A 230,686-nucleotide genomic window follows, 5' to 3' on the forward strand; every position below is an offset into this window, starting at 1 on the left:
GTTTTCAACGCGCGCTCAAGTTCGTCACCGTCGTGCACTTCCACCAAGACGTCGAGACCGACGCCTTTGGCCACGGCAGCCAGCTCGGCCATTTTCACGTCGTCCAGCGCGGATACAATCAACAGCACGCAATCGGCGCCCAGCGCGCGGGCTTCAACGATCTGGTACGGATCGATCATGAAGTCCTTGCGGATCACCGGCAATTTGCAGGCGGCGCGCGCCTGTTGCAGATAGGCATCGGCGCCCTGGAAGTAATCGATGTCGGTCAGCACCGACAGACAGGTCGCCCCGCCCTTCTCGTAGCTCTTGGCGATGTCGGCCGGCACGAAGTCTTCGCGGATCACGCCTTTGCTTGGCGAAGCCTTCTTGATTTCGGCAATCACGGCCGGTTGTTTCTTCTTCGCTTGCGCCAGCAAAGCCTGGGCAAAACCACGGGGTGCATCGGCCGCCTTGGCCAGACTTTCCAGCTCGCTCAGGCTGACCCGGGCGCTGCGCTCGGCGACTTCCTCAACCTTGCGCGCCAGAATGTTTTCCAGAACCGTCGGTACACTCATCCTTCATTCTCCACTTTGAATACCGCGGTAAAGGCACCCAGCTCCTCGAGCTTTTCCCGAGCGAGGCCGGTGTGCAGCGCGTCGTGCGCCAGCTCCACACCCTGTTTCAGACTGCTTGCCAGGTCGGCGGCGTAAAGCGCCGCACCGGCATTGAGCACAATCATCTCGGCAGCTTTCTGACCGTTTTCGGTCTTGCGCTTGCCGAGGGCATCGCGGATCAGCGCCAGCGACGCCTCCGGGCCTTCGACCGACAGGCCATGCAGGCTCTGGCTCTTCATGCCGAGGTCTTCCGGTTCGACCCAATACTCAGTGATTTCGTTGTTCTTCAGCTCGGCAACAAAGGTCGGCGCGGCGAGGCTGAATTCGTCCAGGCCGTCCTTCGAATGCACGACCAGCACGTGTTTGCTGCCCAGTCGCTGCAAGACTTCGGCCAGTGGCCGGCAGAGCGTCTGGGTGAATACGCCGACGACCTGATGCTTCACACCGGCCGGATTCGTAAGCGGGCCAAGCATGTTGAACAGCGTGCGCAGGCCGAGTTCGCGGCGCGGGCCGGCGGCGTACTTCATCGCTTTGTGATGGGTCTGGGCGAACATGAAACCGATGCCGACGTTGTCGATGCAGCGCGCGACTTGGACCGGAGTCAGGTTCAGGTAGATGCCGGCAGCTTCCAGCAGATCGGCGCTGCCACTTTTGCCGGACACCGCGCGGTTGCCGTGCTTGGCCACGGTGCAACCGGCCGCTGCGACAACGAAGGAAGAAGCAGTCGATACGTTGAAAATGTTCGCACCGTCACCGCCGGTGCCTACCACATCGACCACGCCGTCGAGGGTTTTCAGCTCGACCTGATCGGCCAGCTCGCGCATTACCGACACGGCGCCGACGATTTCGTCGATGCTCTCGCTCTTCATGCGCATGGCCATCATGAACGCGCCGATCTGCGCTTCGGTGCACTGGCCGGTCATGATCTCGCGCATCACATCGCGCATTTCATCGGTGCTGAGGTCGAGGTGTTCGACGATACGGCTGAGGGCTGTCTTGATATTCATGGGAAGTCCTTAGCGCGTGCCGCCGGTTTGTTTGAGGAAATTGGCAAACAGTTCATGACCCTGCTCGGTGAGGATCGACTCGGGGTGGAACTGTACGCCCTCGATGTTCAGGGTCTTGTGGCGCAGGCCCATGATCTCGTCGACCGAGCCGTCATCGTGCTGGGTCCACGCGGTCAGCTCGAGGCAATCAGGCAGGCTGTCGTGCTTGACGATCAGCGAGTGGTAACGGGTAACGGTGAGCGGATGATTGAGGCCGGCAAACACGCCCTTGTCCTCGTGGAATACCGGGCTAGTCTTACCGTGCATGACCTGGCGGGCACGCACCACATCCCCGCCGAAGGCCTGGCCGATGGACTGGTGGCCGAGGCAAACGCCGAGGATCGGCAGCTTGCCGGCGAAGTGCTTGATCGCATCAATGGAAACGCCCGCCTCGGTGGGCGTGCACGGCCCGGGGGAAACCACGATGCGCTCGGGATTCAGCGCTTCGATTTCGGCGATGGTCAGTTCGTCGTTGCGCACCACTTTGACCTCGGCACCCAGCTCGCCGAGGTATTGCACAACGTTGTAGGTAAAGGAGTCGTAGTTGTCGATCATCAGCAACATGGCGTTTCGAACCTCTTGAATTCTGACTTGATGACAGCCTTCAGATGACTTGCCCGCAGGGCGCTGTGCGATGTCGGACGCGCACAGGGCGCCAGCACAGCGGCATTTCAAACAGACAAGGAAGGCAAAGCGATACAGATCCGGCGGAGCCGGCAGAGAAGATTCAGGCGCGCCAACGCCAGCGGGCGTGTGCCTTGATGACTTGATCCAGGAGTTTGCTGGTGATCAACACGGGGAAGGTCTCGTTCATACGTTCCGGCACAGTAACTTAGCTGGGCGGAGCGTGCAATATGGCGGGGCCTGCGGGTTATAAAACGGCAGAGGGATTCGCGACCGATGGCAAAATGCCGAACGTTTTTGGTACTGTCGTTTCGTTCACCTACAACAATAAATAAACGGACTTGCTCATGATCAGACAGACGTTGTTTGTACCGCTGGCCAGCTGCTTGCTCGCACTCGCTTGCGCCCAGGCCAATGCAGCGCCCAATCCTTATTCGAGTTTCATCGTCTTCGGTGACAGCCTCAACGATGCCGGTACCTTCGCCGACACGGGCGGCCCGGCGGGCTCCACCGAGCGTTACACCAACCGTACCGGGCCGGTGTATCAGGATGGCAGCGGCGAAGTTTTTTCATTGAATTCCACCCAGTTGCTTGGCGGCCGCCTGGGCTTTTCGCCCGACCAGACAGCCTCTTCCAGCTCCGCGGTGCGCGCGGAAAACGGCCAGCCTGACGGCAACAACTGGGCGGTCGGTGGTTATCGCACCGACCAGATTCTCGACTCGATCACCACCCAATCGGCCACCGGCGAACGCACCCGCGCCGGATACCTGCCGTCGAACGGCTTCCGCGCCGACCCGAATGCGCTGTATTACATTTCCGGTGGCGGCAACGATTTCCTCCAGGGCCGCATTCTCAGCCTGCCCCAGGCCAACGCCGCAGCCGATCGACTGGCCGATAGCGTGCAAACCCTGCAGACCGCCGGCGCCAAATACGTGATGGTCTGGCTGCTGCCCGACGTGGGCCTGACACCTGCTCTGAACGGCACGCCGCTGCAAGCGTTCAGCAGCACCCTCGCCAACCAGTTCAACAGTCAGTTGGTGACGCGCCTGCAAGGCATCAACGCCGAAGTCATTCCGTTGAACATTCCGGCGCTGCTCTCGGAAGTCTTCGCCGACCCGGGGCGCTTCGGTCTGGCTACCGACCAGAACCTCACCGCGACCTGCTTCAGTGGCAATAGCTGCACGGAAAACGCCCGCTACGGGATCAACAGCGCCACGCCGGATCCGACCAAGCTGATCTACAACGACGGCGTACACCCGACCGAATCCGGGCAAAAACTGATCGCCGATTACGCCTATTCGCTGTTGGCTGCGCCGTGGGAATTGAGCCTGCTACCTGAAATGGCCCACGGCACCGTGCGTGCGCATCAGGATGAATTGCGCAACCAATGGCAGGCAGACTGGGAGAACTGGCAAGCGGCCGGCCAATGGCGCGCAATTGTCTCGGCCGGCGGACAGCATCTGGATGTCGACAGCCAAAGCAGCGGCGCCAGCGCCGATGGCAGCGGTTACAACCTCAACGTCGGCGGCAGCTATCGCTTGAACGAGGCCTGGCGCGTGGGCGTGGCGGCCGGTTTGTATCGACAGAATCTCGAGGCCGGGCACAACGATTCCGATTACAAACTCAACAGCTACATGGCCACCGCGTTTGCCCAGTTCCAGCAGAACCGCTGGTGGGCCGACGCGGCGCTGACCGGCGGCAAACTCGACTACGACAACCTCAAACGCAAGTTCGACCTCGGCGCCAGCGAGGGTGCGGAGAAAGGCAATACCGACGGCAGCCTGTGGGCGTTCAGCACGCGCCTGGGCTATGACATTGCGCAACCGGGCAGCCAATGGCATCTGTCGCCGTTTGTCAGCGCCGATTACGCCAGTGTCGACGTCGACGGTTACTCGGAAAAGAGCAACCGCGCCACGGCGCTGACCTTCGATGACCAGAGCCGCGATTCGAAACGCCTGGGCCTGGGCATTCAGGGCAAGTACAACTTCACCGCGCAAACCCAGGTGTATGGCGAATACGCCCACGAGCGTGAGTACGAAGATGACGTGCAGAAGGTCAACATCGCCCTCAACACCCTGCCGGCGAATGACTTCACCCTTGAAGGCTACACACCGGCAAGTCACCTGAACCGCTTGAGCCTGGGTGTCAGTCACAAGCTGACGGCGGATCTGGCGCTGCGTGGCGGTTATACCTTCCGCAAGGATGATGACTTCAAGCAGCAGGGCCTGAATGTCGGGGTTGTGCTGGATTTCTGAGTCGTAGATGCAAAAGCGGCGCCTGTCAGGGCGCCGCTTTTTTTATGCCTCAACACAAAACTCAATGTGGGAGCGAGCCTGCTCGCGAAAGCGCCGGGTCAGTCAATATCAACGGTGACTGACACATCCTCTTCGCGAGCAGGCTCGCTCCCACATGGGAAATTGCGTGGCTCAGGCGTCCGGGGTTTGCTCGGCCAGGGCCACGGCGCGGAACATCGCGCGGCGCTTGTTCAGGGTTTCTTCCCATTCCAGCGCCGGCACCGAGTCGGCAACGATGCCGCCGCCGGCCTGCACGTGCAATTCGCCGTTCTTGATCACTGCCGTGCGAATGGCAATGGCGGTGTCCATGTTGCCGTTCCAGGCGAAGTAACCGACCGCGCCGCCGTACACACCGCGCTTGACCGGCTCCAGCTCGTCGATGATTTCCATCGCGCGAATCTTCGGTGCGCCCGACAACGTACCCGCCGGCAGAATCGCCCGCAGTGCGTCCATCGCGGTCAGGCCCGACTTCAACTGGCCGGTGACGTTGGAGACGATGTGCATCACGTTGGAATAGCGTTCGATGACCATTTTCTCGGTGAGCTTCACCGAGCCGATTTCCGAGACTCGCCCGGTATCGTTGCGACCCAGATCGATCAGCATCAAGTGCTCGGCGATCTCCTTGTCATCCGAGAGCAGATCCTGCTCCAGCGCCACATCGGCTTCTTCGGTGGCACCGCGTGGGCGCGTGCCGGCGATCGGGCGCACGGTGATCAGATTGTCTTCGACGCGCACCAGCACTTCCGGCGAACTGCCGACGACATGGAAATCGCCGAAGTTGAAGAAGTACATGTACGGCGTCGGGTTGAAGCACCGCAGGGCACGGTACAGATCGATCGGCGCAGCTTTGAAGTCGATCGACATACGCTGCGACGGCACGACCTGCATGCAGTCGCCGGCGAGGATGTATTCCTTGATGGTGTCGACGGCTTTTTCGTAATCGTCCTGAGTGAAACTGGAACGGAACACCGGATCGGCCGATTGCTGTTTGCTGAAATCCAGGCCACGACGCGGGGTGATCGGCTGACGCAGTTGCTCGAGCAGTTCCTGCAAACGCGCCTGACCTTGCTCGAACGCATCGGCCTGCGCAGGGTCGGCGAGAACGATCGCGTGCATCTTGCCGGCCAGGTTGTCGAACACTACAACGGCGTCGGAAACCATCAGCAGAATGTCCGGCACGCCCAGCGGATCCGGGTTCGGGCATTTGCCCAGACGCTTCTCGACATAGCGCACACAGTCGTAACCGAAGTAACCCACCAGTCCACCGTTGAAGCGCGGCAGGCCGGCGATGGTCGGCACGTTGTAGCGCGCTTTGAAGGTTTCAACGAAGGCCAGCGGGTCTTCGACGTCATGGCTTTCGGTCTCGACGCCATCCACGGTGATGCTGACGTGATGATCATGAACCCGCAGCACGGTGCGGCACGGCAAGCCGATGATCGAATAACGGCCCCATTTCTCGCCGCCCTGCACCGACTCGAGCAGGTAGGAGTTGGGCTGGTCGGCCAGTTTCAGGTAGATCGACAGCGGCGTGTCGAAGTCGGCCAGGGTTTCGCAGGCCAGCGGGATGCGGTTATAGCCGTCAGCGGCCAGACGCAGGAATTCTTCGCGATTCATAAGGTGCCTCGTGGTGTGAGGTGCAATCAGTCAGGTATGCAAACGCGCCGGCACGGCCGGCCAGAATCAGTCAGGCGCGCCAACGCCAGCGGGCCAGGGCCTTGATGACTTTCATCCAGAGTTTGCGGGTGACCACCACGATGGCGTTTCCAGAAGGGGGTTGAACTGCGTCGGGCAACGTTATCCCACCGGCCAGATCCAGGCAACCGGGAATTAGTTTGCGCAAATCGTCGATCACCAGTGCCGGGGATTCCTCGGCAATCGGCCGGCCATGGTTGTAGCCATAACTCAGCGCGACACATTTGACCCCCGCCGCTTTCGCCGCCTGCACATCGCTGCGCGAGTCGCCGACGAACAACGATTGCGAGGCCGGGATATTGGCCATTTTCATCACGAAAAACAGCGCCGCCGGGTCAGGCTTCTTCTGCGGCAGGGTATCGCCGCCGATGATCCACTTGAAGTAGCGGCCGATCTTCATCTGATCGAGCAGGGGCGCGACGAAGCGCTCCGGCTTGTTGGTGATCAACGCCATGGCCACGCCTTGCTTGTGCAGCCACTTGAGCGTGTCGCGCACACCGGGATAGACCACGGTCAGCTCATGGCTGGCGCCGTACGCCTCCATGAAAATCTCCAGTGCGCGCTCGGCTTCGGCGTCATCCACTGCCGAGTGATCGATGCCACCGGCCAGGGCCCGACGCACCAGCACCGGCGCGCCATTGCCGACCCATTCGCGCACCGCTTCGATGCCCGCCGGCGGACGGCCGAGGGAGAGCAGCATGGTGTCCACCGCCGCTGCCAGGTCGGGAACCGAATCGATCAGCGTGCCATCCAGATCGAACATCACCAAGCGTGGCAGTTGCCCCGGGAACAACTGCTCAAAACCGCTCATGGGCGCGCCAGTGCCAGTTCGGAACGCATCTTGTCGATGACTTCCTGATAGTTCGGCGCGTTGAAAATGGCCGAGCCGGCGACGAAGGTATCAGCGCCAGCAGCGGCAATTTCGCGGATATTGTTGACGTTGACGCCGCCGTCGATTTCCAGGCGGATGTCGCGACCGGAAGCGTCGATGATCGCCCGCGCTTCACGCAATTTGTCGAGGGTGCCGGGAATGAACTTTTGCCCGCCGAAGCCCGGGTTGACGCTCATCAGCAGAACCATGTCGACCTTGTCGATCACGTACTTGAGCACGTCCAGCGGAGTCGCCGGATTGAACACCAGACCGGACTTGCAGCCGCCTTCGCGGATCAGTTGCAGCGAGCGATCGACGTGCAGCGTGGCTTCCGGGTGGAAGGTGATGTAAGTCGCGCCGGCTTCGATGAAGTCGCCGACGATGCGGTCCACCGGGCTGACCATCAGGTGCGCGTCGATCGGCGCGGTGACGCCGTACTTGCGCAGTGCCGCGCAGACCATCGGGCCGATCGTCAGGTTCGGTACGTAGTGGTTGTCCATGACATCGAAGTGGACGAAGTCGGCGCCGGCGGCGAGAACGTTGTCCACTTCCTCGCCGAGGCGGGCGAAGTCGGCGGAGAGGATCGACGGAGCAATTACGAAGGGCTGCATGACGCACCTGTGCTGAGCTAAATCACGATGGCGCGCATTGTATACCTCAAGTTTCCACGCGCGCACCGGGACCGCGATGATTGGGTTGTGCCATGAGCCCTCAGCGACCGCGCCTCAGTAAGCCGCGCGGTAGATCTTCTCGATGTCGCCGGCGCTGAGTTTGCGCGGGTTGTTGCGCATCAAGCGCTCGATGCCGGCGGCCTCCACCGCCATCGCCGGAATTGCTTCCTCAGGCACGCCGAAACTGCGCAGCCCGGCAGGGATTTCCACCGCGGCGCACAGGTCGGTCATGGCCTGCACGGCTTTGTCCGCAGCTTCGCTGGCACTCAGATGAGCGGTCTTCACGCCCATGGCTTCGGCAATATCCTGCATGCGTTCGACGCAGGCCATTTTGTTCCAGGTCATCACATAGGGCAGCAGCAAGGCGTTGCTGACGCCGTGGGCAATGTTGAAGCGCCCGCCCAGCGGGTAGGCCAGCGCATGCACCGCACCCACCCCGGCGTTACCGAACGCCATGCCGGCCATCAGGCTGGCGGTGGCCATGTCTTCGCGCGCTTGCAGATTGGCGCCGTTGGCGTAGGCCTTGGGCAGAGCGCTGGCGATCAGCTTGATTGCGCCGATGGCGAGGGAGTCGGTGATCGGCGAGGCGTTCACCGACAGATAGGATTCGATAGCGTGCACCAGTGCATCGACACCACTGGCGGCGGTGACGCTGCGTGGGCAGGTCAGGGTCATTTGCGGACTGACCAGCGCCACGTCCGGCAACAGATAGTCGCTGACGATGCCTTTCTTCAACTGCGCGACCTTGTCCGAGAGGATCGCCACGTTGGTAACTTCAGAGCCGGTGCCAGCGGTGGTCGGAATGGCGATCAGCGGCGGGCCCTTGCGCGGCACCTGATCGACACCGAACAGATCTTCCAGCGCACCGTGGTAACCGGCGTAGGCGGCGACACTCTTGGCAATATCGATGGCGCTGCCGCCCCCGAGGCCGATCAAGCCGTCATGCCCGCCTTCGCGATAGGCGCGCATGCAGTCTTCGACGATGGCGATTTCCGGATCGGGCAGTACACGGTCGAAAATCTCGTATTCGCGCCCGCCGAGTTGCACCAGCGCCAGCTCGACAGTACCGGACTTGACCAGCGCGGCGTCGGTGACGATCAACGGGTTGTCGATGTCGAGGCGGGTGAGTTCGGCGGCCAGTTGTTCGATGGCTGCGGCGCCGGTGATCAGTTTGTGAGCGATTTTGAACTGGGACAGACTCATGGTGCGCAGCCTCTTATAGATGTGGGAGCTGGGCACAAGATTAGCTGGGGATTTGGGGTTGTCTGCTATTCAGGTCATGAATGACCAAAAGCAAAAGCCCCTCACCCTAGCCCTCTCCCAAAGGGAGAGGGACTGACCGAGTTGTTTGGGAGAAGTACATCGACTTGCGATACCAAGTCGAACTCAGGCTTTGAAAAGCACAACGTTCTGCTCCCTTTCCCCCTCGCCCCCCTGGGGGAGAGGGCTGGGGTGAGGGGGTAAGCTTTTGATCTGGCCCTTAAACCTGAGCAGACCGCAGTTTTTCGCTGCGGCCACGTAGCCATTCCAGTGTCAGCAGCAGAATCACCGAGAAGGCAATCAGCAACGTCGCCGCAGCGGCAATCGTCGGGCTGAGGTTCTCGCGAATCCCGCTGAACATCTGCCGAGGCAATGTCGCCTGCTCAGGCCCGGCAAGAAACAGCGTCACCACCACTTCATCGAAAGAAGTGGCAAAGGCAAACAGCGCCCCGGAAATCACTCCCGGCGCAATCAGCGGCAAGGTCACCCGGCGGAATGCAGTCAGCGGCGATGCGCCGAGACTCGCAGCAGCACGCACCAGATTGTGATTAAAACCCTGCAACGTCGCCGACACGGTGATGATCACAAACGGCACACCCAATACCGCATGCACGACGATCAGCGAGAAGAAGCTGTTGCCCAGCCCCAGCGGCGCGAAGAACAGATAACTCGCCACGCCGATGATCACCACCGGCACCACCATCGGCGAAATCACCAGCGCCATCACCAGTGACTTGCCTGGGAAGTCGCCACGGGTCAGGCCGATCGCCGCCAGCGTGCCGAAAATCATCGCCAGCACCGTCGCCGCCGGGGCGACGATGATGCTGTTCTTCAGCGCGCGCATCCATTCCGCCGAGGCGAAGAAGTCGTGGTACCACTGCAGCGAGAAACCTTGCAGCGGATAGACCAGGAAACTCCCCGAGTTGAACGACAGCGGAATGATCACCAGCACCGGCAGGATCAGGAACAACAGAATCAGGCCGCAGAGGATCCGCAGGCTGTAGAACCACACCCGTTCGATGGGCGACATGTAAGGACTCAGCATCGCAAATTCCCCTTAGCTCAGGCGCAGGCGACTGGCGCCGACCAGCCAGCTGTAGATCAGATAAAGCACCACGGTCGCCAGCAACAGCAGGCCGCCGAGCGCGGTGGCCATGCCCCAGTTGATGCTGGTGTTGGTGTAGAAAGCGACGAAGTAGCTGACCATTTGGTCGTTCGGGCTGCCGAGCAGCGCCGGGGTGATGTAGTAGCCAATCGCGAGGATGAACACCAGCAGGCAGCCGGCGCCAACGCCGGCATAGGTCTGCGGGAAGTACACCCGCCAGAAACTGGCGAACGGATGACAGCCGAGGGAAATCGCCGCGCGCATGTAGGTCGGCGAGATGCCTTTCATCACGCTGTAGATCGGCAGAATCATGAACGGCAGCAGAATGTGCACCATCGAGATGTACACGCCGGTGCGGTTGAACACCAGTTCCAGCGGTTTATCAATGATGCCCATGGCCAGCAGCGCACTGTTGATCAGGCCGCCCGATTGCAGCAGCACGATCCACGCTGCGACCCGCACCAGAATCGAAGTCCAGAACGGCAGCAGCACCAGGATCATCAGCAGGTTGCTCTGCCGCGAAGGCAGATTCGCCAGCAGATAAGCCAGTGGATAGGCGAGCAGCAGGCAGATCACGGTGATGACCAGGCCCATCCAGAACGTGCGGGCGAAGATGTCGAGGTAGATCGCCTGATCCGGGGTGGCCGGGGCCAGTTCGCCGAGATCATCGATACGGTGATCGACCGCCGCCAGCAGGTAATACGGAGTGATGCTGCTGGTGTTGCGTTTCACCGCTTGCCAGTAGGCCGGGTCGCCCCAGCGTTCGTCGAGCGCTTCCAGCGCTTCTTTATAAGAAGCCGGTTCGCTGGCGAACGGCAGCGCCCGGGCGGTTTTGGTCAGCAGGCTGCGGTAGCCGGCCAACTCCATGTTCAAGCGCTTGGACAGATCGCCCAGCGTCTGGTTTTTGCGGGCTTCGGCGAGGTCTTCGCTGGCAGCTTTGTACACCGGCTCGGCGGGCAGACCACGACCGTCCCAACTGGCGATGGCGGTGACAGTGCGCGGCATGCCGCCAACCACTTCCGGGTTGCCGACGCTTTTATAGAGCAGCGCCACGATGGGCACCAGAAACACCAGCAGCAGAAACAGCACCAGCGGCGCAATCAGCGCCTGGGCTTTCCAGCGGTTGACCCGCTCGGCGTGCTTGAGCTTCTGCTTCAAGGTGGGGCTGGCGCCCTCGTTCAGGGGAACGGCGATGGCCATGACGTACTCCGCAAATCTTTGATCGTGACAGAGGTGGCGAACCACCTCTGTTGCGTTGAACTGCTACCTGTGGGAGCGAGCCCTCCTGTGGCAGCGAACCTTTGTGGCGAGGGGATTTATCCCCGTTCGGCTGCGCAGCAGTCGTAAAACCTGAGAATGCGGTTTATCTGACCCACCGAGCGGGTATGGCTTCGGGGCTGCTTCGCAACCGGACGGGGATAAATCCCCTCGCCACAAAAGCGCCCTTGCCATCCTCCATACAGGTAAAACAGTGGTTATTTCGCCGCCCAGGAATTGAAGCGCTGTTCCAGTTGTTCGCCGTTATCAGCCCAGAAGCTGACGTCGATCTGCACCTGGTTGGCGATGTTTTCCGGGGTGGTCGGCATGTCTTTCAGGACATCCTTGGCCAGCAGCGGCACGGCTTGGGTGTTGGCCGGGCCGTAGGCGATGTTTTCCGAGTAGGTCTTCTGCTGCTGCGGCTGCACCGAGAAGGCAATGAACTTCTTCGCCGCTTCGGCGCGCTTGGCGTCCAGACCTTTCGGGATGGCCCAGGCGTCGAAGTCGTAGATGCCGCCGTTCCACACCACTTTCAGGTTGGATTCTTTCTGCACCGCCGCGATGCGACCGTTGTAGGCCGAACTCATCACCACGTCGCCGGAAGCGAGGTATTGCGGCGGTTGTGCGCCGGCTTCCCACCACTGAATGCTTGGCTTGAGCTCATCGAGTTTCTTGAAGGCGCGATCCTGGCCGCCCTTGCTCGCCAGCTCTTTGTAGACGTCTTTCGGCGCCACACCATCGGCCATCAGCGCGAATTCGAGGGTGTACTTGGCGCCTTTGCGCAGGCCGCGCTTGCCCGGGAATTTCTTCGTGTCCCAGAAATCCGCCCAACTGGTCGGTGCGGTCTTCAGCTTGTCGGCGTTGTAGGCCAGCACGGTAGACCACACAAAGAAACCTACGCCGCACGGCTGAATGGCGCCTTTGACGTAGTCTTCGGTCTTGCCGAACAGCGCCGGGTCGAGTTGCTCGAACATGTCTTCGTCGCAACCACGGGACAGCTCTGGCGATTCAACTTCGACCAGATCCCACGACACGCTCTTGGTGTCGACCATGGCTTTGACCTTGGCCATCTCGCCGTTGTATTCGCCGGCAACGATCTTGCCGTTACCCGCCGCTTCCCACGGTGCATAGAAGGCTTTGACTTGCGCCGCCTTGTTCGCCCCGCCAAACGACACCACGGTCAAGTCCGGGCCGGCAGCCATTGCGCCGGTGGCACCCATCAGGCCCAGAGTCAGGGCGGTGAACTTCAGGGATCTCAACATTTATTGTTCTCTCCACGTGCAGGGTTGGTGTTGGTATTGCCGGGGCGCTTAGTGCGCCTCTAAAAGCGGATCGAGCGCACGAACGTGCTCGACCTGCCAGCCAAGCGGAACCACGTCGCCGACGCTGAGCGCAGGATCGAGCTCGGCAATCGGTTGTTTCACGAAGAAGTCGGTCTTGCCGCAGACTTCCAGGCGCACCCGGACGTGGTCGCCCAGATAGATGAATTCCGCCACCCTCCCTGAGAAGCGGTTGACGCATTGATCGCTCGAACCGTTGAGGCTGACGCGCTCCGGTCGGATCGACAGAGTCACCGGTTCGCCGGTCTGACCGACGTTGACGGCCAGCGCCTCGACTTTTTCGCCACGCCCCAACTCGACCACGCAGCGCTCGCCACTCTGGCTGAGCAGGCGGCCGTTGAGGCGGTTGTTCTCGCCAATGAAGTTGGCGACAAAGGTGTTTTTCGGCTCTTCGTAGAGCGTGCGCGGCGGGGCGATCTGCTGGATCTCGCCCTGATGGAATACCGCCACGCGGTCAGACATGGTCAGCGCTTCACCCTGATCGTGGGTCACGTAGACCACGGTCACGCCGAGGCGCTGGTGCAGGTGTTTGATCTCCATCTGCATGTGTTCACGCAGTTGCTTGTCGAGGGCGCCCAGCGGCTCGTCCATCAACACCAGTTGCGGCTCGAACACCAGCGCGCGGGCCAGTGCCACACGTTGCTGCTGACCACCGGACAACTGCGCCGGATAGCGCGAAGCGAAGGCATCGAGCTGAACCATGCTGAGGACTTTCTTCACCCGCTCGCTGACATCGCTTTTGTTCAAGCCGCGCACGGTCAACGGGAAAGCAAGGTTCTCCGCGACAGTCATGTGCGGGAACAGCGCGTAGTTCTGGAACACCATGCCGATATCGCGCTTGTGCGGCGGCACGTTGTTGATCGAACGCCCGGACAGGAGGATTTCACCGGCGGTCGGCGTTTCGAAACCGGCGAGCATCATCAGGCTGGTGGTCTTGCCGGAACCGGACGGCCCGAGCAGGGTGAGGAATTCGCCCTTGCGAATGTCCAGGTTGAGGTCTTTGACGATCAGGTTCTCGCCGTCGTAGCTCTTCTGCACACCACGAAAGCTGACCAGCACATCACTGGTCCCTGCGCTTGTATCGACCTGGCTCATACCCACACCTTTGTTATTGATGACTGCTTGTTCATCAAGCCTAGTGGCTGGCGGCGGCCACGCAAATCGGGGTGCAGGAGAGAATCGCTTAAGCGGAGTGGAAGGTTGGGTGTAGGGATTGCCCTACAAGGATGGCGCGTTTGGGCAAGCGCAGCGGCAAGGGGCAAGCTGCAAGCCGCTAGTATAGGCAAAAGCGTCTGTCGCTAATGGATATGCCTACTCCGAACCTGTGGGAGCGAGCCTGCTCGCGAATGCGGTGGGTCATCAAACTGAATGGCTGACTGTTACGCCGCTTTCGCGAGCAGGCTCGCTCCCACATGAGGGTGGTGATGGTCAGAGCAGTTTGTGCTCCATCGCGTATTTCACCAGTTCAGCCAACGAGGTGATGTTGAGCTTCTGCATAAGCCGCGCCTTGTGGGTGCTGATGGTCTTGCTGCTCAAGGCCAGTTGCTGGGCGATGTCGTTGACGTTGGCGCCCTGAGCGAGGCGTTCGAACACCGAGAATTCGCGTTCTGACAACAGCGAATGCAGCGGCCGGGTATCGGTCAGGCCGACTTCGAAGACCATGCGGTCGGCCAGTTCCGGGTCAATGTAGCGCCCGCCCGCCGCGACCTTGCGGATCGCCGTGAGCAGCAGCGCCGGATCGCTGTCCTTGGTCGCATACCCGGCCGCGCCGACCTTCAATGCGCGAGCGGCCATTTGCGCTTCGTCGTGCATCGACAGCACCAGAATCGCCGGCGGATTGTTCAGCGCCCGAATGCGCGGGATCGCTTCCAGGCCATTGACGCCGGGCATGGAGATGTCCAGCAACACCACCTCGCACGGCACGCTGCGCAGGGTTTCGAGCAGTTGCTCGCCATTGCTCGCCTCCCCCACTACTTGCAGATCTTTGGCCAGGCCAATCAATTGCTTGATGCCTTCACGGACGATGGTGTGGTCTTCGGCTACCAGTACACGGATCACGTTCTTCTCCAGATTTCAGGTACACACCAATCCCTGTGGGAGCGAGCCTGCTCGCGAAGGCGTCAGCACTCACGACACAAATCCTCAGACTTCACTCACCGGCACTCGCACCACCAGACTGGTGCCCTCCCCCGGCTCACTCACCAGCTCCAGCCGCCCGCCCATGATCAGCACCCGCTCACGCATGCCGACCAGGCCAAACGACGGCGGCCTACCCTCGGCCGCGACAAATCCTACGCCATCATCGCTGACGGTCAGACACAATTCATCGCCCGCAAGCTCCAGCGTCAGCTCCACCGTGTGCGCCTGAGCATGGCGCATCACATTGGTCAGCGCCTCCTGCAAGATCCGGAACAGCCCCACCGCCTTGGCATCGCTGAGTGCCGGCAGGTTGTCCGGCACCTGCACCAGACACGGTATCTGTGTGCGCGCCTCGAAACGCCGTGCCTGCCACTCGATGGCCGAGGCAATCCCGGCATCAAGAATCGGAGGACGCAACGCCGTCGCCACATCGCGTACCAGCTGAAACAACTGCGCGATCAGGCGTTTCATGCTGTTGAGCCGCTCGTTCAGACCCGGGTCGAGTTGCGCGTAGGCCAATTCGCACATCGATGTCTCCAGTTTCAGCACGGTGAGCATCTGTCCCAACTCATCATGGACTTCCCGGGCGATGCGCGCCTTCTCTTCTTCACGCACGCTTTCCAGGTGCGCCGACAGTTCGCGCAGTTGCTCGCGCGAGGCCGCCAGTTCCAGCTCGATGCGTTTGCTTTCGCTGATGTCCCAGACGATGCCGTCCCACACATAGGCGCCGTCCTCCAGCTGGCGGGTGATCGCCTTGATCTCGGCCCAGCGCTGCTCGCCCTGGCGCGTGACGATGCGGCCTTGCCACGACCAGTCGCTGTCAGTGTCCAGCGCCTGATCCTGGGTGCGGTGATAACTGGCCTTGTCGTCGGGGTGCACCAGACTGCGCAGGCCCATGTCGCGATGGGCGATGGCTGCCGGCGCATAACCGACCAGACTTTCGCTGCCTTCGCTGATGTAGGCAAAGTCGATCTGCCCGGTGACCGGTGCCCGCTCCAGCCTGAACACCAGACCCGGGACGTTGGCGGCGATGCCTTGCAGGCGCGCCTCGCTTTCCTGCAAAGCGGCGAGCGCGCGGCGGCGGTCGGTGACGTCGGTGAGGTAGACCACCAGATATTCACTGTCGCGAAAACGCAGGAAGCTCAGGGAAACGTCCGCCGGCAGGACAGTGCCATCGGCGCGCAGGCAACTGGTTTCGAAGCTCGGCGGCCCTTCTTCACTGGCCCGTGCACGCTTCCACAGATTGAGCCAGCGATCCATATGCAGGCCGGGCTCGAAATCGATCAGCGGCCGTTCGATCAGCCCGCCCGAGGGATAACCAAGCATGTTTTCAGCCGCGCGGTTGGCGTAACGCACATGGCTGTCCCAATTGACCCAGAGAATGCCGACGGTGCTTTGGTCGATGGAAAATTGTGTCAGCCGCAGCGCCTCTTCACTGGCCGCGCGCAATGCAATGTCTTCGCGGGCGCTGAGCAGGCGCTGTTCGAGGCTGTGCTGTTGGCGCCGCTGCCACGCCACGATCGCCGCGCAACTGAGCAGCATCACCGCGAACAACAGACTGAGGTTCTGCCAGAACCCCGGCGATTCGGTCAGCCGTGGGTATTTCGGCTGCAGCCATTGGTTGTGCAGTTGTTCCAGATCCTTGGCCGGGATCGCGCGCAAGGCGCTCTGGACGATGCCGGCCAGCTCCGGCCAATCGCGCCGCGAGGCCACGCGCAGCAGTTGCGGCAGGCCGATATCGCCGACCACCACCAGTTCGGCAAATTCCGGCTCCACCGACAGACGCCCCAACTGTGCTTCGTCGACCACCGCGTAGGAGGCTTGCTGACTCAACAGCAGTTGCAACGCTTGCCGTTCCAGCGGCACGCCTTGCAGATTCAGATGCGGATAGTTGCTGCGCAGATAATCGGCGGTGCTGCTCGGCATGCGCACGGCGACGCGGGTCTGGCTGTCGAGTTTTTCCAGATCGACCGCGCCGCTGCTCTTCTGGTCGCTGACCACCAGTTGCGGCACGCGCATGTAGGGGTCGGAAAACTGCCAGAGGCGCAGCGCGCTCGGGGTCTGGCTGAGGCCCGGGGCGATGTCGATCTCGCCCTCGCGCAAAGCGTTTTCCAACGCCCCGAGATCCTGAAAGTTGCGCCAGCTCAGTTCCACGCCGAGGGTTTTGGCCAGCAGTTTCATCAACTCGACATTGGCCCCGGACAATCGCTGCAGGCGCCGATCGTAGGTCGCGTAGGGTGCCTGCAAGACCAGGCCAACACGCAATTCAGTGTGCTGCGCCAGCCATTGCTGCTGCTTTGGCGACAATTGCGCGGCATGATCCGGTGGCGCAGGCGCCGTCCAGCCCATCAAGGGAAACCACAAACAGCCGATAACCCACAGGCAGCAAAATCGCTTCATTGAAGTCTCATACACTGACAAATACTGACCAACCCATTAGGCTGCCGGGATAATTTCTGGCCTGGAATAACCGATGCCCTCTGTCTACCGCCTGGCACTGCCAGCATTGTGCCTGTCGCTGATCCTGCCTTGTGCGTTTTCCGTCGAAGCCGCCGACCCGGCGCCTGCCGCCACGGATAAACCCGCCGAAGAAAAACCGGCCGAGCGCCAGCCACTGCTTGAGCGTAGTCAGGAAGAGGCCGCCGCACTGCAACGTAAACTGCCGGCGCAAGAGCAGCAACAACTGCAGGCTGGCAGCGACACTTTCCTCGCCCTGTGGAAACCGGCCAACAGCGCCGAACCCAAAGGCGCGGTGATCATCGTTCCCGGTGCCGGCGAAACCGCTGACTGGCCTCAGGCAATCGGCCCATTGCGACGCAAATTCCCGGATGCCGAGTGGAGCAGCCTGAGTATCACCCTGCCGGATCTGCAAGGCGACGCCATTGCTCCGCGCGTGATCGAACCAACCGCCGCGCCGAAAGCCCCGGAAACCACAAGCAAGGATGCCGCCACCGCACAACCGATCGAACAGGCCGCTGGCGGTGAAGCGGAAGTTGCCGAACAGGTGGTCGCCGAGACCAGCGAAGAACAGGCCAAAGCCGATGCCGATCGCATTTTCGGGCGAATCGACGCAGCGATTGCCTACGCCGAACAGCAGAGCGCGCGCAGCATTGTCGTGCTCGGCCACGGCACCGGCGCTTATTGGGCGGCGCGTTTTCTCAGCGAGCGGCAGACGCCGCAGGTGGAAAAACTGGTGATGGTCGATGCGCAAGTCCCGACCAAAGCCCTGCCGCCACTCGCCGAACTGACGCCGACGCTGAAGCTGCCGACGGTGGATATTTTTTACATGGACAAAGCGCTGGATCGCAACGCGGCGCTGGAGCGCATGCAAGCAAGCAAGCGCCTGAAGACCTCGGCGTTCAGCCAAGTGGCGCTGAAGGTGTTGCCAGACAAGAAGGCAGAGCAGGAACAATTGTTTCGGCGGGTGCGGGGCTGGTTGAATCCTCAGGCTGTTGACTGACATTCAGACCGAGTCGCCCCTCTTCGCGAGCAGGCTCGCCCCCACATTGACTTATGCACAATTCAATGTGGGGGCGAGCCTGCTCGCGAAGGGGCAAGCACAAGCAACACCCATCTAACTTCTAGCGAAAATCCCGTCGCTCCCGAATCAACGTGTAGGCATTGTGCAATTCCCGCGTCCGCTCGGTCGCCTCACGTACCTGCGCCGGGGTCGCGCCGCTGCCGGCGATCTTGTCCGGGTGATGGCGACTGAGCAATCGCCGGTAAGCGCGCTTGATCTGTGCCGGCTCGCTGCTCGCTGACACACCAAGCAGCTTCATCGCCTCCTGATAGCTCACTGCCGCACTGACGATCGGCCGCTTGCCCGGCTCGTAATCGCTGGCTAATGCCTGCACCTGCTGCGCCGTCCAGCCGAGCCATTTGCCCCACTGCGCCAGCAACTCGCGTTCGCTGACCCCGGCGCGACCATCAGCCCAGACCATTCGCCAACAGGCACGCAACACGCCCTCAGCCGCATGCGGTTGCGAACTCAAACGACGCAGATAGCCGCGCAGATTGTCGCTGCCGGACTTGCCGCGATTGAATGCAGCAATGGCCCGCCGCGTCGCCGGCTCGCTCATTTCCAGCGCGCGCATTTCGTTGCGCGCCTGCTGGATATGCCCGTCAGTGACGCGCCCGTCGCTCTTGGCCAGACGCCCGAGCAAAACGAACAGCAATTCATCGTTGCGCAGCATCGGCCGGCCGCCGAGCTTTTCGCGTAAATGTCCCCAGCTCTGCAAGTGCAAGCGCCGATCCAGCGCCTGCCCCAACAACGCCCCAAGCATGGCCCCCGGAATGCTGGCAATCGCGTACCCCACTCCGGCTCCAATCAGAGTCCCTGGCCACAGCATCTCAGCGACTCGCTTCTATCAAAGCTTCGGCTTCGGCCAGACGCTCGTAGGTACCAACATCTACCCAATGCCCCTTCAGGCGCTCGCCCGTCACTTCACCTTTGGCCATGGCGTTGCGTAGCAGCGGTGCAAGCTTGAAAGCGCCATCGCTGCAACCGTCGAACAACTGCGGATGCAGCACGGCGATACCGCTGTAAGTCAGCGTCTGCGCATCAGGCTCGCCGTCCCGCACTTTGCCGTCGATGAGAGTGAAGTCGCCTTTCGGGTGATGCGGCGGATTGTCCGCCAGCACCAGATGCGCCAGGCCATTGATCGGCTGGTGCAGCACGCTGAAGTCGTAATCGGTCCAGATGTCGCCGTTGACCACCAGAAACGCATCGTCACCAAGTAACGACAGCGCACGGAAAATCCCGCCACCGGTTTCCAGCGGCTCGCCTTCCGGCGAGTACTGGATGCTCAGGCCGAAACGCGAACCGTCGCCCAGATGATCCTCGATCTGCTGACCAAGCCAGGCGTGGTTGATGACGATTTCGTTGAAGCCTGCGGCCGCGAGGGCGCGCAGGTGATACTCGATCAGCGGCACGCCAGCGGCACGCACCAGCGGTTTCGGCGTGGTCAGGGTCAGCGGGCGCATGCGCTCGCCTTTGCCCGCCGCCAGAATCATTGCCTTCATGCCGTCGCTCCAGCACGCAAGCTGCTGAACAGCGCTTGCAGTTCCGCCAGTTCAGGACGGCGGGCGATCACTGCTTCTATATAAGAGAAGAAGCGCGGCACATCGGCCAGATAACGCGGCTTGCCATCGCGATGGCAGATACGCGCGAAGATGCCGATGACTTTCAGGTGACGCTGCACGCCCATCAGGTCGCTGGCGCGCAGGAAGTCTTCGAAATCCGCCTGCACCGGAATATCCAGCGCCGAGGCCTGCTGCCAATAACTTTCCAGCCAGCCGCGCACGCGTTCTTCCGGCCAGCTGAGGAAAGCATCCTTGAACAGGCAGGTGACGTCGTAGGTCACCGGGCCGTACACCGCGTCCTGGAAATCCAGCACGCCAGGGTTGGGCTCGCTGAGCATCAGGTTGCGCGGCATGTAGTCGCGGTGCACCAGCACTTTCGGCTGCGCCAGCGCGCTGTCGATCAGCAACTCGCTGATGTGCTGCCATTGTTGCTGCTGGGCCGCATCGAACTCGACGCCCAGCTCACGTTTGACGTACCACTCGGGGAACAACTCCAGCTCACGACGCAATAGGGCGACGTCGTAACAGGGCAACGGCGCAACCATCGGCAACTGTTGAAAAGCCAACAGCGCTTGCAGGGCATCGTGGAATAACGCGTCGGCATTTTCGCCATCGATGACGTCGAGATAGGTCTTGTTGCCCAGGTCATTGAGCAAAAGAAAACCGCGCTCGAGGTCTTCGGCGTAAATTTTCGGCACATTAATTCCGGATTTCGCCAGCAAAAAGGCGATATCCACGAACGGTTTGCAGTTTTCCTGCGGGGGCGGCGCGTCCATCACGACGAAGCTGCGACCATCGCCCTCCCAGCGGAAGTAGCGGCGGAAACTCGCGTCGCTGCTGGCCGCGGTCAACGTGGCCGGGGGCACGGTGCCCCAGCCCTGCTCGGCAAACAGCTTTGCCAACTGCTCATCGAGCCAAACTTTCAGGTGTTGCAAGCGTACATCTTGGTCAGGCATTGCAAGGGTCTCCGACGGCGCTAGCCGTCAAGCGGGTCATGCTTTATTATCCAGCATCTTTTTCAGACCATCGAGAGGCGTGCGGCCCACACCGCGGGCAGATGGCACGCAGGAAGCCCGGACTAATAAGATGGCATTGAAATCCCCCGCGTTTCGTAAAAAATTTCCGTTGTTGGTAACCGGCAGTCTGCTGGCTATGCAACCTCTGGCCAGTCAATTCGTTGTTGCCGCCGAGCAGTATGACTGCTCCGTCTCGGCTACGGGTGGCTGGGATTGTGCGCCCAAGTCGCCCGCTGCGGCCTTGCCGCCGCGTCCGGTGCATGACGGCAGTGCCGTCAGCGCTGCCGGCGAGACCCCGGCCGACAACGGTTCCGGCGCAGAGACCGGTGCGAAAACCGCACTGGTCACCGAAGCCAAGGGCCGTGGCCTGAAATCCCGTAGCGAAGACTACAGTCACCTCGACTGGGTTCCGCGCGAGAAGCTCACTGCCGCGCAACTGGCCGAGACCGGTCCTTACTGCTCTGGTTCCTATATCGAACCGATTCGTCCTGGCATGAATGACAAGACGAATAAAAGTGACGCGCCGACCTTCATCGGTGCAAAAGCGTCGCGTTACGAGCAGGACACCCAGGTCGCCAGCCTTGCCGGTGACGTGATCATGCGTCAGGGCAGCATGCAGGTCGAAGCCGACGAGGCCAACCTGTATCAGGCCGAAAGCCGTGGCGAACTGGCCGGTAACGTGCGCATCCGCGACAACGGCGCGCTGATCGTCGGCGACCACGCCGATGTGCAGCTCGACACCGGCGAAGCCAAGGTCGACAACGCCGAATACGTGATGCACAAATCGCGCATTCGCGGTAACGCGCTGTACGCCAAGCGCGCCGAAAACGCGATCATTCGTCTGAAGGACGGCACGTACACCACGTGCGAACCGAACAGCAACGCCTGGCAGCTCAAGGGCAACAACATCACCTTGAACCCGGCCACCGGTTTCGGTACCGCGACCAACGTGACGTTGCGCGTCAAAGACATTCCGATTCTGTACACCCCGTACATCTACTTCCCGATCGACGACCGTCGCCAGTCAGGCTTCCTGCCGCCGACCATCGGCTCGGGCAGCGACACCGGCTTCATGCTGGTCACCCCGTACTACTTCAACCTGGCGCCTAACTATGACGCCACGTTGTACCCGCGTTACATGAGCAAGCGCGGCATGCTGGTGGAGGGTGAGTTCCGCTACCTGACCAAGTCGAGCGAAGGTCAGTTCGGTGCGGCGTATCTCAACGATGAAAACGACGATCGCAAGCTTCAGTCCGACTACAAGGACACTCGCTATATGTACAACTGGCAGCACAAGGGCGGTCTCGACTCCCGCGTGCTGACCCAGGTTGACTACACCAAGATAAGCGATCCGTATTACTTCCAGGACCTGCAAACCGACCAGATCGGCGTCAAGAGCGACGACTTCGTCAACCAGCAGGGCTCGGTCACTTATCGTGGCGACAGCTACACCGCACGCCTGAATGCCCAGCAGTATCAGCTGGCTACCGTGTCGAATATCACGCCTTATGGTCGCCTGCCGCAGATCACTTTCAATGGTCAGCTGCCGTATCATCCGGAAGGTCTGAATTTCGACTACGAGACCGAGCTGGTTCGTTTCGATCGCGATCTACGTGATGGTGACTTCATCAATGAAGATGGCATTGCCGAACGACGTCTCGACACAAACATCACCGGCTTGGCTCGCGCCAACGGCGATCGCCTGAATCTGAAGCCGGGCGTCAGCCTGCCGATGAACTGGACGTATGGTTTCCTCAAACCATCGTTGAAGTATCAGTACACGCAGTATCAGCTTGATCTCGACCAGCAAGGCAAAAGCACGCTACTGGCTGGTGAAGACTACAGTCGCAACCAGAACCGTGGCGTCCCTATAGCCAGCGTAGATAGTGGACTGTACTTCGACCGCAATACCTCCTATTTCGGCAAGAACTATCGCCAGACCCTAGAACCACGTCTCTTCTATCTCTACGTACCTGAGAAAGATCAGGAAGACATTCCGGTTTTCGACACCAGCGAGTACACCTTCAACTACGCCTCGCTGTTCCGCGACAACCGCTTCTCCGGCGCCGACCGTGTCGGTGACGAGAACAAGCTGTCGCTGGGCGTGACCAGTCGCTGGATCGAAGACAACGGTTTCGAGCGTCAGCGCATCAGCGTCGGCCAGGCTCTGTACTTCAAGGATCGCAAGGTCCAACTGCCGGGTATCGCTTTCAACGATCGTGACGACGCGAAGTCCGACGTATCGCCATACGCGCTGGAATACGAATACCGCTGGAACCGCGATTGGCGCACCACCGCCGACTACAACTGGGATCCGGACAGCCGCAGCCCACGCTCCGGCAGTGCGATGTTCCATTACCAGCCGGAAGACAACCCGAACAAGGTGGTCAACGTTGGTTATCGCTATCGTAACGACCAGGTTCGTTATGACCAGAACACCGGTAAATGGCAGGTGGGCGGCGGTGACTATGGCACCCCGGGTCAACCTGGCTACGTGAAGGACTACTACAAGATCCAGCAGCATGATTTCTCGGTCATCTGGCCGATCGTTCCGCAGTGGAACGCCATCAGCCGCTGGCAGTACGACTACAACCGCAATCGCACGCTGGAAGCCTTCGGTGGTTTCGAATACGACAACTGCTGCTGGAAACTGCGCCTGATCAATCGTTACTGGGTCGCTTATGACGAAAACAGTCAGAACGCCCCGGAAAACGAAAAAGGCGACCATGGCATCTTCCTCCAAATTGTTCTGAAGGGACTCGGCGGCCTGACTGGCGCCAAGGTAGAGAGCTTCCTCGACAAAGGCATTCAAGGTTATCGTGAACGTGAAGACCAAGCTTTCTGATTGTCTGCGCCCGGTGCTGCTGGGCGCGTTGTTCCTGGGTACGGCGGCCAACGCCGCCGTACAGTCCATCGATAAAGTGGTGGCGATCGTCGATAACGACGTGGTCATGCAGAGCCAACTGGACCAGCGCGTTCACGAAGTTCAGCAGACCATCGCCAAGCGCGGTGGCGGTCTGCCGCCTCCGGGCGTGCTCGATCAGCAAGTGCTCGAGCGCCTGATCGTCGAAAACCTGCAACTGCAGATCGGCGAACGCTCCGGCATCCGCATCACTGACGAAGAGTTGAACCAGGCTGTCGGCACCATCGCCCAGCGCAACAACATGACTGTTGATCAGTTCCGTGCTGCGCTGGCTCGCGATGGCCTGAACTATGACGACGCCCGTGATCAGATCAAGCGCGAAATGATCATCAGCCGTGTGCGTCAGCGTCGCGTGGCAGAACGCATTCAGGTTTCCGAGCAGGAAGTGAAGAACTTCCTCGCCTCTGACCTCGGCAAGATGCAACTGTCCGAAGAACTGCACCTGGCCAACATCCTGATTCCGACCCCTGAAAGCGCCAACTCTGAAGCGATTCAGAGCGCTTATCGTCAGGCCATGGATGTTTACCAGCAGCTCAAGCAAGGCGCTGACTTCGGTCAGATGGCCGTGGCCAAATCCGGCAGCGACAACGCGCTGGAAGGCGGCGACATGGGCTGGCGTAAAGCCGCACAACTGCCACCTCCGTTCGATCGTGAGCTGAGCAGCATGGCGGTTGGCGACGTCACTCAGCCTGCGCGTACGCCGGGCGGCTTCATCATTCTGAAGTTGCTGGGCAAACGTGGCGGCGAAGCGCAGATGCGCGACGAAGTTCATGTGCGTCACATCCTGGTCAAGCCGAGCCCGATCCGCGACGAAGCCAAGACCAAGGCACTGGTGCAATCGTTGTATGACCGCATCACCGCCGGCGAAGACTTTGCCGAACTGGCGAAAAACTATTCGGAAGATCCGGGTTCCGCCCTTAACGGTGGCGACCTGAACTGGATCGACCCGAACGTGCTGGTACCGGAATTCCGCGAAGTGATGGCTTCGACCCCACAAGGTCAGCTGTCCAAGCCATTCCAGACCCAATACGGCTGGCACGTGCTGGAAGTCCTTGGCCGTCGCGCCACTGACGGCACCGAACAGGCCCGTGAGCAGCAAGCCATGACCGTACTGCGGAACCGCAAATACGACGAAGAGCTGCAGACCTGGCTGCGTCAGATCCGTGACGAAGCGTACGTAGAGATCAAACTCCCTGGTGCAGACCAGGCAGCGCAGTGAAACCCAAGCGTTTCGTGCTGACACCCGGCGAACCAGCCGGCATCGGTCCCGACCTGTGCCTGCTGCTCGCTTCGCAAGCCCAGCCACATCCCCTGATTGCCATCACCAGCCGCGACCTGCTCCTTGAGCGGGCCGCGCAGCTGGGGCTGGCCATCAACCTGCTGGATGTCGCGCCGGGGCAGTGGCCAGATGTTCCGGCGCCGGCCGGTAGCCTGTATGTCTGGGATACGCCGCTCAGCGCACCGGTGGTTGCCGGGCAACTGGACAAGGCCAACGCGGCGTTCGTCCTCGAAACCCTGACCCGCGCCGGCAACGGTTGCTTGAACGGCGACTTCGCCGGGATGATCACCGCGCCGGTGCACAAAGGTGTGATCAACGAGTCGGGTATCGCGTTCTCTGGACACACTGAATTTCTCGCCGACCTGACGTACACCGCGCAGGTAGTGATGATGCTGGCCACTCGCGGTTTGCGCGTAGCTCTGGTCACCACGCATCTGCCTCTGCGCGAGATTGCCGACGCCATCACCCCGGAGCGACTGGAGCGAGTGACTCGGATCCTGCACGCCGACCTGCAAGACAAATTCGGCATCGCCCGGCCCCGCATCCTGGTCTGCGGTCTCAACCCGCACGCCGGTGAAGGCGGCCACTTGGGCCATGAAGAAATCGACATCATCGAACCGACATTAGAGCGCCTGCGCGGCGAGGGCATGGACCTTCGTGGCCCGCTGCCTGCCGACACTCTGTTTACCCCCAAATATCTGGAGCACTGCGACGCAGTGCTGGCGATGTACCACGACCAGGGCTTGCCCGTGCTCAAGTACAAAGGCTTCGGCGCTGCGGTCAACGTGACGCTGGGCCTGCCGATCATCCGCACCTCGGTCGACCATGGCACCGCCCTGGATCTGGCCGGCAGCGGCAGGATCGACACCGGCAGCCTGCAAGTCGCCCTGGAAACCGCCTACCAGATGGCCGAGACCCGTTTATGAACGAGCAATACCAACACAAGGCGCGCAAACGCTTTGGTCAGAACTTCCTCCACGATGCCGGCGTTATCGACCGCATCCTGCGCTCCATCCACGCCAAGCCTGACGATCGCCTGCTGGAAATCGGCCCCGGTCAGGGTGCGCTGACCCAAGGTTTGCTGGGCTCCGGCGCGCAACTCGACGTAGTGGAGCTGGACAAGGATCTGATCCCGATCCTCAACCAGCAGTTTGCCAGCATGAGCAATTTCAACCTGCATCAGGGCGATGCGCTGAAGTTCGACTTCAATACGCTGAATGCCGCGCCGAACAGCCTGCGGGTGGTTGGCAACCTGCCGTACAACATCTCCACGCCGCTGATTTTTCATCTGCTGGACAACGCCGGCATCATTCGCGACATGCACTTCATGTTGCAGAAAGAAGTGGTCGAGCGTCTGGCCGCAGGTCCGGGTGGCGGTGACTGGGGTCGCCTGTCGATCATGGTTCAGTACCATTGCCGCGTGGAACATCTGTTCAACGTCGGCCCAGGCGCATTCAATCCACCGCCGAAAGTCGATTCGGCGATCGTTCGTCTCGTGCCCCACGCGGTACTGCCGCACCCGGCCAAGGATCACAAGTTGCTGGAGCGCGTCGTCCGCGAGGCGTTCAACCAGCGCCGCAAAACCCTGCGCAATACGCTCAAGCAATTGCTCAGCAACGCGGAAATCGAGGCCGCCGGCGTCGATGGCAGCCTGCGTCCCGAGCAACTGGATCTGGCCGCATTCGTGCGCCTGGCTGACCAGCTCGCGATACAGGTTCCGGTCGCTCCTGCCGCCGACTGACCTGCGATGAACGCTATCGGGCAGCACACCACTCTGGTTTACTGCCCGATACTTGCCTAGACTGATTCCCCATCAGCTACGCCCCGCGTTCCGCTTCGTTAAGGCCCTCTTGCATGTCCGATTCCCGTTATCAGGTCGATGTCAGCGTCGTCACCCACTATCTGGCAGACCAATCGCAACCCGAACACGACCGTTTCGCCTTCGCCTACACCATCACCGTGCAGAACAACGGCGAGATTGCGGCCAAGCTTTTGTCCCGGCACTGGGTGATCACCGATGGTGACGGCCATGTCGAACAAGTGCGCGGTGAAGGCGTCGTCGGCCAGCAACCGTTGATCGATGCAGGCAAGAGCCACACGTATACCAGCGGCACGGTGATGACCACCAAGGTCGGCACCATGCAGGGCACTTATCAAATGCTCGCCGATGACGGCAAACATTTCGATGCCGTCATCAAACCGTTTCGCCTCGCCGTACCCGGAGCCCTGCACTGATGACGACTTACGCCGTCGGTGACCTGCAAGGCTGCCTCGAACCGCTCAAGTGCCTGCTCAAGCAAGTCGCGTTCGACCCGGCGCTTGACCGGTTGTGGCTGGTCGGCGATCTGGTCAACCGCGGCCCGCAGTCGCTGGAAACCCTGCGCTTTCTCTACGAGATGCGCGAGTCGCTGGTCTGCGTGCTCGGCAATCACGACCTGCACCTGCTGGCAGCCGCGAAGAAAATCGAGCGCTTGAAGAAAAGCGACACTCTGCGCGAAATCATCGAGGCCCCCGACGGCCCGCAATTGATGGAATGGCTGCGCCAGCAGAAGCTGATGCATTACGACGAAACACGCGATGTTGCGATGGTCCATGCCGGCATCCCGCCGCAATGGTCGCTGCGCCGTGCGTTGAAGTGCGCCGCCGAAGTCGAGACCGCCCTGCGTGACGACAACGTGTTCCCCGCCTACCTTGATGGCATGTACGGCAACGAACCGGCGAAATGGGACAACGACCTCAAAGGCATTGATCGCCTGCGGGTGATCACTAATTATTTCACACGCATGCGCTTTTGCACCGCCGAGGGCAAGCTCGACCTCAAGAGCAAGGAGGGCCTGGACAGCGCCCCGCCCGGCTACAAGCCGTGGTTTCAGCACAAGGAGCGCAAGACCAAAGGCCTGCGCATCATCTTCGGTCACTGGGCTGCGCTCGAGGGCAATATCCACGAACCGGGCATTTCCGCGCTGGACACCGGATGCGTATGGGGCGGCAGCCTTACGCTGATGAACGTCGACAGCGGCGAACGTCTGTCATGCAAATGCGACGAGCACGGCGGGCTTGCACACACGGTTGCGCCACTTATCCCCGAATCTTCGCCAGTCGACGCGCCGCGTTAGACTGCACTTTCAGTTGAGCTACAGGAACCCGCCATGAGCGAATTCAAACGAATCCCCCCGGAACAGGCGCAGGCCCTGCGTGAACAAGGCGCCGTCGTGGTTGACGTACGCGATCCAGCGACTTTCGCCGCGCTGCACATCAGCGGTTCGAAGCATCTCGATAACCACTCACTGCACGCTTTCATTCAAGGCGCCGACCTTGATGCACCGACCGTCGTGGTCTGCTATCACGGCAATTCCAGTCAGGGTGCAGCCGCCTATCTGGTCAGCCAAGGCTTCTCTGACGTCTACAGCATGGATGGCGGTTTCGAGCTGTGGCGTACGACTTATCCGTCGGAAACCGCGCAAGGCACCGCCGAATAATTTTTTTGCGCAGCGCAGGCCCCGGCTGCCGTGGGCCTGCGCGCGGCAGACGAACGGTCTGCCACAACTAATTACGTATCTCGCCTTTACCTCTCGAATTCCCAACTATCCTTAAGCGCAGGCCATCCAAATCAGGGGAGAGCCGGTACACCGGCGCGCGGGTCATCGGGAGTAGCTTTCGCGGTTTGTCGACCGTGGGAGGATTCTGGGGGGTAAACAGCAGCTGCCACAGCGACTGCTGCCAGCATCGACTGAGTGATCCGGCGTCGGCTCCACGTATCGAGCGAGGTGACGTCATGAGTATCTTTAGCCACTTCCAACAACGCTTCGAATCCACACGCCAGGAAGAACTCTCTCTGCAGGAGTACCTGGAGCTGTGCAAAAACGATCGCAGCGCCTACGTTTCCGCCGCCGAGCGTCTATTGATGGCGATCGGCGAACCGGAACTGCTCGACACTTCGACCAATTCGAGGCTGTCGCGCATATTCTCCAACAAGGTGATCCGCCGCTATCCGGCCTTTGAAGACTTCCACGGGATGGAAGAATGCATCGACCAGATCGTCTCGTATTTCCGCCACGCCGCCCAAGGCCTGGAAGAGAAGAAACAGATTCTTTATCTGCTCGGCCCCGTTGGCGGCGGTAAATCGTCCCTGGCCGAGAAGCTGAAACAGCTGATGGAGAAGGTGCCCTTCTACGCCATCAAGGGCTCGCCGGTTTTCGAGTCGCCTCTGGGTCTGTTCAACGCCACTGAAGATGGCGCGATCCTCGAGGAAGACTTCGGTATCCCACGACGCTACCTGAACACCATCATGTCGCCCTGGGCGACCAAGCGCCTGGCCGAATTCGGCGGCGACATCAGCCAGTTCCGCGTGGTCAAGCTGTACCCGTCGATCCTCAATCAGATTGCGGTGGCCAAGACCGAACCCGGTGACGAGAACAACCAGGACATCTCGGCGCTGGTCGGCAAAGTCGATATCCGCAAACTCGAAGAATTCCCGCAGAACGACGCCGACGCCTACAGCTACTCCGGTGCGCTGTGCCGGGCCAACCAGGGCCTGATGGAATTCGTCGAAATGTTCAAGGCGCCGATCAAGGTGCTGCACCCTTTGCTGACCGCTACTCAGGAGGGCAACTACAACAGTACCGAAGGCCTCGGCGCGATTCCGTTCACCGGGATTTTGCTGGCTCACTCCAACGAGTCGGAGTGGCACACCTTCCGAAACAACAAGAACAACGAGGCGTTCATCGACCGGATCTACATCGTCAAAGTGCCGTACTGCCTGCGCGTCAGCGATGAAGTGAAGATCTACGACAAGTTGCTCTTCAACAGCTCCCTGTCCAAGGCGCACTGCGCACCGGACACCCTGAAAATGCTCGCGCAATTCACCGTGCTGTCGCGCCTCAAGGAGCCGGAAAACTCCAACATCTATTCGAAGATGCGCGTCTACGACGGTGAAAACCTCAAGGACACTGATCCGAAGGCCAAGTCGATTCAGGAGTACCGCGATTCGGCCGGTGTCGACGAAGGCATGAACGGCCTGTCGACCCGCTTCGCCTTCAAGATCCTCTCCAAGGTGTTCAACTTCGACCCGCACGAAATCGCCGCCAACCCGGTGCACCTGCTCTATGTGCTGGAGCAGCAGATCGAACAGGAACAGTTCCAGGCCGAAACCCGCGAACGCTACCTGCGCTATCTGAAGGAGTACCTGGCGCCGCGCTACATCGAGTTCATCGGCAAGGAAATCCAGACCGCTTATCTGGAGTCCTACAGCGAATACGGTCAGAACATCTTCGACCGCTACGTGCTGTACGCGGATTTCTGGATTCAGGATCAGGAGTATCGCGACCCGGAAACCGGCGAGATCCTCAACCGCGTGGCCCTGAACGAAGAACTGGAAAAAATCGAAAAACCTGCCGGCATCAGCAATCCGAAGGATTTCCGCAACGAGATCGTCAACTTCGTCCTGCGCGCCCGGGCCAACAACAACGGCAAGAACCCGACCTGGCTCAGCTACGAAAAACTGCGGGTGGTCATCGAGAAGAAAATGTTCTCCAACACCGAAGACCTGCTGCCCGTCATCAGCTTCAACGCCAAGGCCAGCAAGGAGGATCAGCAGAAACACAACGACTTCGTTACGCGAATGGTTGAACGTGGCTACACCGATAAACAGGTACGCCTGCTGTCCGAATGGTACCTGCGGGTCCGCAAGTCGCAGTGAGGCAGCTGCAAGCTATAAGCCACAAGCTGCAAGAACAAAGCGCGTGAACCCGAAAACACGGGCATTCGCTTCTACTTGCAGCTTGCAGCTCAAAACTTGAAGCTCCCCGGAGGGGCCTTATGAGCTATGTGATCGACCGACGCCTCAATGGCAAGAACAAGAGCACGGTAAACCGCCAGCGTTTTCTGCGGCGTTACCGTGACCACATCAAGAAGGCTGTCGAAGAGGCAGTCAGTCGCCGCTCCATTACCGATATGGAGCACGGTGAACAGATCAGCATTCCCGGTCGCGATATCGACGAGCCGGTGCTTCATCATGGACGCGGCGGCAAGCAGACCGTGGTGCATCCCGGCAACAAGGAGTTTACTGCCGGCGAACACATCGCCCGCCCACCGGGAGGCGGTGGTGGACGCGGTCCGGGCAAGGCGGGAAACTCCGGCGAAGGCATGGATGAGTTTGTCTTCCAGATCACTCAGGAAGAATTCCTTGAGTTCATGTTCGAAGACCTCGAATTGCCGAATCTGGTCAAACGCAACCTGACCGGCACCGACACGTTCAAAACCGTACGCGCCGGGATCAGCAACGAAGGTAACCCTTCACGCATCAATATCATCCGCACCCTGCGCTCAGCACATGCACGTCGTATTGCCCTGTCCGGCAGCAGCCGGGCAAAGCTTCGTGAAGCCAAGGAAGAGCTGGCACGGCTCAAGCGCGAAGAACCGGACAACTTCGGCGATATCCAGGAACTCGAGGCTGAAATCGAGAAACTCAGCGCGCGCATTCACCGCGTGCCGTTCCTCGACACCTTCGATTTGAAATACAACTTGCTGGTCAAGCAACCCAACCCCAGTTCCAAAGCAGTGATGTTCTGCCTGATGGACGTTTCCGGCTCGATGACGCAGGCGACCAAGGACATCGCCAAGCGCTTTTTCATCCTGCTGTACCTGTTTCTCAAGCGTAACTACGACAAGATCGACGTGGTGTTCATCCGTCACCACACCAGCGCCAGGGAAGTGGACGAAGAGGAGTTTTTCTATTCTCGTGAGACCGGCGGCACCATTGTTTCCAGCGCCCTGAAGCTGATGCAGGAGATCATGGCCGAGCGCTATCCGAGCAATGAGTGGAATATCTACGCCGCTCAAGCCTCCGACGGCGACAACTGGAACGACGATTCGCCGATCTGCCGCGACATCCTGATCAATCAGATCATGCCATTTGTGCAGTACTACACTTATGTGGAGATCACCCCGCGCGAACACCAGGCCCTGTGGTACGAATACGAACGCATCGCCGAAGCCTTCTCTGACACGTTTGCGCAGCAGCAACTGGTCTCGGCCGGAGATATCTATCCGGTCTTCCGTGAACTCTTCCAGCGCAGGTTAGTGACATGACCGCCAAAGAGCAGAAACGCCAACCGATTTCCACCGGCTCCGAATGGACATTCGAGCTGATCCAGACCTACGACCGCGAAATCGCCCGGATCGCGGCCCGTTATGCTCTGGACACCTACCCCAACCAGATCGAAGTGATCACCGCCGAACAGATGATGGACGCCTATGCCTCAGTGGGCATGCCGCTGGGCTATCACCATTGGTCGTACGGCAAACACTTCCTCAGCACAGAGAAATCCTACAGCCGCGGGCAAATGGGCCTGGCCTACGAGATCGTGATCAACTCCGATCCGTGCATCGCCTATCTGATGGAAGAAAACACCATCTGCATGCAGGCCCTGGTGGTGGCTCACGCCTGCTATGGCCACAACAGCTTCTTCAAGGGCAACTACCTGTTCCGCACCTGGACCGATGCCAGTTCGATCATCGATTATCTGGTGTTCGCCAAGCAGTACATCATGCAGTGCGAGGAACGCCACGGCATCGACGCCGTAGAAGATCTGCTCGACTCCTGCCATGCCTTGATGAATTACGGCGTCGACCGCTACAAGCGGCCGTATCCGATTTCCGCCGAAGAGGAACGCCGGCGGCAAAAGGACCGTGAAGAGCACCTGCAAAAGCAGATCAATGATCTGTGGCGCACTATTCCCAAAGGCGCGGACAAATACAGCGATAAGGACAACGCCCGCTTCCCGGCCGAACCACAGGAAAACATCCTCTATTTCATTGAGAAACACGCACCGCTGCTGGAGCCGTGGCAGCGCGAAATCGTGCGCATCGTGCGCAAGATCGCCCAGTATTTCTATCCGCAGCGCCAGACCCAAGTCATGAACGAAGGCTGGGCAACGTTCTGGCATTACACGCTGATGAATGATTTGTACGACGAAGGCCTGGTCACCGACGGCTTCATGATGGAGTTCCTCACCTCGCACACCAGCGTGGTGTTTCAGCCTGGCTTTGACAGCCCGTACTACAGCGGCATCAATCCCTATGCGTTGGGTTTCGCCATGTATCGCGACATTCGGAGGATGTGCGAAGAACCCACCGAAGAAGATCGCCGCTGGTTCCCGGACATCGCCGGCTCCGACTGGCTGTCGACTATCAAGTTCGCCATGAGCAGTTTCAAGGACGAGAGTTTCATCCTGCAGTACCTGTCCCCCAAGGTGATCCGCGATCTGAAGCTGTTCAGCATTCTCGATGACGACCAGAAAGACGACCTGCTGGTGCCGGCCATTCATGATGAGGGCGGCTACCGGATCATCCGGGAAACCCTGGCAGCGCAATACAACCTCGGCAATCGTGAGCCGAACGTGCAGATCTACAGCATCGATCGGCGCGGTGATCGCTCGCTGACCCTGCGCCATCAGCAACACGATCGCAAACCATTGGGCGACTCCACCGAAGAAGTGCTCAAGCACCTGCACCGGCTCTGGGGCTTCGACATTCATCTGGAAACCCTGCAAGGCGACCAGATCATGAAAACCCATCACGTGCCGCCACGCAGTGAACACAGCGAAGGCGATTACGGCCGGCTCGATCTGGCCGTGATTCATCTTTGATCCGGTTCCGGCCTCCGAAAGTCTGACGCAAGGGTTATCCTGTCGGACTGACGGAGGTTTTTTATGCAGGTTTACAAGGTTGGCGGCGCGGTACGTGATCGCCTGTTGGGGTTGCCGGTCACTGATGTCGACCGGGTCGTGATCGGTGCGACCACTGAAGAAATGCTCGCCCAGGGATTCCGCCCGGTCGGCGCGGATTTCCCGGTGTTTCTGCACCCGAAAACCGGTGAGGAATACGCCCTCGCCCGCACCGAGCGCAAAAGCGGTCGCGGTTACGGCGGTTTCACTTTCTACGCAAGTCCCGAAGTCACGCTTGAAGAAGATCTGATTCGCCGCGACCTGACGATCAATGCCATGGCCGAGGACGATCAGCTCAACCTGACCGATCCGTACCATGGTCAGCGCGATCTCGAAGCACGAATCCTTCGCCATGTTTCCCCGGCGTTTGCCGAAGATCCGTTGCGAGTGCTGCGCGTTGCCCGTTTTGCTGCGCGTTACGCGGGACTGGGCTTCACGGTCGCCGACGAGACCATGGGGTTGATGCGCCAGCTCAGTGAGTCCGGCGAACTGCAGGCGCTGACTGCCGAACGCAGTTGGAAGGAGATTTCCCGGGCACTGCTGGAAGACCACCCACAGGTGTTCATTCAGGTCTTGCGCGACTGTGGCGCGCTGAAAGTACTGATGCCGGAAGTTGACGCCTTGTTCGGCGTGCCGCAGCCGGAAACTCATCACCCGGAAATCGACACGGGCCTGCACACTTTGAGCGTGCTGGAGCAATCGGCCCTGCACAAGCAGCCGCTGACGGTGCGCTGGGCCTGCCTGCTGCACGACTTGGGCAAAGGTCTGACGCCGGAAGAAGAATGGCCCCGGCATATCGCCCATGAGCACACGGGGCTGAAGCTGATCAAAGCGGTCAACGAGCGCTTCAAGGTCCCCAAGGACTGTCAGGAACTGGCGCTGCTGGTCGGGCAGTATCACACCCATGGGCACCGGGCGCTGGAGCTGAAAGCCTCGACGCTGCTGGAGTTATTGCAGAGCTTCGATATCTATCGCCGGCCGCAGCGCTTCGAAGAGTTTATCGTCGCGTGCGAGATGGACGCCCGTGGCCGCAAGGGCCTGGAGCAGCGAAGTTATCCACAGGCGGATTACTTGCGCGGAGCGGCGAAAGCTGCACGAGCGGTGGCGGTGCAGCCGTTGCTGGAGCAGGGATTCAAGGGGCCGGAACTGGGTGAAGCGCTGAAGCGGGAACGGTTGAAAGCATTGAAAGCCTACAAAGACGCGGCGACAGCCTAAAAAACTTCGCGAGCAGGCTCGCTCCCACCGGAGACCTCGATCCCACGTGGGAGCGAGCCTGCTCGCGAAAGCGCATTTGATATCACCGCAAATCCGAAGGCGTGAGCTGCTCCCCCCGCCATTCGAACGCAACCGGCGCCAACACCTGATCAATTTGCGCCTCAGCCCACAACGTCGCAAAGCTTTGGCCCACCCCCGGATGCACCCGATCCGGAGCAATCAGTGACAGCGGCCACAGCACAAATGCGTTTTTCAGGATTTCCGCACGCGGCAGGATCAATCCATCGAAATTACCCACCAGATCGCCATACAACAGCACGTCGATATCCAGCGGCAAGCCCTTGCGATCCGGTGCATAGCGACCGTTATCCGCCTCAATGAATTTCAAGCGGCGATCAAGCTCCATCAACGGCAGATCGGTGTAGGCCGAGACCACGAAATTGAAGAACGGCCCGCTCTTGATGCCCACCGGCTGGCTCTCGAACACCGCCGAACACCGGATATCCACCAGGAACGTGGCCAGCGCATCGAGACCTGCGCGCAAATGGGTTTCGCGCTCGATATTGCTACCGAGCCCGAGGTAGACTTGAATCAGCGACATCCGCGCTCGATCTCCACACCCACACCACCCTTGGCGGCCGGAACGGCGCCCGGCTTGGTCAGTTTCAGTCGCACCCAGGTGATCTTGAATTCGGCCATGAGCACTTCAACCAGACGCTCGGCAAAGGTTTCGACCAACTGGAACTGCGCCTGCTCGGCGAAGGCCTGAATGCGCGTGGAAACACTGGCGTAATCGAGCGCCAGGGTCAGGTCGTCACCGGCGGCAGCCGGGCGATTGTCCCAGGCGAAGCTCAGATCAAGACGCAGGCACTGACGGATGCCACGCTCCCAGTCGTAGGCACCGATCACGGTGTCGACTTCCAGGCCCTCGATAAACACTCTGTCCAAGCACTTCTCTCCGCTGCACGACAAGGGCGCGATGCGCCGTTAGAATCAGGGCGTCCTCGCCCGGAATAGTTAGCATGTTTTGGTTACTGGCGATTCTCGCCTACCTGCTCGGCTCGCTGTCCTTCGCCATTTTGCTCAGCCGCCTGACCGGAAATCCGGATCCGCGAATGAGTGGCTCGGGTAATGCCGGCGCCACCAACATGCTGCGCCTGGCCGGTCGCAAACTGGCGATCCTGACCCTGCTCGGTGATCTGTGCAAAGGCCTGCTGCCGGTGCTGATCGCCTCGGGCGCGGGCCTCTCACTGCAGGATCAGGCCTGGATTGGCGTGTGCGCCGTGATCGGTCACCTGTTCCCTTTGTACTTTCGCTTTCGCGGCGGCAAAGGCGTTGCCACTGCCGCCGGCATGCTGCTCGGCCTGTATCCACCCGCCGCGCTGCTGGCGGTGTGCGCCTGGCTGCTGACGTTCTACCTGACCCGCACCAGCTCGCTGGCGGCGCTGATTGCCACGCCACTGACCCTGCCGTTGCTGGCCTGGCAGGAGCCGGAAGCCTTGCTGCCAATGAGCGCGCTGACCTTGCTGATTGTCTGGCGCCATCGCGGCAATCTACGCGACCTGTTTGCCGGGCGCGAACGGCATTTCTGACTGCCGTCCATGAGCGTCGCTCATTACAGCGCCGACAACTGCTCCATTGGCCAGCGTGCCTGCACGGTGATTGCCAGACTTTCCTGCTGACCGGCCTTCAGGCGCTGGCAACCGGCAAACGCGATCATCGCGCCATTGTCGGTGCAGAACTCAGGGCGCGCATAGAACACATCGCCCTTCATATCGCCGAGCATCTTTTCCAGCGAAACCCGCAACGCCTTGTTGGCGCTGACGCCGCCGGCAATCACCAGCCGCTTCATGCCTGCCTGTTTCAGGGCGCGCTTGCACTTGATGGTCAAAGTCTCCACCACGGCCTGCTGGAATGCCAGCGCGATGTCGCAACGGGCTTGCTCGCCGTCGTCCCCGGCGCTGACGCATTGCTGCCACGTGTTGAGGGCGAAAGTTTTCAAGCCGCTGAAGCTGAAGTCCAGACCCGGGCGATCACACATCGGACGCGGAAAAGTGAAACGTCCTGCGACGCCCTTCTCGGCCAGCTTGGCGATTTCCGGCCCGCCGGGGTAATTGAGGCCCATCATCTTTGCGGTTTTGTCGAAGGCTTCACCGGCCGCATCGTCGAGCGTCTCGCCGAGCAGGCTGTATTGGCCAATACCGTCGACCTGAACCAACTGCGTATGGCCACCGGAAACCAACAAAGCGACGAACGGGAATTGCGGCGGTTTCGGCTCCAGCATCGGAGCCAGCAAGTGGCCCTCCATATGGTGCACGCCAAGCGCCGGAATGCCCCAGGCAAACGCCAGCGCCTGCGCGCAGGAGGCACCGACCAGCAGCGCGCCGACCAGCCCAGGACCTGCGGTGTAGGCGATTGCGTCGATCTCGGTCGGCACACAGTCGGCCTCGGCCAACACCTGACGGATCAAGGGCAGCATGCGTTTGACGTGGTCACGCGAGGCCAGCTCCGGCACCACACCACCATAGACGCGGTGCAGGTCGATCTGACTGAACAGCGCGTCGGCCAGCAGACCGCGTTCACTGTCATACAATGCGACGCCGGTTTCGTCGCAGGAGGTTTCTAATCCCAGTACTAGCATGGGTTTGCGCCTTGTTTAGGCTGAATTCGAAGGCGCGCATAATAGTCGCCACGTGATGCCCCGACCAGCGGTTTTCGATCAGAGGCTTTGCATTCCGAGCGATGAGGGGTTAACATCCGCAACCCTTAAAAACCGACGTCTTCAAGTGCTCTTTTGCCGCGAGGATGTTGACCCCGGTAATGAATGAAGGTAGCTCTGGATGCCAGCCGTCAAAGTAAAAGAGAACGAACCCTTCGACGTAGCTCTGCGTCGTTTCAAGCGCTCCTGCGAAAAAGCCGGTGTACTGGCTGAAGTTCGTAGCCGCGAATTTTACGAGAAGCCAACTTCTGAGCGTAAGCGCAAAGCAGCAGCCGCTGTTAAGCGTCACGCCAAGAAAGTTCAGCGCGAACAGCGCCGCGCCGTTCGTCTGTACTAATCCACAGACGTTCGTAGCAAGCTTCTTGCCTAAGCCCGGCCCTCAGCCGGGCTAATGGCATTTGCGTAAAACGCTTGATGCTTCACCGTCGACGCCGCCGATGCGACCGAGACAAATCTGCTTCACCGCGTCAGGCCTGGCTCTTTTGCCAGCGGTGCACGTCTTTTCTGACGAGCCTTTCAAGGCTACTGACGAGCACACCCACTGATTCCTCTTACGACGATCAGCCCAAGGCACCTGCATGCGTGCCCGCTTTATTGAGCTATCCGAGGTCGACAATCGGCCGTCAGCGGATTCAGCGCAACACTTTCAAATAGTCGAAGACTGATAGGTACTAACGTCAGTGGATTTTCGGCAGATACACTTCCCGACAGCGATCACGCAGACGACACCGGTCGAGCCGCACTTTTTGTGCGTTTCCAGCAATGGCCCGCGTCCGACAGCCCGTCGCAACGGACTCATTGCAGCGCAGACGACGAGAACGCCATGGCCGGGCTGATTCCCCAGAGCTTCATTGACGACCTGCTGAACCGCACCGACATTGTCGACGTGGTCAGCTCGCGCGTGCAATTGAAGAAGGCCGGCAAGAACTACACCGCCTGCTGCCCGTTCCATAAAGAGAAAACCCCGTCGTTCAGCGTCAGCCCCGACAAGCAGTTCTATTACTGTTTCGGCTGCGGCGCTGGCGGCAACGCCCTCGGCTTTCTCATGGATCACGACAACCTGGACTTCCCCCAGGCCGTCGAAGATCTGGCCAAAGCCGCCGGCATGGAAATCCCCCGCGAAGAAAGCGGCCGCGAGCGCAAGCCGCGTCAGCCGACCGATTCGCCGCTGTATCCACTGCTCACCGCCGCCGCTGATTTTTACCGGCAGGCACTCAAGAGTCATCCGTCGCGCAAGGCTGCGGTGGATTACCTCAAGGGCCGCGGCCTGACCGGCGAGATCGCTCGGGATTTCGGCCTCGGCTTTGCGCCGCCAGGCTGGGACAACCTGCTCAAGCATCTGAGCAGCGACACCCTGCAACAGAAGGCCATGATCGAAGCCGGCCTGCTGATCGAGAACGCCGAAACCGGTAAGCGTTACGATCGCTTCCGTGATCGCGTGATGTTCCCGATCCGCGACACCCGTGGACGGATCATCGCCTTCGGCGGTCGCGTACTGGGCGACGACAAGCCCAAGTACCTGAACTCACCGGAAACCCCGGTGTTCCATAAAGGCCAGGAACTCTACGGCCTCTATGAAGCGCGCAAGAACAATCGCAACCTCGACGAAATCATCGTTGTCGAGGGTTACATGGACGTCATCGCCCTCGCCCAGCAAGGCTTGCGCAATGCCGTCGCCACGCTGGGTACCGCGACCAGCGAAGAACACCTCAAGCGCCTGTTCCGCGTCGTGCCGAACGTATTGTTCTGCTTCGACGGCGACCAGGCGGGCCGCAACGCCGCGTGGCGCGCATTGGAAGCGACCCTGCCGTGCCTGCAGGACGGTCGTCGCGCGCGGTTCCTGTTTTTGCCCGAAGGCGAAGACCCGGACACCCTGGTTCGCGCCGAAGGCACCGACGCTTTCAAGGCGCGCATCAATCAGCACGCGCAGCCGCTGGCCGATTATTTTTTCCAGCAACTGACCGAAGAATCCGACCCGCGCTCGCTTGAGGGCAAGGCGCACATGGCCACCCTCGCTGCACCATTGATCGACAGGGTGCCGGGAGCGAACCTGCGCATCCTCATGCGTCAGCGCCTGACCGAGATTACCGGCCTGAGCAGCGAGACCGTCAGCCAGTTGGTTCAGAGTGCGCCGCAGGAAGCACCGCCCGCCTACGATCCGGGCTTCGATTACGACGCCATGCCGGACTACAGCGACTACCATCAGCCGCAGGCACAGGACATGTACGCGCCGCAGCAGGAATGGACGCCGAAGAAACCCGGCGCCGGCGGCAAGAAGTGGGACAAGAAACCGTGGGACAAGAACGGCAAGCGTGGTGGCGATCGTGAACAGCAGCGCCCGCGCACGCCGATTGGCGTTGAATCGCCAACCCTGACGGCATTGAGAACATTGCTCCATCATCCGCAACTGGCCAAGCGCGTCGAAGACGCCGGGCACATTGCCGATGAAAATCAGACCAACGCCCAGTTGCTTGTGGCGCTGCTCGAAGCCGTACAGAAGAATCCCAAGCTAAACTCATTTCAGTTGATCGCGCGATGGCACGGTACTGAACAGGGTCGCTTGCTCAAGGCGCTGGCAGAAAAGGAATGGCTGATTGACGGAGATAACCTTGAACAACAGTTTTTCGACACCATTACTAGCTTGTCCGCCCGCCAACGCGAGCGAAATCTCGAACAGTTACTCAGGAAAGCGCGGCAAAGCGAACTGAGCGTCGAAGAGAAAAATCAACTGCGCGACCTTTTAAGTCGCAATGTTTCCGCATCAAACCCGACCTCAACTGGCGCGTGAGGTCATAGCTCAGGTATAATCCTCGGCTTGTTTTTTGCCCGCCAAGACCTTCAGTGGATAGGGTGTTATGTCCGGAAAAGCGCAACAGCAGTCTCGTATTATTGAGTTGATCAAACTGGGTCGTGAGCAGAAGTATCTGACTTACGCCGAGGTCAACGACCACCTGCCCGAGGATATTTCAGATCCGGAGCAGGTGGAAGACATCATCCGCATGATTAACGACATGGGGATCCCCGTACACGAGAGTGCTCCGGATGCGGACGCCCTTATGTTGGCCGACGCCGATACCGACGAGGCCGCTGCGGAAGAAGCAGCCGCTGCGTTGGCGGCGGTGGAGACCGATATCGGTCGCACCACTGACCCGGTGCGCATGTACATGCGTGAAATGGGTACGGTCGAGCTTCTGACCCGTGAAGGCGAAATCGAAATCGCCAAGCGGATCGAAGAGGGCATTCGTGAAGTGATGAGCGCAATTGCGCACTTCCCTGGCACGGTTGACCACATTCTCTCCGAGTACACCCGCGTCACCACCGAAGGTGGTCGCCTGTCCGACGTCCTGAGCGGTTATATCGACCCGGACGATGGCATAGCGCCGCCTGCGGCAGAAGTGCCGCCGCCGGTTGACCCGAAAGCCGTCAAGGCCGACGACGACACTGACGACGATGATGCCGAATCTTCCGATGACGAAGAAGAAGCCGAAAGCGGTCCGGACCCGGTCATCGCTGCACAGCGCTTTGGCGCCGTCGCCGACCAGATGGAAGTCACCCGCAAGGCCCTGAAAAAGCACGGTCGCAACAACAAGGCAGCGATTGCCGAGTTGCTCGCACTGGCCGAGCTGTTCATGCCGATCAAACTGGTGCCGAAGCAATTCGAAGCCCTGGTCGAGCGTGTACGCAGTGCTTTGGATCGTCTGCGTCAGCAAGAGCGCGCGATCATGCAGCTGTGCGTACGTGATGCACGTATGCCGCGCGCCGATTTCCTGCGTCAGTTCCCGGGCAACGAAGTCGACGAAAGCTGGTCCGACGCCCTGGCCAAAGGCAAGAGCAAGTACGCCGAAGCCATCGGTCGCGTGCAGCCGGACATCATCCGTTGCCAGCAGAAGCTGATTGCGCTGGAAACCGAGACCGGGCTGACCATCGCAGAAATCAAGGACATCAACCGTCGCATGTCGATCGGTGAGGCCAAGGCCCGCCGCGCGAAGAAAGAGATGGTTGAAGCCAACCTGCGTCTGGTGATCTCGATCGCCAAGAAGTACACCAACCGCGGCCTGCAATTCCTCGATCTGATCCAGGAAGGCAATATCGGTCTGATGAAGGCGGTGGACAAGTTCGAATACCGTCGTGGTTACAAGTTCTCGACTTATGCCACCTGGTGGATCCGTCAGGCGATCACTCGCTCGATCGCCGACCAGGCCCGCACCATCCGTATTCCGGTGCACATGATCGAGACGATCAACAAGCTCAACCGTATTTCCCGGCAGATGTTGCAGGAAATGGGTCGCGAACCGACCCCGGAAGAGCTGGGCGAACGCATGGAAATGCCTGAGGACAAGATCCGCAAGGTACTGAAGATCGCCAAAGAGCCGATCTCCATGGAAACCCCGATCGGTGATGACGAAGACTCCCATCTGGGCGACTTCATCGAAGACTCGACCATGCAGTCGCCAATCGATGTCGCCACGGTGGAAAGCCTGAAGGAAGCGACTCGCGAAGTGCTGTCCGGCCTCACTGCCCGTGAAGCCAAGGTACTGCGCATGCGTTTCGGTATCGACATGAACACCGACCATACGCTCGAAGAAGTAGGCAAACAGTTTGACGTAACGCGTGAGCGGATCCGTCAGATCGAAGCCAAGGCGCTGCGCAAGCTGCGCCACCCGACGCGAAGCGAGCATCTGCGCTCCTTCCTCGACGAGTGATACCAGAACCCCCGGCCCAGGCCGGGGGTTTTGTTTTATGGCAGATTAAATTCCCCGCTCCGCCCTCCCCGCCGCGTACCCCGTCTACACTCGAAACAATCATCCCCAAGCCGTGACGAGAGCGTTATGCCCAGACTGGCGCCCGTGCTTTTTCTGCTGTCATTGATGATCTGCACCGCCACGGCTGACGCGCTGACTCTCACCGATGAAGAACGCAGCTGGCTGGCGGCTCACCCTGACTTGCGACTGGGTGTTGACGCGTCGTGGCCGCCTTTCGAATTTCGTGACGATCAGAACCGCTATCAGGGTCTGGCCGCTGACTATATCGACGTGATTCGCCAACGTTTGGCGATCAAGCTGACGCCGATCGAACCGGCAAGCTGGACGGTGGTGCTGGAGCAGGTGAAAAAAGGCAAGATCGATTTGCTGCCGGGAATCATGTCCACGCCGGAGCGCCAGAATTACCTGTCATTTACCCGGCCGTACCTCGACTTCCCGATCGTCATCCTTGCCCATGTCGGCGGCGCCCAGCCGCGCAAACTCGACGACCTCTACGGTCTGAAAATCGCCGTGGTGGAAAACTACGCCCCCCACGAACTGCTGCGTACTCACCACCCCGATCTGAATCTGGTCGCCATGCCCAATGTCAGCTCGGCGCTGCAAGCTTTGGCGACCGATGAAGTGGACGCCGTGGTCGGCGATCTCGCTTCCAGCGTGTGGAGCCTGCGCCAGCTCAAGCTCGACGGCCTCTACGTCAGCGGCGAAACCCCATATCGCTATCAATTGGCGATGGCCGTGCCCCGCGACAACAAGGTGCTGGTCGGGATACTTGATAAAGTCCTCGCCGACATGACCCCGGCGGAAATCAGTAGCATTCAGGAACATTGGGTCGGCAATGTGCTCGACCACCGCACGTTCTGGTCGGACCTGCTGATGTACGGTCTGCCCGGTCTGTTGCTGCTGATGACGATCCTCGCCGTGGTGATTCGCATCAACCGCCGACTGAGTTCGGAAATCAGCCGGCGCATCGACCTCGAACAGGAATTGCGCAGTAGCGAATATCACTACCGTGGCCTGGTAGAGAGCTTGTCGGCGATCGCCTGGGAAGCGCGGATGAGCGACTTCACCTACAGCTATGTTTCGCCGCATGCTGAAGACTTGCTCGGCTATCCACAGTCCCATTGGCTGATTCCGGGCTTCTGGCACAACATCATTCACCCCGCCGACCTGACCCGCACGCAGAACTATTGCAAGGAAGCGCTACGCCAGGGCCGCGATCACATCGTCGATTACCGCGTGATAACCGCTGACGGCCGCTGCCTGTGGGTGCGCGATATCGTCAGCCTGATCGAGCATGGCCACGAACCGGTGATGCGCGGGCTGATGATCGATATCAGTGAAATCAAGCGCACCGAAGAGGCGCTGCGCCTGTCCGAGCAAAAGTTCGCGTCGGTGTTCGAGCAGTGCCCGGACATTCTGGTGATTGCGCGTCTGTCCGACGGCTGCCTGCTAGAGGTCAACGAAGCCTTCGAGGAGCAGATCGGCCTCAGGGCCGAGGACGTCATCGGCCAAACCGCCACCAACCTCAGTATCTGGGGCATTCCCGGGGTCGGGCCGGGCCTCTTGCAGCGCTTGCAGGCCGGCAGCATCCGTAATCTGGAAATGCCCTTTCGTCGCAACAACGGCCAACTGTTCACCGGGCTGATTTCCGCCGAGCCCTTCGACCTCGACACCACCCCGGCGCTGGTGGTTGTGGTGCGCGACATCAGCCAGCTCAAGGAAACCCAACAGCAACTGCAAACTTCTGAAGAGAAATTCGCCAAGGCTTTCCATGCGTCGCCGGACGGCCTGCTGCTGTCACGCCAGAGCGACGGCCTGCTATTGGAGGTCAATGAAGGCTTCAGCCGCATCACCGGTTTCAACAGCGCGATGTCGGTGGATCGTTCGACGCTGGATCTGGGCATCTGGGTCAACCTCAACGAACGCAAACAGATGCTTGACCTGCTGCAACGCGACGGTTTCGTCCGCGACTTCACATGCCACATCCGTCGCAGTGACGGGCAGATTCGCCTGTGCGAAGTGTCCAGTCGCCCGCTGCCGATCGGCGACGAGGATTGCATGCTGACCATCGCTCGCGACATCACCGAACGCCATCTCATGCAGGAAAAACTGCAGCAGGCCGCGACCGTTTTCGAGAGCACCGCCGAGGGCGTGTTGATCACCGATACTCAACAACACATCAGCGCCGTCAATCGCGCTTTCACCGAAATCACCGGTTACAGCGAAAGTGAAGCGCTGGGCCACACGCCACGCTTGCTGGCGTCAGGGCTGCATGACAGCGCTTTCTACGCCGCGATGTGGCATCAATTGACCGACGAGGGACACTGGCAAGGCGAGATTTCCAACCGGCGCAAGAACGGCGAGCTGTACCCGAGCTGGCTGACCATCAGCGCGGTGCGCAATCGCGACAAGTTCATCACTCACTTCGTCGCGGTGTTCGCCGACATCTCCAGCCTCAAGCATGCCCAGGCCAAACTCGATTATCAGGCCCACCACGACCCGCTCACCGGTTTGCCCAACCGCACCTTGTTTGAGAGCCGCCTGCAAATGGCCCTGGCCAGCCAGCAGGAAAATGGCGGCCAAGGCGCGGTGCTGTTTCTCGATCTCGACCGTTTCAAACACATCAACGACAGCCTCGGCCACCCGGTCGGCGACCTGTTGCTCAAGGGCATCGCCGTGCGCTTGAAAGAACAACTGCGCGATATCGACACGGTCGCGCGATTGGGCGGTGACGAATTCATCATCCTGTTGCCAGGCTTGCAGCAAGCCAGCGACGCCGACAACATCGCGACGAAACTGCTCAACTGCTTCGGTGCGCCGTTCCAGGCCGGCGAACACGAGTTCTTTATCAGCGCCAGCATCGGCACCAGCCTCTATCCCCGCGACGGTTGCGATGTGGCCACGCTGGTGAAAAACGCCGACGCGGCGATGTACCGCTCCAAAGCCAAAGGACGCAACCGCGTCGAAAGCTACACCCGCGACCTCACTGCCCAAGCCAGCGAGCGCATAGCGCTGGAACACGAACTGCGCCGCGCCATCGAGCGCGATGAGCTGTTTCTCTATTACCAACCGAAAATCAGCCTGGTCGATCACAGTCTGGTCGGTGCAGAGGCGCTGATTCGCTGGCGCCACCCGACCTTCGGCGACGTGCCGCCCGAGCATTTCATTCCGTTGGCGGAAGAAAACGGCATGATCCTGCAGATCGGTGACTGGGTGCTGGAGACCGCTTGCCGGCAGATGTTCGAGTGGAACGAGATCTACCAACCGTTGGGGCCGCTTTCGGTAAACCTCGCCGGTGCGCAATTGCGTCAGCCCAACCTCTTGGTGCGCATCGAACAACTGCTCAAGGACAACCACCTCAGGCCGGATTTACTGCAACTGGAAATTACCGAGAATTTCATCATGAGTCAGGCAGAAGAGGCGCTGGCGGTGCTGCACCAACTCAAACACCTCGGTGTGCAACTGGCGATCGACGACTTCGGCACCGGCTACTCCTCGCTCAGCTACCTCAAACGCCTGCCGCTGGACATCCTCAAGATTGATCAATCCTTCGTCCGCGGACTGCCTGACGACCCCCACGACGCAGCCATTGTGCGCGCCATCATCGCTCTGGGGCGCAGCATGCAATTCACCGTGATTGCCGAAGGCGTGGAAACCCAGGCGCAACAACAATTCCTCGCTGCTGAAGGGTGCGAACAGATACAGGGCTACATCGTCAGCCTGCCGCTGCCACCGGACGAATTCGCCGCGACGTTTCTGCATGTAACCGTATCGGATTTTTCGGATAGCACAGCCGCGAAACCGTCGCTATAATCCGCGGCCTACTGAGGGCCTATAGCTCAGTTGGTTAGAGCAGAGGACTCATAATCCTTTGGTCCACGGTTCGAGTCCGTGTGGGCCCACCAAATTGAAAAGCCGCGCTGAATGCGCGGCTTTTTTGTGGGTGTAGTTATCCAGTCTTGCTAATACCAACCCAGGAAGAAAGCTGCGCTATCTGTAGGAACATTCTGAAGCGATGTTTCCGGGACGTTTCCAGCCTTGTTAGGCTTTCCTGCCAGCAATTAATCTCCTGACGCCATCGCCGCTCAGGATTGTTTCCATGCTCATGAATGCTGCTCCAACAATCAGGGAAGCAGCCGACCAAGCAACCTGGATCGATCTTGCCCTACCCGACTTGAGAACACTCACGAAAGAACTTCGATCAGCCGCAATTGCAGAAATAAAAAGGGCTGACGATGTAGCGGGTGCCTTGGGAATACTCTTGGAAAACTTCGGATTCATCGATGAGTCCGTTATGGCCGTGACTATCCTGACGCCCATTGGAAACGTTGCGGTTGCGAGAGACAAGCTGGCCCATATCGTTGAGAAACGCCCGGACTCCCGCGAGCGCTATGTGCGACACGCTATCGATACCTTAAAGGGACCCTTTGAAATATGGAAAGTCCGATACGATAACGGCGCACACCGCATGGCTTTCATCAATGCCTATGAGGCAAAAAACGACATGCTTGTGGTTGTGGACATTCGGGATGGACACGTTCTCTGGAATTTTATGCACGCTCCGGCGAGAGCCATGAACAGGCATCGAAAAGGCGAGCTTTTGTATAGGCGGTACATTCTTACGGACAAAAAAAGGGCAGCCATCGGGCTGCCCGTAACATCTAAATCCTGATATTTACATCCCCAGAAAATGGGATGAAGAGGTCTCACCTGACACCGATGTTGCAGCATCGCTGAGGTACCTACATCTGCTAACGCCCTGCAAGGCAGCAGATTTCGCGCTCTTGTTGGCATTCTTGGGAAACAGGGCAGACAAGTCAAATCAATTGTCAGAACATTTGTTTCATCAAATTCATCAGTGACCACTTTGCTATGGCGCAAAAGCCTTTCCTTATTTGCCTGTAAAGTGCGCCTCCCTCCGACTCAACGCCAGTGGAGCTTCCCTTGCCAGACACCCGCCACCCCATCCTCGACGAAATCGACCGCCAGCTGATCGCCGCGTTGCAAATCAACGCCCGCGAAAGCGTAGCCATGCTCGCTCGACAACTGGGGATTGCTCGCACCACCGTCACTTCGCGTCTGGCACGCCTGGAAAAAGCCAAAGTGATCACCGGTTATGGCGTACGCCTCGGCCAGCGCGTGGTCGATGGCGGGCTGCAAGCCTACGTCGGGATCAAGGTGCAGCCGCGTTCCGGCAAGGACGTGCTGCGACGTTTGAGTGCGATGGCGCAGGTGCAGCAGCTGTGTGCGGTGAGTGGCGAGTTTGATTATGTGGCGTGGTTGCGCACCGATTCGCCGGAGCAGTTGGATCAGTTGCTGGATCAGATTGGCAGCGTCGATGGGGTGGAGAAAACCACGACTTCGATCATTCTGAGTAGCAAGATTGATCGCGGGCAGCCGGTCTGAGCATTGGCCGGGCATTCTGGCTGAGCCGCTTCACGAGCAGGCTCGCTCCCACTTTTTTGGTCGGTATGCAGCCTGCAATCGTCAGTCTGCACAATAATCAGGCAAAACGACGACACATTGCGTCTTATTAACGCGCTCCCCGCTCCCTAGAATGGCTGGCATCTTTTCCTATACTCAGACGCGAATCCTGCGTCGGGTCGCCAACAAGGTCAGCCATGAACAAAAACAATCGCCATCCTGCAGACGGAAAAAAACCAGTCACCATTTTCGGTCCGGACTTTCCGTTCGCGTTTGACGACTGGATCGAGCATCCCGCCGGTCTGGGGAGCATTCCTGAGCAGCACCATGGTGCTGAGGTGGCGATTGTCGGGGCGGGCATTGCCGGTCTGGTGGCCGCGTATGAACTGATGAAACTCGGTCTGAAACCGGTGGTGTACGAGGCGTCGAAACTCGGCGGTCGTCTGCGCTCGCAAGCCTTCAACGGCACCGACGCCATCGTCGCCGAGCTTGGCGGCATGCGCTTTCCAGTGTCCTCCACCGCGTTCTATCACTACGTCGACAAGCTCGGCCTGGAAACCAAGCCCTTCCCCAACCCGCTGACCGGCGCGTCTGGCAGTACCGTGATCGATCTGGAAGGCGAAACCTACTACGCCGAAAGCCTGAAGGATCTTCCTGCATTGTTTCAGGAAGTGGCTGACGCCTGGGCGGATGCGCTGGAAGCCGGTTCGCAGTTCTCCGACATCCAGCAAGCCATCCGTGATCGCGATGTGCCGCGCCTGAAAGAGTTGTGGAACAAGCTGGTGCCGCTGTGGGACGACCGGACTTTTTACGACTTCGTCGCCACCTCGAAAGCCTTCGCCAAATTGTCGTTCCAGCACCGCGAAGTGTTCGGCCAGGTCGGTTTCGGCACCGGCGGCTGGGATTCGGACTTCCCCAATTCCATGCTGGAAATCTTCCGCGTGGTGATGACCAATTGTGACGATCACCAGCACCTGGTGGTCGGTGGCGTCGAGCAGGTGCCGCAGGGCATCTGGCGCCATGTGCCGGAGCGCTGCGTGCACTGGCCGGCGGGCACCAGCCTGAAATCCCTGCACCGTGGCGCACCGCGTTCCGGTGTGAAGAAAATCGCTCACGCACCGCAAGGCCGTTTCGCCGTTACCGACAACAACGGTGACGCCCGCGAATATGCCGCTGTGCTGACCACCTGCCAGAGCTGGCTGCTGACCACTCAGATCGAATGCGACGAAACCCTGTTCTCGCAAAAGATGTGGATGGCCCTCGACCGCACGCGCTACATGCAGTCGTCGAAAACCTTCGTGATGGTCGACCGGCCGTTCTGGAAGGACAAGGATCCAGAAACCGGCCGTGATGTGATGAGCATGACCCTCACCGATCGCCTGACCCGTGGCACCTATCTGTTCGACAACGGCGACGACAAGCCGGGTGTGATCTGCCTGTCGTACTCGTGGATGAGCGACGCGTTGAAAATGCTCCCGCATCCGGTGGAAAAACGCGTTGAGCTGGCGTTGAACGCGCTGAAAAAGATCTACCCGAAAGTCGACATCGCCGCACGGATCATCGGCGATCCGATCACCGTGTCGTGGGAAGCCGATCCATACTTCCTCGGTGCTTTCAAAGGCGCCCTGCCCGGCCATTACCGCTACAACCAGCGCATGTATGCGCACTTCATGCAGGACGACATGCCGGCCGAACAGCGCGGGATTTTCATCGCCGGCGACGACGTGTCGTGGACACCGGCGTGGGTCGAAGGCGCGGTGCAGACCTCGCTCAACGCGGTGTGGGGCATCATGAAACATTTCGGCGGCTCGACACATAAAGAGAACCCCGGCCCGGGTGATGTGTTCAAAGACATCGGCCCTATCGCCCTGCCCGAGTAAGAGGATTCCCCGATGCGCGTAGCCGTTTACCAATGTCCACCGCTGCCACTGGACCCCGCCGCCAACCTGCAGCGCCTGCATCAGGTAGCGATGGAGGCCAAGGGCGCCGACCTGCTGGTGCTGCCGGAGATGTTTATGACCGGCTACAACATCGGCGCCGAAGCGGTGAGCACGCTGGCCGAGGTCTACAACGGTGAATGGGCGCAGCAGATCGGCCGGATTGCCAAGGCTGCCGGTCTGGCGATCGTTTACGGTTATCCGGAGCGCACCGCCGACGGGCAGATCTACAACGCCGTGCAACTGATCGACGCCCACGGCGAGCGCCTGTGCAACTATCGAAAGTCGCATCTGTTTGGCGATCTCGACCGGTCGATGTTCAGCCCCGGTGACTCCGACTTGCCGGTGGTTGAATTGAACGGCTGGAAGCTCGGCTTCCTGATCTGCTACGACCTGGAGTTTCCGGAAAACGCGCGGCGCCTGGCCTTGACCGGCGCCGAGCTGATTGTGGTGCCGACGGCCAACATGATTCCGTTCGATTTCGTTGCCGATGTCACCGTGCGTGCCCGCGCCTTCGAAAATCAGTGCTACGTGGCTTACGCCAATTACTGCGGCCATGAAGGCGATATTCAGTACTGTGGGCAAAGCAGCATTGCCGCACCGGACGGTAGCCGTATCGCCCTGGCAGGTCTGGACGAAGCGTTGATCGTCGGTGAACTGGACCGCCAATTGATGAACGACTCACGTCAGGCCAATCGCTATCTCAGCGATCGCCGCCCGGAGCTTTACGGCGCGCTCAACCGCCGCTAATCCGCTAGCATGGGCACTTCACTGTTCTGGAAGTGCCCATGCCCGCGCCGACTCATCCCCGCCCCCACTCTGAAACCCTGGCCAACGGCCTGCACGTGACCCTGCGCCACGTGCCCGGTCTCAAGCGCAGCGCTGCGGCGTTGCGCGTGGCGGCCGGCAGTCATGACGTGCCGCTGGCATGGCCGGGGCTGGCGCATTTTCTCGAGCATTTGCTGTTTCTCGGCACCGAGCGTTTTCCCACAGACGAAGGGCTGATGGCCTACGTGCAACGTCACGGCGGGCAGGTGAATGCCAGCACCCGCGAGCGCACCACGGACTTTTTCTTCGAGTTGCCTGTGTCGTCCTTCAGCGCGGGGCTCGAGCGTTTGTCAGACATGCTCGCCCGGCCACGTATGAATCTGGACGATCAACTGCGTGAACGAGAAGTGCTGCAGGCCGAATTCGTCGCCTGGTCGCAGGATCCGACAGCGCAGCAGCAGTTTGCCTTGTATGAAGGTTTGCCAACGGAGCATCCGTTGCGTGGGTTTCATGCGGGCAATCGGGACAGCTTGCAGGTCGAATCGCCTGGGTTTCAGTCGGCGCTGCAAGACTTCCATCAGCGCTTTTATCGAACCGGGCAAATGAGCCTGAGTCTGGTCGGGCCACAAAGTATCGATGAGCTTCGGGAGCTGGCGCAGCAATTCGCAGCGGTGTTGCCGGTTGGGGATAAAGTTGCCCAGGCCGCACCGCCACCGTTGGCAGTGAAAAGTTATCAAAAGGTCGGCGCTCACACGAACCTGTTATTTGCTTTCGACGCGTTGCCCGAGTCATCCGCCGAGGCGATGGCTTTTCTCTGTCATTGGTTGAATAGCGCAAAACCTGGTGGATTGCTCGCATACCTGCATCAACAGAATCTGGCTGACAGCCTGAAAGCCACGCCGCTTTACCAGTTCGCCGGCCAAGCGCTGCTGCATCTTCAATTCCATGCCGACGGCGACCGCCTGGATACCATTCGCGAACGGCTGCTGGATTGGCTGAGCTTCTTCGACCGTCAGGACTGGACGCCGTTGCGCGAGGAATACGCCGCCCTGCTTCAGCGCCAGCAGCAAGTCAGCGGCGCGTTGCAAGTGGCACGGCTCGATCTCGAGCAGCAAGCATTCGGCCTGTCCGAATCCGGCGCTACCGCACTTGAGCACATCCTTCGCGAGATCGGCGTTGTGGATAACTTCAGCGATCATTGGCATCTGCCCGCCGCCAATCCTTTCTTGCGCGCCAGTGAACCGCTGGCCAACGCCGGGCTGATTCGCGGCCAGACCAGCGCCCACCGTGGCCTGCGCACGTTCGCCCAGGATCGCTCGCGCAGCCGTCGCGAACGGTCGCCGATGCAGTTTAGCCAGGCACTGCCAGACAACAGCGATGAAGGCGCGATTTACCTGCGCTGGCAGGTCGAGGCGGCGGCCAGCGCCGATCTGCGCGCAAGATTGCAGCGCAGTCTGCGCCAGACCCGACAGGATGCGTCCGAAGCCGGAGTGGACTTGTCTTTCAGCGCCGCAGGTAACCAATGCCTGCTGAAAATGAGCGGATTACAGGAACCGATGCCCAGTGTCCTCGAGCATGCGCTGAAATGTCTGACGATGATCGACGCCGATTCGCCGCGCGACGAGGTGCAGATACCGTCGATGCCGATCCGCCAACTACTCGAAACGTTGCCAGAGAAATCCCTGCCCACAATTGGAACCAGCGAGGACGCCAATCAGCTGTGGACAACTTCGCGCTGGGACGGCCTCGCTCTAGGCCTCAACCAACAAACCCAATCAGCCTTGGGCCTGGCGCTGAGCCGCATTCCCGGCACACCGGACAACCAGCTAGCGGTGACACCGATCGCCCAAGCCCAGTACCACTGGTGCCAGATCAACACGGCCTCCAGCGAACACGCCTTGCTGCTGATCTGCCCGACTGCCAGCCGCGACATCGCTGATGAAGCTGCATGGCGCCTTCTGGCTCAGCTGTGCCAGACGCCTTTTTACCAGCGCCTGCGCGTCGAATTGCAATTGGGGTACGCCGTGTTCAGCGCGCTGCGTCAATTGCACGGCAGGACCGCGATTGTCTTTGGCGCACAATCGCCGACGACTTCGGCCGCCGAGTTGCTCGAATACATTCAAGAGTTCCTCAAAAACATCCCCGCGTTGATCGAAATGCTCGATGACGCAAGCCTCAAGCAACAGCGCCAAAGCCTCGCCGATCAGTTCGACGACGCCACGCTGTCCACCAAGGATGCTGCCGAGCTGCTGTGGCAGGGCAAACTCGCTGGCCATTCGTCCGATTATCGTGAGCAGTTGGTCGCGGCGATTCAGCAGCTGAATCGCGAGGCTTTACTCGATGCTGCACAGCGTCTGATCAACGCCGAGGGCGGCTGGCACTGCCTGGCCAATGAATCGATGCCGGACGCGCCGTGGCAAGCGACAAACTGATCATTACCGAGGCTGCAAGGAGCTTTCTCAAAGATTCACGGGTCACGGCGTTGAAATTTTGAGTAACATAGCCGCCTAACTAATTGGAACATCACCGCGCTGCCGTGGACTATAACTATGGATAGCGCTATCCCAACCCTCAGAAGGAGACATCTCATGGCCTGGACCAAACCTGCTTACACCGACCTGCGTATCGGCTTCGAAGTCACCATGTACTTCGCCAGCCGCTGAGTTCTGCTTACGCAGAATCGCAGTGCAACGCCTCGGCTCGCCGAGGCGTTTTATTTTCCGCGTTGAAATGATGGAGCGTTCATGTTCGTCCAGATTCTGGGTTCGGCCGCCGGTGGCGGTTTTCCGCAGTGGAACTGCAACTGCGTCAACTGCGCAGGTTTTCGCGACGGCAGCCTGAACGCCAAGGCCCGCACCCAATCGTCCATCGCCATTTCCGATGACGGCGTGAACTGGGTGCTGTGCAATGCCTCGCCGGACATCCGCGCGCAACTGCAAAGCTTCGCCCCGATGCAACCGGGCCGCGCCCTGCGCGACACCGGCATCAGCGCGATCATCCTGATGGACAGCCAGATCGACCACACCACCGGCCTGCTCAGCCTGCGCGAAGGCTGCCCGCATCAGGTCTGGTGCACGGACATGGTTCACGAAGACCTGAGCACCGGTTTCCCCCTGTTCAAGATGCTCAACCACTGGAACGGCGGGCTGGACTGGAACCGTATCGAGCTCGACCAGAGCTTCACCGTAGCGGCCTGCCCGAACCTGCGTTTCACCCCGCTGCCGTTGCGCAGCGCCGCGCCGCCGTATTCGCCGCACCGTTTCGATCCGCATCCGGGCGACAACATCGGTTTGATCGTTGAAGACCTCAACACCGGCGGCAAGCTGTTTTACGCGCCAGGGCTGGGCAAGGTCGATGCGCCGCTGCTGGAAATCATGGCGGGCAGCGATTGCCTGCTGGTCGACGGCACGCTGTGGGATGACGATGAAATGCAGCGCCGTGGCGTCGGCACCCGCACCGGTCGCGAGATGGGCCACCTGGCACAGAACGGCCCCGGCGGCATGCTGGAAGTGCTGGAGCAGTTGCCCGAGCAGCGCAAGGTACTTATCCACATCAACAACACCAACCCGATCCTCGACGAGGATTCCCCGGAGCGTGCGGAGCTGGTGCGGCGTAATGTTGAAGTGGCGTTTGATGGCATGAGTATCGTGCTTTAAGCAATCGAGACCGCTGCGCGGTCTATCGCGAGCAGGCTCGCTCCCACATTGGAATGCGATCAACTGTGGGAGCGAGCCTGCTCGCGAAGAGGCCAGCACAGACACCAGAGATTTCCAGGGTTGTTCCCGGAGAACAGACATGACCGACACCCCGCTGTCCCCCGCCGAATTCGAAGCGGCCCTGCGCGCCAAGGGCGCCTACTACCACATCTACCACCCGTACCACGTGGCGATGTACGAAGGCCGCGCGACCCGCGAGCAGATTCAGGGCTGGGTCGCCAACCGCTTCTACTATCAGGTGAACATTCCCCTGAAAGACGCGGCGATCCTTGCCAATTGCCCGGATCGGGAAATCCGCCGCGAGTGGATTCAGCGCCTGCTCGATCACGACGGCGCACCCGGTGAAGATGGCGGCATCGAAGCCTGGCTGCGTTTGGGCCAGGCTGTTGGCCTCGACCCGGACCAATTGCGTTCTCAGGAGCTGGTGCTGCCCGGCGTGCGTTTCGCCGTCGATGCCTACGTCAACTTCGCCCGTCGCGCCAGTTGGCAGGAAGCCGCCAGCAGCTCGCTGACCGAGTTGTTCGCGCCGCAGATCCACCAGTCGCGCCTCGACAGCTGGCCGCAGCATTACCCGTGGATCGACCCGGCCGGTTACGAATACTTCCGCACCCGTCTCGGTCAGGCGCGGCGTGACGTCGAACATGGGCTGGCGATCACCCTTGAGCATTACAAGACCCGCGAAGGCCAGGAGCGCATGCTGGAAATTCTCCAGTTCAAACTGGACATTCTTTGGAGCATGCTCGATGCCATGAGCATGGCCTATGAACTGAACCGTCCGCCGTATCACAGCGTGACCGAACAACGGGTCTGGCATAAAGGAATCATCTTATGAGTTTCGACCGCAGCAAAGTGCCGAGCTGGCGCCCGGGCTATCGCTTCCAATACGAGCCGGCGCAAAAGGGCCATGTCTTGCTGTATCCGGAAGGCATGATCAAGCTCAACGAAACGGCCGCGCTGATTGGGGGCCTGATTGACGGTGAGCGCGATGTCGCGGCAATCATTGCCGAACTCGACAAGCAGTTCCCCGGCGTGCCCGAGCTCGGTGACGACGTCGAGCAATTCATGGAGGTTGCCCGTGAGCAACACTGGCTCACCCTTGGCTGATCTGCCGGCCAAACCGCAAGTCGGCTTGCCGCTGTGGCTGCTCGCCGAGCTGACCTACCGCTGCCCGCTGCAATGCCCGTACTGCTCCAATCCGCTGGATTTCGCCGAGCAGGGCAAAGAGCTGACCACCGAGCAATGGATCAAGGTGTTCCGCGAAGCGCGGGAGATGGGTGCGGCGCAATTGGGCTTTTCCGGCGGCGAACCGCTGGTGCGTCAGGACTTGGCCGAACTGATCCGTGAAGCGCGGCAGTTGGGCTTCTACACCAACCTGATCACCTCCGGCATTGGCCTGACCGAGCAGAAAATCAGCGACTTCAAAAAGGCCGGGCTTGATCACATCCAGATCAGTTTTCAGGCCAGCGACGAGCAAGTGAACAACCTGCTCGCGGGCTCGAAAAAGGCCTTTGCACAGAAGCTGGAAATGGCTCGTGCGGTGAAGGCCCACGGCTATCCGATGGTGCTGAACTTCGTCACCCATCGGCACAACATCGACAAGATCGACCGCATTATCGAACTGTGCATTGCGCTGGAGGCTGACTTCGTCGAACTCGCCACTTGCCAGTTCTACGGCTGGGCGCAGCTCAACCGTGTTGGCCTGCTGCCGACCAAGGAGCAACTGGTGCGCGCCGAACGCATCACCAACGAATACCGGGCCAGGCTGGAAGCCGAAGGGCATCCGTGCAAGCTGATATTCGTCACCCCGGACTACTACGAAGAACGCCCGAAAGCCTGCATGAACGGCTGGGGCAGCATCTTCCTGACCGTCACCCCGGACGGCACCGCCCTGCCCTGCCATGGTGCCCGCCAGATGCCTGTGCAGTTTCCCAACGTGCGCGATCACAGCATGCAGCACATCTGGTACGACTCGTTCGGCTTCAACCGTTTTCGCGGTTACGACTGGATGCCCGAGCCGTGTCGCTCTTGCGACGAGAAAGAACAAGACTTCGGCGGCTGCCGCTGCCAGGCGTTCATGCTCACCGGCGACGCCAGTAATGCCGACCCGGTGTGCAGCAAGTCCGAACATCACGGCGTGATCCTCAAGGCCCGCGAAGAAGCCGAGACCGCCACTCAAACCATCGAACAACTGGCCTTTCGCAATGAACGAAACTCACGCCTCATCGCCAAGGGCTGAGCCTTTCAGCGCCGCCCAGGCCGTCGCTGCCGGAACCGACTTCGCCGAACTGCAGCTCGGCGCCCATGGCGTGTTGTGGAATGAATATCGCCCCGAGGATGCCGCGTGCCGAATCTGGCATTGGCGCGATGGCGCAGCGAAACGTCTGACGCCGGACGGTTTCAGCGTGCGTAGCCGCGTGTACGAATATGGCGGTGGTGCGTTTTGTCTGACGCCTGACGGGGTGGTTTTCGTCAATGAAGCGGATCAGCAGATGTATCGGCAGGCGCTGGATGGCGAGCCGGTCGCGCTGACGTCGACTGACTGCCGCTACGGCGATCTGCAATTCGCCGCTGGCCGGGTGTTGGCGGTCGAAGAGCAGCAGGATCGACATCGCCTGGTGGCGATCGATCTGGCGAGCGGTACGCGACAGGTGCTGGCCGAAGGTGCGGATTTCTATGCGTCGCCAACGCTGAGCCCGGACGGCCGGCGGCTGGCGTGGATCGAGTGGAGCCGACCGCATCAGCCGTGGACCTCGACGCGGTTGATGGTCGCGGACGGTGATTTTTCTGCGCCTCGTTGTATTGCCGGCGAGCAGATCGAGGAGTCGATCCAGCAGCCGCGTTTCGACGCCGACGGCCGGCTCTACTGCCTGACAGATCGTGGCGGCTACTGGCAGCCGTGGGTCGAAACGTCCGATGGCTTGCACGCGCTACCGAGTGCCGAGGCCGATCACGCGCCGGCGCCGTGGCAGCTTGGCGGCTGCACTTGGCTGCCTGTCGGCGATCATTATTTAGCCAGTTGGACCGAGGCCGGTTTCGGTCGCCTGGCCCTTGGCGATGAAGATTTCAGCGGCGACTACAGCCGCTTCCGCCACCTGGCGATGGATCAACAGTTCATCTATTGCATTGCCGCAACGCCGGTGAGCCCGTCAGCAGTGATTGCCATTGATCGTGTCTCTCATGCAGCGAAAATCCTCGCTGGCGGCGTGGCTCCATTGCCTGCCGAACGCATCAGCCGTCCGCAGACCTTGCGTTATCCGAGCGGCTCCGGCGAGGCACACGGTTTCTTTTATCCGGCCATGAGCGGTGAAGCGAAACCGCCGCTGGTAGTGTTTATCCACGGCGGCCCGACGTCGGCGTGCTATCCGATCCTCGATCCGCGCATCCAGTACTGGACGCAGCGCGGCTTTGCCGTCGCCGACCTCAACTATCGCGGCAGCAGTGGCTATGGTCGCGAATATCGGCAAGCGCTGCATTTGCGCTGGGGCGAGGTGGATGTCGAGGATGCCTGCGCGGTGGTGAGTTATCTCGCTGACCAAGGTTTGATCGATGGCGACCGCGCGTTCATTCGCGGTGGCAGTGCAGGTGGTTACACCACATTGTGCGCACTGGCGTTCAGGCAGGTTTTCCGCGCAGGCGCCAGCCTTTATGGCGTCAGCGATCCGGTCGCGCTGGCACGGGCCACGCACAAGTTCGAGGGCGATTATCTGGACTGGCTGATCGGCGATCCCGAGCGAGATACCGAACGCTATGCCGCCCGCACGCCATTGCTGCACGCCGATAACATTCGCGTGCCGGTGATTTTCTTCCAGGGTGAACTGGACGCGGTGGTCGTGCCTCAACAGACCCGCGACATGGTCGCGGCGCTGGAGCACAACGGCATCCCGGTCGAAGCGCATTACTACCCTGACGAACGCCACGGCTTTCGTCGCGCGGCCAACCAGGCGCATGCACTGGAGCAGGAGTGGACGTTTTATCGGCGGGTGATGGGGCTGACTGACTGAGCCCTCACTTTGAGACTGCGTCGCTCCAATCGCGGGCAAGCCCGCTCCCACAGGTTATTTGGTGTACACAAAAATTGTCATCACTCATAACACTGTGGGAGCGGGCTTACCCGCGATAGCTATTGATCAGACGCCACTGAACTCAACGCTTGGCGATGATATACACCGCATGCACGATCCCCGGAATGTAGCCGCACAGCGTCAGCAGAATGTTCAGCCAGAACGCCCCGCCAAACCCGACCTGCAGAAACACGCCCAGTGGCGGCAACAGAATAGCGATGATGATACGAATGAAATCCATGGGGCAGCTCCTGAATGGGGGTTGGCTCACTTGAGCCATACAAGCTAATCGACCTGCGCCGTTCGTCAGGGTTCATTACGCTTGCTATTTGATCGCCAGCATCACAAAAAAATGCCCCACTCCAAAAGAATCAGGCGTGGGGCGTGCGTTATACCGCGAGACGGTTCGGGTAATCGGTTGGAGCTGCTCAGCTCAGACGGCAATGCCCTTGCGGCATTGCAACTGGGCGGTGCGCACTCGCGAGAAGGCGCGGCCCAGGCGCAGGAGCATTTCGTCGATGTTGGCTTTGCTGACAGTGAGTGCCGGGGTGAAGCGCAGGCAGTCAGGCTGCGCGGCGTTCAATATCAGGCCTTCGTGAAGTGCAGCGTGAACGACGGCGTCGGCGCATTCGTCGGACAGCGTCAGCCCATGGAACAGGCCTTGGCCGCGCAACTCGCCGTGGCCGTAGCGGTGCGCCAGTCGCGCCAGGCCTTCGCGCAGGTGCTGGCCGTTGTCGTTGACCTGCTGGAGGAAGCTGCGGTCATGGATGCTGTCGAGCACCACCAGACCGGCCGCCGTCATCAAGGCGTTGCCGTGATGAGTGCCGCTCAGCTCGCCGATGGCGAAACAGCAGGCCTTGCCTCGCGCCAGCAAGGCCGCCAGCGGCAAGCCGCCGCCGAGGCCTTTGCCGAGCACAACGATATCGGCGCGAATCCCGTAGGACTGTTCGGCGAGCAAGCTGCCGCAGCGGCCCAGACCAGTTTGCACTTCGTCGAGAATCAGCAGAATGCCCAGGTCACGACACAGTCGCTCGACCCCTTTGAGGTAGTGCTCGGTCGCCGGAATGACCCCGGCATCGCTCTGGATCGGCTCCAGCATGATCGCCACGGTCTGCGCATCAACCGCCGCATGCAGCGCCGGCAGGTCGTTGAATGGCACTCGATCGACCGTCGCCAGACTGCGGCCATGGCAACCCTGCTGCGCCACGATGATCCGCGAAGCGCCACCGCGATGCAGTTGGCCCCATTTGCGCGCCAGTTTGATCGCCGCCTCACAAGCCTCGCTGCCACTGTTGAGCAGGTATGCCTGATCGCTGGACGTGCTGGCGCACAGACGTTCGGCGAGGCTGAACATGCCGCGATTACGCAGATTGCAGCCTGGATTGATCAGCGCCTGAGCCTGATTGGCGATGGCTTTGACCAGCGCCGTGGGGCTGTGGCCAAGGCTGTTGGCGCCGCCGGCCTGGGAAAAGTCGAGGTAGGCGCGATCGTTGCTGTCCCACAGCCATGAACCCTGGCCGCGAGCGAACACTTGATGCGGCCGCTCGACACTGGGCATCAGGCGTTGGGCATTGAGATGGTCGGTCATAGCGGATGGCCCCGCCTCGAAGCAGAGGTCATCCAGACTCGGCGTCTGGCGCCGCAAACTGAACAGATTCATGAGCAAAAACCTCGCTGGAGGTTTTTTGAACTGCCTATGTAATCACGAACGAAGCAAATGGAATTCGTCACGCTTTCTGGCCCTGCAAGCCTTGCGAATGCGGTTAGACTAGGCGCGCAAACGGCTTCAGGCCATTTCGTTTTTTCAGCCATTTCGATAAGCGCTACTTATGGATTTCAAACAACTGCGTTATTTCGTCGCGGTCTACGAAGAAGGCCATGTCGGCCGTGCGGCTGAGCGCTTGTCGATCTCGCAACCGGCGCTGTCGCAACAGATCCGTCAGCTGGAGCAGAATCTCGACGTCACCCTGTTCGAACGCAGCAGTAAACGCCTGCTGCCGACCCTCGCTGCGCACACGCTGTACAACCACGCGCTGCCGTTGCTCGATGGCTTGCAGCGGGCGCGCGAGGCGTTGGGTAATTTCAAGGGGCAGGCGTTGCGCACCCTGGCGATCGGTGTGTTGCAAACGGTGCACACCAGCCTCGTGCCGCAAATGCTCGAGCGTGTGCGCAAGGCGCAGCCGCATCTGGTAGTGCAGATCTATGAACTTACGGGGCTGGAAATCGAACGGCGTCTGCTCAATGGTTCGCTGGACATCGGCATCAGCTATCTGCCGCCGCGCCAACCCGGTCTGCACGGGGTGTTGCTGTATGAAGATGAACTGACGCTGGTCATCCCGGCAGACCATCCCTTGCGCGAGTTCAAGAAGGTCTCGATGCGCCAGGCTGCTGAGCTGCCAATGCTGCTGCTCGGCGAAGAGTTCCAGATCCGGCAGATCTGGCAGGCACAACTGACCAGCCTCGGACGACGCCCGCAAGTGCAGGCCGAGCTGAACAATATGTTGGGAATTCTCGACAGCCTGCCGCACACCAGGCTGGCAACGGTGCTGCCGGGACGTTCGCAAAAGGAATACGACGATGAAGATCTGCTGTGGAAACCGCTGAGCGAGCCACGGGTGCCGTTGCAAGTTGGCCTGGTGTGCCGTGATGTACAACGCCAGCAGGCCTCGTTGGCATTGCTGCAGACATTGCTTGAAGAGGTGATCGATCGCGAAGTGAAGCCGCCCCTCGATCCGCTCGCCTGAAACTTTTCTTCAGGCAAAAGAAAACCCCGCCGAAGCGGGGCTTTGCAGACTGTTTCCCTGACATCCATTTCACTCCGCCACCCTGGCAGAATCCTACGTGTCCGTGTTGTTTACTTTGCGCTTCCTGCGCGACGTCCATGAAATGTAGATTAGCCGTGGATCCAATATACGGATATGGGAGAACAGCAGCACGTCACGTAAGCAAATGCTTACATGACGTCTACAGGATCAGAACTGCGCCGCATCCAGCAGGAACAGCGACTCGCTACCGGCCTTGACCGACGCGCTCAACGAGTGGATACGCGGCAGCAAACGGGCGAAATAGAAGCGTGCGGTGCCCAGCTTGCTCGCATAGAAATCATCTTGCGCTTCCTTGCCCAGCGAGGCTTTGGCCATCAACGCCCACATGTAGGCGTAAGCGGTGTATCCGAACGCTTGCAAATATTCGACCGAGGCCGCGCCGATTTCGTTCGGATTGTTTTTCGCCCGGTCCAGCAGCCACGCGGTCAGCTCGTCGAGGGTGTCGACGGCATCGTTCAGCGGCTTGGTGAACTCGCCCAGATCGGCGCTGGCGGTTGCGGTGAAATGACGGATCTCGTCAGCGAACAGCTGGTAGAACGCGCCGCCACTGCCAACGATCTTGCGCCCGACCAGATCCAGCGCCTGAATGCCGTTGGTGCCTTCGTAGATCTGGGTGATGCGCACATCGCGCACCAGTTGTTCCTGGCCCCACTCGCGGATGTAGCCGTGGCCACCAAAAATCTGCTGGCCGTGGACGGTGGTTTCCAGACCCAGGTCGGTCAGGAAAGCTTTCGCTACCGGCGTCAGCAGCGCCACCAGATCTTCCGCGCGCTTGCGGGTGGTCGCGTCTTCACTGAACTTGGCGGTGTCCAGTTGCATCGCCACATACGTGGAGAACGCACGGCCGCCTTCGTTCGAGGCTTTCATGGTCAGCAGCATGCGCCGCACGTCCGGGTGGACGATGATCGGGTCAGCGGCTTTGTCCTTGTTCTGCGCGCCAGTCGGCGAACGGCTCTGCAGACGATCGCGCGCATATTCGACGGCGTTCTGGTAAGAGCGCTCGCCGGTGGCCAGGCCTTGAATACCAACACCCAGACGCTCGTAGTTCATCATGGTGAACATCGCCGCCAGGCCTTTGTTCGGCTCGCCGACCAGATAGCCGACGGCTTCGTCGAAGTTCATCACGCAGGTCGCCGACGCCTGGATGCCCATCTTGTGTTCGATCGAACCGCAGTTGGCCGGGTTACGCGCACCGAGGCTGCCGTCGGCATTGACCATGAACTTCGGCACCAGGAACAGCGAAATGCCTTTTGGACCGGCCGGGGCGTCCGGCAGCTTGGCCAGTACCAGATGAATGATGTTCTCGGTGAGGTCGTGTTCACCGCCAGTGATGAAGATCTTGGTGCCGCTGACCTTGTAGGAACCGTCGGCCTGAGGTTCGGCTTTGGTGCGAATGATCCCCAGATCGGTGCCGGCGTGCGGCTCGGTCAGGCACATGGAGCCGGCCCAGATGCCGGCGTACATGTTCGGCAGGTACGCAGCTTTCAGTTCTTCGCTGGCGTGGGCATTGATCGACAGGCAGGCGCCGGCGGTCAGCATCGGATACAGACCGAACGCCAGGCTGGCGGAGTTGACCATTTCTTCGACCTGCGCCGACACGGCTTTGGGCATGCCCATGCCGCCATAGGCCGGATCGCCACCAACACCGACCCAGCCGCCTTCGGCATAAGTCTGATAGGCCTGTGGAAAACCGGCCGGGGTGGTGACGGCACCGTCCGCCCAATGGCAACCTTCCTCGTCAGCGGCACGACTCAGCGGCGCGATGCTTTTGCTGGTGACCTTGCCGGCCTCTTCGAGAATCGCTTCAACGGTTTCGGCGTCGACGGTCTCGGCCAGCGCCGGCAGCTCGGCCCAGAGTTTGGCGACTTCGAACACTTCATTGAGGACGAAGCGCATATCGCGCAGCGGCGCTTTGTAGTCAGCCATGGCAAACCTCGCAAGATCTAAACAGGTGGTTCGTGGAATGATGTTTTCTGAGCCTGAGTGTACCTCAACAACTTTTGCGACACATAGGGTCAGCCGGTGACTGATTTGTTATTTTTAGTCACCAGAAAAGATCGCCGCGATCTTTCGATCTGCCCTACAAAGCAAATGCCTGCGCCGGCAAATTCATCAAACAATCACTGCCCGCCTCGATCGCTGCCTGATGCGCAGCCGTACGCGGCAACAAGCGCTTGAAGTAGAACTCGCACGTCGCCAGTTTGCCCTTGAGAAAATCAGCCTCACCCTCGTCCGCCTCCAGCTGCGTCTGGGCAACCAACGCCATGCGCAGCCACAGGTAGCCAAGGATGATGTAGCCGCTGTACATCAGATAATCCACCGATGCAGCGCCGACTTCGTCCGGGTTATTCATCGCGGCCATGCCGACCTTCATGGTCAGGTCGCCCCACTGCTGATTGAGCCCGTTGAGTTGCGCGACGAAGCTGCCCAACTGCGCATGGTCGGCGTTCGCTGCGCAGAACTTGTGGACGATTTTGGTAAAGCCCCGCAGCAGCTTGCCCTGACTGCCGAGCACCTTGCGCCCGAGCAGGTCCAGCGCCTGAATGCCATTGGTGCCTTCGTAGATCGGCGCAATCCGGCAATCGCGCACCAGTTGCTCCATGCCCCACTCGCGAATGAAACCGTGGCCGCCGAACACTTGCATGCCGTGGTTGGTCACTTCCAGCCCGGTGTCGGTCATGAAGGCCTTGCAGATCGGCGTGAGGAACGCCAACAGGTCTTCGGCCTCCTGACGCGCCTCGGCATCGCTGCTCAGGTGCGCGACATCGAGCATCTGCGCGGTGAAATAGGTCAGCGCGCGGTTGCCTTCGTTGAAGGCTTTCATGGTCAGCAACATGCGCCGCACATCGGGGTGAACGATGATCGGATCGGCTGGTTTTTCCGGGGCCTTGGCGCCGGTCAGCGCGCGCATCTGCAGGCGGTCATTGGCGTACTTGATCGCACCCTGAAAACTCGCCTCGCCCAGACACAGCCCTTGCATGCCGGTGCCGAGCCGCGCGTGGTTCATCATGGTGAACATGCAGTTGAGGCCCTTGTTCGGCTCGCCGATCAGGTAACCGGTGGCGGCATCGAAGTTCAACACGCAGGTGGCTGAAGCCTTGATGCCCATCTTGTGCTCGATCGAGCCGCAGGAAACGCCATTGCGCTCTCCCGCTTCGCCTGCTGCATCGGGCAGGAACTTGGGCACGATAAACAGGGAAATGCCCTTGGTTCCGGCCGGTGCGTCCGGCAGCTTGGCCAGGACCAGATGGATGATGTTGTCGCTCAGGTCATGCTCGCCGGCGGAAATGAAAATCTTGCTGCCGGTGATCGCGTAGCTGCCGTCGGCCCGGGGCACCGCGCGGGTCTTGATGATGCCCAGATCGGTGCCGCAGTGGGCTTCGGTCAGGCACATGGTGCCGGTCCACTGGCCAGCGGTAAGTTTGCTCAGGTAGGTGTCTTTCTGCTCGGCGGTACCGTGGGCGTGGATCGCCGACATCGCGCCGTGAGTCAGGCCCGGGTACATGCCCCAGGACGTGTTACTGGAACCGACCATCTCGCTGATCACCAGTCCCAGCGAGCTCGGCAGCCCTTGACCACCGTAAGCCGGATCAGCCGCCAAACCGTGCCAGCCGCCCTCGACATATTGTGCGAAGGCCTGCTTGAAGCCTGTAGGCGTTGTTACCACGCCGTTGTCGAAATGGCAGCCCTCTTCATCGCCGCTGCGATTGAGCGGGGCCAGCACGTTCTCGCAGAACTTCGCGCCTTCTTCGAGGATCGCGCTGATCATGTCCGGGCTGGCGTCATGCGCGCCCAGACTGGCGTAGCTGGAGTGGAAGTCGAAGACGTGATCGATCAGAAAGCGCATGTCGCGCAGGGGAGCTTTGTACTCAGGCATGGTGGCTTCTCCGTCAGCAGATTTGTTCAACCTACTGCTGGCTACCACGCGCGACAATCACTGTGCAGGCGCTGAATGCGCCGTCATCACTCAACCCGCAGCAGCGTCCATGCGCACCGCGCCACGGCGGTTCTGCCCGAATGCCATGACGCAGTTACGCCCGGCGCCCTTGGCGCTGTACAACGCCTGGTCGGCGGACTTGAGCACTTCTTCAGGGGTGCGTTGCTCGACACGTTCGGCGACGCCGATACTCACCGTCACCGACACCGCTGAAGCCCCGGAACCGCTACGGCGCTGGCGACCTTGCTGATCATCCTGCGGGCGGTTTTCCTGGTTGCGTAACTGAATGCTGTAGGAGGCGATCGACTCACGGATCACTTCCAGGTGCGGCATGCACTCCTCAAGGGTTTTGCCTGCGAAGACCAAAGCAAATTCCTCACCGCCGTAGCGATACGCCCTACCGCCACCGCTGATTTTCGACAGCTTGCTGGCGACCAGGCGCAGCACCTGATCACCGACATCATGGCCATGGGTGTCGTTGAATTTCTTGAAGTGATCGACGTCGCTCATCGCCAGCACGTAGTTGCGCCCCAGACGCTGCATGCGTTCGTTGAGCGCGCGACGTCCCGGCAGACCGGTGAGCTCGTCGCGGAAGGCCATTTGATAGGCCTCATGTGCAACCGCCGCGGCGATCATCAGCATCACCTGGCTGCACATGATGTTCAGGGTGAACGGCAGAATGAAAGTCTTCGGCAACATCCAGAAGACCCCGAGCAAGCCGACCAGTTGCGCCGCGTGCAACGGACGCGGGTTGCGCCAGTATTGCCAGGCCAGAAGCAAGAAGGCCGAGATGAACACCGGATAGGACAACTGGATCAGGCTCATCCATGCGCCATGCAGCGCCGGCCAGCGGATCTCCGACAGCCACAGCAGTAGCGCCTGTGGGTAACTTTGTTCCAGCCCTAGCGCCACGCTGCCAAATGCCAGCAGCACGGCAAAGCGCGCGACCATGTCTTGGAACAGATGCGTACGTTCCTGCCATGCGGCGAACAGCCCGAACAACAACGGCAGCAGCAGGCAGACCAGATGAAACACCACTGCAGCATCTTCGCGAACCTTGCCGTTGTCGCGGTAGAAATCGGTCTGGGTGTCCAGCAAAAAGTAGGCGATGTACACCGTCAGCATCAGAAACAGTTCGCGCTGACGCCGATACACCGCGCAGTACGCCCCACCGAGGAGCAGAACCAATGTCGGCAGAACGTTGAATAGCGACGTGAAAAACACGCTGAGGTCTTTGACGTACGCAGCCGCCAACCCCGCAAGCAACAACAGCAGTGATGGCAGGAAATGGCTGAAACGTACAGCGGAAGAACGCGGCAAGGGTAAGCTCCGACCCGTCATAGCAAAGAGATGGCATTGTGCCTGCAAAGTGCGGCCAAGCCCATACAATGTGATCCAGATCACACACGGTCTCTATAACGGCCGGAAGCTCTACTATCTGAGCGATCCGCAAACAAAAAAACCGCTGCCCCCTAATGGGAGCAGCGGTTTTCCTCAGACTGCGCTAAGGCTTAGTAGCCCAGCGCGAAGTCTTCTTCTTTCATGTCCATCAGGTTGCCAGCACCCGACAGCATAGTGGCCACGTGCGTACGGGTACGCGGCAGGATGCGCTGGAAGTAGAAGCGCGCGGTTTGCAGCTTGGCGGTGTAGAACGCCTCGTCGCTGGTACCGGCGGCCAGTTTTTCCGCAGCCAGACGTGCCATGTCCGCCCAGAAGTAGGCCAGGCAGGCATAACCGGAGTACATCAGGTAGTCCACGGAGGCCGCGCCGACTTCTTCGCGGTCTTTCATGGCAGCCATACCGACCTTCATGGTCAGCTCGCCCCATTCCTTGTTCAGTGCAGCCAGCGGCGCGACGAATTCCTGGACGGCTTCGTTGCCCTCGTTGGTCTGGCAGAACTTGTGGACGATCTTGGTGAAGCCTTTCAGAGCTTCGCCTTGAGTCATCAGCACTTTACGGCCGAGCAGGTCCAGAGCCTGAATGCCGGTGGTGCCTTCGTACAGCATCGAAATGCGGCTGTCGCGAACGTTCTGCTCCATGCCCCACTCGGCGATGAAGCCGTGGCCGCCGTAGATCTGCACGCCGTGGTTGGCGGCTTCAAAACCGACTTCGGTCATGAACGCTTTGGCGATCGGGGTCATGAATGCCAGCAGTGCGTCGGCCTTCTTCTTCTCTTCTTCATCGACGCCGTACTTGACGATGTCGACCTGCTTCGCAGTGAAGTAGACCATCGCGCGGTTGCCTTCGGCGAACGCCTTCATGGTCAACAGCATGCGGCGCACGTCCGGGTGGACGATGATCGGGTCAGCGGCCTTGTCCGGCGCTTTCGGGCCAGTCAGCGAGCGCATTTGCAGGCGATCACGAGCGTATTTCAGACCGCCCTGGAAGCCGATTTCGGCGTGAGCCAGACCTTGCAGTGCGGTACCGAGGCGAGCGGTGTTCATAAAGGTGAACATGCAGTTCAGGCCTTTGTTCGCCGGGCCGATCAGGTAACCGGTGGCGCCGTCGAAGTTCATCACGCAAGTGGCGTTGCCGTGGATGCCCATCTTGTGTTCCAGCGAACCGCAGCTCACGGCATTGCGCGCGCCAATGGTGCCATCGGCGTTTGGCAGGAACTTTGGAACGATGAACAGCGAGATGCCTTTGGTGCCAGCCGGAGCATCCGGCAGACGCGCCAGTACGATGTGGACGATGTTGTCCGCCATGTCGTGTTCACCGGCCGAGATGAAGATCTTGGTGCCGGAAACTTTGTAGGAACCGTCGGCCTGAGGTTCGGCCTTGGTACGCAGCATGCCCAGATCGGTGCCGCAGTGCGGTTCGGTCAGGCACATGGTGCCGGTCCATTCGCCGGAGACCAGTTTGGTCAGATAGGCTTCCTGCTGCTCAGGGGTGCCGTGCTCGGAGATGGTGTTCATCGCACCGTGCGACAGGCCTGGGTACATGCCCCACGACCAGTTGGCTTCGCCGACCATTTCGCTCACCGCCAAGCCCAGCGACTCAGGCAGACCCTGACCGCCGTGCTCAACGTCGTGGGCCAGGCTTGGCCAGCCGCCTTCGACGAATTGCTTGTACGCCTCTTTGAAGCCAGTCGGGGTTTTCACGCCGGACTCGCTCCAGGTGCAACCTTCGATGTCGCCCACGCGGTTCAGCGGCGCCAGTACCTGCTCACAAAACTTGGCGCCTTCCTCGAGGATGGCGTCAACCATGTCCGGCGTGGCGTCTGCGCACGCTGGCAGGCTCTGATAGTGCGCTTCATAGCCGAGCAGCTCGTCACGAACGAAGCGAATATCACGCAAGGGGGCCTTGTAGTCAGGCATAGCGATAAACCTCTGCTGATGTAACCGGGAATGAACGACCGTGTTGAGTTGTTGTGACGGTCAAACAGTTGTTTGAAACATACGTTTACGCCGAAATCTTGTCAAGCATCGTTCTTTTGCCGTTCGTCATCACGTTCTCCAAATGCCGGAAACGAGAAATCTCCGCGACTTCACGCAAGCCACGGGCGTTGTAAAAAGATTAGTTGAGCAAGAAGGACTTAAACGAAAAACGCCGCGACAAGGCGCGGCGTTTCTGGGTCTACAACAAATTCGATCAGGCGAAGGTATCGATGATCGTCCCGAGCACTTCGTCGGACGCCTTGGCCACCTTCACACCCAGCTCTGCCTGGATCTTGCCCTGCGACTGCTCGACGATATTGCTCGCCAGATCCGATTCTTGTGCGCGATCCACACCGCGCAGGCGATTGACCTGCACTTCGGACGACTGGCTGGTCACCGAACGTTCGATAGTGTTATTGGCGATCTGACTGGCAGCCTGATCGACGCGGTTCTGCCCGGACTGAATCGAGCTCAGCCCCGCATAAAAAGCTGTGTTACCTGAGATTTCCATAGTCGCTCTCATCCTTGCAAAGGATCAATGGTCGCCATTGAAGCAGACGCGCCAGCAAAACACCCGTCAAAAACACTAATGGCACAGTGCCTGTTCATAGTGAAAAACTTAGTCGAGCAGATCCAGTTGCAGATGCTCGGCGACCGCTTCGGCGCTCAACGCTTTGAGTTTCGGCACCCGGCCCAGGCACGGCGCGGGTATGCGTTCGGCGAGCGTCGCTAAGTTTTCCTCCAGCCGAGAGGTTTTCGGATCGATGATATTCGCCACCCAACCCGCCAACTGCAGACCGTCGCGAGCAATCGCCTCGGCGGTCAGCAACGCATGACTGATGCACCCCAGCCTCACGCCCACCACCAGAATCACCGGCAGCTTCAGCGCAATCGCCAAGTCCGAGAGATTGTCCTGATCGGCCAACGGCACCCGCCAGCCGCCCGCGCCTTCGATCAGGGTGAAATCGGCGTTCATCGCCAGAATCCCGCGCATCGGCGCCAGCAGCGATTGCACCGTCAGCGCCACACCTGCTTCGCGCGCCGCCAGATGGGGAGCGATCGCTGGCTCGAACGCCACCGGGTTGACCTGTTGATAAGTCAGCGGCAACGAACATTCGGCCAGCAGCGCCAAGGCATCGGAATTACGCAAGCCTTTGGGCGTGACGTCGCAACCTGATGCCACCGGCTTACCCGCCGCCGTGCTCAAGCCTGCCGAGCGCGCTGCATGGAGCAATCCGGCAGCGACGGTGGTCTTGCCGACATCGGTGTCGGTACCGGTGATGAAATAGGCTGCGCTCATAGAGGTTTCTCCAACACGGCGTACACCACCTGATACGTTGCCGGCAGCCCCGACACCTGACGGAAGCGCTCATACGCGTCGATCAGCCCGAGAATCCGCGCCCGTCCGGTCAAACCGCCCGGCCGCCCGGGATTCAGATTGTGTGCACCCAGCGCCTTCAGCTCGTGAGTCAGGCTGCGCACATCCGGGTAATGCAACACGTGCGGCTGATTCTCCAGCGCCAAAATGCGCATGCCACTGCCGGCACATAACTGTTCATAGCGGGCGAACTCGCGGAAGCGATTGACGTGCACCAACCCGTCGACCTGCTGCCAACTCTCACGCAACTCGAACAACGTTCCTGTACACAGACTAGCAAAGGTAAAAATCCCGCCCGGTTTCAGCACGCGCAAGGCTTCGCTGAGCACCGCCTCGAAGTCGGCGCACCACTGCACCGCGAGGCTGGAGAAAATCAGATCGACGCTCGCATCCTGCAACGGCAGCCGTTCGGCATCGCCAGCAATGAAATGCTCAGCGCCACCCAGCGGCCGTGCGTGATCAAGCATGCCCTCGGCGATGTCCAGCGCGACACCGCTGCCCTGGGTGAAACGCGAGGCCAGCGCCCGGCTGAAATAGCCGGTGCCGCAACCGAGATCGAGCCACCGCGACGGCATGAAACTCCCAGGCAAACGCGCAAGCAGCTGCGTGCCGACGTCACGCTGAAACTCGGCGACGCTATCGTAACTGGCCGCAGCACGGGAAAAAGACGCCGCCACCTGGCGCTTGTCGGGCAAGCCCCCAGGCAGCACAAGGGACAGGTCAGTCATCAGCGCACTCATGAAGAAAAGCCTGGATCGCGCCCGCGACTCCGTGCGGGTCGTCCAGCAGAAAAGCATGGCTGGCCTGTTCGATCAGACCAATTTCGATATCCGGCAACAGCGCGAACAATGCACCGGCCGCTTCCGCCGGGACCAGCGCGTCCTGTCCGCCGAACAGATGAAACTGCGGGCCGCGAAACCCCTGCAACGCCTGGCGTGTGTCCAGTTGCGCAAGGAGCTCCAGACCCGCCATCAGCGCGGCCGGCGCGATGGCTGGCGCGCCACCGAGCAGCAAGCGCGACAAGCCGCGCGGGTCTGGTGAACCTTGCGCACATAGCAGAGCGAAGCGCTTGAGCGTGGTACGCGGATCGGCCTGGCAACCGGCAAGAAACGCATCGAACGTCTCGCCAGGCATCGCGCTCGGCCACTGTTCATGGGCGACAAACGCAGGGTTGCTCGCCAGCGTGAGCAGCCCGCAGCACGCCTCACCGCGTCGTGCCGCCAACTCAGAGGCGAGCATGCCGCCCAGCGACCAGCCACCAAGCCAGACTTCCTGTGGAATGCGCGCATCGAGTTCGTCGAGCCAGTCTTTAAGGTCAGCGGAATCCAGCTCCGGCAGCGGTTCGATCTCGACTTGCAGATGTTCGTCGAGGCCACGCAATGCTGCGGCCAGCGGTTCCAGCGGCGATACGCCGAGGCCCCAGCCGGGCAGCAGGATCAGACGATTACGCATGGCCTGGCTCCAATGACAATCGGGCAAAACAATCTGCCAACCCTTCCAGCAACAGTTGCACCTGCGCCTCGCTGTGGGCGGCGGTCAGCGTTACGCGCAACCGCGCGCTGCCGGCCGGCACGGTTGGCGGGCGAATCGCAGTGACCATCAGCCCGCGCTCGCGCAGCATCTGCGACAACCGCACGGCGCGCCCGGCATCGCCGATCATGATCGGCTGGATCGGCGTGAAGCTGTCCATCAGTTCCAGTCCGATCTGCTCGGCGCCGTGGCGGAACTGGCGAATCAGCGTCTGCAAGTGTTCACGGCGCCAGTGTTCGCTGCGCAACAGCTCGAGGCTTTTCAGCGTCGCGCAGGCCAGCGCCGGTGGTTGGCTGGTGGTGTAGATGTACGGGCGGGCGAACTGGATCAGGCTTTCGATCAACTCTTCGCTGCCGGCGACAAAGGCCCCGGCGGTGCCGAAGGCTTTGCCGAGCGTACCGACCAGCACCGGCACATCGTCCTGATTCAAACCGAAATGCTCGACGCTGCCGCCACCGTTGGCGCCCAGCGGACCGAAGCCATGCGCGTCGTCGACCATCAGCCACGCGCCTCTGGCCTTGGCCTCGCGGGCCAGCGCCGGCAGGTCGGCAATATCACCGTCCATGCTGAACACGCCATCGGTAACCACCAGTGTATTGCCAGTGGCTTTCTCCAGGCGCTTGGCCAGACTCTCGGCGTCGTTGTGCAGATAGCGGTTGAAACGCGCGCCGGACAACAGGCCCGCGTCCAGCAACGAGGCGTGATTGAGCCGGTCTTCCAGCACCGTATCGCCCTGCCCGACCAGCGCCGTGACCGTGCCGAGGTTGGCCATGTAGCCGGTGGTGAACAGCAGCGCACGTGGGCGTCCGGTCAGATCGGCGAGTGCTTCTTCCAGCGCGTGATGCGGGCTGCTGTGGCCGATCACCAGATGCGACGCGCCACCGCCGACACCCCAGCGCTCGGCACCGGCGCGCCAGGCTTCGATCACTTGCGGATGATTGGCCAGGCCCAGATAGTCGTTGTTGCAGAAAGCGAGCAGTGGTTGACCATCGACCACAACTTGCGGGCCTTGCGGCGATTCGAGCAGCGGGCGTTGGCGATAGAGGTTGTCGGCACGGCGGGCAGCAAGGCGTGCGGCGAGATCGAAAGACATGCAGGCCTCGATTTTCAAATGACACAGATCCCTTGTGGGAGCGAGCCTGCTCGCGAATGGGCGTCACATCCAACAGGGATGTTGGCGGCCAAACCGCTTTCGCGAGCAGGCTCGCTCCCACAGGGGTTTTGCATTTCTTCAGGGCAATCCGCGCGGTTTATTACACCGCAGCGTTGTAGAACTGCTCGCTACTCTTCTGCTCCACCAGTGCCTGCTCGATCGCAGCTTGATGAACCTCATCGGAATGCTCCTCGCGGGCCTCCGGCTGGATACCGAGGCGGGCGAACAACTGCATGTCCTTGTCCGCCTGCGGGTTGGCGGTGGTGAGCAATTTGTCGCCGTAGAAAATCGAGTTGGCGCCGGCGAAAAATGCCAGGGCCTGCATCTGCTCGTTCATCGCTTCGCGACCGGCGGACAGGCGCACGTGGGATTGCGGCATGAGGATGCGCGCCACGGCGAGCATGCGGATGAAGTCGAACGGGTCGATGTCTTCGGCGTTTTCCAGCGGCGTGCCGGCGACTTTTACCAGCATGTTGATTGGCACCGACTCCGGGTGCTCCGGCAGGTTGGCCAGCTGGATCAGCAGATTGGCGCGATCGTCCAGCGATTCGCCCATGCCGAGGATGCCGCCGGAGCAGATTTTCATCCCCGACTCACGCACGTAGGCCAGCGTCTGCAGACGCTCGCTGTAAGTGCGGGTGGTGATGATGCTGCCGTAGAACTCCGGCGAGGTGTCGAGGTTGTGGTTGTAGTAATCCAGACCGGCCTTGGCCAGCGCTTCGGTCTGCTCCTGATCGAGACGGCCGAGGGTCATGCAGGTTTCCAGGCCGAGGGCTTTCACCCCTTCAACCATCTTCAACACATACGGCATGTCTTTGGCGGATGGATGTTTCCACGCCGCGCCCATGCAGAATCGCGTCGAACCAATGGCCTTGGCGCGGGCCGCCTCTTCGAGGACCTTCTGCACTTCCATCAGCTTTTCTTTTTCCAGACCGGTGTTGTAGTGCCCGGACTGCGGGCAGTACTTGCAGTCTTCCGGGCAGGCGCCGGTCTTGATCGACAGCAGTGTCGAGACCTGCACGCGGTTGGCGTTGAAATGTGCGCGGTGCACCGTTTGCGCCTGGAACAGCAAGTCGTTGAATGGCTGTACGAAGAGTGCTTTGACTTCGGCCAGAGACCAATCGTGACGCAGGGTGGCAGTGGTGCTCGCGCTCATGGGCAATTCCTTGGTTATGCTTGGCTGGCGCCGGGGAAAATGGAATATCCACAGGCGCTACACGGATGTTCGGCATATTTAAGGAAGAGCGATGCGCTGTCAACCGCAATACCAAGGGCAGGTTTACATCTGTTTAAAAAACGTACAGACCTGTTTGCTGTGCGATGAGCCCGCAGAAGCACAAATGCCAATGTGCGAGGCCTGCGAAACCGAATTGCCCTGGCTCGGCAGCCATTGTCAGAGCTGCGCTTTGCCGCTGGCGGCGGATGGCCTGACTTGCGGCGAGTGCCTGCTAGAGCCTCCGGCCTTCGAGCAGGTCGCCGTGCCCTGGGTTTATGGCTTCCCCGTGGACAGTCTGATTACACGCTTTAAACACAACGCAAAATGGCCGTTTGGTCACCTGCTCGCCGATGTTCTCGGCCAATACCTGCAGCATCGCTTCGCCGAAGACTTGCCGCGACCCGATGTGTTGCTACCGGTGCCGTTGGCGAATAAACGCCTGCGTCGGCGCGGATTCAATCAAGCGGCGATGCTCGCGCGCTGGTTGAGTGTGTCGCTGGATTTGCCCTGTGAAGAACAGGTGCTGCGGCGAGTCATGGACACCGACGCCCAACAGGATCTCGACGCCAAGGCGCGCAAACGCAATTTGCGCAATGCATTTGCGCTGGCGCCTGATGCAGAGGCAAGCGGCCGCCATTTCGCGCTGGTGGATGATGTTCTGACCACGGGCGCGACCGCTCAGGCGCTGGCGCGGTTGTTGATGAATGCAGGTGCAGCGCGGGTTGATGTGTATTGCCTGGCCCGGACGCCGAAGCCCGGTACCTGAAGCGAATACAGATCTCATGTGGGAGCGAGCCTGCTCGCGAATGGGCGTCACATTCAACAAAGCTGTGGTTGGTCAAACCGCTTTCGCGAGCAGGCTCGCTCCCACAGGGGCTCGGCGTCAGGCTTGACTCGCGCGTTGCAAGTGGCCAACGTCCATCTCATCGCCCGAGCCCGAAGCGTTCTGCCATGTCCCTGCCCACCCTGCTGTCCCAGCACATCGTCCGCCGTCCGCAGCGCATTGCCCTGCTGCAACACATCGCCGAGCAGGGTTCGATCACCCGTGCGGCGAAGAGCGCGGGGCTCAGTTACAAGGCGGCATGGGATGCGATCGATGAGTTGAACAACCTGGCGCAGAAACCCTTGGTCGAGCGCGTGGTGGGCGGCAAGGGTGGCGGAGGCGCCAGACTGTCCAGCGAGGGCGAGCGGGTGCTGCGCCTGTATCAGAAATTGCAGGCGTTGCAGGCGCAGGTGCTGGAAGCGGCGGAAGACGCCAGCGATCTCGACCTGCTCGGGCGGCTGATGCTCAGGACCAGCGCGCGCAATCAGCTGCATGGCACGGTGGCAGCGATTCAGGCGCAGGGGCGCAACGATCTGATCCGCCTCGAACTGGCAGAAGGCATTGCTCTGGAGGCACAGATCACCCACGACAGCACCGTGCATCTGGAATTGCAGATCGGTACCGAAGTGATGGCGCTGATCAAGGCTGGCTGGCTTGAGTTGCTCGGCGCCGATCAGTCGGCAACGCCCGGACACAATGTCCTGCGCGGCACCATCGAAGCCATCCTCGATGCCGAGGATGGCCCCAGCGAAGTGCGCATTTCCCTGCCCAACGGCCACACTCTCTGCGCCTTGGCCGAACCGCTGCACTTGCGCAACCAGCAACTCGGCGTGGGGTCTGCGGTGCAGGTGCAATGCGCGCCGTCCAACGTGCTGATCGGCACGCCGCTCTGATTTGTCCCTGCCACAAAAGCGTCATCGACCCGCATTAAGGTGTTGCCCATAACCAAGCAGGGAGCCTGATGTGAGCCTATTAGAAGAAAACCAATCCACTGATCTGGAAAAAATGGTCGGCCTCAGCCGTCGCGGTTTCATCAGCGCCGGTGCCTTGTGCGGCGCGGCGATGTTCCTCGGCGGCAACCTGCTGAGCCGCAGCGTCATGGCCGCCAGCGTCAGCGCCGGCAACAGCCGCCTGCTCGGCTTCGAGAGCATCCCGGCGGCGACCACCGACGCCATCAGCCTGCCCAAGGGCTACAAGTCTTCGGTGCTGATCAGTTGGGGCCAGCCGTTGCACAAGAACGGCCCGGCCTTCGATCCAAGCGGTAACGGCACCGCTGCCGCGCAGGAAGTGCAGTTCGGCGACAACAACGATGGCATGAGCCTGTTCGCCTTCCCGGACGACAAGAACCGCGCGCTGATGGCGATCAACAACGAATACACCAACTATCGCTACCTGTATCCGCATGGCGGCATGCCGCAGTCGGCTGAGGATGTGCGCAAGGCATTGGCCTGCGAAGGCGTGTCGGTGATCGAAGTGCAGCGCAAGAACGGCCAGTGGCAATTCGTCCAAGGCTCGCGCTACAACCGTCGCATCCACGGCAACTCGCCGCTGCGCATCAGCGGTCCGGCCCGCGGCCACGACTTGATGAAAACCGCTGCCGACAAGCACGGCAAAAAAGTTCTCGGCACCTTCCAGAACTGCGCCAACGGCAAGACGCCGTGGGGCACCTACCTGACCTGCGAAGAAAACTTCACCGACTGCTTCGGCAGCAGCAACGCCCAGCAGCAGTTCGATGCCGCGCAAAAGCGCTACGGCGTTGTCGCCAGCAGCAAAGACATCAACTGGCACCCGCACGACCCGCGCTTCGACATGGCCAAGAACCCCAACGAGCTCAACCGTCACGGCTGGGTGGTCGAGATCGACCCATTCGATCCGCAATCGACTCCGGTCAAACGCACCGCGCTGGGCCGCTTCAAACATGAAAACGCCGCGCTGGCCGAGACCGACGATGGTCGCGCTGTGGTGTACATGGGCGACGACGAGCGTGGCGAGTTCATCTACAAATTCGTCAGCCGCGATCGCATCAACCATCGCAATCAGAAAGCCAACCGCGACATCCTCGATCACGGCACTTTGTATGTGGCCAAGTTCGACGCCGGCGACGGCAACCCTGATCACCCGAAAGGCCAGGGCCAGTGGATCGAACTGACCCACGGCAAGAACGGCATCGACGCCAGTAGCGGGTTTGCCGATCAGGCGCAAGTGCTGATCCACGCGCGCCTTGCCGCCAGCGTGGTTGGCGCAACACGCATGGACCGTCCGGAGTGGATCGTCGTCAGCCCCAAGGACGGCCAGGTTTATTGCACCCTGACCAACAACGCCAAGCGCGGTGAAGACGGGCAACCGGTGGGCGGTCCAAACCCGCGCGAGAAGAACGTCTACGGGCAGATTCTGCGCTGGCGTACCGACCGCAACGATCACGCCTCGAAGACGTTTGCCTGGGATCTGTTTGTGGTCGCCGGCAATCCGGGCGTGCATGCCGGGACGCCGAAGGGTGGCTCATCCAACATCACCCCGCAGAACATGTTCAACAGCCCCGACGGTCTGGGTTTCGACAAGGCCGGACGCCTGTGGATTCTCACCGATGGTGACTCGAGCAACGCTGGCGACTTCGCCGGGATGGGCAACAACCAGATGCTCTGCGCCGATCCTGCGACCGGTGAGATTCGCCGTTTCATGGTCGGGCCGGTGGGTTGCGAAGTGACCGGGATCAGCTTCTCGCCGGATCAGAAAACCCTGTTTGTCGGGATTCAGCATCCGGGCGAGAACGGCGGTTCGACCTTTCCCGAGCATCTGCCCAATGGCAAGCCAAGGTCTTCGGTGATGGCGATTACTCGCGAGGATGGTGGAATCGTCGGCGCCTCATAAACCGCTTTCGCGAGCAGGCTCGCTCCCACAGGGAATCGTATTCCAAGGTGGGAGCGAGCCTGCTCGCGAAGAGGCCCGGGCAGACACCAACACCCTTCGCGCCGCCATCTGCGCTACCATGCCGAGCCGGACGCAGCAGCCTGCTGCGCGCAGGAGTCAGCATGGCCCACCCGTTTGAAACCCTCACCCCCGATCTCGTCCTGGATGCCGTTGAAAGCATCGGTTTCCTCAGCGACGCGCGCATTCTGGCGCTCAACAGCTACGAAAACCGTGTGTATCAGGTCGGTATCGAAGACTCCGAGCCGCTGATTGCCAAGTTCTATCGTCCGCAGCGCTGGACCAACGAGGCCATTCTCGAAGAGCACCAGTTCACCTTCGAACTGGCCGACATCGACATCCCGGTGGTAGCGCCGCTGATCCACAACGGCGAAACCCTGCATGAGCACGCCGGTTTTCGCTTCACCCTGTTCCCGCGCCGGGGTGGTCGGGCGCCAGAGCCGGGCAATCTTGATCAACTCTATCGCCTCGGCCAGTTGCTCGGGCGCATGCATGCAGTGGGCGGCACCAAGCCGTTCGAGCACCGCGAAGCCCTCGCCGTGCAGAACTTCGGCCATGCCTCGCTGAACACCCTGCTCGAAGGCAATTTCATTCCCAAGAGCCTGCTGCCGGCTTACGAGTCGGTTGCCCGCGACCTGCTCAAACGCGTCGAAGATGTCTACGCTGCCACGCCGCACCAGAACATCCGCATGCACGGCGACTGCCACCCCGGCAACATGATGTGCCGCGACGAGATGTTCCACATCGTCGACCTCGACGACTGCCGCATGGGCCCGGCGGTGCAAGATATCTGGATGATGCTCGCCGGCGATCGCCAGGAGTGTCTGGGACAGCTATCGGAATTGATGGACGGCTACAACGAATTCCATGATTTCGACCCGCGCGAGCTGGCGCTGATCGAACCGTTGCGCGCCCTGCGCCTGATGCACTACAGCGCTTGGCTGGCGCGGCGCTGGGACGACCCGGCATTCCCGCACAGCTTTCCGTGGTTCGGCACGGAACGGTACTGGGGCGATCAGGTGCTGGCATTGCGTGAACAGTTGTCGGCACTGAATGAAGAACCGCTGAAGCTTTTCTGATACAAACCTGAAACCTGTGGGAGCGAGCCTGCTCGCGAAGGCGTCATTTCAGGCAACATCGATGTTGAATGTCAGACCGCCTTCGCGAGCAGGCTCGCTCCCACAAGATCGTTGTTCACAACTCTATGAACATTGGTCTACGACATTCGCGGACAAATCTCCTTACAATCCCTCCTTTGTCAGCTGCCTGAGCAAGGATTCTGCATGCAAGCCGCCAACCCGCGTCGCGGGTACATTCTGGGCCTGAGCGCCTACATCATCTGGGGCCTGTTCCCGATCTATTTCAAAGCCATTGCCGAAGTCCCGGCCGTCGAGATCATCATCCACCGGGTGCTGTGGTCGGCGCTGTTCGGTGCGTTGCTGCTGATGGTGTGGAAACACCCGGGCTGGCTGCGCGAGTTGCTCGACAATCCCAAGCGCCTGGCGATTCTGGCTCTGAGCGGCACGCTGATCGCGGCCAACTGGCTGACCTACGTGTGGTCAGTGAACAACGGTCGCATGCTCGAGGCGAGTCTGGGTTACTACATCAATCCGCTGGTCAACGTGCTGTTGGGCATGGTGATCCTTGGCGAACGACTGCGGCGCATGCAGTGGATGGCGGTCGGGCTGGCTGCCATCGGCGTGGCGCAGCAGGTGTGGCAGGTCGGCAGTCTGCCGTGGGTGTCGCTGGCGCTGGCGCTGACCTTCGGTTTCTATGGCCTGATCCGCAAGCAGGCGCCGGTCAAGGCGTTGCCGGGACTGGTAGTGGAAACCTGGATGCTGGTGCCGATCGCAATTGCGTGGTTGCTGTTCAATCAGACTGCGACGAGTGTGCAGCCAGCCTTCTGGACCACCTCCGAAGCCTGGTGGTTGGTGGCCGCCGGCCCGGTGACGCTGGTGCCGCTGGTGTGTTTCAACGCCGCCACCCGCCACTTGCCTTACACCACCATCGGCTTTTTGCAATACATCGCGCCGACGCTGGTGTTGCTGCAAGCCGTGCTGCTGTTTGGCGAGCATTTGTCGTCCAGCACGCTGGTCGCGTTCATGTTTATCTGGGCCGGTCTGGCGGTCTACAGCGTCGATGCGTGGATAAGTCTGCGCCGGCGCGCCTGATCAAAAAACGCACAAACCTCCGCAGGCCACGGTTCTCGTGGCCTGCATCGTTCCTTCCCAAGCTTATCCACAGCGTGATCCCCGCCGTTTGTGCGCAAGTCACTGAATGTTGGCGGTTTTTTGATCAACGGGCGCAAAGCCACGGCCGGCGTGGCGTGGCGGTCTGTCTCTACAGGTTATCCACAGGCAGGTGCACGTTAAACCTGAATAACCATGTCTGCGCTTAAACCTCTGTGCGTAACACCAGTTCGACCATCAGATCATCGGCCAGGGTTTCCAGGCGCGCCTGCAGAACGTCGAGCGACAAGGTCAGCGGCACCGCCAGAATCGCCTCGGCGTGAAACAGCGGCTCGCTGCTCATTGGCGCCGGGCGCACTTCCGTCACCAGCCGCTCCAGATTCACACCCTGCTCGCTCAACAGCCGAGTGATATCGCGGACGATACCCGGCCGGTCATTGCCGACCAGCTCCATGGCGATCGGTTTCCAGGTGCAGGACTGCTCCACTCCACTTTCAGCAATCAACACGCGAATGCCATGTGCCGACAACGCTTGCAGGGCATCGACCAGTTCGTCGTAAGCCTCCGCCGGCACGCCCACGCGCAGAATCCCGGCGAACTGCCCGGCCATGCGTGACATGCGGCTTTCCAGCCAGTTGCCGCCGTGCTCGGCAATGCATTGGGCGATGCGCTCGACCTGCCCGGGCTTGTCCGGGGCGAAAACGGTGAGTACGAGATGGTCCATGGCGCAGCCCTCTTGTCATGACTTTTGTTATCGAAGGGCAAGTATAGGCAAGCGGATTGATTCAGCCTGACCCAGTGTTGGCAGATGATGACCTGTGGCGAGGGGATTTATCCCCGTCCGGCTGCGCAGCAGTCGTGAGTCCTGCCAATTGGGTCTGCCAGCCGGACCGCAGGGGGCGGCTTCGCCACCCAACGGGGATAAATCCCCTCGCCACAAATGGTTACACCCGAATTGCTCCCTAGCAGGCCCACAGTAATTATGTGTACAACTTTCGATATTTAACTGGAACAATCCAATGCTTTTTTGAGAACATCCCGTTCCGCGACGTGACCGCAATGCGTCATGAGGTCGCAGAACGACGTAATTAGTCTGATTTTCACAAGCGCAACTCATCATGTAGTATGCCGCAGCGCGCACTACATAACGCTGGATCGATGTCTGCCTAAGGCCCTTCGCAACCCTGAAAGCCCCGTCAGCAAGGCCTCCAAGCCGTTGATTGGTCCTAGCCCAGCCGCCAGCAATGGCATGTACTGGTCCGCAGGTTTGTGGTTTAAATGGCCAGAAGCTTCATTGTTAAATTGACGAGCTGAAAAGCGAAATAGCTGAGCAGAGTGAGGCAAGCAATGACTGAACACGTTCAAGTCGGTGGCCTGCAGGTCGCCAAAGTCCTGTTCGACTTCGTGAACAACGAAGCCATTCCCGGTACCGGCCTCACCGCCGAACAATTCTGGGAAGGTGCCGACAAGGTCATTCACGACCTGGCGCCGAAGAACAAAGCCCTACTCGCCAAACGCGATGACTTCCAGGCGCGCATCGATGCCTGGCATCAGCAGCATGCCGGCCAGGCGCATGACGCCGTGGCCTATAAAGCTTTCCTGCAAGAGATCGGTTATCTGCTGCCAGAAGCGGCTGATTTCCAGGCGACGACGCAAAACGTCGACGATGAAATCGCCCGCACCGCCGGCCCGCAACTGGTCGTGCCGGTGATGAATGCGCGCTTTGCGCTCAACGCCTCGAACGCCCGCTGGGGTTCGCTGTACGACGCTCTCTACGGCACCGACGCGATCAGCGAAGACGGCGGCGCGGAAAAAGGCAAAGGCTACAACAAGGTGCGTGGCGACAAAGTCATCGCTTTCGCCCGTGCTTTCCTCGACGAAGCCGCACCACTGGCCGCCGGCTCCCACGTCGATTCGACCGGCTACAAGATCGCTGACGGCAAACTGGTCGTGACGCTCAAGGGCGGCAGCAACAGCGGCCTGCGCGATGACGCTCAGTTGATCGGTTTCCAGGGCGACGCCAACGCACCGATCGCGGTGCTGCTCAAGCACAACGGCCTGCACTTCGAAATCCAGATCGATGCCAGCACTCCAGTCGGCCAGACCGATGCCGCCGGGGTCAAAGACATTCTCATGGAAGCGGCGCTGACCACGATCATGGACTGCGAAGACTCCGTGGCCGCCGTCGATGCCGACGACAAAGTGGTGATCTACCGCAACTGGCTCGGCCTGATGAAGGGCGACCTCGCGGAATCCGTGTCCAAGGGCGGCCAGACCTTCACCCGCACCATGAACCCGGATCGCACCTACACCGCGCCCAACGGCGGTGAAGTGACCCTGCACGGTCGTTCGCTGTTGTTCGTGCGCAACGTCGGCCATCTGATGACCATCGATGCGATCCTCGACAGCCAAGGCAACGAAGTGCCGGAAGGCATCCTCGACGGTCTGGTGACTTGCCTGGCAGCAATGCACAACCTCAACGGCAACACCTCGCGGCGCAATACCCGCACCGGTTCGGTGTACATCGTCAAACCGAAAATGCACGGCCCGGAAGAAGCGGCGTTCACCAACGAGCTGTTCGGGCGCATCGAAGACGTCCTGCGCCTGCCGCGCAACACCCTGAAAGTCGGGATCATGGACGAGGAGCGCCGCACCACGGTCAACCTCAAGGCTTGCATCAAGGCGGCCAGCGAGCGCGTGGTGTTCATCAACACCGGTTTCCTCGACCGCACTGGCGACGAAATCCACACCTCCATGGAGGCCGGTCCAGTGGTGCGCAAGGCTGACATGAAGGCCGAGAAGTGGATCGGCGCCTACGAGAACTGGAACGTCGATATCGGCCTGAGCACCGGCCTGCAAGGTCGTGCGCAAATCGGTAAAGGCATGTGGGCCATGCCCGACCTGATGGCGGCGATGCTCGAACAGAAAATCGCCCACCCACTGGCCGGCGCCAACACTGCCTGGGTCCCTTCTCCAACCGCCGCTGCGCTGCACGCGCTGCACTACCACAAGGTTGACGTGTTTGCGCGTCAGGCTGAACTGGCCAAACGTGCGCGCGCCTCGGTGGACGACATCCTGACCATTCCACTGGCAGTGAACCCAAGCTGGACGCCAGAGCAGATCAAGAACGAGCTGGACAACAACGCCCAGGGCATTCTCGGTTACGTGGTGCGCTGGATCGACCAGGGTGTCGGCTGTTCGAAAGTGCCGGACATCAACGACGTCGGCTTGATGGAGGACCGTGCGACGCTGCGTATCTCCAGCCAGCACATCGCCAACTGGCTGCGCCACGGTATCGTCAGCCAAGAGCAAGTGATGGAAAGCCTCAAGCGCATGGCGCCGGTGGTTGACCGCCAGAACGCCAACGACCCGCTGTATCGCCCGCTGGCACCGGACTTCGACAGCAACATTGCCTTCCAGGCAGCGGTCGAACTGGTCATTGAAGGCACCAAGCAACCGAACGGCTACACCGAGCCGGTGCTGCACCGTCGTCGTCGTGAGTTCAAGGCCGCGAATGGTCTGTAATTTGCGCTGACGCTGGAAATGAAAAAGGCCCTGATCGAGAGATCAGGGCCTTTTTGTTTTTGAGGTGGATTGGATTGTTGTGGCGGGCTTGAGATCCATCCCCCTCACCCCAGCCCTCTCCCCCAAGGTGGCGAGGGGGAAAGGGAGCCGATCTTTGGGCTTTTCAGAACCGGAGTTCGACTGAGCAGTCTCAGGTCGGTGTACCACGAATATACACCGCGGTCAGTCCCCTCTCCCTCCGGGAGAGGGTTAGGGTGAGGGGCTTCTAGGGCTCGATGCCCAATTCGTGTTTCACCAACTCAAGCAGCTTCCCCGTATCAATCGGCTTGAGCAGAAAATCCACCACGCTCAAGTGCATCGCTTCGATCGCATCTTTCACGTCGGCATCGCCGGAGACGATGATGATCGGCATCGCTGCCCGTACCGATTCACGCACCTGGCGAATCAGCTCGAGGCCATCGACATTGCCCATGCGCAGGTCGGTAATGACCAGGCCGATCGAAGGCTTTTCATCGAGCATTTTCAGCGCGGTTTCACCGCTGGCTGCGGTCATGCAGCGAATGCCGTCCAGCGCGAGAATCTCCGACAACAACTCGCGGGCGTCCTTGTCGTCGTCGACGATCAGGACACGCTGCGGCGGCAGATCAGGTTCGAGCATCACTGCGCTGAGCGCTTCCCGCTCGGCGTCGCTCAAAATATCGTGGTCGGACATGGCGCTCTCTAAATGTTCAAACAATCCCTGGCAAGTCGTCAGACATCACCGGACAGCGCTTCAATGTGCACTTCGTCGGAATTTTTTCCAAGTGGCTAGCGCAAGCTTTTCCGAGCTTTTGCGTAGGTTATTTCCGAAAATTGGCCAATGGTGGCAAAACCTAGACTTACGTCCAATGGGCACCCTGCCCGCGGGGGTCGACCATGGCTGCAACGATCCGACAACAACAATTCGAAAAAGACTGCGGTAATGGTTATGAGCAAAGCGGACGCCTTCACCCAGGCAGGGAAAACCGCGGTGTTGCAGAACATTCAGGGCACCCTGCAATTCCTCCAGCGCTTCCCGCCCTTCAATCAGATGGAACATGCCCACCTCGCCTATCTGGTGGAGCAATGTCAGCTGCGTTTTTTTGCCCAGGGCGAAAGCATCATCAAACCGGCCGACGGCCCGGTGGAACACTTTCATATCGTCAAACAGGGGCGAGTGGTCGGCGAACGCCAGCACATCACCAAGCCCGGCACCGAGACCACCTTCGAAATCACCACCGGCGAATGCTTTCCGCTGGCCGCGCTGCTCGGTGAACGCGCCACACGCACCGAGCACCTGGCGGGCGAAGACACCTTCTGCCTGCAACTGAACAAACTGGCGTTCATCAAACTGTTCGCCCTTTCCAGCGCCTTCCGCGATTTCGCTTTGCGCGGGGTCAGCAGCCTGCTCGATCAGGTCAACCAGCAAGTCCAGCAAAAAGCCGTTGAGACCCTCGGCACCCAATACTCGCTGAACACCCGTCTCGGTGAACTTGCGATGCGTCATCCGGTGACTTGCAGCGCCGAGACGCCGCTACGTGAAGCGGTGAAGCTGATGCACGAGCAACAGGTCGGCAGCATCGTCGCGGTGGATGAGCACAAGGCGCCGCTGGGGATTTTCACCCTGCGCGATTTGCGCCATGTGGTCGCCGAAGGTGTCGGTGATTTCAGCGACGCCATCGAACAGCACATGACTCGATCACCGTTTTATCTGTCGCCGGATCACAGTGCCTTCGATGCGGCGATCGCCATGACCGAGCGGCACATTGCTCACGTCTGTCTGGTCAAGGATCAGCGCTTGTGCGGCGTGGTGTCCGAGCGTGATCTGTTCTCCCTGCAACGGGTCGATCTGGTGCACCTCGCCCGGACCATCCGCAGCGCGCAACGGGTCGAACAACTGGTGACCTTGCGCGGCGAGATCGGCCAACTGGTCGAACGCATGCTCGCCCACGGCGCGTCGTCGACGCAGATCACTCACATCATCACCCTGCTTAACGATCACACGGTGTGTCGGGTGATCGAACTGACCCTCGCCGAAAAGGGCGACCCGGGTGTGCCGTTCAGCTGGCTGTGTTTCGGCAGCGAAGGCCGACGCGAGCAGACGCTGCACACCGATCAAGACAACGGCATCCTGTTCGATGCCCGCGATGCCGCGCACGCGGCGGAGATACGCGGCAAGCTGCTGCCGATTGCCCAGCAGATCAACCAGAGCCTGGCGCAGTGCGGCTTTACCCTGTGCAAGGGCAACATCATGGCCGGCAATCCCGAGCTGTGTCTGTCGCGGGCCGAATGGGCACGGCGCTTTGCCGCATTCATCCGCGAAGCCACGCCGGAGAACCTGCTGGGTTCGAGCATCTATTTCGACCTGCGCGTGGTCTGGGGCGATGAGCAAGGCTGCGAGCAATTGCGCCGGGGCATCCTCGATCAGGTCGGTGACAATCGTCTGTTCCAGCGCATGCTGGCCGAAAATGCCCTGCGCAATCGCCCTCCCGTTGGGCGCTTCCGTGAATTCGTGCTGGCCCGCAAGAACGGCGAGAAGGCCACGCTGGATCTGAAGATCCAGGGCCTGACGCCGTTCGTGGACGGCGCCCGTCTATTGGCGCTGGCCAACGGCATCGACGCCAACAACACCCTCGAACGCTTTCGCCAATTGGTCGATAAAGAGGTCATCGAGCCGCTCGACGGCGCGGCGTATGAAGAGGCCTATCACTTCATTCAACAAACGCGGATGCAGCAGCATCAGTTGCAGACCCGGGAGAACCAGCCGTACTCCAACCGCGTCGATCCCGACAGCCTCAATCATCTCGACCGGCGCATCCTGCGCGAATCCCTGCGCCAGGCGCAGCGCCTGCAAAGCAGCCTGACCTTGCGGTATCAGCTATGAGCCTGTTCTCCTGGCTGCGCCCGGCCAGCCCCGTGGTGTCGGCGGATTTGCAGCAGCGGCTGGCGAAGCTGCCGGCGCTTGCCGAGCTGAGCGAATGCAGCCTGCGCGAGCAGCGCTGGGTGGTGCTGGACCTGGAAACCACCGGCCTGAATATGAGCAAGGATCGGGTTCTGTCGATCGGCGCGGTGGTGATCGAGGACGGCGCGATCGATTTCCGTCAGCAGTTCGAACGCACCTTGCAATGCCGCGAATTGAAGCTCAGCCCCAGCGTGCTGATTCATGGCTTGGGGCCGAATGCGATTGCCGCAGGCAGCGACCCGGCGGAAGCGTTGCTGGAGTTGCTGGAGTTCATCGGCGACAGCCCGGTGCTGGCGTTTCATGCGCCGTTCGATCAGCACATGCTCGGGCGCGCAGTGAAAGAACACTTGGGGCATAAGCTGCAGCATGTGTTTCTGGATGTGGCGGACATCGCGCCGTTTCTGTGTCCGCAGGCGCAGATCCGCGAGGCGGGGCTGGATGAGTGGATCGAGTGGTTCCGGCTCGAAGTGTTCGAGCGGCATAACGCGAGTGCCGATGCGCTGGCCACGGCGGAGTTGGCGTTGATTCTGTTCAGCCGCGCGCGGGCGCAGCAGATTTACAGTCCGTTGCAGCTGCAGCAGCGGTTGAGTCAGTGGAAGCGCAGGCAGCAGGCGCCGTCCTTTTAGCTTTTCGGCACCTCTCCAGCCGCCTTCGCGAGCAGGCTCGCTCCCACAAGGCAACGCGTTGCGTCAGATCACCTGACCAGTGGCCAATTGCTAACCATTCCCACCTCTGCCAGAATCGCGAACTATTCTCGTTAGTTAACATTTCCCAATCGGTGATGTCCGGTGTCGTCAGTGCCCAACCCCCACAATGAGCTCGTCGGTGCGATGTATCGCGACCATCGCGGTTGGCTGCTGGCGTGGTTGCGGCGCAATGTGGCGTGTCCGCAGCGTGCTGAGGACCTGAGCCAGGACACGTTCGTGCGCCTGCTCAACCGCGACGAATTGCTGACGCCGCGCGAACCTCGGGCGTTTCTGGTGGCGATCGCCAAAGGCCTGTTGTTCGACTACTTCCGCCGCGCCGCGCTGGAACAGGCCTACCTCACCGAACTGATGCTGATCCCCGAAGACGAGCAGCCGTCGGTGGAAGAACAGCAAATGATCCTCGACGACCTCAAAGCCATCGATCGCCTGCTCGGCAAGTTGTCGACCAAGGCCCGCGCAGCCTTTCTGTATAACCGCCTCGACGGCCTCAGCCACGCCGAAATCGCAGACAAACTCGGCGTCTCGGTGCCGCGCGTGCGGCAGTATCTGGCCCAAGGCCTGCGCCAGTGCTACATCGCCCTGTACGGTGAGCCGACATGACGGCGGCCAGTTCGCGCCCGGTGCCGGCGCATGTGCTGGACGCGGCGATTGCCTGGCAATTGACCCTCGATTCGAGCACCGCACTGGAGCGCGAGGAATTCGCCAAGTGGCACGCGGCCCATGAAGAACATGCCCGCGCCTGGCGTCAGTTGGGCATGCTCGATCAGCGTTTCAGCGTCGCCAAAGGCCCGGCCCGAAGTGCGTTGCTGCAATCGCGCGAAGGCATTCGCCGGCGCGTGCGCAAACTCGGCAGCGGGCTGGCCAGTGTCGTGGTGATCATCGGTCTGGGGCTGTTTGTCAGCGAGCGCTATCTGCCGCTGGATTACTGGCTCGCCGATCAGCGTACCGCCACCGGCGAACAACGCACCGTGCGCCTGTCCGACGGCACTCTGCTCAACCTCAATACCCACAGCGCGGTCGACGTACGCTTCGATGACGAGCGCCGCTTGATTGTGTTGCAGGAAGGCGAAATTCTCGTCGAGACCGGGCATGGCGACGTGCGGCCGTTTATCGTCGAAACCCGCGAAGGCAGCATGCGCGCGCTGGGCACGCGGTTTCTGGTCAAGCGCGAGGACGATGGCACACGCCTGAGCGTGTTGCAGTCAGCGGTGGCGGCACATTCCCAGGCCAACCCGCAAGAACAGATTCTGCGCGAAGGCCAGCAGGTGTTGCTGCGCAGTGACGGGCTGGACTCGATTGCCGCCCTCGCCCCCGGCGCCGATGCCTGGACGCGCGGCATGCTGGTGGTGGACAACGCGCGACTGGGCGATCTGGTGCATGAGCTCGGGCGCTATCGTCGTGGCCATCTGGGCGTGGCGCCGGAAGTGGCCGATCTGCGCATTACCGGCAGCTTTCCATTGCATGACACCGACAAGGCCCTGAGCGCTTTGCTGCCGACCTTGCCGGTGCAGATCGAGCGGCATACACCGTATTGGGTCACCGTGGCGAAGGCTGATACCAAGCCTGAGTAATGCGCCGGCAGGAAAACCGTCTTCGCGAGCAGGCTCGCTCCCACATTGGAATGCGATCACCTGTGGGAGCGAGCCTGCTCGCGAAGGCGCCATCAGCCGCACAACCATTTCCTGCCAAAAAGAATTTCCACCCAGCCCTATCACTTTTCCAATCTCGTCCGGCACACAGGCAATTGAGAAATATTTCCATTCAGGAGCCGCCGTATGTCCCGTTCGCCAGACACCTTGTTGCGCCCCAGTCTGCTGGCTTTTGCCATCGCTTTCGGCACGCCGCTGATCAGCAGTCCGTTGCTCGCCGCTGAGCAAGCGTCCAGCGTGCGCGCCTACAACCTGCCGGCGGCGCCGCTGTCGACCACCCTGAACCAGATCGCCAGCCAGGGCGGCCTCGCCCTGTCGCTCAATCCTGCGCTGGCCGCCGGCAAAACCTCGGCGCCGGTCAACGGCCAGTACGACGCCGCCGGTGCCCTGCGCGCGGCTTTGCGCGGCACCGGTCTGCAGCTGGAACAGAGCAGCGCCGGCACTTACACCCTGGTGGCCGTGCCGGAAGGCACGCTGGCCCTGCCGGAAACTTCGGTCATCGGCGTGGAAAACTTCGAAAGCGCCTGGGGCCCGGTCGAAGGCTACACCGCGACTCGCACCGCCGCCGGCACCAAGACCGACACCGCCCTGGTCGAAGCACCGCGATCGATTTCGGTGGCGACCCGCCAGCAGATGGACGACCGCAGCGTGCACAGCCTCGACGACGCGGTGCGCTACATGCCGGGCATCACCGCCAGCAGCTACGGCAGCGACACCCGCGCCGACTGGCTGCGCGTGCGCGGTTTCGAACCGACCCAGTTCCTCGATGGCCTGCCGCTGCCCAAAGGCGTGTACGCCAACCCGAAACAGGAAACCTGGAACCTCGACCGCCTCGCCCTGCTCCGCGGTCCGGCCTCGTCGGTGTACGGTCAGACCCCGCCGGGCGGTTTGCTCGACATGGTCAGCCGCCGCCCGAGCGCGGAGGCCAGCAGCGAAATCCAGCTGCAATACGGCAGCGACAACCACCGCCAGATCAACTTCGCCAGCACCGGCAAGATCGATGAGGCCGGGCAGTTTCTCTATGGCCTCAGCGGCGTGGTGCGCGACAGCGGCACCCAGGTCGACCACGTCGACAACAAGCGCTACAACATCGCGCCGAGCCTGACCTGGAACATCGATGACGACACCAAACTCACTCTGCTGAGCCAGTTCACCCGCGACGACACCGGCATCACCAGCCAGTTTCTGCCGATCCAGGGCACGAAGATCAAATCGCCGCTCGGTGATATTTCCCATCACAAGAATCTCGGCGATCCGGATTGGGAATACTACGACCGCACCTACTACGCGCTGGGTTATGCCTTCGAACATCGATTGAACGATGTCTGGCAGTTCAAACAGAACCTGCGCTACACCAAGTCGGACCTGTCGTTCCAGTCGCTGACCCCTGGTTCCTATCCGTTCACCACCGTGGATGCAGAAGGCAACGTCGGCCGCACCAGCACCAGCGTCGACGAAGACATCAGCCAGTTTGCCGTGGACAACAACTTCCAGGCCGACTTCGCCACGGGTGAGATTCGCCACACCTTGCTGCTGGGTCTGGATCACCAGCGCAGCAACACCAACTACACCTCGATCTTTGGCGATGGTCTGCAAACCAACGTCATCAACCCGATCTACGGCCAGCCGATCATACGTCCAGCACGCTCCACCGCGTTTTACGACTACAACCAGAAGACCTACCAGACCGGTCTCTACGTGCAGGACCAAATGGCTCTCGACCAGTGGCGCCTGACCCTCGGCGGCCGTGAAGACTGGGTCCACACCAGCACCCAATTCATCAACCAGAGCGACGCCACCAACACCCAGCGCGACAAGAAATTCAGCGGCAACGCGGCGCTCAGTTACGTCTTCGACAACGGCTTCGTGCCGTACCTGTCCTACGCCGAATCGTTCCAGCCGACCACGGGCGCCGATGCCACCTCGACCGGCTCGCTCAAGCCGACCGAAGGCAAGCAGTGGGAACTGGGCATCAAATACCAGCCTCCGGGCAGCAAGACCCTGCTGACCGCCGCCGTGTATGACCTGACCCAGAAGAACGTCGCGGTGAACACCTTCGTCAATAACGTTTCAGTGACCAGCCAGACCGGCGAAGTGAAGGTCAAAGGCCTTGAGCTCGAAGCGGTGTCGGATGTGACCGACAACCTCAAAGTCATCGCCGCCTACACCCTGGCCAAGTCCGAAGTGCAGAAAGGCGTCGACAAGGGCAACCGCCTGCAACTGATGCCCAACCAACAAGCCTCGCTGTGGACCGACTACACCTGGCACGCCGGCGTGCTCGACGGTTTCGGTATCGGTGCCGGCGTGCGCTACACCGGCAACACCTACGGCGACAAGGCCAACACCTGGCTGGGCAAGGCTGACGCCTACACCGTGTTCGACGCCAGCGTGCATTATGATCTCGGCCGTCTGGACAACAGTCTCAAAGGTGCATCGCTGGCGGTGAACGCGACCAACCTGTTCGACAAGGACTACATTTCCACCTGCGACAGCTTCTACTGCTACTACGGCGACCAGCGCAGTGTCGTCGCCAGCGCCACCTACAAGTGGTAAGCCAGTGAGCTGAACCAGGCCCTGTTCCCAGGCCGTCCGTACCGGACGGCTTTGGTGTTTTTGAAGGTCATGCAATGAAAAGTAAAACCATCCGCCGCTGGTCGTTCATCCACACCTGGACCAGCCTGATCTGCACCGTGTTCCTGCTGATGCTGGCGCTGACCGGTCTGCCGCTGATTTTCAGCCACGAGATTGATCACGCGCTGGGCAACGCCCCGGAACTGCGCGAGATGCCGGCCGACACGCCGCAACTCGATCTGCAGCAACTGGTCGATGCCGCGCAGAAACATCGCCCGGGCGAAGTCATGCAGTACTTCGGTTATGACGACGAAGAGCCGAACGCGGCGTTCGCGATCATGGCCAAGACTGCCGACACCGAGCCGAACTCTTCGCACACTTTCATGCTCGATGCGCGCACCGGTGAAGCGCTGGAAACCCCTTCGGCCAACGGTGGCTTGATGCTGTTCATCCTGCGCCTGCACGTCGACATGTTCGCCGGGCTGCCGGGCAAGCTGCTGCTGGCGTTCATGGGTCTGTTGTTTGTCGTGGCGATCATCTCCGGCACGGTGCTGTACCTGCCATTCATGCGCCGCTTGAAATTTGGCACCGTGCGTCAGGACAAATCCACGCGGCTGCGCTGGCTCGATCTGCACAACCTGATCGGCGTCGTCACTTTGACCTGGTGCCTGGTGGTGGGCGTGACCGGGGTGATCAGCGCCTGCGCCGACCTGCTCATCGCTGCGTGGCGCAACGACGCGTTGACCACGCTGATCGCGCCGTATCGCGATGCGCCGCCGCTGACCCAACTGGCCCCGGCTACGCGGCTGCTCGACATCGCCGAGGAAGTCGCACCGGGGATGAAGCCGGATTTCATCGCCTTCCCCGGCACCCGTTTTTCCAGCGAGCACCATTATTCGGTGTTCATGAAGGGCGGCACGCACCTGACTTCGCACCTGCTGACGCCGGTGCTGATCGACGCCACGACCTTGCAGGTCACCGCCGTGGCCGAACGGCCGTGGTACATGGACGCCATGGGCATGTCGCAGCCGCTGCACTTTGGTGACTACGGCGGCATGCCGATGAAGATTCTCTGGGCGACGCTGGATGTGCTGACGATCATCGTGCTGGCCAGTGGCGTTTATCTTTGGGTAGTGCGGCGCAAGGCGGCCAAGCCTGTATTGGAAGCGGCGGAGGCCTCGGCATGAAGCCGCGTCAGTCGAGTTTCTGGAAAGTTTTCAGCACACCGATCGTGATCGCGCTGCTCAGTGCGGCGGGGCTGTTTGCGGCGTTGCTGGGGGATGGAATCTGGGATGCCTTGAGCTGGGTCGGGCTTGGTGTGCCGGCATTTCTGGCGATAAGAGGTTTTCTGCCGCGAAGCTGAGAATCCCTTGTGGGAGCGAGCCTGCTCGCGAAAGCGCCCAGACATTCAACATCAAAGTCGACTGTCACGACGCCTTCGCGAGCAGGCTCGCTCCCACATGGGTTCTGCGCCGGACTCGAGCAGGCTATGCTGCCCGATCATTGTCCTGATCGAGACCTTGCCCATGTCCGCCCCCAGCATGACCCTGTACCACAACACCCTGTCGCCCTTTGTCCGCAAAGTCATGGTGCTGCTGCACGAAACCGGTCAGCAGGATCGTGTCGCGCTGCAGGATTGTGTGCTCAGCCCGGTCAGCCCGAACCCGGAGCTGATCGCCGACAACCCGTTGAGCAAGATCCCCGCCCTGCGCCTGGCCGATGGCAATGTCATTCATGACAGCCGCGTCATCCTCGAGTACCTCGACCAGCAACATGTCGGCAATCCGCTGATCCCCCGTGAAGGTGCGGCGCGCTGGCGGCGCCTGACCCTGGCGTCGATGGCCGACGGGATCATGGATGCCTCGGTGATGGTGCGTTATGAAACCGTGCTGCGCCCGGTGGAAAAACACTGGGACGAATGGCTCGACGCTCAGCGCGACAAGATCCGCCGCGCCCTCGCTGTGCTTGAGAAGGAAGCGATTGCCGAGCTGACCAGCCATTTCGATGTTGCGGCGATCAGCGTGGCCTGCGCGCTGGGCTATCTGGACCTGCGTTTCCCGGACATGGACTGGCGTGCAGCCAATCCGCAACTGGCCAACTGGTATTTCGAGGTGAGTCAGCGACCGTCCATGGTGGCGACGATGCCCAAGTCCTGATTCTGCGGCGCCTGATCTGCCCCCATCGCTGGCAAGCCAGCTCCCACATTGAATCGGGACAGTCCGCTGACCTGTGTGTCGGCATATATCCTGTGGGAGCTGGCTTGCCAGCGATGGCACCACCTCGGTTCTGGCGGCAGCGCTGCAACAATCAGCGTCAGCAGAACCGCCACTTCCCTGCGCTCAGCCCTCAACCCGCTCATTGCATCGCCTCCACATCAAACTCCAGCGGCCTGGCCGGCTTCAAACCAATCCCGTACCAGTCCAGTTTGCGGGTCAGCACCATGAACACCCCGAGCAGACCGAACAGCATCAGCGAGCCCATCAACAGCGCGTAATCCTCGGCGCTGAGCAATCCGTACAGCAGGCCATACAGCGCCGCCAGCCCGGCCGAAAAACTCAAGCCATGCCGCGCGCTGCGCAGGACGTGGCTGACATAGAAACCGATCAACAACACGCAGCCACTCGCCGACAACAGATACGCCAGCGCAAATCCGATGTGTTCCGACAGCGACAGCAGCAGCAGGTAAAAGAACGCCAGCGCAACACCGACCAGGGCATATTGCACCGGGTGCACCGCCAGGCTTTTCAGCACTTCGAAGAGGAAGAAACCGGCGAATGTCAGGACGATGAACAGCAGCGCATATTTGATCGCCCGATCGCTCTTGAGGTACTGATCCACCGGATCGATGAAGCTGACGCCGAAGCTGCGCCCGTTGAGTGCATCACAGTCGCCAGCGACGCAGCGCTCCATCGCCTCTTGCAGGTTGGTGGAGAAAAACGAGGTCTGCCAGTCGGCGCTGAAACCCTGATCGTTGATCTCGCGCTTGGCCGGCAGGAAGTTGCCGACGAAGCTGGGGTGCGGCCAGTTGGCGGCGAGGCTGACACTGCTGGTCTTGCCCACCGGCACCACGCGCAGCGAGCCGGTGCCCTGCAGACGCAGGTCGAAGCCGAAGGTCAACTGCGTGGCTTTGCTGGCGTCGAGCGCCGGCAGGGTCACGTGTACGCCCTCACCGATCCAGGCCACTTCGCTGCCGGGCACGAAGTCAAGTTGCTGGCCGGCGAGCTCGAGTTTCAGCGCGTTTTCGATGCCGCGAATGTCGCTGATACCAACAGCGAGGAACGGCGCGTCGAATTGATAATCGGCAAAATTTTCCTTGATACCCAGCTGCGCCGGCAGGGAAAAATGCCCGTCGATACGGTTGTCGGCGTGAAACAGCCGCGCCTCGTAAATGCCGCGTTTGCGCAGTTCGGTTTGTACTTGCCCGTCGAGCTCGAAACGCTCCGGCAGAAAGTACAGACGCCCGCGCGCTTCGCTGACTTCTTCGTAGCGCTTGTTGGTTTTCTCGTTGGTTTTCCAGGTGCGCACCACCTTGCGATACGGCACTACCATCACCGGCCCGGTCAGCTGCTGGCTGTAACTGGAACTGCGCGCGATGTCTTCGAGCACACCGTCGCGCAGTTGCTGACGCTCATCGATGATGCCGTCGATCATCAACAACGGGATCAGCAACAGCAGGATCAACAAAGCAATCGCGCCGAGTTTGATGGTCAGATTCTTGTTCATGGGACTCTCCCTGTTTTGGATGGGGGGAGTCTGCTGATGCGCTGTGGTGGCAGTGTGGTGGGAATATGGAGATTGTGTGGAGAATGCATTCCCCTGTGGGAGCGAGCCTGCTCGCGAAGGCCGCGACTGGGTCTCACGGCAAGCGCAATACCACCTCAACCCCGCCCTCGACATTGCCAATGCGCATCACCCCGTCATGCAACTTGACCACCTCTTCAACGAAGTTCAGCCCCAGCCCGGTGCTCTTGCGTCCGCTGTCCGGGCGCGGCAACGAGTAGAAGCGTTCGGTCAGGCGTGGCAAGGCGTAATCGGGAATCGGCGTGGTCTGGTTGAACAGGCGGAACTCGATCTGCTCGCCAACCCGTTCGGCGCTCAAGCGCAACAGCCCCGACGTCGGGGTGAAATCGAGTGCGTTTTCCAGCAGATTGCCCAACGCCTGGCGCAGCAGAAACGGCTCGCCAATCAACAGCAGATCCTCGCCGATCGCTTGCTCGACGCGCAGTTGTTTGCCCTCGATTCGCGCGGCCTGCGCCTGGAACAGTTCTGCGACCAACAGCGCCAGCGGCACTGCCACCCGTTCTTCCAGCCCTTGGCGTTGTTCGACTTGCGCCAGGTTGAGCAGGCGCTCGATCAACTGCTGCATCCGCGCGCTTTCGCTGTCGATGTTGCTGACAAAGCGCAAACGCTGGACGGCCGGCATATCACTTTGCAGCAACTCCGCCGCGCCCCGAATCGCCGCCAGCGGACTTTTCAATTCATGGGTCAGGGTGTGCACGTAGCGCTCGACGTAGGCCTTGCCTTCGAGCTGGGTGCGCATCTGCTCAACCGCTGTGGCCAGTTGCTCCAGTTCGCCGCCGCGATAGTGCGGCACTTCCACGCGCCGGCCTTCGCTCACCGCCTGGGCATAACCGGTCAAACGATGCAGCGCACGACTCAGCCACCATGAGAGCAAGGCGCCGAAGAGCAGACCGAGGCCGATCAGTCCGGCGCCGTAAAACAGCAAGCGCCGCTCGGTGCGATCGACGTAGGGTTGTAGCGAACTGTTGGGCTTGGCCACGGTGACCACGCCGATAATCTTGCCGTTGTCGCGGATCGGCGCGCCGACGTGCATCACTGAAGAGCTCGGATCGTCAGGATCACTGCGGCTGGAGCGCGCGCCGTACTCGCCGCGCAGGGTCAGATAGACGTCGTTCCAGCGCGAATAATCCTGGCCGATCGCGACGCCGCTGGAGTCGAGCACAACGATGCCCTTGGCGTCGGTGACGTAGATGCGGTGGTTGACCTGGTTTTTCGGCAAGCCCCAGATGGTCGCTTTCGGCTGCCGCTCGCCATAGGCGCGGAGCAATTGCGGCCAGCGGTTCTCGCTGAGGGTGCCGGCCTTGAAATCGTCGCGCAGGATTTCTGCCATCAGGTTGGCGGTGTCGACCAGCGTCTCTTCGGTGGACTGACGCACGCCGGGGCGAATTTCTTCCATCACCGTGTTGAGGACGAAATAACCGGTCAGGCCGACAAACAGCACATACACCAGAAAGATCCGCAGCCCCAGCGACATCAGCTGTGCCCCGGGCTATAGCTGTAACCGAGGCCGCGATGGGTCTGGATCGGCTCGGCCTCGGCGCGCACCAGGCGCAACTTGGCGCGCAGGCTTTTGATGTGGCTGTCGATGCTGCGCTCGTAACCGGCATCGGCCGCTACGCCCAGCGCATCGAGCAATTGCTCGCGGCTGAACACTCGCTCAGGTTGTTCGAGCAGGCATTGCAACAAGCGGAATTCATGGCGGGTCAGGCTCAGCGGCTGGCCGCGATAGCTGATCTGCACGCGTTCGGCATCGATGCGAAACAGCGTTGAGCCTGCTTCCAGGGTTGCGCGCGGCGCCATGCGTTTGAGGATGGCTTTGACCCGCGCCGCCACTTCACGCGGGCTGAACGGCTTGACCACGTAATCGTCGGCACCGATCTCCAGACCCACCACGCGGTCGATTTCGGCGTCGCGGGCGCTGAGAAACAGCACCGGCACTTCCGTGAAGCGCCGCAATTGCTTGCAGGTTTCGAAGCCACTGATGTCCGGCAAACCGATATCGAGAATGATCAGGTCGGCCGGGGATTGCCGCTGATGCTCCAACGCCGCCGCGCCGAGGTTCAGCCACGTGGTGCTGAACCCCTCGCCCTGCAAGGCAAAAATCAGTGTGTCGGCAATTGCCGCTTCGTCTTCGACAATCAGGATGTGCGGCATGGCGTCCGAGCCCGTGGCAGTTAGTGCGCGAACGGTGCCCCAAGCCCGGGGTTACGTCAATCAGACCACTTAGCAGTCAGGCTTGTCGGCGGTGTAACGCCGCGCCGGGTTGACCGCCGCGCCGAACTCACGCAAAGCCTTGGCGCCGATCAGCAGCGGATAGTTGAAGTGGCTGCGGTCGGTCAGGTTGACCTCGACGGTGCGCTTGACGTTGCCCAGGCACAGTTCTAGATCGACCACCGGGCGCTTGGCGACATCGCTGCTGTCGCGCTCATCATCGTCCTCGTCGGAACGGCTTTTGATCTTGCTGATGCGCGCGACCTTGTGCTCGAAAACCTTGTTGCTGGCGTCCTTGGTGGCGAGGCGGAAACGTACCCAGTCTTCGCCGTCGCGGGTGAAGGTCTCGATGTCCTTGGCCGACAGCGAGGCGGTCAGCGCACCGGTGTCCATCTTGGCCTTGAGCACTTCGCCACCGATTTCCGGCAGCGCGATGTATTCGTAGCGACCGTACAGCGTCGGCTCGGCGGCCATGACCGGCAGCGCGACGAGGGCAAACAGAGCAAGGAGGGATTTCACGTAAGGGGCTTCCTTGGGAGGTTGGGCAACGGCATTTTAGACCGTCGCGCGGTTGATCGTTCCCACGCTCTGCGTGGGAATGCATCCAGTGACGCTCTGCGTCACAGGGGACGCGGAGCGTCCCGGGCGGCGTTACCACGCAGAGCGTGGGAACGATCAGGTTAACGGGACTGAAGTGAAACATTCGTCAGCGCCGATTTGGCCTGCTGCGCGAAGCTGCTTATCATGGCTCGCCCCTGCCACTTCATAGAGTTGCTTATGCGCCGCCTGCTCACCGGCTGTTTCGTTACCCTGCTGCTGTTGCTCAACACCCTGATCCTGATCGGGCCGTTGATGGTGTTCGCCCTGCTCAAGCTGGTTGCACCCGGGCGCTGGCGTGATTACGCGTCGGGGGCGGTGATGTGGATTGCCGAGACCTGGGCCGAGATCGACAAGCTGATCTTCCAGCTGTGCATCCCGACGCAGTGGGACATTCGCGGCGGCGACGATCTGCGCCGCGACACGTCCTATCTGGTGGTCAGCAACCATCAATCGTGGGTCGACATTCCGGCACTGATCCAGACCCTCAACCGGCGCACGCCGTTCTTCAAGTTCTTTCTGAAGAAAGAGCTGATCTGGGTGCCGTTCCTGGGCTTGGCGTGGTGGGCGCTGGATTACCCGTTCATGAAGCGCTACACCAAAGCCTTTCTGGCGAAGAACCCCGAGCTGGCGGGCAAGGATCTGGAAATCACCAAAGCGGCGTGCGAGCTGTTCAAGCGCCAACCGGTGACGGTGGTGAATTATCTGGAAGGCACGCGCTATACCCTGGCGAAAAGCACCCAGCAGGAATCACCGTTCAACCACTTGCTCAAACCCAAGGCCGGCGGCGTGGCGTTCGTGCTGGCGGCGATGGGCGAACAGCTCGACGCGATGCTCGATGTGACGGTGGTGTATCCGCAGGAAAAAATCCCGGGCTTCTGGGGCCTGATCAGCGGCAACGTGCCGCGAGTGATCATCGACATCAGGACCCGCGAACTTGACCCGGCGCTGTGGCAGGGCGATTACGAGAAAGATCCGGCGTTTCGCCAGCGCGTCCAGAACTGGGTCAACCAGCTCTGGACCGAGAAGGATCAGCGCATCGTCGAGCTGCGCAACGAGCGCGGCTGACTCAAGTGCCGGTGCCGGTGCCGGTGCCCCAGATGCTGCCGAGGCTGCTCAGCAGCGAACCGCCGACACCCTGCTGACCGAGGTATTGCAGGAGCACCGGGGCAAACTGGCCGATCATGCCACTGTCCATGCCCAGCGCGCTGAACGCGTTGTTGAGGTCGTTAGTGTCTTTGACATTGCCCAGCGCATTTTCAAGGCCAGCGGATTTGCCGGACGAACCGAGCAACGCGCCCAGCGCCGCCAGATTGCCGCTGCCACCGGACAGTTTGTCGATACCCGGCACTTCCTTGGCCAGTTGCGAATAGTCGGTGCTGCTCAACTGATTCTTCGCCAGCCCGAGCATCGCACTGGTACCGCCAACGGCCTGCTCCGGCGTGACGTCCAGCGCACTCAGCGCACTCAACAAACCAGCAGTCTCCGAGGTCGGCGCCGCAGCGGCCGCCTTGTCACCACCCTGCATCCCCGCTACCGCACCGGCCACGTCGTTCAGACTGAAACCGGCAAACACCGGCCCGCCGGCCAGGGTCAGGAGCGATGCCAGGACAATACCGCGTGAAATCTTCATTCAGACATCCTCTTGGGGAAAAGCTGCCACCGGACAACGGCGACGAAACTGCCGGTTTGACCGGGGATCTGGCGGCATGTTCCGGTCATTCCAAATCGAGATTCAGGCTATTCCAAAACGATTCTAAAAACTGTCAAACCTGACAGTTACCTGCTGAATTCAAGTTGTTTAGATTTGAATTCGAGACAAGTTTGCCGCGGATCATTCTGAGGGAGGTGCTGCGATGGAGAAGCGATTGTCAGACCGCGACGACTCGATCATCGCGCCAGTGAAGGGACCGTCCAAAGGCGCTGCAAAGGAAGTGATTGCTCAACCCGCAGCAATCATCTTTTGCGTTGATCCGGACGACCCCATCATTGGAAAAATCAAGGCCGGACGAAGGGTCAGTTATGAAGTGATAAAAAGCGATACAGGGCAGCAATACGCAATCAACGTTCGATTGGTTCGCGACAAGAGAACCGTCAATCCCCGGTTCTGATGTGAACCATTATTCAAAGCGAAATAGGAAGCACGACCATGCGCATCACAGGCCAAAGAGAAAACGGTACGGTTAAATGGTTTAACGATGAAAAGGGCTTCGGCTTCATTACTCCTCAGGTTGGAGGCGACGATCTTTTTGTACATTTCAAAGCTATTGAAAGTGATGGCTTTAAATCACTGAAAGAAGGGCAAGCCGTTTCCTTCATAGCTGAGCAAGGGCAGAAAGGCCTCCAGGCAGCACAAGTCCGCCCTGCATGAGCCATAAACCAAACAAAACGGCGACCCTGAGGTCGCCGTTCTGCGTTGCGGTAAACCCTACGCCGCACTGAACAACTTGTGCGGATCAATCACAAACTTCTTCGGCACGCCGGCATCGAACTCGCCGTAACCTTCCGGCGCCTGATCGAGGCTGATCACTTGCACGCCGACCACTTCAGCGATGTTGATGCGGTCCCACATGATCGCCTGCATCAACTGGCGGTTGTACTTCATCACTGGCGTTTGCCCAGTGTGGAAGCTGTGGGATTTGGCCCAGCCCAGGCCGAAGCGGATGCTCAGGCTGCCCATTTTCGCGGCAGCGTCGACGGCGCCCGGATCTTCGGTGACGTAAAGGCCCGGGATACCGATCTTGCCGGCAACGCGCACCACGCCCATCAGTGAGTTGAGCACCGTGGCCGGGGCTTCGGCCTTGACGCCGTCGTGGCCGTGGCCGCGTGCTTCGAAACCGACGCAGTCCACCGCGCAATCGACTTCCGGCTCGCCCAGCAGCGCGGCGATCTGTTCGTGCAGCGGGGTGTCCTTGGACAGGTCGACGACCTCAAAACCCTGGGCCTTGGCGTGGGCCAGGCGGATGGTGTTGACGTCGCCGACAATCACCACCGCCGCACCGAGCAAACGTGCGGAAGCGGCAGCGGCCAGGCCGACCGGACCGGCCCCGGCGATGTACACGGAGCTGCCCGGGCCAACACCGGCAGTAACCGCGCCGTGGTAACCGGTCGGGAGGATGTCGGAGAGGCAGGTCAGGTCGCAGATTTTCTCCATGGCCTTGTCGCGATCCGGCAGTTTCAGCAGGTTGAAGTCGGCGTACGGCACCAGCACGTATTCAGCCTGACCACCGGTCCAGTCGCCCATGTCGACGTAACCGTATGCGCCGCCGGCACGGGCCGGGTTGACGGTCAGGCAGACGCCGGTGTGTTGCTCTTTGCAGGAACGGCAGCGCCCGCAAGCTACGTTGAACGGAACGGAGACCAGATCGCCGATCTTCAGGTTTTCGACGTCAGAGCCCTTTTCGATCACCTCGCCGGTGATTTCGTGACCCAGAACCAGACCGGTCTGCGCCGTGGTGCGGCCGCGCACCATGTGCTGGTCGGAGCCGCAGATGTTGGTGGAAACCACTTTGAGAATGACCCCGTGCTCGATCTTGCGACCGCGCGGGTCCTGCATTTTCGGATAGTCGATTTTCTGTACTTCGACCTTGCCAGCGCCGAGATACACCACACCACGATTGCCAGACATGCTTTCACCTCGCTGTTGTTTTTATGGAACTGCGTTGCCCCGGTTGGGCAGCGCGTTGAGTGCTCGGGTATTGCTTGTTGGTCTTGCGTTGTTTGTTATGGCCCCTTCGCGAGCAGGCTCGCTCCCACATTGGAATGCGTACCCCTGTGGGAGCGAGCCTGCTCGCGAAAGCGATCTAGAGAACGACGGTTCTGTTGGCGTTCAGGAACACCCGTCTTTCGATGTGATACCCAACCGCCCGCGCCAGCGTCAGGCCTTCGATATCGCGCCCCTTGGCAATCAGGTCTTCGGGATAATGACTGTGATCCACCGCCTCGACGCCCTGGGCGATGATCGGCCCCTCATCAAGGTCGTTGTTGATGTAATGCGCCGTCGCGCCCACCAGTTTCACGCCTTTGTTGTAAGCCTGGTGATAAGGTTTGGCGCCCTTGAAGCCCGGCAGCAGGGAGTGATGAATGTTGATTGCCTTGCCGTCGAGCTTGCGGCACAGCTCCGGCGACAGCACCTGCATGTAGCGGGCGAGGATCACCAGTTCGGCACCGGCCTCTTCGATCACCTGCCAGACCTGACGCTCCTGTGCTGGTTTGTCGTTAGGGTCGAGAGGGAAATGGTAGTAGGGAATCTGGTGCCAGTCGGCCAACGGCTTGAGATCCGGATGGTTGGACACCACCGCGGCCACGTCCATCGACAACTGGCCGATGCGCTGGCGATAGAGCAAGTCGTTGAGGCAGTGATCGGCCTTGGACACCATGATCACCACTTTCGGCCGGTAGTTCGGCGCGGTCAGCTCGAAGAGCATGCCGAACGCCTGTCCGCGCTCGGCCAGCCCGGCGCGGAAAGATTGTTCGTCGAAACCATCAGGCTGACGGAACTCCACGCGAATGAAGAAGCGCCCCGAGAGGCGGTCATCGAACGAGTGGTGCTCGGTGACATAACAGCCCTGCTCGAACAGAAAACGCGTGACCGCGTCCACCGTGCCGAGGACGCTGGGGCAGTCGGCGGTCAGAATCCATGTGTCTGGGGCGCGGCTCATGGTGCGGTGACTCCTGTTCGTTGTGCGGGGTGTCAGGTTTTTCCCTCACCCTAGCCCTCTCCCAGAGGGAGAGGGGACTGACCGAGGTGTTCTTTCGAGCTGCGCCGACCTGAAATAGCGCGTCGAACTCAGGCTCGAAAAACACGCAAATCTGCTCCCTTTCCCCCTCTCCCCCTCAGGGGGAGAGGGCTGGGGTGAGGGGGTGGCTTTTGATCTTCAGGCCTGAACGCTCAGCCCGTACTCGGCCGAAGCATCCTGCAACCACAACCACCAGTAATCCGAGAAGCTGCGCCGGATCAGCAGTTCCCAGGTGTCTTCGGCGGTATGACGAATCATCAGCTGCGACTTGGCGAACACCGTGCCCACCGCTTTGCCCACCGGGAAGTTGTTCGGGTGCACGTCATAGCTGGTGGATTTCATCAGCACCTGGCGCACGTTCGGCCCGCTCAGTTCGAGGATCTGCTGGCCGCCGCTGACGTTGACAATGGCAATGTGCAGATCACCCAGCGCTTCACGCAGTTTCTGCTCGGCGGCGAATTCTTCGCCGCTTGGCACGATCAGCAGCCACTCGTCCGGGCCCATCCATTGCAGGCTGGTTTCGCCTTTGACGATCACGCTGAGGGCGCCGGGCAATTCAATGCCCAACGCTTTGTGCACACCGGCCGCGAAGGCTGCATCGTGGCCATCGCCACGGATGGTCAGGTGGCCGAGGAGTTTTTTCTCACGCACGATCACGCCGGCGTTCTTGCGGCCCTTGCCGACCAGGCTGGCGAGGTCGGCATGGTGCAGCGACGACTCGGCACGGGCACCGGTGGTCGGGCGTTGCTGGTAAACATTGGCTGTGGTCATAAAGCACCTTCTGAATTCTGTTGGTTCCTGTGGTAGCTGTGCCGCCGCCTTCGCGAGCAGGCTCGCTCCCACAGGGGAACGCGATCGAATGTGGGAGCGAGCCTGCTCGCGAATAGCCGCCCGCCCACCGCTCCCGAGGTTGTCAGATGTTCTGCCGCTCACCCTTCGGATCGAAGAACACCGAAGACACGATTTCCGCTTCGATCACGCTGCCATCGGCCAGCGGTGCGAACACCCGCTCGCCCATGCGCTTGAGACCGCCCTTGACCACACCCATGGCAAACGAATAACCGAGGGAGTTGTGCGCGTAGCTCGAGGTGACGTGGCCGACCATGGTCATCGGGATCGCCTGCTTGGTGTTGAACACCAGCTGCGCACCTTCCGGCAGCCATTTGGTCGGATCGATCGGCTTGAGGCCCACCAGTTGTTTGCGCTGATCTTTCACGCAATCTTCACGGTTCATGCCGCGCTGGCCGATCCACGAGAACGGTTTGGTGCGACCGACACACCAGCCCATGTTCAGGTCATCCGGGGTCATTGAGCCGTCGGTGTCCTGGCCGACGATGATGAAGCCCTTCTCCGCCCGCAAAACGTGCATGGTTTCGGTGCCGTAAGGCGTCAGGTTGTACTGCTTGCCGGCCTCGACGATTTTCTCCAGCACGCCCATCGCATAATCGGCCTGCACGTTGACTTCGTACGACAGCTCACCGGTGAACGAGATACGGAACACCCGCGCCGGCACATCGCCGACCAGACCTTCTTTCCAGGTCATGAACGGGAACGCTTCGTTGCTCAGATCGATGTCAGTCACGGCGCTGAGCAGCTTGCGGCTGTTCGGCCCGGACAGGGTCATGGTCGCCCAGTGGTCGGTGACCGACGTGAAGTACACCTTCAGCTCCGGCCATTCGGTCTGGTGGTACAGCTCCAGCCACTGAAGTACGCGCGCGGCGCCGCCGGTGGTAGTGGTCATGACGAAATGGTTGTCGGCCAGACACGCGGTCACCCCGTCGTCGAAGACCATGCCGTCTTCCTTGCACATCAGACCATAGCGAGCCTTGCCCACGTCGAGTTTGGTCCAGGCGTTGGTGTACACGCGGTTGAGGAACTCGCGGGCATCCGGGCCTTGGATGTCGATCTTGCCGAGGGTCGAAGCATCGAGCAGGCCAACGCTGTCGCGCACGGCTTTGCATTCGCGTTTCACTGCCGCGTGCAGGTCTTCACCGTTTTTCGGGAAGTACCATGGACGTTTCCACTGACCGACGTCTTCAAACTCGGCGCCGTTCTTCACATGCCAGGCATGCAGCGCGGTGTAGCGCACCGGTTCGAAGATGTGCCCGCAATGCCGACCGGCCACAGCGCCGAAGGTCACCGGCGTGTAGTTCGGACGGAACATGGTGGTGCCCATCTGCGGGATGGTCACGTTCAGCGAACGGGCGGCAATGGCCAGACCGTTGACGTTGCCGAGCTTGCCCTGATCGGTGCCGAAGCCCAGCGCGGTATAGCGTTTGACGTGCTCGACCGACTCGAAACCTTCGCGGGTCGCCAGTTCGATGCCACCGGCGGTGACGTCGTTCTGGAAGTCGACGAATTGCTTCGGTGCACGCGCCGAGTTCTTCTCGTGCGGCACCTGGAACAGCGCCAGGGTCGGCTCTTCGAGACGGCTCAGGGCTTTCGGCAACACGCCTTCGACAGTCTGGAAACCGGCTTCGGCGGCAGCGCGCACGCCACCTTCAAAACCGTCGGCCAGCGAATCGCCGAGCGCGTAGACGCCATTGATGCCACCGACGCATACGCGCTTCTGCGGTGCTTCGCCCGGTACGAAACCGAGAATGTCTTCACGCCACACTGGTTTGCCACCGAGGTGCGAAGCCAGGTGAACCACCGGGCTGTAACCGCCGGAGCTGGCAACCAGATCGCAGTCGAGCCATTCGCCCGGACTGGTCACGGCGTGGGCCTTTACGTCAATCGCGGCGACGCGGGCAGCGGTCACACGCTTGCTGCCACGCACTTCGATGACCGCGCTGCCGGTGAGGATGCGAATGCCTTTGGCGCGCGCTTCTTCGACCAATGCACCGCGCGGATTGCTGCGGGCGTCAGCGATGGCGACGACTTGCAGACTGGCATCGAGCCAATCCAGAGCGACACGATAGGCGTGATCGTTGTTGGTCGACAGCACCAGTTTCTTGCCTGGCGCTACGCCATAACGACGCACGTAAGTCGACACCGCACCGGCGAGCATGTTGCCCGGCACGTCGTTGTTGCCGTAGACCAGCGGACGCTCGTGGGCGCCGGTCGCCAGCACCACGCGCTTGGCGCGGACACGGTGGATGCGCTGCCGCACCTGACCGATCGGCGCGCGGTCACCGAGGTGATCGGTGAGGCGTTCGTGAATGGTCAGGAAGTTGTGATCGTGGTAACCGTTGACCGTGGCACGCGGCAACAGCAGCACGTCCGGGGTGTTCTTCAATTCAGCGATGACACTGGCGACCCATTCCATCGCCGGTTTGCCGTCGAGGCTTTCGCGGGAATCAAGCAGGCTGCCGCCGAACTCTTCCTGCTCATCGGCCAGAATCACTCGGGCACCGCTGCGCGCAGCGGCCAGGGCAGCGGCGAGACCGGCCGGGCCGGCACCGACGATCAGCACGTCGCAGTGCTGGTTCATGTAGTCGTAGGTGTCCGGATCGTTCTCGGTCGGCGAACGGCCGAGGCCGGCAGCCTTGCGGATGTACTTCTCGTAAGTCATCCAGAACGATTGCGGGTACATGAAGGTTTTGTAGTAGAAACCCGGCGGCATCAGCTTGCCGCCGACCTTGCCGAGGATGCCCATCATGTCGTTGTTGACGCTCGGCCAGCCGTTGGTGCTGGTGGCGACCAGGCCCTGATACAACGCCTGTTGCGTGGCGCGCACGTTGGGAATCTGCGTGGCTTCGGTGGCACCGATCTGCAACACCGCGTTCGGCTCTTCGGAACCGGCAGCGAAGATGCCGCGAGGGCGCGAATACTTGAAGCTGCGGCCGATGATATCGACGCCGTTGGCAATCAGTGCGGCGGCCAGCGAGTCGCCTTCATAGCCTTTGTAGGTCTGGCCGTTGAAGGTGAAGCTCAGCACTTTGTTGCGGTCGATCCGTCCACCGTTGGACAGGCGATTGGTCTGGCTCATACCTTCTCTCCCAGCGCCGTCGTGGCTGTTTTCGCAGTGCCAGCCTTGTCGGTGAATTGCGGCTTCTCGCCGATCTTGTAGCTCTCGAGAATCTCGTAGGTCACGGTATCGCGAGTGACGTTGAAGTACTGGCGGCAACCGGCAACGTGGTCCCACAACTCGTGGTGCAGACCGCGCGGGTTATCGCGAAAGAACATGTAGTCGCCCCACTCTTCATCGGTGCAGGCGTTCGGATCCAGCGGGCGCGGAATGTGCGCCTGACCGGATGCGTGGAATTCCTCTTCAGAGCGCAGTTCGCCGCAGTGAGGACAGAAGATATGCAACATGGGGATTTCTCCTGTTAGTGGGCAACCGCAGCAGCGCCGTGTTCATCGATCAACGCACCGTTGTGGAAACGGTCGATGGAGAAAGGTGCAGCCAATGGGTGCATTTCACCCTTGGCCAGACTCGCGGCAAACACGTTGCCCGAGCCGGGTGTAGCCTTGAAGCCACCGGTGCCCCAACCGCAGTTGAAGAACATGTTTGGTACCGGAGTCTTGGAAATGATCGGGCAAGCGTCCGGGGTGGTGTCGACGATGCCGCCCCACTGGCGGTTCATGCGTACGCGGGACAACACCGGGAACATCTCGACGATGGCCTGAATGGTGTGTTCGATTACCGGGTACGAACCACGCTGGCCGTAGCCGTTGTAGCCGTCGATACCGGCGCCGATCACCAGGTCGCCCTTGTCGGACTGGCTGATGTAACCGTGCACGGCGTTGGACATGATCACGCTGTCGATAATCGGTTTGATCGGCTCGGACACCAGCGCTTGCAGCGGGTGGGATTCGATCGGCAGGCGGAAACCGGCAAGCTTGGCCATGTGTCCGGAGTTACCGGCCGTCACCACGCCGACGCGCTTGGCGCCGATGAAACCCTTGTTGGTTTCGACGCCGATGCACACGCCGTTTTCCTTGCGGAAACCGATCACTTCGGTCTGCTGGATCAGGTCCACACCCAAGGCATCGGCGGCACGGGCGAAGCCCCACGCCACGGCATCGTGACGGGCGACGCCGCCGCGACGCTGCACGGTGGCGCCCATGATCGGGTAGCGGGTGTTTTTCGAGCAGTCCAGGTACGGAATCTCGTCCGCAACCTGCTTGGCGTCGAGCAGTTCGCCGTCGACGCCGTTGAGGCGGTTGGCGCTGACGCGACGCTCCGAATCACGGATGTCCTGCAGGGTGTGGCACAGGTTGTAGACGCCACGCTGGGAGAACATCACGTTGTAGTTGAGATCCTGCGACAGGCCTTCCCACAATTTCATCGCGTGTTCGTAGAGGTGCGCCGACTCGTCCCACAGGTAGTTGGAACGCACGATGGTGGTGTTGCGCGCGGTGTTACCGCCGCCCAGCCAGCCTTTCTCGACCACGGCGACATTGGTAATGCCGTGCTCCTTGGCCAGATAGTAGGCCGTCGCCAGGCCGTGCCCGCCGCCGCCGACGATGACCACGTCGTAGACTTTTTTCGGGGTGGGCGTGCGCCACATGCGCTGCCAGTTTTCGTGGTGGCTGAGCGAGTGTTTGAACAGGCCGAAGCCGGAATAGCGTTGCATAGTCATTACTCCAAAACCGACTCAGCGATAAACCGGGAAGTCTGCGCACAGGGCCGAGACCTGCTGGGCGACATTGGCCTCGACATCGGCGTCGCCGAGGTTGTCGAGGATGTCGCAGATCCAGCCGGCGAGGGTTTCGCACTGGCTGACCTTGAAGCCGCGCGTGGTCACCGCCGGGGTGCCGATGCGCAGGCCCGAGGTCACGAACGGCGACTGCGGGTCGTTCGGCACGGCGTTCTTGTTCACCGTGATGTGCGCGCGGCCCAGCGCGGCGTCGGCGTCCTTGCCGGTCAGGCCCTGACGGATCAGGCTGACCAGGAACAGATGGTTGTCGGTGCCGCCGGAGACCACATCGTAGCCACGCTTGATGAACACGCTGGCCATCGCCTGGGCGTTGTCGATCACTTGTTGCTGATAGGCCTTGAAGCCAGGCTCCAGCGCTTCCTTGAAGCACACCGCCTTGCCGGCGATGACGTGCATCAGCGGACCGCCCTGGGCGCCGGGGAAAACGGCGGCGTTGAGCTTTTTCTCGATCTCTTCGTTGGACTTGGCCAGGATCAGCCCGCCACGCGGACCGCGCAGGGTTTTGTGCGTAGTGGTGGTGACCACATCGGCGTACGGCAGCGGGTTCGGATACAGGCCAGCAGCGACCAGACCGGCGACGTGGGCCATGTCGACGAACAGCAGCGCGCCGACCTTGTCGGCGATCTGACGGAAGCGCGGAAAGTCCAGAGTCTTCGAGTAAGCCGAGAAACCGGCAACGATCATTTTCGGTTTGCACTCGACGGCCAGACGCTCGACTTCGTCGTAGTCGATCAGCCCGGTGTCGGTGTTGATGCCGTACTGCACAGCGTTGTAGAGCTTGCCCGAGGACGACACTTTCGCGCCGTGGGTCAGGTGACCGCCGTGGGCCAGGCTCATGCCGAGAATGGTGTCGCCCGGCTGGATCAACGCCAGGTACACGGCGCTGTTGGCCGAGGAGCCGGAGTGCGGCTGGACGTTGGCATAGTCGGCACCGAACAGTTGCTTGGCGCGTTCGATGGCCAGCGCTTCGACCTTGTCCACATGCTCGCAGCCACCGTAGTAGCGCTTGCCCGGATAGCCTTCGGCGTATTTGTTGGTCAGGCCGCTGCCTTGCGCCTGCATGACGCGCTTGCTGGTGTAGTTCTCCGACGCGATCAGCTCGATGTGATCTTCCTGACGTTGCTCCTCGGCATTCATCGCCGCCAGCAGTGCATCGTCGTAACCCTGGATCTGGTCTTGCTTGCTGAACATCGCGTCTCTCCCAGCGGCATCTGTGCGCCATTCGTCTCGGTAAGGCACCGGCAATCGCAGCGGTGCCCTTTGATGCGATGGTATGACCGGCACAGACAGCTCAAATGCCTGCGGACGCCACGCAAAGGTGCGTTTACGACATGGCTGGAAATGACCTCTTCGAAACGCCGCAGATCCCCTGTGGGAGCGAGCCTGCTCGCGAATAGGCCGGCACATCCGACATAGAAGTTGGCTGGCAGACCGCTTTCGTCGGAACGCCGCCCGGAGCCGGCTCGCTCCCACAGGGGTCAGGCGATGATTTGGCGGATGGCGAGCAGCAGTAGGAAATGCGCGGGATACAGCGCATACGCCCAGCGCCGCATCGGTGGAGGCCGGACATGTCGCCCATGTCGCAACAAGAACATTCCGAGCATCGGCGCAAACACACATGTCGCCAGGCCGAGAATGGACACGCTGTTGCCGAAGCGCGCCGATTCGAGCAACACCTGCCATTGGTTCGCCGCCAGACACACCAGCCCCGGCAACAGGCTGAAATACCAGGGTCGGCGGAACACCAGCAGCATCGCCAACGGCAACAATACGCCGAAGAAACCGAACATCAGTCGTTCTGAAAAAACCGCGCCAACCACCAGCGCGGCCAGTGCGAACAACCGTGGCACCGACGCTGAGTCCTGCCAGCCGCGCGCCACCAGCAAGCCCAGCGCCAGCGTCGGCATCACGTTGAACGTGTCAGGGTCGGGGATATAAAAGCGATAAGGGATTTCGCTGATGGCGCTGAACAGCAACAGCCAGCCCAGATAGCGCCATTCCATTTTGCGCGTCCCGTCTCGTGCCAGATTCGCCGCCATCGCCAGGCAAAACCATGGAAACGCCAATCGCCCGGGCACATACAACCAATCGGCGGAGAAGCCGACATATCGCAGGTGATCGAGCAACATGCTCAGTAACGCCAGCCATTTGAGCAGATCCAGGGCGCCGTCGCGTTGGCTCAGGTGCATAATCGGCCCATAAACTGGTAATTTTCCCCACCCGACATCGCATGTGCTCCCCGAAAGATCTTCGGTAAAGTGCGCATCCTCATTGACCACGAGCCTTCACAAGAGTCTCGATTACGGAAGCCGGCCATGACCGACAAGAGCCAACAATTCGCCAGCGACAACTATTCCGGTATCTGCCCGGAAGCCTGGGCTGCCATGGAACAGGCCAACCACGGCCACCAGCGCGCTTACGGCGACGATGAATGGACCGCCCGCGCGGCCGATCATTTCCGCAAACTGTTCGAAACCGACTGCGAAGTGTTCTTCGCCTTCAACGGCACCGCCGCCAACTCGCTGGCCCTGTCGTCGCTGTGCCAGAGTTACCACAGCGTGATCTGCTCGGAAACCGCCCACGTCGAAACCGACGAATGCGGCGCCCCGGAATTTTTCTCCAACGGCTCGAAGCTGCTGATCGCCGGCACTGAAAACGGCAAGATCACCCCGCAATCGATCCGCGAAGTCGCGCTCAAGCGTCAGGACATCCACTACCCGAAACCGCGCGTGGTGACCCTGACTCAAGCCACTGAAGTCGGCAGTGTGTACACCCCGGAAGAAGTCCGCGCCATCAGCGCAACCTGCAAAGAGCTGGGCCTGCACCTGCACATGGACGGCGCGCGGTTCTCCAACGCCTGCGCATTCCTCGGCTGCTCGCCGGCGGACCTGACTTGGAAGGCCGGCGTTGATGTGCTGTGCTTCGGCGGCACCAAGAACGGCATGGCGGTGGGTGAAGCGATCCTGTTCTTCAACCACAAACTGGCCGAAGACTTCGACTACCGCTGCAAGCAGGCCGGGCAACTGGCGTCGAAGATGCGCTTTTTGTCGGCACCGTGGGTCGGCATTCTGGAAAACGACGCCTGGCTCAAATATGCCCGCCACGCCAACCACTGCGCGCAACTGCTGGCAGAACTGGTCAGCGACATCCCCGGCGTCGAACTGATGTTCCCGGTGCAGGCCAACGGTGTGTTCCTGCAACTGTCCGAGCCGGCCATCGCCGCGCTGACTGCAAAGAACTGGCGTTTCTACACTTTCATCGGTAAGGGCGGCGCACGTTTCATGTGCTCCTGGGACACCGAAGAAGAGCGCGTGCGCGAACTGGCGCGCGATATTCGCGAGGTCATGTCGGCCTGATCCCGCCCATGATCATTCCCACGCGCAGCAAAGGAATGTCTCCCGGGACGCTCCGCGTTCCAGCCTCACCATTATCGACAAGGTCAAGACCGCTATGACGCAGAGCGTGGGAACGATCTTTATCTCCACATCTGCCCCACCCTGATCATTCCCACGCTCCGCGTGGGAATGCCTCCAGGGACGCTCCGCGTTCCAGCTTCACCCTTGGCGACAGGCTGAAAACCGCTATGACGCAGAGCGTCAGTGGCTGCATTCCCACGCAGAGCGTGGGAACGATCTTTATCTCCACATCTGCCCCACCCTGATCATTCCCACGCTCCGCGTGGGAATGCCTACAGGGACGCTCCGCGTTCCAGCTTCACCCTTGGCGACAGGCTGAAAACCGCTATGACGCGGAGCGTCAGTGGCTGCATTCCCACGCAGAGCGTGGGAACGATCTTCGGTCGGGAATGACTTTTCCCACTGAAGTTGCAGACGTCTCTTCTAGCACGTTCCCTACTCCGGCCTCACCCTGATCGTTCCCACGCTCTGCGTGGTAATGCATCTCGGGACGCTCCGCGTTCCATCTCATTCGCACAGCAAGATTCAAGGAAGAATCCCATGGGCCGCAGCCGCTATACGATTACCGAAGCCGACAAACCGCATTTCCTGACCTGCACCGTAATGGAGTGGTTGCCGTTATTCATTCGCCCGTACATCGTTGAGCACCTGCTCAACTGCTGGCGATATCAACAGACTCATCATGACTTGAAGCTATACGGCTACGTGATTCTGGAAAACCACCTGCACTTCGTCGCCCAAGCACCCGATCTGAGCAAATGCCTCAGCCAGTTCAAGTCCTTCACCGCGCGACAAATCATCAACGACTTGCAAACCAAAGGCGCCGACAAAACCTTGCAGCGTCTGCGCTTCAGCAAGCGTGCGCACAAACAGGACCGGGTGTATCAACTGTGGCAAGAAGGCGCGCACGCGGAAATGGTCTACAGCGAATCGGTGATGCGCCAGAAACTTGAATACATCCATAACAACCCGGTGAAACGCGGATATGTGGATTTACCGGAGCATTGGCGTTATTCGAGTGCCAGGGACTTCGCGGGAATCGAGGGTATGATCGAGGTTCAGCGCTGGTATTGAAATGGGACGCGGAGCGTCCCGGGCGGCATTCCCACGCGGAGCGTGGGAACGATCAAGGTCATGCCTATTTAAAACTCAATCCGCACATCCCCCTTCGGCACGCTGCAGCACGACAAGATAAACCCTTCAGCCTCGTCGTCCTCGGTAATCCCGCCGTTGTGCTCCATCTCCACTTCGCCGCCCAGTTTCATCACCTTGCACGTCCCGCAAATGCCCATGCCGCAGGCCTTAGGGATCATCAGGCCGAGTTTGGCGGCTGCTGCGTGGACGGTTTCGCCCGGGCCGACGCGAATGCTTTTGCCGGAGGCGGTGAATTCCACCTGGTGCAGATCCGCGGCGTCGATTTCCGGCGCATCGGCGGCTTGTTCGGCCTGTTCCACCGCGTCGGCGCGGGCCTCGGGTGGCGTGGCGCCGAAGGATTCTTCGTGGTAGCGCGACATGTCGTAGCCGGCCGCTTCCAGCAGGCGTTTGACCGCAGTCATGTATGGCGTCGGGCCGCAGCAGAACACTTCGCGTTCGAGGAAGTCCGGAACCATAAGTTCGAGCATCTTGTGGTTCAGGTAACCGCGATAACCGGCCCATGGCTCACCGAGGCCGTGTTTTTCGCAGATCAGGTGCAGGCTGAAGTTGTCGATCCGCGACGCCATGTGCTCGAGTTCGCGGTGGTAAATGATGTCTTTCGGCGACCGCGCGCTGTGCACGAAAGTCATGTCGACGTTGGCGTTGGTGTCGTAGAACCAGCGCGCCATCGACATGCACGGGGTGATGCCGACGCCGCCGCTCAAATACAGAACCTTCGGGCTCGGGAAGTCGATCGCGTTGAACAGCCCGACCGGGCCGTGCACCGCCAGCTCCTGACCTTCATGCAAAGTGTCGTGCAACCAGTTCGAGACCTTGCCGCCCGGCACGCGTTTGATCGTCACCGAAAAGCTGTACGGCACCGACGGCGAGCTGGAAATCGTGTACGAACGCATGATCGGCTGGCCTTCGATTTCCAGCTCCAGGGTGACGAACTGCCCCGGCTTGAAGAAGAACAGGATCGGCTGGTCGGCCATAAAGCAGAAGGTGCGCACATCCCAGGTTTCCTGGATGACTTTGACGCAACGGACAATGTGTCGGCCATTGGCCCAGGTCTGGGTGGTGACCGGATTCAGGAAGCTGTTGGACATGCTGTTCTCCACGGCCGACTGTCGGCCTCTTGTCGGCGATTCTGCGTATAGCGCAGACCGTGCGTTTACCTATCCGCGACATTGACATACTTATCGCGACCAGCCCTTGAACACCGGGGCTTGCGCGTCGGGAACAGATTGCGCCATGTCGCGCATGGATAAGGTTCCCCCCAGCGCCGGCCCCACACTCGCCCCAACACAAGACGACTTCTTTACACCTTGCGTAGCAACCGTTTTGCAGCACACCTGATCAGCCACTTTCGCCGGCCACGCAGAGGGCCATGAGGATTACATCGATGGACGTCACCGCAAAAATCAGCCTGGGCGATCCGCTGGAACCCGCACGCAAGGCCACCGCACAAATGCTCCAGGAGCGCGAGCGCACCTTTTCGTTGCCACAGCCGTTCTACAGCGACGAGCGCCTGTTCGATATCGATATGCAGGAGATCTTCCAGAAGGAATGGTTGATCGCCGGCATGACCTGCGAGATCCCGGCCAAGGGCAACTACCTGACCCTGCAGGTCGGCAAGAACCCGATCATCGTCATTCGTGGCGCCGAGGGGGTGGTGCATGCGTTTCACAACGTCTGCCGCCACCGTGGCTCGCGCCTGTGCACCAGTGAAAAAGGCAAGGTCGCCAAACTGGTCTGCCATTACCACCAGTGGACCTACGAACTGGACGGGCGCCTGCTGTTCGCCGGCACCGAGATGGGCGCCGACTTCGACATGAAGCAATACGGCCTGAAACCGGTGAACGTGAAAACCGCTGGCGGCTACATCTTCATCAGCCTGGCGGAAAACCCGCCGGCCATCGATGACTTCCTGTCGACGCTCAACCATTACATGGAACCGTACGACATGGAGAACACCAAGGTGGCGATCACCACCACCTTGATGGAGAAGGCCAACTGGAAACTGGTGCTGGAAAACAACCGCGAGTGCTACCACTGCAACGCGTCGCACCCGGAACTGTTGAAAACCCTGCTGGAGTGGGACGACGTCACCGACCCGCGCGCCGATCAGGCGTTCAAGGATCACGTTGCTGCGTCCGCCGCAGCCTGGGAAGCGGAAAAGATCCCTTACGCCCACGCCAGTTTCGGCCTGCGCAACCGCATCGTGCGCATGCCGCTGCTCAAGGGCACCGTGTCGATGACCCTCGACGGCAAGCAGGGCTGCGCAAAACTGATGGGCCGGATCAAGAACCCGGACCTGGGCTCGATGCGCATCCTGCACCTGCCGCATTCGTGGAACCACTGCATGGGCGATCACATCATCGTCTTCACCGTGTGGCCGATCAGCGCTCAGGAAACCATGGTCACCACCAAGTGGCTGGTGCACAAGGACGCGGTGGAAGGTGTCGATTACGACGTCGAGCGCATGCGCCAGGTATGGGACGCGACGAACGATCAGGACCGCCGTCTGGCTGAAGAAAACCAGCGCGGGATCAACTCCACGGCTTACCAGCCGGGGCCTTACTCGAAGACCTATGAATTCGGCGTGGTCAACTTCGTCGATTGGTACAGCGAGCGGATGTTGAACAACCTCGGGGCAGAGCCTGCGCCTTACCTCAAAGGTGTACCGGTTCAGGGCTGATCAGGAGCATAAGATCGCAGCCTGCGGCGGCTCCTACAGGTGGAATGCATCCCCTGTGGGAGCGAGCCTGCTCGCGAAGGCGTCCTGACCCACGCTACATCTTTCAGTTGATCAATTTCCGACCAATCACCTCCGCCCCCATACCCACCAAGCCCTCCAGCCTTCCGCAAACAAGTTATCCACATACCCGCCCACAGCGAATGGGGGTAACTGTGGATGAGTCAAAAAATATCTTGCTGATTTGCAAAGAAAAACCGTGACTTATCCATAAGCATGGTTTCTGAAAACGATTGGTTGTTTTTTGATCGAATCGCTGTAGACCTAGTATTTAAAGGCCTCTAGCAGGTAGCAAACACGTTATCCACAGAAGCGCCAACAGAGATCGGGGGTAACTTTGGCTGGCCTGTGGAAAAAACCGTGCGGACGGGGAAAAGTGCTCTTGCGGGACGCTTTCTTTGCTTGGATAGCTCATTTGATCAGGAAATGATCAACCTTCCGTAAGCCTTGTTCCATATGGCCTACAGCTGATAGCGAACATCTTATCCACAGAAGCGCCAACAGAGATTGGGGGCAAGTTCTCGATTTATACCGAGGGAAAAGCCTGACAAATCCGTGAGTTACGCTGATCGTTTTTTGATCTTATGGTTGGAAGGCTTGAATGGCGTGGGGTGCGCGGAAGGGCGAACACGTTATCCACAGCTTCGCCAACAGGGAATGTGGGTAAGCCGCTTCCCCTCACCCCAACCCTCTCCCAGAGGGAGAGGGGGCCGACCGCGTCGACTGGTGAGGTTACATCGACCTGAAACATTGTATTGATCTCAGGCTTGGCCAGACCAAGGCCACCGCCATGTCGCAGGTCGGTGTACTTGGCCAATTCGCCGCGGTAGGTCCCCTCTCCCTCTGGGAGAGGGCTAGGGTGAGGGGCTTTTCAGCGGACAACGCCTTCTTCAATCAGCAACTTCAGAATCGCTTCAGCCCCAGCCTGTGCGGTGACGCCTTTGAGCACCTGCCCCCCGCCGCCACTGGCTTTGGCCGTAGCGGCCTTCATCCGGTCGGCGCCGCTCTTGGCCTTGATCACCTTCAAGCGCTTGGGCCGTGGCTTGGCCGGTTGCAGTGAGGCGACGGCCAACAATTGGTCCTCCACCACTTCAACGTCATCGGCGGCCAATTCGCCCCGTCGTGCCGGGCCATATGCACTTTGCCGAGGCTTCGGTGCGGCGTTATCCACAGTGGCCAGAAACGGCAGTTTGACCTTCAAGCGGCGTCGCTGGCCGCGCGGCAACGCTTGCAGGACCAGCGCCGACCCGTCATTGATCGATTCGACCTGCGCCAGGCCCACCACCAGCGGCCAGCCCAGACCTTCGGCCAGCAGGAACGGCAACATCCCCGAACCTTCCCCGGTTTCTGCCTGACTGCCGGTCAGCACCACTTGCGCTCCGGCATCGCGAAGGTACGCGGTCAGCGCCGGCAAGGCATCGGCGCCAGCGGGTTGTTCCAGCACATGCAGCTGTTCCAGGCCCATGCCCAGATAGGCACGCAGGGCCGGTTCGGCAACATCACCGGCGTGCAGCACTTGCAGGTTATCCCCAGCCAGTTGCAGGCCCAGTTCCACCGCGCGCGCATCCTGATCGGCGCGCCGTGGCCGACCTGAGGTCGGGTGAGCGCCGATCGAGACCAGACTGATAACGTTCGTGTTCATAGGGTTTCCTTAAGCCGCATCGCGCTTGGCTTCGTTGCGGTAAGCCGCGACCGCTTCGATCAACGCTTGCAGAATCTCTGCGCTTTCGCCGATCACTGAAAGATCGGCGCGTTTGATCATGTCGCAACCCGGATCGAGGTTGATTGCCACCACCTTGTCGCAGGCGCCAATGCCTTGCAGGTGCTGGATCGCGCCGGAGATACCCACAGCGACATAGACCCGCGCGGTGACCCAGGTGCCGGACGCGCCGACCTGACGATCGCGCGCCATGAAGCCGTCGTCCACGGCCACCCGCGACGCGCCTTCGGTGGCGCCGAGTGCAGCGGCTGTTTCGTGGAACAGCGCCCAATCCTTCACGCCGTTGCCACCGGAGAAAATGAATTCGGCTTCGGCCATCGGAATCGCGCCCGGGTCCACCGCCACCGCACCGAGATCTTCGATTCGCGACAAGCTGCGCGCGACGCTTGTGGATAACTCCACTGGCAACGCTTCGTGGCGGGTTTCGCTGACCGGTTCTGCGCATTCGGCAGCGGCGAGAATCAACCGCGCCACTGGACGCGCCAGGTCTTGCAATCCGGCCCCGGCGCGGCCGATGCACTCCTGATCCTTGACCTGCCAGACCCGCGTGGCCGGGCGCTCGCCCAGCGCAGCAGCAAAGCGCCGACCGAGTTCGCCGCCACCGCTGCGGCTGTCCGGCAGCAACCAGTGACGCGGGTTGAATTGGTTATCCACAGCGCGCAAGCCCTGCACCCGTTGTTCCGGTGCATAACCGCAGAATTCCTCGCCTTCGAGCACCAGCAAGCGATCAACGCCAGCGGATTCGAAAGCGCTTTCCTTGTGCTCGCCGAACACCACAGCAAGCACCGCACCATCGATGCCGGCCAGTTGGTGAGCGAGGCCGAGCAGATCGCGGTCGTGGCTGCTCAGGCGGCCGCCGACCATATCCGGCACCACACTGATGTAGAACGCCGGGGCCGGCACTTGATGCAGCGGCAATTGCATTTGCACAGCAGCCGAGCGTTTGACCGCCCCGCCCTGCTGCGCGCCGCTGCGGTCGATTCGTTTGATGCCGTTAGGGCCGATAAAACCCAGGCCGTGCAGATTCTTGCGAATGACGCCGTTGGGCCCCATCCAGCTGTGCTGCGCCGGTTGCATCGCCGCGTGCAGCGGGTGCAGGCGGTTGCGCGCAATCCATTCGGCGCGCGGGTCGCGGCGGATAATGTCGCTCATCAGTGCACCTCCGCAGGTTCACGTTTGGCCGGGGTGGCTGGCTTGCTTGGCGCGGCGTCTTCGAGCAGCGCGTCGGCCACCAGTTCGGCGATGTCCTTGATCAGCGGACGCGGTTCGACCACACCTTCGAGCATCGCCGTGCACTGTGGACAACCCACCGCCACCAGTTCGGCGCCGGTCTCGCGGATGTCTTCCATGCGCATGTCGGGGATGCGCTGCTTGCCCGGAATGTCAGTGATCGGCGCGCCGCCACCGCCGCCGCAGCAGCGTGAGCGGAAGCCGGACCGTTGCATCTCTTTGACTTCAATGCCGAGGGCGCGCAGCACTTCACGCGGCGCTTCGTACTCGCCGTTGTAGCGGCCCAGGTAGCACGGATCGTGATAGGTCACGCTGTTGCCTTTGTGCTGACCGAGGTTGAGCGCGCCGGCCTGAATGATCTCGGCCATATAGGTGCTGTGGTGCTGCACCAGATAGTTGCCATCGAAAGCGCCGTACTCGTTTTTCAGCACGTGGAAACTGTGCGGATCGCAGGTGACGATGCGGTTGAAGCTGTATTTGGCCAACGTCTGGATGTTGCGCTTGGCCAGCAACTGGAACGTCGCCTCGTCGCCGAGACGCCGCGCCACATCGCCGCTGTCGCGCTCTTCGAGGCCGAGCACGGCGAAGTCGATGTTGGCCGCTTTCAGCACTTTGACGAACGCGCGCAGGGTGCGCTGGTTGCGCATGTCGAAGGCGCCGTCGCCGACCCAGAACAGCACGTCGGTGGATTTCTTTTCGCTGAGCAGATTGAGATTCAGGTCCGCCGCCCAGTTCATCCGCCCGCCCGGGGCGAAACCGCCAGGGTTGTCGGTTGCAATAAGGTTCTCGAGAACTTCGGCACCCTTGTTCGGCGTCGCGCCTTTTTCCAGGGTCAGATGCCGGCGCATGTCGACGATCGCATCGACGTGCTCGATCATCATCGGGCACTCCTCGACGCAGGCACGGCAGGTGGTGCACGACCACAGGGTTTCGGCGTCGACCAGACCGTTGACGATCGGTTGGTGCGGGTTGCCGCCATGCTCGCCGATCGGTTTGCCTGGATACGGGCTGCCGGCGAACTTCGCGTCAGTGCCGCCGGCGAGGCCGACGACCATGTCCTGAATCAGTTTTTTCGGGTTCAGCGGCTGGCCGGCGGCAAACGCCGGGCAAGCCGCTTCGCACTTGCCGCACTGCACGCAGGCGTCGAAACCGAGCAACTGGTTCCAGGTGAAATCCTTGGGTTTTTCCACGCCCAGTGGCGCATCGGGATTGTTCAGGTCCAACGGCTTCAAACCGGTCGAGCGCCCGCCGCCAAAACGTTCCGGGCGACGGTGCCAGGCCAGGTGCAGCGCACCGGCAAAGGCGTGCTTCATCGGCCCGCCCCAGGTCATGCCGAAGAACAGTTCCGACACGCCCCACAGCACACCAACACCGAGAATGGCGGCGAGCACCCAACCGCCGAAGTTTTCCGGCAGGATCCCGGCCACCGGCAGGGTCACCAGGAAAAACGACGCCGAGAACGCCAGCAGGCTTTTCGGCAGGCGCATCCATGGGCCTTTCGACAGACGCGCAGGCGGATTGAGCCGACGCAGGTACATGAAGATCGCGCCGACGAACATCACCGCCGACATCAGCAGCAAGGCGTAGCCGAGGATGCGGTTATGCAGGCCGAAACCGTGCACCAGAATGGCCAGCACAATCGACGCCACCGCACCGCCCGCCGTGGCGACGTGGGTGTTGGCAATGTATTTGTCCCGCACGACGACGTGGTGCAGGTCGACCATGTAGCGCTTGGGCATGGCCAGCAGACCGCCGAGCAGATCGACCTTCGCCGCCCGCCCCCGGCGCCACATGTTCATCCGCCGCAACGCGCCGAGGACCGCAAGGCCCAGGGCTGCGAACAACAGGATTGGAAGAAGGGTGTTCAACATGGTGAAGCTCCCACCAGACAGCCTGGAGAAACACGGCGTTCGATGATCGTTCCCACGCTCTGCGTGGGAATGCAGCCCGGGACGCTCCGCGTCCCAAAGCGGACGCAGAGCGTCCAGTGAGGCATTCCCACGCAGAGCGTGGGAACGATCGGTTAGCCAGCCTTAAAAGTCTTTACACAGTCTGAGTGCGTCATAGATCGCGGCGTGGGTATTACGCTGCGCCACGCAGTCGCCGATGCGGAACAGCAAGTAGCCGTCGCCCGCTTCGCTCAGCGAAGGTTGCGGCTGGATCGCGAACAGCGCTTCGACGTCGATCTGGCCCTTGTTGCGCGAGCCGTCCTTGAGGGCGTAGTAGATTTCCTCGTCCGGGCGCACGCCGTTTTCGACGACCACCTGATCGACCACCCGTTCCTCTTTCGCGCCGGTGTATTCGTTCTCCAGCACTGCGATCAGCTTGTCGCCCTCGCGGTAGACCTTCTCCAGCATCATGTCGCCGGTCATGATCACTTCTTTCGGGTACATGCTGCGGTAGTAGGTCGGGAACGACGTGCCGCCGATGGCCACGCCCGGTTTGATGTCGTCGGTGACGATCTCGACCTGGCTGCCCTTGTCGGCGAGGAAGTCGGCGACCGACATGCCGGTGAACTCGCAAATGGTGTCGTAGACCAGCACGTTCTTGCCCGGCGCAACCTTGCCGTCGAGCACGTCCCAGCTGCTGACCACCAGCCCTTCGGCCGCGCCCCAGTGTTCGTTCTGCTCAAGGTACGGATGACCGCCGACCGCCAGCACCACGACATCCGGACGCAGGTCCATGATGGTGTCGGCATCCGCCGCTGTGCCCAGGCGCAGATCGACTTTCAGCCGCGCCAGTTCCAGTTGGAACCAGCGAGTGATGCCGGCGATCTGGTCACGTTGCGGTGCTTTCGATGCGGTGGTGATCTGCCCGCCGATGAAGTCTTTTTTCTCGAACAGCGTGACGTCGTGGCCACGCTCGGCAGCCACGCGCGCGGCTTCCATCCCGGCCGGGCCGGCACCCACGATCACCACTTTGCGTTTCGGCCCGGTGGATTTCTCGATGATGTGTGGCACGCCCATGTATTCACGGGAGGTCGCGGCATTCTGGATGCACAGTACGTCCAGGCCCTGATACTGGCGGTCGATGCAATAGTTGGCGCCGACGCACTGCTTGATCTGGTCGATCTGGCCCATCTTGATCTTGGCGATCAGGTGCGGGTCGGCGATGTGCGCGCGGGTCATGCCGACCATGTCGACGTAACCGCCTTCAAGGATGCGCGTGGCCTGGTTCGGGTCCTTGATGTTCTGCGCGTGCAGCACCGGCACCTTGACCACTTCCTTGATCCCGGCAGCCAGGTGCAGGAACGGCTCCGGTGGATAACTCATGTTCGGAATGACGTTGGCCAGGGTATTGTGCGTATCGCAACCCGAGCCGACCACGCCGATGAAATCGAGCATGCCGGTGTCGTCGTAATACTTGGCGATCTGCTTCATGTCCTCGTGGGACAAGCCGTCCGGATGGAACTCGTCACCGCACAGGCGCATGCCCACACAGAAGTCGTCACCGACCTCGGCGCGCACGGCTTTCAGGACTTCGAGACCGAACTTCATCCGCCCTTCGAAGCTGCCGCCCCATTCGTCGGTGCGCTTGTTGACGCGCGGGCTCCAGAACTGGTCGATCATGTGCTGGTGCACGGCGGACAGTTCGACGCCGTCGAGGCCACCGGCCTTGGCCCGGCGCGCAGCTTGGGCGTAGTTGCCGATCACTCGCCAGATCTCTTCCGGCTCGATGGTTTTGCAAGTGGCGCGGTGCACCGGTTCACGGATGCCCGAGGGCGACATCAAGGTCGGCCAGTTGAAACCGTCCCAGCGCGAGCGACGGCCCATGTGGGTAATCTGGATCATGATCTTGGCGCCATGCTTGTGCATGGCGTCGGCCAGATTCTGGAAGTGCGGAATGATCCGGTCGGTCGACAGATTGACCGAACTCCACCATTCCTGCGGGCTGTCGATCGCCACCACGGACGAACCGCCGCAGATCGCCAGGCCGATGCCGCCCTTGGCCTTCTCTTCGTAATACTTGACGTAGCGGTCGGTGGTCATGCCACCGTCAGTCGCGTAGACCTCGGCGTGCGCGGTGCTGAGAACGCGGTTGCGGATGGTCAGTTTGCCGATCTGGATCGGCTGGAACATTGCTTCGAAAGCCATGGCACGGTCCTCGGCTTACAACGGCTTGACGATGAACAAGCCGTCATCGTGGCCCTCTTCGGAGCCTCCGTAGACTTGTTCGGCCACAGTACGGATCTTGCTGCCACGGGCTTCGAGAATCTGGTCCATGGCGCCGGCGAACCAGCCGGTGAACATGTAATCGACCTTGCGCCCGACCTTGCCGTAGACATAGACGAATGCCGAGTGCTCGAGCTTGACGCTGGCGGTGCCTTTGTCGAGGTCGATGTCCTGGATCTTGAACAGACCCCAGCCGCGCTGCGACAGGCGCTTCATGTAGTGCTCGAACACCGCGACGCCCTCCAGGCCGTGGCATTCGGCTTCCTTTTCACACCAGTGCCAGGCGGATTTGTAGCCGGCCTTGTAGAGGATCTCGGCATAGGCTTCAGCGCCGAGCACTTCCTCGATGCCCATGTGGTTGTTGACGAAAAAGTGACGCGGCACATACAGCATTGGCAGGGCGTCGGAGGTCCAGACACCGGTCTCGCTGTCGACTTCGATAGGCAATTGCGGGGCGATCTTGGCCATGGAAACTTAACTCCAGAAAATTTTGTGTGTTGCCCCCGACGCGGATGGCCGGGGGAAAGGATTCAGAAGTGCGGCGGCTTATTCGCCCCAGACATCTTTCAAGACGCTTACCCAGTTCTCGCCCATGATCTTGCGCACCACGCGCTCGGAATGGCCGCGCTTGAGCAGGGTTTCGGTGAGGTTGGGGAATTCGCCGACGGTGCGGATGCCCAGCGGGTTGATGATCTTGCCGAAGCTGGTCAGGCGGCGGGCGTAGCCCTTGTCGTGGGTCAGGTATTCGAAGAAGTCCTGGCCGTGACCCTGAGTGAAATCGGTGCCGATACCGATGGCGTCTTCGCCAACGATGTTCATGGTGTATTCGATCGCTTCGGCGTAATCGTCGATGGTCGAATCGATGCCCTTGGCGAGGAACGGCGCGAACATGGTCACGCCGACGAAACCGCCGTGGTCGGCAATGAACTTCAGCTCTGCATCGGATTTGTTGCGCGGGTGCTCTTTGAGACCCGACGGCAGGCAGTGCGAGTAGCAGACCGGTTTTTTCGATTCGAGAATGACTTCTTCGGAGGTCTTGGAACCGACGTGGGACAGGTCGCACATGACACCGACGCGGTTCATCTCGGCGACGATCTCGCGACCGAAACCCGACAGGCCGCCATCACGCTCGTAGCACCCGGTGCCGACCAGATTCTGGGTGTTGTAGCACATCTGCACGATGCCAACGCCGAGCTGCTTGAACACCTCGACATAGCCGATCTGGTCTTCGAAAGCGTGGGCATTCTGGAAGCCGAAGAGAATGCCGGTCTTGCCCTGCTCCTTGGCGCGACGGATGTCGGCGGTGGTGCGCACCGGCATCACCAGATCGCTGTTCTCACGGATCAGTTTCTGGCTGGCAGCGATGTTGTTCACGGTCGCCTGAAAGCCTTCCCACACCGACACAGTGCAGTTGGCCGCCGTCAGACCGCCCTTGCGCATGTCTTCGAACAGCTCGCGGTTCCATTTGGCAATGATCAGACCGTCGATAACGATGCTGTCGGCGTGTAATTCGGCTGGGCTCATCAGGCGTCCCCTTATTGGCGATTCATGCGCCGAATCGTCTGCCGGCGCTTTGGGGCCAGCATATGCCTCGGTGCCGGGGCGACCGGGTGCAAAAACGACAGGGGAATTGCCGAAAGCGTCAATCCGCGACAAAGGGTCGTCGGCCGCCCTCCTCGGCTGGCTGTTCAAGCCCGCGCGCTTGCGCCAGAATCTGCCGCAGCCTGCACCTACCAACGGATTAGAGCGCCCCCAATGAAATCGATCTTCCTCGCCCTGGCACTGATTGCGACCGGCGCCCACGCCGCCGAAGAATCCGAGAACAACCCGTGCGACGCGGTGGAAAACGACATCCAGACCCTGGAATGCTCCGCCTACAGCCGCAGCACCGCCGAAGACCTGCTCAAAGACAACTACGCCAGCCTCAACGAACGCATGCAGACCGCCTACGGCAAGAACCCGACGCAACTGGCCGACATCACCGCCAAACTGAAAACCGCCCAGCAACAATGGTTGAAGACGCGGGATGCGGATTGCGCGGTGGAAGCGTTCCCGGCAACGGCGGGGAGCAAGGCTTTCACCATTGCGCAGAATGATTGTGTCGCGCGGATGAGTGATGAACGGTCGGAGTTTTTGGAGTCGATCGGGCAGGAATAAACATGCAAAGGATAAATCAATGATTCCTCATGAAGTGGTCAGCCATATGGTTGATGGCGCAACACCGATCCGCGCCTGGCGCGAATATCTCAACCTGACTCAGGAAGAAATGGCCAAGCGCATGGGCATCTCGCAACCGGCGTTTGCCCAGCAGGAAACAGTCGCCAAACCCCGCAAGGCCACCCGCGCGAAAATCGCCGCCGCGTTCGGCATCACAGCCAGTCAGCTTGAGCTGTAGGCTGCCCTCTTTATTCAAAGGAATTCCCATGAACATCTGCGGCATTGAAATCAAAGGCAGCGAAGCGATCATCGCCGTGGCGGCGCTCGACGGTTCGACGTTGAGCCACGTCCCTCTCGCCACAAAAAAAATTGCTCTGGATGACGATGACGAGGCGGCGAACGTGCGGCGGTTCGCGGCGCAGGTGGCGTCGTTTGTGCGGGAAAACTCGGTAGACCGGATCGCGATCAAAAAGCGCAGCAAAAAGGGCGAGTTTGCCGGTGGGCCGACGACGTTCAAGATCGAGGGGGTGTTTCAGTTGCTGGATGGTTGTGAGGTGACGCTGCTGTCGCCGCAGACGATCAATGCCCAGGCCAAGAAGCACAATTTCGAGCTGCCGGGGACGTTGAACAAGTATCAGCATGAGGCTTACAAGGCGGCGTGCTCGGCGTTGGTGAAGAAATAACCCTCTCTCAGACGCCGAAAATTAAATGTGGGAGCGAGCCTGCTCGCGAATGCAATGTGTCAGGCAACATCAGTGTTGGATGACAGACCGCTTTCGCGAGCAGGCTCGCTCCCACATTGTTTTCATGCAGGCCCATTCACGCCTGTGCGGTACGCCGGTCTTCGCGGGGGCAGCGGGCGAAACGCGCGCGATAACTGCGGGTGAAATACGACGGTGATTCAAAGCCGCAGGCGATGCTCACTTCGAGCACGCTCATATCGGTCTGGCGCAGCAATTGCCGGGCCTTCTCAAGCCTTAACCGCAGATAGAAGTTGCTCGGCGTATCGTTCAGATGCAGCCGGAACAAACGCTCCAGTTGCCGCCGGGTCACCTTGATCGACTCCGCCAGTTGCAGCGTGGTCAGCGGCGGTTCGCTGTGCTGTTCCATCTCGCCGATCACCTGCACCAGTTTCTTGTTGTTGATCCCGTAACGCGTGGCGACTTCCATGCGCTGGTGATCCTTGCGCGGGCGGATGCGCCCGAGCACAAACTGCTCGCTGACCTGAATCGCCAGTTGCGGGCCGTGGGCCTGGGCGATCAGGTCGAGCATCAGATCAATCGAGGCCGTACCTCCCGCCGAGGTGATCCGCCGCCGGTCGATCTCAAACAGTTCCTGGGTCACGCTGAGCTGTGGATAAGACTCCTTGAACGCATCGATCGCCTCCCAGTGCAGGGTCAGGCGATGGCCATCGAGCAGGCCCGCTTCGGCGAGGACGAAGCTGCCGGTGTCGATGGCGCCGAGGGTTACGCCGTCCTTGTCCAGCCTGCGCAACCAGTGCTCCAGCGTCGGCGTGATGAACTTCAGCGGTTCGAAGCCGGCCACCACCAGCAAGGTCGCGCCTTTCTTCAGCGGCTCCAGTGCCGCATCGGCGTTGACCGACATGCCGTTGCTCGCCAGTACCGCGCCGCCATCGGCGCTGAGCACATGCCAGCGGTACAACTCGCCGCGAAAGCGGTTGGCCACGCGCAACGGTTCGATCGCGGAAATAAAGCCGATGGCGGAGAACCCCGGCATCAGCAAAAAGTAGAAATCCTGGGGCATGGGCGCACTCGGTTGGCGGGTCGCGTGGCTCGTTGATACGCCGATTATCGGCGGCGTTCAAGCGTGCAGGTCGCTACAGTGCAAATGCCAGTCGCCGCAGTGCGCTTTCACGGGTGCATAGCTGCGTAACTTGGCCTCACCGGCGCGCAGATGCCGGGAACCACAATAATCGAACTGCCGAGGAACCCGACATGAAACGACTGATCAGCAGCTGCGTTCTTGCACTCAGCGGTACCGCTATCTTCAGCACCGGCGTGATGGCGGCCGAACCGGCCTCCTGCAAGAACGTACGCATGGGCGTGGTCAACTGGACTGACGTGATCGCCACCAGTGCCATGACCCAGGTCCTGCTCGACGGCCTCGGCTACAGCACCAAACAGACCAGCGCCTCGCAGCAGATCATCTTTGCCGGGATTCGCGATCAGCGCCTGGACTTGTTCCTCGGCTACTGGAACCCGCTGATGACCCAGACCATCACGCCATTCGTCGAGGCCAATCAGGTGAAAGTGCTTGAAGCGCCGAGCCTGAAAGACGCCCGCGCCACCCTCGCCGTGCCGACCTATCTGGCTGACAAGGGCCTGAAAACCTTCGCTGACATCGCCAAATTCGAGAAGGAATTGGGCGGCAAGATCTACGGCATCGAGCCAGGCTCAGGTGCCAACACGCAGATCAAAGCGATGATCGCCAAAAACCAGTTCGGTCTGGGTAAATTCCAGCTCGTCGAATCGAGCGAGGCCGGCATGCTCGCTGCCGTCGACCGCGCCGTGCGGCGCAAGGAAGCCGTGGTGTTCTTCGGCTGGGCGCCGCACCCGATGAACGTCAACATTCAGATGACCTACCTGACCGGCAGCGAAGACGCCCTCGGCCCGAACGAAGGCATGGCCACGGTGTGGACGGTCACCGCGCCGAAATACGCCGAGCAATGCCCGAACATCGGCCGCCTGCTGGCCAACCTGACCTTCACCGCCGAATCCGAGAGCCGGATGATGCAGCCGCTGCTCGATCACAAGGACGCCTTCGAGTCGGCGAAGCAGTGGCTCAAGGATCACCCCGAAGACAAACAGCGCTGGCTTGAAGGTGTGACGACTTTCGATGGCAAGCCGGCTGCTGAAAATCTGCAACTGACCAGCAAATAACCTCGCGATCAAAAGCCCCCTCACCCTAGCCCTCTCCCAAGGGAGAGGGAATTCAACGACGCTTCGCAGCCCCGCCACGGGCTGCGGACAGACCCATCACGCCTGAAGGAAACGCACCATGAACCACGACGTCATCATCACCTGCGCACTCACCGGTGCTGGCGACACGACCGCCAAGAGCCCACACGTGCCGGTCACCCCGAAACAGATTGCCGCTGCCGCGGTGGAAGCGGCCAAGGCCGGCGCCACCGTCGTGCACTGCCATGTGCGCGACCCGCAGACCGGCAAGTTCAGCCGTGACGTGGCGCTGTACCGCGAAGTGATGGAGCGCATCCGCGAGGCGGACGTCGACATCATCGTCAACCTCACCGCCGGGATGGGTGGCGACCTGGAAATCGGCGCGGGCGAGAACCCGATGGAGTTCGGCCCGAACACGGATCTGGTCGGTCCGCTGACCCGTCTCGCCCATGTTGAAGAACTGCTGCCGGAAATCTGCACCCTCGATTGCGGCACGCTGAACTTCGGCGACGGCGACACCATTTACGTCTCGACCCCGGCGCAACTGCGCGCCGGCGCCAAGCGCATCACCGAGCTGGGTGTGAAGGCCGAGCTGGAGATTTTCGACACCGGGCATCTGTGGTTCGCCAAGCAGATGATCAAGGAAGGCTTGCTCGACAACCCGCTGTTTCAACTGTGCCTGGGCATCCCGTGGGGCGCGCCGGCCGACACCACCACGATGAAAGCTATGGTCGACAACCTGCCCGCCGACGCGGTCTGGGCCGGCTTCGGCATTGGCCGCATGCAGATGCCGATGGCGGCGCAAGCGGTGCTGCTGGGCGGCAACGTGCGGGTCGGGCTGGAGGACAACCTGTGGCTGGACAAAGGCGTGCTGGCGACCAATGGCCAATTGGTTGAACGCGCCACGGAAATCCTCAGCCGCCTCGGTGCCCGCGTGCTGACGCCGGCCGAAGGTCGCAAAAAAATGGGCCTGACCCAGCGCGGCTGAACCTCACCTTATTTCCCTGTGAACATAAATTTTGTGGTGAGGGGATTTATCCCCGATGGGTGGCGAAGCCGCCCCAAAACCTGACAACCCGGGGCATCAGATAGACCGAGAGCACAGGTTTTACGACTGCTTCGCAGCCGATCGGGGATAAATCCCCTCGCCACGAGAACAGAGTTTCCACAGGGATCACCGAACTCTCTCCAGGAAATCGTCATGCGCTTTATCACCGAAATCAAAACCTTCGCCGCTCTCGGCAGCGGTGTCATCGGCAGTGGCTGGGTCGCCCGCGCCCTCGCCCACGGCCTCGACGTGGTGGCTTGGGACCCGGCGCCCGGCGCCGAAGCGGCATTGCGCCAACGCGTAGCCAATGCTTGGGGCGCGCTGGAGAAGAACGGCCTGGCGCCCGGCGCTTCGCAGGACCGTCTGCGTTTTGTCGCAACCATCGAGGAGTGCGTGCGTGACGCCGATTTCATCCAGGAAAGCGCCCCGGAGCGGCTGGAACTGAAACTCGATCTGCACAGCAAGATCAGCGCCGCAGCCAAGCCCGATGCGCTGATCGGCTCCAGCACTTCAGGCCTTTTGCCAAGCGAGTTCTACGAGAGTTCGACGCACCCTGAACGCTGCGTGGTCGGGCATCCGTTCAACCCGGTGTATCTGTTGCCACTGGTGGAAGTGGTCGGCGGCAAAAACACCGCGCCGCAAGCGGTGCAAGCGGCGATGCAAGTCTACGAATCCCTCGGCATGCGCCCGTTGCATGTGCGCAAGGAAGTGCCGGGTTTCATCGCCGATCGCCTGCTCGAAGCGCTGTGGCGCGAGGCGTTGCACCTGGTCAACGACGGTGTGGCGACGACCGGCGAGATCGACGATGCGATTCGCTTTGGCGCCGGTCTGCGCTGGTCGTTCATGGGCACTTTCCTGACTTACACCCTGGCCGGCGGCGATGCCGGCATGCGCCACTTCATGTCGCAATTCGGCCCGGCGCTGCAGTTGCCGTGGACGTATCTGCCAGCACCGGAGCTGACCGACAAGCTGATCGATGATGTGGTCGATGGCACCACCGATCAGCTCGGTCGGCACAGCATTTCGGCGCTGGAACGCTATCGTGATGACTGTTTGCTGGCGGTGCTCGATGCGGTGAAGACCACCAAGGAAAAGCATGGAATGAGTTTCAGCGAGTAATGCGTATGACATGGCACCGCTGCCCTCACCCTAACCCTCCCGAAACGTCGGACCGCCCGTAGGGAGAGGGGACTGACCGAGGTGTTTTTGCAAGCTACGCCGACTTGCACCACTGCGTCGAACTCTGGACTTGAAAAGCTCGAAAATCGGCTCCCTTTCCCCCTCGCCCCCCTGGGGGAGAGGGCTGGGGTGAGGGGGTTGCTCTTGATCTTCACCCATCAACTGCGGAAACCGAAACCATGCCCCACCTCACCACCTACCAAACCACCATCATCCCCGACTGGGTCGACTACAACGGCCACCTGCGCGACGCCTTCTACCTGCTGATCTTCAGCTACGCCACCGATGCGCTGATGGACCGCCTCGGCATGGACAGCAGCAACCGCGAGGCCAGCGGCCATTCGCTATTCACCCTTGAGCTGCACCTCAATTATCTGCACGAAGTGAAGCTCGACACTGAGGTGCAAGTGCGCACGCAAATCATCGGCCACGACAGCAAGCGCCTGCACCTCTATCACAGCCTGCACAAGGTCGGCGATGAGCAAGAGTTGGCCGGCAATGAACAGATGCTTTTGCACGTCGACCTCACCGGCCCGCGCTCGGCGCCGTTCAGCCCCGATACGTTGCATCGCTTGCAGGCCATCGTCGCCGATCAGACCGACCTGCCCGCTCCCGCTTACATCGGCCGCGTGATCGCGCTGCCACCCGCTCGGTAAATCCCCACTGCCAAGGAGCCGTCATGAACACCGCCGTCGCTGTTGCCGATTTTCGTACTTATCCGTTGATCAGCGCGCTCGGTGGCGTGCAGGGTCTGGCGGATCGCGTTGTCATCGAATGGGCTGACGGACGTGTCAGCCCGTTTCACCACGTATGGTTGCGCGACAATTGCCCGTGTGATCAATGTGTCTACAGCGTCACTCGCGAGCAGGTTTTCGAGAGCGTCGATGCCGCCGAGGATTTGCGACCGCTGGCCACGCGCATCGACAGCGATGGTTGCCTGCGTATCGACTGGCAGGACGGTCACCTCAGCCGCTTTGACCCGGGCTGGTTGCGCGCACATGCCTATGACGATGAATCCCGCGCCGAACGCCTGGCCGGCAAACCGCAGCCCCGTTTGTGGCACAGCGATCTGCAGTTGCCGGTGTTCGACTACATCGCGCTGATGAACGACAACGCCGCGCTGCTGCAATGGTTGCTCGCCGTGCGCGACATCGGCCTGACCCAAGTGCGTGGCGTGCCCACCGAGCCGGGCTCGCTGAAGCTCATCGCGCAGCGGATTTCCTTCATCCGCGAAAGCAACTTCGGCGTGCTGTTCAATGTGCAATCCAAAGCCGACGCCGACAGCAACGCCTACACCGCCTTCAACCTGCCATTGCACACGGATCTGCCGACTCGCGAGCTGCAACCGGGGCTGCAATTTCTGCATTGCCTGGTGAATGATGCCGAGGGTGGCGAGAACATTTTCGTCGATGGTTTTGCGATCGCCGACGCCTTGCGTCAGGAGGAGCCGCAGCTGTTTGAGGCCCTGTGCGAAATCCCTGTGGAATTCCGCAACAAGGACCGGCACAGCGACTATCGCTGCCTGGCGCCGATCATCGCTGTGGATGCGCTGGGCCGGGTGGCGGAGATTCGCATGGCCAACTTTCTGCGCGGGGCGTTCGATACGTCGGTGGCGCAGATGCCGCTGCTGTATCGAGCCTATCGGCGCTTTATTGCGATGACCCGCGAGCCGCGGTTTCGGCTGATGCAGCGACTCAAGCCGGGCGAGTTGTGGTGCTTTGACAACCGCCGCACGCTGCATGCGCGCAATGCCTTTGATCCAGCCACCGGGGCGCGACATTTTCAGGGCTGCTATGTCGACCGGGATGAGTTGTTGTCGCGGATTCTGGTGTTGCAACGTTGAACCACGTCATCGTTCTTCGCGAGCAGTCTCGCTCCCACAGGGGTACGCATTGCAAAGTGGGAGCGAGCCTGCTCGCGAAAGCGTCAGCGGGAACAACCAATCTCTGGCTGATTCACAAGCAAAAAAAACTCCGATCAAGCCGTGACAGGATCGGAGCTGAGGAGGGTACTGTTGAGGAGCTGCCAGGCGAGGGTGACCAAACCTTCGTGAAGCGAGCTGGGGCCAGTGTGCCTAGTCGCCAATCCAGTCGGTTAGCCGAAAACGACCTGTTCATAGTCGTCCCGGCCACCGCGACAAAACGCCCTTGCCGCGTCCGGTCGGGGCCACCAGAATCGAGCCAAGACCTCCGTTGCCACAGAAGGATTTGCGTAATGATGTACGCCGATTTGATTGACCAGGAAGATCTGTTGGGCCAGCTCAAGGCCTTGGGTATTCAGGTGCCGAGCGGTACCACCGCCGAGCAGGCCTGTGAGTGCGCGGTGCGAGGACTGGATAATGTTCGCGCATTCGAACTGCGCAAGATGGTCAAGGACATGTACACCAGCGGCGCCAGCATTCAGCCGGCGGTGCGTCAGGCGATCGACAAGCAATTGTTGCCGGCCCTCTCGGATTACCAGCAGTCCCACAGCGCCTGACAGGCCGCCATCGCTGGCAAGCCAGCTCCCACAGTGATCCGGGCCGACACAACATTTGTGTACTACACAGACCCTGTGGGAGCTGGCTTGCCAGCGATGAAGCTGACTCGGTCTACAGCCTTACGCTGGCAAACGTCGACTCATTGCGCGCCTGACTCAGCGCTGACATCGGCCCCGAGAGCGGCGACATCACGATGGCCTGCGGCAGCGGCAGCATCGCTACCTGCTGGGTGGTGTTGGAGCCGACGCGTTCGTCACGCGGCGGGATGCCGAAGTACTCGCGATAGCACTTGGAGAAGTGCGGCGTGGAGACGAACCCACACACCGACGCCACCTCGATGATCGACATCGGCGTCTGTTTGAGCAGTTGCCGGGCGCGGATCAGGCGCAGCTTCAGGTAATAGCGTGACGGCGAGCAGTGCAGGTATTTCTGGAACAACCGCTCCAGTTGTCGACGCGACACCGCGACATACACCGCCAGTTCATCCAGATCGATCGGCTCTTCCAGATTGGCTTCCATCAACGCGACGATTTCCTGCAACTTCGGCTGGTTGGTGCCGAGCATGTGCTTGAGCGGCACACGCTGGTGATCCTGTTCGTTGCGGATGCGCTCGTAGACGAACATTTCCGAGATCGCTGCCGACAGTTCACGACCGTGATCGCGGCTGATCAGGTGCAGCATCATGTCCAGCGGCGCGGTACCGCCGGAACTGGTGAAGCGGTTACGGTCGAGGGTGAACAGCCGTGTGCTCATGGCCACGCGCGGGAAAGCTTCCTGCATCGCCGCCAGACATTCCCAGTGCACGCTGCAATCGAAGCCGTCGAGCAGACCGGCACAGGCCAGCGCCCAACTGCCGGTGCACACCGCGCCCAGGCGCTTGGACTGGCGCGCCTGGCTTTGCAGCCACGAGACGTGTTCACGGGTTACGGTACGTTGAATGCCGATGCCGCCGCAGACGATCACCGTGTCCAGGGGCGGGGCTTTGTGCATTGAGGCGTCGGGAGTGATCTGCAGTCCGTCACTGGCCCAGACCTGGCCGCCATCGACGGTAAGGGTGCTCCAGCGATACAGCTCGCGACCGGACAACTGATTGGCCATGCGCAGCGGCTCAACGGCGGACGCCAGGGAAATCAGCGTGAAATTGTCCAGCAGCAGAAAGCCGATGGATTGAGGCGCACGGTTCTGGGGTTGGGCCCCGGAGTTGAACGACGTCATCGCGGTATCTCCTCACACAAAGCGGGTGGCGGCCTCAGGCGGAGGCTCTTGTTATTGCCCGCGTCTCACAGAGAAAGCAGGCTTTGTTATGACAGAGCAATTGCCGTGCCTGAAATTGGACGGCCATTCAATAACTCCTGAAAACGACCTCGCGACGCGTCTATACGCGACCTCGGAACACGCCATTTCGAAGTGCCATCAGATGCCGCGAGCGCCCTGCCGCGCAGCCCGTGAGCAGATCGGTAGCACTTGTGGGAACTGGCCTGCAGCGGATTTGCACAGAGTGTCACCGCAAGCACGGACGACGGACGGTCGATTAACGACTGATAAGTCACGACTGACAGTGAGGCTTGTCTGATTGCGACGCGCCAAAAGGTGGCGTGGCTCGATCGGGGTGTTCTTTTGTCGAGCAGTTTTGACTGGTCTGGCCCTATCGCTGGCAAGCCAGCTCCCACAGGGATTTGTGGTGTGAACCAAATGGCATCAACACTGAAGAACCTGTGGGAGCTGGCTTGCCAGCGATAAGGGCAACGCCGTTTCAGCATTCAACCGCACTGACCGCCAAGCCACCGCGCGAAGTTTCTTTATATTTGTCATGCATATCGGCGCCGGTATCGCGCATGGTGCGGATCACTCGGTCCAGCGAGATAAAGTGCTGACCGTCGCCGCGCAGGGCCATTTGCGCCGCGTTGATCGCTTTCACTGCCGCGATTGCATTGCGCTCGATGCACGGCACCTGCACCAGGCCACCGACCGGGTCGCAGGTCAGGCCCAGATTGTGCTCCAGGCCGATTTCCGCCGCGTTGCACAATTGCTCGGGCGTGGCGCCGAGAATCTCCGCCAGCCCCGCCGCTGCCATGGCGCAGGCCGAACCGACCTCGCCCTGGCAGCCCACCTCGGCCCCAGAGATCGACGCATTCTTCTTGCACAGAATGCCGACTGCCGCCGCGCCGAGGAAATAGTCGACGACGTTGGCGTCGGTGACCGCTTCGCTGAATTTCATGAAGTAGTGCAGCACCGCCGGGATGATCCCCGCCGCGCCGTTGGTCGGTGCAGTGACCATACGCCCGCCAGCGGCATTCTCTTCATTGACGGCGAGGGCGAACAGGTTGACCCACTCCATGGCGCTCAGGGTCGAGCCGATGACGTTCGGTTTGTTCAGCTCTTGCAGGCTGCGGTGCAACTTCGCCGCCCGCCGCCGCACGTTCAGGCCGCCGGGCAGAATGCCTTCGTGCTTGAGGCCCTGCTCGACGCAATCCTGCATCGCCCGCCACAGTTTCATCAGCCCGGCACGGATCTCTTCTTCGCTGCGCCAGACCTTTTCGTTGGCCATCATCAGTTCGGCGACGCGCAGGTTGTGCGTTTTGCACAACTGCAGCAGCTCGATCGCACTGGAGAAGTCGTAAGGCAATTCGGTGCGATCCAGATCGACCACACCGCTGGCCGCTTGCGCCTCATCAACGACGAAGCCGCCGCCGACCGAATAGTAGGTGTCACGGTGCAACTCACCGAACTCGCCTTCGGCCACCAGCGTCATGGCGTTGGGATGGAATGGCAGGTTTTCGTCGATCAGGCGCATGTCCCGTGCCCAGATAAACGGCACCGACAGACGGCCATCCAATAAAAGCGTATGGGTTTCGCGCAGCGCCTGAATGCGCGGGCCGATCTGCGCCGGGTCGATTGCGTCCGGCCACTCGCCCATCAGGCCCATGATCACCGCGTTGTCGCTGCCGTGGCCGATGCCGGTGGCCGACAGCGATCCAAACAACTGCACCTCGATACGCCGCACCTGCTCCAGCTGATGCTTGCCGCGCAGCGACTCGACGAACAATGCGGCGGCGCGCATCGGTCCGACGGTGTGGGAACTGGAAGGGCCGATGCCGATTTTGAACAGGTCGAAAACGCTGATAGCCATTGCTGCGAAGCTCCTGAGAATACCGGTCCGGGCGGCAAAAGCGCCCGCTGGCGGAGCTGCTACGCTCAAGCTGCGATCCGCCGAATGCCGGCATCATCGGGCTTTTGTCGGCGCGCTCGGCGTCTGACACCGACGCAGTCATGTCCAGCAGCGTCGTTACGTTTTCGCCCCGCAAATACGCCGTTTTTATGCCGTTGAGCAGGTCATCGGGGGCGGAAAAAAGCTGTAAGCGACGTCACCGACACTGGAAGCGACCATCCCTGTACTGGATACGACCCTCCCTGTAGGCGTCAGATTTTCACTGGTACATGATCGGGATGACTCGATTGCAAGGCGCTGCGGTAGAGCTGTCGTCAGAACGCCACCAACCGCAACCCATAAGTGCGGTGGTCCACAGTCGGAACACTGCCAAAAAAAAACACCAAGGAGTCCATCCATGAAAGGTTCCCCGTCGTTGTTGTTGGCCGCCCTGCTGAGTCTGCCGTTACTGGCGCAAGCCGCAGAACCGGCACAGTGCAGCCTCGTTAACTTCTCCGATGTCGGCTGGACCGACATCACCGCCACCACCGCTACCACTTCCGTTGTTCTCAACGCCCTCGGCTACAAGACCAAGACCACCATGATCTCCGTGCCCGTGACCTACAAGTCGCTGGCCGACGGCAAGAACATGGACGTGTTTCTCGGTAACTGGATGCCGACCATGGAGAACGACATCAAGCCGTATCGCGATGCCGGCACCGTCGACACCGTGCGCACCAACCTCAAGGGTGCCAAATACACCCTCGCCGTGCCGCAAGCCCTGTACGACAAAGGCCTGCATGACTTCGCCGACATCGCCAAATTCAAGAAAGAACTCGACGGCAAGATCTACGGCATCGAGCCGGGCAACGACGGCAACCGGCTGATCCAGAGCATGATCGACAAGGACGCCTTCGGCCTGAAGACCGCAGGCTTCAAGATCGTCGAATCCTCCGAGGCCGGCATGCTCTCGCAAGTCGACCGGGCGCAGAAGCGCGACACCGCCGTGGTCTTCCTCGGCTGGGCACCGCACCCGATGAACAAGCGCTTCAAGATTCAATACCTGACCGGCGGCGACGACTTCTTCGGCCCCGATTTCGGCGCAGCCACCGTGGCGACCAACACTCGCAAGGGTTACGCCGAAGAATGCAGCAATGTCGGTCAGCTGTTGAAAAACCTGGAGTTCACCGTCGACATGGAAAGTGAACTGATGGGCAACATCCTCGACGACAAGATGAAGCCTGACGCGGCCGCCAAGGCCTGGCTGAAAAAGAATCCACAGGTGCTCGATACCTGGCTCGCTGGCGTGACCACCATTGACGGTAAACCAGGCCTGGAGGCCGTGAAAGCCAAGCTCGCGCCTTGATTTGAGGGGCACCGCTTATGCCGGGCAGGCGTGCCTGCCCGGGCTGTTAATTTCCTTGCATGCGGACGTTCACTACCATGCTGATTGATCAGAAAATACCTTTAGGCCAGTACATCGCGGGCTTCGTCGAATGGTTGACGCAACACGGCGCCAACACCTTCGACGCAATCGCCGTGACACTGGAAACGATGATCCACGGCGTGACGTTTGCGCTGACCTGGTTCAACCCGCTGGTGCTGATTGGCCTGATTGCCATCATTGCCCATCTGATTCAACGCAAGTGGGGCCTGACCGCGTTCGTGGTCGCCTCGTTCCTGCTGATCCTCAACCTGGGTTACTGGCAGGAAACCATGGAAACCCTCGCCCAGGTGCTGTTCGCCACCCTGGTCTGCGTGTTGATAGGCGTGCCGCTGGGCATCGTCGCCGCGCACAAACCGATGTTCTACACCATGATGCGGCCGGTGCTCGATCTGATGCAGACCGTACCGACCTTCGTTTACCTCATTCCTACCCTGACCCTCTTCGGGCTGGGTGTGGTACCGGGCCTGATCTCCACGGTGGTCTTCGCCATCGCGGCGCCGATCCGCCTGACCTACCTGGGCATCCGTGATGTCCCGCAAGAACTGATGGACGCCGGCAAGGCCTTCGGCTGCTCGCGTCGCCAATTGCTCTCCCGGATCGAACTGCCGCACGCCATGCCGAGCATCGCGGCCGGCATCACCCAGTGCATCATGCTGTCGCTGTCGATGGTGGTGATCGCGGCACTGGTCGGCGCCGACGGACTCGGCAAACCGGTGGTCAACGCACTGAACACTGCTGATATTGCGCTGGGCTTCGAAGCAGGCCTGGCAATCGTACTGCTGGCGATCATGCTCGACCGTATCTGCAAACAACCCGACGCTAAAGTAGGGGGTGACGCATGAGCATAATTCGCTTCGAAGACGTCGACGTAATCTTCTCCAAAGACCCGCGCGAGGCACTCAAGCTGCTTGATCAGGGCATGACCCGCAACGAGATCCTGAAGAAGACCGGTCAGATCGTCGGCGTGGAAAAAGCCACGCTGGACATCAACAAAGGCGAGATATGCGTGCTGATGGGCCTCTCCGGCTCGGGCAAATCGAGCCTGCTGCGCTGCATCAACGGCCTCAACACCGTGAGCCGCGGCAAGCTGTTCGTCGAGCATGAAAACCGTCAGATCGACATCGCGTCCTGCACGCCCGCCGAGCTGAAGATGATGCGCACCAAGCGCATTGCCATGGTGTTCCAGAAGTTCGCCTTGATGCCCTGGCTGACAGTGCGCGAGAACATCAGTTTCGGTCTGGAAATGCAGGGTCGACCGGAGAAGGAACGCAAGAAACTGGTCGATGAGAAACTCGAACTGGTTGGCCTGACCCAATGGCGCAACAAGAAGCCGGACGAACTTTCCGGCGGCATGCAACAGCGCGTCGGCCTCGCCCGTGCGCTGGCCATGGACGCCGATATTCTGCTGATGGACGAACCGTTCTCGGCTCTCGACCCGCTGATCCGCCAGGGTCTGCAGGATGAACTGCTGGAACTGCAACGCAAGCTGAGCAAGACCATCGTGTTTGTCAGCCACGACCTTGATGAAGCCCTCAAACTCGGCAGCCGCATCGCGATCATGAAAGACGGCCGGATCATCCAGTACAGCGTGCCGGAAGAGATCGTCCTCAACCCGGCGGACGACTATGTGCGCACCTTCGTCGCCCACACCAATCCGCTCAACGTGCTCTGCGGCCGCAGCCTGATGCGCACGCTGGACAAGTGCAAACGCATCAACGGCTCGGTGTGCCTCGATCCGGGCGGCGACTCGTGGCTGGACCTGGCCGAAGGCAACACCATCAAAGGCGCACGGCAGAACGGCTCGGTGCTGAACCTGCAGAACTGGGCACCGGGGCAAGCAGTGGAAGGCCTGGAGCGCAAGCCAACGCTGGTGGATTCGAATATCGGCATGCGTGACGCGCTGCAGATCCGTTATCAGACCGGCAACAAGCTGGTGCTGCACGATAACAATCATGTGGTGGGGATTCTGGGGGACAGCGAGTTGTATCACGCGTTGTTGGGCAAGAATCTGGGTTAGCCGCAGGTGGCATAAAAAAGGGATCGCGGTGAGCGATCCCTTTTTGTTGGGTCAGGAAAAAGCCCCTCACCCTAGCCCTCTCCCAGAGGGAGAGGGGACCGACCGAGTTGGACGGTCAAGCTACATCGACCTGAAATTTCGAGTCGAACTCAGGTCTTGAAAAGCCCCCGATCTGCTCCCTTCCCCCTCTCCCTTAGGGAGAGGGCTGGGGTGAGGGAGCTTTTGACTTTAGCTGTAAACCCGCCCAAGCAACTGCCGGTGGCTCTCGAACTGATCCAGCACATCCCGCGTAATCTGCTCCGGGGTGAAGCCCATCAAGTCGTAATCCTGGCTGCCATTGTGCAAATACACCTCAGCACGGTAGTAACGCTGACGCGCTTCGTCCGACTGCGCCGATTCGGTCGGGGTCGCCAGATAACCATCCAGGCTCACTTCGTAAACGAAAGGGTTGCCCTCTTCCATCTCGACCCGCACGCCCATGCAGCGCTTGGCCTTGCCCAGCAGCGTCTGCACTTCAATGCCCTGATTGCGCAATTGCGCCGCCGCATCCTCCAGCGCCGGGGTGACGTGTTTGTCCATGAAGCGCTGCACCACCGATTGGCTCGGCTGCAGATCCAGTTGCGTCAGGCGCTCGCTGAAACCACGGCGTCCGCGCTCGGCCAGTTGCGCTTGCTCCTGCTCGATCTGCACGTCCTGGCGCATCGCCTTGTGCAGGCCGAACATGAAACAGATCAGCACCACCGAGAACGGCAGGCCGGCCAGCACGACCATGGTCTGCATGGCTTCGAAGTTGCCGGCGAACAGCAGGCCGATGGTCACCAGCGTGATCACCACCGACCAGAAGATCCGCAGCCAGTGCGGCGCGTCTTCATCGACGTTGCCGCCCTTGCAGGAAAGATTCGCCATCATCACCGCGCCGGAGTCGGCCGGGGTCAGGAACAGCACGAAGCCGACGAAGATCGACACACCAATCACGACTTTCGACGCCGGGTAATGCTCAAGCAACTGATAGATCGCCATCGACGGCTGTTCCAGCGCCGTCTTGCCCAGCTCCACCGCGCCCTGATTCATCACCAGATCCAGCGCCGAGTTGCCGAAGATCGACAGCCACGCCAAGGTGAAGCCCAGCGGAATCAGCAGCACGCCAGCAACCAGCTCACGCACGCTGCGACCACGGGAAATCCGCGCAATGAACATGCCCACGAATGGCGCCCAGGAAATCCACCAGGCCCAGTAGAACAGCGTCCACAGGCCCAGCCAGCGATCGGACTTGGCGCTGTCGCCTTCGTAGACGTACAGGTCGAAGGTCTTCAGCACCACGCCGTTGAGGTAGTCACCGATGTTCTGCACGAAACCGTTGAGCAGGTGCAAAGTCGGGCCGAACAGCAGAACGAAAATCAGCAGGCCGCTGAACAGCACGATGTTCAGGTTGGACAGACGACGGATGCCGTTTTCCACACCCGACACAGCGGCGATGGTCGCTACTGTGCTCATGACGATGATGACGATCAGCAGGTTGGTGTTGCTGTGCTCCATGCCGAACAGGTTTTCCAGCCCGGACGACACTTGCAGCGAGCCAATCCCCAGGTTGGTCACCAGACCCAGCAGGGTCACGAACATGCCGAAGCCGTCCACCGCGTGACCGGCCGCGCCTTTGACCCAACGCTCGCCGACCAATGGATACAGCGCCGAACGCAGCGCCAGCGGCTGGTTATGCCGATAGGCAAAATACGCCACGGCAAGGCCGACCAAAGCGTAGATCGCCCAGCCGTGCAGGCCCCAGTGCAGGAAGGTCAGTTGCACCGCCTGACGCGCGGCCATGTTGGTGGCCGAGGTGCCTTCCGGCGGATTGAAGTAATGATCCAGCGGCTCGGACGCGCCGAAGTACAGCAGCGAAATGCCGATGCCCGACGAGAACAGCATCCCCGCCCAGGCGCCGTAACTGAAATCCGGGGTGTCGTCCTTGCTGCCCAGTTTGAGTTTGCCGTACGAGGAAAACGCCAGACCGACCACGAACACCAGGTAGGCGGCGATCACTACCATGTAGTACCAGCCGAAGCTGCGCGACAACCAGGCCTGGGCCATCCCCAACATTCTGCCGGCCTCTTGCGGGGCGATGATCAGAATGGCGGTCAACAACAGAATCAGCGCGGTCGAGGTGTAGAACACCCAACCGTTGACCGTCACCTTCTCGGGCGGGGTCTTTATTAGCGAGGCAGAACTCATGGCACAAATGCTCCAGGCAGTGCGAGAGAAGAACACAAGGCATCACGGAACCCGACCAATCGGTTAGTTGGCAGCCGACCGGCGGGTGATATAAAGACACTCCGAAAAAAGCCCGAACCTGCCGAAATGGCGTTGCGTATTCGCTTTCGTGGCCAGAGGCGACGGACGTTCATCCGAAACCTGGCCCCGAGCGTCTTGCCCTTTCAACACGTCCATCGAATCGCGAACCGCGCCATGCCCCGCGCAGGTTTCGAGCCGTTTCAGGTGTCGGTTTTTATCGTCATTACGCGTAGGAATTTTCTGTAGGCAGCGACGAATTGTCGCAGATCTTATTCTTTGTTGATTGAACGTTCAATCAAAACAAAATAGACTGGCCCTCAATCCGATCGGCGTCATTCGCCCCTCGGAAGGCCTAAGGAGATGTGCAAGATGCCCAAGGTCGGTATGCAACCCATCCGCCGCCAACAATTGATCGAAGCCACTTTGCAAGCGGTCGATCAGGTCGGAATGGGGGACGCCAGCATTGCGCTGATCGCCCGTTTGGCCGGTGTCTCGAATGGCATCATCAGTCATTACTTTCAGGACAAGAACGGCCTGATCGCCGCCACGATGCGGTACCTGATGACCGCCCTCAGCGAGAGCGTCACCGCGCGCCGTCAGGCGCTGGCAGATGACAGCCCACGGGCGCATCTGCAGGTGATCATCGAAGGCAACTTCGACGCCAGCCAGGTCAATGGCCCGGCAATGAAAACCTGGCTGGCCTTCTGGGCCACCAGCATGCACCAGCCGTCTTTGCACAGGTTGCAGCGGATCAACGATCACCGTCTGTATTCCAACCTGTGCTGCCAGTTCCGCCGTGTGCTGCCGCTCGAAGATGCGCGCAGCGCCGCCCGGGGTCTGGCAGCGTTGATTGACGGCTTGTGGTTGCGCGGCGCGCTGTCGGGAGACGCTTTCGACACGGCGCAGGCGCAACAGATCGCTTACGAATACATGGATTTCCAATTGGCCAAGAAGGTGAGCTAGAGCACACAGAAAATGCTCGGCCCCTGAACTCCACCGCAGTGTGATCGCGGTGGTCAACGCCAACCACCAATGCACTTGCGAGGACACTATGGCCCGTTTCGAACTGCAAAAACTCTACATCGATGGCGCGTACACCGACGCCGGCAGCGACGCCACCTTCGAAGCCATCAACCCGGCGAACGGTGAAGTCCTCGCACTGGTGCAACGTGCGACCAAAGACGACGTCGAGCGCGCTGTGGTCAGCGCCGAAAAGGGCCAGAAAATCTGGGCCGCGATGACCGCCATGGAGCGTTCGCGCATCCTGCGCCGCGCCGTCGACATCCTGCGCGAGCGCAACGATGAGCTGGCCGCGCTGGAAACCCTGGACACCGGCAAATCCTTCTCCGAAACCAAGTACGTCGACATCGTCACCGGCGCTGACGTGCTGGAATACTACGCAGGCCTGGTGCCCGCCATCGAAGGCGAGCAGATCCCGCTGCGTGACACCTCGTTCGTTTACACCCGTCGCGAACCGCTGGGCGTGGTCGCCGGTATCGGCGCGTGGAACTACCCGATCCAGATCGCCCTGTGGAAATCCGCTCCAGCCCTGGCGGCCGGTAACGCGATGATCTTCAAGCCAAGCGAAGTCACCTCGCTGACCACTCTGAAACTGGCTGAGATCTACACCGAAGCCGGCGTGCCGAACGGCGTGTTCAACGTCCTGACCGGCAGCGGCCGCGAAGTCGGCACCTGGCTGACCGAGCACCCGCGCATCGAGAAAATCTCCTTCACTGGAGGCACCGACACCGGCAAGAAAGTCATGGCCAGCGCCTCGGCTTCGTCGCTCAAGGACGTGACCATGGAACTGGGCGGCAAGTCGCCGCTGATCATCTGCGACGACGCCGATCTCGATCGCGCCGCCGACACGGCGATGATGGCCAACTTCTACAGCTCCGGTCAGGTCTGCACCAACGGCACTCGCGTGTTCGTACCGGCGCACCTGAAAGCCGCTTTTGAAGCCAAGATCGTTGAGCGCGTTGCGCGCATCCGCGTTGGCAACCCGGAAGACGAAAACACCAACTTCGGCCCGCTGGTCAGCTTCCCGCACATGGAAAGCGTGTTGGCTTACATCGCCAAGGGTAAAGAAGAAGGCGCACGCGTGCTGTGCGGCGGCGGTCGACTGACCGACGGCGAATTCGCCAAAGGCGCGTTCGTTGCGCCAACCGTGTTCACCGACTGCACCGACGACATGACCATCGTGCGCGAAGAGATCTTCGGCCCGGTGATGGCGATCCTTTCCTACGAAACCGAAGAAGAAGTGATCCGCCGCGCCAACGACACCGACTTCGGCCTGGCCGCCGGTATCGTTACCAAAGACCTGAACCGCGCGCACCGCGTGATCCATCAACTGGAAGCCGGTATCTGCTGGATCAACGCCTGGGGCGAGTCCGACGCAAAAATGCCGGTCGGCGGCTACAAGCAGTCGGGTGTTGGCCGTGAGAACGGGATCAGCTCGCTGAACAACTTCACCCGCATCAAATCGGTACAGGTCGAGCTGGGCGATTACGTCTCGGTGTTCTGATCAGACTCAGAGTCCGGGTGGGGCCATTGTGGCGAGGGGATTCATCCCCGTCGGGCTGCGAAGCGGCCCCCCTCCAGACACTGCAATTCTCCAGACAGAACCAGTCGCCGACTCTGCGACTGCTGCGCAGCCGAACGGGGATAAATCCCCTCGCCACAGGTGCGCGGTCACAGTTGACCTGACCAACTTCAAAGAGGGTGCATTCAATGTCCCAAGAATTCGATTACATCATCATCGGTGCCGGCTCGGCCGGTAACACCCTGGCGACCCGTCTGACTGAAGACGAAGGCGTCACCGTTCTGTTGCTCGAAGCCGGGGGGCCGGACTACCGCCTCGACTTCCGTACCCAGATGCCCGCTGCGCTGGCCTTCCCGCTGCAGGGTCGTCGTTACAACTGGGCCTACGAAACCGATCCAGAGCCACACATGGACGGGCGCCGGATGGAATGCGGTCGCGGCAAAGGCCTCGGCGGCTCTTCGCTGATCAACGGCATGTGCTACATCCGTGGCAACGCCATGGACTACGACGGCTGGGCGAAACTGCCGGGCCTGGAAGACTGGTCGTACCTCGATTGCCTGCCGTACTTCCGCAAAGCCGAAACCCGTGACATCGGCCCGAACGATTACCACGGTGGCGACGGCCCGGTCAGCGTGACCACGCCGAAAGCCGGCAACAACCCGCTGTTCCACGCCATGGTTGAAGCCGGCGTGCAGGCCGGTTACCCGCGTACCGAAGACCTCAACGGTTACCAGCAGGAAGGCTTCGGCCCGATGGACCGCACCGTGACGCCGAACGGCCGCCGTGCTTCCACCGCCCGTGGCTACCTCGACATCGCCAAGAAGCGTTCGACCCTGACCATCGTCACCCACGCCCTGACCGACAAGATTCTCTTTGAAGGCAAGCGCGCGGTCGGCGTGCGTTACCTGATCGGCGACGCTGAAGAACGTGTTGAAGCCAAGGCGCGCAAGGAAGTCCTGCTGTGCTCCGGCGCCATCGCTTCGCCGCAGATTCTGCAGCGCTCCGGTGTCGGCCCGGCGAAATTGCTGGAAAGTCTCGACATCCCGGTGGTCCACGATCTGCCGGGCGTCGGTGAAAACCTGCAGGATCACCTTGAGCTGTACCTGCAATACGCCTGCACCCAACCGGTTTCGCTGTATCCGTCGCTGCTCTGGTACAACCAGCCGGCGATCGGTGCCGAGTGGCTGTTCAACGGCACCGGCATCGGCGCCAGCAACCAGTTCGAGGCCGGCGGTTTCATTCGTTCGCGTCCGGAATTCGAGTGGCCGAACATCCAGTACCACTTCCTGCCGGTGGCGATTAACTACAACGGCAGCAACGGTGTGAAAGAGCACGGTTTCCAGGCGCACATGGGTTCCATGCGCTCGCCGAGCCGTGGCCGCATCCAGGTCAAATCCAAGGATCCGCGCCAGCACCCGAGCATCCTGTTCAACTACATGGCCACCGAGCAGGACTGGCAGGAATTCCGCGACGGCATCCGCCTGACCCGCGAAATCATGCAGCAGCCGGCCCTCGACGCGTTCCGTGGTCGCGAAATCAGCCCGGGCATCGACGTGCAAACCGATGAGCAGCTCGACAAGTTCATCCGCGAGCACGCTGAAACCGCGTTCCACCCGTCCTGCTCGTGCAAGATGGGCACCGACGAGATGGCCGTGGTCGATGGCGAAGGTCGTGTGCATGGCATGCAGAGCCTGCGCGTGGTCGATGCCTCTATCATGCCGATCATCACCACCGGCAACCTCAACGCGCCGACGATCATGATGGCCGAGAAAATCGCCGACAGGATCCGTGGCCGCAAGCCGCTGCCGCGCAGCAACGCTGCTTATTACGTCGCGAACGGCGCGCCGGTCAAAGGCAAGCCGATGCGGGATATTACCCCTGCGGCTCAGTAAGACGTAATACCGAGGCGCGACCTTCGCGAGCAGGCTCGCTCCCACATTGGAATGCATTTCAACTGTGGGAGCGAGCCTGCTCGCGAAGAGGCCCTCACAGCAACACACAATTCCCCGCTGCACTGTAAATTCCCCTACACCCCCTCTTCACTTGATCCTACCCCCACGCAGGCCTACTCTAGACCTCGCGTAACCGTTTCACCCCTCCCCGCTGTCGCCATGCCGCTACTCCATTACAAGGAGGTTCTCGAATGTTCGATTTCCACCCCCAGCTCAAGCAGCGCTTTGCTGCCTTGCGCACGGGCGCTGAATTTTTTTCCCTGCGGTATGTGCGCGAGTCCGGGCAGTTTCTGTCGGTGCGCAAGAACGTCGCCGAACCGCCGAGCCTGAGCCGCGATGAAGGCGCAATGCTCACCGTGCGCGTGAATGGCGTCGAAGCCTACGCGGCGACCAATGACCTCTCGCAACAAGGCCTGCAAGCCGCCCTCGAGCGCGCCGAGCAACAGGCCCGCCGGCTCAAGCCGCACGCCTTGCTCGATCTGCGCGGGCAGACGCTGTCCAGTGACCGCGCTGATTATTTTTCACCCAACCTCGAACAGCCCTTCCCGTCCCTGAGCGAATGCTTCGATCTGCTCGGTGCGGAGTCCGCCTCGGTGCCCAAGGATGAGCGCCTGGTCAATTGGCAGGTGAGCATCGGCATCACCCATGTCGAGCAGATCTACCTGAGCAGCGCCGGCGCCGAATTGCGCCAGGCCCAGCGCTTCGTCTATCCGAGCCTCGACGTCACCGCCTACGACGGCAACGACAGCCAGACCCGCAGCCTCGGCCGCGAGAACTTCGGCCAACAGGGTGGCGCTGATGTCATCAGCCGCTGCGGCCTGGTCGGTGCCGGTCCGCAAGTCGCCGACCAGGCCCTGCAACTGCTGCTCGCGCCGAACACCCCGCAAGGCCCGCGCGACCTGCTGCTGATGCCCGATCAGATGATGCTGCAGATCCATGAATCCATCGGTCACCCGCTGGAGCTCGACCGCATCCTCGGCGATGAGCGCAATTACGCCGGCACCAGTTTCGTCAAGACCAGCGATTTCGGCAGCCTGCAATACGGCTCCAACCTGCTCAACGTAACCTTCGATCCGGGCATCCCGGAAGAACTCGCCAGCTACGGCCATGACGACGACGGCACTGCGGCGAGCAAACAATTCCTGATTCGCGACGGCCTGTTGCTGCGCCCATTGGGCGGGGCGCTGTCGCAGTATCGCGCCGGCCTCGAAGGCGTTGCCAACAGCCGCGCCTGCGGCTGGAACCGGCCACCGATCGACCGCATGGCCAACCTCAACATCGAGCCGGGCGATCAGACGCTGGAGCAGATGATCGGCGGTATCAAGCACGGCATTCTGATGAGCACCAATCGCTCGTGGTCGATCGACGATGCGCGCAACAAATTCCAGTTCGGCTGCGAATGGGGCCAGCTGATCGAGAACGGTGAACTTAAAGGCGTGGTGAAAAATCCCAACTACCGGGCCATTTCCGCGCACTTCTGGAAGAGCCTGCGCGCCGTCGGCGATGCCAACACCGTCAAGGTGCTGGGCACGCCGAACTGCGGCAAGGGCGAACCGAACCAGGTGATTCGCGTCGGCCACGCTTCGCCGGCCTGCGTATTCAGCAACATTGATGTGTTTGGGGGAGACGCCTGATGAGCATTTCGAAGCGTCAGTCCGACGCCTTCAAGGTCATGGTCAACTGGCTGCGCGACAGCGTGCGCGAGCCGGAACAGTTCACGCTCAGCTACGCCGCCGAAGCCTCGGCGTTCGTGCGCTTCAATCACGCCAAGGTGCGCCAGGCCGGGCAAGTGCAACAGGCCAACGTCGGCCTGAAACTGATCGACGACGGTCGCCACGCCGACCTGCAGATCACCTTGTCCGGGGATCAGGAAGCCGATCTGCAACGCCTCGCCGAAGGCTTGCAACAACTGCGCGAAACCTTGCCGCTGCTGCCGCAGGATCCGTACCTGTTGCTCAATCACAACAGCTGGCAGAGCACGCACGTACAAGCGCATCCGCTGCCGGACACCGAAGATGTCGTCGGGCAAATCTGCGCTGCCGCTGAAGGTCTCGATCTGGTCGGTTTCTATGCTGCCGGCCCAATCAGCCGCGGTTTCGCCAGTTCCGCCGGCGCGTTCGGCTGGCATGAAGCCAACAGTTTCAACTTCGACTTCAGCCTGTTCCATGAAAACGGCGAAGCGGTGAAGGCCAGCTACGCCGGGCATGACTGGAGCGACGAGGGCTTCGCCCGGCGTTTCGCCCAGGCCCGCGAACAGCTGGAGTTTCTCGGCCGACCGTTACGCACTTTGGCACCGGGACAGTACCGCGCCTATCTGGCGCCGGCAGCGCTGGAAGAAATCATGGGCATGCTCAGTTGGGGCGGGTTCTCGGCGCAATCGATCGCCAGCAAGAGCAGTCCGTTGCAGAAACTCTACGTCGGCGATCAGGCGTTCAGTCCGCTGGTGTCGCTGGATGAGAAAGTCAGCGAATCCCTGAGCCCGGCGTTTTCCGCCGAGGGTTATCCGCGCAGCGATCTGCGTCTGATCATCGAAGGCCGGGCCGGTGATCAACTGGTCGGTTCGCGCAGCGCGGCGGAATACGGTCTGGCGGCGAACGGTGCGGGCGGTGGCGAGATGCCCAGTGCATTGAACATGGCCGCCGGTGATCTGTCGCAAGAACAGATCCTCAAGCAGTTGGGCACCGGGCTGTACATCAGCAATCTTTGGTACCTGAACTACTCGGACCAACCGGCGGCGCGCATGACCGGCATGACCCGCTTCGCGACCTTCTGGGTCGAGAACGGCGAGATCCAGGCGCCGGTCAGCACCATGCGTTTCGACGACAGCGCCTACAACCTGCTCGGCTCGCAGCTGGAAGCGTTGACTACCGAGCGTGAATTGCTGCTGTCGGCGAGTACCTACAGTCAGCGCAATACCTCGTCATCGCTGTTGCCGGGGGCGCTGATCAGCCGGTTGACCCTAACGCTGTAAAACAAAGATCCCCGGCACACAGGGGATCACCTGTTGGAATAGAAACTGTGGCGAGGGGATTTATCCCCGATGGACTGCGCAGCAGTCCCGCTTTTTTGGGGCCGCTGCGCGACCCAGCGGGGATAAATCCCCTCGCCACAGGGTTTCATGTTTGAACAAAAATCTGGATTAACCACCCACACGAGGTTCCATGCCCAACCGCCCGCCTCTCGACGCCATCACCGCCCGCTGGTTGCCGTGGGTCGTCGCCATTGCGTTCTTCATGCAGTCCCTCGACGGGACCATCCTCAACACCGCGCTGCCGGCCATGGCCAGCGATCTGGCCGAAGACCCGTTGCGCATGCAGGGTGTGATCATCGCCTACATGCTCACCGTGGCCCTGCTGATCCCGGCCTCCGGCTGGATCGCCGACCGCTTTGGCACCAAGAAAATCTTCTTCGGCGCGATTCTGCTGTTCAGCTTCGGCTCGTTGCTCTGCGCTTTGTCCAGCAGCCTGAGCATGCTCATCGGTGCACGGGTGATTCAGGGCCTCGGCGGTGCGCTGATGCTGCCGGTCGGGCGACTGGTGGTGCTGCGTGCCTACCCGCGCTCGGAACTGGTGCGGATCATGGGTTTCATCACCATTCCCGGCCTGCTCGGCCCGCTGATCGGCCCGACCATGGGCGGCTGGATGGTGGAATACGTGACGTGGCACTGGATCTTCCTGATCAATCTGCCGGTCGGGGTGATCGGCTGTTATGCGGTGTGGAAATTCATTCCCGACCTGCGCGGCACGGAGCGCACGCGCTTCGATAGCCTCGGCTTTCTGCTGTTCGGCGCGGCGATGATCCTCATCACCATTGCCATGGAAGGTCTTGGTGAACTGCACCTGCCGCACCTGCGGGTGATGTTGCTGCTGTTCGCCGGCATGGCCTGTCTGGCGGCGTACTGGCTGCGCGCCGGGCACATCGAAAACCCGTTGTTCGCGCCGTCATTGTTCAAGACCCGCACCTTCGCCGTCGGCATTCTCGGCAACCTGTTCGCGCGACTGGGCAGCGGCGCTTTGCCGTTCCTGGTGCCGTTGCTGCTGCAAGTGGCGTTGGGCTATTCGCCGTCGCAAGCGGGGATGAGCATGTTGCCGCTGGCCGCTGCGGCGATGATCGCCAAGTGGGTCGCGCGGCCGCTGATCGAACGCCTCGGCTATCGCATCGTCCTCACCGGCAACACGCTGGCGCTGGGGATCATGCTGGCGAGCATGGGCCTGGTCAGCGAGCAGACGCCATACTGGCTGCTGCTGTGCCTGCTGGCCGTGCTGGGTGCGATCAACTCGCTGCAATTCACTGCAATGAATACCGTGACGCTGATCGACCTCGACGATGCCAGCGCCAGCAGCGGCAACAGTCTGCTGTCGGTGGTCGCGCAATTGTCGCTGAGCCTCGGCGTGGCTTGCGCCGGTGCGCTGCTCGGCGGCTTCACAGCGAAAGTCGGCAACGATGGCGTGGAAACCGTACTCGGTGCGTTCCAGCTGACCTTCGTCACGGTCGGCGTGATGGCGATGCTGGCGGCGACGATCTTCTCGCAGCTGTCGAAGGAAGACGGGCGCCGCGCCAAGCGCCCGGAAGAGCACATCGAGCACTGATTGTGCTGGAGGACATCTGTGGCTGCTGAAGGACTTCCGTGGCGAGGGGATTTATCCCCGCTGGGTTGCGCAGCAGCCCCAAAAAGGTTGGATGCGGTCAGCCTGATGAATTGAGGTGGCAGGTATTGGGGGTGCTGCGCACCCCATCGGGGATAAATCCCCTCGCCACAGATAAATCCCCCCGCCACAGATAAATCCCCTCGCCACAGGTAATCCCTGCCTCGGGTTCAATCGCTGTTCGTCCAGAACTGTCGAGGAAACCGGCACGGGGCTGCTACACTGCGCGACATTTTGTTTTGCAGGCCAGTCCCGTGACCACCATCGCCACCGCTTTTAATACTCTGCCGCTGTCCGCCGCCATGCTGGCTAACCTCGAATCACTCGGTTATGCCCAGATGACGCCAATCCAGGCGCAGAGCTTGCCGGTGATCCTCAAGGGGATGGACCTGATCGCCCAGGCCAAGACCGGCAGCGGCAAGACCGCCGCGTTCGGCATCGGCCTGCTCAACCCGATCAACCCGCGCTACTTCGGTTGCCAGGCGCTGGTGATCTGCCCGACTCGCGAGCTGGCCGACCAGGTGGCCAAGGAAGTCCGCCGTCTGGCCCGCGCCGAAGACAACATCAAGGTCCTGACCCTGTGCGGCGGCGTGTCGTTCGGCCCGCAGATCGCTTCGCTGGAACACGGCGCGCACATCATCGTCGGCACTCCGGGGCGCATTCAGCAGCACTTGCGCAAGGGTTCGCTGGTGCTCGATGGCCTGAACACGCTGATCCTTGATGAAGCCGACCGCATGCTCGACATGGGTTTCTACGACGCCATCGAAGACATCATCATCAAGACCCCGGAGCGCCGGCAAACTCTGCTGTTCTCCGCGACCTACCCGGTGGGCATCAAGCAACTGGCTTCGAAATTCATGCGCGATCCGCAGACCGTCAAGGCTGAAGCCTTCCACGACGACACGCAGATCGAGCAGCGCTTCTACGAGATTTCTCCGGAAGAGCGCATGGGCGCGGTGACCAAAGTCCTGCACCACTTCCGTCCGGCGTCCTGCGTGGCGTTCTGCTTCACCAAGCAGCAGGTTCAGGAAACCGTCGATCACCTGACCGCCAAAGGTATTTCCGCCGTTGGCCTGCACGGCGATCTGGAACAGCGTGATCGTGATCAGGTACTGGCGATGTTCGCCAACCGCAGCACCTCGGTGCTGGTTGCCACCGACGTCGCCGCCCGTGGTCTGGACATCGATGCGCTGGACATGGTGATCAACGTCGAGCTGGCGCGCGATTCGGAAATCCACATCCACCGCGTCGGCCGTACCGGTCGCGCGGGCGAGAAAGGCATCGCCATCAGCCTGGTCGCGCCGTCCGAAGCTCATCGTGCGCAAGCCATCGAACAACTGCAGAAAGCGCCGCTGAACTGGGATCAGATCGACAACCTCAAGTCCCAGGGCCTGGCGCCGCTGCAACCGCCGATGACCACCCTGTGCATCGGCGCGGGCCGTAAAGACAAAGTGCGCCCTGGCGACATTCTTGGCGCATTGACCGGCGAAGCGGGCATTCCCGGTGCGCAGGTCGGCAAGATCGCGATCTTCGATTTCCAGGCCTACGTCGCCGTTGAACGCACCGTGGCCATGCAGGCCTTGCAGCGCCTGAACGACGGCAAGATCAAGGGCCGCTCGTTGCGCGTACGTATTCTGTAAGCGATCTTCCATCCATAGGAGATCCCCTGTGGGAGCGGGCTTGCCCGCGATGACGGCCTGACAGACAACATCTATGTTGAATGTGCAGGCCTCATCGCGGGCAAGCCCGCTCCCACATGGAGCACAGGTGATTTTGAATTTTGTGTGAGGACACCGTTTTGCGCTCTACCGAAGTCGTGATCATTGGCGCTGGCGCCGCCGGCTTGATGTGTGCCCTGACCGCCGCCGGGCGCGGGCGTCAGGTGTTGCTGCTCGACCACGCGAACAAGGCCGGCAAGAAAATCCTCATGTCCGGGGGTGGCCGCTGCAATTTCACCAACATGTACACCGAACCGAGCAATTTCCTTTCGCAGAACCCGCATTTCTGCAAATCGGCGCTGGCGCGTTACACCCAGTGGGATTTCATCGGCCTGGTCGGCAAACACGGCGTGCCGTACCACGAGAAGAAACTCGGCCAGCTGTTCTGCGATAACAAATCCAGCGACATTCTCGGCATGCTCCTTGATGAGTGCGATCAGGCCGGCGTCGAGCTGCACCTGGACACCTCGATCCAGACCATCGAAAAAACCGACAGCGGTTATCTGCTCGACACCACCCTCGGCCAAGTCCAGTGCCAGTCGCTGGTGATCGCCACCGGCGGGCTATCGATTCCGACCCTGGGCGCCACCGGTTTCGGTTATCAAGTCGCCAAACAGTTCGGCCATGAACTGCTGCCGACCCGCGCCGGTCTGGTGCCGTTCACCATCACCGACCAGCTCAAAGAGTTGTGCACAGAGCTGTCCGGCACCTCGGTGGATTGTCTGGTCAGCTGCAACGAGCAGAGCTTTCGCGAGAACATTCTGTTCACTCACCGTGGCCTCAGCGGCCCGGCGATTCTGCAGATTTCCTCGTTCTGGGAGTCTGGCGATACGGTAGAGATCAACCTGCTGCCGGATCACGACGCGGCGAGCTGGTTGCAACAGCAAGTCGCCGAGCGTCCGAACAGCGAGCTGAAGACTTTGCTTGGCGAGATCTTCACCAAGAAGATGGCCAATCTGCTGGCGGACAACTGGTTTGTCTCCAAACCGATGAAGCAGTACACCCACGCCGAACTGGCGGAGATTGCCGAGAAACTCGGCAGCTGGAAGGTTGTGCCGGCGGGGACTGAAGGCTATCGCACGGCTGAGGTGACCCTGGGCGGCGTCGACACCCGCGAGGTGTCGTCGAAGACCATGGAATCGCTGAAAAGCCCGGGCCTGTACTTCATTGGGGAAGTGCTTGACGTCACCGGGCACTTGGGCGGCTTCAATTTCCAGTGGGCCTGGGCCTCTGGTTACGCTGCTGCGCAGTACGCTTAACTCAAGGCCAAATACAAAACCCTGTGGGAGCGAGCCTGCTCGCGAATGCGGTGTACCAGTCGACATCAATGTTGAATGACACTCCGCTTTCGCGAGCAAGCTCGCTCCCACAGTGGTTTGTGGTGTAAGTAAAAGGAACACTTTTTGCTGTCAGATGTGCTCGACGCCATTGCGTCGGCGTCATTACTGGCTCAATTTAGCGGCATCGCCTCGGAAGGCCTTCGCACTTCATGTCCTCGACCTCGTTTCGTCAGTCTTTGCGGCGCCTGTGGGCGCTGGATAAATTCAGCTACAGCGTGCGGGTATTCATCGCCCTGACCGGCAGCATGGCGCTGTGCTGGTATCAGGATGAAATGGGCCTGCTGATCCCGTTGTTCCTCGGCATCATCGCCAGCGCCCTGGCCGAAACCGACGACAGTTGGCAGGGTCGTCTCAACGCTCTGGCGGTGACGCTGGTGTGTTTCAGCATCGCCGCGCTGTCGGTGGAATTGCTCTTTCCCTACCCGATCATTTTCGCCGTGGCCCTGGCGCTGGCCAGTTTCGGTCTGACCATGCTCGGCGCGCTGGGCGAGCGTTACGGTGCGATCGCCTCGGCGACGCTGATTCTCTCGGTGTACACGATGATCGGCGTCGATCAGCGCGGCGGCGCGGTTACCGATTTCTGGCATGAACCGATGCTGCTGGTCGCTGGCGCGGCGTGGTACGGCCTGCTCTCGGTGCTGTGGCAGGCACTGTTTTCCAATCAACCGGTGCAGCAAAGTCTGGCGCGCCTGTTCCGTGAACTGGGCCTGTACCTGAAGCTGAAATCCTCGCTGTTCGAGCCGATCCGGCAGATGGATGTCGAAGCCCGCCGCCTCGAACTGGCGCAGCAGAATGGCCGCGTGGTCGCCGCACTCAACACGGCCAAGGAAATCATCCTGCACCGGGTCGGCAACGGTCGACCGGGCTCGAAAGTCAGCCGTTATCTGAAGCTGTATTTCCTCGCCCAGGACATCCACGAACGCGCCAGCTCTTCGCATTACCCTTACAACGCGCTGGCCGAGGCGTTCTTCCACAGTGACGTGCTGTTCCGCTGCCAGCGCCTGCTGCGCCAGCAAGGCAAGGCCTGCCGGGCCTTGGCCGAGTCAATCCAGATGCGCCAGCCGTTCATCTACGACGCCAGTTTCGCCGAAGCCCTGAACGACCTGCATGCCTCCCTCGAACACTTGCGCATCCAGAGCAACCCGGCATGGCGCGGCCTGCTGCGCTCGCTGCGCGCCCTGGCGGCCAACCTCGGCACCCTCGACCGCCTGCTCAGCGACGCCAGTAACCCCGATGCTCTGGCGGACGCCACCGACAGCAGCCTGCTCGACCGTTCACCGCGCAATCTCAAGGACGTGTGGATTCGCCTGCGCACGCAACTGACGCCGACCTCGCTGCTGTTCCGCCATGCCCTGCGCCTGCCGCTGGCACTGAGCATCGGCTACGGCATGGTGCACCTGATCCACCCGTCGCAAGGCTACTGGATCATTCTCACCACGCTGTTCGTCTGCCAGCCGAATTACGGCGCCACCCGGCGCAAACTCGGCCAGCGGATCATCGGCACGGCCATTGGCCTGACGGTGGCCTGGGCGCTGTTCGATCTGTTCCCCAACCCGGTAGTGCAATCGTGCTTCGCCATTGCTGCCGGCGTGGTGTTCTTCACCAATCGCACCACTCGCTACACCCTGGCGACGGCGGCGATCACGATCATGGTGCTGTTCTGCTTCAATCAGGTCGGCGACGGCTACGGGCTGTTCCTGCCACGGCTGTTCGATACCTTGCTCGGCAGTTTGATTGCGGGTCTGGCGGTGTTCCTGTTCCTGCCGGACTGGCAGGGCCGGCGCCTGAACAAAGTGCTGGCCAACACCCTGACCTGCAACAGCATCTACCTGCGCCAGATCATGCAGCAATACGCCGCCGGCAAGAGCGACGACCTCGCCTATCGCCTGGCCCGACGCAACGCGCATAACGCCGATGCGGCGCTGTCGACAACACTGGCGAACATGCTTATGGAGCCGGGGCATTTCCGTAAGGAGGCGGATGTCGGCTTCCGCTTCCTGGTGCTGTCGCACACTTTGCTCAGTTACCTGTCCGGGCTCGGTGCGCACCGTGAAACGCAACTGCCGGCGGATGTGCGCGAGCATCTGATCGAAGGCGCCGGGGTGAAACTGGCGACCAGCATCGACGAAATCGCTCAAGGCCTTGCGAGCAAGCAGCCGATTGCAATTCAGAGTGATGAAGAAGAAGCGCTGGCCAATGAGCTGGAACAGATGCCGGATGAAATCGATGAAGGGCAGCGGTTGGTGCAGACGCAGTTGGCGCTGATTTGCCGACAGTTGGGACCGCTTCGGACATTGGCGGCGCATTTGATCAAAGAGGTCTAGCTGCAAGCTACAAGCTACAAGCTACAAGCTACAAGCCAAACGCTACCCGGCTTCTAACTTGCCGCTTGCCGCTTGCCGCTTGTAGCTCCCAACTACATTCCATGCCGCCGCAATAACTTCTCATAAGTCCCGTCAGCCTTCATCGCTGCAATCGCCCGGTCAAACCCGGCGACGATCTGCTCATGCTGCGGATTCTTCAGGCTGACCAGAATATGCAGGCTGTTTTCACTCAACGGTTTGGGTAAAAACTCCACCGAATTGCGCACCTTGGCCGATTCCCGGGCCAGGTAATACTTCGCTACGTACTCATCCTCAAGCGTCAGCTTGACCCGATCCGCCGCGAGCATGCGCACGCCCATGGCGAAGTTGTGCACGGGCACTTTCTGCATCGCCGTGTCGGCATCGAACGGGACGGAATAGGCATAGCCGCGCACCACCGCGATCGGATAGGTGTGCAATTGCTCGAGGCTGTTGTATTCAATGGGTGCGTCTTTGCGCTTGAGGAAGCGGATGCGGTTGATCAGGTACTCACCGGAAAACTGGCCGATCTGCGTGCGCTCGTCGTTGTACCAGGCATTGACCAGCACGTCGTAACGCCCCTCGCCAATCCCCAGCAATGCGCGCGCCCACGGCACTTGCTCGTAACCGCTGGCATAACCGGCGCGAGCCAGTGCGGTGCTGACAATGTCGGTGGCCAGTCCACCGTTGACCAATGCATCGTCGGTAAACGGCGGCCAGTTATCGAACGCCAGCCGCAGCTTCTGCGCCGCAGCATCCTGGCCGAGCACCAGCAGTCCGATCAAAGCAACGGCTTGAAGCAATCGCAGCATGCTTGAACATCCTCAGCGGGCAACCGCCCGACGTGGTTTCACGTCAAAACCCAAGACCCCTTACCGGCAAAACCCAAGCATTGAACATTAGCTCATGGGAGCCAGTGGACAGTGCTCTTGAGCAGATTACACAAAGTCGCAGCCAGCGTGAGAAAGGAATAGTGGCATTTTGACCTTTATCACAGACTGTTGCGCCATACAGACATACGGCGCTGCTGCGCTTAGTATCGGGCGACATGGTCAAGGAATCGGAAAATGACAATCGAGTGGATCTGCAAACATCATCGTGATCTGGGCAAAGAGCAGTTGTACGCCCTGTTGAAGCTGCGCTCTGACGTATTCGTGGTCGAACAGAAATGTGCTTATCCGGACCTCGACGGCCAGGATCTGGAGGGCGATACCCATCACCTGATGGGTTGGGAGGATGATCAGCTGATGGCTTATCTGCGCCTGCTGGACCCGGAATCCCAGGGCGGCGACGTGGTGATTGGCCGCGTGGTGACGGCGCCCGCCGGCCGTGGCAAAGGGTTGGGCCACGCGATGATGGAACAGGCGCTGAAGCAGGCCGAAAAGCACTGGCCGCAGGTGCCGATCTATCTGTCGGCGCAGGCGCATTTGCAGGGGTATTACGGCAAGTACGGGTTTGTCGCAGTCGGCGAGGAATATCTCGAGGATGACATTCCGCACATCGGCATGCGTCGTTCTTGAGGGCCCTTTCGCGAGCAGGCTCGCTCCCACAGGGAATGTATATCCATTGTGGGAGCGAGCCTGCTCGCGAAGGCGTAAGAACCGTCGGCGCAGAAATCAGGGGTATTCCAGCACCGCTTTTATCTGCCGCAAATTGCGCTCGATCCACCCGCGATCAATCGCTCCCCACTCACGAATCCGATAGCGCCCCGCATGATTGCGCGCGCCCTCCTCCTGTTCGAATTCACAGACAATATCCAGATCGGCCAGCGCGGCAATCGTGTCCTGGGCGGTGCGTCGAGGCATGCCGGTGACTTCGGTCAACGCCGGCACACTCGGCGCCAGGCCACTGTCGATCAGATAGGCCACGTACAAACGGCGATAGAAACTGCTTTTGGTCTTGCTGACGTCCATCCACACCTTCCTGATTGGTCAAGCCTGCATATCCCGCCACGTCAGGTACACGCGCAGATCGAACTCGATCTGGTGATACCCCGGCAGCATGTGCTCGCACAGTTTATAGAACGCCTTGTTGTGGTCCGATTCCTTGAAGTGCGCCAGCTCGTGCACGACGATCATCTTCAGAAAATCCGGCGCGGCGTCCTTGAACAGCGCGGCGATGCGGATTTCCTTGTTGGCCTTGAGCTTGCCGCCCTGCACCCGTGACACCGTGCTGTGCAGACCGAGCGCGCGGTGGGTCAGGTCGAGGCGGTTGTCGAACAGCACTTTGTCGATGGCCGGCGCATTGCGCATGTACTGCTGCTTAAGATCCAGCGCGTAGCTGTACAAGGCCTTGTCGCTCTGCACGTCGTGTCGCCCTGAATAGCGCTGATTCAGGTATTCACCCAGGCGCCCTTCGGCAATCAGTTGGCGCACCTGATCCTGCAATTGTGCGGGGTAGGCCTGGAGGTACTTCAACACAGTCATGGACGAGCGACGCGGTTCGAAAAAGGTCCGCCAGTGTAGCGAATTCAACCGGGCAACGCGCTCCAGTCAAACGGTTCAACGAAGCTGACCGCGTCTTCGGCGATCAACGGCCGCGCGACGAGGAAGCCCTGCACGTATTCGCAGCCATGGGCTTGCAGCCACTGATATTGCTCGAGGGTTTCCACCCCTTCGGCAATCACCAGCAGACCGTATTGCTTGCACAGATCGATGACCATGCGCACCAGCGCCGCATCACGTGGCGAGTCCGGCAAGCGCGCGATCAGGTGGCGGTCGAGCTTGAGCGTGTCCAGTTCCAGATCACGCAAATGCGCCAGCGAGCACGGCCCCGAACCAAAATCATCCAGCGCCACGCGCACCCCGAGATGACGCAGCAGCCGCAGTTGCTTGCGGGTTTCGTCCGGGTTTTGCATCAACGCTTCTTCGGTGACCTCGACTTCCAGTTGCCGCGGTTGCAGCGCATGGCGTTCCATGACCTGGCGCAATTCAGTGACCAGATTCGGCAGGCCGAACTGGGTATTGCTCAGGCTTACGCCGAGCACCAGATCTTCAGCGAACAAGGTTTCCCAGGCTTTGCGCTGGCCGGCGCCACGGTGATAGATCCAGCTGCCGAGGCGACTGATCAAGCGCGCCTCTTCCAGCAACGGCAGAAACAACCCCGGCGGCACATCGCCGACACTCGGATGCTGCCAGCGCAGCAACGCTTCGAAACCACGGATCTGTCCGCTGCCGATCGCCACCTGCGGCTGATAGACCAGATTGAAATCGCGATTCTCGATGGCCTCGCGCACGCTGTCTTCAAGCATCAGACGCGAGCGTGCGCGGCCGTTCATTTCATGATCATAGAAGCGATATTGCTGACGGCCGGCACGCTTGGCTTCGTACATGGCAATGTCCGAGGCGCGCAGCAAGCCGTCGAGGTTACGGCCACAGTCGGGATAAGTAGCGATACCGATACTGGCGCCAAGGACGATATCCAGGCCTTCGATCTGCTGACAAACCGATACCCGTTCGATGAGTTTTTCGGCAATCTTCGCCGCTTGCTCAGGGAACTCCAGATCCAGCAGCGCGGTGAATTCATCGCCGCCCATGCGCGCGAGAATATCGAACGGTCGCAGGCACGCCTTCAATTGTTCGGAGACCCAGCGCAACACGCGGTCGCCGGCGTCATGGCCGAGGGAGTCATTGACCCGTTTGAAGCCATCGAGATCGAGGTAGAGCAACACCCAGCTGCTGTCGCTGCGTTCCCCGCGCAACAGCAGGTTTTCCACGGTCTGGTAGAACCCGCGCCGATTGAGCAGCCCGGTCAGCGGATCGGTCACGGCCTGGAACTCCAGTTGCTGGTGCAAGTGACGCACCACCGACATGTCCAGCACCGTCACCACCATCGCGTGCTGCTCCGAGGGCAGCGGCGCGCAGGACAATGCCACCGGCACTTGCTGCCCCGGCGCAGTACGCAACAACGCATCATGCAGGCGCAGGGTTTCGCCACGTTGGTAGCCGGAGTAGAACTCGGAATCGGCCCACAGGGGAATGTGTGGCTTCTGCAGGAAATCGAGAAACTCCTTGCCTTCCAGATCCTTCACCGGCGCGTTGAGCAGTCGCGAAATCGCCGGGTTGGCGAAGCGGATCACGCCGTCCTCGCTCAGCACCAGAATGCCTTCGGCGGCGTTGTCCAGCACCGAGGCATTGAAGGCGCGCGCCACTTCCAGGTCATGACTGAGGCGTTGCAAGGCACGGCGATTGCGCTGGTGCTCGAGCAGCGCCTGGACCTTGGGCTTGAGGATTTGCGGATCGAACGGCTTGAACAGGTAATCCACCGCACCGCTGGCATAGCCCTTGATCACGGCATCCTGAGATTGCTCGTTGGCGGTGAGAAAGATAATCGGCGTGAGGCGCGTGCGCTGGCTGCCGCGCATCAGCCGCGCAACCTCGAAACCATCCATGCCGGGCATCTGCACATCGAGCAGGACCAGATCGATGTCGTATTCGAGCAAAAGGTTCAGTGCCTCGAAACCCGAGGCGGCGGTCATCACGTGCCAATCCTGACGCTGCAATAACGCGCGCATGCTGATCAGGTTTTCGGGGTAATCATCGACGATCAAAAGGACCGAGCTGCCTTCACCTGGCTGGGGTTGCGCGCATTCCATGCTGCTTCTCTTATCGGGACCGGTTGCCGGCAAAACCATAGACGTACTGAGCCTTCACTCTAGACGCGGATGCCGCAAAGCAGAAGCTGTCGTCACGCCATCATTTGGCCAATGTTCCATCGAACCGACTAACGGTCACCGCTACAGCCCCCGAAAACCGGGAAGGATGGCATTTCGACAGGACTTTGACGTCAAGTAATCGCCGGGCGGGCATTAACAAAAATTGCCGCTACGCTTATAAAGACGCCCGAAAACGCGCGGGCTAGAGCTTCTGGCACCGGCGTTCCGGATGAATTGATTGGAAGAACCGTCATGATCGACCTCGCAACCTGGAACCTCAGCGTTCCTGTTGGCAGCCCGCCGTACACCGTCGAAACCTCGAAACTGGTGGATGGCTTCAAGGATCAGTACTTCCATTCCGACACCGGCACCCTGTTCTTCTGGTCCCCGGTGACTGGCTCGAAAACCGAAAACGCCATCTACCCGCGTACCGAACTGCGCGAAACCTACAGCAACGGCACCCTGCGCAACTGGTACTACCCGGACGCCGACAACCTGCTGCGCGCCACTCTCACGGTGAACAAGGTGCCGAGCTCCGGCAAGATCGTCATCGGCCAGATTCATGCGTACGAGAGCCAGCGGCCAATGGTCAAGCTCGAATATCAGTACAAGGAAAAAACCCAGACCGGCAATCTGGTGATAAAAGTGCGCATGCGCCCGGACGACGCCGAAAGCCGCGTCATCACCCTCGCCACCGGGATCAAGCTCGATCGCGAATTCAACTACCTCATTCACTTGAGCCCTGGTGGCGCGCTGGGCGTGAGTGCGGCAGGTTATCAGTGGGATTCACAGATCAGCGCGACGTGGCGTGACAAGCCGTTGTACTTCAAGGCCGGGGTGTACGTGCAGGACAACACCGGGTACACCAGTGAGGGTGGGCAGGTGATGTTTTCGAAGCTGGATATTGATCACAACAAGTGACACGACAGGCAGCGGACCCGGCAAAGCTTGCCGACACAAGCGGCAACAGCAAGAGGCGCGATGTAGTAGTTATGTATGCCGGGTCCGTTCCCGGGAGTCTTTAGGTTAGGGCGAATCGAATAATCGATTCGTGTGCAGCGTCGTCCGTCGCGGCGGGCTGCACGGCAATCAACCTGAAAGGAAATCCGGGTGATGACTCCCCCTCTCGATTCTGCCGAAGACACGCTGCGCCGGTTGGCGCTCTGCGCCACCGCCATCAAACATCTTCTGGATGCGCAGCCAACTCTCGCCACGGTAATGGCCGCTCATTTGCGCAAGGGCCTGGCGGCGCTCGTGCCTGAAAACCCGCCGGACCCTGACGCGGTTTTTCTTAACGAATATGTCTATGACAGGCCCGCGCCCGATGCTCCGGGTGGCGCTGCGCGAGTGCGCCGCCTGACGCGAACGCGCAACCTGACACAGGCCCTTCACGAAGCTATTGTCAGTCAGAAAATACCTACCGCCCTCGAGAAAGAGCCGCCAACCGGCCTGGTCGACAGGGCCGTGGGCTTTTACCCACATGCGTACGATACGGGCCGCGACAACGAGATCACTGCCCTGCAAGTCGCAGCCGTGAATACCCTGATCCGCGACCTGCAAGAAGACAGTTCGTTGCTGTACTGGCGAGCGCTCGATGTTTTCTGGTCTTCGCCCCATGCCACCACTGGCGCCCTGACAGTCCTTGAGGCCGTGAGCCAAAAGCAACGTGTGATGTTCAGGCTCGAAGCGGATCTGAAACTGCATGATGCCCGGCAACAACTTATCCAGGCTGAGCAGGCATTGCAGAAAAAGCCTGGAGACCAGTCGCTGCAAACGACAGCCGACAACATCCGCACGCACCTGCAGGTGATGACCGAAGGCAGGCAACTGATCGAAAACCTCGTACTCCACGAGACCACGCGAACCGCCACGCCCGCGCAGGTGGTCAGCATTACTCTCCACTCCAGTGACGAGCCCGAATGGTCGGCACTGCTGAGCGGCTGCTTCATCATCACCGAGCGATTGCATGGGACTCGTCCGACCGTGCTGTACACCCCGCAATTCGGCGTCGAAGTCTTCGAGCACTTCAACGCCATGGAGAATTTTCTGCGGCGGCGTCTGGTGGCTGATCCGGAAAAAATGTTGCTGCTCGACAACGTTGCGTTCAATAACCGAACCCGGGCCAGCGAAGAAATGAAGCAGGGGCAGCGTTTGCGCTACACCGCGGTTACCGACGACGTATTCAATGCCTTCCTGAAAAAGCGACGGCAGCAGCAGGATGCCGAAGTCGATCATGCGTTAAGCGGTTCTCCTGTCACCTTCGACGCCTTGACCAAGCAGTTGCAGACCGCGTTGACGCTACCCCTCAACGGCAGTCCTGACTTGCTCGCACGGCTGCCCGTAAGCGCCGAGCCGACCAAAGTCACCGCTCTCGCCCACACTTTGCCCGACGCTGAACAGCAGACACGCCTGATTCAGCAGTGGAACGCACTCAATCAGCAAATCGGCGATGTACTTGAAGAGCAGAAACATCCTTGTTTGAAAAACGCGCTTTCCTCCCTGCTCAACGAGACCTTTGCACAGCTGCCTGCCGACATCGAACCAGCGGCGCTCTACGTGACCCGCTATCGCACCGGCGCGGACGGTCTTCGTCAGTTCGAGTCGTCGCGCCCCTTGCTTGAGGCATTACGCGCTTTATTGCTTTGGGAAAACGCCAAGCTGCCAGCCGAGGAGCATGAAGCAGGGCCGCAAGCAGAGGCCGACCCTGTCAGTGAGGGCGTATTCAGTAGCCCCACCGTCTGCGACGAAGCCGAGCAGATCGTGCAAAACGGTTCGCTGACGCAATTGGCTGACGCTCTGCAAGCCCGTATGACCGAGCAAGTCCGCGACTACTGGCAAACGCCGTTAGCGGCAGAGCTGGCGTGCCCACAGGCGCGCCTGATCGACCTGCACCGCCAGGCGCTGAACGTTCAGGCTTGCCTGCGCTCAGCCGATCAGACGTTAAGCCCCCAGGCCAAACTGCTGATCGACCGCGCTCTGGGTTTTCCGACCCTCGCTCGCCGGGAGGCGCATTTCAAGCCTGGCGCGCGCCCCGGTATCTATCGATTGACAGTGAATACCGCCAGCGCCGAAGGCGCACGTCTGGCAGGCAGTTTCATCCTGACCTCGAACGACGGCTCCAGCCCGGTTTTGCCGCATTGGCCCTATGGCCACAAGAGCCTGAGCACGCTGGGCCTGAGTGGCAGCAGCGGCGCCGGACTTGTCGTGCTGTATACGCCGCAGCAAGGCTTTGAAGAGCTGCCGAATCTGCAAGCATTACGTGACATGCTCGTAGCGCGCATCAATGCCGGCGACGAAGTCGGGAAATTATTTGCCAGCGGCTTGCCGCTGGCGGTGCAGCACATGAAAAGTGGCCTGTGGGGCAGTGATCTGCGCTCTACCTTTGCGCCGATAGAGGACGACTTTGTTGCCGACGGCATCCAGACGCTGCTGGACAAACAGCAGTCCGACATCGATACCCTCATGGGTCTGGCCCATGGCGAGTCGGACCGCGAAGGCAACGCCCGCCCGCAGATGCTCGAACTGCTGGATATGGCCGGAGCGTTCATGGCGCGTAACCGCCTCTTGCTGGATCACTGGCAGGCGGACTGGGAAAAGCGCCTCAGTCAGGCCGATCGTACGGCGCTGCAGAATCTGGCCCGGACAGCGGGGGAAAAACAGTTGCAACTCAGCCAGCAATGGAAAGCGCTTGTGCCGACCATCGCCGAATATGCCAAGGCACAGGTATTGCTGAAAATTCGTGCCTTCCTCGCAGAAAAGGGTGCGGATGAACGGGTCCGCGCTGCCTACCCTGAGGGCATTGATCCGGATCAGACCTTGGTGATCCGCACTACCCGAACCCGCGTCGGAGCCGGCATCCAATCAGGATTTGCATCGGTGCATGAAAGCGTCGCGAGCACACGCATGAGTCTGACCAATCTGCTGCTGAAAAATAATCAGCCCTGGCAGAAGAGTCTTTCCTGGAGTGAAGAACATCTGCTGGAGGCCACACTGACCACATCGAAGGGTGTTTGGGTGCGTGACGCCAATGGAAAAGCCGTCACGCTGGACAAACAATGCCTTGAACAATGGGTCAAGGCGCTGAACATCGGTCACCGATATGCGCAGGATGTGCTCGACAAACACCTCGCTCCGCAGGCCGCCACCACCGAAGGCCAAGCCTTGCAAAAAGCCTGGATGGCGACTCAGGCGGCGACACTTGGCTACGCGGCCTTGTTCGCACGGTTGAGCCCGGACGCATACAGCACGGTGTTGCACAGCGACAATAGGCAAAAGACTGCCGCCGCATGGATGTCGGCAGTTCTGTCTTCTCCAGATCCCGAGAAACGCGTCCAGGTCGATGGGCAAGCGGTCATAGCCAACGCTCTGGTGGTCAATCCCACCGGTAATGCCCCCGATGGCCGCGGCGGGCAAAGCGTGAACGGCGTGTTGATTCTGTCCGCAGCCAACACCGACTTGCGAGTGCTGTATACCCCGAGCGCGCCTGATGGCATGGACCTGCGCGAACTCGCCAGCGAAACCGACTTGCCCCGACTGATGCGTGGCGCCGCCTGGCAGACTTGGCTCCAGGCAAGATTACCGCCCAAAACCCGCCTGCTCAATCACCGCCTCGTCGCTTATACAGGCGATGTGTTTGCCGGGCTTTATCGGCAAAACTATCTTCACCTGCTAGCCAGGACCAACGCTGAAAGCGTGACTAATGAAGAATTGCTTGACCAGTCTCGGTTCAACCAGGTGATGTTTGGGATCGAGGTGGTGACCACGGTACTGGGCGCTTTGCCCTGGAGCGGACAGATGGCTTCATCCGCGATGAAATGGCTGGGCGGAGTGGGTCGCAGCACCGTCCATGCCCTGCGTAGCCTGGGACAAAACGTCGCCGGGCTGATTGTCCGTCGCGGGGCGGCAAATCGAACATTGATCGAAGTCGCAACGGCCACCACTCAGCTCACCGGCGTTGCTCGCGCCACAGGTATCGGCATCAAACCGCTGCAGTTGCTGATCAGACCGGCCGAAAGCACAACACTGGCGGACCTGACGGGCTACCAGAAAGCCTTTCTCCAGGAAAACTCCCGTCTGGCAGTCGCGGGCGGTATTCCCGCCGGTTCATCTCTGGCCGAAGGTTCGGGCATCTATCGCACCCCATCCAATATCTTGCTGGTACGCAGCACCGGTGCGAAAGGTGAAGAGCAGGTATTGCGCATTCAGAACTCATTCAATCTCTACGATCCCAATGGGTTGGTTGCCCCCGTGCTGACACCGAGTGGAGCGCTCACCTCTTTTCGGCTACGCAGGATGACCAATCAGCTCTGGACACTCGATACGCTGAATCGGCTACCTGGAGGCGCACCCAAGGCCGATAGCAGGGTCGTCAAGGCGCTCAGGGAATGGGATGCACGAATCACTGCCAATGCTCAGTCCGCAAATCCCTTGCATACTCTCGACCCCGTACCCTTTTTCAACGAGCGCAACATTCCGGCACGGAGCTGGAACAAATTCGTGAAAAAAAACACTGGAGAAATCAATACGCTCGGCTACTCGATGCTCAGGCCCGGACAATACGAGAGGCTGACGGACGAGCTTTTTCAGATATGGCTTTCCATGAATCAACCCACCAGGGAGGCTGCGGAGACGTTCGCCAGTACTCACCGCCTTCACCCGTTGATGTGGAGCAAGTTCGTGACAAAAAAAGGCGAGCTGACCGTCCCAGGTACTATCCGGGCTATAAAGCTGCAAAAAGGTCCCGAGGGTAAATACACGAACATCACGGACCAGCACTTTCGCGACTGGTACCAGCTTTCTCTGCAATCGGAAAACCGGAACCGATACGCCACCGTCAAGTTCGCACTCGATAACGATATCCATGCTCAATCATGGATGAAGTACGTCAACGCCAAAGGCGAATTCAGGATGACGGTTCCAACGGTGGCCGATCGCGTCAACCGGCTGGGGCTGATACAGAATCTGCCGCAAGCGGGGCCATCCGGCTCTGCAACCTGACGAGTGATAGGGTCGAGTTGCTGCGGGCGCACTCGTTACGGGAGTGTGCCCGCTCGCGATGACGGAGGATATTGAGCCTGTTTGCCGACTGACTCACTGCGATCGCCAGCAGGCCCAGTCCGGCAAACTCAGCTGGGCGCCGCAGACTGTGCCACTTCGACGTTATCCAGCACCCGGTTCACCGCCAGCTCCGCCAGCATGATGATCTGCGCAATCGCCAGAATCGTATGGCGCTGCGGGCTCTCGACATGCGCGGCAATGTCACTGGTCATGACGCTCGCCGATGCAAGGGATTCACAGGCGTGGGCCAGCAGGCTCTCGTTGTCCATATCACCGACGATCTGGAACATCGCACTGGGGGTGCGCGGCTTTTGCCCGCTGCCGTTCGGTTTCAGGTAATGATCGAGCGCACGTTCGGCGGCGTCGTGCAGCTTTCTGGAGTCGAGGGATTCGTAGGGGGAGGTTTCGGTTTCAGGCGGATTGGGTGTGGGTTTGATCATCGTGAAACTCCAAGTGATGCATTGAGCTGCCACTGATCGCTGCGACGCGATGGAAGGAGGCAGCTGTACGCGGGGTCGCAGACCGGATCACTTGGAAACCCGGCATACCCGAGGGTATTCCGCGCACAGCCACCATCGACCGAACAACAAAACCGAGGCGTTGTGATTCGGGGCGGCGATTATGCACCAAGAGAGAGAACGGACTGCGACGCCCGGCCGCTGAATTTGCAGTGACCTGTAGAGCCTGTCCACCGCGCTTCCGACGAACAACCGACGCAACATGTCGGAAATCTCCACCTCAGACGCCGCGTCTGTAGGACGAGCTTTTAAACATGCGGGCCGCTGCCTTGGGGAAATGTCGCGTATACGCGACTTTGAGGAGCAAATGTCACGGCAGCGGTACACCGCTTATCATTTATCAGACTTTTCTTTTCTGCCGCCTGATAAAGGATGACGCTTCAAACCTGAACCGACCGAGTCATTCAACGCAACCATGCGCCCGGTGTCCCATTCGCGTTGCATCCCTGCAAACAATTCAACGTCTATCCGTGGTCGGTGAATCAAAAGCGCCTGACTCATTGCCTCGGCTATCCGTTCGACGATCAGTGCTGGCTTATCCACAGCGCAGTGTTTACGACCAAACTCAATCAATTGCTGACGATCCGGATAAGCTTTGGCCTTGTTCATCTTGATGGCGAGAGTACGGTCAACCAGCGATCGCCCGGTCCTGGGGTTGTAGTTCTCGTATACGGTGGTGGTAGTGACATCGTATACCGGCGCCAACTGCACCGTTTCAGTGGCCGCAGGGTGCGTGTAGGTCACTCCGAAGTTTTTCAAATGCGCATCGCCGTTACGCACCATGACTGAAAGACAAACGGATGAAAAAAATCGCTCCAGTTCTCGTATCGGGTCGGCATGCCTGCATACCTGACGGATCACTGCAGCAAGGGTTTCGTAGCTCTGCGAATATTTATAGTTATCGTGGGGATCCTTGTTTAACCCCAGCAGTACCGCCATGTCTTCAAAGCCAAGGCGATCAGACGCCGTCAGATCAAAACGCTCCATGACAAACAGCTCACCGTTATCGGAGAGCCAGAAAGGCGGCGTGTGCAGTCCAGCCAGCCGCGCTGCTTCCAGACAAAGAAACTCGTTTTGAGCCAGGTGCTCATACTCTTCCGCTCCTGATTTGACAATAAGGTCGGAGCTGATCATGGTTTTTCGACTACCAGTCAGTTTGTCCAGATCGGGCACCAGAACCTTGGGCTGAACACCTGAAATGCCCGACTCGAAGTAGGTTTCTACCAGAAAACCGAAAACATGCTGAGAGGTCTCCGCCGACAGGATCTCCCGCAGGCCGACCTGCGCACGAACAGAGCCTGGAGGTTCTATTGGATTCTCATACGTGAGGCGACCGATCTGATTACCGCCAATCACGGACAACAGGCGCATTTCATCCACTTGCATATGCTTGGCCATGCGCCGCTTGATTTGGTCAGCCAGATATCCCTCAGGCACATTCATATCGAAGATGGGCTGCAATATGCTGCTCACCGACGGTGTCGGGTCATAGGGCATGACCAGGGAAACTTCCCTAAGGGGCGACGCTAACTGGTAAGCGAAAGAAAACTGCGAACCTTTGGACAACTCGCCCGAATGGCCCTGAGGCGTCATGACATCCAGTCGTTTCACCTTACTCATCATGCTCCACCAATTCGGCGAGTGATTTGAGATCGATTCGGTTATCGACAATCTCCAACGCCATGCCTAACGCGGCAATAACTCTAAACACCGTATAAAAAGCGACGTTTTCGCCTGCTTCGAGATCGATTATGGTTTTGCGGCTGCAATGAGCCCTATGCGCAAGCAGCGCCTGACTGTAGCCCTTGGCTTTGCGCAATTGGCGAATACGCTGGGCAAACGTTGCTGGATTATCGAGAAGCAAAATGTCACCCATATCGGACTTAAAATAGGTTAACGCTAGTAAAGTCCACTTTGGGTGACATTTCAAGAAAAAGGATGCCGATGTCTCGTCACAACGTTTCCGCCACAAAAAACCCGCCTCTCCAGACTGTGTGAAAACCTAGCAATCTGCGCAGCGCTCAAAGAAAATGCTCCGTATCGAAAGATACGGAGCATTTTTCGTTATGGCCTACATCCAGGGACAGTCCCGCAGCCAGATCAGCCTGTTTCCGGTCTCGCTGGAAGAGTTGATCCCCGAGGATCACCTCGTTCGCGTTATCGATCTTTACGTTGCCAAGCTGGATCTGGCTCGACTGGGCTTTGATAAAGCACTTCCCAAAAGCACCGGCCGTCCCTCTTACGATCCAGCGGATCAGCTCAAACTCTACCTCTACGGCTATTTCCAGCGGATTCGCTCATCACGACGGCTCGAAGCCGAGTGCCAGCGCAACGTCGAAGTGATGTGGCTGATCAATCGACTCAAGCCTGATTTCAAGACCATCGCCGATTTCCGTAAAGACAACAAAGCTGCTTTCATCGCGACGTGCCGGGCCTTCGTGCAGTTTTGCCGCTCAGCGGGGCTGATAACCGGCGAGTTGGTGGCCATTGATGGCAGCAAATTTCAGGCGGTCGCCTCTTCACGGCGTCATATGAATTTGAAGCGGCTCCAACATCAAGAGCAGAAGCTGGAGAAGCGCATCGCCCACTATTTGGCAGAGCTGGACGAGGCAGATAAAACCGAAGCCGGCGAGAAGAGTGACCGCAATGCAATCAAGGCGACTTTGGCGCAACTTAAAGTCAGGCATTCCAATAACTTGACGTGCCAGGCGCTGATGAAATCCATGGAGCTTGAGCAATTCAATACCCACGAAAGCGATGCGCGAATGCTGCGAACGCACAAAGGGCCTCGGGTCGGGTACAACGTGCAGACAGCCGTGGACGCTGAAAACTGCATGATCGTGCATCATGAAGTGACTCAGGACAGCGATGATCGCAAGCAACTTGAACCGATGGCCAAGGCCGCCAAGGAACAACTTTCACAAGATGAACTGACGGTCACCGCGGATGCGGGCTACTCCAATGGCAAGCAGTTCCAGGCATGTGAGGATGAGAACATCACGGCTTATGTGCCTGTGGCGCGATCACTCAACTCCTGCGGCAAGGAGCAGATATTTTTCGATCGAACAGCATTTGCCTACGATGCGTCGCAAGATCGATATCAATGCCCTGCCGGAAAATGGCTGATCTTTAAGCAGATCAGCAACAAAGGCCGGATCTACCAAGCGAAGGTCAGCGACTGCGCAAGCTGCCCGATTAAAGCGAAGTGCACCGACGCCAAACGCCGATACATCTCGCGCCATCTGCACGAACAGGCTTTCGAGCGAATGGAGCAGCGAATGCAGGCACATCCCGAAATGATGGTCAGTCGACGATCCATCGTCGAACATCCCTTCGGCAACCTTAAACAGTGGTTATTTGGTAACGCTCGCTTCTTGCTGCGACAGCTTGAAGGCGCGAGAGCTGAAATGGCCTTGGCGGTGAACGCCTACAACCTGAAAAGAGCAATTAACGTGTTGGGCGTGCGCCAGATGATGGCGCTGATGGGCTGAAACGCCTTTTTTCGTTTGCTGTGAGCACAAAAGCAAACGCCCCGAACAAGTCGGGGCGTTTGCTGGAACCACCATCAGTGCGTTTTCACACAGTCTGTCTCGGCGGGTTTCTTTTCAATCAGCTCAACACTCAGGCTCAGTTGACCTTCGCGTTCAACTCACCCTTCAGATAACGCTGGTACATCGCTTCGAGCGAGATCGGCTTGATCTTCGAAGCATTACCGGCAGTACCAAACGCTTCATAACGCGCAATACACACATCACGCATTGCAGTCACAGTGGCGCCGAAGAATTTACGTGGGTCGAATTCGCTCGGGTTGGTGGCCATCAGGCGACGCATTGCGCCGGTGGACGCCAGACGCAGGTCGGTGTCGATGTTGACCTTGCGCACGCCGTGCTTGATGCCTTCGACGATTTCTTCAACCGGTACGCCGTAGGTTTCTTTGATGTCGCCGCCGTACTGGTTGATGATCGCCAGCCATTCTTGTGGCACGGAGGACGAGCCGTGCATCACCAGGTGGGTGTTCGGAATGCGCTTGTGGATCTCCTTGATGCGGTCGATCGCCAGCACGTCGCCGGTAGGTGGCTTGGTGAATTTGTAGGCGCCGTGGCTGGTGCCGATGGCGATGGCCAGGGCATCGACCTGGGTGCGTTTGACGAAGTCAGCGGCTTCTTCCGGGTCGGTCAGCATCTGGCTGTGATCCAGAACGCCTTCGGCGCCGATGCCGTCTTCTTCACCGGCCATACCGGTTTCCAGCGAACCCAGGCAGCCCAGCTCGCCTTCTACCGAAACGCCGCAGGCGTGCGCCATGGCGACGGTTTGCTGGGTAACGCGGACGTTGTAGTCGTAGTCGGTCGGGGTCTTGCCGTCTTCGCCCAGCGAGCCGTCCATCATCACCGAGCTGAAGCCCAGTTGAATCGAACGCTGGCAGACGTCAGGGCTGGTGCCGTGGTCCTGGTGCATGCACACCGGGATGTGCGGGAATTCTTCGATCGCGGCCAGGATCAGGTGACGCAGGAATGGTGCGCCGGCGTATTTGCGGGCGCCGGCCGAAGCCTGGACGATCACCGGAGAGTCAGTCTTGTCAGCGGCTTCCATGATGGCGCGCATCTGCTCAAGGTTGTTGACGTTGAAAGCTGGAACGCCGTAGCCGAACTCGGCTGCGTGGTCCAGCATCTGGCGCATGCTGATAAGTGCCATTGTGTGTGTCTCTCCCGGTTGAGGGTCGTTGATCGTACCAGCCTGCCGGAGCGGCGGCGGCTATTCAAGTTAATGCAGATCGGGGGTTGAGGCCCGGACTGGTGATTCGGTAAAGCCAATTCCTGATAACTACACAGATCCCCTGTGGGAGCGAGCCTGCTCGCGAAAGCAATCTTGCAGTCGCTGATGCAGTGCCTGTCAGACCGCTTTCGCGAGCAGGCTCGCTCCCACAGTAGAACTGTGGTGTGTCAATTACTGCGCCTTGCAACCACGGCCAATCAGGTCATTGGTGGCGACCCAGTACACCAGGCCTTCGTCACCCTTGACGTGAAACGCCAGCATGCCATCGCTGTACAGCGTGCCCGAGGCGCCCGGCTCTTCTTTCAGGCGATAGACCTGATCACCGCCGCCGAGGCGAACGTCGACTTCCTTCTGGCCGGCATCGACGTAACGCCACAACACCTTGGCCTGACTGTCGCAGGTCCAGGTCGTCCAGTTGTCTGCCGGGGCCGACGACTGAAACAGGTTCAACTGCGCGCAACCACCCAACAATGCCAACGCCGCAACGGCGATCAAGCCTTTCATCCGTGTTCCTCGACTGACGACGCATGCCGCCAGCCCTGAGTTAAAGAATCAGACCCGTCAAGGACAACCATGTTCCTTGGCCGGGGTTTGCGTCTCGTATTTGTCCAGGCCGTCCGGACCCGAGCGTTTGTTCAGCACCGGGTTGGTTTCGGCCTGCCAGTCGGCCTGATAACAGCCCTTCTGCGGTTCGCTCGGTGCTGGCGTGGCGTCAGCCTTCGGGGTGCTCCCGCAGGCCGCCAGCGTACCGGTCAGCAACAACAGCGCTAACGACTTGACCATGTGAACACTCCTTTGCCTGGCCAAACGGGCGGCCTCAGGCCTTGGCCCGGCTTTCCAGGACTTCAACGGCAGGCAGCACCTTGCCTTCGACGAATTCGAGGAACGCGCCACCACCGGTGGAAATGTAGGAGATTTGCTCAGCCACGCCATATTTATCGATCGCCGCCAGGGTGTCGCCACCGCCAGCAATGGAGAATGCCGAGCTTTCGGCAATGGCCTGGGCCAGCACTTTGGTGCCGTTGCCGAACTGATCGAACTCGAACACGCCGACCGGGCCGTTCCACAGAATGGTTTTCGACGACTTCAGCAGCTCGGCGAAGTTGGCCGCGGTTTGCGGGCCGATGTCGAGGATCATGTCGTCAGCGGCGACGTCAGCGATCAGCTTGACAGTCGCTTCAGCGCTTTCGGCAAATTCTTTGGCGACCACGACGTCAACCGGCAACGGCACGCTGACTTTCGCCGCGATTTCACGGGCGGTGTCGAGCAGGTCCGGTTCGTACAGCGATTTGCCTACCGGGTGACCGGCGGCAGCGAGGAAGGTGTTGGCGATGCCGCCGCCGACGATCAGTTGATCGCAGATCTGGCTCAGGCTGTTGAGCACGTCGAGTTTGGTCGAGACCTTGGAGCCGGCGACGATGGCCGCCATTGGCTTGGCCGGTGCGCCCAGGGCTTTGCCCAGTGCGTCCAGTTCAGCGGCCAGCAACGGGCCGGCAGCGGCAACTTTGGCGAACTTCGCTACACCGTGGGTCGAACCTTCGGCGCGGTGAGCAGTACCGAAAGCATCCATCACGAACACGTCGCACAGGTCCGCGTATTGCTGGGCCAGGTCGTCGGCGTTCTTTTTCTCGCCCTTGTTGAAGCGCACGTTTTCGAACAGCACGATGTCGCCGGCCTTGACCTCGACACCGCCGAGGTAATCAGCCACCAGCGGCACTTCGCGCCCGAGCGCTTTGCTCAGGTAGTCGGCGACAGGTTTCAGGCTGTTTTCGGCGGAGAATTCGCCTTCGGTAGGACGGCCCAGGTGCGAGCAGACCATCACTGCCGCGCCTTTTTCCAGGGCCAGCTTGATGGTCGGCAGCGAAGCCAGGATGCGCGCGTCGCTGGTGACAACACCGTCCTTGACGGGGACGTTGAGGTCTTCGCGGATCAATACGCGCTTACCTTGCAGATCGAGGTCGGACATCTTCAACACGGTCATGGGTCGCACTTCCTACGGTTTTTTTGAAGTTGCTGTTTGCAGATAGTGGTCTGCAACGTCCAGCATTCGGTTGGCAAAACCCCACTCGTTGTCGAACCAGGCCAGGATGTTCACCAGTTTGGGGCCGGAAACACGGGTCTGACTGGCATCGACGATGGCCGAATGTGGGTCATGGTTGAAATCACAGCTGGCGTGCGGCAACTCGGTGTAGGCCAAAAGGCCTTTGAGCGGGCCGCTGGTGGCGGCTTCGCGCAGGATCCGGTTGACCTCGTTGGCGTCAGTCGCGGTGGCGGTCTGCATCGTGATGTCGAGGCAGGACACGTTGACTGTCGGCACGCGCACGGCTTTGGCCTGAATTCGCCCGGCAAGTTCCGGCAGCAGGCGCTCGATACCACGCGCCAGACCAGTGGACACCGGGATCACCGACTGGAACGCCGACCGCGTGCGACGCAGGTCTTCGTCGTGATAGGCGTCGATCACCGGTTGATCGTTCATCGCCGAGTGAATCGTGGTGATCGACACGTAATCCAGACCGATCGCCTGATCGAGCAGACGCAGCAGCGGCACGCCGCAGTTTGTCGTGCACGAGGCGTTGGACACCAGCAGCTCGTCGCCGGTCAGGCAGTCTTGGTTGACGCCGTAGACGATGGTGGCGTCGACATCCGCTTCGCTGGCCATCGGCTGCGAGAACAGCACACGCGGCGCGCCGGCATCGAGAAAACGCTGGCCATCGGCACGGGTGTGGTAAGCGCCGGAGCATTCCAGCACCAGATCGACGCCCAGCGACGCCCAATCGATGCCTTCAGGGGTGGCACTGCGCAAGACCTTCACGCAGTCGCCATTGATATGCAGACAATCGCCTTCAACCCGCACTTCGCCGGGAAAACGGCCGTGGGTGGAGTCGAAGCGTGTCAGGTATTCGATGCTGGCCATGTCGGCCAGATCGTTGATCGCGACAATTTCAAACCCGGCCTGCGCGCCGCGCTCGAACAACGCCCGCAAGACGCAACGACCAATGCGGCCGTAGCCGTTGAGTGCAACTTTGTAGGGACGCGGTTGAGGCATGGGGTTCTCGATTACCGTGGTGAATCATGCAGTGCGATGTTGCCTGAACCAATGCTTTCGCGAGCAGGCTCGCTCCCACAGGGAAATGCATTCCAATGTGGGAGCGACGGTGCGACGACTCGACCTGCTCGCGAAGGCGTCAGCCCGGACAACACAACTGTCAGATTTAGTCTTCCAGCAGCTCTTCAGCCTGACCGAGGATGTTTTCCAAGGTAAAGCCGAACTCTTCGAACAATGCCGAAGCCGGCGCCGACTCACCGTAGGTGGTCATGCCGATCACGCGACCTTCCAGACCCACGTACTTGAACCAGAAGTCGGCGTGGGCCGCTTCGATGGCGATACGTGCGCTGACCTGCAACGGCAGAACCGACTGCTTGTACTCCGCATCCTGAGCATCGAACGCGCTGGTGCACGGCATGGAGACCACGCGAACCTTGCGGCCCTGCTCGGTCAGTTTGTCGAAGGCTTGAACCGCCAGACCGACTTCCGAACCGGTGGCGATCAGGATCAGCTCAGGCTCGCCTGCGCAGTCCTTGAGCACATAACCACCACGGCTGATGTTGGCAATCTGGCCAGCATCGCGTTCCTGGTGCTGCAGGTTCTGCCGCGAGAAGATCAGCGCCGATGGGCCGTCCTTGCGCTCCAAGGCGTTTTTCCAGGCCACTGCCGATTCCACGGCGTCGGCTGGACGCCAGGTGTCGAGGTTCGGCGTGCTGCGCAGGCTGGTCAATTGCTCGATCGGCTGGTGCGTCGGGCCGTCTTCGCCCAGACCGATGGAGTCGTGGGTGTAGACGTGGATCACGCGCTTCTTCATCAAAGCCGACATGCGTACGGCGTTGCGTGCGTATTCCATGAACATCAGGAAGGTCGCGCCGTAAGGCACCAGACCGCCGTGCAGGGCGACGCCGTTCATGATCGCGGTCATGCCGAACTCGCGCACGCCGTAGTACATGTAGTTGCCGCTGGCATCTTCAGCGCTGACGCCTTTGCAGCCTTTCCACAGGGTCAGGTTGGAACCGGCGAGGTCAGCCGAACCGCCGAGCATTTCCGGCAACAGCGGGCCGAAAGCGTTGAGGGTGTTCTGGCTGGCTTTGCGGCTGGCGATGGTTTCGCCCTTGGCCGCGACTTCGGCGATGTAGGCCGAGGCTTTTTCCGAGAAGTCGGCCGGCAGCTCGCCGCTCAGACGACGGATCAGCTCGTTGGCTTCAGTCGGGAATGCAGCGGAGTAAGCGGCGAAACGCTGATCCCACTCGGCTTCAACCGCGCGACCAGCTTCTTTGGCATCCCACTCGGCATAGATCTCGGCCGGGATTTCGAACGGGCCGTGGTTCCAGTTCAGCGCCTGACGGGTCAGGGCGATTTCCGCGTCACCCAGTGGGGCGCCATGGCAATCTTCCTTGCCCTGCTTGTTCGGCGAACCGAAACCGATGGTGGTCTTGCAGCAGATCAGCGTCGGTTGAGCGCTCTTGCGTGCGGTTTCGATGGCGGTCTTGATCTCTTCCGGATCGTGGCCGTCGACGTTGCGGATCACCTGCCAGTTGTAGGCTTCGAAACGCTTCGGCGTGTCATCGGTGAACCAGCCTTCGACTTCACCGTCGATGGAAATGCCGTTGTCATCGTAGAAGGCAATCAGCTTGCCCAGGCCCAGCGTGCCGGCCAGGGAGGCGACTTCGTGGGAAATGCCTTCCATCATGCAGCCATCACCGAGGAACACGTAGGTGTGGTGGTCAACGATGTTGTGGCCGGGACGGTTGAACTGCGCGCCCATGACTTTTTCCGCCAAGGCGAAACCGACGGCGTTGGCCAGACCCTGACCCAGCGGGCCGGTGGTGGTTTCGACGCCCGGGGTGTAACCGAATTCCGGGTGGCCTGGAGTGCGGCTGTGCAGTTGACGAAACTGCTTGAGGTCGTCGATCGACAGGTCGTAGCCGGTCAGGTGCAGCAGCGAGTAGATCAACATCGAGCCGTGGCCGTTGGACAGCACGAAGCGGTCACGGTCGGCGAACGACGGGTTGCTCGGGTTGTGCTTGAGGTAGTCGCGCCACAGCACTTCGGCAATATCTGCCATACCCATAGGGGCACCGGGATGGCCGCTGTTGGCTTTTTGCACGGCATCCATGCTGAGGGCACGAATGGCGTTGGCACGCTCACGACGGCTAGGCATCGCTGATCTCCTGGGTGTGAATAGACTGAAACGGAAAAAAGGAGGGCATTTTCCCTCACCCATGCGCCTCGGGGCAATGACAGATAGTCATCGGCAGGCGTTTTTCCAATCGATAGCACAGGTTTCGCTTGGTGAAACCTTTCCGCTATTCGTTTGTAGAGACTGCCGTCCGCCGAGAAGTGCCATTTATCGAGCAATATCAAAACTTTTTGATATTGGCCTTGCGGTGCCTTGCCCCCGTCTCTAGACTGCCAGCCCTATGAACTTACGCGTGCCTTCCATTCGCCATGACGATTGCGACGAGCTGGCGGCCTTGTGCAAGGCCGGCGGCGATCCGCTGCGGCTGAATGTCTTGCGCGCGCTGGCCAACGATTCGTTTGGCGTGCTGGAGCTGGCGCAGATTTTCGGCATCGGCCAATCGGGCATGAGCCACCACCTCAAGGTGCTGGCGCAAGCCGATCTGGTGGCGACACGCCGTGAGGGCAACGCGATTTTTTATCGTCGCGCCCTTCCCCACAGCGGATTGCTCGGCGGCAAGTTGCACGCGGCATTGCTGGAAGAAGTCGACGATCTGGATCTGCCTGATGAAGTGCAAGCACGCATCGAGCAGGTTCACGGCCAGCGTGCCGCCGCCAGCCGGGACTTTTTCGCCCGGGTCGCGGAAAAATTCCGTGCCCAGCAGGATTTGATCGCAGGCCTGCCGCAGTACCGTGACAGCGTGCTGGCCCTGCTCGACAAACTGAACTTCGATGGTGGAGCCACGGCCATTGAAGTCGGCCCCGGCGATGGTGCTTTTCTGCCGGAACTGGCCCGTCGCTTCGGCACCGTAACCGCGCTGGACAACAGCCCGGCGATGCTCGAACTGGCGCGTCAGGTGTGTGAACGTGAACAGCTGGCTAACATCAGCCTGCAATTGGCCGATGCATTGAACGGCACAAGCCTTCAAGCCGATTGCGTAGTGTTGAACATGGTCCTGCACCATTTCGCCGCTCCGGCCGATGCGCTCAGGCACATGGCCGATCTGCTGCAACCGGGCGGTAGCCTGCTCGTGACAGAGTTATGTAGCCACAACCAGAGTTGGGCCAGGGAGGCCTGCGGTGATCTCTGGTTGGGGTTTGAACAGGACGATCTGGCCCGTTGGGCCACCGCTGCGGGACTCGTTCCCGGGGAAAGCCTCTATGTAGGCTTACGTAATGGTTTCCAGATCCAGGTTCGCCACTTTCAGCGACCGGCTGGCGACACTCACCATCGGTAAATTCAGGAAAACATCGAGATGAGCGAATACTCCCTCTTCACCTCCGAGTCCGTGTCTGAAGGACATCCGGACAAAATCGCCGACCAGATTTCCGATGCGGTGCTGGACGCCATTATTGCCCAGGACAAACACGCTCGCGTGGCTGTGGAAACCCTGGTCAAGACCGGCGTGGCCATCGTTGCCGGTGAAGTGACCACCAGCGCCTGGGTCGACCTGGAGCAGATCGTTCGTGACGTGATTTGCGACATCGGCTACACCAGCTCCGAAGTCGGCTTCGACGGCGCGACCTGCGGCGTGATGAACATCATCGGTAAGCAGTCCCCTGACATCAACCAGGGCGTTGACCGCGCCAAGCCTGAAGATCAGGGCGCCGGCGACCAGGGCCTGATGTTCGGCTACGCCAGCAACGAAACCGACGTTTTGATGCCAGCGCCGATCACCTTCTCGCACCAGCTGGTGCAGCGTCAGGCTGAAGCACGCAAGTCGGGCCTGCTGCCTTGGCTGCGTCCGGATGCCAAGTCGCAAGTGACCTGCCGTTACGAAGGCGGCAAGGTTGTCGGCATCGACGCTGTGGTTCTGTCGACCCAGCACAACCCGGAAGTGTCGTACAAAGACCTGCGCGAAGGCGTAATGGAGCTGATCGTCAAGCACGTACTGCCTGCCGAACTGCTGAGCAAGGACACCCAGTTCCACATCAACCCGACCGGCCAGTTCATCATTGGCGGCCCGGTAGGTGACTGCGGTCTGACCGGTCGCAAGATCATCGTCGACAGCTACGGCGGCATGGCCCGTCACGGCGGCGGCGCGTTCTCCGGCAAGGATCCATCGAAGGTTGACCGTTCGGCTGCCTACGCTGGCCGTTACGTGGCCAAGAACATCGTTGCGGCCGGCCTGGCCGAGCGTTGCGAGATCCAGGTTTCCTACGCGATCGGTGTGGCCCAGCCTACGTCGATCTCGCTGAACACCTTCGGCACCGGCAAGATCAGCGATGACAAGATCATCAAACTGGTGCGTGAAGTGTTTGACCTGCGTCCATACGCAATCACCACCATGCTCGACCTGCTGCACCCGATGTACCAGGAAACCGCAGCCTACGGCCACTTCGGTCGTGCGCCGCAGACCAAGACCGTTGGCGAAGACAGCTTCACCACGTTCACCTGGGAAAAAACCGACCGCGCCGACGCCCTGCGTTCTGCCGCTGGCCTGTAACCCCCTGGCTGCATGAAAGCCCCGTACGGTTTGCGCCGTGCGGGGCTTTTTCATGCCTGACAGATTTTTTGAGATCCCTGTGGGAGTGAGCCTGCTCGCGCAGGCGCCCGCCCCGGCAACACCAGTTCCCCTGCCCCGAAACAGTTCGCAAAAAAGCCGCGCAACGTTCTTCAGATCCTCACCTACCCTTCAAGCATCACCCCCGAGCAAGGACGCTCACTATGCTCTTCACACTGCGCCTGTTGCTGGCCTTCCTGCTGGCACTCATCACCCTCGTCAGCCAAGCCAACTGCCCGAACTGGGATCTTTCCCAAGCCCAACGCGAAATCACCGCCCTGCAAAATCGGATCGACCAATGGGACGACGCCTATCACCGCGAAGGCCGTTCATTGATCAGCGACGAACTCTATGACCAGTCCCAGCTGCGGCTGAAAGAATGGCAAGCCTGTTTCAACCAACCCTCATCCCCGCAGCCGTTGCGCACCGCGTCCGGCCCGGTCATCCACCCCATCGCCCACACCGGCCTGGACAAGCTGCACAAAGCCGAAGACGTCGCCCACTGGTTGCGCGATCGCCAGAACGTCTGGGTGCAGCCCAAGGTCGACGGCGTGGCTGTCACCCTGATCTACCGCCAGGGAATATTGCAGCAGGCGATCAGCCGCGGCGACGGTGTCAATGGTCAGGACTGGACCACTTCCGCGCGCAGGATTGCAGCCATTCCGCAACGGTTGAGGCAGCCACGGGATCTGCTGGTGCAAGGCGAACTCTATTGGCGCCTGAACGCCCATGTTCAATCACAGTCCGGCAGCGTCAACGCCCGCGCCACCGTCGCCGGGCTGATGGGGCGCAAATCCCTGGATGCCGAACAGGCCGCCGGGATCGGTCTGTTTGTATGGGACTGGCCGCAAGCTCCTGTGCGGCTGCCGGAAAGATTGTCCGAACTTCAGACATTGGGGTTCGCCACAACCGAGCCCTATACCCAGCCCGTCAGCCGATTCGAAGACGCGCAACAATGGCGCGAGCACTGGTATCGCTCGCCCCTGCCCTTTGCCAGCGACGGCGTGGTCCTGCGTCAGAGCCAACGGCCACCTGCCGAACGCTGGCAGGCCAAGGCACCTTATTGGGCGATCGCCTGGAAATACCCGTTCGCCCAGGCATTGGCCGAGGTGCGCAAGGTCAATTTCAAGATCGGCCGCACCGGGCGGATCACGCCGGTGCTGGAACTGCTGCCGGTCAGACTCGATGACCGCGAAATCAAACGGGTCAGCGTCAGCTCGCTCAAGCGCTGGCAAACCCTCGACATCCGTCCAGGCGATCAGGTGGCAATCAGTCTCGCCGGGCTGACCATTCCGCGCCTGGACAGTGTCGTGCTTCGCACCAGCGAACGGGCGGACATCAGCATTCCCGATGCCGGCGATTACCACGTACTGAGCTGCTGGCAACCGACGCCGGGGTGTGAAAGCCAGTTTCTCGCGCGTCTGACCTGGATCAGTGGCAAGCAGGGCCTGGCCATGCAGCATGTCGGGCGTGGCACCTGGGAGAAACTTTTGGAAACAGGCCGTCTGAAACACCTGCTGGATTGGCTGACCCTCGATGCGTCAGAGCTTGCTAACATTGCCGGCCTCGGCGAGCGCAGCAGCGCACGTCTGATCCAGAGTTTTCACGGCGCGCGGCAACAGCCGTTCGCTCGATGGTTGAAAGCGCTGGGCATGCCGCCGGCCGGACAGGCACAACTGGACGATTCGTGGCAGGCCCTGGCACAACGCGACACTGAACAATGGCAGGCAGAAGCCGGCATCGGCCCGGGACGCGCGGCGCAACTGAGCGCATTCTTTCGCGACCCGCAGGTACTGGCTTTGAGTGAAACCTTGAAAGCCGCCGGAATCGACGGCTTCTGAACCTGCAATCCCCGCCCGGCGGGAACCCAACGGCCGGCCAGACGCTCCAACAGCGCAGTGCCCTCCCACCCCGATTGCCTTTGCACATGGAGCTTTTATGAAATTTCTCGCACCGCTCGCCCTGCTTACTCTTTGCGGCGTCATGGCCGCCCCGGTCATGGCCGAAGAAGACGGCCCGGGCCTGACCGGTTGCGCTGCCAAGAAGCAGGGCATCATCAATCAGATCGAACAGGCCAAGTCGCGCGGCAACATGGAGCAGCAGGCAGGCCTGGAAACCGCACTGCGTGAAGTGAACGAACATTGCACCGACGCCGGGCTGAAAAAAGAACGTGAGAACAAAGTGCTTGAGGCCAAGCATGAGGTGAGCCAGCGTCAGGCGGACCTCGACAAGGCCATGAAGAAGGGCGATCCGGAGAAGATCAACAAGCGCAAGGAAAAACTCGCCGAGTCGCGCAAGGAACTGCAGGAAGCGCTGGACGAGATCGACAAGTAACCAAAGCCCTGTGTAGAGGGGATTTATCCCCGTCCGGCGGCGAAGCCGTCGCACATTCGGCTGGTCGGGTCCGACTGAAAAAACTCGGTTATATGGTTTTGGGGCTGCTTCGCAGCCCATCGGGGATAAATCCCCTCGCCACAAGGCACTCAGCAGCTGCAGGAATCAATGATCGCGAAACTCTTTATGGCAAGCACTGCAGGCATCTTCAACTTTCTGCACTGCCGGCCCAAGATTGCTGGCCTTGTACGGCTGAACCTGACTGGCGACCACCAATTCACCGGTAGCCGCTTCGAGGGCGCGGGCCAGCTCCTGAAAACGCGCCTGTTTCTGCCAGACATCATCTTTGGCGCTGGTGTGATCTTCTTCGCGAACCTGCGGGAAATGCTTCCACGGCTCATGGGCCAACGCATCAAGTCTGACTGCGCCCTCGGCAAATTTCGGCCCGTCGAAGGCAATGCGCCCGCGCAACATGCCGCCGAGGTCTTCGCTGGTCTTGAGCATCTGCTTGAAGATCGCCTTGCGTTGACCCAGCGGCGAATTCGGGTCGACACCGCCGCAGGCGGACAAGGTCAGACAGGCCAGCAATACAACAGCAATTGGTTTCAGAGTCATGATGGCTTCAGGTCGCGGAAATCGGCGGCCAGTATCCTCGGCTCACCGCCAAACACCAATAGCCCTATTAAAAATACGGGTTGGTCGAGCGCATGGAGCACTCGGCCAACCGGCACAGGAATCACTCCATGAACAGCCGCTTCACGGCCTGGCGTCACCCGCTTATCGTCACCCTTCCACTGCTCGCCATCCTCGCCGGTTGCACAGGCGGCGACAGCGCCAAACCAAAAACCCATGCGCTGGCCACTTATTCGAGCGCGACCTGGGAAGCGTTGCCTGCGGTCTCCGACAGCGATCTGGTCGCCGGTTTCGGCTCGTGGCGCAGCGCCTGCACACGACTCAAAGCCGACACAGTCTGGGGGCCGACCTGCGCTGCGGCGGTGAATGTGCCGCAAAGCGCCGCCGAGATTCGTGCATTCCTCAAGCAGAATCTCGACGTCTACGGCCTGCGCGCCGAGAACGACAACCCCAACGGTCTGATCACTGGCTACTACGAACCGGTGTACCCCGGCAGCCTGACGCCGACCGCGACAGCAAACGTGCCGGTGTATGGCGTGCCGGAAGACATGATCATCGTCTCGCTCGACAGCATCTACCCGGAATTGAAAGGCAAGCGCCTGCGCGGCCGCCTCGAAGGCCGCGTGCTCAAGCCTTACGACGACGCGGCGACCATCGAATCCAAAGGCGTGAAAGCGCCAGTGGTCGCCTATCTGACTGATCCGATGAATCTGCAATTTCTACAGATCCAGGGCTCGGGCCGGATTCAGACCGAGGACGGCAAACAGTTGCGCATCGCCTACGCCGATCAGAACGGCCACCCTTACCGACCGATCGGTCGCTGGCTGGTCGAGCAAGGCGAGCTGAAGAAAGAAGACGTGACCATGAGTGCGATCAGCAACTGGGCCAAGGCCAACCCGACGCGCATCCCGGAACTGCTCGCCAGCAACCCGAGCTACGTGTTCTTCACCCGCAACCCGGACAGCAACGAAGGCCCGCGCGGCTCGCTGAACGTGCCGTTGACCGCCGGCTACAGCGCGGCGGTGGATCGCAAGGTCATTCCGTTGGGCAGTCTGTTATGGCTGTCGACCACCAAGCCGGATGGCACCCCACTGGTGCGCCCGGTCGCGGCGCAGGATACCGGCGGCGCGATTGCCGGTGAGGTGCGCGCGGATCTGTTCTGGGGCACGGGTGATGCGGCCGGGCAACTGGCCGGGGACATGAAGCAGCAGGGGCAGATCTGGATGCTCTGGCCCAAAGGGGCGGCGTTGCCGCAAGTGCCGCAGGTGGCGGATACACCGAAGCAAAAGTCTTAGGTTCTTCGTCGTCTGACCCATCGCTTTCGCGAGCAGGCTCGCTCCCACATCTGGAATGCATTTCCATGTGGGAGCGAGCCTGCTCGCGAAGAGGCCGGCAGCAACAGCCGATAATCAGATCGACACAAAGAAAAACGAAGCAATCAGCCCCATCCCGATAAACCACACCACCGAACGCAGTGCAGCCCAGTCAGCCAGGTAGCAAATGATGTACAGCAGGCGACTGGTGATAAACAGCACGGCCAGCACATTGACCGTCACCAGCTGCGCAGTACCGACCAGATGCGCAACGATCACCGCAGCGGCAAACGCAGGCGTTACTTCAAAGCTGTTCAGTTGCGCGGCGTGGGCGCGACGGGCGACGCCATCGACGCTGTCGAGAAAATCCCGTGGATCGTAATTGTCCTTCAAGCGGAAACCGCCGGTGGCCTTCGCCACGATCGTGCACACGTACGGCAGGAAAATCGCGATCAACACACACCACAGAGCCACTGTCATAACGTCGTCCTTTTTTCGATTGGAGAAATTGGCGAGCGGTCAGAACTTCATCACCAGCATGCCGATCAGCACCTGCCCACAGGCTAAGAGCAGCGCCCGGCCGAAAGGTTCTTTCAGGCGGATATAGCATGGCACTTCCAGCGCGCCGTCGATTAGTCAGATTATTGATTCGCCATGTGTCAGCAGCTGTTTATACTGCAACCACCGCGCCGTACTCAGCTGCACACCAAAAAATTCCAATAAAAGCTGCCTGCTCCGCTTTCTTCGAAAACGGTCGCTGGCACCCGTATGCCTGATCAAAGCGTCAAGACTACCGACAGAGACCTTGCGCATGCCCCTCGCTTTGCTTGCACTCGCCGTTGCCGCGTTCGGCATCGGCACCACCGAATTCGTCATCATGGGCCTGCTGCCCGACGTCGCCCGCGATCTGGCGGTGAGCATTCCTCACGCCGGCCTGCTGATCACCGGTTACGCCCTGGGCGTGGTGTTCGGCGCACCGATCCTGGCGATCGGCACCGCCAATATGCCGCGCAAAGCGACACTGCTGGGCATGACGCTGATGTTCATCCTCGGCAACGTGCTCTGCGCGCTCGCGCCGAACTACGCGACGCTGATGGCGGCGCGCGTGGTCACGGCGCTGTGTCATGGCGCGTTTTTCGGCATTGGCTCGGTGGTTGCCGCCGGCCTGGTTGCGCCGAACAAACGCGCGCAAGCCATTGCAATGATGTTCACCGGCCTGACCCTGGCCAACGTGCTCGGCGTGCCATTGGGCACAGCGCTGGGCCAATACGCTGGCTGGCGCTCGACCTTCTGGGCGGTGTCGGTAATCGGCATTGTCGCCGCGCTGGCGCAATGGTTGTGGTTGCCGAAACACATCGCGATGGACAAGGCCAATCTCGCCAGCGAATTCAAAGTGCTGGGCAAGGCCAACGTGCTGCTGGCGCTGGGCATGAGCGTGCTGGCCTCGACCAGCCTGTTCAGCGTGTTCACGTATATCGCACCGATCCTGCAAGACATCACTGGCGTCAGCCCCCACGGCGTGACGGTGATGCTGCTGTTGTTCGGCGTCGGCTTGACAGCGGGCAGCATGCTCGGCGGGCGCCTGGCTGATAGCCGCTTGCTGCCGTCGCTGGTCGGCGTTGCGCTGGCAGTCGTGGTGATTCTCGCGGCGTTCAGCCAGACCAGCCGCGCGGTGATTCCGGCGGCGATTACCCTGGTGCTGTGGGGAATTTTCGCCTTTGCGCTGTGCCCGATTCTGCAGCTGTTGATCATCGATCAGGCGCACGAAGCGCCGAATCTGGGTTCGACGCTGAACCAGAGCGCGTTCAACCTTGGCAATGCCGCAGGCGCCTGGATCGGTGGACTGGTGGTTGCCAGCGGCGCGGATCTGGCGGACCTGCCGTGGACCGGGGCGCTGGTTGGCGTGCTGACGGTGCTGACGGCGCTGTTGTTCATTTACCTGCAACGTCGGCGGGCGAGTGCGGTCAATGTGTCTGGCTGAGACCTCTGCGACTGACTACCTGTGGCGAGGGGATTTATCCCCGTTGGGCTGCGCAGCAGCCCCAAAAACCTTCAATCGGGTTTTGTCAGGAATAATCGATAACCTGGTTTGCGACGGCTTCGCCGCCGAGCGGGGATAAATCCCCTCGCCACAATGAACAGTGGTGTGTCCCATGTCGCTGTTCGCCCATCAAACCCCTGCGTCCAACCTCCGGTCGCGCTCCATTCACCCTTCATCCAAAGGACCCCGGATGCTTGAACTTGTCGCCGCTTTTATCTGCCTCACTACCCTCCTGACCTTCGTCAATTTCCGCTTTATCGGCCTGCCGCCGACCATCGGCGTGATGGTTACCGCCCTGCTGTTCTCATTGCTCCTGCAAGGCCTCAGCGTCCTCGGCTTTCCCGGCCTCGAAGACCGCGTGCAGCAACTGATCGGCCAGATCGATTTCGGCGATCTGCTGATGAACTGGATGCTCTCGTTCCTGCTGTTCGCCGGCGCCCTGCACGTCAACCTCAATGATTTGCGCAGCTACCGCTGGCCGATCGGCCTGCTGGCGACCTTCGGCGTGTTGATCGCCACCGTGGTGATCGGCAGCCTGGCCTTCTACATTTTTGCCCTGTTCGGCTGGCACGTGAGTTTCCTCTACTGCCTGTTGTTCGGCGCGCTGATCTCACCGACCGACCCGATTGCCGTGCTCGGCGTGTTGCGTACCGCCAACGCTTCGAAACCACTGAAAACCACCATCGTCGGCGAATCACTGTTCAACGACGGCACGGCGGTCGTGGTCTTCACCGTGCTGCTGGGCATCGCGCAACTGGGCGAAACCCCGACCGTCAGCGCCACGGCCATGCTCTTCGTCCATGAGGCGATCGGCGGCGTGTTGTTCGGCGGGCTGATCGGTTATCTGGTCTATCGGATGATCAAAAGCGTCGAGCAGCATCAGATCACCGTGATGCTGACCCTGGCCCTGGTGATCGGCGGCTCGGCGATGTCCACCGAGTTGCACGTCTCGGCACCGATCGCGATGGTGGTGGCCGGTCTGATCATCGGCAACCTCGGGCGCAATCTGGCGATGAACGACATGACCCGGCGCTATCTGGACGGTTTCTGGGAATTGCTCGATGACATGCTCAACGCGCTGCTGTTTGCGCTGATCGGCATGGAGCTGTTGCTGCTGCCGTTCAACTGGCTGCACATGGCCGCCGCAGGTCTGCTGGCGGTGGCGATCCTGCTGTCGCGCCTGCTCACCGTGGCGCCAGCGATCCTTTTGCTGCGCCGCTGGCGCTCAGTGCCGGCCGGCACCATCCGCATCCTGACCTGGGGCGGTTTGCGCGGTGGTGTTTCGGTGGCCCTGGCGCTGGCCCTGCCGCTGGGCCCGGAACGCGACCTGCTGCTGAGCATCACCTACATCGTTGTGCTGTCATCGATCCTGCTGCAGGGCCTGACCATCGGCAAACTGGTCAAGCACGCAACGCGCAATGAGCCGGCCTTCGTGCCTGAGCCAGCCCACCACTGATCATTTCTTGATCGCCTGCGGGTCGGGCTTGACAGCCTGATCCGCAGATTCCTTCGGCGCACCGCTTTCACTGCGAATTTGCGCATGGCTGATCAGCGCGAAGATAAAGCTGCCGCCAATGATGTTCCCCGCCAGCGTCGGCCCGGCGAACACCGCCCAGAAATCACTCCACGGCAACTCGCCGGCAAACACCAGATACGACACTTCCGCCGATCCGACGACGATATGGGTGAAGTCGCCCAGCGCCATGAAGTAGGTGATGAGGATGATGATCCACATCTTCGCGCTCTCCATGGACGGGATCATCCAGACCATGGTGGCGATCATCCAGCCGGAGACGATGCCCTTGGCGAACATCTGACTGGCGCTGTGTTCCATGACCTTGCGGCCGATCTCGAGGAAGGCGACGTCGGTCTTGCTGTCGAAAATCGGCAGTTCCAGCATCACGTACGCCACCAGAATCGTCCCGCAGAGGTTGCCGACCAATACCACTGTCCACAGACGGATCAGGCGCAGGAAATTCTTCAGCGTCGGCCTGGTCATCACCGGCAGCACGGCGGTCAGGGTGTTTTCGGTGAACAGTTGCTGGCGCGCGAGGATGACCGCGAGGAAACCGGCGCAGTAGCCGAAACTGGCGATCACCTTGAATTCGTCGCCATCGGGCAGGCGCGAATTGAGCAATCCCATGCCCATCAGCGACAGGCCCATGGTCAACCCTGCCGCCAGCGCCGACCACCACAGCGCGGCAATGCTGCGCTCCAGTTCCTGATCGCCCTGGGTGCGGATGATTTCATGCAGAACGGCCGCGCGGGGCGGCTGGCTCTTCTCGACTTCGTGCTGCTCCTTGGCCGAGAGGTCGGGGGTCTTGTCGCTGGTGGGGGTGGTCATGGCGTGGCAACCGGTGGGGGGCGATGTAGCTACGACCGTTGCGCTTCATGGCTGTTCAGTGGCCAGGCGAATCTCCGCTGAATTGGCAACCGCTTTCGCGAGCAGGCTCGCTCCCACAAGGATCACGCTGTACCTGTGGGAGCGAGCCTGCTCGCGAAGAATGCGCCGCTGAGGTTATTGAACGGCTTCGTCATCCTTGAACTGGTCTTTCACATATTTGATCTCGGTCCGCCCGTGCGGCGCCGGCAGGCCGTCTTCGCCGAGGTTGACGAACACCATTTTCTCGACGGTGAGGATGCTCTTGCGGGTGATCTTGTTGCGCACTTCGCAGGTCAGGGTGATCGAGGTGCGGCCGAATTCGGTGGCGGTGATGCCCAGTTCGATGATGTCGCCCTGGCGCGAGGCGCTGACGAAGTTGATTTCCGAGATGTATTTGGTCACCACACGCTGGTTGCCCAGTTGCACGATGGCGTAGATCGCCGCTTCTTCGTCGATCCAGCGCAGCAGGCTACCGCCGAACAGGGTGCCGTTGGGGTTGAGGTCTTCGGGTTTAACCCATTTGCGGGTGTGGAAATTCATGTTCACTCCTGAGCGCTTGCCGAAAGATGCGCCCATCTTGGCAGACTGCTCAGTCAGGCTCCAGGCAGCTGCGACTATGGTCGCCATTGGCGATCTTCATCTGGCCGACAGAAACCCTTTGGAAGATCAGCCCGGGCGGCTATAATCGCCCCCGTTTCAAAAAACGGTAACGTTCACTGGCTACCGTTTTCCCGCCACCTGTCCGAGGGGCGCTGCAGCAGGTTCGACCTGTCAGGCTCGGATGGGGCGTTGACCGGCCTGCGCCGGACACTAAACGCACAACGGCGCCCATTCGCATACATTACGAATGGAGGCTCTTCATGAGCGCTGTCAACACGCCTGCCGATTTTACCGATTACAAAGTTGCCGACATGTCCCTGGCTGCCTGGGGCCGTCGCGAAACCATCATCGCCGAATCGGAAATGCCTGCCCTGATGGGTCTGCGCCGCAAATACGCTGCCGAGCAGCCGCTCAAGGGCGCGAAAATCCTCGGCTGCATCCACATGACCATTCAGACCGCCGTGCTGATCGAAACCCTGGTTGCCCTGGGTGCCGAAGTACGCTGGTCGTCCTGCAACATTTTCTCTACTCAGGATCAGGCCGCTGCCGCAATCGCTGCTGCCGGTATCCCGGTGTTCGCCTGGAAAGGCGAGACTGAAGAAGAGTACGAGTGGTGCCTGGAGCAGACCATCCTCAAGGATGGCCAGCCATGGGACGCCAACATGATCCTCGACGACGGCGGCGACCTGACCGAGCTGCTGCACAAGAAATACCCGCAAGTGCTGGATCGCGTTCACGGCGTGACCGAAGAAACCACCACTGGCGTACACCGTCTGCTGGACATGCTGGCCAAGGGCGAGCTGAAGATCCCGGCGATCAACGTCAACGACTCGGTAACCAAGTCCAAGAACGACAACAAGTACGGCTGCCGTCACAGCCTGAACGATGCGATCAAGCGCGGCACTGACCACCTGCTGTCCGGCAAGCAAGCGCTGGTCATCGGTTACGGTGACGTGGGCAAGGGCTCGGCCCAGTCGCTGCGTCAGGAAGGCATGATCGTCAAAGTGTCGGAAGTCGACCCGATCTGCGCCATGCAAGCCTGCATGGACGGCTTCGAACTGGTGTCGCCGTTCATCGACGGTATCAACGACGGTTCCGAAGCAAGCATCGACAAAGCGCTGCTGGGCAAGATCGACCTGATCGTGACCACCACCGGTAACGTCAATGTTTGCGACGCGAACATGCTCAAAGCCCTGAAGAAGCGCGCCGTTGTCTGCAACATCGGTCACTTCGACAACGAAATCGACACCGCTTTCATGCGCAAGAACTGGGCATGGGAAGAAGTGAAGCCACAGGTGCACAAGGTTCACCGCACCGGTGCCGGCAGCTTCGACCCACAGAACGACGACTACCTGATCCTGCTGGCCGAAGGCCGTCTGGTGAACCTGGGCAACGCCACCGGTCACCCGAGCCGCATCATGGACGGTTCGTTCGCCAACCAGGTTCTGGCACAGATCTTCCTGTTCGGCCAGAAGTACGCCGACCTGTCGCCAGCGCAGAAAGCCGAGCGTCTGACCGTTGAAGTACTGCCGAAGAAACTCGACGAAGAAGTGGCCCTGGAAATGGTTCGCGGCTTCGGCGGCGTGGTCACCCAACTGACCAAGCAACAGGCTGACTACATCGGCGTCACCGTCGAAGGCCCGTTCAAGCCGCACGCCTACCGCTACTAACAGGCGCTGAATGCTCGCTCTCCCTGTGGGAGCGAGCTTGCTCGCGAAGGCGGTTTATCATTCAACATCCGTGTTGTCTGACCCTGCGCTTTCGCGAGCAGGCTCGCTCCCACAACGGATTGCAGCGCCTCGAAGGTACTTGTTTCCAAGGGTATGACCATGTCCCAAGACCGTCGCTACAGCTTCGAGTTTTTCCCGACCAAGACCGATGCCGGGCAAGAAAAGCTGCTTGCCACTGCCCGTCAGTTGGCCACTTACAACCCTGATTTCTTTTCCTGCACCTACGGCGCTGGCGGTTCGACCCGTGATCGCACGCTCAACACCGTGTTGCAGCTGGAAAGCGAAGTCAAAGTACCTGCCGCTCCGCACCTGTCGTGCGTCGGTGACAGCAAGGACGACCTGCGCGGCCTGCTGAACGAATACAAGGCTGCCGGCATCAAGCGCATCGTTGCCCTGCGTGGCGACCTGCCGTCCGGCATGGGCATGACCAGCGGTGAGCTGCGTCACGCCAATGAACTGGTGGAATTCATTCGTGAAGAAACCGCCGATCATTTCCACATCGAAGTCGCCGCTTACCCGGAGATGCATCCGCAAGCGCGCAACTACGAAGACGATCTCGCCAACTTCGTGCGCAAGGCAAAGGCCGGTGCCGACAGCGCGATCACCCAGTACTTCTTCAACGCCGACAGCTACTTCTACTTCGTCGACCGTTTGCAGGCGCTGGGCGTGGATCTGCCGATCGTGCCGGGGATCATGCCGATCACCAACTACAGCAAACTCGCGCGCTTCTCCGATGCCTGCGGTGCGGAAATTCCGCGCTGGATCCGCAAGCAACTGGAAGCCTACGGCGATGACACGCGAAGCATCCAAAGCTTTGGCGAACAAGTCGTCAGCGAGATGTGCGAACGCCTGCTGCAAGGCGGCGCGCCGGGGCTGCACTTCTACTCGATGAACCAGGCCGAACCTAGCCTGGCGATCTGGAACAACCTGAAGCTGCCGCGCTGAAGGTTTTCCATGCGATAAAAAAGGCCCTAACCGGGCCTTTTCACTGAAAAGCACAAATGGAATATTGTTGTCGATGATCTGCGCGCAAACAAAAATACGCCCTCAACTGGTCTATCTGGTTTTCGGTGCCGAGACCTACCATCAGGAAGCTGTTTTCAGCATCGCCAGTGCTCTGGCGTGGTTGCGCGAGACACCGGATGCCGCGATCGATATCCAGGTCTTCAGCGACAACCCGCAACCCTATGCGCATCTTCCCGTGCGCGTTCGCCCTCTGGACGCCGAAACGCGCCAGAAATGGAGCGAGCCCCACGGTTACCATTTCCGCGTCAAACATGTCGCCTTGCGCTCGGTTCTTGAAGAATACGAAACGGCGCTGTTGATCGACACCGACACGTTCTTCCACTGCTCGCCGCTGAAACTGTTCGAGCGGGTGCAGCCCGGCACGTTGCTGTGCAATGACTACTACGCCTGTTATGGCGACAACAAATCGAGCCTGCTGTACAGCACACTGTCGGCAAAACTTCTGGAAAAAGGCCTGACTGACGATCACATGCGCCTGCTCAACTCCGGCGTGATCGGGTTGCGCCAGCAGGACGCACACGTGCTCGACCGCTCCATCGCTTTGATTGATGAGTTGTTCCCGTCGGCCAAGGGGGCCTACACCCTTGAAGAGTTCTGCCTGTCAGTGGCGGCCTATCGCACGCTGGACGTCAACAAGTGCCCGGATCTGATCCATCACTACTGGAGCCGCAAACATCTGTTCAGAGCCAAGGTTCAGGCCTGGGTCGCCAAGCATGGCGACAACCCGACCGGCCAGGCTGCGCTGGACGACACCCGACGCGTGACGCCGCAGCTGCCTCGCCCACCGCGATTGCAACGAATGTTCTACAAGTTCGTTACGCTGCTGCTGCCGGCACATCTGCGTCAGTTCATTCGCGAAATCCTTTACGGCTGCTATGAACATCCCAACGAGTTCGATCAGGCGTGTGCACCGGTCTGGTGGGACAAGGCGCTGGAAAACCAGCAGCAACGCATCGGCAAGCCGGTTTGCAGGCACTTGCTCAGGGACTGGTTCAGTCGCGGTCTGGTCAAGCAGATCTTGGGTGCGCGCCACGCCAAGGTCCATCAGCACCTGCTGAAAACCGCAAGCAAATAAGGCCATCACGGCCATTGCGCCCGGGGTCTGCGCGAAACATGCATGCCAGAGCTTCTCATCAGGCGTTTCGCGTACTAACCTCAGGCCATGCCCCTTATTGCCCAACTGCTGAGCGTTATTCTTCTGACTTGCCTGAGCGTCGCCGCTCGGGGGGAGAAGTTGCGTATTGTCACCGAGCCGTGGGCGCCGTACGTCTACGAACAGGGTGGCAAAAACCTTGGTCTTGACTACGAAACCACCGCCATCGTGTTCCAGCGTCTGGGCATTGAAGTGGAATGGCAGTTCCTGCCGTGGAAGCGCTGCCTGTCGATGCTCGAGACCGGTCAGGCCGACGGTGCGCTGGACATCTTTCACAGTGCCGAACGCGACGCCACCCTGCTCTACCCCAGCGAACCGCTGTCCGATGTCGAATTCGTGATGTTTTACGCCAATGAGCGACCGCATCCTTTCAACACCCTCGAACAACTCAAAGGCCTGACCATCGGCACCTCGCCGGGTTATCTGTACAGCCCTGACTTCAGCCAGTCGGACCTGTTTGTTCGTGAGCCGGCACCGACCCATGAAGCCAATTTCGGCAAACTGGTGCGCGGGCGGATCGACCTGCTGATTACCGATCGCCGCGTCGGCCAGCATTTGCTCGATGAGCTGAATATTCGCGATCTGATCACGGAAAACCCGGCGGTTATCAGCCGTCAGAGCCAGTTTCTTGCGGTTCGGCGCAATGCCGGTATGGACTTGCTGGTGCAGCGTTTCGGCGCCGAGCTCAAGCGTTTCAAGCGCGAACCGGCCTACGCCGAGCTCAGCGCACGTTACGGTGCTGCGCCCGTTGATAGCGCGTCACTGCGTTCGGCCACGGCCGGCGGCAAAACCGTTGAGCAGCAGGAAAGCAGCGCGCAGTGATTGCTCTGTTATACTCCGGCGTTCCCGCCAGGCTCACGCCCGGACGCCCGGAACCGTAACAGGCCTCTCGACCCGCTACAGCGCAGCTTCCAGCCCGCGCGAGCGCTCCTGACGTGCCTTCGGAACCGCCGCTGGACCGGACGGGATTGCGTCCTCTTAAACGTGATTCGCGCCAGGCAAGACTCCCATTGGGCCAAGCCCTAACTAAAACAGGATTACTCATGTCCTTTGCTTCCCTCGGTCTCTCCGAGGCTTTAGTCCGTGCCATCGAAGATGCGGGCTATACCGAGCCTACTCCGGTGCAACAGCGGGCCATTCCCGCCGTGTTGCAAGGTCGCGACCTGATGGTGGCGGCTCAGACAGGTACCGGTAAAACCGGCGGTTTCGCCCTCCCGATTCTGGAGCGGTTGTTCCCCAACGGTCACCCGGACAAATCCCAGCGTCACGGCCCGCGCCAACCGCGCGTGCTGGTCCTGACCCCGACCCGCGAACTCGCGGCCCAGGTGCACGAGAGCTTCAAGATCTACGCCCGTGACCTGAAATTCGTCAGCGCCTGCATCTTCGGCGGCGTCGGCATGAACCCGCAGGTCCAGGCCATGTCCCGTGGCGTCGACGTACTCGTCGCCTGCCCGGGTCGCTTGCTCGACCTCGCCGGCCAAGGCAGCGTCGATCTGTCCCACGTTGAAATCCTCGTCCTCGACGAAGCCGACCGCATGCTCGACATGGGTTTTGTTCACGACGTAAAGAAAGTCCTCGCGCGTCTGCCGGCCAAGCGTCAGAACCTGCTGTTCTCGGCGACTTTCTCCAAAGACATCACCGATCTTGCCGGCAAACTGCTGCACAACCCGGAACGCATCGAAGTCACGCCGCCGAACACCACGGTCGAGCGCATCGAACAACGCGTATTCCGCCTGCCGGCCAGCCACAAACGTGCACTGCTGGCGCACCTGATCACCGCCGGCGCGTGGGAACAGGTGCTGGTCTTTACCCGCACCAAGCACGGCGCCAACCGTCTCGCTGAATACCTGGACAAACACGGCCTGCCAGCCGTGGCGATCCACGGTAACAAAAGCCAGAACGCCCGCACCAAAGCCCTGGCCGACTTCAAGGCCGGCGAAGTGCGCATTCTGGTAGCGACCGACATCGCCGCCCGTGGTCTGGACATCGATCAGTTGCCACACGTGGTCAACTTCGAACTGCCGAACGTCGATGAAGATTACGTACACCGTATCGGCCGTACCGGCCGCGCCGGTCGTTCCGGCGAGGCGATCTCCCTGGTCGCACCGGACGAAGAGAAGCTGCTGAAAAGCATCGAGCGCATGACCAAGCAGAAGATTGCCGACGGCGATCTGATGGGCTTCGACTCCAGCACCATCGAAGCCGAGAAGCCGGAAACCCGCGAGCGTCCGGACATCCGTAACCCGCGCAATTCTCGTGGCCCACGTGGCGACGGCCCGAATGGCGGCGGCGGTGGCGGCGGTCGCAAGGACAAAGGCAAAGACAAAGGCAAAGGCAAAGAGAAGCCGGCCGGCGACCGTGGCGAGCGCCCTGCCCGTCAGCAGAAACCGCGCGAAGGCACACCAAGCCGCGATCAGCGCCCGAGCCAGCCACCGCGTGCGGCGGCTGACCGTGCCCCGGACGAATTCCTCGACGACGATGTGGATAACTTTGGTAACCGCGTTGACTACGTGCCGAAAGCCGCTCCGGCCGGTGGCCGTGGCCGTCGTCCGGGCGCACCGGCACAAGGTGCAGGCGCTGGCACACCGCGTGGCGGTCAGCCACAGGGTCGTCAGAACGGCCCGCGCAACAGCAACGGTTCGAGCACCGGCACTCCACCGGCCAAACGCAGCGGCCCGCGCAATGGCGCACCGCGTGACGGTCAGGGTCGTCGTGACGAATCCGCTCAGCGCAACCGCCGCCCGGCCCGTGACGATCAGCCACGTACCGAGCAACCAGCCGTGCAGAACCCGCGCAGCAATGGCCCGAAGATCATGCACAAGGAATCGAAAGCCGACCGCTTCCCGACGCCTGAGCAACTCGATCAACTGCCAAGCCGCCCGCGTGGCGAGAAACCAGCACTGCTGACCCGCAATCGCTGAGTGTCAAACCGCCATGAAAAATGCCCCGGCTCGAAAGAGCCGGGGCATTTTTTTACCTCGAATATCTCTGCCACACCGCAATACCTCTGTGGGAGCGAGCCTGCTCGCGAAAGCGTCGGATCAGTTGCATGTCTGTCGAATGACACACCGTTTTCGCGAGCAGGCTCGCTCCCACACGGAATAGCGTGTTGCAGCAATAAAAAAACGCCCCCGGCCTTTCGACCGGGGGCGTTTTCATGTGGCGGCGAAACTTATTTCGCTTTCACACCTTCGAACGAAACATACAGCTCGACCGCGTCAGACTTCGGACCGAGGTCTTTCTGCTTGCCGAAATCGGAGCGCTTGATGGTGGTGGTGCCTTCGAAGCCGGCACGGTAGCCGCCCCATGGATCCTTGCCTTCGCCCAGGAAGGTAGCCTTGACGACAACCGGCTTGGTCACGCCCAGCAGGGTCAGGTCGCCGGTCACGTCAGCGGTGTTGGCACCGGTGGATTTGACGCTGGTGGAGACGAAGGTGGCCTTGGCGAATTTGCTGGCGTTGAGGAAGTCAGCGCTGGCGATGTGCTTGTCGCGCTCGGCGTGGTTGGTGAACACGCTGGCAGTGTTGACGTTGAACTCGATCTTGCTGTCTTCAGGCTTGGCAGCGTCGAAGCTGAACTTGCCGTCGATGTCCTTGAAGGTACCGGTGATGAAGCTGTAGCCCAGGTGGCTGATCTTGAAGTCGACGAAGGCGTGCTGGCCTTCCTTGTCTACTACGTAGTCAGCAGCCATTACGTTGGCGGACAGCACGGCAGAACCGATTGCCAGAGCGGCCAGAGTCTTTTTCAACATGCTTTTTTTTCCTTTGAGTCGAGGTTGAACTTCAGGCTTTGCGACCGAGCATTCGGGTGAGGGTCGCATCACGATCGATAAAGTGGTGCTTCAATGCTGCCAACGCATGGAGACCGGAAAAAATTACCAGTGCCCACGCCAGCCAGAGATGAATCACCCCAGCGGTATCTGCCTGATCCGGTAGTCCGGAGAGCAGTGCAGGAACTTCAAACAGGCCAAACACCGGGATCCCGACACCGTCTGCGGTGGAAATCAGGTAACCGGCAATCATCACAGCGAACAGCGACAGATACAGAAACCCGTGGCCGAACTTGGCGCCGATACGGGTCATGCGGCTGTAGCTTTGCAGCGTTGGCGGCGGCGGGCTGATGAAACGCCACAGCACCCGCAACACCATCACACCGAGCAGCACCAGACCGATGCTCTTGTGCAGGTCCGGCGCGTCTTTGCGCCAGGTGCTGTAGTAATCCAGCCCGACCATCCACAGACCCAACGCAAACAGCCCGAAGACCGCCAGCGCCACGCCCCAGTGCATGAAGATGCTGACCCAACCATAGCGCGAAGAAGAGTTACGTAGCTGCATTGCCCAAATCCTGTGAGAACTGCGAACCAAGACTAGCGAGTTATCTATCGAATTAAAGCGGAAAATTTTGCTTTGAAATATCGAGAAATACGATCAAGAGTCTGCGAGCGGGGAGTTAAGGAAGGATTAAAGGCGATTTCGGCATGGGGCGCTTGTACAAATGACGGGGGCTGCGTTTCAACGTTAAAGGCACACAATTGCGAAGCCGATAACCCTGTACCGCTGATGCGGCTTTTGCACCTGTTCGAATGATGTCTCCATTCTCATTACAAACAGGTGCAACACATGGCTCTTCGATATACCCCCTTTCAAGCAAGCGGTTCTTCCGTGTTGCCGCCCAACCAAACGATGTCCGCCGGCCAATTCCTGCAATCCGAGAACGGTCGATTTCGTCTGATGCTGCAAAGCGATGGAAATCTGGTCCTCAAAGACGGTGAGGGGGTTATCTGGATCGCCGACGCCAATCAACCTTACAGTGCAACTTTGCACCCGAAGAAGATGCGCGAGCCGCTGCAGTTCGTGATCAGCAATAGTGGCTTCCTGTACGACCCTTCCAGGCGGCGACTGTGGATCGCGGAAAGCACGCATACCGGCGATAAATCGCTGTGGTACCACACGTACATGACCGTGCAGGACGACGGCAATCTGGTGATTTACGACCAGCGCACAGGCGATCTGCGCTGGGCGCGCTTTGGTTTTATCCCCGGGCGTATGCGCAAACCCAAGCAGAGGTGGCAGAGGAAGCTGCCGAACGGGACCGAGTTTTTCAAGTGGGAGTTTTACTCACTCCCGAACGTGTAGCGGCTAGTTGTGAAGGACCGCTGGCGGTTGCAGGCACTCGGCACTGTAGGGATCTATCTGGCATTTATGCGCAAGTTCGGAACCATAACCGCCGGGAAAGAACTGCCCGTTGCTACAGCCGGAAAGTGTCATCAGCGCGAGTAAGACCATGAGCGTTTTCATCAAGTGCCTCCAGTTTTTTCCAGCATAGAACTGGCGCTCAGGCAGCGGCTATCACCTCGTTCCGAGCGTGCTGTGGGAAGCATCCGGTACAACGGTAAGCCTCGTGACCGCTGCGCGAAGGACGAAAATGCAGGGCAAAAAAAACGCGACCCGAGGGCCGCGTTTTTTCATGGAGCAGAGCCTTACTGCGCTTTGCTCTCGGTGGTCGCCGCCGGCTTGGCCGCTGGCTTCTTCGCCGGTTCAGCCTTCTTGGCCGCCGGTTTGGCCGCCGGCTTTTTCGTTTCGGTTTTGGCCGCAGGCTTCTTCGCTGCTGGCTTGGCCGCCGCTTTCTTCGCTGGCTCGGCTTTTACCGGGGCCGCTGGTTTCGGTGCTTCCACCGGCGCTGGCGCAGGTGCCGGGATCGGTGCAGGCGCTGGAGCGGCCGGAGCAGGTGCTGGCTCTGGCGCTTTCGCAGGCTCAGGCTTTTTCTCGTCATCCGAACCGCCGAACAGGTTGCTGAAGAAGTTGCCCTTCTTCGCCGCCACCGCACCCGCCGCGCCTGCCGCTGCTGCAGCCGGAACCACTTTGGCTGGCTCGAACGATTTGCCGGCCGCCAGATCTTCAACCTGACTGGCAGCGCGCTGGCCGGTACGCAGTGCGCCTTCCAGGGTGCCCGGGTACAAGGTGTCGGTGTGTTCGCCGGCGAACGCTACGCGTTGCAGCGGACGTTCCCACAGGCGCCAGAACTTGCTGATCTGCCCCGGGCCGTAAGCCAGGTAGGCGCCGCCCATCGACGGGTCGGTGCTGTAGCGACGGATTTCATAACCGGTGAACGAGCCACGGGCCTGTGGATAAAACGCATGCAGACGGATCAGCACCTGATCGACCATCTGCTTGTCGCCGAACGCCTGCATCACACGGGCGTTATCGCCGGACAGATTGATCACCACATTGGCGCCGCCCTTCAGCGCCGGCTCGATCCAGAGCATGCCTAAACCTGCGTTGCTGTAGATCTCGCCGGACATGCGCGATTTGCTTTCCCACACAGGCGTCTTGAACTTCAGCATGATCTGGTCGCGCCAACCGTAGTTGGTGCCCTTGATCGCCGCCAGATGCTGAGCATCCAGCGCCGGGGTCAGGGCGATCTTGTTCAGTGCGCGCAACGGCACCGCCAGCACCACGTAGTCAGCCTGATAGCCGACGCTGCCGACTTTGACGGTCACGCCGTCCTTGTCCTGGATGATCGCCGAGACCGGCGAGTTGGTCTTGATGGTCTTGATCTGTTTGACGAAGGCCTGCGCCAGGACCTGGCTGCCGCCGACCAGACGCGAGGCGCGCAGGTCGCGGTCGGAGACGCCGCGATAGACGCGGTTCTGCTGAGCGAAATACAGCAGCGACAGACGCGAAGGTTCGTCGTAGTGGGTGCGGATGTCCTGGTTGATCAACTGACGCGCGGTGGCCGGCAGGTTCTGCTTGTCGAGCCAGCTCGATACGGTGATCTGGTCCAGTGCATGCAGGGTGGCGGTCGCCGCCGGATTCTGCGGGTCGTCGATCGAGCGCGCCAGATCGTCGAGGGTTTTCTGGTAGCGCTTGAGCGCATCGGCGGTGGCTGGCTGCTTGGTGGCCAGATCAGCGGCGGAGAAATAATCGCCGTCGATCAGATAACCCGGGGTACGCACGAATTCCGGCGCCGGCGTGGTGCCGAGCTTGAAGGTCGACACGTATTTGTTCAGCACCGGCTGGGTCTTGTCGTTGCCGATCCACTCGCTGGTGGCCATGCCCGAGCGGCCGCCCAGGCTCGGTTTGGCTTCCAGCAGGGTGACCTGCCAGCCTTTGTTCTGCAGTTCGTAAGCAGCGGTCAGACCCGACAGGCCGCCGCCGATCACGATTGCGGTTTTATCCTTGGCCAGCGCCGTAACGCTGAACAGCCCCAACATCACCAGCGCACAGGCGCGCAGCCAACCGACAGACATTCAGCGAACTCCGGAAAAACATGTGGGAAAAAGCAGCTTTGCGAGTCAGACGACTCAAAGAACCGCGAAGAATACGTTAGCCATCAAAACGCCGCCAGCGACGTCTATCGGCTCAGACAAAGTAGCTCAATCGACACAATGGGTTGTTCCCGCGCGATGCATTGCATAGGCTTGCGCGATTGTTCGCCCGCGCCTGACGCGAGCCGCCTCGAGGAGACTGTAAATGGGCCTGAATAACCAGTGGATGCAACGCGATCTTGCGGTGTTGTGGCATCCCTGCACCCAGATGAAAGACCACGAACAGCTGCCGCTGATCCCGATCAAGCGCGGCGAAGGCGTCTGGCTCGAAGACTTCGAAGGCAAGCGCTACCTCGACGCGGTCAGCTCCTGGTGGGTCAACGTGTTCGGCCACGCCAACCCGCGCATCAACCAGCGCATCAAGGATCAGGTCGATCAACTCGAACATGTGATCCTTGCCGGTTTCAGCCATCAGCCGGTGATCGAGCTGTCCGAGCGTCTGGTGAAAATGACGCCGGAAGGCCTGAACCGGGTGTTCTATGCCGATAACGGCTCGTCGTGCATCGAAGTCGCGCTGAAGATGAGCTTTCACTACTGGCTCAATCGCGGCCAACCGAACAAGAAGCGCTTCGTCACCCTGACCAACAGCTACCACGGCGAAACCATGGCAGCGATGGCGGTTGGCGATGTGCCGCTGTTCACCGAGACCTACAAAGCCCTGCTGATGGACACCATCAAAGTGCCGAGCCCGGATTGCTATCTGCGCCCGCAAGGCATGAGCTGGGAAGAACACTCGCGCAATATGTTCGCGGCCATGGAACAGACGCTGGCGGAGAATCATCACAGCGTCGCGGCAGTGATCGTCGAGCCGCTGATTCAGGGCGCCGGCGGCATGCGCATGTATCACCCGGTGTACCTCAAGCTGTTGCGCGAGGCCTGCGACCGTTACGGCGTGCACCTGATCCACGATGAAATCGCCGTCGGCTTCGGCCGCACCGGGACGATGTTCGCCTGCGAACAGGCCGGCATCCGCCCGGACTTTCTCTGCCTGTCCAAAGCCCTGACCGGCGGCTATCTGCCGCTGGCGGCGTGCCTGACCACCGAAGAGGTCTACAGCGCGTTCTACGACGACTATCCGACCCTGCGCGCGTTCCTCCATTCGCACAGCTACACCGGCAACCCGCTGGCCTGCGCGGCGGCACTGGCGACGCTGGATATCTTCGAGCAGGACAACGTGATTGAGAACAACAAGGCGTTGGCTCAGCGCATGGCCTCGGCGACCGCGCATCTGGTCGATCACCCGAACGTTTCCGAAGTGCGCCAGACCGGCATGGTCCTGGCCATCGAGATGGTCAAGGATAAAGCCACGAAAGAGGCCTACCCTTGGCAGGAGCGTCGTGGCTTGAAAGTTTTCCAGCATGCGCTGGAGCGTGGTGCGTTGTTGCGCCCGCTGGGCAGCGTGGTGTATTTCCTGCCGCCGTATGTGATCACTCCGGAGCAGATCGACTTCCTGGCCGAAGTGGCCAGTGAAGGTATTGATATCGCTACACGTGACAGCGTCAGCGTGGCGGTGCCGAAAGACTTCCATCCCGGTTTCCGTGACCCAGGCTGATTCGCCTTGCTTGAGATTTGCGGTGGCTGGACTGCCGCTTTCGCGAGCAGGCTCGCTCCCACAGGGGAATGCATTTCAAGTGTGGGAGCGAGCCTGCTCGCGAATGAAGTCGACACCGATCCAACTGATTCATATCTTTCCAGAGACCCGAAATGAGACTGTCCCGCTTCTTTATCGACGCCCCGCTGAGCACTGGCGAACACGAACTGCCGGAGGCCCAGGCGCATTACATCAGCCGCGTGTTGCGCATGGCCGAAGGCGATGCGGTGCAGTTGTTCGACGGTTCCGGCCATGAATTTCGCGGATCCTTGGTGGATGTCGGCAAGAAACGCGTGGTCGTGCAGATCGACGAGCAGTTCGCCGGGCAAATCGAATCGCCGCTGCAGATCCACCTCGGCCAGGGCCTGTCCCGGGGCGAGCGCATGGACTGGGCGATTCAGAAAGCCACTGAACTGGGCGTGACGCAAATCACCCCGATCTTCAGCGAACGCTGCGAAGTGCGGCTCAAGGACGAACGCGCCGACAAGCGCTTGCTGCACTGGCGCCAAGTGGCGATCAGTGCCTGCGAACAGTGCGGGCGTTCACGGGTGCCGGTGATTCATCCGCCAGTGTTGCTGGCGGACTGGCTCAAGCAGACCGAAGCCGAATTGAAACTGGTGCTGCATCCGGTCGCAGAACCGCTGGTCAGCCATGCCAAACCAGCGACGCTGGCGTTCCTGATCGGGCCGGAAGGTGGCCTGACGGACGGCGAAGTCGAGCAGGCCAAAGGCAACGGTTTCCACGCCGCCCGCCTCGGCCCGCGCGTATTGCGCACCGAGACTGCGCCGGTGGTGGCGCTGGCGGTAGCCCAGCAACTTTGGGGTGATTTCTAAACCTTTTTGCCGGACTGATCGTTCCCACGCTCTGCGTGGGAATGCAGCCCGGGACGCTCCGCGTCCCAAACAGCGTGACGCAGAGCGTCACAGGAGGCGTTACCACGCAGAGCGTGGGAACGATCAGTCAGCCGGGCTACAGGACGTAAAACAGAATCGCCACAAAATGCAGCAAGCTCCCGGCAATCACGAACAGATGCCAGATGCCATGGGCATGCCGCAGCCGGTGATCGAGGGCAAAAAAGATAATCCCCACCGTATACAAAACCCCGCCCGACGCCAGCCAGGCAAACCCGGCCGTGCCCAGTGCGGCAATCAGCGGTTTGACCGCGACCAGCACGATCCAGCCCATCACCGCGTAAATCACGATCGACAGAATCCGTGCCTCGGAGCGCGGTTTGATCTCTTGCAGGATGCCGATCAGCGCCAGCCCCCAGACAATCCCGAACAGCGTCCAGCCCCAAGGCCCGCGTAACGTCACCAGGCAGAACGGCGTGTAGCTGCCGGCGATCAGCAGGTAGATCGAGAAATGATCGACCTTCTTCATGATCGCTTTCTTGCGCCCGCGCACGCTGTGGTACACGGTCGAGGCGCTGTAGAGCACCAGCAAGGTGAAGGCGTAGATCGCCACGCTGACGATCTTCCACGGACTGCCGTCGAGGCTGGCAATCACCAGCATCCAAACGCCGCCGATAAACGCGGCGATGGCTCCGACCAGATGGGTCCAGGCGTTGAGTTTTTCCCCGTGATACATGTGTCGCATACCTCGTAGTCACTACCGCAAGCGCGCAAGGCTCGGGCCTTGAGCGTAAAAGCGCAATGTTTCTGTTCAACCTCGCCTGCGCGGCCCGCAGGAATTGGGCACAATCGGCCGATACCAAAAAGAGTCCGCGCCATGCTGATCGACGAAGAATTGACCCTGAAAAAACTCGAGGTGTTCCTCGCCTTCATGCGCACTGGCAACCTCGCCCGCGCCGCCGCCGAACTGCAGACCAGCAATGTCAGCGTGCACCGCGCCATTCACTCTTTGGAAAACGCCCTGCGCTGCCCGCTGTTCAAACACGAAGGGCGCAACCTGACGCCGCTGGAAAGCGCTTATGTGCTGGAGGAACGTGCGCAGAAGCTGATCAACGACGTCGTCGACAGCGTGCGCCTGACCCGCGAAGCAGCCGGGTTCTCCGCCGAGCGCTTCAAGCTCGGCTCGCTGTATTCGCTGACGGTGAAGACCGTGCCGCAACTGATCATGGGCCTGAAGATCCGCCGCAGCGAACTCAACATCGACCTGATCCTCGGCTCGAACATCGACCTGCTCTACAAGCTGAAAAACATGGAAGTCGACGCGATTCTGGTGTCGCTGGACGACAGCATCAACGATCCGGATTGCGAGCAGATTGCGCTGTTTTCCGACGACATCTTCCTCGCCACCCCGGCCGATTCAAAATTCGCTCAGCGCAGTGAAGTCGATCTGGCGGAAGTGCGCGACGAGACTTTCATCACCCTGACCCAGGGCTTCGCCACGCATCAGGACGGCGTGCGGGTGTTCAAGCAAGCGGGATTCGAGCCGAAGGTGGCGATGCAGGTTAATGACATCTTCACTTTGCTGAGCATGGTCAGCTCAGGGGTGGGCTACGCCTTGTTGCCGGGGCGGATTGCGGCGGTGTACGAAAATCGAGTGAAGCTGATTCCGTTGCAGGAGAAGTACCGCTTGCAGCAGCACATTGGCGTGGTGTTTCTAAAGGCCAAGGAGCGCGATCCGAATTTGCTGGCGTTGCTGGCGGAGTGTCGGATGTATGCCAATCGCCAGGCTGGGGTTTAGATCGAGATCAAAAATCAAGAGCTACCCCCTCACCCCAGCCCTCTCCCCCAAGGGGTAGAGGGGGAAAGGGAGCAGATCGGGGGCTTTTCAGAACCTCAGTTCAACTCAGAAATTTCAGGTCGATGTATAACGCCAAAACAACTCGGTCAGTCCCCTCTCCCTCCGGGAGAGGGCTAGGGTGAGGGGCTTTTGGGGGTGACTAGCTAGCCCATCAACCCGCGCATCGCCAGAAACAGCAGCGAAGGCCCCAGCAGACACCCAAGCGCGGTGTAGAACGCCGCCGTCAGGCAACCATATGGCACCAGCTTCGGATCGGTGGCCGCCAGGCCCCCGGCAACGCCGCTGGAGGTGCCCATCAAGCCACCGAAAATCACCGCGCTGCGGGGGTTGTTCAGGCCGATCATCGGTGCCACGAACGGTGTCATCACCATCACCAGAATCGCCTTGATCAGCCCCGCCGCAATCGACAGCGCCATCACCTCGGAACTGGCACCAATCGCCGCCCCCGTTACCGGGCCGACGATGTAGGTCACCGCACCGGCGCCAATGGTGGTCAGGCTCACCGCATCGGTGTAGCCGAACGCCATCGCCACGCCGACGCCGGCGACGAACGAGGTGCCAACGCCGACAAACAGCGCCAGCACACCGACGAGTCCGGCGCGTTTGAGCTCATCGACACTCACCCCAAACGCCGTCGCCACAATCGCGAAATCCCGCAGCATCGCACCGCCGAGCAGGCCGATGCCGGACAGCAGGGGAATATCCACCACGCCTTTTTGCCCACCGGTGAGTGCGCCGCCGATATACGACAGCACCAGCCCGAGCAGAATGGCGATCGCCGAACCGTGCAGGCGGCCCTTGGTGAAGGTGTTGGACATCCAGTAGGACACCCACATGGTCAGGCCGACAATCAAAAAGCCGCTGATCAGACCGTAACCGGTGATCACTTTCATCATTGATTCGTACATGGCGATTACCCCGCAGTCTTGGCAGGAGCAATCGGTGTCTCTTGCTTGTTGCCCATGCGCGTCAGCACCGGCACCAAGGCAAAAGCGATCACTACGGCGAGGGTGCCGGCAAGAATCGCCATCGGCCCGCCCTTCAGCGCACCGTAGACATTCTGCTGCGCGGCCATGGCGACCACGATGGGAATGTAGATCGCGCTCCAGAACTCCACGCCCTGCTCGGTCTTGCCCTTGAGCCAGCCACTCTTGTAGAGATAGCTGCCCAGGCCGATCAACAGCAGCATCGCAATACCGACACCGCCGACGTTGGCCGGCACGCCGATCAGCTTGCCGAGCAATTCACCGACCCAGATACCGACCAGCGTGCAGAAGGCGAGAAACGCCACACCGTAAATAATCATTGTTGTAGTCCTCAAAGTGCATCGTCGAATGTTGTTTTTGTTGTTCGAAGCTTGAGTCGCGGCGGTTTTAGAGTTGGCGGCCACCCTCCTCGCGCAACAGCGCTTGCAGGGTATCGAGGCGGGCACTGTCGAAGGCAGTGACGGTGCCCTGCTCGAACACCCGGCGCGCCAGCCCGGTCAGCACCGCACCGGGCGGCAGTTCGATCTGTAGACGCACGCCGCGCTCGTAGGCGCTTTGCACGGTGCCGCGCCAGTCCACCACGCGGCACATGTTGAAAGCGAGGTCATCGCGCAGCGCGCAGGCTTTGCTCACAGGCCGCGCGCGACTGCCGCTCAGATAAGCGATTTTCGGGTTCTTCAGTTCAACCTTGGCGAAGGCCTCGGCAAGCGCCTGCGCCGGTTTTTCCAGCAACGGGCAATGCGACGGCACGCTCACCGCCAGCCGCTTCGCCACTCCGGCGCCGCGACTGCGCGCCAGTTCGGCCACCGCGTGCATGGCCTTGTCGCAGCCGGCGATGACCACTTGGTTATCGGCGTTGATATTGGCCAGGTACACCGGCGAATCTTCGCTGTGCACTTGCGCCAGCAGCGTTTCGACGGTGGATAACTGCAAGCCGATGATCGCGGTCATGCCGTAGCCCTGTGGATAAGCCTGCTGCATCAGCTCACCGCGCAGGCTGACCAGATGCAGCGCATCGCTGAAACTCAAGGCTCCCGCCACCACTGCTGCCGGATAAGCGCCGATGGACAGGCCGGCGACGTAATCCGCAGTCAGTTCATCCTGCAATAACTGCCGCGAAGCAGCGACACCGGCGATCAGCAGGCACAGCTGAACCGCTCTGGTCGTGCGCAATGCCTCGGCTGAATCAAGCTGCAAAACATCCTCGTCGAGCACATCGCTGGCCTCGACCAGCGTTTCCCGAGGCAAACGCTGGAGCATGCCGGCTTGCTGCGCGCCCTGGCCGGGAAACACCAGCAGGCTGCTCACGCTGCCTGCTCCTGCGGGTTCCACGGATCGATCACCAATGCAGCCTGATGCGCATTTTTCAGCAGCACCCGGGCCGAACCGCTGGCCCATTCACGCAGCGCCACAGCGCCGAACGGCGTCTGCAATTGCATGTCGACCCGGCACACAGCCTGATCGAAAAGCGCCACGAGTTTGCAGGCCTGATTGCGCGTGATCATCTGCGGCGCACGCAGAATCAGATCGAGATCACTGGCCGCGTGCATCGCTGCAAAACCACTGGCCAATTCAAACCCGACACTGCCGCTGACACCCCAGACCCAACCGCAGTCATCGAGTATCGGCCGCAGTTGTTTGAGCGCCTGCATCACCGGCAGATCTCGCTCACACTCAACCTGACAAAGGGCTTCGGGACTGACCCGACAGGCAATGGAATCCAGCGGCATAAACGTCGCCAGCCGCTGCTCGCGCAACACCCCACGAACGCCGACCGCGACCAGACCTTCCTCGCTCAAGGCCCGGCGCACCACCACCGGTTGCCCGGCCGCCAGCGCCGCGATCGCCCACGCCGGCGCATCCGCCGGCAACTGCGCTGGGGTCATGCCCCAGAGCAGATCGTGGGCCAGGGGCAGGTTCACCACTGCGCCCTCAGCAATTCGCGGACTTTGCTGGAGGCGGCACGATTGCTCGCACCAAGGCGCCCTTTCAAATCTGTGCTGGTCACATCGTTGATCGCTTGCTTCAGGCACTCAGTCACGCGCGTCAGATCTTCCTCTGTCGGCTTTTCAATCTGCTGCACCGAGAGGGTTTCCCAGAGCAGGCCAAGGCTGGCGTAGCTGTCGATGTCGTAGGCCATCGGCGGCACGCTCGACGCCAGCGCCTCCAGTTCCTCGACACTGCGCAACGTGACCCGCGCGGCCGAGGCCTTGCCCATCGCGTGCACCATCACGCCCGGGTCGCGCAAAGCAATCAGGCGATTGGCCTGATAACCGTGGGCGAGAAATGCACCCGACATGGCCTTGCCCACCAGCAGCGCAATCACCGGATGCCCGGCCAGACGCGCACGGGCATAACTGTCCGCCGCGCCGGCCAGGGCCTGATGAATGCCGAGGGCTTCTTCGCGGCGGCCATACGCCTGGCTCGGCACATCGACGATGGCAATGATCGGGCGCTTTTTCGCGTTGTCGCGGTCGGCGCTGATCGCGTCATCCACAGCCTTGGCCAGCCCCCAGCCTTCGAGCAGACCGACCTCGCCATTGCGGGCGCGGGGAAAACGATTGTCCGGGTCGGCGACCACGGCGATAAACCTGCCGAGCTCAGCGTCGGCGACTTTCAACGACGGCGGCAAACCTTCGACGACACTGGCGCCAGCGCTGAGCGCATTGAACCAGTGCAAACCGCGCAATGAATAACCGCTCATGAGCGCTCTCCTTGATACAGATCGCGAACCACCGACGGTTCGATTTGCAGGTCAGTGTTCAGCTTGCCGAGGCGTTGCAGGAACCACTCGGCGCGTTGACTGCGCGGTTGGGCCGGCAGGCCTTGCTGGAGCAGTTGGCCGACCTGCTGACGAATCTGCGCCACGTCATCGCCGACATAACGGTCCACCAGTCCGGTGTTGAAACGCTGTTCGCCGCCGGTCAGGCTCCAGATGAAGGGCCGGTCGCGGGAGTCGTATTCCTCGATCCCGGCTTCCTGCTCGATTACCTGCGGGCCGTTCAGACCGAGGCGTGCTTCCTGGGTCACCAGCAAATAACTGCACAGCGCTGCGGCGATCGACATGCCGCCGAAGCAACCGACACTGCCGGCGACCACGCCGACCACCGGTTGGTACTGCTGCAAATCGACAATCGCCGCATGGATATCGGCAATCGCCGCCAGCCCGAGATTGGCCTCCTGCAAGCGCACGCCACCGGTTTCCAGCAGCAACACGGCGCGGGTGGCGATGCCGTTGCGGTTGTCTTCGGCGGCCAGTTCCAGCGCACCGGCAATCTTCGCCCCGCCGACTTCACCGAGGCTGCCGCCCTGAAACGCACCTTCAATCGCCGCGATGACCACCGGCAAACCGTCGAGGCTGCCCTTGGCGATGATCACCCCGTCGTCGGCTTGCGGCACCACGCCTTGGCGCTCAAGCCACGGCGACATGACCCGTTGAAACGGATCGAGCAGTTCGCGAAAGGTCCCGGCGTCGAGCAAGGCTTGCGCCCGCTGCCGCGCGCCGAGTTCGACGAAGCTGTGTTTGTTGAGCAACGCTGCGCTGTCAGTCATGGCCGATCTCCTCGAAACCCTGTTCCAGACGCAAGCGCACCACCCCCGGCGTCGCGCCGAAATCGTGGATATCGATGGCCATCGCCGGCGGCGTGGTGCCGTCGAACATCCGCGCAAACAGGTGCTGCCAGCGCTGCTGCGCGCCGTTGACCGAGGTCTGCACGTTGATCGTCAGCTTGCCGGCCAGACCCGGCTCGATCAGCACTTCCAGATCACCGGAGCCGACACAACCGACCAGCGCACGCCCGCGTGGCGGCTGCCCGGCGGGGAATTCAAACGATAGGTTTTCCATCAAAACGCTCCCTGAGAGATGCCGTCGCGCTCGATACGATCGAGCAGCAATGTGGCGGCGAGCAGGTCGGCGGCGCCACCGGGCGAGGCATTCAATGCGATGAGTTGTTGATCCAGTTCGTGCAGGCGCCGACGACCGCTGAGGCTGGCGCTGCCACCGGCATCGAGCACCGCTTGCGCGCCGGCCTGCATGGCCTGCAGACCGGGCTCGCCGGCGCGGTAGAGCACGCAGGTGTCGGCCAGCTCGGTCATGATCGCCAGCAACGCATCAAGCCGGGCGTTCTGTTCGCCGTGGCCGTTGGCGCGACTTTTGTGCAGTTGCGGCAGGCCGCGTTGCAGCACGGACGGAAAGCCCAGCTGCGCCTCTTCGCGAGCACCGCGTGCGCCGTAACGCTGGGCGACTTGTGCGCCGTGGCTGAGTGGTGTCGGTGCGTAGCGGTCGTCGAGCAGTGCCAGGCGGGCGGCGCACAGGGCGATGGATTCCGGTTGCAGCGCGGCGGCCGTCACCAACAGTCCCAACGCCCAGATCGCGCCGCGATGGGTGTTGACGCCATTGGTGGTGGCGAGCATCGCTTGCTCGCCTTCACGACCGATGCGGCCTATCGCTTCGCGCAACGGCACACCGACTTCACCGATCTCCAGCGCCGCCTCGGCCATTTCCTTGAATGCCGGCCACAATGCCAGCGCCGACGCGTGCATCAGGCCCAGGTGCAGATCGGTGTGCGCGCCGTTGCCGCGACGGTCGACCAGCGCCGGTTTCGGCGACAGATCGGCTTCGTCGATCAGCGCGTCCACCGCCAGATCGGCCAAGCGGTCAGCCAGAGAAAGCGGTTTCGCTTGCAGGTTGAATGCGTGCATTACCAGCTCCTGAATTTGGCGGGCGGGTTGTACAGGCCGCCGGACCACTCGACCAGATCGGCGACGCTTTTCGCCGCGAGCAATTCGCGCGTGGCGTCAGTGCGGCGGATGCCGAGGTCTTCAGGCAGGGCGATCAGGCCCTCGCGGCGCATGCGTTCGGTGTCTTTCGGGTTGTGCCGCAGGCCGATGGCGGTAACCCCGGCGACCGCTGCGATCATCGCCTGGCGCTCTTCCAGCGAGCGCGCCTTGTACAGGTAGGCGATGCCTTCTTCGGTGAGCAGGTGGGTGACGTCGTCGCCGTAGATCATGATCGGCGCCAGCGGCATGCCGCTTTTCTTCGCCACTTCCACCGCGTCGAGGGTTTCGACGAAGGTCGGTTTGCCGCCCTCCTGGAAGGTCTCGACCATTTGCACCACGAGTTTCTTGCCGCGTTCGAGCATCGGTTGCGGCCCATCGGCGTGGCGCATGTCCAGCCACGCCGGAGTGCCGTGACGGCGGCCGCGCGGATCATGACCCATGTTCGGCGCACCACCGAAACCGGCCAGACGGCCTCGGGTGACGGTCGAGGAATGGCCGTCGCCATCGACTTGCAGCGTCGCGCCGATAAACAGATCCACCGCGTATTGCCCGGCGAGTTGGCAGACCATGCGGTTGGAGCGCAGCGAGCCGTCGCGGCCAGTGAAGAACACATCCGGCCGAGCGGCGATGTAGTTTTCCATGCCCAGTTCGGTACCGAAGCAATGCACGCTCTCGACCCAGCCGCTTTCAATCGCCGGGATCAAAGTCGGGTGCGGGTTGAGCGTCCAGTTACGGCAGATCTTGCCCTTCAAGCCGAGGGATTCGCCGTAGGTCGGCAGGATCAGTTCGATGGCGGCAGTGTTGAAACCAATGCCGTGGTTGAGCGACTGCACGTTGTGTTTTTCGTAGATCCCGCGAATCGCCATCATCGCCATCAACACGTGCACAGGCTTGATGTGGCGTGGGTCGCGGGTGAACAGCGGCTCGATGTAGAACGGCTTGTCGGCCACCACGACGAAATCGACCCATGAAGCGGGAATGTCTATGCGGGGCAGTTCGCTGACGTCATCGACCAATTGGTTGACCTGAACGATGACGATGCCATCGCTGAACGCCGCCGGTTCGATCAGTGCGGGAGTGTCTTCGGTGCTCGGGCCGGTGTAGATGTTGCCGGCGCGGTCGGCCATGAAACCGGCCGAAAGCACAACGTTGGGGATCAGGTCCACGACGAGGCGGGCGTAGAGTTCGATGTACGTGTGAATGGCGCCGACTTCGAGCAAGCCATCTTCGAGCAACTGGCTGATGCGCAGGCTCTGGGTGCCGGCGAAGGAGAAATCGAGCTTACGGGCGATGCCGCGTTCGATCAGATCAAGGTGTTCGGAGCGGCCAACGCTGGGCATGATCATGTGCAGATCGTGGAGCTTGGCCGGGTCGGCCTTGGCCAGCGAACGCGAGAGGAAATCCGCCTGCTTCTGGTTGTTGCCCTCCAGCACCACGCGGTCGCCGGGATGGATCAGCGCTTCGAGCGCGGCGACGATTTTGTCGCTGGGCAGCACCGCACCATCGGCCAGCCCGCGCACCTTGTCGAGCCGGCGCTGCTTCTCGTCACGCCGCCGCGTCCAGCGCGAGTCGGGGGAAATTGTTGTTGTCATGCTCACTCCACGGGTTCGCTGTCGTGGAGCCAAGTTAGTCCTGTGTGATGAGGGCATCAATCAAGCTGGGTGGTGAATCATTACGCTGAGCGTAACGTTCAAAAGCTACCCTCACCCTAGCCCTCTCCCGGAGGGAGAGGGAACCGATTGGGGGATGCTTGGGAACGAAGCCGACCTGAAGCAGCCGTGGTGAATCCCGAAACGAAAAATCAACAGCCCCTCACCCTAGCCCTCTCCCGGGGGGAGAAGGAACCGATAGGGGGATGCTTGGGAATGACGCCGACCTGAACCAGCCGTGGTGAATCCAGAAATGAAAAATCAACAGCCCCTCACCCTGGCCCTCTCCCGGAGTGAGAGGGGACTGATTGGGGGATGCTTGGGAATGACGCCGACCTGAACCGGTTGTAGTGAATCCATAATCGACTCGGTCATTCAGGTCGATGTAGGACGCGAGACACCTCGGTCGGCTCCCTCTCCCTCTGGGAGAGGGCTGGGGTGAGGGGCTTTCAGTCGGTTGGCACCATTTTGTCCAGAACGCGGTTCACCGCCATCTCCGCCACCATGACAATCTGCGCGATGCCCTGCAGGGTCTTGCGCTGCGAACCGTTCACGGAAGCGGCGTGGTTGTGCAGCATCACCGTCGCCGAACCAAGGGTTTCACAGGCGTCGGCCAGCAAGGACTCGGTGTCGGCTTCGGGGTTGGCCATGTACAGCGTGTTGGGGGTGTATGGCGGGGCCATGAAGTCAGCGCTGGGCGGGCCGAGGTAATGGTCGAGGGCACGCTCGGCGGCTTCGTGGAATTTCTTTGAGTCGGGGGATTGGTAGGGCGATGCCGGGTCTTGGGTCGGCGGATTGGGCGATGGTTTTTTCATCTTCAGGTTCCGGATAAAGCCGCAACCGCATCTCTGCTAAAAGAAGGGGTGGCAGCTGAACGCAGGTTAGCAGACCGGGGAACCTAAGGAAGCCGGCGCGCCGAAGCGCCCTGCGCACAGCCGCCATCAAGTGCAGACGTGAAGCCTGGCTGACGGTGCTCGTGCAACCTCAGATTTACCACGGGCTGCTAAACCCGATCACTGGGAATCAGTGACCCGATCCAAGTTACGCAGCAAGCCCTGGGCGCACAAGCCGGCGGATTCTGGCGCAGGCGTAGGCAGCGGCGCAAGGATTTGTAGGCTGGTGCGGCGTAACACTGGGTGTCTTTAAACACAGGCGTGGCTTGATGTTGATCGTTCCCACGCTCCGCGTGGGAATGCCTCCACGGACGCTCCGCGTTCGGCTCTTGATGGGACGCGGAGCGTCCCGGGCTGCATTCCTTTGCTGCGCGTGGGAACGATCAAGCGAAAGCCTTGGATCAGCGGGCCAATCCCGCATCCACCAGTAACCGCTCCAGCCCCAACAAATCCGGCACCTTCGCCACCTGCTCGCCCACCTGCACCGCCGCCTGTTCCAGCGCACACAACGGCACATCGACATAACTCAACTGACTGTCGAGCTTGTACGACCGAGGAATCCCCTGCACCAACAGGGCGATGAATCTGAGCTGCGGCAAGCCGCCCAGCGCATTCAGAATGACGATCCGCGCCCGTTCACCGATGACGATTTTCTGCCCACAGGCCGATTCGAAACTGATCAGCGGAATCTGCCGCTCGCGCCACGTTACCCGGCCCAGGTACCACGGCGGCGTGTCGAGATCGAAGGCGCTGGCCTGGTAGTCGATCAGCTCGGCGATGGCGACATTCGGCAGGATCAGGTTGCGATCGGCCAGCGGCAGCAGCAGCCCGGTGAGCTGGCTGGTGCGCGGGTTATGCCGGTGCTCATGCATGTTTCTTGCTCCACTGGGCGATGCTCTCCAGCAACACCGATTCCTGATACGGCTTGCCGAGGTAGTCGTTGACGCCGATGGCCATGGCGCGGTCGCGGTGTTTCTGCCCGGTGCGCGAGGTGATCATGATGATCGGCAAGTGGCGCAGGCGTTCGTCGGCGCGCACCTGGGTCGCGACTTCGAAGCCGTCCATGCGCGGCATTTCGATGTCGAGCAGCATCAGGTCGGGCATGTGCTCTTCGAGCAGCAGCATCGCATCGACACCGTCCTTGGCGGTCAGCACGTTCATGCCGTGACGTTCGAGCAAACGGCTGGTGACCTTGCGCACCGTCACCGAGTCATCGACGACCATGATCAGCAGCGGCTTGTGCGGCTCGCTGTCGATCTCCGTGCGCGCCGGCTCTTGCGCCAGCCGCGCCTGCATCGCCCGGATCGGTGCGAGCAGATCCAGAATCAGCACCACCCGGCCGTCGCCGAGAATCGTCGCCCCCGACACGCCCTGCACCGCCGCGAACTGCGGGCCGAGGCTCTTGACCACGATCTCGCGGGTGCCGGCCATGGCGTCGACCAGCACCGCAACATGGCGGTCGTTGCAATGCACCAGCAGCACCGGCAACGGCAGGCTCTGCCCGAGCAGTTTTGGCCGTGGCGCAGTCTTCAACAGCTCGCCGATATAACACAGCTCATAACGCTGGCCGGCGTATTGATAACTCGGCGGATCCTGACGGAAGTGCCCTTCCAGATCATTCGGCAACACACGCACGATGCCTTCGATGGTGTTCAGCGGGATCGCGTACTGATCCTCAGCGCACTGCACCATCAGCGCGCGGTTGACCGACACGGTGAACGGCAGGCGAATACGGAAATGCACGCCCTGCCCCGGCACCGAATCGATGCTCATGCTGCCGCCCAGCTGACGCACTTCTTCGTGGACCACGTCCATGCCGACGCCACGCCCGGAAATCTGGGTGATCTTTTCCGCCGTGGAGAAACCCGGCTGAAGGATGAACTGCAACACATCGCGGTCGCTGATCTCGGCGTCGGGCGCCAGCAGACCGCGCTTGATCGCCTTGCGCCGCACGGCTTCCAGCGGCACACCGGCGCCGTCATCGCGGATGTCGAAAACCATGTCGCCGCCCTCGCGGGACAGATCGAGGGTGATCTGCCCTTGCGCCGGTTTACCCGCCGCCAATCGCACCTCGGCAGATTCGAGGCCATGGTCGACGGCGTTGCGCAGCATGTGTTCCAGCGGCGCGGCCATGCGCTCCAGCACGTTGCGATCCATCTCGCCATCAGCGTTGCCGACCACAAACGCGACATCCTTGCCCAGCTCTTCGGCGACCTGCCGCACGATGCGCTTCAGACGCGGCACCATGCGTTCGAACGGCACCATGCGCGTACGCATCAGGCCTTCCTGCAACTCGGTGTTGATCCGCCCCTGTTGCTGCAACAGGTTCTCCGCATCGTGGTTGCGGCGGTCGAGGGTTTCCTTCAGGTCGAGCAGGTCCGAGGCGGATTCGAACAGTGCCCGCGACAGTTGCTGGAGCTGCGAATGGCGGTCCATTTCCAGCGGATCGAAGTCTTCATAACCGAGGCGTTCGCCATCGACTTGCTGGCGGCTGAGAATGCGCCCCTGGGTTTCGGTGTCGAGGCGGCGCAACTGATCGCGCATGCGCTCGATGGTGGTTTCCATCTCGTTGAGAGCTATCTGCGCATCGTTGACTTGCTGCTCGATCCGTCCGCGAAAGATCGAGGTTTCCCCGGCCAGATTGACCAGTTCATCAAGCAGCTCGGACGAGACCTTGACCATGTCCGCGCCAGCATCGGCGGCCGGTGGCGCTGCCTCAGGCTTGATCACCGGTGCTGGCGCCGAGGGCGCTTCAACCTGCACCGGGTGACTGAAATTCTGGATCGCGCTGATCAGCCGATCGGCCGGTGGGCACGGTTGCCCGGCGCGCACACCATCGAGCATTTGCGCCAGTCGGTCATGGCCACGCTGCACCAGCGCGAACAGTTCGGCGGACGGTTGCAGCGCACCGGTGGAAAGGCTTTCGTAGAGAAATTCCAGCTCATGGGCGAGGTCGCCGATCGGGCCGATTTCGACCATCCGCGCGCCGCCCTTGAGGGTGTGCAGATCGCGCAGCAGGGTTTCGATTTCCTGACGGTTGCCCGGCTCGGCCTGCCAGCGCAACAGCGCGGCGCCGGAGCTTTCGATGATGTCGAAACCTTCTTCGAGGAAGATCTCCAGCAACTCCGGATCATGCCCGGCGTTGTCGTGTTCGACCGCTGCGGGGGCAGATTCGCTGGCGGCCTGGCCCTGACGCAACTGACGGATCGCGTCGATCAAATCCTGCGCCGGAGTCAGCGCTTGATGCGCTTGCAGTTGCTCCAGCATCAGCGCCAAACGCTCATGACTGTGCTGCAACAAACCTTCGAGCGCGGCGCTGTGGTTGTAGCGTCGATCGACCAGCCCTTCGTAGAGGTTTTCCAGTTCCTGGGCAAGGTCACCGACGGCCTCGACCTCGGCCATGCGCGCGCCGCCCTTCAGCGTGTGCAAGTCGCGCTGCAATGACGACAGCGGCGCGGCGTTGTCCGGGTCCTTGAGCCAGCGCTGCAAGGCTTGCCCGGCGCTGTCGAGAATGTCCACCGCCTCTTCGAGGAAGATTTCGACGATCTCGTCGTCAGGCTCGAGGGCGGCAACCGATTGCTGCAATTGGGCGGTGGCGCTGCCCAGTTCGCGAATATCGAGGGTGCGACTGCCGTCGCTGCGGATCAGGCCCATCGCCGCGGGGTCGAGGCCTTCGTCGAGCAGATCCTGCAAGGCGCGAATCCGCTCCGGTTGCGCAGTGATTTCCTGGCCGGCAGCGAGTTCGTCGAGCATGTTGATCAGCGCTTCGTGGGCCAGTTGCGCTTCGTGGAAAAACCGCTCACTGACCGCCAGGCTGCTTTCTTCCACCGCGCCATACAGGTCGAGCAAGGCTTCGCAGAGGCCATCGACCGCCTGCAGATCGGCCAGATGCGCGCCTTCGCCCAGAGTGGTCAGCTCATCGAGCAAGGCGCTGAGTTCCTGGCGCTCGCCGGGGTGCTGCTGCCAGCGCTGCAAGAGGTTTTCGGCGTCGAGGAGGATGTCCATGCCCTGGGCGAGGAAGTTGTTGATCAGCTGCGGATCGCGCTTGAGGCGCAGGCCGCTGTCAGCGCCATCGGAACTGGCTTGCAGGCGCTCGGCGAGCAGCGCCTCGGTGCGCTTGATCAGCGACTGCGCACCGACAATCGGCGCCAGCGGATCGTGTTTGAGCTGGCGCAGGCCGACGCGGAACAAGCCCTCGGCTTCGAGCAGCAATTCGACCTCGTCCAGATCCAGCGGCAACTGATGCGCCTTGAACTCGCGGGCCAGTTGATCCAGCGAAGCCGCCAGTTCGGCCATCGGCAATACGCCGGCCATCGAGGCACTGCCCTTGAGCGTGTGCAGCGCCCGTTGCAGCTCGTCGCTGGCCGGCAACGGCACCTGTTCGGCGGCCTGATCGAGGAAACGGTTGAGGCTGGCGAGGTGGGTTTCGGCTTCTTTGCGGAAGATTTCCAGCAGCAGCGGATCGAGCGCGGCGACGTCGTCGGTGTCTTCGGCAGCCAGCGGCTCATCGCCTTTGGCCAACGCGTGGGCGCGGGCGGCGAGTTGGTCGACATCGTTGCGCTGGCGCTGACGCTGGGTGGCGAATTCGTTGATCAGCTCGGGCAGCAGCAACAGCGTGTCGCCGAGCAATTGGCGCAGCACTGCGCCGGGCTCGACGCTTTGTTCGAGCACGCGGTTGAGCAGGTTTTCCACCGCCCAGGCCAGTTCGCCGAGGACCAAGGCACGGACCATGCGCCCGCTGCCCTTCAAGGTGTGAAAGGCCCGGCGCAGTTCGGTCAGCGCGGCGCGGTCCTGGGGATTGGCGGTCCAGCGCGGCAGGTATTCGTGGAGGACCGCGAGGACTTCGTCGGTCTCCTCCAGGAACACTTCGCGCAGTTCATCGTCGACCGGTTCTTCATCCGCTGGCGGCGGCATCAGGCTGTCGGGGCTGTTGCGCGCCGGCGGGTTGAGCGCCGACAGCGGGCTGGCGAGCACTTCGGCCAGCGACTGCACGACGTCAGGGTCGTCGAGGGTTTGCAGATCCTGCATGAGCTGCGCTTCGCTGGGGCTGAGCACCTCATCGAGCACCGGCACCTGCGCTTCGCCGGGCTGCTCGTTGGCAAAGAAGCCGAGGCTGGCAAGGCTGTTCTGCGCGACATCGAGCAGATGCTCGGCGGGCGCCTGCGGATCATCGCTCAGGCGTTCGAGGTAATACTCGAGGCCGCTGATCACGTCGGCCAGATGATCAAGTTGTTCCCAGCCCGGTTCGTGGGCATCGAGCATCAAATGCTCGCGAATGAAACCGTTGCAGGCCTCGACCAGACTCGCTGCGCGGGCCAGCGGAATCATCGCCAGCGCGCCGCGTACTTGCGTCAGCAGCTCGGGCAGCGATTGCAGATGCTGGCGGTCCCAATCGGCGTCGATGTAGTCGACGATCATGTCCTTGGCCTGTTGCAGGCAGATGCGCGCTTCCTTGATCACGATCTGATGGATCTGCGTCAGGTCGGTGGTCGGCAGACGCGCGTCTTCGGCGCTTTGCGTCTCCACCGTGCCGACCATGCCGGCCAGCGTCGCTTCGACGTAGAGCAAGGCCCCGGCGACGTCCATGAGAATCGCGTCGTTCGGTTCGCGCTGGCCCTGAGCGAGGCTGAGCACCACCGCCAGTTGGTCGATGATGACCTTGCGCGGCTGGCCGAAACCCAGCACCGCGAGGGTGTCGGCGATCTGCCGCAGCGGCGCGAGCAGGCTGTCCAGGTCCGAGGCGTGCTGGCGGTCGCTGCGCACGAACAGATCGAGGCGCTCCTTGACCCGCACCAGCTCTTCGCACAGCGCCGCCAGCACCGAGCGCATGGCATCGCGGTCGGGGCCGGCGAGGCGCGCGCGTTCTTCATCGACCATCGCGCTGTCGGGCAACGCGTCGTCCAGGGAGTAGCGATCTTTCATGGTCAGCATCTGCCCGGTGGGATGTTCGGCTTTGGCAATATAGAACAACAGGCTTTTCAGCAGCTCGGCCGGCGCCGGCTGGTTGAGCCCGACGATGCCCTGCTCGAGCAGGCGCTTGAGCTCTTGGTCGGCGTCCTTGAACAGGCTGCGCAGCGCCGGACTGTTGGCGATGACGCCCTCGCGCATGCCCTCGACCAATGCCGAGGCGATTTGCCACAAAGGGCTCAACGGCGCGTCGCCGCTCAGCGCTTCGAGACGGCTGAAGACTTTGGCCAGATAGCCAAGGTGCGTCTGGTCGTCCTGTTCGCGCAGCAGACCGACCAGAGCCATTTGCAGCATCTGCCGCAGTTTGCGCAGCACGTTCGGCAGATCGGGCGGTTCCAATGCCGCGAGTGCCTCGTCGCCGAGCGGCGCCAGCTCGGGCAGTGGCGGGCTGAACAGGCTGGTTTCCGCCAGCAGGCTTTCACCGCGAGCGCTGCGTAGATCGTTGATCAGCGGCAACACCACCAGCGGCAGGTCGCGGCGGGCGCTCTGCACGCGGTCGAGGTAAAGCGGCAGTTGCCCCAGGGCTTGCAGCATCAGGTGCAGGGCTTCGTCGCGGTGCGGTACACGATCATGTTGCAGGGCTTCGACCAAGTGCTCCATTTCTTCGGCCAGTAACGCTGCGCCGTAGAACTCGACCATCTGCAGGCTGCCGTGGACCTGATGAATGTACGCCAGGCACTCGTCCAGCCCGGGGAAGGCCTGCGGATCGTCGAGCACGGCTTCGATCGCCTGATGCGCCAGCTTCAGCGTTTCGGCAATTTCGCCCTTGACCCATTCCAGGGCCACGTAGTCGTGCCGATCACCCATAACCACTCCACTCACGCTTTATCTGTCGCCGCCGGCAAGGTGAAACCGGACACCGAACGGCGCAACTGACTGGCCATTTTCGCCAGGTTGCCGATGCTCTCGGCGGTGGCCGTGGACCCCGACGAAGTCTGCGAGGTGATCTGCTGGATCACGTTCATCGTCAGCGAGATCTGCCCGGCCGAAGAGGTCTGCTGCTGCGCTGCGTTGGAAATGCTCTGGATCAGCGCGGCGAGGGTCTTGGACACGCCTTCGATTTCTTCCAGGGCGACACCGGCATCCTGCGCCAGTCGCGCGCCGCGCACCACTTCGGTGGTGGTCTGCTCCATGGAAATCACCGCTTCGTTGGTGTCGGCCTGAATCGCCCGCACCAGGGTTTCGATCTGTCGGGTCGCGGCGGACGACCGCTCGGCCAGCCGTTGCACTTCGTCGGCAACCACAGCAAACCCGCGCCCGGCGTCGCCGGCCATCGACGCTTGAATCGCCGCGTTGAGGGCAAGAATGTTGGTCTGGTCGGCGATGTCATCGATCAGGCTGACGATATCGCCGATTTCCTGGGACGACTCGCCGAGGCGCTTGATGCGCTTGGCAGTGTCCTGAATCTGTTCGCGAATGTTGTCCATGCCGTGGATGGTGTTGTGCACCACTTCGTTACCCTTGTTGGCGATTTCCACGGAACGCTCGGCCACCGCCGACGATTCGGCAGCGTTGGCCGAGACCTGATCGATGGACTCGGCCATGTCGCTGATCGCTGTCGAGGCTTCGGAAATCTGCTGCGCCTGTTGCTCAGACGCTTGGGCCAGATGCATGGCGGTGGCCTGGGTTTCCTGCACCGCAGCGGCAACCTGGCCGGCGGTGAGGTTGATGGTGGCGACCAGATCGCGCAATTGGTCGACGGAATAGTTGATCGAGTCGGCGATGGTGCCGGTGAAGTCTTCGGTCACCGAAGCGGTTACGGTGAGGTCGCCATCGGCGAGGTCTTCGATTTCGTCGAGCAGGCGCATGATCGCGTTCTGGTTGCGCTCGTTCTTCTCGGCAGTTTCGCGCAACTGGCGATTGGTTTCGCGGACCATGACCAGACCGATGAGGATGATCGAGGCCAGCGCCAGCAAGCCCAGCACATAGCCGCCAATGGTGTCGGTGTTGCGCCCGCCGGCCAGTTGCTCGAATCCGGTGGCCAAGTGCGAGGCTTCGTCGAGCAGGGTTTGCGACAGGGTGAAGATGTTGCTCGCCGATTCCCGCACCTTGAACAGCTCTGGCGAGGTTTCGAGGATTTCGTCCACCGAGCCGGAGACGAACTGGAACAGCTCGGAGATTTCGCTCAAACGGGCGCGGGCGTCGCGGTCTTCGACCTGGCTGATTTTCAGCGCCGGGTTGCCCTGCAACATGCCGTTGAGCACCAGACCGAAACGCGCGGCATCGCGGCCAAAGGCGTCGGCGGCCTGCTGCGAGTTTTCGTCACCGGCGAGCACGGTGTTGACTGCGCCAAGAATGCGTTCAGCCAGTAGCGACTGCCGCTGCGCCATCGCCACCTGCGCCGCCGGAGCGCCGCGCTGGAGGAGGATTTCCACGACTTTTTCGTATTCGATCTGCAACTGCGGCACGGTTTCGGCGAGTGTCGCGGCGACCTGATGCAGCGACAGCACGGTCTGTTCGCTGGTGAGGATCGCGTCGGTGTTTTTCAGCAGGCGTTCCCAGTCCATCTGCACCGCGCGCATTTCCGGGCGCACGGCGACGGGTGCCGGTGGCAGGCCGGTGTTCGGGTCACCTTTCTTCAGGTAACCCCAGCGCTGGGCGAAATCGTTGCGCGCATCACTGAGCAACTTGAACGCCGCCGCTTTGCCCGCCGCCGCTTCGGTGGCGTTCTTGGCGATGCGTTGCGAGAGCACGCGCAGCTCACCGGCGTGGCCGATGTACTGCTTGTCGTAGTTCGCCTGGGTGTTGAGGTACGCGAAGTTGGCGAACAGCAGCATGATGAACACGATCAGTGCGATAAACAGCACGATGATCTGCGCGCGACTACGCGATGCTTCTGCCGACTTGCCTGTTTTTGCTGTTGTCATCGGTCCTCGCCTTAACCCACACCTTTGAGGCCTGCTGCAATCCCTGTGGGAGGCAACCTCATGATGAAGAAATTTTGTGGCGAGGGGATTTATCCCCGATGGGTCGCGCAGCGGCCCCAAAAACCTGAGTCGTATCGGCTACATCTCAAATACAGGTCTTGGGTCGGCTTCGCCAACCATCGGGGATAAATCCCCTCGCCACAGGTCTGTCTGACCCACAATTTTCCTGATCACATAGCCCATTCCACCCAATGGGTTCTGTGTTGTTCCTGCTATAGAGCCACACCCATAAACACCGGAGACCTGGCCAGGGCAAACAGGCTGAACACCCGCCAGTTCTGTTCGCGGCGGAAATAGCCTTTGACGAATTCGGCCTTGGAGCCCTGGCGCTTGCTGATCGACAGCGGCTCGAAACTGCCCTGTTCGAAATGCTGCAAACCGATCACCTCGTCGACCATCACTCCGGCGAACACGTCTTCATGTTCCACCACCAATACCCGCCGCTGTTTGCGCAGCGGCGACAACTCATGGCCGAAGAAGCCGCACAGGTCCATGATCGGCAGCAGCCGCCCGCGCAGGTTAGCCACACCCTTGACCCACGGCTTGACCCCGGGCAACTGGGTGAAGCGCGGTTCATGCAAAACTTCGCTGACTTCGCCCATCGGCGCCACATACCAATGCTCGCCGAGGCGAAAGCCGATGCCGCTCCAGCGATCCGGGCGCGCCGCTTGCGACGGCAGGTCGGCTGCCAGCAGGCGGCAGCGCTGGTCGATCTGCCAGAGCAGTTCGAACGCGGTCAGCGATTCGTTCATGATCGCGCGATCAGCCGTTGAGTACGTTGTTCAGGGTCTTGATCAGGGTGTCTTCGTCGACCGGTTTGGTCAGGTAATCCTTGGCGCCCTGGCGGGTGCCCCAGACCTTGTCGGTCTCCTGATCCTTGGTGGTGATGATGATCACCGGGATGTGCGCCGTGTCGGCATCCTTGGTCAACTGACGGGTCGCCTGAAAACCGTTGAGGCCGGGCATGACGATGTCCATCAGCACCGCGTCGGGTTTTTCCTGACGGGCCAGGGCCACGCCGTCGGCGCCGTTCTCGGCCTTGAGCACTTCATGGCCGTGCTTTTCGAGCATGCCGGTGAGTTTGTACATTTCAGTCGGCGAATCATCGACGATCAGGATACGTGCCATGGTCTTCCCCATTTTTCTGGTCGACTGCCGGCCCGCTGGCCGAGCGTCACTGTGCGTGTCTTACTGCGGCAAAACGGCGGCGAAGCCCGGAACATGGGCCTGAATCGCGTTGAGCAGTTCTTCTTTGCTGAACGGCTTGGTCAGAAATTGATCAGAGCCGACGATCCGCCCCTTGGCCTTGTCGAACAACCCGTCCCTGGATGAAAGCATGATCACTGGCGTCGCCTTGAAGGCGCTGTTGTTCTTGATCAGGGCGCAGGTCTGATAACCGTCCAGACGCGGCATCATGATGTCGACAAAGATGATCCCGGGATGGTGGTCGGCAATCTTCGCCAGCGCATCGAAACCGTCGATGGCGGTGATCACTTCGCAACCGACATTCTTCAACAATGTTTCGGCGGTGCGGCGAATCGTTTTCGAGTCGTCGATCACCATGACCTTCAAGGCGCTGGACTGCTGTTCCATAAGAGGGTTCTACCGTCGCCTTTGCGAATCAAATTGTCCGTTTTGCTGTGAATAATGGCCTGAAACCCTTGAAACCCATGGGGCGGCGCGATCTGCCAGCCTTTTTAGCACAGTCTCCAGATGCAATCTATCGACGGGTTTTTCCTTGACCCGAAACCCGCCCGGCGCCACTCTGGCGGCACTTTTTCAATACCGATCCGGTAGCCAAATTTCGAGGAAAACCCAATGAGCGTTCGCGTCGGGATTGTCATGGACCCTATCGCCAGCATCTCCTATAAAAAGGATAGCTCGCTGGCCATGCTGCTGGCCGCGCAGAAGCGTGGCTGGGAACTGTTCTACATGGAACAGAAAGACCTGTATCAGGCCGAAGGCCAGGCGCGGGCGCGGATGAGTCCGCTGAAAGTTTTCGCCAACCCGGACAAATGGTTCGAACTGGACGCCGAGCAGGACAAACTGCTGAGCGATCTGGACGTGATCCTGATGCGCAAGGATCCGCCGTTCGACATGGAATTCGTCTATTCCACTTATCTGCTGGAACAGGCCGAAGCCGCTGGCGTGCTGGTGGTGAACAAGCCGCAGAGCCTGCGCGACTGCAATGAAAAGCTGTTCGCTACGCTGTTTCCGCAGTGCACGCCGCCGACCATCGTCAGCCGCCGCCCGGACGTATTGCGTCAGTTCGCCGACCATCACGGTGACGTGATCCTCAAGCCGCTGGACGGCATGGGCGGTTCGTCGATCTTCCGCCACACCGCCGGACACCCGAACCTTTCGGTGATCCTCGAAACCCTGACCCTGCACGGCAAGCAGCAGATCATGATTCAGGGCTACCTGCCGGCGATCGTCGATGGCGACAAGCGCATCCTGATGATCGATGGCGAGCCGGTGGATTACTGCCTGGCGCGGATCCCGGCCATGGGCGAAACCCGTGGCAACCTCGCCGCCGGTGGCCGTGGCGAAGCGCGTCCGCTGACCGAGAAGGATCGCTGGATCGCCGCCCAGGTCGGCCCGACCCTGCGCGAGAAAGGCCTGCTGTTCGTCGGCCTCGACGTGATCGGCGAGCACCTGACCGAAATCAACGTCACCAGCCCGACCTGCATCCGTGAAATCGACAATGCGTTCGGCACTGATATCGGCGGGATGCTGATGGATGCCATTGAGAAGAAGCTGCAAGCTGCAAGCTCCAAGCCGCAAGCTTGAAGCCGAGCGACAAGCTTCTGACTTGCAGCTTGCAGCTCGAAACTTGCAACTGCCCCTATGCAGCTTGTCGCTTGAAGCTCGTCGCTTGCAGCTAAAAACCAACATTGCGTTATCATGCCGGGCCCATGAAAACGCGATGTTGGTTTTTCTGTCATGACCCTCCCGTCCGATCTGCCCGCTGAACTCGCCCATCGTGGCGTGCGCCCGGCCGATCGCCTCGGTTTTACCCTGTTTCTCGCGGCGCTGATTCACCTGGCGCTGCTGCTCGGCGTCGGTTTCACCATGGTCGAGCCGCAGCAGATCAGCAAAACCCTGGAAATCACCCTGGCCACCTTCAAGGCCGAGAAGAAGCCGGAAAAGGCAGATTTTCTCGCTCAGGAAAATCAGGAAGGCAGCGGCACGCTGGACAAGAAAGCCCTGCCCAAGACCACCGAAGTCGCGCCGTTCCAGGACAATCAGGTCAAAAAGGTCACCCCGCCGCCCGCCGCCAAGCCAGTGGTGCAGGAAGCCGCACCGAAAGCAGCGGTGACCACCGTCGCGCCGAAACCGAAAAAGGCGCCGACCAAGAAAGAAGAAAGCAAAACCGAAGTCAAACCGACCGTCGACGCGCCGGCGTTCGACAGCTCGCAGTTGTCCAGCGACATCGCCAGCCTCGAGGCGGAGCTGGCCAAGGAACAACAGCTGTACGCCAAGCGCCCGCGCATCCACCGCTTGAGCGCGGCCTCGACCATGCGCGACAAGGGCGCCTGGTACAAGGACGACTGGCGCAAGAAGGTCGAGCGCATCGGCAACCTCAACTACCCCGAAGAAGCACGGCGCAAGCAGATCTACGGCAATTTGCGCCTGATGGTCTCGATCAACCGCGACGGCTCGCTGTATGAAGTGCTGGTGCTCGAATCCTCCGGCCAGCCGCTGCTCGATCAGGCGGCGCAGCGCATCGTCCGCCTGGCCGCGCCGTTTGCACCGTTTACCGGCGATCTGTCGGACATCGACCGCCTGGAAATCATCCGCACCTGGAAATTTGCCCGGGGCGACAAGCTCTCCAGCAACTGAATATTTATGTGGCGAGCGGATTTATCTGTGGCGAGGGGATTTATCCCCGCTCGGCTGCGCAGCAGCCGCAAAACCATTCCATACGGAGTGTCAGGCAGAACCCATCAAGCGATTCAGGGGCGCTTCGCGCCCCAACGGGGATAAATCCCCTCGCCACAGATAAATCCCTTCACCACAGATAAATCCCCTCGCCACAGATAAATCCCTTCACCACAGATAAATCCCCTAACCACAGATAAGTCCCCTAACCACAGATAAATCCCTTCACCACAGATAAATTCCCTGAGCACAGATAAATCCCCTAACCACAGATAAACTCCCTCACCACAGCAAATCCCCTCGCCACAAAAGCTCTGTTCCAATAATGGATCTGTGTTGTTGTCAGCATCTCCAGCTTGTCAGTTCGCCCCTCGAACGCCACACTAGCGCTCATGAAAAACGTCAGCCCCAGCTACCTCAAGCATCACTTCCTGATCGCCATGCCACACATGGCCGACCCGAACTTTGCCCACACCTTGACCTACATCGTCGAGCACACGGCCAATGGCGCGATGGGGCTGGTGGTCAACAGGCCGCAAGACTTGAATCTGGCCGACATCCTCGAACAGCTGCGCCCGGACATCGAGCCGCCGGCGCGTTGCCAGGATGTGCCGATCTTCATCGGCGGGCCGGTGCAGACCGATCGCGGTTTCGTCCTGCACCCGGCGGGCCAGACCTTCCAGGCCACAGCGCAGCTGGACGGCGACCTCGCCCTGTCGACGTCGCAGGACGTGCTGTTCGCCATCGCTGACGGCGTCGGCCCCGCGCAGAGCCTGATTACCCTGGGTTACGCCGGTTGGGAAGCCGGGCAACTGGAAGCCGAACTGGCCGACAACGCCTGGCTGACCTGCCCGTTCAACGCCGACATCCTCTTCAACACTCGCAGCGAATTGCGCCTGGAAGCGGCAGCGCGGCACTTGGGCATCGACCTCAATCTGCTCACCAGCCAGGCAGGTCACGCCTGATGGCCCTGCGCCTGATTCTCGGCTTCGACTACGGCACCAAACAGATCGGCGTCGCGGTCGGCCAGGTCATCACCGGCCAGGCCCGCGAGCTGTGCACCCTGAAAGCGCAGAACGGCGTGCCGAACTGGGATCAGGTCGAAGCGCTGATAAAAGAATGGAAACCCGACGCCGTAGTGGTCGGCCTGCCGTTGAACATGGACGGCACGCCCAGTGAGATGTGCGTACGCGCGGAGAAATTCGCCCGCCGCCTCAACGGCCGCTACAACCTGCCCTTCTATACCCACGACGAACGCCTGACCACTTTCGAAGCCAAGGGCGAGCGACTGGTGCGTGGCGGGCAGAAAGGCAGTTACCGCGACAACCCGGTGGACGCCATCGCCGCTGCCCTGCTGCTGCAGGGCTGGCTCGATGAAAACACTGCATTGTTTGAATCCTGACAAGCGCTTCGGCGCTTTTCTTTTGGTTATAAACCGAGCTTCGTCCGGCAGGACGCAGCGCGGAATCACGAAGGAGCAACCATGAGCCTGCCCAATCCCGCCGATCTGATCAGCCAGATGGCGACCCGCCTCAAGGCGCACCTTGCCCAGCGTGACATCAGCGAACCGCGTTACATCGGCATCCGCACCGGCGGCATCTGGGTCGCGCAAGCGCTGCTCAAGGAGCTGGCCAGCGATGCGCCACTGGGCACGCTGGATGTGTCCTTCTACCGCGACGACTTCAGCCAGAACGGCCTGCACCCGCAAGTGCGCCCGTCCGCCCTGCCCTTCGAGATCGAAGGCCAGCATCTGGTGCTGATCGACGACGTGCTGATGAGCGGTCGGACCATCCGCGCCGCCATGAATGAACTGTTCGATTATGGCCGTCCGGCCAGCGTCACCCTGGTCTGCCTGCTGGACCTGGACGCCGGCGAGTTGCCGATCCGCCCGAACGTGGTCGGCGCCACCCTGACCCTCGCCGGCAACCAGCGGGTCAAGTTGTCCGGCCCCGAGCCGCTGACGCTCGAACTGCAAGACGTCACCCTTTAATCCGCCCTATTGAGAGTCCCCCTCGCGATGACGCCTCTAGATACCAAGCGCCCGCTGCAGCTCAATGATCAGGGCCAGCTGCGCCACTTCCTCTCGCTCGACGGTTTGCGCCGCGAGTTGCTGACGGAAATTCTCGACACTGCCGACTCGTTCCTTGAAGTCGGCGCCCGGGCGGTGAAGAAAGTCCCGTTGCTGCGCGGCAAGACCGTGTGCAATGTGTTCTTCGAGAACTCCACGCGCACCCGCACCACTTTCGAACTGGCGGCCCAGCGCCTGTCGGCGGACGTGATCACCCTGAACGTGTCGACATCGTCGGCGAGCAAGGGCGAAACGCTGCTCGATACCCTGCGCAATCTTGAAGCGATGGCCGCCGACATGTTCGTCGTGCGCCACGGCGACTCGGGCGCGGCGCACTTCATCGCCGAGCATGTCTGCCCGCAGGTGGCGATCATCAACGGCGGCGACGGCCGGCATGCGCACCCGACCCAGGGCATGCTCGACATGCTCACCATCCGTCGGCACAAGGGCGGTTTCGAAAACCTCTCGGTGGCGATCGTCGGCGACATCCTCCATTCGCGGGTGGCGCGCTCGAACATGCTCGCGCTGAAGACCCTCGGCTGCCCGGACATCCGCGTGATCGCGCCGAAAACCCTGCTGCCGATCGGCATCGAGCAATACGGCGTCAAGGTCTACACCGACATGGCCGAAGGCCTGAAAGATGTCGACGTGGTAATCATGCTGCGTCTGCAACGTGAGCGCATGACCGGCGGCCTGCTGCCCAGCGAAGGCGAGTTCTACCGCCTGTTCGGCCTGACCACCGCGCGTCTGGCCGGGGCCAAACCCGATTGCATAGTCATGCACCCGGGGCCGATCAACCGTGGCGTGGAGATCGAGTCGGCGGTGGCCGACGGCCCACACTCGGTGATCCTCAATCAAGTGACCTACGGCATCGCGATTCGTATGGCCGTGCTGTCCATGGCCATGAGCGGGCAGACTGCGCAACGTCAATTCGAGCAGGAGAACGCCCAGTGAAGCTCAGCATTCTCGGCGCACGCGTCATCGATCCCAGCAGCGGCCTGGATCAAATCACCGACATCCACGTTGAAGCCTGCAAGATCGTCGCCCTCGGCGCCGCACCGGCCGGTTTCAGCGCAGTAGAAACCATCGATGCTCAAGGCCTGGTCGCCGCGCCTGGCCTGGTCGACCTCAACGTAGCCCTGCGCGAGCCGGGCTACAGCCGCAAAGGCTCGATCGTCAGCGAAACCCGCGCCGCCGCCGCCGGTGGCGTGACCAGCCTGTGCTGCCCGCCGAAGACCAGACCGGTGCTCGACACCTCCGCCGTGGCTGAGCTGATCCTCGACCGTGCCCGCGAGGCCGGCAACACCAAAGTGTTCCCGATTGGCGCGCTGAGCAAAGGTCTGGACGGTGAGCAACTGGCCGAACTGGTCGCGCTGCGCGACGCCGGTTGCGTGGCGTTCGGCAACGGTCTGGAGAGCTTCCGCAACAGCCGCACCCTGTGCCGGGCGCTGGAATACGCGGCGACTTTCGACCTGACGGTGATCTTCAACTCGCAGGATCACGATCTGGCCGAGGGCGGTCTCGCCCACGAAGGCGCGGTCGCCAGTTTCCTTGGCCTGCCGGGCATCCCGGAAACCGCCGAAACCGTGGCTTTGGCTCGCGATCTGCTGCTGGTCGAGCAGACCGGCGTGCGTGCGCATTTCAGCCAGCTGACCAGTGCGCGCGGTGTGGCGCTGATTGCTCAGGCGCAGGCCCGTGGCTTGAAGGTAACAGCGGATGTTGCGTTGTATCAGCTGATCCTGACTGACGAAGCGCTGATCGACTTCAACAGCCTTTATCACGTGCAACCGCCGCTGCGCACCCACGCCGACCGCGATGGTCTGCGTGAAGCGGTGAAATCCGGGGTGGTCTCGGCCATTTCCAGCCATCACCAGCCCCACGAGCGCGACGCCAAACTGGCACCGTTCGGCGCCACCGAGCCGGGCATCAGCAGTGTTGAGTTGCTGCTGCCGCTGGCGATGACGCTGGTCGAGGATGGTTTGCTCGACTTGCCGACGCTGCTGGCACGTCTGAGCGCAGGCCCGGCCGAAGCCCTCCGCCTGCCGGCGGGCAAACTGGCGGTAGGTGGTGCGGCGGATATCGTGCTGTTCGATCCGAAGGCATCGACGGTGGCCGGTGAACACTGGCTGTCGAAGGGCGAGAACTGCCCGTTCATCGGCCACAGTCTGCCGGGCGTGGTGCGCTATACGCTGGTGGATGGGCGGATTACTCACCAGGCATGACTTGCTGCTGAGGGAGATTGTGGCGAGGGGATTTATCCCCGTTCGGCTGTGTAGCAGTCGCGAAGCCATTGCACGCGGTGGAGCAAATCCACCGCGTTCTCGGATTCAGGACCGCTTCGCGGCCCAACGGGGATAATCCCCTCGCCACTACTTACTGGTTACTGGAAGGCGCCGCGATTCTGCGCGTTGCGCACCGACACCTGATCGTTCAGGGTCCAGAAGTCATACAGCACACCAATAAAGAACAACCCGCCGGTCAGCAGATACAGCAGGCCGCTGATCCATTTGCCCTGATACATCCGGTGCACGCCGAACACACCGAGGAAAGTCAGCAGAATCCACGCGACGTTGTACTCGATCGGCCCGGCAGCAAAGCGCAAATCCGCTTCGCGATCCATCGCCGGGATCAGAAACAGGTCGATCAGCCAGCCAATCCCCAGCAAACCGAAGGTGAAGAACCAGATCGTCCCGGTTACCGGTTTGCCGTAGTAAAAGCGGTGCGCGCCAGTGAATCCGAAAATCCACAGCAGGTAGCCGATGACTTTGCTGTGAGTGTCTTTTTCTTTCACGCGGGGTAGCTGATAGCTGTTCATTAAGACCTCATTGCACTCGATAGATAAATATTCTTCATTTCTTTGTGACTTTTTTACAGGTGGCCGACGTATGGCAAATGTTACCGTTGCTAGCGCGAAACCCTTGTAGAACCTGACTTCTGTCGGACAATTGCGTACTTTTTGAGCGTTTTTGGTTCCGTAGCCGGCGGAATGAATCGATGAACGGCCTCGGAACGGCAAAAAAAGCTGTTATAAAGTTGCGCGCTATCACTTATGA

192 protein-coding genes, 1 tRNA gene, 1 pseudogene and 1 riboswitch (1 of these 195 running past the window's edge) are annotated in these 230,686 nt (G+C 60.9%); of the genes and pseudogenes, 99 read left to right on the plus strand and 95 right to left on the minus strand.

The window, feature by feature from the left end; genetic code table 11:
- The 3 genes in view from trpC to HU724_RS25565 are tightly spaced (at most 9 nt apart) and all read right to left on the minus strand, a layout consistent with a single transcriptional unit that may run on beyond the window.
- Window positions 1-554, minus strand: partial view of an indole-3-glycerol phosphate synthase TrpC gene (gene trpC / locus HU724_RS25555; protein ID WP_041476681.1) — the 5' portion only. Its footprint begins 283 nt before the window's first position; 554 of the gene's 837 nt are visible here — the first part of the coding sequence; it begins with the start codon at window positions 552-554; its stop codon lies beyond the left edge, outside the window.
- Window positions 551-1,600 (minus strand): anthranilate phosphoribosyltransferase, encoded by a 1,050-nt coding sequence (gene trpD, locus HU724_RS25560; RefSeq protein ID WP_016772917.1) that lies wholly within the window; start codon window positions 1,598-1,600, stop codon window positions 551-553. Before trpD ends, trpC begins: the two co-directional genes overlap by 4 nt.
- Before the next feature lie 9 nt (window positions 1,601-1,609).
- Window positions 1,610-2,203 (minus strand): aminodeoxychorismate/anthranilate synthase component II, encoded by a 594-nt coding sequence (locus tag HU724_RS25565; RefSeq protein ID WP_041476683.1) that lies wholly within the window; start codon window positions 2,201-2,203, stop codon window positions 1,610-1,612.
- Between the two features lie 407 nt (window positions 2,204-2,610).
- Here HU724_RS25565 and estP point away from each other — a divergent pair, with 407 nt between their 5' ends.
- Window positions 2,611-4,518, plus strand: coding sequence for an esterase EstP (gene estP, locus HU724_RS25570; protein ID WP_186568882.1), 1,908 nt, complete (start codon window positions 2,611-2,613; stop codon window positions 4,516-4,518).
- A gap of 171 nt (window positions 4,519-4,689) precedes the next feature.
- On the opposite strand, the gene trpE is transcribed toward estP, so the two are convergent.
- The 10 genes from trpE to HU724_RS25620 all read right to left on the minus strand — a co-directional run bounded on the left by trpE (window position 4,690) and on the right by HU724_RS25620 (window position 17,292).
- The gene (gene trpE, locus HU724_RS25575) at window positions 4,690-6,171 is read right to left on the minus strand and encodes an anthranilate synthase component I (RefSeq protein WP_122612453.1); all 1,482 of its coding nucleotides are present in this window, start codon (window positions 6,169-6,171) and stop codon (window positions 4,690-4,692) included.
- A gap of 70 nt (window positions 6,172-6,241) precedes the next feature.
- Entirely contained in the window at window positions 6,242-7,060 is an 819-nt protein-coding gene (locus HU724_RS25580) for a phosphoglycolate phosphatase (RefSeq protein ID WP_041476686.1), read from the minus strand.
- Complete coding sequence (rpe, locus tag HU724_RS25585; RefSeq protein ID WP_007918813.1) at window positions 7,057-7,731, minus strand: ribulose-phosphate 3-epimerase; 675 nt, start codon at window positions 7,729-7,731, stop codon at window positions 7,057-7,059. The genes HU724_RS25580 and rpe overlap by 4 nt, the downstream gene beginning before the upstream one ends.
- Window positions 7,732-7,845: 114 nt before the next feature.
- Window positions 7,846-8,994, minus strand: coding sequence for an iron-containing alcohol dehydrogenase (locus tag HU724_RS25590; protein ID WP_016772910.1), 1,149 nt, complete (start codon window positions 8,992-8,994; stop codon window positions 7,846-7,848).
- Between the two features lie 277 nt (window positions 8,995-9,271).
- On the minus strand, window positions 9,272-10,096 hold the full coding sequence (locus HU724_RS25595) for an ABC transporter permease (RefSeq protein WP_133336108.1): 825 nt from the start codon (window positions 10,094-10,096) through the stop codon (window positions 9,272-9,274).
- A 12-nt stretch (window positions 10,097-10,108) separates the two neighbouring features.
- On the minus strand, window positions 10,109-11,356 hold the full coding sequence (locus HU724_RS25600) for an ABC transporter permease (RefSeq protein WP_016772908.1): 1,248 nt from the start codon (window positions 11,354-11,356) through the stop codon (window positions 10,109-10,111).
- 275 nt (window positions 11,357-11,631) lie between these two features.
- Window positions 11,632-12,675 carry an ABC transporter substrate-binding protein gene (locus HU724_RS25605; protein WP_016772907.1) on the minus strand — a complete coding sequence of 348 codons (1,044 nt, stop codon included), beginning with the start codon at window positions 12,673-12,675 and terminating at the stop codon, window positions 11,632-11,634.
- A gap of 48 nt (window positions 12,676-12,723) precedes the next feature.
- Window positions 12,724-13,848, minus strand: coding sequence for an ABC transporter ATP-binding protein (locus HU724_RS25610; RefSeq protein ID WP_041476689.1), 1,125 nt, complete (start codon window positions 13,846-13,848; stop codon window positions 12,724-12,726).
- A 333-nt stretch (window positions 13,849-14,181) separates the two neighbouring features.
- Window positions 14,182-14,811 carry a response regulator gene (locus HU724_RS25615; protein WP_003228820.1) on the minus strand — a complete coding sequence of 210 codons (630 nt, stop codon included), beginning with the start codon at window positions 14,809-14,811 and terminating at the stop codon, window positions 14,182-14,184.
- 84 nt (window positions 14,812-14,895) lie between these two features.
- On the minus strand, window positions 14,896-17,292 hold the full coding sequence (locus tag HU724_RS25620) for a PAS domain-containing sensor histidine kinase (protein ID WP_186568883.1): 2,397 nt from the start codon (window positions 17,290-17,292) through the stop codon (window positions 14,896-14,898).
- 73 nt (window positions 17,293-17,365) lie between these two features.
- Here HU724_RS25620 and HU724_RS25625 point away from each other — a divergent pair, with 73 nt between their 5' ends.
- The gene (locus tag HU724_RS25625) at window positions 17,366-18,352 is read left to right on the plus strand and encodes an alpha/beta hydrolase family protein (RefSeq protein WP_186568884.1); all 987 of its coding nucleotides are present in this window, start codon (window positions 17,366-17,368) and stop codon (window positions 18,350-18,352) included.
- Window positions 18,353-18,473: 121 nt separating this feature from the next.
- On the opposite strand, the gene HU724_RS25630 is transcribed toward HU724_RS25625, so the two are convergent.
- From HU724_RS25630 to HU724_RS25640, 3 genes are read right to left on the minus strand one after another with little or no spacing between them, the layout of a single operon-like run.
- Window positions 18,474-19,241, minus strand: a complete 768-nt coding sequence (locus HU724_RS25630; RefSeq protein ID WP_016772902.1) for a TerB family tellurite resistance protein — start codon at window positions 19,239-19,241, stop codon at window positions 18,474-18,476.
- 1 nt (window position 19,242) lies between these two features.
- Window positions 19,243-19,914, minus strand: a complete 672-nt coding sequence (gene murU / locus HU724_RS25635) for an N-acetylmuramate alpha-1-phosphate uridylyltransferase MurU (protein WP_125925535.1) — start codon at window positions 19,912-19,914, stop codon at window positions 19,243-19,245.
- Entirely contained in the window at window positions 19,911-20,930 is a 1,020-nt protein-coding gene (locus tag HU724_RS25640) for an aminoglycoside phosphotransferase family protein (RefSeq protein ID WP_186568885.1), read from the minus strand. Before HU724_RS25640 ends, murU begins: the two co-directional genes overlap by 4 nt.
- 130 nt (window positions 20,931-21,060) lie before the next feature.
- Here HU724_RS25640 and HU724_RS25645 point away from each other — a divergent pair, with 130 nt between their 5' ends.
- The 11 genes from HU724_RS25645 to HU724_RS25695 all read left to right on the plus strand — a co-directional run bounded on the left by HU724_RS25645 (window position 21,061) and on the right by HU724_RS25695 (window position 35,133).
- Complete coding sequence (locus tag HU724_RS25645; RefSeq protein ID WP_186568886.1) at window positions 21,061-23,835, plus strand: LPS-assembly protein LptD; 2,775 nt, start codon at window positions 21,061-21,063, stop codon at window positions 23,833-23,835.
- Window positions 23,810-25,132 carry a peptidylprolyl isomerase SurA gene (gene surA / locus HU724_RS25650; protein ID WP_186568887.1) on the plus strand — a complete coding sequence of 441 codons (1,323 nt, stop codon included), beginning with the start codon at window positions 23,810-23,812 and terminating at the stop codon, window positions 25,130-25,132. The genes HU724_RS25645 and surA overlap by 26 nt, the downstream gene beginning before the upstream one ends.
- The gene (gene pdxA, locus HU724_RS25655) at window positions 25,129-26,118 is read left to right on the plus strand and encodes a 4-hydroxythreonine-4-phosphate dehydrogenase PdxA (protein ID WP_186568888.1); all 990 of its coding nucleotides are present in this window, start codon (window positions 25,129-25,131) and stop codon (window positions 26,116-26,118) included. The genes surA and pdxA overlap by 4 nt, the downstream gene beginning before the upstream one ends.
- Window positions 26,115-26,933: a 16S rRNA (adenine(1518)-N(6)/adenine(1519)-N(6))-dimethyltransferase RsmA gene (gene rsmA, locus HU724_RS25660; RefSeq protein WP_186568889.1), complete on the plus strand. Its 819-nt coding sequence runs from the start codon at window positions 26,115-26,117 to the stop codon at window positions 26,931-26,933. Before pdxA ends, rsmA begins: the two co-directional genes overlap by 4 nt.
- Window positions 26,934-27,046: 113 nt before the next feature.
- A complete protein-coding gene (apaG, locus tag HU724_RS25665) occupies window positions 27,047-27,427 on the plus strand; it encodes a Co2+/Mg2+ efflux facilitator ApaG/CorD (protein WP_122506055.1) in 381 nt (126 codons plus the stop codon).
- Window positions 27,427-28,308: a symmetrical bis(5'-nucleosyl)-tetraphosphatase gene (locus HU724_RS25670; RefSeq protein WP_125916528.1), complete on the plus strand. Its 882-nt coding sequence runs from the start codon at window positions 27,427-27,429 to the stop codon at window positions 28,306-28,308. Before apaG ends, HU724_RS25670 begins: the two co-directional genes overlap by 1 nt.
- A 33-nt stretch (window positions 28,309-28,341) precedes the next feature.
- A complete protein-coding gene (gene glpE / locus HU724_RS25675) occupies window positions 28,342-28,671 on the plus strand; it encodes a thiosulfate sulfurtransferase GlpE (protein WP_016772893.1) in 330 nt (109 codons plus the stop codon).
- Window positions 28,672-28,967: 296 nt separating this feature from the next.
- Window positions 28,968-30,890 carry a PrkA family serine protein kinase gene (locus HU724_RS25680; protein WP_016772892.1) on the plus strand — a complete coding sequence of 641 codons (1,923 nt, stop codon included), beginning with the start codon at window positions 28,968-28,970 and terminating at the stop codon, window positions 30,888-30,890.
- Between the two features lie 119 nt (window positions 30,891-31,009).
- Entirely contained in the window at window positions 31,010-32,281 is a 1,272-nt protein-coding gene (locus tag HU724_RS25685) for a YeaH/YhbH family protein (RefSeq protein ID WP_039757709.1), read from the plus strand.
- Window positions 32,278-33,840 (plus strand): SpoVR family protein, encoded by a 1,563-nt coding sequence (locus tag HU724_RS25690; protein ID WP_073476558.1) that lies wholly within the window; start codon window positions 32,278-32,280, stop codon window positions 33,838-33,840. The genes HU724_RS25685 and HU724_RS25690 overlap by 4 nt, the downstream gene beginning before the upstream one ends.
- A gap of 63 nt (window positions 33,841-33,903) precedes the next feature.
- Complete coding sequence (locus tag HU724_RS25695) at window positions 33,904-35,133, plus strand: multifunctional CCA addition/repair protein (RefSeq protein WP_186568890.1); 1,230 nt, start codon at window positions 33,904-33,906, stop codon at window positions 35,131-35,133.
- Window positions 35,134-35,215: 82 nt separating this feature from the next.
- Here the strand turns inward: HU724_RS25695 and folK are convergent, their stop codons facing one another.
- Entirely contained in the window at window positions 35,216-35,734 is a 519-nt protein-coding gene (gene folK, locus HU724_RS25700) for a 2-amino-4-hydroxy-6-hydroxymethyldihydropteridine diphosphokinase (RefSeq protein ID WP_186568891.1), read from the minus strand.
- Entirely contained in the window at window positions 35,725-36,081 is a 357-nt protein-coding gene (gene folB, locus HU724_RS25705; protein ID WP_016772885.1) for a dihydroneopterin aldolase, read from the minus strand. The genes folK and folB overlap by 10 nt, the downstream gene beginning before the upstream one ends.
- A 74-nt stretch (window positions 36,082-36,155) precedes the next feature.
- Between folB and plsY the strand changes: the two genes are divergently transcribed.
- Window positions 36,156-36,725, plus strand: coding sequence for a glycerol-3-phosphate 1-O-acyltransferase PlsY (plsY, locus tag HU724_RS25710; RefSeq protein WP_186568892.1), 570 nt, complete (start codon window positions 36,156-36,158; stop codon window positions 36,723-36,725).
- Window positions 36,726-36,748: 23 nt separating this feature from the next.
- Here the strand turns inward: plsY and tsaD are convergent, their stop codons facing one another.
- Complete coding sequence (gene tsaD, locus HU724_RS25715) at window positions 36,749-37,774, minus strand: tRNA (adenosine(37)-N6)-threonylcarbamoyltransferase complex transferase subunit TsaD (RefSeq protein WP_016772883.1); 1,026 nt, start codon at window positions 37,772-37,774, stop codon at window positions 36,749-36,751.
- A gap of 199 nt (window positions 37,775-37,973) precedes the next feature.
- Between tsaD and rpsU the strand changes: the two genes are divergently transcribed.
- The 16 genes from rpsU to HU724_RS25795 all read left to right on the plus strand — a co-directional run bounded on the left by rpsU (window position 37,974) and on the right by HU724_RS25795 (window position 58,461).
- Window positions 37,974-38,189 (plus strand): 30S ribosomal protein S21, encoded by a 216-nt coding sequence (gene rpsU, locus HU724_RS25720; RefSeq protein ID WP_002551877.1) that lies wholly within the window; start codon window positions 37,974-37,976, stop codon window positions 38,187-38,189.
- 486 nt (window positions 38,190-38,675) lie between these two features.
- A complete protein-coding gene (dnaG, locus tag HU724_RS25725) occupies window positions 38,676-40,640 on the plus strand; it encodes a DNA primase (protein ID WP_016772882.1) in 1,965 nt (654 codons plus the stop codon).
- A gap of 67 nt (window positions 40,641-40,707) precedes the next feature.
- Window positions 40,708-42,555, plus strand: a complete 1,848-nt coding sequence (rpoD, locus tag HU724_RS25730; RefSeq protein WP_133336078.1) for an RNA polymerase sigma factor RpoD — start codon at window positions 40,708-40,710, stop codon at window positions 42,553-42,555.
- Between the two features lie 126 nt (window positions 42,556-42,681).
- A complete protein-coding gene (locus HU724_RS25735) occupies window positions 42,682-46,428 on the plus strand; it encodes a bifunctional diguanylate cyclase/phosphodiesterase (protein WP_186568893.1) in 3,747 nt (1,248 codons plus the stop codon).
- Between the two features lie 15 nt (window positions 46,429-46,443).
- Window positions 46,444-46,520 (plus strand) — tRNA-Ile (locus HU724_RS25740).
- 194 nt (window positions 46,521-46,714) lie between these two features.
- On the plus strand, window positions 46,715-47,287 hold the full coding sequence (locus tag HU724_RS25745; RefSeq protein ID WP_186568894.1) for a PBECR2 nuclease fold domain-containing protein: 573 nt from the start codon (window positions 46,715-46,717) through the stop codon (window positions 47,285-47,287).
- A gap of 272 nt (window positions 47,288-47,559) precedes the next feature.
- Window positions 47,560-48,021, plus strand: a complete 462-nt coding sequence (locus HU724_RS25750; protein ID WP_039757699.1) for an Lrp/AsnC family transcriptional regulator — start codon at window positions 47,560-47,562, stop codon at window positions 48,019-48,021.
- 215 nt (window positions 48,022-48,236) lie between these two features.
- Window positions 48,237-49,919: a flavin monoamine oxidase family protein gene (locus HU724_RS25755; protein WP_186568895.1), complete on the plus strand. Its 1,683-nt coding sequence runs from the start codon at window positions 48,237-48,239 to the stop codon at window positions 49,917-49,919.
- A 12-nt stretch (window positions 49,920-49,931) separates the two neighbouring features.
- The gene (locus HU724_RS25760; RefSeq protein WP_071173821.1) at window positions 49,932-50,726 is read left to right on the plus strand and encodes a carbon-nitrogen hydrolase family protein; all 795 of its coding nucleotides are present in this window, start codon (window positions 49,932-49,934) and stop codon (window positions 50,724-50,726) included.
- A gap of 38 nt (window positions 50,727-50,764) precedes the next feature.
- On the plus strand, window positions 50,765-53,176 hold the full coding sequence (pqqF, locus tag HU724_RS25765; RefSeq protein WP_186568896.1) for a pyrroloquinoline quinone biosynthesis protein PqqF: 2,412 nt from the start codon (window positions 50,765-50,767) through the stop codon (window positions 53,174-53,176).
- A gap of 156 nt (window positions 53,177-53,332) precedes the next feature.
- Window positions 53,333-53,407, plus strand: a complete 75-nt coding sequence (gene pqqA / locus HU724_RS25770) for a pyrroloquinoline quinone precursor peptide PqqA (RefSeq protein WP_003444522.1) — start codon at window positions 53,333-53,335, stop codon at window positions 53,405-53,407.
- 81 nt (window positions 53,408-53,488) lie between these two features.
- Entirely contained in the window at window positions 53,489-54,400 is a 912-nt protein-coding gene (gene pqqB / locus HU724_RS25775; protein WP_186568897.1) for a pyrroloquinoline quinone biosynthesis protein PqqB, read from the plus strand.
- Window positions 54,401-54,539: 139 nt separating this feature from the next.
- Complete coding sequence (gene pqqC, locus HU724_RS25780; protein WP_039757691.1) at window positions 54,540-55,292, plus strand: pyrroloquinoline-quinone synthase PqqC; 753 nt, start codon at window positions 54,540-54,542, stop codon at window positions 55,290-55,292.
- Entirely contained in the window at window positions 55,289-55,564 is a 276-nt protein-coding gene (gene pqqD / locus HU724_RS25785) for a pyrroloquinoline quinone biosynthesis peptide chaperone PqqD (RefSeq protein WP_016772874.1), read from the plus strand. Before pqqC ends, pqqD begins: the two co-directional genes overlap by 4 nt.
- A complete protein-coding gene (gene pqqE, locus HU724_RS25790; RefSeq protein WP_225927645.1) occupies window positions 55,536-56,696 on the plus strand; it encodes a pyrroloquinoline quinone biosynthesis protein PqqE in 1,161 nt (386 codons plus the stop codon). Before pqqD ends, pqqE begins: the two co-directional genes overlap by 29 nt.
- Window positions 56,662-58,461, plus strand: a complete 1,800-nt coding sequence (locus HU724_RS25795) for a S9 family peptidase (RefSeq protein ID WP_186568898.1) — start codon at window positions 56,662-56,664, stop codon at window positions 58,459-58,461. Before pqqE ends, HU724_RS25795 begins: the two co-directional genes overlap by 35 nt.
- Window positions 58,462-58,603: 142 nt before the next feature.
- On the opposite strand, the gene HU724_RS25800 is transcribed toward HU724_RS25795, so the two are convergent.
- Together HU724_RS25800 and HU724_RS25805 are read right to left on the minus strand one after the other, a co-directional pair.
- A complete protein-coding gene (locus HU724_RS25800; protein ID WP_003228885.1) occupies window positions 58,604-58,762 on the minus strand; it encodes a YqaE/Pmp3 family membrane protein in 159 nt (52 codons plus the stop codon).
- Between the two features lie 192 nt (window positions 58,763-58,954).
- Window positions 58,955-60,181 (minus strand): aspartate aminotransferase family protein, encoded by a 1,227-nt coding sequence (locus HU724_RS25805; RefSeq protein ID WP_186568899.1) that lies wholly within the window; start codon window positions 60,179-60,181, stop codon window positions 58,955-58,957.
- Window positions 60,182-60,350: 169 nt separating this feature from the next.
- Between HU724_RS25805 and HU724_RS25810 the strand changes: the two genes are divergently transcribed.
- A complete protein-coding gene (locus HU724_RS25810; RefSeq protein ID WP_186568900.1) occupies window positions 60,351-61,265 on the plus strand; it encodes a LysR family transcriptional regulator in 915 nt (304 codons plus the stop codon).
- 228 nt (window positions 61,266-61,493) lie between these two features.
- Here the strand turns inward: HU724_RS25810 and HU724_RS25815 are convergent, their stop codons facing one another.
- The 10 genes from HU724_RS25815 to bioB all read right to left on the minus strand — a co-directional run bounded on the left by HU724_RS25815 (window position 61,494) and on the right by bioB (window position 73,877).
- Window positions 61,494-63,272 (minus strand): acyl-CoA dehydrogenase C-terminal domain-containing protein, encoded by a 1,779-nt coding sequence (locus HU724_RS25815; RefSeq protein WP_186568901.1) that lies wholly within the window; start codon window positions 63,270-63,272, stop codon window positions 61,494-61,496.
- A gap of 154 nt (window positions 63,273-63,426) precedes the next feature.
- Window positions 63,427-65,223 carry an acyl-CoA dehydrogenase C-terminal domain-containing protein gene (locus HU724_RS25820; RefSeq protein ID WP_186568902.1) on the minus strand — a complete coding sequence of 599 codons (1,797 nt, stop codon included), beginning with the start codon at window positions 65,221-65,223 and terminating at the stop codon, window positions 63,427-63,429.
- 90 nt (window positions 65,224-65,313) lie between these two features.
- Window positions 65,314-66,603: a GGDEF domain-containing protein gene (locus HU724_RS25825; protein ID WP_039757672.1), complete on the minus strand. Its 1,290-nt coding sequence runs from the start codon at window positions 66,601-66,603 to the stop codon at window positions 65,314-65,316.
- A 191-nt stretch (window positions 66,604-66,794) separates the two neighbouring features.
- A complete protein-coding gene (locus tag HU724_RS25830; RefSeq protein WP_024014564.1) occupies window positions 66,795-68,600 on the minus strand; it encodes a phenylacyl-CoA dehydrogenase in 1,806 nt (601 codons plus the stop codon).
- A gap of 274 nt (window positions 68,601-68,874) precedes the next feature.
- Window positions 68,875-69,171 (minus strand): pyrroloquinoline quinone biosynthesis protein PqqE, encoded by a 297-nt coding sequence (locus tag HU724_RS25835; RefSeq protein WP_122506068.1) that lies wholly within the window; start codon window positions 69,169-69,171, stop codon window positions 68,875-68,877.
- 108 nt (window positions 69,172-69,279) lie between these two features.
- Window positions 69,280-69,960, minus strand: coding sequence for a dethiobiotin synthase (bioD, locus tag HU724_RS25840; protein WP_016772864.1), 681 nt, complete (start codon window positions 69,958-69,960; stop codon window positions 69,280-69,282).
- Window positions 69,957-70,766, minus strand: a complete 810-nt coding sequence (gene bioC, locus HU724_RS25845) for a malonyl-ACP O-methyltransferase BioC (protein ID WP_186568903.1) — start codon at window positions 70,764-70,766, stop codon at window positions 69,957-69,959. Before bioC ends, bioD begins: the two co-directional genes overlap by 4 nt.
- A complete protein-coding gene (locus HU724_RS25850) occupies window positions 70,759-71,490 on the minus strand; it encodes an alpha/beta fold hydrolase (protein WP_186568904.1) in 732 nt (243 codons plus the stop codon). The genes bioC and HU724_RS25850 overlap by 8 nt, the downstream gene beginning before the upstream one ends.
- Complete coding sequence (bioF, locus tag HU724_RS25855) at window positions 71,483-72,661, minus strand: 8-amino-7-oxononanoate synthase (RefSeq protein ID WP_186568905.1); 1,179 nt, start codon at window positions 72,659-72,661, stop codon at window positions 71,483-71,485. The genes HU724_RS25850 and bioF overlap by 8 nt, the downstream gene beginning before the upstream one ends.
- A 160-nt stretch (window positions 72,662-72,821) precedes the next feature.
- Window positions 72,822-73,877, minus strand: coding sequence for a biotin synthase BioB (bioB, locus tag HU724_RS25860; protein WP_016772860.1), 1,056 nt, complete (start codon window positions 73,875-73,877; stop codon window positions 72,822-72,824).
- A 91-nt stretch (window positions 73,878-73,968) separates the two neighbouring features.
- Between bioB and HU724_RS25865 the strand changes: the two genes are divergently transcribed.
- The 5 genes from HU724_RS25865 (at window position 73,969) to rarD (ending at window position 79,856) form a co-directional block, all read left to right on the plus strand.
- Complete coding sequence (locus tag HU724_RS25865; protein WP_186568906.1) at window positions 73,969-74,703, plus strand: ComFC family protein; 735 nt, start codon at window positions 73,969-73,971, stop codon at window positions 74,701-74,703.
- 185 nt (window positions 74,704-74,888) lie between these two features.
- Window positions 74,889-75,653 carry a TOBE domain-containing protein gene (locus tag HU724_RS25870; RefSeq protein WP_186568907.1) on the plus strand — a complete coding sequence of 255 codons (765 nt, stop codon included), beginning with the start codon at window positions 74,889-74,891 and terminating at the stop codon, window positions 75,651-75,653.
- 70 nt (window positions 75,654-75,723) lie between these two features.
- Window positions 75,724-77,628: a PhoX family protein gene (locus tag HU724_RS25875; RefSeq protein ID WP_186568908.1), complete on the plus strand. Its 1,905-nt coding sequence runs from the start codon at window positions 75,724-75,726 to the stop codon at window positions 77,626-77,628.
- Between the two features lie 161 nt (window positions 77,629-77,789).
- Window positions 77,790-78,764, plus strand: coding sequence for a serine/threonine protein kinase (locus HU724_RS25880; RefSeq protein ID WP_016772856.1), 975 nt, complete (start codon window positions 77,790-77,792; stop codon window positions 78,762-78,764).
- 204 nt (window positions 78,765-78,968) lie between these two features.
- On the plus strand, window positions 78,969-79,856 hold the full coding sequence (gene rarD, locus HU724_RS25885; protein WP_186568909.1) for an EamA family transporter RarD: 888 nt from the start codon (window positions 78,969-78,971) through the stop codon (window positions 79,854-79,856).
- A 223-nt stretch (window positions 79,857-80,079) separates the two neighbouring features.
- Here rarD and HU724_RS25890 read toward each other — a convergent pair whose 3' ends face one another.
- Window positions 80,080-80,598 (minus strand): glycine cleavage system transcriptional repressor, encoded by a 519-nt coding sequence (locus HU724_RS25890; protein ID WP_016772854.1) that lies wholly within the window; start codon window positions 80,596-80,598, stop codon window positions 80,080-80,082.
- A gap of 623 nt (window positions 80,599-81,221) precedes the next feature.
- Here HU724_RS25890 and HU724_RS25895 point away from each other — a divergent pair.
- Window positions 81,222-83,399 carry a malate synthase G gene (locus HU724_RS25895; RefSeq protein ID WP_122699674.1) on the plus strand — a complete coding sequence of 726 codons (2,178 nt, stop codon included), beginning with the start codon at window positions 81,222-81,224 and terminating at the stop codon, window positions 83,397-83,399.
- 265 nt (window positions 83,400-83,664) lie between these two features.
- Here the strand turns inward: HU724_RS25895 and HU724_RS25900 are convergent, their stop codons facing one another.
- The gene (locus HU724_RS25900; RefSeq protein WP_016772851.1) at window positions 83,665-84,111 is read right to left on the minus strand and encodes a response regulator; all 447 of its coding nucleotides are present in this window, start codon (window positions 84,109-84,111) and stop codon (window positions 83,665-83,667) included.
- Between the two features lie 255 nt (window positions 84,112-84,366).
- On the opposite strand from HU724_RS25900, the gene HU724_RS25905 reads away from it, so the two are divergent.
- The 8 genes from HU724_RS25905 (at window position 84,367) to HU724_RS25940 (ending at window position 93,462) form a co-directional block, all read left to right on the plus strand.
- Window positions 84,367-86,301, plus strand: coding sequence for a putative nucleotidyltransferase substrate binding domain-containing protein (locus tag HU724_RS25905; protein WP_437180345.1), 1,935 nt, complete (start codon window positions 84,367-84,369; stop codon window positions 86,299-86,301).
- Window positions 86,298-87,005 (plus strand): 3'-5' exonuclease, encoded by a 708-nt coding sequence (locus HU724_RS25910; RefSeq protein WP_186568910.1) that lies wholly within the window; start codon window positions 86,298-86,300, stop codon window positions 87,003-87,005. Before HU724_RS25905 ends, HU724_RS25910 begins: the two co-directional genes overlap by 4 nt.
- A 204-nt stretch (window positions 87,006-87,209) precedes the next feature.
- On the plus strand, window positions 87,210-87,686 hold the full coding sequence (locus HU724_RS25915) for an RNA polymerase sigma factor (protein WP_189691481.1): 477 nt from the start codon (window positions 87,210-87,212) through the stop codon (window positions 87,684-87,686).
- Window positions 87,683-88,657 (plus strand): FecR domain-containing protein, encoded by a 975-nt coding sequence (locus HU724_RS25920; RefSeq protein WP_186568912.1) that lies wholly within the window; start codon window positions 87,683-87,685, stop codon window positions 88,655-88,657. The genes HU724_RS25915 and HU724_RS25920 overlap by 4 nt, the downstream gene beginning before the upstream one ends.
- A gap of 204 nt (window positions 88,658-88,861) precedes the next feature.
- Window positions 88,862-91,288 carry a TonB-dependent siderophore receptor gene (locus HU724_RS25925; protein WP_186568913.1) on the plus strand — a complete coding sequence of 809 codons (2,427 nt, stop codon included), beginning with the start codon at window positions 88,862-88,864 and terminating at the stop codon, window positions 91,286-91,288.
- Window positions 91,289-91,362: 74 nt separating this feature from the next.
- Complete coding sequence (locus HU724_RS25930; protein WP_186568914.1) at window positions 91,363-92,493, plus strand: PepSY-associated TM helix domain-containing protein; 1,131 nt, start codon at window positions 91,363-91,365, stop codon at window positions 92,491-92,493.
- On the plus strand, window positions 92,490-92,669 hold the full coding sequence (locus HU724_RS25935; RefSeq protein ID WP_016772844.1) for a hypothetical protein: 180 nt from the start codon (window positions 92,490-92,492) through the stop codon (window positions 92,667-92,669). Before HU724_RS25930 ends, HU724_RS25935 begins: the two co-directional genes overlap by 4 nt.
- A gap of 163 nt (window positions 92,670-92,832) precedes the next feature.
- Complete coding sequence (locus tag HU724_RS25940) at window positions 92,833-93,462, plus strand: glutathione S-transferase (RefSeq protein ID WP_186568915.1); 630 nt, start codon at window positions 92,833-92,835, stop codon at window positions 93,460-93,462.
- A gap of 199 nt (window positions 93,463-93,661) precedes the next feature.
- Here HU724_RS25940 and creD read toward each other — a convergent pair whose 3' ends face one another.
- The 4 genes from creD to rloA2 form a co-directional block, all read right to left on the minus strand.
- A complete protein-coding gene (gene creD, locus HU724_RS25945; protein ID WP_130927170.1) occupies window positions 93,662-95,029 on the minus strand; it encodes a cell envelope integrity protein CreD in 1,368 nt (455 codons plus the stop codon).
- A 133-nt stretch (window positions 95,030-95,162) separates the two neighbouring features.
- Window positions 95,163-96,581, minus strand: a complete 1,419-nt coding sequence (gene creC / locus HU724_RS25950; protein ID WP_186568916.1) for a two-component system sensor histidine kinase CreC — start codon at window positions 96,579-96,581, stop codon at window positions 95,163-95,165.
- On the minus strand, window positions 96,581-97,261 hold the full coding sequence (gene creB / locus HU724_RS25955) for a two-component system response regulator CreB (protein WP_186568917.1): 681 nt from the start codon (window positions 97,259-97,261) through the stop codon (window positions 96,581-96,583). Before creB ends, creC begins: the two co-directional genes overlap by 1 nt.
- A 69-nt stretch (window positions 97,262-97,330) precedes the next feature.
- Window positions 97,331-97,837, minus strand: a complete 507-nt coding sequence (gene rloA2 / locus HU724_RS25960) for a retropepsin-like aspartic peptidase RloA2 (RefSeq protein WP_125925481.1) — start codon at window positions 97,835-97,837, stop codon at window positions 97,331-97,333.
- 258 nt (window positions 97,838-98,095) lie between these two features.
- On the opposite strand from rloA2, the gene yihG reads away from it, so the two are divergent.
- Complete coding sequence (gene yihG, locus HU724_RS25965) at window positions 98,096-98,983, plus strand: 1-acylglycerol-3-phosphate O-acyltransferase, YihG family (RefSeq protein ID WP_186568918.1); 888 nt, start codon at window positions 98,096-98,098, stop codon at window positions 98,981-98,983.
- 1 nt (window position 98,984) lies between these two features.
- Here yihG and HU724_RS25970 read toward each other — a convergent pair whose 3' ends face one another.
- Complete coding sequence (locus HU724_RS25970; RefSeq protein ID WP_186568919.1) at window positions 98,985-99,548, minus strand: DUF2780 domain-containing protein; 564 nt, start codon at window positions 99,546-99,548, stop codon at window positions 98,985-98,987.
- Window positions 99,549-99,771: 223 nt separating this feature from the next.
- Between HU724_RS25970 and HU724_RS25975 the strand changes: the two genes are divergently transcribed.
- Together HU724_RS25975 and HU724_RS25980 are read left to right on the plus strand one after the other, a co-directional pair.
- Entirely contained in the window at window positions 99,772-100,026 is a 255-nt protein-coding gene (locus HU724_RS25975; protein ID WP_189691476.1) for a hypothetical protein, read from the plus strand.
- Window positions 100,027-100,064: 38 nt separating this feature from the next.
- Complete coding sequence (locus tag HU724_RS25980) at window positions 100,065-100,286, plus strand: cold-shock protein (protein WP_186568920.1); 222 nt, start codon at window positions 100,065-100,067, stop codon at window positions 100,284-100,286.
- A 57-nt stretch (window positions 100,287-100,343) separates the two neighbouring features.
- On the opposite strand, the gene fdhA is transcribed toward HU724_RS25980, so the two are convergent.
- The 8 genes from fdhA to HU724_RS26020 form a co-directional block, all read right to left on the minus strand.
- The gene (gene fdhA / locus HU724_RS25985; RefSeq protein WP_186568921.1) at window positions 100,344-101,543 is read right to left on the minus strand and encodes a formaldehyde dehydrogenase, glutathione-independent; all 1,200 of its coding nucleotides are present in this window, start codon (window positions 101,541-101,543) and stop codon (window positions 100,344-100,346) included.
- A 175-nt stretch (window positions 101,544-101,718) separates the two neighbouring features.
- Complete coding sequence (purU, locus tag HU724_RS25990) at window positions 101,719-102,576, minus strand: formyltetrahydrofolate deformylase (RefSeq protein ID WP_039757644.1); 858 nt, start codon at window positions 102,574-102,576, stop codon at window positions 101,719-101,721.
- Window positions 102,577-102,792: 216 nt separating this feature from the next.
- Window positions 102,793-103,425 (minus strand): sarcosine oxidase subunit gamma, encoded by a 633-nt coding sequence (locus HU724_RS25995; protein WP_016772832.1) that lies wholly within the window; start codon window positions 103,423-103,425, stop codon window positions 102,793-102,795.
- Between the two features lie 142 nt (window positions 103,426-103,567).
- Window positions 103,568-106,585, minus strand: coding sequence for a sarcosine oxidase subunit alpha (locus tag HU724_RS26000; protein WP_039757642.1), 3,018 nt, complete (start codon window positions 106,583-106,585; stop codon window positions 103,568-103,570).
- Window positions 106,582-106,911 carry a sarcosine oxidase subunit delta gene (locus HU724_RS26005; protein WP_016772830.1) on the minus strand — a complete coding sequence of 110 codons (330 nt, stop codon included), beginning with the start codon at window positions 106,909-106,911 and terminating at the stop codon, window positions 106,582-106,584. The genes HU724_RS26000 and HU724_RS26005 overlap by 4 nt, the downstream gene beginning before the upstream one ends.
- 14 nt (window positions 106,912-106,925) lie before the next feature.
- On the minus strand, window positions 106,926-108,176 hold the full coding sequence (locus HU724_RS26010; protein WP_016772829.1) for a sarcosine oxidase subunit beta: 1,251 nt from the start codon (window positions 108,174-108,176) through the stop codon (window positions 106,926-106,928).
- 21 nt (window positions 108,177-108,197) lie between these two features.
- The gene (gene glyA / locus HU724_RS26015; RefSeq protein ID WP_024014589.1) at window positions 108,198-109,451 is read right to left on the minus strand and encodes a serine hydroxymethyltransferase; all 1,254 of its coding nucleotides are present in this window, start codon (window positions 109,449-109,451) and stop codon (window positions 108,198-108,200) included.
- A gap of 287 nt (window positions 109,452-109,738) precedes the next feature.
- The gene (locus HU724_RS26020) at window positions 109,739-110,449 is read right to left on the minus strand and encodes a TraX family protein (RefSeq protein ID WP_186568922.1); all 711 of its coding nucleotides are present in this window, start codon (window positions 110,447-110,449) and stop codon (window positions 109,739-109,741) included.
- A gap of 126 nt (window positions 110,450-110,575) precedes the next feature.
- On the opposite strand from HU724_RS26020, the gene HU724_RS26025 reads away from it, so the two are divergent.
- Window positions 110,576-111,616, plus strand: coding sequence for a threonine aldolase family protein (locus HU724_RS26025; protein ID WP_016772826.1), 1,041 nt, complete (start codon window positions 110,576-110,578; stop codon window positions 111,614-111,616).
- Window positions 111,617-112,216: 600 nt separating this feature from the next.
- A complete protein-coding gene (locus HU724_RS26030; protein ID WP_186568923.1) occupies window positions 112,217-112,750 on the plus strand; it encodes an REP-associated tyrosine transposase in 534 nt (177 codons plus the stop codon).
- 68 nt (window positions 112,751-112,818) lie between these two features.
- Here the strand turns inward: HU724_RS26030 and gbcB are convergent, their stop codons facing one another.
- Window positions 112,819-113,919 (minus strand): glycine betaine monooxygenase reductase subunit, encoded by a 1,101-nt coding sequence (gene gbcB / locus HU724_RS26035; protein WP_016772824.1) that lies wholly within the window; start codon window positions 113,917-113,919, stop codon window positions 112,819-112,821.
- A gap of 296 nt (window positions 113,920-114,215) precedes the next feature.
- Here gbcB and gbca point away from each other — a divergent pair, with 296 nt between their 5' ends.
- Window positions 114,216-115,511 (plus strand): glycine betaine monooxygenase oxygenase subunit, encoded by a 1,296-nt coding sequence (gene gbca / locus HU724_RS26040; RefSeq protein ID WP_016772823.1) that lies wholly within the window; start codon window positions 114,216-114,218, stop codon window positions 115,509-115,511.
- A gap of 928 nt (window positions 115,512-116,439) precedes the next feature.
- Here gbca and etfB read toward each other — a convergent pair.
- The 6 genes from etfB to HU724_RS26070 form a co-directional block, all read right to left on the minus strand.
- Window positions 116,440-117,210: an electron transfer flavoprotein subunit beta gene (gene etfB / locus HU724_RS26045; protein WP_186568924.1), complete on the minus strand. Its 771-nt coding sequence runs from the start codon at window positions 117,208-117,210 to the stop codon at window positions 116,440-116,442.
- Between the two features lie 9 nt (window positions 117,211-117,219).
- Window positions 117,220-118,440 carry an electron transfer flavoprotein subunit alpha gene (etfA, locus tag HU724_RS26050; protein WP_186568925.1) on the minus strand — a complete coding sequence of 407 codons (1,221 nt, stop codon included), beginning with the start codon at window positions 118,438-118,440 and terminating at the stop codon, window positions 117,220-117,222.
- A complete protein-coding gene (gene dgcB / locus HU724_RS26055) occupies window positions 118,440-120,389 on the minus strand; it encodes a dimethylglycine demethylation protein DgcB (RefSeq protein ID WP_186568926.1) in 1,950 nt (649 codons plus the stop codon). Before dgcB ends, etfA begins: the two co-directional genes overlap by 1 nt.
- Before the next feature lie 162 nt (window positions 120,390-120,551).
- Window positions 120,552-122,612: a dimethylglycine demethylation protein DgcA gene (gene dgcA, locus HU724_RS26060; RefSeq protein WP_041476756.1), complete on the minus strand. Its 2,061-nt coding sequence runs from the start codon at window positions 122,610-122,612 to the stop codon at window positions 120,552-120,554.
- A 15-nt stretch (window positions 122,613-122,627) separates the two neighbouring features.
- A complete protein-coding gene (locus tag HU724_RS26065) occupies window positions 122,628-123,158 on the minus strand; it encodes a 4-vinyl reductase (RefSeq protein WP_039757633.1) in 531 nt (176 codons plus the stop codon).
- A gap of 78 nt (window positions 123,159-123,236) precedes the next feature.
- Window positions 123,237-124,214 carry a dipeptidase gene (locus tag HU724_RS26070; protein ID WP_016772817.1) on the minus strand — a complete coding sequence of 326 codons (978 nt, stop codon included), beginning with the start codon at window positions 124,212-124,214 and terminating at the stop codon, window positions 123,237-123,239.
- A gap of 231 nt (window positions 124,215-124,445) precedes the next feature.
- On the opposite strand from HU724_RS26070, the gene HU724_RS26075 reads away from it, so the two are divergent.
- The 3 genes and pseudogenes from HU724_RS26075 to HU724_RS26085 all read left to right on the plus strand — a co-directional run bounded on the left by HU724_RS26075 (window position 124,446) and on the right by HU724_RS26085 (window position 125,530).
- Window positions 124,446-124,847 carry a lysozyme inhibitor LprI family protein gene (locus HU724_RS26075; RefSeq protein WP_073476459.1) on the plus strand — a complete coding sequence of 134 codons (402 nt, stop codon included), beginning with the start codon at window positions 124,446-124,448 and terminating at the stop codon, window positions 124,845-124,847.
- 10 nt (window positions 124,848-124,857) lie between these two features.
- Window positions 124,858-125,085: pseudogene (locus HU724_RS26080) on the plus strand (helix-turn-helix domain-containing protein); the annotation flags it as partial.
- A 28-nt stretch (window positions 125,086-125,113) separates the two neighbouring features.
- On the plus strand, window positions 125,114-125,530 hold the full coding sequence (locus HU724_RS26085; RefSeq protein WP_016772815.1) for a DUF3010 family protein: 417 nt from the start codon (window positions 125,114-125,116) through the stop codon (window positions 125,528-125,530).
- Window positions 125,531-125,666: 136 nt separating this feature from the next.
- Here the strand turns inward: HU724_RS26085 and HU724_RS26090 are convergent, their stop codons facing one another.
- Window positions 125,667-126,611 (minus strand): GlxA family transcriptional regulator, encoded by a 945-nt coding sequence (locus HU724_RS26090; protein WP_186568928.1) that lies wholly within the window; start codon window positions 126,609-126,611, stop codon window positions 125,667-125,669.
- Between the two features lie 191 nt (window positions 126,612-126,802).
- Here HU724_RS26090 and HU724_RS26095 point away from each other — a divergent pair, with 191 nt between their 5' ends.
- From HU724_RS26095 to HU724_RS26120, 6 genes are all read left to right on the plus strand, one after another.
- On the plus strand, window positions 126,803-127,747 hold the full coding sequence (locus HU724_RS26095; protein ID WP_186568929.1) for a choline ABC transporter substrate-binding protein: 945 nt from the start codon (window positions 126,803-126,805) through the stop codon (window positions 127,745-127,747).
- A gap of 118 nt (window positions 127,748-127,865) precedes the next feature.
- Window positions 127,866-128,753, plus strand: coding sequence for a 3-dehydrocarnitine:acetyl-CoA trimethylamine transferase CdhC (cdhC, locus tag HU724_RS26100; RefSeq protein WP_016983621.1), 888 nt, complete (start codon window positions 127,866-127,868; stop codon window positions 128,751-128,753).
- 213 nt (window positions 128,754-128,966) lie between these two features.
- Complete coding sequence (locus tag HU724_RS26105; protein ID WP_186568930.1) at window positions 128,967-129,932, plus strand: L-carnitine dehydrogenase; 966 nt, start codon at window positions 128,967-128,969, stop codon at window positions 129,930-129,932.
- A gap of 239 nt (window positions 129,933-130,171) precedes the next feature.
- Window positions 130,172-130,648: a thioesterase family protein gene (locus HU724_RS26110; RefSeq protein WP_186568931.1), complete on the plus strand. Its 477-nt coding sequence runs from the start codon at window positions 130,172-130,174 to the stop codon at window positions 130,646-130,648.
- Window positions 130,649-130,671: 23 nt separating this feature from the next.
- A complete protein-coding gene (locus tag HU724_RS26115; RefSeq protein ID WP_186568932.1) occupies window positions 130,672-131,835 on the plus strand; it encodes a gamma-butyrobetaine dioxygenase in 1,164 nt (387 codons plus the stop codon).
- A gap of 371 nt (window positions 131,836-132,206) precedes the next feature.
- On the plus strand, window positions 132,207-132,470 hold the full coding sequence (locus HU724_RS26120; protein ID WP_016772808.1) for a hypothetical protein: 264 nt from the start codon (window positions 132,207-132,209) through the stop codon (window positions 132,468-132,470).
- A gap of 112 nt (window positions 132,471-132,582) precedes the next feature.
- On the opposite strand, the gene gbdR is transcribed toward HU724_RS26120, so the two are convergent.
- Window positions 132,583-133,686: a choline metabolism transcriptional regulator GbdR gene (gene gbdR / locus HU724_RS26125; protein WP_007949927.1), complete on the minus strand. Its 1,104-nt coding sequence runs from the start codon at window positions 133,684-133,686 to the stop codon at window positions 132,583-132,585.
- 538 nt (window positions 133,687-134,224) lie between these two features.
- Window positions 134,225-135,601, minus strand: a complete 1,377-nt coding sequence (locus HU724_RS26130; protein WP_186568933.1) for an L-serine ammonia-lyase — start codon at window positions 135,599-135,601, stop codon at window positions 134,225-134,227.
- Window positions 135,602-136,037: 436 nt separating this feature from the next.
- Here HU724_RS26130 and HU724_RS26135 point away from each other — a divergent pair, with 436 nt between their 5' ends.
- The 3 genes from HU724_RS26135 to choV all read left to right on the plus strand — a co-directional run bounded on the left by HU724_RS26135 (window position 136,038) and on the right by choV (window position 139,083).
- Window positions 136,038-136,985: a choline ABC transporter substrate-binding protein gene (locus tag HU724_RS26135; RefSeq protein ID WP_016772806.1), complete on the plus strand. Its 948-nt coding sequence runs from the start codon at window positions 136,038-136,040 to the stop codon at window positions 136,983-136,985.
- A gap of 77 nt (window positions 136,986-137,062) precedes the next feature.
- On the plus strand, window positions 137,063-137,908 hold the full coding sequence (choW, locus tag HU724_RS26140; RefSeq protein ID WP_016772805.1) for a choline ABC transporter permease subunit: 846 nt from the start codon (window positions 137,063-137,065) through the stop codon (window positions 137,906-137,908).
- Window positions 137,905-139,083 (plus strand): choline ABC transporter ATP-binding protein, encoded by a 1,179-nt coding sequence (choV, locus tag HU724_RS26145; protein ID WP_016772804.1) that lies wholly within the window; start codon window positions 137,905-137,907, stop codon window positions 139,081-139,083. Before choW ends, choV begins: the two co-directional genes overlap by 4 nt.
- Window positions 139,084-139,311: 228 nt before the next feature.
- Here choV and HU724_RS26150 read toward each other — a convergent pair whose 3' ends face one another.
- Window positions 139,312-141,252, minus strand: a complete 1,941-nt coding sequence (locus HU724_RS26150; protein WP_223630511.1) for a BCCT family transporter — start codon at window positions 141,250-141,252, stop codon at window positions 139,312-139,314.
- Window positions 141,253-141,738: 486 nt separating this feature from the next.
- Here HU724_RS26150 and betI point away from each other — a divergent pair, with 486 nt between their 5' ends.
- The 9 genes from betI (at window position 141,739) to yccS (ending at window position 155,891) form a co-directional block, all read left to right on the plus strand.
- Window positions 141,739-142,332, plus strand: coding sequence for a transcriptional regulator BetI (gene betI, locus HU724_RS26155; RefSeq protein ID WP_008085771.1), 594 nt, complete (start codon window positions 141,739-141,741; stop codon window positions 142,330-142,332).
- 88 nt (window positions 142,333-142,420) lie between these two features.
- Window positions 142,421-143,893, plus strand: a complete 1,473-nt coding sequence (gene betB, locus HU724_RS26160) for a betaine-aldehyde dehydrogenase (RefSeq protein ID WP_024014608.1) — start codon at window positions 142,421-142,423, stop codon at window positions 143,891-143,893.
- Window positions 143,894-144,099: 206 nt separating this feature from the next.
- Complete coding sequence (gene betA / locus HU724_RS26165) at window positions 144,100-145,803, plus strand: choline dehydrogenase (RefSeq protein WP_186568934.1); 1,704 nt, start codon at window positions 144,100-144,102, stop codon at window positions 145,801-145,803.
- A gap of 251 nt (window positions 145,804-146,054) precedes the next feature.
- Window positions 146,055-147,497, plus strand: a complete 1,443-nt coding sequence (locus tag HU724_RS26170; protein ID WP_186568935.1) for a TldD/PmbA family protein — start codon at window positions 146,055-146,057, stop codon at window positions 147,495-147,497.
- Window positions 147,497-148,834 carry a TldD/PmbA family protein gene (locus HU724_RS26175; protein ID WP_186568936.1) on the plus strand — a complete coding sequence of 446 codons (1,338 nt, stop codon included), beginning with the start codon at window positions 147,497-147,499 and terminating at the stop codon, window positions 148,832-148,834. Before HU724_RS26170 ends, HU724_RS26175 begins: the two co-directional genes overlap by 1 nt.
- Before the next feature lie 190 nt (window positions 148,835-149,024).
- Complete coding sequence (gene mdtD, locus HU724_RS26180; protein ID WP_016772799.1) at window positions 149,025-150,452, plus strand: multidrug transporter subunit MdtD; 1,428 nt, start codon at window positions 149,025-149,027, stop codon at window positions 150,450-150,452.
- 311 nt (window positions 150,453-150,763) lie between these two features.
- A complete protein-coding gene (gene dbpA / locus HU724_RS26185) occupies window positions 150,764-152,149 on the plus strand; it encodes an ATP-dependent RNA helicase DbpA (protein WP_186568937.1) in 1,386 nt (461 codons plus the stop codon).
- A 158-nt stretch (window positions 152,150-152,307) separates the two neighbouring features.
- Window positions 152,308-153,486 (plus strand): BaiN/RdsA family NAD(P)/FAD-dependent oxidoreductase, encoded by a 1,179-nt coding sequence (locus HU724_RS26190; RefSeq protein WP_186568938.1) that lies wholly within the window; start codon window positions 152,308-152,310, stop codon window positions 153,484-153,486.
- Window positions 153,487-153,716: 230 nt separating this feature from the next.
- Window positions 153,717-155,891 carry a YccS family putative transporter gene (yccS, locus tag HU724_RS26195; protein WP_076564406.1) on the plus strand — a complete coding sequence of 725 codons (2,175 nt, stop codon included), beginning with the start codon at window positions 153,717-153,719 and terminating at the stop codon, window positions 155,889-155,891.
- 92 nt (window positions 155,892-155,983) lie between these two features.
- Here yccS and HU724_RS26200 read toward each other — a convergent pair whose 3' ends face one another.
- A complete protein-coding gene (locus HU724_RS26200; protein ID WP_186568939.1) occupies window positions 155,984-156,721 on the minus strand; it encodes a substrate-binding periplasmic protein in 738 nt (245 codons plus the stop codon).
- Window positions 156,722-156,976: 255 nt separating this feature from the next.
- On the opposite strand from HU724_RS26200, the gene HU724_RS26205 reads away from it, so the two are divergent.
- Complete coding sequence (locus HU724_RS26205; protein WP_056786498.1) at window positions 156,977-157,429, plus strand: GNAT family N-acetyltransferase; 453 nt, start codon at window positions 156,977-156,979, stop codon at window positions 157,427-157,429.
- 96 nt (window positions 157,430-157,525) lie between these two features.
- Here HU724_RS26205 and HU724_RS26210 read toward each other — a convergent pair whose 3' ends face one another.
- The 3 genes from HU724_RS26210 to HU724_RS26220 are packed head-to-tail and all read right to left on the minus strand — an operon-like array spanning window position 157,526 to window position 160,503.
- Window positions 157,526-157,822: a winged helix-turn-helix domain-containing protein gene (locus tag HU724_RS26210; RefSeq protein ID WP_003229005.1), complete on the minus strand. Its 297-nt coding sequence runs from the start codon at window positions 157,820-157,822 to the stop codon at window positions 157,526-157,528.
- 18 nt (window positions 157,823-157,840) lie between these two features.
- Window positions 157,841-158,335, minus strand: a complete 495-nt coding sequence (locus tag HU724_RS26215; RefSeq protein ID WP_073476602.1) for a YgjP-like metallopeptidase domain-containing protein — start codon at window positions 158,333-158,335, stop codon at window positions 157,841-157,843.
- Window positions 158,336-158,379: 44 nt separating this feature from the next.
- Window positions 158,380-160,503, minus strand: a complete 2,124-nt coding sequence (locus HU724_RS26220; RefSeq protein ID WP_186568940.1) for a putative bifunctional diguanylate cyclase/phosphodiesterase — start codon at window positions 160,501-160,503, stop codon at window positions 158,380-158,382.
- A gap of 312 nt (window positions 160,504-160,815) precedes the next feature.
- Here HU724_RS26220 and HU724_RS26225 point away from each other — a divergent pair, with 312 nt between their 5' ends.
- Window positions 160,816-161,484 carry a polysaccharide lyase family 7 protein gene (locus HU724_RS26225; RefSeq protein ID WP_186568941.1) on the plus strand — a complete coding sequence of 223 codons (669 nt, stop codon included), beginning with the start codon at window positions 160,816-160,818 and terminating at the stop codon, window positions 161,482-161,484.
- Window positions 161,485-161,676: 192 nt separating this feature from the next.
- Entirely contained in the window at window positions 161,677-166,560 is a 4,884-nt protein-coding gene (locus HU724_RS26230; RefSeq protein WP_186568942.1) for a hypothetical protein, read from the plus strand.
- Window positions 166,561-166,688: 128 nt separating this feature from the next.
- On the opposite strand, the gene HU724_RS26235 is transcribed toward HU724_RS26230, so the two are convergent.
- From HU724_RS26235 to HU724_RS26245, 3 genes are all read right to left on the minus strand, one after another.
- On the minus strand, window positions 166,689-167,060 hold the full coding sequence (locus HU724_RS26235) for a DUF6124 family protein (RefSeq protein ID WP_186568943.1): 372 nt from the start codon (window positions 167,058-167,060) through the stop codon (window positions 166,689-166,691).
- A gap of 411 nt (window positions 167,061-167,471) precedes the next feature.
- Entirely contained in the window at window positions 167,472-168,761 is a 1,290-nt protein-coding gene (locus HU724_RS26240) for a type II toxin-antitoxin system HipA family toxin (protein ID WP_225927646.1), read from the minus strand.
- A complete protein-coding gene (locus tag HU724_RS26245; protein WP_024014619.1) occupies window positions 168,751-169,014 on the minus strand; it encodes a helix-turn-helix transcriptional regulator in 264 nt (87 codons plus the stop codon). The genes HU724_RS26240 and HU724_RS26245 overlap by 11 nt, the downstream gene beginning before the upstream one ends.
- A gap of 190 nt (window positions 169,015-169,204) precedes the next feature.
- Between HU724_RS26245 and HU724_RS26250 the strand changes: the two genes are divergently transcribed.
- Window positions 169,205-170,629 carry an IS1182 family transposase gene (locus tag HU724_RS26250; protein ID WP_217847179.1) on the plus strand — a complete coding sequence of 475 codons (1,425 nt, stop codon included), beginning with the start codon at window positions 169,205-169,207 and terminating at the stop codon, window positions 170,627-170,629.
- Window positions 170,630-170,765: 136 nt separating this feature from the next.
- Here HU724_RS26250 and fba read toward each other — a convergent pair whose 3' ends face one another.
- The 6 genes from fba to tkt form a co-directional block, all read right to left on the minus strand.
- Complete coding sequence (fba, locus tag HU724_RS26255) at window positions 170,766-171,830, minus strand: class II fructose-bisphosphate aldolase (protein ID WP_008081027.1); 1,065 nt, start codon at window positions 171,828-171,830, stop codon at window positions 170,766-170,768.
- Window positions 171,831-172,082: 252 nt separating this feature from the next.
- Window positions 172,083-172,415, minus strand: a complete 333-nt coding sequence (locus HU724_RS26260; protein WP_122506109.1) for an MliC family protein — start codon at window positions 172,413-172,415, stop codon at window positions 172,083-172,085.
- 57 nt (window positions 172,416-172,472) lie between these two features.
- Window positions 172,473-172,694 carry a hypothetical protein gene (locus tag HU724_RS26265; RefSeq protein ID WP_186569291.1) on the minus strand — a complete coding sequence of 74 codons (222 nt, stop codon included), beginning with the start codon at window positions 172,692-172,694 and terminating at the stop codon, window positions 172,473-172,475.
- A gap of 34 nt (window positions 172,695-172,728) precedes the next feature.
- Window positions 172,729-173,892, minus strand: a complete 1,164-nt coding sequence (locus HU724_RS26270) for a phosphoglycerate kinase (protein ID WP_186569292.1) — start codon at window positions 173,890-173,892, stop codon at window positions 172,729-172,731.
- A gap of 12 nt (window positions 173,893-173,904) precedes the next feature.
- Window positions 173,905-174,957 (minus strand): erythrose-4-phosphate dehydrogenase, encoded by a 1,053-nt coding sequence (gene epd, locus HU724_RS26275; protein WP_071173875.1) that lies wholly within the window; start codon window positions 174,955-174,957, stop codon window positions 173,905-173,907.
- 166 nt (window positions 174,958-175,123) lie between these two features.
- On the minus strand, window positions 175,124-177,121 hold the full coding sequence (gene tkt / locus HU724_RS26280) for a transketolase (protein ID WP_024014622.1): 1,998 nt from the start codon (window positions 177,119-177,121) through the stop codon (window positions 175,124-175,126).
- Window positions 177,122-177,380: 259 nt separating this feature from the next.
- On the opposite strand from tkt, the gene HU724_RS26285 reads away from it, so the two are divergent.
- The 4 genes from HU724_RS26285 to HU724_RS26300 all read left to right on the plus strand — a co-directional run bounded on the left by HU724_RS26285 (window position 177,381) and on the right by HU724_RS26300 (window position 181,976).
- A complete protein-coding gene (locus HU724_RS26285) occupies window positions 177,381-178,376 on the plus strand; it encodes an ArsR/SmtB family transcription factor (RefSeq protein WP_186569293.1) in 996 nt (331 codons plus the stop codon).
- A gap of 18 nt (window positions 178,377-178,394) precedes the next feature.
- Window positions 178,395-179,585: a methionine adenosyltransferase gene (gene metK, locus HU724_RS26290; protein ID WP_024014624.1), complete on the plus strand. Its 1,191-nt coding sequence runs from the start codon at window positions 178,395-178,397 to the stop codon at window positions 179,583-179,585.
- Between the two features lie 221 nt (window positions 179,586-179,806).
- Window positions 179,807-181,483 (plus strand): NAD-dependent DNA ligase LigB, encoded by a 1,677-nt coding sequence (ligB, locus tag HU724_RS26295; protein WP_186569294.1) that lies wholly within the window; start codon window positions 179,807-179,809, stop codon window positions 181,481-181,483.
- A 97-nt stretch (window positions 181,484-181,580) separates the two neighbouring features.
- On the plus strand, window positions 181,581-181,976 hold the full coding sequence (locus tag HU724_RS26300) for a DUF1090 domain-containing protein (RefSeq protein ID WP_016772779.1): 396 nt from the start codon (window positions 181,581-181,583) through the stop codon (window positions 181,974-181,976).
- A gap of 165 nt (window positions 181,977-182,141) precedes the next feature.
- Here the strand turns inward: HU724_RS26300 and HU724_RS26305 are convergent, their stop codons facing one another.
- The gene (locus tag HU724_RS26305; RefSeq protein ID WP_056786463.1) at window positions 182,142-182,591 is read right to left on the minus strand and encodes a c-type cytochrome; all 450 of its coding nucleotides are present in this window, start codon (window positions 182,589-182,591) and stop codon (window positions 182,142-182,144) included.
- A gap of 128 nt (window positions 182,592-182,719) precedes the next feature.
- Between HU724_RS26305 and mltA the strand changes: the two genes are divergently transcribed.
- Entirely contained in the window at window positions 182,720-183,904 is a 1,185-nt protein-coding gene (gene mltA / locus HU724_RS26310) for a murein transglycosylase A (RefSeq protein WP_133335954.1), read from the plus strand.
- A gap of 114 nt (window positions 183,905-184,018) precedes the next feature.
- Here the strand turns inward: mltA and HU724_RS26315 are convergent, their stop codons facing one another.
- Complete coding sequence (locus HU724_RS26315) at window positions 184,019-184,402, minus strand: MAPEG family protein (RefSeq protein ID WP_039757593.1); 384 nt, start codon at window positions 184,400-184,402, stop codon at window positions 184,019-184,021.
- Between the two features lie 331 nt (window positions 184,403-184,733).
- Between HU724_RS26315 and HU724_RS26320 the strand changes: the two genes are divergently transcribed.
- On the plus strand, window positions 184,734-185,903 hold the full coding sequence (locus HU724_RS26320; RefSeq protein WP_071173880.1) for an MFS transporter: 1,170 nt from the start codon (window positions 184,734-184,736) through the stop codon (window positions 185,901-185,903).
- Between the two features lie 250 nt (window positions 185,904-186,153).
- Window positions 186,154-187,419, plus strand: a complete 1,266-nt coding sequence (locus HU724_RS26325; RefSeq protein ID WP_186569295.1) for a cation:proton antiporter — start codon at window positions 186,154-186,156, stop codon at window positions 187,417-187,419.
- Here HU724_RS26325 and HU724_RS26330 read toward each other — a convergent pair whose 3' ends face one another.
- Window positions 187,420-188,307, minus strand: a complete 888-nt coding sequence (locus HU724_RS26330; protein WP_133335952.1) for a formate/nitrite transporter family protein — start codon at window positions 188,305-188,307, stop codon at window positions 187,420-187,422.
- Window positions 188,308-188,481: 174 nt separating this feature from the next.
- Window positions 188,482-188,886: an acyl-CoA thioesterase gene (locus HU724_RS26335; protein WP_016772772.1), complete on the minus strand. Its 405-nt coding sequence runs from the start codon at window positions 188,884-188,886 to the stop codon at window positions 188,482-188,484.
- Window positions 188,887-189,084: 198 nt separating this feature from the next.
- Window positions 189,085-189,183: riboswitch (S-adenosyl-L-homocysteine riboswitch) on the plus strand.
- 23 nt (window positions 189,184-189,206) lie between these two features.
- Here HU724_RS26335 and ahcY point away from each other — a divergent pair.
- From ahcY to rhlE2, 5 genes are all read left to right on the plus strand, one after another.
- Entirely contained in the window at window positions 189,207-190,616 is a 1,410-nt protein-coding gene (gene ahcY, locus HU724_RS26340; protein ID WP_016772771.1) for an adenosylhomocysteinase, read from the plus strand.
- Between the two features lie 159 nt (window positions 190,617-190,775).
- Window positions 190,776-191,621, plus strand: coding sequence for a methylenetetrahydrofolate reductase [NAD(P)H] (metF, locus tag HU724_RS26345; RefSeq protein ID WP_056786871.1), 846 nt, complete (start codon window positions 190,776-190,778; stop codon window positions 191,619-191,621).
- 73 nt (window positions 191,622-191,694) lie between these two features.
- Complete coding sequence (locus HU724_RS26350) at window positions 191,695-192,777, plus strand: hypothetical protein (protein WP_186569351.1); 1,083 nt, start codon at window positions 191,695-191,697, stop codon at window positions 192,775-192,777.
- Between the two features lie 87 nt (window positions 192,778-192,864).
- A complete protein-coding gene (locus HU724_RS26355; protein WP_186569296.1) occupies window positions 192,865-193,677 on the plus strand; it encodes a substrate-binding periplasmic protein in 813 nt (270 codons plus the stop codon).
- 221 nt (window positions 193,678-193,898) lie between these two features.
- Window positions 193,899-195,776 carry an RNA helicase RhlE2 gene (rhlE2, locus tag HU724_RS26360; protein ID WP_186569297.1) on the plus strand — a complete coding sequence of 626 codons (1,878 nt, stop codon included), beginning with the start codon at window positions 193,899-193,901 and terminating at the stop codon, window positions 195,774-195,776.
- 251 nt (window positions 195,777-196,027) lie between these two features.
- Here the strand turns inward: rhlE2 and HU724_RS26365 are convergent, their stop codons facing one another.
- Both HU724_RS26365 and HU724_RS26370 read right to left on the minus strand, forming a co-directional pair.
- Window positions 196,028-196,606, minus strand: coding sequence for a YceI family protein (locus HU724_RS26365; RefSeq protein ID WP_133335944.1), 579 nt, complete (start codon window positions 196,604-196,606; stop codon window positions 196,028-196,030).
- A 31-nt stretch (window positions 196,607-196,637) separates the two neighbouring features.
- The gene (locus tag HU724_RS26370; RefSeq protein WP_186569298.1) at window positions 196,638-197,189 is read right to left on the minus strand and encodes a cytochrome b; all 552 of its coding nucleotides are present in this window, start codon (window positions 197,187-197,189) and stop codon (window positions 196,638-196,640) included.
- A 285-nt stretch (window positions 197,190-197,474) separates the two neighbouring features.
- On the opposite strand from HU724_RS26370, the gene HU724_RS26375 reads away from it, so the two are divergent.
- Window positions 197,475-197,990 carry a hypothetical protein gene (locus HU724_RS26375; RefSeq protein WP_186569299.1) on the plus strand — a complete coding sequence of 172 codons (516 nt, stop codon included), beginning with the start codon at window positions 197,475-197,477 and terminating at the stop codon, window positions 197,988-197,990.
- 344 nt (window positions 197,991-198,334) lie between these two features.
- Here HU724_RS26375 and HU724_RS26380 read toward each other — a convergent pair whose 3' ends face one another.
- Window positions 198,335-200,104 carry a flavin monoamine oxidase family protein gene (locus tag HU724_RS26380; RefSeq protein ID WP_186569300.1) on the minus strand — a complete coding sequence of 590 codons (1,770 nt, stop codon included), beginning with the start codon at window positions 200,102-200,104 and terminating at the stop codon, window positions 198,335-198,337.
- Between the two features lie 223 nt (window positions 200,105-200,327).
- On the opposite strand from HU724_RS26380, the gene HU724_RS26385 reads away from it, so the two are divergent.
- Both HU724_RS26385 and HU724_RS26390 read left to right on the plus strand, forming a co-directional pair.
- The gene (locus HU724_RS26385) at window positions 200,328-201,734 is read left to right on the plus strand and encodes an adenosylmethionine--8-amino-7-oxononanoate transaminase (protein WP_186569301.1); all 1,407 of its coding nucleotides are present in this window, start codon (window positions 200,328-200,330) and stop codon (window positions 201,732-201,734) included.
- Between the two features lie 152 nt (window positions 201,735-201,886).
- Entirely contained in the window at window positions 201,887-202,606 is a 720-nt protein-coding gene (locus tag HU724_RS26390; RefSeq protein WP_041476795.1) for a 16S rRNA (uracil(1498)-N(3))-methyltransferase, read from the plus strand.
- Between the two features lie 136 nt (window positions 202,607-202,742).
- Here HU724_RS26390 and trhA read toward each other — a convergent pair whose 3' ends face one another.
- Window positions 202,743-203,360: a PAQR family membrane homeostasis protein TrhA gene (trhA, locus tag HU724_RS26395; RefSeq protein ID WP_039757573.1), complete on the minus strand. Its 618-nt coding sequence runs from the start codon at window positions 203,358-203,360 to the stop codon at window positions 202,743-202,745.
- A gap of 141 nt (window positions 203,361-203,501) precedes the next feature.
- Here trhA and HU724_RS26400 point away from each other — a divergent pair, with 141 nt between their 5' ends.
- Window positions 203,502-204,422 carry a LysR family transcriptional regulator gene (locus HU724_RS26400; protein ID WP_056786436.1) on the plus strand — a complete coding sequence of 307 codons (921 nt, stop codon included), beginning with the start codon at window positions 203,502-203,504 and terminating at the stop codon, window positions 204,420-204,422.
- A gap of 203 nt (window positions 204,423-204,625) precedes the next feature.
- Here HU724_RS26400 and madM read toward each other — a convergent pair whose 3' ends face one another.
- The 16 genes from madM to pilG all read right to left on the minus strand — a co-directional run bounded on the left by madM (window position 204,626) and on the right by pilG (window position 223,276).
- On the minus strand, window positions 204,626-205,390 hold the full coding sequence (gene madM, locus HU724_RS26405; RefSeq protein ID WP_024014642.1) for a malonate transporter subunit MadM: 765 nt from the start codon (window positions 205,388-205,390) through the stop codon (window positions 204,626-204,628).
- A gap of 5 nt (window positions 205,391-205,395) precedes the next feature.
- The gene (madL, locus tag HU724_RS26410) at window positions 205,396-205,788 is read right to left on the minus strand and encodes a malonate transporter subunit MadL (RefSeq protein ID WP_016772756.1); all 393 of its coding nucleotides are present in this window, start codon (window positions 205,786-205,788) and stop codon (window positions 205,396-205,398) included.
- A 67-nt stretch (window positions 205,789-205,855) separates the two neighbouring features.
- Window positions 205,856-206,776, minus strand: a complete 921-nt coding sequence (gene mdcH / locus HU724_RS26415) for a malonate decarboxylase subunit epsilon (RefSeq protein ID WP_186569302.1) — start codon at window positions 206,774-206,776, stop codon at window positions 205,856-205,858.
- Complete coding sequence (locus tag HU724_RS26420; RefSeq protein WP_186569303.1) at window positions 206,773-207,393, minus strand: malonate decarboxylase holo-ACP synthase; 621 nt, start codon at window positions 207,391-207,393, stop codon at window positions 206,773-206,775. The genes mdcH and HU724_RS26420 overlap by 4 nt, the downstream gene beginning before the upstream one ends.
- Window positions 207,387-208,172: a biotin-independent malonate decarboxylase subunit gamma gene (gene mdcE, locus HU724_RS26425; RefSeq protein ID WP_186569304.1), complete on the minus strand. Its 786-nt coding sequence runs from the start codon at window positions 208,170-208,172 to the stop codon at window positions 207,387-207,389. Before mdcE ends, HU724_RS26420 begins: the two co-directional genes overlap by 7 nt.
- The gene (locus HU724_RS26430; protein WP_186569305.1) at window positions 208,169-209,020 is read right to left on the minus strand and encodes a biotin-independent malonate decarboxylase subunit beta; all 852 of its coding nucleotides are present in this window, start codon (window positions 209,018-209,020) and stop codon (window positions 208,169-208,171) included. The genes mdcE and HU724_RS26430 overlap by 4 nt, the downstream gene beginning before the upstream one ends.
- The gene (locus HU724_RS26435) at window positions 209,013-209,312 is read right to left on the minus strand and encodes a malonate decarboxylase subunit delta (RefSeq protein WP_039757560.1); all 300 of its coding nucleotides are present in this window, start codon (window positions 209,310-209,312) and stop codon (window positions 209,013-209,015) included. The genes HU724_RS26430 and HU724_RS26435 overlap by 8 nt, the downstream gene beginning before the upstream one ends.
- On the minus strand, window positions 209,312-210,169 hold the full coding sequence (locus HU724_RS26440; RefSeq protein ID WP_186569306.1) for a triphosphoribosyl-dephospho-CoA synthase: 858 nt from the start codon (window positions 210,167-210,169) through the stop codon (window positions 209,312-209,314). Before HU724_RS26440 ends, HU724_RS26435 begins: the two co-directional genes overlap by 1 nt.
- Window positions 210,169-211,839, minus strand: coding sequence for a malonate decarboxylase subunit alpha (gene mdcA / locus HU724_RS26445; protein WP_186569307.1), 1,671 nt, complete (start codon window positions 211,837-211,839; stop codon window positions 210,169-210,171). Before mdcA ends, HU724_RS26440 begins: the two co-directional genes overlap by 1 nt.
- Before the next feature lie 506 nt (window positions 211,840-212,345).
- Window positions 212,346-212,711 carry a DUF6124 family protein gene (locus tag HU724_RS26450; protein WP_186569308.1) on the minus strand — a complete coding sequence of 122 codons (366 nt, stop codon included), beginning with the start codon at window positions 212,709-212,711 and terminating at the stop codon, window positions 212,346-212,348.
- Window positions 212,712-213,190: 479 nt separating this feature from the next.
- Complete coding sequence (locus HU724_RS26455; RefSeq protein ID WP_186569309.1) at window positions 213,191-213,661, minus strand: chemotaxis protein CheW; 471 nt, start codon at window positions 213,659-213,661, stop codon at window positions 213,191-213,193.
- Entirely contained in the window at window positions 213,654-219,563 is a 5,910-nt protein-coding gene (locus HU724_RS26460) for an Hpt domain-containing protein (protein ID WP_186569310.1), read from the minus strand. Before HU724_RS26460 ends, HU724_RS26455 begins: the two co-directional genes overlap by 8 nt.
- 11 nt (window positions 219,564-219,574) lie before the next feature.
- A complete protein-coding gene (locus HU724_RS26465; RefSeq protein ID WP_186569311.1) occupies window positions 219,575-221,623 on the minus strand; it encodes a methyl-accepting chemotaxis protein in 2,049 nt (682 codons plus the stop codon).
- Between the two features lie 272 nt (window positions 221,624-221,895).
- Complete coding sequence (locus tag HU724_RS26470) at window positions 221,896-222,435, minus strand: chemotaxis protein CheW (protein WP_016772745.1); 540 nt, start codon at window positions 222,433-222,435, stop codon at window positions 221,896-221,898.
- A 10-nt stretch (window positions 222,436-222,445) separates the two neighbouring features.
- Window positions 222,446-222,811, minus strand: a complete 366-nt coding sequence (gene pilH / locus HU724_RS26475; protein ID WP_016772744.1) for a twitching motility response regulator PilH — start codon at window positions 222,809-222,811, stop codon at window positions 222,446-222,448.
- Window positions 222,812-222,871: 60 nt separating this feature from the next.
- Window positions 222,872-223,276 (minus strand): twitching motility response regulator PilG, encoded by a 405-nt coding sequence (gene pilG, locus HU724_RS26480; RefSeq protein ID WP_016772743.1) that lies wholly within the window; start codon window positions 223,274-223,276, stop codon window positions 222,872-222,874.
- 225 nt (window positions 223,277-223,501) lie between these two features.
- Between pilG and gshB the strand changes: the two genes are divergently transcribed.
- The 7 genes from gshB to HU724_RS26515 all read left to right on the plus strand — a co-directional run bounded on the left by gshB (window position 223,502) and on the right by HU724_RS26515 (window position 229,855).
- Window positions 223,502-224,473: a glutathione synthase gene (gene gshB / locus HU724_RS26485; RefSeq protein ID WP_116658337.1), complete on the plus strand. Its 972-nt coding sequence runs from the start codon at window positions 223,502-223,504 to the stop codon at window positions 224,471-224,473.
- Window positions 224,474-224,626: 153 nt separating this feature from the next.
- Window positions 224,627-225,526, plus strand: coding sequence for an energy transducer TonB (locus tag HU724_RS26490; protein WP_024014654.1), 900 nt, complete (start codon window positions 224,627-224,629; stop codon window positions 225,524-225,526).
- Window positions 225,527-225,957: 431 nt separating this feature from the next.
- A complete protein-coding gene (locus tag HU724_RS26495; protein WP_016772739.1) occupies window positions 225,958-226,530 on the plus strand; it encodes a YqgE/AlgH family protein in 573 nt (190 codons plus the stop codon).
- On the plus strand, window positions 226,530-226,967 hold the full coding sequence (gene ruvX / locus HU724_RS26500) for a Holliday junction resolvase RuvX (RefSeq protein WP_016772738.1): 438 nt from the start codon (window positions 226,530-226,532) through the stop codon (window positions 226,965-226,967). The genes HU724_RS26495 and ruvX overlap by 1 nt, the downstream gene beginning before the upstream one ends.
- Before the next feature lie 81 nt (window positions 226,968-227,048).
- Window positions 227,049-227,555 carry a bifunctional pyr operon transcriptional regulator/uracil phosphoribosyltransferase PyrR gene (pyrR, locus tag HU724_RS26505; RefSeq protein ID WP_024014655.1) on the plus strand — a complete coding sequence of 169 codons (507 nt, stop codon included), beginning with the start codon at window positions 227,049-227,051 and terminating at the stop codon, window positions 227,553-227,555.
- Between the two features lie 27 nt (window positions 227,556-227,582).
- Window positions 227,583-228,587 (plus strand): aspartate carbamoyltransferase catalytic subunit, encoded by a 1,005-nt coding sequence (locus HU724_RS26510; RefSeq protein WP_016772736.1) that lies wholly within the window; start codon window positions 227,583-227,585, stop codon window positions 228,585-228,587.
- A complete protein-coding gene (locus HU724_RS26515) occupies window positions 228,584-229,855 on the plus strand; it encodes a dihydroorotase (protein ID WP_186569312.1) in 1,272 nt (423 codons plus the stop codon). Before HU724_RS26510 ends, HU724_RS26515 begins: the two co-directional genes overlap by 4 nt.
- A gap of 158 nt (window positions 229,856-230,013) precedes the next feature.
- Here the strand turns inward: HU724_RS26515 and HU724_RS26520 are convergent, their stop codons facing one another.
- Window positions 230,014-230,448, minus strand: a complete 435-nt coding sequence (locus HU724_RS26520; protein WP_016772734.1) for an NINE protein — start codon at window positions 230,446-230,448, stop codon at window positions 230,014-230,016.
- Between the last annotated feature and the right edge of the window lie 238 nt (window positions 230,449-230,686).

Source organism: Pseudomonas iranensis (assembly GCF_014268585.2).
Lineage (GTDB): Bacteria > Pseudomonadota > Gammaproteobacteria > Pseudomonadales > Pseudomonadaceae > Aquipseudomonas > Aquipseudomonas iranensis.

Coding starts and splice junctions, on each gene's coding strand:
- trpD (WP_016772917.1), bottom strand. CDS start 1,600: ATGAATATCAAGACAGCCCTCAGCCGTATCGTCGAACACCTCGACCTC.
- HU724_RS25565 (WP_041476683.1), bottom strand. CDS start 2,203: ATGTTGCTGATGATCGACAACTACGACTCCTTTACCTACAACGTTGTG.
- estP (WP_186568882.1), top strand. CDS start 2,611: ATGATCAGACAGACGTTGTTTGTACCGCTGGCCAGCTGCTTGCTCGCA.
- trpE (WP_122612453.1), bottom strand. CDS start 6,171: ATGAATCGCGAAGAATTCCTGCGTCTGGCCGCTGACGGCTATAACCGC.
- HU724_RS25580 (WP_041476686.1), bottom strand. CDS start 7,060: ATGAGCGGTTTTGAGCAGTTGTTCCCGGGGCAACTGCCACGCTTGGTG.
- rpe (WP_007918813.1), bottom strand. CDS start 7,731: ATGCAGCCCTTCGTAATTGCTCCGTCGATCCTCTCCGCCGACTTCGCC.
- HU724_RS25590 (WP_016772910.1), bottom strand. CDS start 8,994: ATGAGTCTGTCCCAGTTCAAAATCGCTCACAAACTGATCACCGGCGCC.
- HU724_RS25595 (WP_133336108.1), bottom strand. CDS start 10,096: ATGCTGAGTCCTTACATGTCGCCCATCGAACGGGTGTGGTTCTACAGC.
- HU724_RS25600 (WP_016772908.1), bottom strand. CDS start 11,356: ATGGCCATCGCCGTTCCCCTGAACGAGGGCGCCAGCCCCACCTTGAAG.
- HU724_RS25605 (WP_016772907.1), bottom strand. CDS start 12,675: ATGTTGAGATCCCTGAAGTTCACCGCCCTGACTCTGGGCCTGATGGGT.
- HU724_RS25610 (WP_041476689.1), bottom strand. CDS start 13,848: ATGAGCCAGGTCGATACAAGCGCAGGGACCAGTGATGTGCTGGTCAGC.
- HU724_RS25620 (WP_186568883.1), bottom strand. CDS start 17,292: ATGAAGCGATTTTGCTGCCTGTGGGTTATCGGCTGTTTGTGGTTTCCC.
- HU724_RS25625 (WP_186568884.1), top strand. CDS start 17,366: ATGCCCTCTGTCTACCGCCTGGCACTGCCAGCATTGTGCCTGTCGCTG.
- HU724_RS25630 (WP_016772902.1), bottom strand. CDS start 19,241: ATGCTGTGGCCAGGGACTCTGATTGGAGCCGGAGTGGGGTACGCGATT.
- murU (WP_125925535.1), bottom strand. CDS start 19,914: ATGAAGGCAATGATTCTGGCGGCGGGCAAAGGCGAGCGCATGCGCCCG.
- HU724_RS25640 (WP_186568885.1), bottom strand. CDS start 20,930: ATGCCTGACCAAGATGTACGCTTGCAACACCTGAAAGTTTGGCTCGAT.
- HU724_RS25645 (WP_186568886.1), top strand. CDS start 21,061: ATGGCATTGAAATCCCCCGCGTTTCGTAAAAAATTTCCGTTGTTGGTA.
- rsmA (WP_186568889.1), top strand. CDS start 26,115: ATGAACGAGCAATACCAACACAAGGCGCGCAAACGCTTTGGTCAGAAC.
- apaG (WP_122506055.1), top strand. CDS start 27,047: ATGTCCGATTCCCGTTATCAGGTCGATGTCAGCGTCGTCACCCACTAT.
- HU724_RS25670 (WP_125916528.1), top strand. CDS start 27,427: ATGACGACTTACGCCGTCGGTGACCTGCAAGGCTGCCTCGAACCGCTC.
- glpE (WP_016772893.1), top strand. CDS start 28,342: ATGAGCGAATTCAAACGAATCCCCCCGGAACAGGCGCAGGCCCTGCGT.
- HU724_RS25680 (WP_016772892.1), top strand. CDS start 28,968: ATGAGTATCTTTAGCCACTTCCAACAACGCTTCGAATCCACACGCCAG.
- HU724_RS25685 (WP_039757709.1), top strand. CDS start 31,010: ATGAGCTATGTGATCGACCGACGCCTCAATGGCAAGAACAAGAGCACG.
- HU724_RS25690 (WP_073476558.1), top strand. CDS start 32,278: ATGACCGCCAAAGAGCAGAAACGCCAACCGATTTCCACCGGCTCCGAA.
- HU724_RS25695 (WP_186568890.1), top strand. CDS start 33,904: ATGCAGGTTTACAAGGTTGGCGGCGCGGTACGTGATCGCCTGTTGGGG.
- folK (WP_186568891.1), bottom strand. CDS start 35,734: ATGTCGCTGATTCAAGTCTACCTCGGGCTCGGTAGCAATATCGAGCGC.
- plsY (WP_186568892.1), top strand. CDS start 36,156: ATGTTTTGGTTACTGGCGATTCTCGCCTACCTGCTCGGCTCGCTGTCC.
- tsaD (WP_016772883.1), bottom strand. CDS start 37,774: ATGCTAGTACTGGGATTAGAAACCTCCTGCGACGAAACCGGCGTCGCA.
- rpsU (WP_002551877.1), top strand. CDS start 37,974: ATGCCAGCCGTCAAAGTAAAAGAGAACGAACCCTTCGACGTAGCTCTG.
- dnaG (WP_016772882.1), top strand. CDS start 38,676: ATGGCCGGGCTGATTCCCCAGAGCTTCATTGACGACCTGCTGAACCGC.
- rpoD (WP_133336078.1), top strand. CDS start 40,708: ATGTCCGGAAAAGCGCAACAGCAGTCTCGTATTATTGAGTTGATCAAA.
- HU724_RS25735 (WP_186568893.1), top strand. CDS start 42,682: ATGCCCAGACTGGCGCCCGTGCTTTTTCTGCTGTCATTGATGATCTGC.
- HU724_RS25745 (WP_186568894.1), top strand. CDS start 46,715: ATGCTCATGAATGCTGCTCCAACAATCAGGGAAGCAGCCGACCAAGCA.
- HU724_RS25755 (WP_186568895.1), top strand. CDS start 48,237: ATGAACAAAAACAATCGCCATCCTGCAGACGGAAAAAAACCAGTCACC.
- HU724_RS25760 (WP_071173821.1), top strand. CDS start 49,932: ATGCGCGTAGCCGTTTACCAATGTCCACCGCTGCCACTGGACCCCGCC.
- pqqF (WP_186568896.1), top strand. CDS start 50,765: ATGCCCGCGCCGACTCATCCCCGCCCCCACTCTGAAACCCTGGCCAAC.
- pqqB (WP_186568897.1), top strand. CDS start 53,489: ATGTTCGTCCAGATTCTGGGTTCGGCCGCCGGTGGCGGTTTTCCGCAG.
- pqqC (WP_039757691.1), top strand. CDS start 54,540: ATGACCGACACCCCGCTGTCCCCCGCCGAATTCGAAGCGGCCCTGCGC.
- pqqD (WP_016772874.1), top strand. CDS start 55,289: ATGAGTTTCGACCGCAGCAAAGTGCCGAGCTGGCGCCCGGGCTATCGC.
- HU724_RS25795 (WP_186568898.1), top strand. CDS start 56,662: ATGAACGAAACTCACGCCTCATCGCCAAGGGCTGAGCCTTTCAGCGCC.
- HU724_RS25800 (WP_003228885.1), bottom strand. CDS start 58,762: ATGGATTTCATTCGTATCATCATCGCTATTCTGTTGCCGCCACTGGGC.
- HU724_RS25805 (WP_186568899.1), bottom strand. CDS start 60,181: ATGAATCTGTTCAGTTTGCGGCGCCAGACGCCGAGTCTGGATGACCTC.
- HU724_RS25810 (WP_186568900.1), top strand. CDS start 60,351: ATGGATTTCAAACAACTGCGTTATTTCGTCGCGGTCTACGAAGAAGGC.
- HU724_RS25815 (WP_186568901.1), bottom strand. CDS start 63,272: ATGGCTGACTACAAAGCGCCGCTGCGCGATATGCGCTTCGTCCTCAAT.
- HU724_RS25820 (WP_186568902.1), bottom strand. CDS start 65,223: ATGCCTGAGTACAAAGCTCCCCTGCGCGACATGCGCTTTCTGATCGAT.
- HU724_RS25830 (WP_024014564.1), bottom strand. CDS start 68,600: ATGCCTGACTACAAGGCCCCCTTGCGTGATATTCGCTTCGTTCGTGAC.
- HU724_RS25835 (WP_122506068.1), bottom strand. CDS start 69,171: ATGGAAATCTCAGGTAACACAGCTTTTTATGCGGGGCTGAGCTCGATT.
- bioD (WP_016772864.1), bottom strand. CDS start 69,960: ATGAGCGCAGCCTATTTCATCACCGGTACCGACACCGATGTCGGCAAG.
- bioC (WP_186568903.1), bottom strand. CDS start 70,766: ATGACTGACCTGTCCCTTGTGCTGCCTGGGGGCTTGCCCGACAAGCGC.
- HU724_RS25850 (WP_186568904.1), bottom strand. CDS start 71,490: ATGCGTAATCGTCTGATCCTGCTGCCCGGCTGGGGCCTCGGCGTATCG.
- bioF (WP_186568905.1), bottom strand. CDS start 72,661: ATGTCTTTCGATCTCGCCGCACGCCTTGCTGCCCGCCGTGCCGACAAC.
- bioB (WP_016772860.1), bottom strand. CDS start 73,877: ATGAGCGCGAGCACCACTGCCACCCTGCGTCACGATTGGTCTCTGGCC.
- HU724_RS25865 (WP_186568906.1), top strand. CDS start 73,969: ATGCGCTGTCAACCGCAATACCAAGGGCAGGTTTACATCTGTTTAAAA.
- HU724_RS25870 (WP_186568907.1), top strand. CDS start 74,889: ATGTCCCTGCCCACCCTGCTGTCCCAGCACATCGTCCGCCGTCCGCAG.
- HU724_RS25880 (WP_016772856.1), top strand. CDS start 77,790: ATGGCCCACCCGTTTGAAACCCTCACCCCCGATCTCGTCCTGGATGCC.
- rarD (WP_186568909.1), top strand. CDS start 78,969: ATGCAAGCCGCCAACCCGCGTCGCGGGTACATTCTGGGCCTGAGCGCC.
- HU724_RS25890 (WP_016772854.1), bottom strand. CDS start 80,598: ATGGACCATCTCGTACTCACCGTTTTCGCCCCGGACAAGCCCGGGCAG.
- HU724_RS25895 (WP_122699674.1), top strand. CDS start 81,222: ATGACTGAACACGTTCAAGTCGGTGGCCTGCAGGTCGCCAAAGTCCTG.
- HU724_RS25900 (WP_016772851.1), bottom strand. CDS start 84,111: ATGTCCGACCACGATATTTTGAGCGACGCCGAGCGGGAAGCGCTCAGC.
- HU724_RS25905 (WP_437180345.1), top strand. CDS start 84,367: ATGAGCAAAGCGGACGCCTTCACCCAGGCAGGGAAAACCGCGGTGTTG.
- HU724_RS25910 (WP_186568910.1), top strand. CDS start 86,298: ATGAGCCTGTTCTCCTGGCTGCGCCCGGCCAGCCCCGTGGTGTCGGCG.
- HU724_RS25915 (WP_189691481.1), top strand. CDS start 87,210: ATGTATCGCGACCATCGCGGTTGGCTGCTGGCGTGGTTGCGGCGCAAT.
- HU724_RS25920 (WP_186568912.1), top strand. CDS start 87,683: ATGACGGCGGCCAGTTCGCGCCCGGTGCCGGCGCATGTGCTGGACGCG.
- HU724_RS25925 (WP_186568913.1), top strand. CDS start 88,862: ATGTCCCGTTCGCCAGACACCTTGTTGCGCCCCAGTCTGCTGGCTTTT.
- HU724_RS25930 (WP_186568914.1), top strand. CDS start 91,363: ATGAAAAGTAAAACCATCCGCCGCTGGTCGTTCATCCACACCTGGACC.
- HU724_RS25935 (WP_016772844.1), top strand. CDS start 92,490: ATGAAGCCGCGTCAGTCGAGTTTCTGGAAAGTTTTCAGCACACCGATC.
- HU724_RS25940 (WP_186568915.1), top strand. CDS start 92,833: ATGTCCGCCCCCAGCATGACCCTGTACCACAACACCCTGTCGCCCTTT.
- creD (WP_130927170.1), bottom strand. CDS start 95,029: ATGAACAAGAATCTGACCATCAAACTCGGCGCGATTGCTTTGTTGATC.
- creC (WP_186568916.1), bottom strand. CDS start 96,581: ATGTCGCTGGGGCTGCGGATCTTTCTGGTGTATGTGCTGTTTGTCGGC.
- creB (WP_186568917.1), bottom strand. CDS start 97,261: ATGCCGCACATCCTGATTGTCGAAGACGAAGCGGCAATTGCCGACACA.
- yihG (WP_186568918.1), top strand. CDS start 98,096: ATGCGCCGCCTGCTCACCGGCTGTTTCGTTACCCTGCTGCTGTTGCTC.
- HU724_RS25970 (WP_186568919.1), bottom strand. CDS start 99,548: ATGAAGATTTCACGCGGTATTGTCCTGGCATCGCTCCTGACCCTGGCC.
- HU724_RS25975 (WP_189691476.1), top strand. CDS start 99,772: ATGGAGAAGCGATTGTCAGACCGCGACGACTCGATCATCGCGCCAGTG.
- HU724_RS25980 (WP_186568920.1), top strand. CDS start 100,065: ATGCGCATCACAGGCCAAAGAGAAAACGGTACGGTTAAATGGTTTAAC.
- fdhA (WP_186568921.1), bottom strand. CDS start 101,543: ATGTCTGGCAATCGTGGTGTGGTGTATCTCGGCGCTGGCAAGGTCGAA.
- purU (WP_039757644.1), bottom strand. CDS start 102,576: ATGAGCCGCGCCCCAGACACATGGATTCTGACCGCCGACTGCCCCAGC.
- HU724_RS25995 (WP_016772832.1), bottom strand. CDS start 103,425: ATGACCACAGCCAATGTTTACCAGCAACGCCCGACCACCGGTGCCCGT.
- HU724_RS26000 (WP_039757642.1), bottom strand. CDS start 106,585: ATGAGCCAGACCAATCGCCTGTCCAACGGTGGACGGATCGACCGCAAC.
- HU724_RS26005 (WP_016772830.1), bottom strand. CDS start 106,911: ATGTTGCATATCTTCTGTCCTCACTGCGGCGAACTGCGCTCTGAAGAG.
- HU724_RS26010 (WP_016772829.1), bottom strand. CDS start 108,176: ATGCAACGCTATTCCGGCTTCGGCCTGTTCAAACACTCGCTCAGCCAC.
- glyA (WP_024014589.1), bottom strand. CDS start 109,451: ATGTTCAGCAAGCAAGACCAGATCCAGGGTTACGACGATGCACTGCTG.
- HU724_RS26020 (WP_186568922.1), bottom strand. CDS start 110,449: ATGCACCTGAGCCAACGCGACGGCGCCCTGGATCTGCTCAAATGGCTG.
- HU724_RS26025 (WP_016772826.1), top strand. CDS start 110,576: ATGACCGACAAGAGCCAACAATTCGCCAGCGACAACTATTCCGGTATC.
- HU724_RS26030 (WP_186568923.1), top strand. CDS start 112,217: ATGGGCCGCAGCCGCTATACGATTACCGAAGCCGACAAACCGCATTTC.
- gbcB (WP_016772824.1), bottom strand. CDS start 113,919: ATGTCCAACAGCTTCCTGAATCCGGTCACCACCCAGACCTGGGCCAAT.
- gbca (WP_016772823.1), top strand. CDS start 114,216: ATGGACGTCACCGCAAAAATCAGCCTGGGCGATCCGCTGGAACCCGCA.
- etfB (WP_186568924.1), bottom strand. CDS start 117,210: ATGAACACGAACGTTATCAGTCTGGTCTCGATCGGCGCTCACCCGACC.
- etfA (WP_186568925.1), bottom strand. CDS start 118,440: ATGAGCGACATTATCCGCCGCGACCCGCGCGCCGAATGGATTGCGCGC.
- dgcB (WP_186568926.1), bottom strand. CDS start 120,389: ATGTTGAACACCCTTCTTCCAATCCTGTTGTTCGCAGCCCTGGGCCTT.
- dgcA (WP_041476756.1), bottom strand. CDS start 122,612: ATGGCTTTCGAAGCAATGTTCCAGCCGATCCAGATCGGCAAACTGACC.
- HU724_RS26065 (WP_039757633.1), bottom strand. CDS start 123,158: ATGGCCAAGATCGCCCCGCAATTGCCTATCGAAGTCGACAGCGAGACC.
- HU724_RS26070 (WP_016772817.1), bottom strand. CDS start 124,214: ATGAGCCCAGCCGAATTACACGCCGACAGCATCGTTATCGACGGTCTG.
- HU724_RS26075 (WP_073476459.1), top strand. CDS start 124,446: ATGAAATCGATCTTCCTCGCCCTGGCACTGATTGCGACCGGCGCCCAC.
- HU724_RS26085 (WP_016772815.1), top strand. CDS start 125,114: ATGAACATCTGCGGCATTGAAATCAAAGGCAGCGAAGCGATCATCGCC.
- HU724_RS26090 (WP_186568928.1), bottom strand. CDS start 126,611: ATGCCCCAGGATTTCTACTTTTTGCTGATGCCGGGGTTCTCCGCCATC.
- HU724_RS26095 (WP_186568929.1), top strand. CDS start 126,803: ATGAAACGACTGATCAGCAGCTGCGTTCTTGCACTCAGCGGTACCGCT.
- cdhC (WP_016983621.1), top strand. CDS start 127,866: ATGAACCACGACGTCATCATCACCTGCGCACTCACCGGTGCTGGCGAC.
- HU724_RS26105 (WP_186568930.1), top strand. CDS start 128,967: ATGCGCTTTATCACCGAAATCAAAACCTTCGCCGCTCTCGGCAGCGGT.
- HU724_RS26110 (WP_186568931.1), top strand. CDS start 130,172: ATGCCCCACCTCACCACCTACCAAACCACCATCATCCCCGACTGGGTC.
- HU724_RS26115 (WP_186568932.1), top strand. CDS start 130,672: ATGAACACCGCCGTCGCTGTTGCCGATTTTCGTACTTATCCGTTGATC.
- HU724_RS26120 (WP_016772808.1), top strand. CDS start 132,207: ATGATGTACGCCGATTTGATTGACCAGGAAGATCTGTTGGGCCAGCTC.
- gbdR (WP_007949927.1), bottom strand. CDS start 133,686: ATGACGTCGTTCAACTCCGGGGCCCAACCCCAGAACCGTGCGCCTCAA.
- HU724_RS26130 (WP_186568933.1), bottom strand. CDS start 135,601: ATGGCTATCAGCGTTTTCGACCTGTTCAAAATCGGCATCGGCCCTTCC.
- HU724_RS26135 (WP_016772806.1), top strand. CDS start 136,038: ATGAAAGGTTCCCCGTCGTTGTTGTTGGCCGCCCTGCTGAGTCTGCCG.
- choW (WP_016772805.1), top strand. CDS start 137,063: ATGCTGATTGATCAGAAAATACCTTTAGGCCAGTACATCGCGGGCTTC.
- choV (WP_016772804.1), top strand. CDS start 137,905: ATGAGCATAATTCGCTTCGAAGACGTCGACGTAATCTTCTCCAAAGAC.
- betI (WP_008085771.1), top strand. CDS start 141,739: ATGCCCAAGGTCGGTATGCAACCCATCCGCCGCCAACAATTGATCGAA.
- betB (WP_024014608.1), top strand. CDS start 142,421: ATGGCCCGTTTCGAACTGCAAAAACTCTACATCGATGGCGCGTACACC.
- betA (WP_186568934.1), top strand. CDS start 144,100: ATGTCCCAAGAATTCGATTACATCATCATCGGTGCCGGCTCGGCCGGT.
- HU724_RS26170 (WP_186568935.1), top strand. CDS start 146,055: ATGTTCGATTTCCACCCCCAGCTCAAGCAGCGCTTTGCTGCCTTGCGC.
- HU724_RS26175 (WP_186568936.1), top strand. CDS start 147,497: ATGAGCATTTCGAAGCGTCAGTCCGACGCCTTCAAGGTCATGGTCAAC.
- mdtD (WP_016772799.1), top strand. CDS start 149,025: ATGCCCAACCGCCCGCCTCTCGACGCCATCACCGCCCGCTGGTTGCCG.
- yccS (WP_076564406.1), top strand. CDS start 153,717: ATGTCCTCGACCTCGTTTCGTCAGTCTTTGCGGCGCCTGTGGGCGCTG.
- HU724_RS26200 (WP_186568939.1), bottom strand. CDS start 156,721: ATGCTGCGATTGCTTCAAGCCGTTGCTTTGATCGGACTGCTGGTGCTC.
- HU724_RS26205 (WP_056786498.1), top strand. CDS start 156,977: ATGACAATCGAGTGGATCTGCAAACATCATCGTGATCTGGGCAAAGAG.
- HU724_RS26210 (WP_003229005.1), bottom strand. CDS start 157,822: ATGGACGTCAGCAAGACCAAAAGCAGTTTCTATCGCCGTTTGTACGTG.
- HU724_RS26215 (WP_073476602.1), bottom strand. CDS start 158,335: ATGACTGTGTTGAAGTACCTCCAGGCCTACCCCGCACAATTGCAGGAT.
- HU724_RS26220 (WP_186568940.1), bottom strand. CDS start 160,503: ATGGAATGCGCGCAACCCCAGCCAGGTGAAGGCAGCTCGGTCCTTTTG.
- HU724_RS26225 (WP_186568941.1), top strand. CDS start 160,816: ATGATCGACCTCGCAACCTGGAACCTCAGCGTTCCTGTTGGCAGCCCG.
- HU724_RS26230 (WP_186568942.1), top strand. CDS start 161,677: ATGACTCCCCCTCTCGATTCTGCCGAAGACACGCTGCGCCGGTTGGCG.
- HU724_RS26235 (WP_186568943.1), bottom strand. CDS start 167,060: ATGATCAAACCCACACCCAATCCGCCTGAAACCGAAACCTCCCCCTAC.
- HU724_RS26240 (WP_225927646.1), bottom strand. CDS start 168,761: ATGATGAGTAAGGTGAAACGACTGGATGTCATGACGCCTCAGGGCCAT.
- HU724_RS26245 (WP_024014619.1), bottom strand. CDS start 169,014: ATGGGTGACATTTTGCTTCTCGATAATCCAGCAACGTTTGCCCAGCGT.
- HU724_RS26250 (WP_217847179.1), top strand. CDS start 169,205: ATGGCCTACATCCAGGGACAGTCCCGCAGCCAGATCAGCCTGTTTCCG.
- fba (WP_008081027.1), bottom strand. CDS start 171,830: ATGGCACTTATCAGCATGCGCCAGATGCTGGACCACGCAGCCGAGTTC.
- HU724_RS26260 (WP_122506109.1), bottom strand. CDS start 172,415: ATGAAAGGCTTGATCGCCGTTGCGGCGTTGGCATTGTTGGGTGGTTGC.
- HU724_RS26265 (WP_186569291.1), bottom strand. CDS start 172,694: ATGGTCAAGTCGTTAGCGCTGTTGTTGCTGACCGGTACGCTGGCGGCC.
- HU724_RS26270 (WP_186569292.1), bottom strand. CDS start 173,892: ATGACCGTGTTGAAGATGTCCGACCTCGATCTGCAAGGTAAGCGCGTA.
- epd (WP_071173875.1), bottom strand. CDS start 174,957: ATGCCTCAACCGCGTCCCTACAAAGTTGCACTCAACGGCTACGGCCGC.
- tkt (WP_024014622.1), bottom strand. CDS start 177,121: ATGCCTAGCCGTCGTGAGCGTGCCAACGCCATTCGTGCCCTCAGCATG.
- HU724_RS26285 (WP_186569293.1), top strand. CDS start 177,381: ATGAACTTACGCGTGCCTTCCATTCGCCATGACGATTGCGACGAGCTG.
- metK (WP_024014624.1), top strand. CDS start 178,395: ATGAGCGAATACTCCCTCTTCACCTCCGAGTCCGTGTCTGAAGGACAT.
- ligB (WP_186569294.1), top strand. CDS start 179,807: ATGCTCTTCACACTGCGCCTGTTGCTGGCCTTCCTGCTGGCACTCATC.
- HU724_RS26300 (WP_016772779.1), top strand. CDS start 181,581: ATGAAATTTCTCGCACCGCTCGCCCTGCTTACTCTTTGCGGCGTCATG.
- HU724_RS26305 (WP_056786463.1), bottom strand. CDS start 182,591: ATGACTCTGAAACCAATTGCTGTTGTATTGCTGGCCTGTCTGACCTTG.
- mltA (WP_133335954.1), top strand. CDS start 182,720: ATGAACAGCCGCTTCACGGCCTGGCGTCACCCGCTTATCGTCACCCTT.
- HU724_RS26315 (WP_039757593.1), bottom strand. CDS start 184,402: ATGACAGTGGCTCTGTGGTGTGTGTTGATCGCGATTTTCCTGCCGTAC.
- HU724_RS26320 (WP_071173880.1), top strand. CDS start 184,734: ATGCCCCTCGCTTTGCTTGCACTCGCCGTTGCCGCGTTCGGCATCGGC.
- HU724_RS26325 (WP_186569295.1), top strand. CDS start 186,154: ATGCTTGAACTTGTCGCCGCTTTTATCTGCCTCACTACCCTCCTGACC.
- HU724_RS26330 (WP_133335952.1), bottom strand. CDS start 188,307: ATGACCACCCCCACCAGCGACAAGACCCCCGACCTCTCGGCCAAGGAG.
- HU724_RS26335 (WP_016772772.1), bottom strand. CDS start 188,886: ATGAATTTCCACACCCGCAAATGGGTTAAACCCGAAGACCTCAACCCC.
- ahcY (WP_016772771.1), top strand. CDS start 189,207: ATGAGCGCTGTCAACACGCCTGCCGATTTTACCGATTACAAAGTTGCC.
- metF (WP_056786871.1), top strand. CDS start 190,776: ATGTCCCAAGACCGTCGCTACAGCTTCGAGTTTTTCCCGACCAAGACC.
- HU724_RS26350 (WP_186569351.1), top strand. CDS start 191,695: ATGATCTGCGCGCAAACAAAAATACGCCCTCAACTGGTCTATCTGGTT.
- HU724_RS26355 (WP_186569296.1), top strand. CDS start 192,865: ATGCCCCTTATTGCCCAACTGCTGAGCGTTATTCTTCTGACTTGCCTG.
- rhlE2 (WP_186569297.1), top strand. CDS start 193,899: ATGTCCTTTGCTTCCCTCGGTCTCTCCGAGGCTTTAGTCCGTGCCATC.
- HU724_RS26365 (WP_133335944.1), bottom strand. CDS start 196,606: ATGTTGAAAAAGACTCTGGCCGCTCTGGCAATCGGTTCTGCCGTGCTG.
- HU724_RS26370 (WP_186569298.1), bottom strand. CDS start 197,189: ATGCAGCTACGTAACTCTTCTTCGCGCTATGGTTGGGTCAGCATCTTC.
- HU724_RS26375 (WP_186569299.1), top strand. CDS start 197,475: ATGGCTCTTCGATATACCCCCTTTCAAGCAAGCGGTTCTTCCGTGTTG.
- HU724_RS26380 (WP_186569300.1), bottom strand. CDS start 200,104: ATGTCTGTCGGTTGGCTGCGCGCCTGTGCGCTGGTGATGTTGGGGCTG.
- HU724_RS26385 (WP_186569301.1), top strand. CDS start 200,328: ATGGGCCTGAATAACCAGTGGATGCAACGCGATCTTGCGGTGTTGTGG.
- HU724_RS26390 (WP_041476795.1), top strand. CDS start 201,887: ATGAGACTGTCCCGCTTCTTTATCGACGCCCCGCTGAGCACTGGCGAA.
- trhA (WP_039757573.1), bottom strand. CDS start 203,360: ATGTATCACGGGGAAAAACTCAACGCCTGGACCCATCTGGTCGGAGCC.
- HU724_RS26400 (WP_056786436.1), top strand. CDS start 203,502: ATGCTGATCGACGAAGAATTGACCCTGAAAAAACTCGAGGTGTTCCTC.
- madM (WP_024014642.1), bottom strand. CDS start 205,390: ATGTACGAATCAATGATGAAAGTGATCACCGGTTACGGTCTGATCAGC.
- madL (WP_016772756.1), bottom strand. CDS start 205,788: ATGATTATTTACGGTGTGGCGTTTCTCGCCTTCTGCACGCTGGTCGGT.
- mdcE (WP_186569304.1), bottom strand. CDS start 208,172: ATGAGCGGTTATTCATTGCGCGGTTTGCACTGGTTCAATGCGCTCAGC.
- HU724_RS26430 (WP_186569305.1), bottom strand. CDS start 209,020: ATGACTGACAGCGCAGCGTTGCTCAACAAACACAGCTTCGTCGAACTC.
- HU724_RS26435 (WP_039757560.1), bottom strand. CDS start 209,312: ATGGAAAACCTATCGTTTGAATTCCCCGCCGGGCAGCCGCCACGCGGG.
- HU724_RS26440 (WP_186569306.1), bottom strand. CDS start 210,169: ATGCACGCATTCAACCTGCAAGCGAAACCGCTTTCTCTGGCTGACCGC.
- mdcA (WP_186569307.1), bottom strand. CDS start 211,839: ATGACAACAACAATTTCCCCCGACTCGCGCTGGACGCGGCGGCGTGAC.
- HU724_RS26450 (WP_186569308.1), bottom strand. CDS start 212,711: ATGAAAAAACCATCGCCCAATCCGCCGACCCAAGACCCGGCATCGCCC.
- HU724_RS26455 (WP_186569309.1), bottom strand. CDS start 213,661: ATGCATGAGCACCGGCATAACCCGCGCACCAGCCAGCTCACCGGGCTG.
- HU724_RS26460 (WP_186569310.1), bottom strand. CDS start 219,563: ATGGGTGATCGGCACGACTACGTGGCCCTGGAATGGGTCAAGGGCGAA.
- HU724_RS26465 (WP_186569311.1), bottom strand. CDS start 221,623: ATGACAACAGCAAAAACAGGCAAGTCGGCAGAAGCATCGCGTAGTCGC.
- HU724_RS26470 (WP_016772745.1), bottom strand. CDS start 222,435: ATGAACGAATCGCTGACCGCGTTCGAACTGCTCTGGCAGATCGACCAG.
- pilH (WP_016772744.1), bottom strand. CDS start 222,811: ATGGCACGTATCCTGATCGTCGATGATTCGCCGACTGAAATGTACAAA.
- pilG (WP_016772743.1), bottom strand. CDS start 223,276: ATGGAACAGCAGTCCAGCGCCTTGAAGGTCATGGTGATCGACGACTCG.
- gshB (WP_116658337.1), top strand. CDS start 223,502: ATGAGCGTTCGCGTCGGGATTGTCATGGACCCTATCGCCAGCATCTCC.
- HU724_RS26490 (WP_024014654.1), top strand. CDS start 224,627: ATGACCCTCCCGTCCGATCTGCCCGCTGAACTCGCCCATCGTGGCGTG.
- HU724_RS26495 (WP_016772739.1), top strand. CDS start 225,958: ATGAAAAACGTCAGCCCCAGCTACCTCAAGCATCACTTCCTGATCGCC.
- ruvX (WP_016772738.1), top strand. CDS start 226,530: ATGGCCCTGCGCCTGATTCTCGGCTTCGACTACGGCACCAAACAGATC.
- pyrR (WP_024014655.1), top strand. CDS start 227,049: ATGAGCCTGCCCAATCCCGCCGATCTGATCAGCCAGATGGCGACCCGC.
- HU724_RS26510 (WP_016772736.1), top strand. CDS start 227,583: ATGACGCCTCTAGATACCAAGCGCCCGCTGCAGCTCAATGATCAGGGC.
- HU724_RS26520 (WP_016772734.1), bottom strand. CDS start 230,448: ATGAACAGCTATCAGCTACCCCGCGTGAAAGAAAAAGACACTCACAGC.